This is a genomic window from Streptomyces sp. NPDC088706 (assembly GCF_044752765.1).
GTDB lineage: Bacteria > Actinomycetota > Actinomycetes > Streptomycetales > Streptomycetaceae > Streptomyces.
The window spans coordinates 55342-262549 of sequence record NZ_JBIVLW010000008.1; the positions used below are offsets into that span (position 1 = coordinate 55342).

Consider the following 207208-nt stretch of genomic DNA (forward strand, 5'->3'; position numbering starts at 1 on the left):
GCCCGGCCACCTCCAGCACCCGGCCCACCCACGCCTCGATGCCCTCCCGCTCCCCGTCCGGCAGCGCCACCGGAAAGGCCGCGGCCTCCTCCCGTACCACCGCCGCCCGGGACGTCTGGCGGCTCAGTACGCCGAGCAGCCGGGTGGTCCCCTCCCAGCTCAGGGTCTCCGCGCTGTACAGCGGGCCGGCCAGGAAACCCTCCGCGAACAGCGCCCCCTTCAGCGTCCGCCCGGCGGCCTCCGCCAGCGCCCGGTGCAGCGCCTCCTCGTCGTGCGCGATCCACACGTCGCGCGAGGAGGTGCCCGCCGAGTCCTTCAGCACGGCGGGCAGCCCCACCGTCCGCAGAACCGCGTCCGCACCCTCCGGTCCGGGCACCACGGCCACGGCGGCCGACCGGCTCAGGCCCCGCGCGTGCAGCGCCTCCCGGACCCGGCGCTTGTCCCGCAGCAGCCGGACCGCCTCCGGGTCCGGGCCCGGCAGCCCCAGCTCGGCGGCGAGATCGGCGGCCGGCACGCTCCAGGTGTCCGTCGTGTTGATCAGCCCGGCCAGGGCGGGGACGGCGGCCAGCGCCCGACGGACCGCCTCCGGGTCGTCGGTGTCGACGTCCACCACGTCCAGCGCGTCGGCGGGCAGGGTGGCCAGCTCGTGCCGGTACACCGCACGGTCACCGGTCAGCAGGCACAGCCGGTGCCCGGTGGACGCGGCGGCCTCGGCCATCCTGCCGAGGCCGAAGGACAGGGACTCCAGGGCGGCGATCGTCATGGCAGCAGCTCCACGGTCGGTACGGGGGCGGGGAAGCCCTGTCCGGGCAGCCGGGCGGCCTCGGGAGCGGCCCGCCGCCCCCACTCCATCACCGACCACGGCGGTCGCAGCGCGTCCAGCGACGCGATCGGCCGGGGGCGCAGTCCGGCCGGGTCCAGCGCCTCGGTGTGACGGGCGAACACCCGCTCGGTGTAACGGTGTCCGGTGTCGGCGCCCAGCACCAGATGGAGCCGGCCCGGATCGCGCTCGGCCTCCCAGGAGGCCGCCAGGTGGGCCGCCCCGGTGGAGAGGCCGGCGAACACCGCGTGCCGGCGCAGCAGTCCCACCGCACCGGCCATCGCATGGCGGAAGTCCAGCCAGTGCACGGTGTCGTACAGCTCGTGGTGGACGTTCCCGAACGGGATGGAGCTGCCGATGCCCGCGATGATCGCCTCCGGATCGCTGAACTGCTCGCTGCCGAAGGTGACGCTGCCGAACGGCTGGACCCCCACCAGCCGCACCGCCCGCCCCGACTCCCGTAGCGCGCGGGCCAGTCCGCCGGTCGAGGCACCCGTGCCGACCGCCCCTACCACGGTCAGCGGACCCTGGGGCAGCGACGCGGTGAGCAGCTCGGCGAACTCCCGGTACCCCTCGTGGTGCACGGCGTCGTGGTACTGCCGCATCCAGTGGAAGTCCGGCCGCTCCGCGAGGAGCCGGCGCACATGGCGCACGCGCAGCTCCTGGTCCAGCCGCAGGCTCTGCGAAGGCGGCATCCGGTCCACGGTCGCGCCCAGGATCTCCAGCTGGACGAGCATCGTGGCGTCGACGGTGGTGGACGCCACGATGTGGCAGCGCAGCCCGTAGCGGTGGCACGCCATGGCCAGCGCCACCGCGTAGATGCCGCTGGAGCTGTCGACCAGCGTCTGGCCGGGCACCACCCGGCCCCGGCGCAGCAGCGAGCGGACCGCGCCGAGCGCCGCGTACACCTTCATCGTCTCGAAGCGCGCGAGCACCACGTCACCGTCCAGCCGGATCAGGTCCGGGCTCTTCACGGCGTCGGTGATGTGCTCGTGCACAGTCGCGCTGGCGGCGGACGGCCGCGCCCCGGACCTCACTTGCGCCGCCCGCGGACGATGAGCCGGTCGGAGTGCTGGTCGTACCCCGAACCGTCGAAGCCGCCGAAGCACTCCACGTCGGTGAAGCCCGCCTCCTCGAAGAGGGAGTGCAGCTCGGCGGCGGAGTAGAGCCAGGAGTGGATGGAAGCCGTACGGGCCGAACTCCCTTGCACCAGCGTCCAGTCGGTACGCAGCTGCCGCCAGCTGTCCAGGACGGTGTCGCGCTGGACGACGTACGAACCGTCCGGCAGGTCCACCGCCTTGGGCCGCCCGATCCAGCCCGCGAGGACTTCCTTGCCCATCACGTCGACCAGCAGCTGCCCGCCCGGCGCGAGGCTTGCGTACGCGTTGCGCAGCACCTGGAGGTTGTCCTCGGCGTCGTCGAAGTAGCCGAACGAGGTGAAGACGTTCAGCACCACGTCGAAGGCGCCGGGTTCCGTGTACGTGAGCATGTCGGCCCGCTCCAGCAGGACGTCGGACCCCGCCGCCTCGCAGGCGGCCCGGGCCCGCTGAAGCATCGAGGGCGAGAGGTCGACGCCGGTCACCGCGTACCCGCGCGCCGCCAGCGGCACCACGAACAGCCCCGGTCCGCACGCCAGGTCCAGTACCCGTGAGCCCGGTGGGAAGTCCAGCAGGGGGGAGGAGGCGACGAGGGCGGCGGCGGACTCGGCCCGGGCGGGCGGGAACATCGTCGAGGCGAAATCGGACCAGAGCGCGTCGTCCTCGTACCAGTGCATGCCTCTCGGCCTCCTCCCGGCCCTCGTGGGGCCGTCGTGCTGCCGCACCTGTCGCTGAGCTGTCCTGGAGTAGTCGGCCGCCCGGCCGGGGAAGTTCCCGCCACCGCCGACCGGTGGGGGTGTCCTACGATCACCGGCAGGGGCGGGCCGGACGGCCCGGGGACGGAGTGCGGACGATGACGTGGGAAGAGGTGCCGGTGGACACCGCGCCGGCGGCGGGAGCCGTCCTGCTGAGCGGCATCCCGGGCAGCGGCAAGTCCACGGTGGCCGCCGCGCTCGCCGCCCGGTTCACCGCCTCCGCCCACATCGAGGTGGACGCCCTCCAGGAGCTCATCGTCACGGGTGGCCGGTGGCCGGTGGCCCTCGACGGAGCGGGACGAGGAGGCGGACCACGACGGACTGGTCCTTCCTGGACACGGCGATGCGCGCCGAACTGGCCGACGAGGGCAGCTGGCTCGACAACGCCGAGCTGACGGTCCAGCAGACGGCGGACGCGGTCCGGGCGGCTACGGGACTCGCAGCGCACCGAGCAGGCGGGGCACACCGCCGCACCGGCGTTGTCAGACCCCCGCTCTACGGTGGTGACATCTATCCGCGCTGCTGGCTGCTGCGCTGCTGGATCGCCCCGCCCGGCTGCTCCCGGGCGGGGCACAGACCGGCCCTAGCCCGCGGACTCACCCGCGTGCGGGCTCAGCACGCCGGCCGAGATCAGGATGAAGAGGAGGATGCCCAGGGCCACCCGGTAGATGACGAACGGCATGAAGCTCTTGGTCGTGATGAACTTCATGAACCAGGCGATCACGGCGTATCCGACGAAGAACGCCACCACCGTCGCGAAGATGGTCGGCCCCCAGGACACATGGCCCTCGCCCACGTCCTTGAGTTCGTAGGCGCCCGAGGCGAGCACCGCGGGGATCGCCAGCAGGAACGAGTAGCGCGCGGCCGACTCGCGGGTGTAGCCCATCAGCAGCCCGCCGCTGATGGTCGCGCCCGAGCGGGATACGCCAGGGATCAGCGCCATCGCCTGGCAGAAGCCGTAGATCAGGCCGTCCCGGATGCCGAGGTCCTTGAGCGTCTTGCGCTCCCGCACCGCGCGGTGCTTGCCGCCGTCCTCGTCGCGCGCGGCCAGCCGGTCGGCGATGCCGAGGACGACGCCCATGACGATGAGCGTCGTGGCGATCAGCCGCAGGTCGCGGAACGGGCCCTCGATCTGGTCCTTGAGCGTGATGCCGAGCACCCCGATGGGGATCGAGCCCACGATGACCAGCCACCCCATCTGGGCGTCGTGGTCGCCGCGCATCTCCTTGTCCGTCAGCGACCGGAACCAGGCCGAGACGATCCGCGCGATGTCCTTGCGGAAGTAGATCAGCACCGCCGCCTCCGTGCCGATCTGGCTGATGGCGGTGAAGGCCGCCCCCGGGTCGTGCCAGCCGGCGAACGCGGCGGTCAGCCGCAGGTGGGCGCTGGAGGAGATCGGCAGGAACTCGGTCAGTCCCTGAACGAGGCCCAGGACGAATGATTCGAACCAGCTCATGGGGCTTAGGCCATCCCGGAGGTGATCGTGCATCGGCCACGGGCGACGGGCCCGCCGACTGCGTGCGGAGTGCGGAGCGACGTCAACGACATCGAGGTCGCGGGCAGCGTATCGCCTGAAAGTGAACGCCAGGCTGACCGCACCGGTCGTTCCGGTGCCGCCGTCCGCCCGGTCCTCCGGCGTATCCCCCTCAGTCCTTCGGCGTGTCCCGGCCGAGCCGGTGCCGCTTGCGCCAGGCCACCAGCGCGCCCCCCAGACCGGACACCACGATGAAACCCATCGCCGCCAGGAACAGGGGCGAGGTCGGCGAGGCGGCCTGGCTGCCGGCTATCACGTACGCCGCCGTGTTCGGGATGGAGCCCAGCCCGGTGGCCAGGAGGAAGGGCGGGTAGCCCATGCGGGAGGTCGCCGCGCAGTAGTTCGCGGCGGCGAACGGGACCCCGGGGAAGAGCCGGAGCGCCAGCACCGAGCGGAAGCCGTGCCGGCTCAGCACCCCGTCGGCGGCGGTCAGCAGCTTCCCGCGCAGCAGGGTCCGCAGCGCGTCCTGGCCCAGCACCCGGCCCAGCATGAACGAGACGCCCGCGCCGAGCACCGTGCCCGCGAGAGCCGCCGCCAGACCGGTCTGCGCACCGAACAGGGCCCCCGCGGCGAGGTTGAGGAGGGGGCGCGGCACGAACGCCACGGTCAGCCCCCCGTACGCGAGCCCGAACAGCATCGCCGCACCGCTGCCCGTCAGCTGCTCCGGCCAGCCCGAGGCCAACAGCCGCTGTGGTTCGAACAGCAGCATCGTGGTCGCGGCGGCCAGCAGGACCGCGACGAGGAGGGAGAACCGGGACCACGGCGAGAGCAGCGCCTTCGAACACCGCAGGGCCGGACCACCGGTGGGACGGGAGGTGTTGACGGGGTCGAACATTCGGGGAGAGTAACCGAAATCGGTGTGTGATCGCCGTAATGTGCGTCGCGTGGACCCCGCAGCAGCCCCTGCCCCCGCCCTGCCGGACAGCCCGCTCGCCGACACCGTTCTCGCGCGGCTGACCGATCTGTACGCCCCGGCCGCCGATCCGGAACGGGCCGAGGGCGCAGCCGCGTACATGAAGCACGTCGCCCCGTTCCTCGGGATCCCCGCCCCGCGCCGCCGGGCCCTGTCGAAGGCGGTGCTGGCGGGCGTCCGACGGCCCGACGAGCGGGACTGCACGGCGATCGCGCTGCGCTGCTGGCAGCTGCCCGAGCGCGAGTACCAGTACTTCGCCGTCGACTACCTGCGCCGGTACGTGTCCTGCTGCTCCGCCGGATTCCTGCCCGTCCTGCACCACCTCGTCACCACCACCCCCTGGTGGGACACGGTCGACGCGCTCGCCGCACATGTCGCGGGGCCGCTGGTCGCCGCCGATCCGGCGCTCGCCCGGTCCATGGACCGGTGGATCGACGACGACGACCTCTGGGTCGCGCGTACCGTCCTGCTGCACCAGCTGCGCTACAAGGAGACCACCGACGCCGACCGGCTCTTCGGCTACTGCCTGCGCCGCGCGGACCACCCGGACTTCTTCATCCGCAAGGCGATCGGTTGGGCGCTGCGGGAGTACGCGAAGACCGACCCCACCGCCGTACGCGACTTCGTCGAGGGTGCCCGGCGGAGCCTGTCGCCGCTCTCGGTGCGCGAGGCGCTCAAGAACCTCTGAAGCGCGGGGACGCCGCGGGAAACCATTCGACGCGGCGACCGGGCGCGGCCATGATCAGGGACATGTTCCGGTACGCCTTCCTCGCAGCGCCGTCCGCAGTCGCGGACGCGTCGAAGGCTGCCGTGAACGACGCGGTCGCCGAGGCAGTCGCCCCGGCCGCAGTCCTCGCAGCAGCGTTCACCGCTGCCGCAGCGCCCACCGGCGGCGCCCGAAGCTGACCCTCCCCCGACAGTCCGGCGGACCCCACAAGGGGAGGGTCGGCCGGGCCCTGGGGTCTTCTCCTCCCAGCTTCGAGTTCTCAAAGGAACGAGCCATGTCCAAGACGGCATACGTGCGCACCAAGCCGCACCTCAACATCGGCACCATGGGCCACGTCGACCACGGCAAGACCACCCTCACCGCCGCCATCACCAAGGTCCTCAGCGAGCGCGGCGGCAGCAGTACCTCCTACGTGTCGTTCGACCGGATCGACCGGGCCCCCGAGGAGGCCCAGCGCGGCATCACCATCAACATCGCCCACGTCGAGTACGAGACCGACACCCGCCACTACGCGCACGTGGACATGCCCGGTCACGCCGACTACGTCAAGAACATGGTCACCGGCGCGGCGCAGCTCGACGGGGCGATCCTCGTCGTCTCCGCGCTCGACGGGATCATGCCGCAGACCGCCGAGCACGTCCTGCTGGCCCGTCAAGTGGGCGTCGACCACATCGTCGTCGCCCTCAACAAGGCCGACGCGGGCGACCCCGAGCTGACCGACCTGGTCGAGCTGGAGGTCCGCGAGCTGCTCTCCGCGCACGGGTACGGCGGTGACACCGTCCCCGTGGTCCGGGTCTCCGGGCTCAAGGCGCTGGAGGGCGACCCGCGCTGGACGGCGGCGATCGAGGGCCTGCTGGACGCCGTCGACACGTACGTGCCGATGCCGGTGCGTTACACCGACGCGCCGTTCCTGCTGTCCGTCGAGAACGTCCTGACCATCACCGGCCGGGGCACGGTCGTCACCGGCGCCGTCGAGCGCGGCTCCGTCCGCGTGGGGGACCGGGTCGCGGTGCTGGGCGCGGACATCGAGACGGTCGTCACCGGGCTGGAGACCTTCGGCAAGCCGATGGAGTCCGCCGAGGCCGGGGACAACGTGGCACTGCTGCTGCGCGGGGTGGAGCGCGACCGGGTCCGCCGCGGCCATGTGGTGGCCGCGCCCGGCAGCGTGGTGCCCAGCCGCCGGTTCACCGCCCAGGTGTACGTCCTGTCGACGAAGGAGGGCGGCCGGTCGACCCCGGTCGCCACCGGCTACCGGCCGCAGTTCTACATCCGTACGGCGGATGTCGTCGGTGACGTCGACCTCGGCGAGGCGGCGGTCGCTCGTCCCGGCGACACGGTCACGATGACCGTGGAGCTCGGCCGTGACGTGCCCCTGGAGTCCGGCCTCGGCTTCGCCATCCGCGAGGACGGCCGTACGGTCGGCGCGGGTACGGTCACCGGCCTGCTCTGACGGCCCGCTCGCCCGCTACCCCCGCACGCGGGGGTGGCGGGCGGCGAGGCCGCGCGACAATGGAGGGGTGAACGAGCCGATACCCGTCATCCGCGAGGTCGACCGCGGTACCGCGAGGCTGCTGCCCGACGTGGACCGCGACCGGGCCTGGCTGCTCACGGTCGACGACGCACCCCAGTCCTACGTCGACCTCGACGACCCTTCGTACCTCGAGTTCGAGTACGTACGGCGCCTCGCGCACGTCGTGGACTGCGCGGCGCCCGGGGACGCCCCGCTGGACGTCCTGCACCTCGGCGGCGGGGCGCTGACCCTGCCGCGGTATGTCGCGGCGACCCGCCCCGGCTCCCGGCAGGACGTCGTCGAGGCGGACCGGGAGCTGCTGCGGATGGTCCGCGAGCACCTGCCGCTGCCCGACGGCAGCGGTATCACCGTGCACGCGGCCGACGCCCGGGCCCGGCTGGAAGCGGCTCCGCCGCAGTCCGCCGATCTCGTCGTGGCGGACGTCTTCGGCGGCTCCCGGGTCCCCTCCCACCTCACCTCGGTGGAGTACGCGCGGGCCGCCGGACGGGTGCTGCGCCATGACGGGATCTACGCCGCCAACCTGGCGGACAGCGCTCCGTTCGCCTTCCTCCGGTCCCAACTGGCCACCTTCGCGGCCGTCTTCGCTGAGCTGGCGCTGATCGGGGAGCCGGCGGTGCTGCGCGGGCGGCGCTTCGGCAACGTCGTCCTGCTCGCCTCGCACGCCCCGCTCGACACGGCGCCGCTCACCCGCCGCTGCGCCGCCGACGCCTTCCCGGCCCGGGTCACCCACGGGGAGGCGCTGGCCCGGCTCGTCGGCCGGGCCCGCCCGGTGCCGGACGCGGACGCCGTCGCCTCGCCCAAGCCGCCGGACGGCGCCTTCAGCGTCGGCTGAGGGCGCCGCGGTCCATGCTCCCCGCGCCGGGGGACAGCGTTCCCGGGCCGGGAGAGCGGGCGTCAGCCGGTCGGCTTGCCGGCGAGGCGGACCGTGCTCAGGATCTGCTGGATCGTGGTGTCCGGGAGCTCGCCCTCGACGCCCTTGGGGCCGTAGAGGACCCAGGTCGAGAACTCGTCGTTGCCGTTCTTGAACGAGAAGGCGATCGACTTGCCGTCGGTGTCGCACTTCTCCTTCTTGGCCAGACCGGTCGCGGTGGCGGTCACGACACTGCCGGAAAGGCCGGACTTCGTGGTGAACGGCTTGGGCGGCGCGATCTTGACCTTCTCCTTCGGGTCGGTCTGGGCGTAGGCCGCCCAGACCCAGGTCCCCGCCTCGCTCCGCGCCGCCTGGTCGGCGCTCTTCGCGCCGCGCGCACCCTTCGTGCCGACGCCGGCCAGCTCGGTCTCCTCGTCGCGGCCGTCCTTGTCGGAGTCCTGGACGCACCACTTGCTCTTGTAGTAGGCGGGAGCCGAGAAACCGGCGACGGGCGCGGCCGTGGGGTCCTTGGTGTCCTCGAAGCCGGCGAACGTGCCCGAGCTGGAGACCTCCCAGTCGCCGGGGACGTCGAACTGTGTACCCCACTTGGGGTTGGTGACGACCTTCCAGCCCGGGATGAGGGGCTCGGGGTCGCTCTCGGAGCCGCGCGGGTTCTCCGCCGGGGCGGAGCTCGCGTCGTCCGACGCGTCCGGCTTCGCGCTCGGGGAGGCGGACTTCCTGTCGCCGGCGACGGTGGAGCCGCCGTCGTCGCCGCTGTCGTTCAGCACGATGACGCCGGTGACGACGGCGGTCACGACGACAGCGGTCGCCGCGACGATGGCGACGACGGTCGTCTTCTTCTTGTCGCCGTCCGGCTTGGGCCCGCCGGGCGGGCCGGGCACCGCGTACTGCGGGACGGTCGGCTGCTGGTACGGATTGGGCTGCCCGTAACCCGGCTGCCCGTACCCGGGTTGGCCGTACCCCGGCTGCCCGTGACCGGGCTGACTCGGCGGCCCCGGCGGGTACCCGGGCGGCCCGGACTGCCCCGGCTGCTGCCCCTGCTGCGGATATCCCGGTTGCTGATAGGGATTCGGCTGCTGGTACCCCGGCTGCTGGTACGGGTTCTGATTCGGGTCCTGCGGGTTCTGCTCGCCCCCGGGCGGCTGCTGTCCTGGCCACATGGCCAGTAACCATAGATGGGTGGCGTGTTCCCTGCTACGGCCGCCCCTGTCCCGGTGCTGTCCCGGTGCTGTCCCGGTGCTGTCCCGGTGCTGTCACGGGGGGATGGCCAAACCTGGCTACTCGTGAGTAACCTTCGGTCCATGAGCGCTGAACAGATGACCGTCGGCGAGATGCTCGTCGCGACGGTCCCGATGGCCCGGACCCTCAACCTCGAATTCCTGGAGACGACCCCCGAGCGCGCCGTCGTCCGGCTACCGGACCAGGCGGAGTACCACAACCACGTCGGTGGACCGCACGCCGGAGCGATGTTCACGCTCGCCGAGTCCGCCAGCGGCGCCATCGTCATCGCCGCCTTCGGCGACCAGATGTCGCGGGCCGTACCGCTCGCCGTCAGGGCCGAGATCGGCTACAAGAAGCTGGCCATGGGTGAGGTCACCGCGACCGCCACCCTGGGCCGCCCGATCGCCGACGTCGTCGCCCAGCTCGACGCCGGGGAGCGCCCGGAGTTCCCGGTCGCCGTCGAGATCCGGCGGGCGGACGGCGCGGTCACCGGCGAGATGACCGTCGTGTGGACCCTGCGCCCCAACAGCTGACGCCCGCGGGCGCGTGTTCCCGGGCCGCCGCGCCCTCCGGTCGGGGAGGGCGCGGCGGCTTCGGTACGTCCGGGGGGCCGACGGGCACCCGGACGGGACACGGAGTACCCGGTACGGGACCGAGCCGCCCGGCGGGTCTCAGCCCTCGTGCGCCGCGCGGTGCGCCTTGGCCAGCTCCACGTACCCGGCCGCGTTGAACCGGATGCCCTCCAGCTCCTCCGCCGTCAGCTCCCGCCTGACCTTGGCGGGCACGCCCGCCACCAGCGACCCCGGCGGAACCCGCATCCCCTGCGGTACGAGCGCCTGCGCCGCCACCAGTGACCCGGCGCCGATGTGCGCGCCGTTGAGCACCGTGGCGCCCATCCCCACCAGGACGTCGTCCTCGATGACGCAGCCGTGCAGCACCGCGTTGTGGCCGACCGAGACGCGTGCGCCCACCGTGAGCGGGAAGCCCGGGTCGGTGTGGACACTGCAGTTGTCCTGGATGTTGCTGTCCGGGCCGAGCGTGATCGGGCCGCAGTCGGCGCGCAGCACGGCCTGGTACCAGACGCTGGAACCGGCGGCCAGCGTCACCTCTCCGATCACCACGGAGGTCGGAGCCACGAACGCGTCCGCGTCGATGTCCGGCTCCTTGCCGCCCATGCCCGTGATCAACGCCTGTTCCGCCATGGCCTGCTCCTCGGTGGTCCGGTGTGCTGCTCGTGGGGCCTGCGATCGGGATCGGGCCGTCTCACACGGTAGGCGACGGCTCCCCGCGCGCGCCGGGGGGTGGGGTGAACATCACAGGTCACCGCGCGGTTGCCGCCCGCCACGCCGACTACCGTGAGCCCGTGCCGAAGAACCGCAACACGTTCTCCTTCCTCGCCCGCTGGCGGCGCCGCGCCGTCTCCCGAGCGGTCCACCGCGGCTGGGCGTGGGCGCGGGAGGCGGGCGCCGTCACCGCCGAGCACCCCGGCCGGCTGCGCTTCGGCGCGATCGGCGAGGGGACCCGGCTCGCCTTTCCGCAGGGCACCGTCTTCGGGGAGCCGTGGATCGAACTCGGCGGCCACTGCGTCATCGGCGAGCAGGTGACGCTGACGGCCGGAATGATGCCGGACCTGGACCTGGGGCCCGCGCCGATCCTCACCCTCGGCGACGGGGTGGTGCTGGGGCGGGGCAGCCATGTCATCGCCGACACGACGGTGGCGATCGGCTCGGACACGTACTGCGGCCCGTACGTCTACATCACCTCGACCAACCACAGCTACGACGACCCGCACGAACCCGTGGGCAAGCAGTGGCCCCGGATGGAACCGGTGGAGATCGGCCCCGGCTGCTGGATCGGCACCGGCGCGGTGATCCTGCCCGGTGCCCGGCTCGGCCGCAATGTGGTGGTCGCGGCGGGCGCGGTCGTCCGGGGCGAGGTCCCCGACCACGCGGTGGTCGCGGGCGCCCCGGCCCGTGTCGTACGCCGCTGGGACCCGGAGCAGGGCTGGCAGCCGCCCCTGCGCACGCCGGCTCCCGTGCCGATCCCCGAGGGCGTCACGCCCGAGCAGCTGCTCGCCCTGGCCGATCTGGAACAGGAGCCGGACTCTCCGTAAGGGCTTCGGCGAGGCCCGAGGGTGCTCGACTGCGTCGTGGTGGCGGGCGCGCGCGGCGGGGAGGCCACCCTCGCCGCCTGCGCGGTGCTCTTCCCGCACCCGGGCCGACGTCACCGGCGCGGTGCGCGAGCACCTCGGCGCCCGCAAGGCGCCCGTCGGGGCGTGGTGGCCGTCGAGGCCCTGGGGGCGGAGGCGGCCTACCGGTGGGCCGTGAGCCACGCGGTGGCGAAGTCGGCGGCCGCCCGCAGCCGGATGAGCCTGCACGGTGCCGACCCGATCGGGGCCGTGGTGACGTCACCGGGGTCCGCGGCCTCCTCGAACGCCGCGCCCAGGGCCGCGAAGTCGCCGTCGTCCAGGGCGACATCCTCGTACTCCCACCACCGCCGCACACCCTGCGGGGCCACCACACAGCGGTAGCGGCGCAGCGGAGCGCCTGGCCTGCGGTACTCGCCCAGGTGGAAGGCGGTGCAGGTGTCGTAGCCGGCGCCGAGCAGCAGGATGCCGGCGTCGGCCTCGTACAGCCGGGCGAGCGGGGACTCCTCACCGAGGTGGCACGTTGGCCGGTGCCCGGCGAGCAGCTTCGCGGCGCCCGGGCCGATCGCGGCGAAGGACGTCTGCGGATGGCCGCTGCGCCGCGCCCCCGCCGCCGTCCGTACGGTCTCGGCCAGGGCGCCCATCGAGGGGGCGGGGGTGAGCGCCGGGTCGAACGGGGGCATCGACGAGCGGACCGCCGCACGCGCCGGCGCGTCCAGGCCCCGCACGCGGGCGCGGTAGTGCGGGGAGGTGTCCGAGTTCTCCGGGGTGAACGCGGGGACCACCACCGTCCCCGCCCGCCCCACCGCCCGGCGCAGCGCCGCCAGCACGGCCACGGGCCCACCGGCGACGGCCCCCACCGACCGCAGGGAGGCATGCACCAGCAGCACATCGCCGGGGCGCACCCCCAGCCCGGACAGCGCGGCGGTCAACCGCTCGACGTCGACGGAGCCGCTGCCGCGAGATTCGCTCACGGCGGGGATCCTTCCCGTCCCCGGGTGCTCCCCACACCCGCGGCGTCAGACGCGAGGCGGCAGCGCCGGGAGCTCGATCGCCGGGCACCGGTCCATCACCATGTCCAACCCCGCCGCGCGCGTCCGCCCGTACGCCTGCGGGTCCACCACGCCGAGCTGGAACCACACCGCCTTCGCCCCGACCGCCACCGCCTCGTCGGCGACCCCGCCCGCCAGCTCGCTGTTGACGAACACGTCCACCACGTCCACCGGGAAGGGGATCTCCGCCAGCGAGGCGTACCCATGCTCCCCGTGCACCGTCTCGGCCTTCGGGTGCACCGGCACCACGCGCTTGCCGAAGCGCTGGAGCACCTGCGCCACCCCGAAGGCGGCCCGGGAGCGGTTGCCGGAGAGGCCCACCACCGCCCAGGTGTCGCCCGAGTCCTGAAGAATCCGCCGGATCGTCTCCGCGTCCGCGTACCTGCCGTCTGTGCTCATGCCGGGACAACCCACGGCCCCACCCCGCCATTCCCGCCGGAATCCGTAGGTGCGGCGGCGCATAGGGTGGGCGGATGCAGGAGCAGTACCGGACCGTCGCCCGCGCGGGTGTGCACGAGAGCGAGATCAACCGATCGCGTTTCCTCTGCTCCCTCGCCCCCGCCGCCACCGAGCAGGAGGCGCAGGACTTCGTCGCACGCGTCCGCAAGGAGCACCCCACCGCCTCCCACAACTGCTTCGCGTACGTGATCGGCGCCGACGCCTCCGTACAGAAGGGCAGTGACGACGGCGAGCCCGGCGGCACCGCGGGCGTTCCGATGCTCCAGATGCTGACGCGCCGCGAGGTCCGGTACGCCGTGGCCGTCGTCACCCGCTACTACGGCGGGGTCAAGCTCGGCGCGGGCGGACTGATCCGCGCGTACGGGGGAGTGGTCGGTGAGGCCCTCGACGCGCTCGGCACCATCACCCGGCAGCGCTTCCGGCTGGCGACGGTCCGCGTCGACCACCAGCGGGCGGGCAAGCTGGAGAACGACCTGCGGGCCACCGGGCGGGATGTGCGCGAGGTGCGGTACGCCGAGGCCGTGACCATCGAGATCGGGCTGCCGGACGCCGAGGTCGCCGCCTTCACCGGCTGGCTGGCCGACGCGACCGCCGGGGCCGCCACGCTGGAGCTGGGCGGCGAGGCGTACGGGGACGGGTGAGCGGCCTCCGGCGGCGGGCGCGTGAGGGCAATCCCACCCCGGGCAAATCCTTGATCGATGCGGGATCGGCGGCCCCACGGCGTTAGCGTGGTCGGTGCCGGCGGCGGGATCAGGGTCCGCTCCGGCGTGGCCCAGGGGTGGAGGACGACGTAGATGCAGCGCATGGGGCGGCGAGCGACGTACACGCATGGCACGACCCGCTCGACCGGCGGAGCGACCGCGTGAGGATGCTGCACACCTCGGACTGGCACCTGGGCCGGTCCTTCCACCGGGTGCCCCTGCTCGACGCCCAGGCCGCCTTCCTGGACCATCTGGTGGCGACCGTCCAGGAGCGGGAGGTGGACGTGGTCCTGGTGGCGGGCGACGTCTACGACCGGGCCGTCCCGCCGCTCACCGCCGTCGAGCTCTTCGACCGCGCCCTGCACCGGCTCGCCGCCACCGGCGTCCCCACCGTCATGATCTCCGGGAACCACGACTCGGCCCGCCGGCTGGGCGTCGGCGCCGGGCTCCTCGACCGCGCCGGGATCCACCTGCGGACCGGCCCCGAGAGCTGCGCCACCCCCGTCGTCCTCACCGACGACCACGGCGGCGTCGCCCTCTACGGCCTCCCCTACCTGGAACCGGCCCTCGTCAAGGACACCCTCCGCGCGGCCAAGGCCGGGCACGAGGCGGTCCTGACCGCCGCCATGGACCGGGTCCGCGCCGACCTCGCCACCCGCCCCGCCAAAACCCGCTCCGTCGTCCTCGCCCACGCCTTCGTGGCGGGCGGCGAACCCAGCGACAGCGAACGCGACATCACCGTCGGCGGGGTCGCCGCCGTCCCGGCCGGGGTCTTCGACGGCGTCGACTACGTGGCCCTCGGCCACCTGCACGGCTCCCAGCGCGTCACGAGCCGCGTCCGCTACTCCGGCTCCCCGCTGGCCTACTCCTTCTCCGAGGCCGACCACCGCAAGACCATGTGGCTGATCGACCTGGACGCCGACGGGAACATCGCCGCCGAGGAGCGGATCGACTGCCCCGTCGAGCGCCCCCTCGCCCGGCTCCGCGGCCACCTGGACACCCTCCTGGAGGACCCGGCCCTGGACCGCCACGCGCACGCCTGGGTCGAGGCCACCCTCACCGACCCGGTCCGCCCCGCCGACCCCATGGCCCGCCTCAGCGCCCGCTTCCCGCACACCCTCAGCCTCGTCTTCGACCCCGAGCGGCCCCCCGAGGACCCGCTCGCCTCCTACGCCCAGCGCCTCAAGGGCCGCGACGACCACCAGATCGCGGAGGACTTCGTGGCCCATGTGCGCGGCGGCAGCGGACCCGACGACCTGGAACGCACCGTCCTGCGAGCCGCGTTCGACGACGTACGGGTGGACGAGAGCGTGCGCGAGGTGTCCCCTTGAGACTGCACCGCCTCACCCTCACCGCCTTCGGCCCCTTCGGCGCCACCCAGGAGGTCGACTTCGACGCCCTCTCCTCGGCCGGCCTCTTCCTGCTGCACGGCCCGACCGGCGCCGGGAAGACCTCCGTCCTGGACGCCGTCTGCTACGCCCTGTACGGAGCCGTCCCCGGAGCCCGCCAGAGCCCGGGCGCCACCCTCCGCAGCGACCACGCCCCGGCCGACCTGCCCACCGAGGTCCAGCTGGAGCTGACCGTCGGCGGCCGACGCCTCGAAGTCAGCCGCAGCCCCGCCCAGCCGCGCCCCAAGAAGCGGGGCGACGGCTTCACCCTGGAGAAGGCCCAGAGCCGGCTGCGCGGTTACGACCCCGAGCGCGGCTGGCAGGCCCTCAGCAAGTCGCACCAGGAGATCGGCGAGGAGCTGGCCCAGCTGATCGGCATGAGCCGGGATCAGTTCTGCCAGGTCGTGCTGTTGCCCCAGGGCGACTTCGCCCGCTTCCTGCGCTCCGATGCCGAGGCCCGTGGCAAACTGCTGGGCCGGCTCTTCGACACCCGCCGGTTCGCCGCCGTGGAGGAGCGCCTCGCCGAACTGCGCCGGGGCGCCGAGGCCCGGGTGAAGGCGGGCGACGAGCAGATCCTCGCCCTCGCCCAGCGCATCGCCCAGGCAGGCGGCCCGGCCGCGACCGAGGCCGCGGCCCCCGCCGACCGGCCGGGCGAACCCGGTCTCGCCGAAGCGGTGTTGCAGTGGGCCGCGATGGCTCGTAGCGCCGCCCGCGAACGGCTCGACATCGCCCACGCGGTGGTGGCGGAGGCCGAGTGCCGTGGGCGGGCCGCCCGCCGTGCACTGGACGCGGAACGCGAACTGGCCCGCCTCCAGCAGCGGTACGAGGAGACCCGACGGCGCGCCGAAGCGCTGGAGGAGCGGCGCCCCGAACATGACCGCTGCCAGGAGCGGTGGGAGCGTGCCCGCAAGGCGGACCGGGTCGCCCCCGCACTGGAGCTGCGCGAGGAGGCCGAGCGTGCCTACCGGGCGGCGAGCGATGTGCTCGACCGGACCCGGGAGCGGCTGCCCGCCGACCTGGCCGACGCGGGCGCCGGCCAACTCGCCGAGCTGGAGCGCCGGTTCCGGGGGGAGCTCGGCGGGCTCGAAGCGGCCCGCAAGGCCGAGGCGCGCAGCGCGCGGATCGACGAGGAACGGGTCCGGCTGAACCGGGACGCCCGGGCCGACGACGAGATCGTCCGGGAGGCGGACGCGTGGCTGGCCGGCTGGGACGCCACCCGCGCGGAGCTTACCCAGCGCATCGACGCCGCCCAGGAGGCCGCCACCCACGCCGAACAGCTCGCCGGACTCCTCACCCCGGCCCGCCGCCGACTGGACGCGGCACGTCGGCGCGACGCGCTCGCCACCGACGTACAGGACGCCGGTGCGGCGCTCGCCGCCGTGCGTGAACAGGCCCTGGACGCACGCGACTCCTGGCTCGACCTGCGGGAGCGCCGCCTGCGGGACATCGCGGCGGAGCTCGCCGCCGGCCTCGCCGAGGGCGAGCCCTGCACGGTCTGCGGCTCCGCCGAACACCCGGCTCCCGCGAGCCCCGGCGAGGGCCATGTGGACCGGGCCACGGAGGAGAAGGCCCTCGCGGCGCACCGGTCGGCCGAGGAGGCCCGCACCCGCGCGGAACAGGAACTCGGACTCGTACGCGAACGGCACGCGGCAGCCGAGACGGAAGCCCGGGGGGAAGACTCCGCTGCCGCGACCGTCGCCGAACTGCGCTCCCTCGTCGACCGGTTGACCGACGAGCACACCGAGGCCCACCGCCTCGCCGCCGGGACGCACGCCGCGCGCGAGGCACTCACCGCCGCCGAGCGCGAACACACCGAGCGGGTGGAGCAGCGGCAGGAGGCCAGGAACAGGGCCGCCGCCCGTACCTCCCAGCGGGAGGCCCTCGACCGCGAGCAGGCCGCCCTGGAGGACGAACTCACCGCCGCCCGGGGCGAATCGGAGTCCGTCGCCGCGCACGCGCAACGGCTGACCCGCCGGGTCGCGCTCCTCGCCGACGCCGCCGAGGCCGTACGCACCGAACAGGACGCGGCCCGGCGGCGCAAGGAAGCCGACGGCCGGCTCTCCGACGCGGCCTTCAAAGCCGGCTTCGACACCCCGCAGGCCGCCGCCGCCACCCTCCTCGACGCCGCCGCGCAACGCGACCTCCAGCACCGCGTCGACGCCTGGCAGGCGGAGGCCGCGGCGGTCGCCGACCGCCGCACCGAACGGGACGCGCGGGCAGCCGCCGAGCGCCCGCCGGCGCGGACCGCGGCGGCCGAGAGCGCCCAGGAGACGGCCGAACGGCTGCTGCGCGAGGCGTCCTCGGCGCGCGCGGCCGCCCGCGACCGGTGCGCCGAACTCGACCGGCTCTCCGGACAGGCCGCCGAGGAGGTGCGACGGCTGGGACCGGTGCGCCGGGAGTACGAGCGGGTCGCCCGGCTGGCGGGCCTTACCGCGGGGACCTCCGCCGACAACGAACGCAAGATGCGCCTGGAGGCGTACGTCCTCGCCGCCCGCCTCGAACAGGTGGCGGCCGCCGCCACCGCCCGGTTGCAGCGGATGTCCTCCGGCCGCTACACCCTCGTCCACTCCGACGCCCGAACGGGCGGCCGCCGGGCCGGGCTCGGACTCCATGTCGTGGACGCCTGGACGGGCAACGAGCGGGACACCTCCACGCTCTCCGGCGGGGAGACGTTCTTCGCCTCCCTGGCCCTGGCGCTCGGTCTCGCCGACGTCGTCACCGAGGAAGCGGGCGGCGTGCGCCTGGACACCCTCTTCATCGACGAGGGCTTCGGCAGCCTGGACGACCAGACCCTGGACGAGGTGCTCGACGTGCTCGACTCGCTGCGGGAGCGGGACCGCAGCGTCGGGATCGTCAGCCACGTGGCCGATCTGCGCCGCCGCATCCCGGCCCGGCTCGAAGTGGTGAAGGACCGGCACGGATCGACGGTCCACCACCGCGTCTAGCGCCTTCGGGGGTGGCTCCTGCGGTTGTGTCCAAGGGGTGGCTTTGGCGGTTCAGCGGCCGATCGCGCGCCGGGGGAGCGGTGAGGAGTACACGACGCTGGTGGTGACCGAACCGAGGGCGCCGATCCGGCCGGTGACCTCCTCCAGGTGCCGCATCGAGCGGGCCGTCACCTTGAGGACGAAGCAGTCGTCCCCCGTGACGTGATGGGCCTCCACGATCTCCGGGGTGGTCTCCAGGAGGTCGTGGAAGGGCTTGTAGTTCCCGTTCGGATAGCGCAGCCGCGCGAGCGCGAGGATCGGCAGCCCGAGCCGCTCGGCGTCGACCACCGCCGCGTAACCGCTGATCACCCCCATCTCCTCCAGGCGCCGTACCCGTTCCGTCACGGCGCTGGGGGACATGGCGACGGCGCGGGCGAGCTCGGCGAAGGTGGCGCGGCCGTCGCGCTGGAGGACATCGAGAAGGCGCCAGTCGGTGGCGTCCGGGGAATAGTCGGTCACTCCACCGAGACAACAGGGAAATCCCCGGGGGATCAAGGCCGGTGCCGGGGAATCCCCCTTCCTGGTCCCGATCGGCGGCCATAGATTCATGGTCATGACCTCCTGGACCACGGCCATGGCCGTCAACTCCGTCCTGCGCGTCCCGCCCGCATCCCCGGCCGCGGCGGCCGCCCACTTCGGCGCCTCGCTCGCCTTCCACGCCGATGTCTCCGACGTCGCCTCCGCACTCGCCGCCGACGGTGACCCCGGCTTCGTCGTCGTGGACTCCCGCTCCACCGCCTCCTGGGACCAGGGGCACGTCCCCGGCGCGGTGCACCTGCCCACGGCCCTGATACCCGAGCACGCGGCACGGCTGCTGGACCCGGCCGTCCCCGTCGTCACGTACTGCTGGGGGCCGGGATGCAACGGCGCCACCCGCGCGGCCCTGGCACTGGCCCAACTCGGCTACCAGGTAAAGGAGATGCTCGGCGGCTTCGAATACTGGGCGCGCGAGGGCTTCGCCTTCGAGACCTGGGAGGGCGCCGGGCGGCGCGCCGCCGACCCGCTCACGGCCCCGGTCGACGACGCCGACTGCGGCTGCTGAGGGGCTCCCGGCCGGCACCTTCAGGAATGCGGCCCGGCGGCGGCCAGCGCGGCGAACAGCTCATCTGCCGCCGCCGCCCCCACGGGCAGCCCGCTGACCTGGCCGTCACCCACCTCCACCACCCGCCACACCCCGTCCTCCCGCAGCGCCAGGTCGGTCGTGACCCAGCGCGGCCCGAGCCGCCGCACCGCCTCACGCACCGGGCCCAGCGGAGGATCGGGCAGCCGGTCGGGAGTGTCGGGGTGGGCGGTCACGAGCACCGGCTCTCCGTCCAGCCACCACACCCGCGCCTCCCCGCCCGGTACGAACGGTTCGAAGGCGCGCAGCACCAGCCCCGGTACCAGTACGGGCCGGAGCCCCGCGCCACCCGTGCCACCGCCCCGGCCGCGTCCCCGGCGAGGAGCGCCTCGTGGTCGACCGGCACGACCCCGCCTCCCGCGGCCCGGACAGCGGCCACCTCGTCGGCGAAGTGCGGGTCGGGCCGGTTCGGCCGCAACGGGTCGGCGCAGAAGAGGAATCCGGTCCGTTCGGTCCTGGCGGACTGCCTCACTCGGTCGTGCGGAACCCGGCCGGTCCCGCTCGGTGAGCGGGACCGGCCGGGGCGGCGGATCAGAGCTTGGACAGCTCGTCCACCAGGTCGTCCAGGCCGAGCGACCCCTGGGAGAGCGCCGCCATGTGCCATGCCTTGAGGTCGAACGCGTCACCGTGGGCGGCGCGGGCGTTCTCCCGGCCCAGCAGCCAGGCCCGCTCGCCCAGCTTGTAGCCGATGGCCTGGCCCGGCATCGAGAGGTAGCGGGTCAGCTCACTCTCCACGAAGTCGGCCGGCCGCCCGCTGTGGCCGCCGAAGAACTCCTGCGCGAGGCCGGGCGTCCAGCGCTCACCCGGGTGGAACGGCGAGTCCGCCGGAATCTCCAGCTCCAGGTGCATGCCGATGTCCACGATGACCCGGCAGGCACGCATCATCTGCGCGTCCAGATAGCCCAGGCGCCGCTCCGCGTCCGGCAGGAAGCCCAGCTCGTCCATCAGCCGCTCCGCGTACAGCGCCCAGCCCTCGGCGTTCGCGCTGACCTGGCCGACCGACGCCTGGTAGCGGGAGAGGCTGTCGGCGACATGCGTCCACTGCGCGATCTGCAGGTGGTGGCCGGGGACACCCTCGTGGTACCAGGTCGAGACCAGGTCGTACACCGGGAAGCGGGTCTCGCCCATGGTGGGCAGCCAGGTGCGCCCGGGGCGCGAGAAGTCCTCGGACGGACCGATGTAGTACGGGGCCGCGGCGCCGCCGGGCGGGGCGATGCGGGACTCCACCTTCCGGACCCGCTCCGCCAGGTCGAAGTGCGTGCCGTCCAGCGCCTCGATGGCCTCGTCCATCAGCCCCTGGAGCCACTCGCGGACCTCCTCCACCCCTTCGATGTGCGTGCCGTGCACATCGAGGTGGGCGAGCGCCTCCCAGGGACCCGCGCCGGGCAGGATCTTCGCGGCCTCGGTCTGCATCTCGGCCAGCAGCCGGTGGTACTCGGACCAGCCGTACGCGTACGCCTCGTCGAGATCGAGGTCCGTCCCGTTGTAATAGCGCGACCAGCGCGCGTAACGCTCCCGGCCCACCGTGTCGGGCGCCCCCTCGATCGCCGGGGCGTAGACCTCACGTACCCAGTCCCGCAGGGAGGTGAGAGCGGCGGTCGCGAGCCGGGCGGCCTCGTCCAGCTCCGGGCGCGCCGCCTCGGGTGCCGGGGCGACGAACTCCGAGAAGAACGCGGCGTTTTCGCCTTCGCCGCCCCACTCCGCGAGCTGCCCGACGAAGGTGGCGGTCGCGCGGGGGCCGCCGTACAGCTTGCGCTCAAGACCGAGCCCGAGCGAGGCCCGGTACCCCTCGATCGCGGCCGGGACCGCGCGCAGCCGTTCCACGACGGCCGCCCAGTCCTCCTCCGTCTCGGTGGGGGTGACCGTGAAGATCTCGATGAGGCTGTGGGCGGGCGAGTGCAGATTGGAGACGGTCCGCAGTCCCTCCTCCGCCTGGTGCACGGCGAGTTCCGCCGTCAGCCGCTCCCGCAGGAGCCGCCCGCAGCGGCGCTCGGCATCGCTGTCCGCACCCGGCAGCCGCTCCGCGTCATCCAGCTTCAGCAGCGTGGCGCGGATGAGGTCGGCGACCGCGGCCTGACCTGCTGGTGAGAAATCGGGCAGCCGGCGCGAGCTTTCCCGGACACCCAGATAGGTGCCCGTGATGGGGTCGAGTTCGATGATTGCGTCGACGTAGGCGTCGGCGACCTGACGGGGCAGCGCGCTGCTCGAAGTGTCTGACATGCGGACATCCTCCAACGGCGGGGCCCTCCCCGTCACCACCGTTTACGGGCGTACGTCCGAAAGACGATCACGGACGGATCGCCTCGCCGGGCGGCAGCAGGGGGCCGCAGTCCCACTGCTGGAAGATCAGCCGGGTCTCGACCCGGGCCACCTCCCGGCGCGAGGTGAACTCGTCGAGCACCAGCCGCTGCAGATCCGCGGTGTCGGCCACCGCCACCTGGACCAGGTAGTCGTCGGGGCCGGTGAGGTGGAACAGCGCGCGGGACTCCGGCAGGGCCCGGACCCGGTCGACGAACGGGCCGATGAGCTCGCGGCGGTGCGGCCTGACCTGCACCAGCAGCAGCGCCTGAAGCCCCCGGCCGAGCTTCGCCGGATCCAGCCGCAGCTGATCGCCGAGGATGACCCCGGAGCGGCGCAGCCGGGTCACCCGGTCCAGACAGGTCGAGGGGGCCACCCCGACCTCGGCGGCGAGCTCGCGGTACGTGGACCGCGCATCGTTCTGCAGCAACCGCAGAATATGCAGATCCACCGGGTCCAGAGCGACGGAATCGGCCATGCGGCGAACGTAACACGGTCCTTCGCCGCTACGAACCGGTAACTGTTCAGAGTGCACCCATGGACAACGAAGTCTCGACGACGCCCCCTGCCCCCACCCCGGCCAGGGCGCTGGCCACCGAAGCCGTGCACGCCGGACGCGACGACCTCGCCTCCCTCGGCCTGCACGCCCCGCCGCTCGACCTGTCCACCACCTACCCCTCCTACGACTCGCGCGGCGAGGCCGAGCGCATCGACGCCTTCGCCACCACGGGCGCCCGGCCGGACGGCCCGCCCGTCTACGCCCGGCTGGACAACCCGACCACCGCCCGCTTCGAGACGGCGCTCGCCCGGCTGGAGGGGACCGACAGTGCCGTCGCCTTCGCCAGCGGCATGGCGGCCCTCACCGCGGTCCTGCTGGCCCGCGCGAGCATGGGGCTGCGCCACGTCGTCGCGGTCCGGCCCCTCTACGGCTGCAGCGACCACCTGCTGGGCGCCGGGCTGCTGGGCACCGAGGTGACCTGGACCGACCCGGCGGGCATCGCCGACGCCATCCGCCCGGACACCGGTCTGGTCATGGTCGAGACCCCGGCCAACCCCACTCTCGCCGAGATCGACATCCGCGCCGTCGCGCACTCCTGCGGTTCCGTACCGCTCCTGGTCGACAACACCTTCGCCACCCCCGTCCTGCAGCGCCCGGTCGAACACGGCGCCCGGATCGTCCTGCACAGCGCCACCAAGTACCTCGGCGGACACGGCGACGTGATGGGCGGAGTCGTGGCCTGCGACGAGGAGTTCGCCGCCCGGCTGCGCCAGGTGCGGTTCGCCACCGGCGGGGTGCTGCACCCGCTGGCCGGCTATCTGCTGCTGCGAGGGCTGTCCACCCTTCCGGTACGGGTACGGGCGGCCTCGGCCAGCGCCGCCGAACTCGTCCGCAGGCTGACCGCCGATCCCCGGATCGCCCGGGTGCACTACCCGGAGATCGGCGGGGCGATGATCTCCTTCGAGGTCTACGGGGACCCGCACGACGTGATCGCCGGCGTACGGCTCATCACGCCCGCGGTCAGCCTCGGCAGCGTGGACTCACTGATCCAGCACCCGGCCTCCATCAGCCACCGCATCGTGGACGAGGGGGACCGGCAGGCGGCCGGGGTCGGGGACCGGCTGCTGCGGATGTCCGTCGGCCTGGAGGACGTCGAGGACCTGTGGGCCGACCTGTGCCAGGCGCTCAGCGACGGGCCTGTTCCACAGGTCCGGAAGGCCGAGCGGTCCGCTCGGCCGGTGCACTCGTCGGCTCCGTCGCCTTCGCCAGCCGTGCGGTGATGACCAGGGTGCCTTCCTCGATCTGGTAGTCGAGGGGCAGTTCCAGGGCGCGCATCGCGGCGACCATGCCGGTGTTGCGGGACTGCGTGACTGCGTACACGCTGTCACAGCCCGCCTCCTCGGCGAGCTGCACCAGCCGGCCCAGCAGCTCCGAGCCGATGCCCCGGCGCTGCCAGTCGTCCTCGACGAGGAGGGCCACCTCGGTCTCGTCGCCGTCCCAGAGGAGGTGGCCCAGCGCCACCAGCTTGCCGGACGCGGTCTGGACGGCCAGGGTGCGGCCGAAGCGCGGGCTGAGCAGGTGGTCCAGGTAGCGGTCGGCGTCACCCACGGGGCCGTGGTAGCGCAGGCTCAGGGTGCCCGGGGAGCAGCGGTCGTGCATGGCGCGCGCGGCGGCGAGATCGCCGCGGTCCGCGCGGCGCACGGTGATCTCGTTGCCCTCGGGCAGCGTGAGGATGTCCTCGCTACGGGGCACCCGCGGGCCGAGCCGGGCATCCAGCTCCACCAGGGCGCGGGCCCGGGCGAACTCGGTGGGGGTGAACGGCAGATAGGGCCGCTCGACGGAGATGACTCCGCCGGACGGGTCGCGCAGCCGCATCACCGTCTCCTCCAGCACGCCCTCGACCGGGGCGCTCTCCCCGGTCGGCCGGCCGGTGATGGAGACGGCGGGCAGCGAGTGGATGGTGCACCGGCCGAGCAACTGGCGCAGGGCGAGCGGGAGTTCCGCCGCGTCGAGCGCCGTGCGCGTGGCCAGCGAGAGCACCCGGGTCGGGGTGTCGACCAGATCGTGGGCGTCCGCCCGCTCGATCCAGGTGGCGGAGCCGCCCGCGCCCGCGATCTGCCGGGCCAGCTCCTGCGCCGGGAGCGAGGCGGGCGCCCGCAGCAGGAACTCGTCGACCGTCCCGTCGGCCAGCGGGTGGGTCTGCAGCGTCAGGATGTCGATGCGGAACCGGGCGAGCACGAGGCACAGGGCGGCCAGAGAGCCAGGGGCGTCGCGCACGGTCGTCCGCATCCGCCACAGAACGCTCCCCCCGGACCCGGACCCGGACCCGTCCCCCGGCCCGTCCCCGGTGATCGAACCGATGGCCCCGTCCGGCGTCGGACCGGACGCGACCGGTTCCTTCGGCGGGGGAGCGTTGCTGTGGCGCCGTGCCCACCAGGTGTGGAAGGTCGCCGTGGCCACCAGGGCCACGGCCGACGCCATGAGCAGGTAGGGGCCGTCGGGCTGGTGCCCGATCAGGTTGGCGATCGCGTCGGCCACGGCGACGGCGGTGAACAGCGCGGCCAGCTCGATCAGGTCCCGCCGCCAGTGATGCGGACGGCGGGAGGTCTTCGAAGACGTCACATCAGTCATATCCTCACTGTGAACGCATGGTGTTGCCTGACCACGAACACCTTGTGACTGATGGGTTAAGTATGGATCTGATTACCTATCGTCGTTTTTCGGCCGGATTTGGCGGCCAGGTGAGGTGCGCTGGTAGAGAGCCTCCCACCTGGGAGGACTCCAGGGTGGACGGGCGTGCGTAGGCCAGGGCCTGAACGGATCGGGTCAGGGGAGAACCGTGGGACCCAGCACTGACAACGGGCCCCGGAGCGACGATGTGCGCAGGTCGACGGCCGCCGTACGGGCGAGCGGGCGGCGGCCGTTCACTGCCCGGTCCGGCCCGGGTGCAGCACCTTGCTGAACAGCACCGCACCGCCCTCGGCCCGCAGACGCACCGTCAGATCAGCGCTGTCACCGTCGATCTCGACCTCTCCGAAGTACTGCGGGGACTCCATCGGCGACACATTGGCCCGGTCCGGTGCCCGGACGAAGACACGGTCGGGCCCGAACGTGCCGTCGAGCGCGTTGGCCGGAAAACCCCCTGCGGCCAGCGGGCCCGAGACGAACTCCCAGAACGGCGCGAAATCCTTGAACGCCGCCCGCTCGGGGGCGTAGTGCTGTGCCGAGGTGTAGTGCACATCGGCCGTCAGCCACACCGTGCCGGTGACCTTGCGGTGCTTGATGAACCGCAGCAGCTGGGCGATCTGCAGCTCACGGCCGAGCGGAGCGCCCGGATCGCCCTGGGCCACCGCCTCGAAGTCCGTCGCCCCGTCCGGGACCACCAGGCCGAGCGGCATGTCGGCCGCGATCACCTTCCACACCGCGCGCGACGCGGCGAGGGCACGTTCGAGCCAACGGAGCTGCTCGGCACCGAGGATGCCGGTCGCGTCGTCGGCCTGTCGGCCGGGGGAGTTGCGGTTGCGGTGCGAGCGCATGTCCAGGACGAAGACGTCCAGCAGCGGCCCGTGGTGGACGACGCGGTACATGCGCGACCGCCGCGCGGAGGAACCGTACGATCCGTGCGACGCCGACACCGGGAAGTACTCGTGGAAGGCGCGCGCGGAACGGGCCGCGAGGATGTCGACGTTCTTCTCGGTGTAGCGCGAGTCGTCGAGTATCTGGCCGGGGTACCAGTTGTTGCGCACCTCGTGGTCGTCCCACTGGACGACGGAGGGGACCTGTGCGTTGAAGCGCCGGACGTTGTGGTCGAGCAGGTTGTAGCGGAAGTTCCCCCGGTACTCGTCCAGCGTCTCGGCGACCTTGGCCTTCTCCTCGGTCATGACGTTGCGCCAGACCCTGCCGTCGGGCAGTGTCACGCTCGGCCGGAGCGGCCCGTCCGCGTAGACGGTGTCCCCGCTGCACAGGAAGAAGTCCGGGTCGAGGCGGCGCATCTCCTCGTACACCCGGTAGCCGCCGATGTCGGGGTTGATGCCCCAGCCCTGCCCCGCGATGTCTCCGGACCACAGGAAGCGCACTCCGTCCCGACGCCGGGCCGGAGCGGTACGGAAGGTTCCGTACACCGGTCTTCCCGTACGGCGCGGATCACCCGGGTCGGCCAGCGTGACGCGATAGTGCACCTGCTCGCCCGCCGGAAGGCCGTACAGCGGAGTGGTGCCGGTGAAGTCCGTCCCCGGGCCGATCAGCGGTCCGTACCAGCGGCGGACCCGGCGGAAGGACTCGGTCGCCGAGGTCTCCACCAGCATCCGGGCGGGCCGGTCCGACCGCACCCACACCAGCGCCGAGGAGGCGGTGACGCTCCCCACCTGTACCCCCCACGCCGCCTCCGGCCGCCCCGCCAGCGCCAGGGCGGGAGCCGCGCCGAGGGCTGTGGGAAGGGCCGCCGCCGGGACGAGCAGCGAGCCGCGCAGGACGGTACGGCGGGCGGGCGAGGGAACACGTGGGCGGTGCGGCATCGAAGCGCCTCCAGGACGGTGGGCGGAACGGGCGGGCGGACACCGGGCCGAGGCGGCCGGAACGCTCCGTCGGGCCGGAGCCGGTCTCCGCCCCCATGCCTAGTGGGCCGTGGAGGCCGCTGCCCCAACGACGGGTGAACGGGGCCGGTCCAAGGCACCGTCAGACACAGGCACCCGTGTCCCGCCCCTGCGCGGCCGCGAGCATCGCGACGCCCCGGGCGATGTCGCCCATCCCCAGATGGGCATAGCCGAGCACGAGCGCCACCGTGCCGTCCTCGGGCCCCGAGTCCCCGCAGTCGCTCAGCGGCCGCAGCGCGATGCCCGCCCCCGCCGCGCGGCTCAGGAACCTCCCCTCGGGGCCGTACCGTTCGGGCAGCCGCGCGATGATGTGCAGCCCCGCGGCGATGCCGCTGACCGCCGTACCGGGGAAGTGCTCGCCGAGCGCGGCCACCAGGGCGTCCCGGCGCTCCCGGTAGGCGCGCTGGCAGCGGCGCAGCTGCCGGTCGTAGGCGCCGCGTGTGACGAAGTCGGCCAGCACCGCCTGGTCGACGGCGGGATTTCCCAGATCCATGGTCCGTTTGCGGGCGATGATGGCGCCGGTCAGGGAGGCGGGGGCGATGAGCCAGCCCAGCCGAAGTCCCGGCGCCAGCGACTTGCTCACCGATCCGGTGTACACCACACGCTCCGGGTCGAGTCCCTGCAGAGCCCCCACCGGAGCCCGGTCGTACCGGAAGTCCCCGTCGTAGTCGTCCTCCATGATCACGGCGTCCGCCGCACGTGCCCAGTCGAGCAGTCGGCGGCGCCGCTCCGCGGAGTAGGCGATTCCGGTGGGGAACTGGTGCGCCGGTGTGGTCACCACGGCGCGTACGCCGCAGCGCCGCAACGGATCGAGCGCCAGCCCCTCCGCGTCGAGCGGCAGCGGGACCGCGTTCAGGCCCGTAGACGCGAACAGCGACGCGTGCTCCGGGCTCCCCGGGTCCTCCACGCCGACCGAGGCCAGCCCCTCGTCACGCAGCACGAAGCCGAGCAAGGTCGCCGCCTGCGCCACACCCGAGCAGACCACCAGCCGCTCGGGATCGGCCACCACCCCGCGCCGCCGGACCAGCAGTCCGGCCAGCGCCTCCCGCAGCTCCGGCAGCCCGCGCGGATCGGGGTACCCCAGCGCACGGTGCGGAAGCCGCCCGAGCACCGTCCGCTGGGCGGCGGTCCACGCGGCGCGCGGGAAGAGGGAGAGGTCGGGGACGCCCGGCCGGAAGTCCACTCGTGCGCCCGGCGCACGCGGCGCCAGATCCCGTACGGAATGCGCCGCGGCGCGCACTCCACCGCTCACCCAGGTCCCCGCGCCCCGGCCGCTGCGCAGATAGCCCTCGGCGGTCAGCTGTTCGTACGCCTCGGTGACCAGCCCGCGTGACACCCCGAGATCGGCGGCGAGTTCCCGGCTTGAGGGCAGCCTCGTGCCGGCGGTGAGACGCCCCGAGCGGACGGCCTCCCGCAGGGCGGACTGGAGGGCGCGCCCCCGCCCGCGTACCGGGGCGGCGGCGGCGGGCAGCAGCAGCTCCCAGGCCGGAGAAGTGGAATCGAGACCGCCGGATCGGTCGCGGCCTTCCCCACCGGTCGAATTGGTCCCCGAAGACGTCATGGAAGTGGACCCTAAACCGGTCCGCGCCCGGACCTAGCGTCACCGTCATGAACACGAACTCTCTGCGCGGAGCCCTCCTGGCCGCCTTCGCCTGTGTGCTGGTGGGAGCCTCCTTCACCGCCAACAGCGTCCTCGGCGACTACCCGTACGCGGGCGGCCAGGCGCTCCGCTACGGTCTGGCCGCACTGCTGCTGGCCGCTCTGCTGCGGCGGGGCCCCGACCCCGTGGCCCTTCCGCTGCGAGGCCTCTCCGGGCGCCGGTGGGTGCGGCTCGGTCTGCTCTCCGCCGTCGGCATGGTCGGCTTCAACCTGGCGATCCTGGCAGCGGAACGGAGCGCGGAACCGGCCGTTCCGGGCGTCTTCGTCGGCTGCGCGCCCATCGTCGTGGGGGTCCTGGTCCCCCTCCTGGAGAGCCGTCGCCCCTCGCGTACCACCTTGTACGCCGGCGGGCTGGTCGCCGCCGGAGCGTTCACGGTCCAGGGCTGGGGCCGCACCGACCTGGCAGGCGTCTGCTGGTCGGTGGGCGCGCTCGCCGGCGAGGTCGGCTTCGCGGTCCTCGCCGTACCGGTGCTGCGGCCGCTCGGCCCCAAACTGCTCGCGGCGACGGTCTGCGCCGTCGCCGCCGTGCAGTCCGCGCTGCTCGGACTGATCATGGACGGCGCCGCGTTCCTGCGGGTCCCGACACCGGCCGAGACGACGGCCCTGCTCTGGCAGGCCGTCGTCGTCACCGTGGTCGGCTTCGTCTGCTGGTACATCGGCCTGCAACGCATCGGGGCCGAACGCGCCACCCTCTTCTCCGGCCTCATCCCGGTCTCCGCCGCGCTGACCGCACCGCTCGTCGGAGCCGGCACGTACGGCATGGCGCAAGGCGCGGGGAGCTTGCTGGTCGGCGCCGGGGTGGCACTGGGTTCGGGAGTCCTGGGGCGCCGCGCCGCCGGCGGTACGCCGCCGCGCCCCGCCCCCTCAGCGGCTGGTGTCGAGGATGACACGGGCGACCAGGGCCGGGTCGTCGTTCATCGGGACGTGCCCGCAGCCGGGCAGCCGCACGAGCCTGGCTGCCGGGATCACGTGCTTGGCGCGGATTCCCTGCCTGCGGAGCAGGATGCGGTCGCGGGTGCCCCAGGCGACGGTGACGGGGATGCCCTTGACATCGTCGGTGAAGCAGACGCCCCCGCCGGCGGCGAGCGTCTGGTGGAAGCCGGTCGCTCCCCGCAGGGCCAGGGTCTCGGCGACGACGGCCTCAGGTGAACGCCTGCCGGGCCGGGCGTAGATGGTGCTGGTCAGCGCGGTGCGCCCGGCCGCGCTGCGGGAGAGCCGCTCGATCGCCGGCACCGGGAGGGCCAGCGCGGCGCGGCGCATCCCCCGCAGGGTGGTGAAGGCGTAGCGGCGCTCCGGCTCGTTCCAGAAGCCCGCGGGCGACAGCGCGGTCACCGAGCGGACCAGCTCCCTGCGCCCCAACTCCAGGGCGAACAGGCCCCCGAGGGAGTTGCCGGCCACATGCGGGCGGTCGAGACCCAGCGCCGCGAACAAGGCCCCGAGGACCGGAGTGACCGCCTCCAGGGTGTACGGAACTCCGTCCGGCAGCCCCGACGACGCCCCGAAGCCGGGCAGGTCGACGGCTATCACCTCCCGCTCGGCGGCCAGGATCCGCGTCACCGGGTCCCAGGCCTGGTGGTGGTGACCGATGCCGTGGAGCAGGACCAACGGCTCGCCCGCACCGGTCCGTTCATACGCCACCGAGACCGGACGGGAACCGTGCGCCGCGTCGGCGGTGAAGGAGACCGTGGTGGTCATGGAGCTGCTCCCGGAGTAGATAGACATCGCGTCAACAACAATTACCGTTCGGTAGCCCGGAGTTCAAGGGCTCCGGCGATTCCCGCTGGACACCATCCGGCGGGTCGGCCGGGATGGGCCGGTGACAGCCGACACCACGACCGCGGTCTTCGAAGAACACCGGCCCGTCCTCACCGGCGTCGCCTACCGCATGCTCGGCCGGGTCGCCGACGCCGAGGACGTCGTGCAGGAGGCGTGGCTGAGGTGGTCCTCCGTGACCCAGGAGGGCATCCGCGAGCCGCGGGCCTTCCTGGTGCGGATCACCATCGACCGGCTGCGCCACCTGCGGTCGCGCCGGGAGTCGTACGTGGGCCCCTGGCTGCCGGAGCCGGTGGTCACCGACTTCGGGCCGAACGTGCCCGACGCGGCGGACCAAGCCGTCCTCGCCGACTCCGTCTCCCTGGCCGTGCTGGTCGTCCTCGAATCGCTCTCCCCGTCGGAGCGCGCGGTCTTCGTGCTGCGCGAGGCCTTCGGCTTCCCGTACGCCGAGATCGCCACCGCCCTCGACCGTACCGAGGCGGCCGTCCGTCAGCTCGCCGGGCGGGCCAGGCGGCACGTGGACGAACGCAAGCCGCGCTACGACGTCGACCCGGCGGAGCGCCGGGACCTCGCCGAGCGGTTCCTGGCCGCCGCGTCCGGCGGCTCCATCGAGCAGCTGATGGCTCTCCTGGCGCCGGATGTCCGGCTCGTCAGTGACGCCGGCGGCAAGGCGAAGGCGGCCCGGCGGATCATCGAGACCGCCGACAAGGTCGGCCGGTTCCTCATGCGGTGGGCCGGGAGGGGGGGCCGGAGTGGGACGTGCGCATCGCGGAGTTCAACGGCGGCCCCGCGCTGGCGTGTTTTGTCGGAGGAAAGCCGGACACCTTCTTCCAGCTCGACGTCCGGGACGGGGCTGTTCAATGCGTCTATATCGTTCGTAATCCTGACAAGCTCGCCGGTCTCTCCGGCGTGTCAGCGCGCGTGCTTTCCGGCCAGGGCGAATCCGGCTGAGCCCGCTCCGCGCCCGACCGCACGAAGCCCCACCACCGGCCCCGTGGTGGGGCTTCTTGCTGCGTCCCGCTCACGGGGCCAAGAACGTCGTGTGAACGCTCTGCGCCAAAGTCCCGTTTCGTTCCGTTACGGAATAAGGATTGGTCTTGACCAAGGGCATGCGCCGCCCTAGGGTCTCGACTTAAGACAGGAACCTTTAATAAATAGCGTCGCGGAAAAGTCGCTGGGCGATTGCGGAGGACTTGGTGGGGACCACGCAGCTGGAATCGGTACAGGAGCCGAAGTACTGGCACCTCAAGACCGTGCTCAGTGAGGCACTCGACTCGGACTTCGCGGTGGGCGAGATCCTGCCCAACGAGCGGGACCTCGCGGCACGGTTCGGCGTCGCGCGGGCCACGCTCCGGCAGGCACTGGAGCAGCTCGAACTCGAAGGCCGACTGCAGCGCCGCCGCGGCGTCGGTACGACGGTCGCCCCGCCGCGCGTGGGTGTCGCCGTCTCCACCGCGCAGCACGAGTGGACGGGCGGCGCGACCGGCGAGGCCTGGCAGCCGGTCGACTGCGTCGGCGAGGCCGCCCCGAGCGCCGTCGCCGCCATGCTCGGCACCGGCTCCGAGCCGGTCCATGTGGTGCGCCGCATCCGCGAGACCCACGGGCAGGCGGTGGCGGCCGAACTTCTCTACGTACCCGCCTCCTCGGTGCCCGACCTCTCCGCGATCGACGCACCGTCGGGCTCCGTGCGCGCCCGCGCCGTCCTGCGTGAGCTGCACCGGCTGGGCCTGGAGGGGCAGGACCGCTCCGTCGAGCTGGGATCGGCGCGCGCGGACGACGCCAAGGAGCTCGACCGGCTGCCCGGCGCACCCGTCCTCGTCGTCACCACCCGGTACTTCACCGCGGGCGGCACGGCGGCCGTGTCCATCGCCACCTACCGGGCGGACACCTGCCGGCTCACCTTCGGGGACTCCGGCGCACTGGAGATCAGCCACGACGAGCAGCAGCAGCGCCAGGCGTCCTGACGCCTGTTACGGGTGTCCTTGGCCGGTGGTCGCCACCTGGTGGCGGTCCGCCGGCCACCGGTCCGGGCGCCGCCATCGGTGCGCCACCCGGCCCGTCCGCGGTCAGCGGCGGGCCGTCACCGCGCCCTCCACGGCGAACAGCTGCTCCTCGACGTGGTCCAGCGCCAGCCGCAGGGCCCCCGTCGCCACCGCGGCCTCGCCGAGCAGGGACAACGTCACGCGCGGCGGGCGCAGACAGTAGCGGGCCAGCTCCTCGCGGAGCGGTTCCAGCACACCGTCCAGCCCGGCGGCCCAGCCACCCACCACCACCAGCTCCGGGTCGAGTGCCAGCGCCAGGGCCGCCACATCGTGCACCAGTCGCTGGAGGAACCGCTCGACGGCCGCCTGCGCCTCCACATCGCCCTGGCGGGCCTTGGCGAACACCACGGCGACCGCCTGCTCGTCCAGCGGCTCCAGCGGGGTGCCCGTGGTCGAGAGCAGATGTTCCGGGGTCACGTCCCTGCCCAGCAGGTGCAGGGCGCCGATCTCCCCGGCCGCCCCACCGAATCCCCGGTGCAGCCGTCCGCCGATCAGCGAACCGGCCCCGGGGCTCAGCCCCGCCAGGACGAAGACGATGTCGTCGGACTCCATGGCCGCGCCCTTCCAGTGCTCGGCGACCGCGGCGGCATTGGCGTCGTTCTCCACGAGGACCGGGCAACGGAACGAACGCCGCAGCCGCTCCCCGAGCGCGAGCCCCGTCCACCCCGGCAGCGCCGTGCCCAGCCGCACGGTCCCGTCGGCCTCCACGATGCCGGGGCTGCCGACCCCCACGGCGCGCAGACTGCTCCGGGCCACCCCGGTGCGGCGCAGCAGGTCCGCGATCACGGCCCGCACCTGGTCGAGCCGTTCGTCCGCACCCGCCGTCTCCGACACCGCACGGGACCCTGCCCCGGTCACCCGGCCGTCGAGCCCCGACAGCAGGGCCGAAACCCGGTGCGGGCCGATCTCGACGCCCAGCAGATGTCCGGCCTCGGCACGGAAGCGGAACCGGCGGGCGGGCCGCCCCTGGCGACGCGCCTCACTCTCGTCGGGCAGGGCCTCGACCACCAGGCCGGCCTCGAACAGCCCCTCGACCACGCCCTCGACCGTCGGCCGGGAGAGACCCGTGATCCGGGTCAGGTCCGTCAGCGTCGGCGAGCCGGCCCCTCGCAGGGCGTGCAGTACCACCGCTGAATTGATCCGCCGCAGCAGCGACGGATCTCCCCCGGTCAGCCGGCTCACGGTGTGTCCTCCCAGCTCGTGCGCATGTCTGCCGGATCGTACTCGCTGCTCGCAGGCCCTGCGAGCGGCTCCGCAAGCCGGTATCGAGCCGCAACCTGCGTCCGCTCGGAGCCACGAAACCGGACGCGTGGACCGCGATGCCCGCCGGCGTACGGCCCCGGGAACCCAACTTCGCGTACGTCGAACGGACATGAGACCTCACCGTCTCGATGCCGAGGCCGGCCCGCGGCGACCTCCGCATCCGACCGGCCCCGGGCCGTCAACCGGAGCACAGGCGTGACGCCTGACTCCGGGGCCAGGGCTCCGACTGTCAGTACCGGGCGGTTTACTGACGTCATGACGACCGCACACCATCTCCGCCTCATCGACGGGATGCGCACCAGGGAGTTCCCCCCGGAGCGCGTGCCGTCGGTCTCGGGAGTCAGCGGACCCGGCTACCACACGGCATTCCTGCGTACCGGCCCTGAAGCGTGGGGTGATGACGAACCGGTGGGCCCGGAGCACCGGGCACAGTGCCTGGCGGAGCACGACGCGCTGCTCACGCTCCTCACCGCCCGCTGGGGTGAACCGCAGCTGATGAGCCTGTGGAGCGCGCAGGAGCGCATGACGGCGGGCGAGGTCATACCGGACCCCTGGGCGGATCCGGTGGCCGGATGCGAGTTCGTCCGACTGTGGCGGGTCGAGGGGCGGTGGATCGCCACGGGGCTGGTCCTGGAGGAGGGGGGCCCGGGCTGCGAGCTGACGGTGCTGGTGACGGTCATCGATCCACCCTGATGGGCCCCGCGTCGGGCTTGTCCCGGGTCCTGACCGGATCGGGCTTGGTCCGGCCGGAGGAAGACCCCGGCTGCCGGACCGGGAGTCAGGCCGGTGGATCGGACGCCAGGACGGCCGCTCGGAGGCGGGCGAACTCCTCGGCCATCGTTGCGATCGTCCAATGGGCGTTCAGCCCGCTGGGGTTGGGCAGGGCCCACACGTGGGCACCGCCGATCCTGCGCTCCTGCCGGCCGATCCGTGCACGCGGCTCCCCGAACGCCGTGCGGTAGGCCGTGATGCCGACGACCGCGAGCCACGTCGGCGCGAGCCGCTCGACCCGCGCGGTGAGGGCCGCGCCGCCTCGCTGGAACTCGTCCGCGCCCAGCTCGTCCGCCCGGGCTGTCGCCCGGGCCACCACATTGGTGATGCCGAGGCCGAGGGGCAGAAGCTCGGACTGCTCGGCGGGCAGAAGCCGCCGGGGAGTGAAGCCCGAGCGGTGGAGGACCGGCCAGAAGCGGTTGCCGGGGTGGGCGAAGTGGTGGCCCGTGGCCGCGGTCATCAGGCTCGGATTGATGCCGCAGAAGAGCACGCGCAGACCGCCCGCGGCCACATCGGGGACGATGCGGCCGCGGGCGGCGCGGAGCTCCTCGGGGGTCATGCCGGAGAGGTGGTGCCGGTCAGAGGATCGAGCCGGGGGCGTAGGCCGCGGCCTCGGGGTGCTGCTTGGTGATCTCCTCGATACGTGACACCAGCGCCGTCACCTGGTCACCGGCCGCGCCCGTGAACGAGAGCTTGTCGGCCATCAGGGCGTCCAGCTCCGCTCGGTCCAGCGGGAGGCGCTCGTCGGCGGCCAGCTTGTCGAGCAGCTCGTTGCGCTCGGCACCCTGCTCCCGCATCGCCAGCGCGGAGGCGACCGCGTTCTCCTTGATCGCCTCGTGGGCCACCTCGCGGCCGACCCCGGCCCGCACGGCCCCCATGAGGACCTTGGTGGTCGCCAGGAAGGGAAGGTAGCGGTCCAGCTCACGAGCCACGACGGCGGGGAAGGCGCCGAACTCGTCGAGCACCGTCAGGAAGGTCTCCAGCAGGCCGTCGAACGCGAAGAACGCGTCCGGCAGCGCCACCCGGCGGACCACGGAGCAGGACACATCGCCCTCGTTCCACTGGTCGCCCGCGAGCTCGCCGGTCATCGAGGCGTAGCCCCGCAGGATCACCATCAGGCCGTTGACCCGCTCGCAGGAGCGCGTGTTCATCTTGTGCGGCATGGCGGACGAGCCGACCTGGCCGGGCTTGAAGCCCTCCGTCACCAGCTCGTGGCCGGCCATCAGCCGGATGGTCTTCGCCACCGACGAGGGCGCCGCGGCGAGCTGCACCAGAGCGGTCACCACGTCGTAGTCGAGCGAGCGGGGGTAGACCTGGCCCACCGAGGTGAACGCCTCGGCGAAGCCGAGGTGCCCGGCGATGCGCCGTTCCAGGTCGGCGAGCTTGTCCGCGTCGCCGCCCAGCAGGTCCAGCATGTCCTGAGCCGTACCCACCGGGCCCTTGATCCCGCGCAGCGGGTAGCGGGAGAGGAGGTCCTCCAGCCGGCCGTAGGCCACCAGCAGCTCGTCGGCCGCCGTGGCGAAGCGCTTGCCGAGCGTCGTGGCCTGGGCGGCGACATTGTGCGAGCGCCCGGCGATCACGAGCTCGCGGTACTCCGCCGCGAGCTTTCCGAGCCGGGCCAGCACGGCCACGCCACGGTCGCGCATCAGCTCCAGCGAGAGGCGGATCTGAAGCTGCTCGACGTTCTCCGTCAGATCACGCGAGGTCATGCCCTTGTGGACCTGCTCGTGGCCCGCGAGGGCGTTGAACTCCTCGATCCGAGCCTTCACGTCATGCCGGGTGATCTTCTCGCGCTCGGCGATCGACGCCAGGTCGACCTGGTCGAGCACGCGCTCGTAATCGGCGATCGCGGCATCGGGCACCTCGATCCCGAGGTCCTTCTGAGCGCGCAGCACCGCCAGCCACAGCTGACGCTCCAGCTTCACCTTCTGCTCGGGGGACCAGAGGACGGCCAGCTCCGTGGAGGCGTAGCGGCCGGCCAGGACATTGGGGATGCGAGGCTTCGCAGACACAGCAGTCACGTGGACAGAGTCTACTGTCGGTTCCGGCGTGCTCGTCCGCCCCCGCGCCTTCGTCCCATGTCAGAGGGTTGTGCCGGGCATCGCGGCGGGACGGAGGCCGCCGGCCGGGGCGCTAGCGCGCGGCCAGCCGCTCCAGCAGGACCGCGCTCCGTGCCAGCAGCGCCCGCTCCTCGTCCGTGAGTTCGGCCTCGATGGCCTGGGCGAGCCAGCCGACCCTGCGACCGCGCTCCGCTTCGAGCGCGGCCCGGCCCGCGTCCGACAGCTCGACCAGGGACTTGCGGCCGTCCGTGGGGTGGGCGCGACGCGTGATCAGGTGCTGTTCCATGAGGAGCCCCACCGCCCGGGCCATCGACTGGGGGCGTACGCGCTGGTCGGCGGCGAGGTCGCTGGTGGTCATGGCGCCGTCGCGGTCGAGCGCGCCGAGCACGGCGACCTGGCCCAGCGGGATGCGGTCCTCGTGTGTGACGCGCCGGGTGAGCTTGCCCATCGCGGTACGCAGTTCGGCGGCGATGACGGCGGCTTCCGGGGTGGGCATAGGGCACTCTACCCCGCGGGCCGACCAGGCTCCCCAGCTGATCTAAGCAGCAATGCTGCACAGCCTAGCTGATAAGCATTGCTGTACAGTTCGGCTGTCGGGCTCAGCGCCAGCGTCGTCGCAGCCGGGGCCACGGCACACGACAACGGGAAGGAACTCCCATGTCCGCACAGGCAGTCGGCTCCACCGACATCACCGACATCACCGACGCCACCATCGAGACCGTCACCGCCCGCCGGATCATCGACAGCCGGGGCAACCCCACGGTCGAGGTCGACGTCGTCCTCGCCGACGGGTCCCTGGGGCGCGCGGCCGTCCCCTCCGGCGCCTCCACCGGCGCCCGGGAGGCCGTGGAGCTGCGCGACGGGGACTCCGCACGCTGGCACGGCAAGGGCGTCGACCGCGCGGTGGCCCACGTCAACGGGGAGATCGCGGCGTCCGTGCGCGGCCGGGACGCGGCGGACCAGGCGGGTCTCGACGCCGCGCTCGTCGCCCTCGACGGCACCGCCACGAAGTCCCGGCTCGGCGCCAACGCGATCCTCGGCGTCTCCCTCGCCACCGCCAAGGCGGCCGCGGCGGCGAACCGCCTGCCCCTCTACCGCTACCTCGGTGGCGCCGACGCCCATCTCCTGCCGCTGCCGATGATGAACATTGTCAACGGCGGCGCCCACGCCGACAATCCGCTCGACTTCCAGGAGTTCATGATCGCGCCCGTGGGTGCGGACACCTTCGCCGAAGCCGTCCGCATGGGCAGCGAGGTCTTCCACACCCTGCGCCGCGATCTGCTGGCCGCCGGGCACTCCACGGGCGTCGGCGACGAGGGGGGCTTCGCGCCCGCGCTGCGTACCGCCGAGGAGGCGCTCGACTTCGTGATGGCGGCCATCGAGCGCACCGGCTACCGCCCCGGTACGGACATCGGCCTGATCATGGACCCGGCGTCGTCGGAGTTCTTCCGCGACGGTGTGTACGACTACGCGGGGGAGGGGGTGCGACGTACCCCCGCCGAGAACGCCGACTACCTGGCCGAACTCATCGACGCCTACCCGGTCGTCTCCATCGAGGACCCGATGGCGGAGAACGACCTGGAGGGCTGGCGCGAGCTGACCGCCCGCGTCGGCGACCGCTGCCAGCTCACCGGCGACGACGTGTTCTGCACGAACGAGGCGCTGCTGCGCGAGGGCATCCGTACCGGCGTCGGCAACTCGGTCCTGGTCAAGGTCAATCAGATCGGGACCCTGACCGAGGCGCTGGCCACGGTGGCCACGGCCCACCGGGCGGGCTGGACGGCCGTCATGTCGCACCGCTCGGGTGAGACGGAGGACACCACCATCGCGGACCTCGCGGTGGCGACCGGCTGCGGTCAGATCAAGACCGGTTCGCTCTCCCGCTCCGACCGCACGGCGAAGTACAACCAGCTGATCCGGATCGAGGAGGAGCTGGGCGACTCGGCGCGCTTCGCGGGCCGCTCCGTACTGCCTCGGGCGTGACCGGCGTCCGCCGGAGTACTTAGCGGGAGGCCGGCGGAAGCCCCGTGCCACCGTCCAGCGGTCCCGGCTCAGGCAGGTCCTCCGCCCGGCGCCACCCCGTCACCGGACCGGGGAGCGCGGCGTCCGCGGGGGTGATCCAGAAGGCCGAGGCCGTCTCGGTGTTGAACTGGGCGCCCGCCCGGCCGTCGCCCGAGGACCTGCCGGTGAGCCGCCGGCCGACCCAGGGCCCCAGGTGGCGGCGGGCGAAGCGGATGTCGTCGGCCCGCCGGTTCGCCCAGCGCGGCGGCGGGGAGGCGGGGACCGGCGCCTGCCAGTCCAGCTCGGGCGGCAGCCCCAGCGTCTGCCACACCGCCTCCGCCACTCGCCGGTGGCCCTCCGCGGTGAGGTGCAGCCGGTCGGCGTCCCACATCCGGGGGTCGCCGAGCGAAGGCGCGGAGTAGAGGTCGACCACCGAGGCGCCGTGCCGGCCGGCCAGATCGTCGATCAGGGCGAACAGCGCCTCCATCCGAGGACGGAACCGCTCGAACACCGGACCGTTGCGCCCGGGGCTGCGCATCAGCACCAGCTTCTTGCAGGACGGGGCCAGACGCTCCACGGCCTCTTCGAGCCGCCCCCTGACCATGCCCATGTCGCACTTCGGGCGCAGCGTGTCGTTCAGCCCGCCGACGAGGGTCACCACATCGGCCCGCATGGCGGCCGCCGGGCCCACCTGCTCGTCGACGATCTGGCGGATGAGCTTTCCGCGCACCGCGAGGTTGGCGTAGCGGAACCCGGGGGACCGGGCCGCGAGCCGGGAGGCCAGGACATCGGCCCAGCCCCGGTAGGTGCCGTCCGGAAGCAGATCCGACATGCCCTCGGTGAACGAGTCGCCGACCGCGACGAGACTGGTGTAGGTGGCATTCAATTCCATGGCCCAGCGATTCTACCGTGACGGCTCCCGTACCGTCCGGCCGGTACGGGAGCCGTCACGCCCGGCGTTCAGAGGGACTGCGCCCGGCCCACCAGCTCGCGCAGGACGTCCTCCATCGTGACCATGCCGACCAGCCGGTCACTCTCGTCGAGGACGGCCGCGAGATGGGTCCGGCTGCGCCGCAGCGCGGTCAGCACGTCGTCCAGCGGGGCCGCCGCCCGGACCCGGGCGATCGGCCGCAGGGCCGCCACCGGGAAGGGGGCGTCCCGGGGCATGGCGTCCAGGGCGTCCTTCACATGGAGGTAGCCCAGGATGCGGCCCTCGCCGTCCATCACCGGGAAGCGGGAGAACCCGGACACGTGCGAGAGCCGCTCCAGCTCCTCCGGAGTGGTGCCGACCCGGGTGTACAGCACCCGGTCCACCGGCATGACCACATCCCGTACCGGGCGGCGGCCCAGCTCCAGGGCGTGGCGCAGCCGCTCCGCCGAGCGGTCGTCGACCAGCCCGGCGTCCCCGGCGTCCTTCACCAGCCTGGCCAGTTCGTCGTCCGAGAAGGTCGCGGAGACCTCGTCCCTCGTCTCCACCCGCAGGAGCTTGAGGAGGGCGTTGGCGAAGGCGTTGATCGCGAAGATCACCGGACGCAGCGCACGGGCCATGGCGACCAGCGGCGGCCCCAGGAACAGCGCGGTGCGCACCGGTTCGGCCAGCGCGATGTTCTTCGGCACCATCTCGCCCAGCAGCATGTGCAGATAGGTCGCCACCGCCAGGGCGATCACGAAGGAGAGCGGGTGCACCAGCCCGTGCGGCACCCCCACCGCGTCGAACACCGGCTCCAGCAGGTGGGCGATGGCGGGCTCCGCCACGATGCCCAGCACCAGGGTGCAGAGGGTGATACCGAGCTGGGCGGCGGCCAGCAGCGCCGAGACGTGCTCCAGCCCCCAGATGACACTGCGGGCCCGCCGGTTGCCGGCTTCGGCCTCCGGCTCGATCTGGCTGCGCCGGACCGAGATCAGGGCGAACTCGGCGCCGACGAAGAAGGCGTTGGCCACCAGCGTCAGCAGACCGGTGAAGAGCTGAAGGGCGATCACCGTGTCCCCTCCTCCGTCCGCTCCCCGGCACCGGGCGGCGGCGCGTGCAGCAGCGCCCGCGCGGCCCGGCGGCCCGTGGCGTCCACCACGTCGATCCGCCACCCCGCCAACTCGACGGCGTCGTCCACCGTCGGAATCCGCCCGAGCTCCGCGGCGATCAGCCCGGCCAACGTCTCGTAGGGCCCCTCCGGGACCCGCAGTCCGATCCGGCTCAACTGGTCGGTACGGGCCGCGCCGTCGGCCGACCACAGGGTGCGGCCGTCGGCGTCCTCACCGGCGGCCGCCAGGTCGGGCGTCTCGTGCGGATCGTGCTCGTCGCGGACCTCGCCGACGACCTCCTCCACGATGTCCTCCAGCGTGACGACGCCCGCCGTACCGCCGTACTCGTCGATCACCACCGCCATGGCGAGCTTGCCGGACAGCTGGTCCAGCAACCGGTCGACGGTGAGCGTCTCCGGTACGAGCAGGGGTTCCCGGAGCATCTCCGAGACCCGCTTACGTGGGCGTTCGTCGGCCGGGACCGCCAGCACGTCCTTGATGTGGGCCACGCCGACCACCGTGTCCAGGCTGCCGCGGTAGACGGGGAAGCGGGAGAGACCGGTGGCCCGGGTCGCGTTGGCCACGTCCTCGGCCGTCGCCCGCACCTCCAGCGCGGTCACCTGGACCCGAGGGGTCATCACGTTCTCCGCGGTGAGCTCAACCAGATTCAGGGTGCGTACGAAGAGTTCGGCGGTGTCCGCCTCCAGTGCCCCCGCCTTCGCGGAGTGCCGGGCCAGCGCGACCAGCTCCTGCGGACTGCGGGCGGAGGCCAGCTCCTCCGTCGGCTCCAGGCCGAAGCGCCGCACGATCCGGTTCGCCGTGTTGTTGAGGTGGCTGATGAAGGGCCGGAACACGGCGGTGAACGCCCGCTGCGGGGTGGCGACCGCCTTGGCCACGGCCAGCGGCGAGGAGATCGCCCAGTTCTTCGGCACCAGCTCGCCGACCACCATCAGGACCACCGTGGACAGCGCGGTACCGATGACGAGGGCCAGCGTGGACGCGGCGGCGGGCGGCAGCCCCGCCGCCTCGACCGGGCCGCGGATCAGCTTGGCGATCGACGGCTCGGAGAGCATGCCGATCACCAGGTTGGTGACGGTGATCCCGAGCTGCGCGCCCGAGAGCTGGAAGGTCAGGCCGCGTACGGCCGTCAGGGCGCTCGCGGCACCCCGGTCGCCCCGCTCCACGGCCCGCTCCAGCTCACCGCGCTCCACCGTGGTCAGGGAGAACTCCGCCGCGACGAAGGCGCCGCACGCGACACAGAGCAGAAGGGCGACGAGCAGCAGGAGCACTTCGGTCATCGGTTCACCTCCGTCCCATGATCGGGCAGGGGCGGAAGGATCGCGCGGTGTCGACTACGGGGAGGCTCGCCCATGGGCGGACGCTCACACCTTTCGGCAGACGGGGCGGGAGGACGGGAAGAAATCTCATCGTAGAGCGTCTGCCCAGCCGTTCCCGGCACTACCGCCTCGGACCGTGAGGCTCTTCACCCGAGGGATGGTCACCCCTCCGCGGACGAGCTGCGCCGGTCGGGCGGGTGAGGCACCTGGCCCGGAGCTCAAGGCGCTCAGCTCGGCTGCGGCGCGGTGAACGGTTTGCGGGCCACGCCGAGCACGCAGGGGGAGGAAGGGAACTGCGGGCCCTTCTCCGGGATCCGCAGCCTGCGGTACGTCCCCACCTCGAAGCCCGCCGCCTCGATCGCGGCCAGTGGGTCCCGCGCCGTGTGGCAGCCGCCGAAGAGGAGCGGCCACACCGTCCGGTCCGCCGTGCGCTGTGCGGCGGCCAGGGCTCTGCCGGGTGCCAGTCCGTGTTCGAAGAACCGCAGTTCACCGCCCGGACGCAGGACCCGCCGGATCTCTGCCAGCGCCTTCGGCAGGTCCCGTACCGTGCACAGGACCAGCGAGGCCACCGCCGCGTCGAACGCCTCGCTCTTGACCGGGAGGGCTTCCGCGGCCCCCGGCACCACATCCACCGGCACCTCGGCGCGCAGCCCGTTGCGGACGGCGAGCTGCCGCAGCGAACGCTCCGGCTCCAGTGCCACGACCTCCGAGACCGCCCCGGGGTAGTGGGCGAAGTTCAGCCCGTTCCCCGCACCGATCTCGATGACCCGGCCGGAGAGCCCCGCCAGCAACTCCTCGCGGTGAGCGGCGATACCGCCCTTGAGGTCGGCCGTCACACTCATCCGGGCGTAGAAGCGGGCGAAGAGCGGGTGGTGCACGGCGTCCCGCGGGAGCCTCCTGCTGCGCAGCTGCATGACGGACCTCCGTGAGGAGAGGGCGGACGGCTCTCCTCACCGGTTCTTCCCCGTACGGAACCCATTCTCCCCTGTACGGACCGGTCAGGCATGTCCGTACGTCACCGAGGGGGCCCTCCGTCACACGGCCGGCACGGTCCAGGTCCCCCCGAGCTCCGGAGCCAGCCAACCCGCCGCCCGCGCCGCGAAGTCGGCGCCGCTCAGTGCTCCCGCACCGGCCGGCACGGCTCCCAGGAGCGGGGCGCCCGCCGCCACCGGCAGGTCCTCTATGTTGCACCGGGAGGCCAGGTCCGGCCGCTGGGGCATGCTCCCCACCACGACACCCAGGCACTCCAGCCTCCGCGCCCGCAGTGCCTCGGCCGTGAGCGCGGTGGCGTTCAGCGTGCCCAGGCCGGCGGGCGCCACCACCAGCACCGGGGCGGCCAGCAGTCGCGCGGCGTCCGCGAGCGTGGCACCCTCGTCGTCGAACCGGACGAGCAGCCCGCCCGCCCCCTCGACCAGCACCAGGTCGTGCTCGGTGGCCAGCTTCCGAGCCGCCTCGGCCACCTCGTGCGGCCGCACCGGGGCGAGCCCGGCCCGGCGGGCCGCCGTGGCCGGGGCCAACGGCTCGGGGAACCGGGCCAGTTCGACGGCGGTGACGTGGGAACCCGCCAGCCGTGCCACCTCGGCCGCGTCCCCCGGCTCCCCGGACGTGAGCCCGGTCTGCGCGGGCTTGAGCACCGCGACCCGGCGGCCTCGCGCGGCGGCCGCCACCGCGGCGGTCACCACCGTCTTGCCGATCTCCGTGCCCGTACCGGTCACCACGAGGATGGTCATGTCAGCCTTCCCGCGCCGCGGCACACACGGCCCGGCAGATCCGTCGTACGTCGTCGTCGCCGGTGACGTACGGCGGCATCGTGTACACGAGGTCGCGGAACGGCCGCAGCCACACGCCCTCGCGCACGGCCGCCCGCGTCGCCGCCGCCATGTCCACCTCGTGGTCGAGCTGAACCACGCCGATCGCCCCCAGGACGCGTACGTCCACGACCCCGGCGATCTCCGCCGCGGGCGCCAGGCCGGAGCGCAGCCCCGCGCCGATCCGCGCCACCTCGCCCGCCCAGTCCTGCCCGAGCAGCAGATCCACCGAGGCCGAGGCGATCGAGGCGGCCAGCGGGTTGCCCATGAACGTCGGGCCGTGCGCCAGCACCGGCACCTCGCCGCGCGAGATGCCCTCGGCCACCCGTGAGGTGCACAGTGTCGCCGCCATCGTGAGATAGCCGCCGGTCAGCGCCTTGCCGACGCACATGACGTCCGGCGAGACCCCGGCATGACCGGCGGCGAACAGCGTGCCCGTCCGCCCGAAACCGGTGGCGATCTCGTCGAACACCAGCAGGACGTCCAGCTCGTCGCAGGCCTCGCGCAGCACCCGCAGATAGGCGGGGGAGTGGAACCGCATCCCGCCCGCCCCCTGCACCACCGGCTCCACGATCACCGCGGCCAGCTCGTCGGCGTGATGCGCGATCAGCTCCCGCAGATGGGTCACATAGGCGGGGTCCGGCTCCGCGTCGAAGCCGTCGGGCGGGGCGTCGGCGAAGACCTGCCGGGGGAGCGAGCCGGACCACAGCTCGTGCATCCCGCCCTCCGGGTCGCACACCGACATCGGCTGCCAGGTGTCACCGTGGTAACCGCCGCGCCAGGTCAGCAGCCGGCGCTTGTCCGGCCGGCCGGCCGACCGCCAGTACTGCAGGCACATCTTGACCGCGACCTCGACCGAGACGGACCCGGAGTCGGCGAGGAAGACGTGCTGGAGCGGTTCGGGAGTGATCTCCACCAGCCGGGTGGCCAGCCGGACGGCGGGCTCATGGGTGAGCCCGCCGAACATCACATGGCTCATCCGGTCCAGCTGGCCGCGCGCGGCCTCGTTGAGGACCGGATGGTTGTAGCCGTGCACCGCCGACCACCAGGACGACATGCCGTCCACCAACTCGCTCTGCCCGTGGACGGGTTCGGCGAGCCGGAGCCGTACGCCGGAGGCCGACTCCACGACCAGCGGCTCCTGCCGGCCCGGCATCGGGCCGTAGGGGTGCCAGACGTGCGCGCGGTCCAGCGCCCGCAGTTCGTCGGGGGCGTACGGCTTCGGTCGGGCAGGCCGGCGGAGTCCGGGGTCGTACGGATCAGGCATTGGGCGCGAGATCCGTCCCCACACCGCGACGGCGGACCGCCACCAGATCCGTGCGCGCCGCACCGGCCGGGACGCTCTCCCCGGCCTCCGCGACGGCCGCGGGCTCAGCCTCCCCGTGACCACCGCACGGCCCGCAGCCGCCGCCACCGTGCGAACCGCAGCCCGCCCCCGCGCCGGCGTCCTGAGCACCGGCCGGGGCGCCCTGCGAACCGCAGCCGCCCCCGCCCAGCGCGTCGGCCCGGTGACGGGGAAGCGTCGTCGTGCCGGCGCCCTCCACCTCGAAGCCGGCGTCGGCGATCATGTCCAGGTCGGCCTGGCCGGCCTGGCCCTCGCTGGTCAGGTAGTCACCGAGGAAGATCGAGTTCACCAGGTGCAGCGCGAGGGGCTGCATCGAGCGCAGGTGCACCTCGCGGCCGCCCGCGAGCCGGACCTCCACGTCGGGGCAGACGAAGCGGACCATGGCGAGAATCCGCAGGCAGCGCTGCGGGGTGAGGTTCCACTCCTTGGCCAGCGGCGTCCCCTCGAACGGGATCAGGAAGTTCACCGGCACCGAGTCCGGATCCAGGTCCCGCAGCGCGAACACGACGTCGACCAGGTCCTTGTCGCTCTCACCCATCCCGGCGATCAGCCCGGAACACGCCGAAAGACCGGCGGCCTGGGCCTGCTGCACGGTCTCCACCCGGTCCGCGTAGGTGTGGGTGGTCGTGATCGCCCCGTACGTCTCCTCGGACGTGTTGAGGTTGTGGTTGTACGCGTCGGCACCCGCCGAACGCAGCCGCTCGGCCTGTCCGTCGGAGAGCAGGCCGAGACAGGCGCAGACCTCGACGCCCTCGTTCTCCTCCTTGATCGCCTCGATGGTCTTGGTGACCCGGTCGACGTCCCGGTCCGTCGGCCCGCGCCCGCTCGCCACCAGGCAGACCCGCTTGGCCCCGCCGGCCACCCCGGCGGCGGCGGCCTTCGACGCCTCGTCCGGCTTCAGCCAGGTGTACTTGAGGATCCCGGCCTTGGAGCCGAGCCGCTGCGAGCAGTACGAGCAGTCCTCGGGGCAGAGCCCCGACTTCAGGTTGACCAGGTAGTTGAGTTTGACGCGCCGCCCGAACCACTGGCGGCGTACCTTGCCCGCGGCGGCCACCACGTCGAGCAGGTCGTCGTCGGAGGTCGCCAGCACGGCGAGCGCTTCTTCGCGGGTCGGCAGTGCGCGCCGCAGCCCCTTGTCCACCAGCGTGTTCAGCAGGTCCATGAAAGATGATCCTGGCTTACGGCACCACCTCCAGCCAAGGAGGAACCGGACAGGAGACGCGGGTGAGGGTGTGTGTATTGCCACACCCTGACCTGCTGCGCACCCCGCTAGGGTCTGTGAGCTGCCTACAAAAGGGACCGTCCTATGTCCTTCGCCCCGCCCTCCTCCCCGTTCGACTGGATCGACGACGAGGCCCGCCGCCGGGCCGAGGCCGGACTCGTCCGGGCCCTGCGCCCGAGGAGTGCGGAAGCCGAGCTCCTCGACCTGGCGAGCAACGACTACCTGGGCCTGACCCGGCACCCCGAGGTCACCGCCGCCGCGGCCGGCGCCGCCCACCGCTGGGGTGCGGGCGCGACGGGTTCCCGACTGGTCACCGGCACGACCGCGCTGCACACCGAACTCGAACGGGAGCTCGCCGACTTCTGCGGCTTCGAGGCGGCCCTCGTCCTGTCCTCCGGTTACGCGGCCAACCTCGCGGCCCTGACCGCGCTGTCCGGGCGCGGTTCGCTCATCGTCTCCGACGCCGGTAACCACGCGTCCATCGTGGACGGCTGCCGACTGTCCCGCGCACAGACCGCGGTCGTCCCGCACGCCGATCCGGACGCGGTGGCCAAGGCGCTCCAGGCCCACGAAGGGCGGGCGCTCACCGTCACCGACTCGGTCTTCTCGGTCGACGGGGACGCGGCACCGCTGTCCGCGCTCGCCGGGGTCTGCCGCGCCGCGAACGCCGCCCTCGTCGTGGACGACGCCCATGGCCTCGGGGTCCTCGGCGACGGCGGACGCGGCGCCCTCGCCGCCGCCGGACTGGCGGGCGGCGAGGGCGTCGTCGCCACGCTCACCCTCTCCAAGTCGCTGGGCAGCCAGGGCGGAGCGGTCCTGGGGCCGGCCCGGGTCATCGAGCACCTGGTCAACACGGCCCGGACGTTCATCTTCGACACCGGCCTGGCCCCGGCCGCGGCGGGCGGCGCACTGGGCGCCCTGCGGCTGCTGCGCCGGGAACCGGCACGGGCGGCCAGGGCCGGGGAGGTCGCCGCCGCGCTGTACGGGCGGCTCACCGCCGCCGGGCTGACCGCGGTCCGGCCCGACGCGGCGGTCGTCTCCGTCCGGGCACCCTCGGCGGACGCGGCCGTGCGGTGGGCGGCCGACTGCCGTACGGCCGGGGTCTCGGTGGGCTGCTTCCGCCCGCCGTCGGTGCCGGACGGCATCTCCCGGCTGCGGCTGACCGCGCGGGCGGACCTGACCGAGGAGCAGATCCACGCCGCGGTGGCCACGGTCGCCGCCACCGCTCCCCGGGAGGCCCTGACCCCGGTCAGCTGACCGGGTGCCGCCCCAGTCCGGCCACGAAGGTGGTCCAGGCCGGCGCGGAGAAACGCAGCGGTGGCCGTTCCGCGTCCTTGGAATCGCGTACGGCGAGGAGCGCGCCGCCGGCGTCGGGGCCTGCGAGCCGCGCGGTCTCCACGCAGTTGTTCATCCCGGTGGAGCGGCTGCTGCGGCGCCACCGGAGTGGCTCCGCGGTGCGCTGTGAGGCGTGCGGTGCGAGACGGTCGGACATGGTGCCCCCCTCGGGCGGAGTCGGACGTCCTATCGAAAGCCGCTGCGGATCGCGGCCATGAGCTCCAGCGATCGGTCCGGCGTCAGTGCGTGCGCCTGCAAGGTGCGGAAGGCCGAGCTGTACGCCTCAAGGTCTTCTTTCCGCTCCAGATAGAGGCTACTCGTCAAGTGGTCAAGGACGACCACATCCAGATCAGAAATGTTCGGAAAGGAGAAGATAACGAAAGGGCAGGTGAGTCCGACATACCCGCCGACGGAGAAGGGCAGCAACTGTAGTTGCACATGCGGGAGTTGTGCCGCCTGCGTCAGATGGTGCAGCTGATCCCTCATCACCTCGGGCCCGCCCACCTCCCGGCGCAGCACCGCCTCGTCCAGCACGGCGGTGAACCGCAGCGGCGGGTCCGCGCGCAGCACCCTCTGACGGGTCAGCCGCACCTCGACCAGGGAGTCGAGGTGGTCCGTCGGCAGCCCGTCGAGGGAGGCCCGGGTCACCGCCCGCGCGTATCCGGCCGTCTGGAGCAGCCCCGGCACCACCGAGGTCTCCAGGGTCCGCACCGTACCGGCCTGGGACTCCAGGCTGATGAAGTCGCGGTACTGGGGCGGGATCAGCCCCCGGTACGCGTGCCACCACCCCGCGCCGCCGCCGCCGGCCGACCCCGCGAGCACTTCGAGCAGCGCCCGCAGCTGCGTGTCGCGCACCACGTAGACGTCGAGCAGCCGCGTCACGTCGCCCGGGCTGACCCCGCTCGCGCCGGTCTCGACGCGGCTCACCTTCGACTGGTGCCAGCCGAGCAGGCGCGCCGCGTCCCTGCTGGTCAGTCCGGCGGCGTGCCGCAGGCTCCGTAACTCCTCGCCGAGCTTCCGTCGCCGGACGACGGGGCCGTGCAGCATCCAGGTCTCCTCGCGCTGTGCGGAACGGGACGGGTCCGACACGCACCGCCGGGTTCGGACCCGCAGAGGGGTCAGTGTGCCCGCCGTCCGGGGTGCACAGGACCCGAATTCACCGCTTCGAGCGACAGATATATGCATATCTTGGTCGAACATCGTTACAGCCAGCTTCAACAGTGGCACTCTGGCGCGAAGCACCATCCTGGCCGACCGCCCGTCGGCCGGGGCGCGAAAGGGACGGCGTCGCCATGGCAGACCATCAGGAAGCAACCGTCACCCTGCCGAGCGATCCGGTCTCGGTCTCCTCGGCCCGTACATATGTGGCCAGGACCTTGGCCGAATGGGGCCTCTCGGAGGACACCGAACTCGCCGACACCATCCGGCTGATCATCTCCGAGCTCGCCACCAACGCGGTCCAGCACACCTTCGGCCTGTCACCGACCTTCACCGTGGATCTGCGCCTCGAACGCGACGAGGAGCTGCGCCTCGGTGTGACGGACAGTCACCCCCGTTGGCCGCAGAAGCTGCCCGCCGCCGTCCGCCAGGACAACGGGCGGGGCATGGTGATCATCCGGGCGCTGGCCAAGGAGTACGGCGGTCGGCTCACGGTCGTCCCCACGGCCGAGGGCGGTAAGACGGTCTGGATCGAGCTGCCCTGGGCGGTGCCGGTCCAGGGCTGAGGCACGGGCCGGCCGTGGGAGGAGGACACCCGGGGGACGGTGGACAGGTGGGCGGCGGCCGGGGACGGCAGACGGTCGGGCGGCCCGGGGACGACACACAGGCGGGCGGCCCGGGGGCGGCAGACAGGTGGGCTGCGGCCGGGGACGGCAGACAGGTGGGCTGCGGCCGGGGGCGGCAGACAGGCGGCCCGGGGACGATACACAGGCGGGCGGCCCGGGGACGACACACAGGCGGGCGGCCCGGGGACGACCGGGCCTAGCGCGCCGCCCCCCGGCCGAACCCGCTCCGCAACAGTGCGAGCAGGGTCGCCGCCGCGGCCGTCGCCCGGTCGCCGCGGTGCACCACGGAGATCGTCCGGCGGAACTCCGCGGGCTCCAGCCGCCGCACGGCCAGCGGCGTGGATGACAGCGAGGCGACCATCTCCGGCACCACCGCCACGCCGAGCCCCGCGCTGACGAGCGCGCACACCAGCGCATAGCCGGGCGACTCGCACACCACCGCCGGTGCGGCGCCGGCCGCCGCCAGCGCGCTCTCCACCCCGCGCCGGGGCGGATGCGCCGGAGCGCTGCTGATCAGCGGCCGGCCCGCCAGCTCGGCGACCGGCAGCCGCCCGGAGCCTTCGGAGAGCCGGTGCCCGACCGCGGTCGCCAGCACCAGCTCCTCCACCAGCAGGGGTTCCAGGACGACGCCCGGGGGCGGCGGCTCGGCCACCGCCGGTTCGTACGTGTGGGTCAGCGCCAGGTCCACCTCGCCCGCGGTGACCGCGGCGATCCCGCCCGGCGGCTCGTACTCCGTGACGGCCAGCTCCACGTCCGGGTGGGCCCGCCGGAACGCGCTCAGGACCGGTGGCAGCAGATGGACCCCGGCCGTCGTGAACGTCCCCACCCGCAGTCGGCCGCCGGACAGCCCGGCGAGCTGCGCCAGCTCGTGCCGCGCCTGGTCCAGTTCGTCCAGCACCCGCCGGGCCCGCCCCGCCAGCAGCTCACCGGCCGCCGTCAGCCGCGCCCCGCGATGGTGGCGCACCAGCAGCGCCGCCCCGGCCTCGCGCTCCAGCTTGGCCAGCTGCTGGGAGAGCGCGGGCGCGGTGTACCCCAGGTGGGCGGCGGCCCGTGTGATCGATCCGGTCTCGGCGACCGCCACCAGTGCGGCGAGCCGCGTCGGGTCGTACATGAAGCGTTCCTTTAGGCAGACCCAGAAGATTGCAAGTACACGCTGAAGGCTCCGCCGGTCCAGGCTGGACCCCATGGACGCACAACTGATCGCCTTCACCGGGATCGCCGCCGGTATGGTCGCGCTGCCCGGCGCCGACTTCACCGTCGTCGTACGCAACGCCCTGGCCTCCCGCAGCGCCGGTCTGGCCAGCGCGCTCGGGGTCGCCGGAGGACTGCTCGTGCACACCGCGCTCGCCGTGGCGGGGCTCGCCGCGGTACTGGTGACGGTGCCCGTGCTCTTCCGCACCGTCCAACTGCTCGGCGGCGCGTACGTGCTGTACCTCGGGATCAGCGCGCTGTACGCGCTCCGGCGCAGGGTCCCGGAGCCGGGCCGTGCGCCGGACCGGGTACGGCCGGAGGCGCCCGGGGAGTTCGGGCGCGCGCTCCGGCAGGGGTTCCTGACCAACGCGCTCAACCCGAAGGCCCCGGTCCTCTTCCTCAGCCTGCTGCCGCAGTTCGTCCCGGCCGGGCAGCCGCCGCTGCCCAGGACGCTGCTGCTCGCCGCCCTCGTGGTGGCGCTCGCCCTGATCTGGTTCCCGGCCGTCGCCCTGCTCGTGGACCGGCTGGGGCGATGGCTGCGCCGGCCGCGTACCGCGCGGGCGATCGAGGGCGGCAGCGGCGTGGCGCTCACCGGACTCGGGCTGGTGCTGGTGACCGGGCCCCTCCTGCGCTGAGACGCGCCGAGGGGGCCCGTACCGTCCGCGCGGGAGGAGCGTCCGGTCGGCGGGTCAGCGGACCCGTCCGTACCAGACGCTCTTGGACCAGATCTTCGCCTTGCGCACCACGTCCCCGGATTTGGGGGAGTGCCAGATCTTCCCGCCCCCGGCGTAGATGCCCACGTGGTAGACGCTGCGCCCGGAATGGAAGAAGACGAGGTCACCGCGTTTGCGCTGCGACTTGGAGATATGGCGGGTCTTGTTGTACTGCTGCTGTGCGGTGCGGGGAAGCTTCTTCCCGACCTTCTTGAACGAGTAGAGAGTCAGCCCCGAACAGTCGAACCGACTGGGGCCGGCGGCCCCGTACTTGTAGGGAGCCCCCTTCTTCGACGCGGCGACCTTGAGCGCCTTCGTCGAATGGGTGGCGGCCTCGGCATCGTTGACCAGGCCGGGCGCCAGCATGGCGGACGTCACGGCAAAGGTGAGTACCGAGGCCGTGCCGACCCGGGTGAACAGAGACGGGACATGAACCTGCGCAGACATGCGCAACCCTTCGTCAGCCGCCTGTGAAGGATGACCTGTCGGGTTCGGGCTGGCGAAGTTGCCCGGCCGCGTGACGCGGCTTCACCCCGAGGGCTTCCCGGTCTCCCGGTCGGCCCGTTGTGCTCGGGTCCTCCACTCCTGCCGATCCACTCCTGTCGACCAGTCATCCGGGAGGCGGCAGGACTCGGCGTCCACCCGGACCGCCCCGCCGCGGCGGCGGGGGCTTGTCGTCCCAGGGATCTTGACTCACGAAGTGCCGGATTTCCGAGTCGAAACAGTGATTTGTGAGTCTACTCACCACTGATCCGTTCGGGTGGAGAGGGCGGATTCGCGCCCGCCGACGGGCCGGGCGCACGCCCTTGTACCAGCGACGAAAGGACGCATTTCGAGTACGCATCGCGCGCCGAACGCAAGTTGAACCATCGCTCACACGGGTGATCGCCTACGCCGAACGAGCGAGGAAAATCGATGGCGGGACCGGGCGTGTCGTGTGGCGCGGTGACCGGTTCGCTCCCGTATCGCGCTCCCGGCGCGCGGAGCGGGTCAGTTCGGCGTCGGTGGCATGGCGACCCGGCCCGCCCGCCGCTCGCCGTCCAGCACCCGCAGGGCACGCGCCAGCGTCGCCGCGTGGATCTGCCGCTCGCCCCGCTCGTGCATCAGGGCCAGCGCGTCGCGCAGCGCCGCCGCCCGGGAGGCCAGGGCCTGCGCGGCCCGCAGGGCGCTGTAGGTGTCGCTGCCGCGTGCCGGGTTGATGCGGCCCACCTGGTCCAGGACCGCCAGGTAGCAGTCGATGAACTCACCCTCGGCGCGGGTCAGTGCGGGCAGGGGCGGGAACTCCGTCGGTTCCATGGGCTGTTCACCTCGCGTCGTGCGGCGGCTGGGAGAGCTTGCGGTCCACGACGCGGTCCACCAGCCCGTGGCCGCGAGCGGCTGCCGCGTCGAGGACGGTGTCGCGCTCGATGTCGGCGGCGACCCGCTCGGCGGTCCGGTCCGTGTGCCGGACCGGCATATCCGTGAACAGCTCGCGGGTGCGGCCCAGTTCGCGTGCGTGGATCTCCAGGTCGGACGGCTGACCCCGTACCGGCTCGGCCGGCGCGGGTTGCTGAATGACTACCCGCGCGCCGGGCAGGGCATGTCGCCGCCCCGGACAGAACGTCTCCACCTCGCACGTCGGATACCGCATCGTGTCGTGGACCGCAGCCATCGCCCCGAACGAGCCGCCGGGGCAGTGCAGGCCGAAGCGGCGCGTACGCCGCGTCAGAAACGTACTGAACGTACAGACCGTACTGAACGTACAGACCGTACTGAACGTACAGAGCAAGGAGAGGGGATTCTCGCTGAGAGCCGCCGTCGAAGAACGCGACCGAGCGCAGAAGTGATCCGCCCGCGCCCGGCGGCAGCCACTGGCCGATCGCGCCGACCGGCTCGGGCAGCAGCCGGGGGGCGCTGGTGACCCCGGAGAAGGAGTTGCCCAGCAGGATCATCAGCAGCGCGCCGAGGCCGAGGAGGCCTTCGCCGACATCCGCGCCGCCTTCGACGGTGCCACGCGCACCACGCCGCCGCCCGCCCCGGACGTGCTGCTCAGCGGGGTGCTCGGGGGCTGTTCGGGGGAGCGGTGCACGGTCTGGAGCGGCGTACGGTCGCCTCGCTCATCGTGCGGGTATGGTCCGAGACCCTCCGGGACGAGCGGCTCGCGGCCCTTCTGGAAGAGGGGTACGCCGGTATACGGCCCACGGCTTCATCGTGCCGGAGGCGCTCCTCGGGGACGTACGGCGTGACGTGCCGGAGAACGGCTTGCGCGGGCCGATGTCCATGGGCCCGCAAAAGGCCAGTTAACGCAACGGAAAAACTTCCGCCCTAACGTGCAATACCTGGTCGCGTGGGCCAGCTACCCCGTTCAACGAACTGTTGAACGGGGATAGGGTCCCGCTGCGCCCGGAGGCCGTACCTGGCGGAAGACGATGAGGTGGAAGCGTGCAACTGACCCCGCACGAGCAGGAACGCCTGCTCGTCCATGTGGCTGCCGATGTGGCCGAGAAGCGCCGGGCACGCGGGCTGAGGCTCAATCACCCCGAGGCCGTCGCCCTGATCACCGCCCATCTGCTGGAAGGCGCCCGCGACGGCCGTACGGTCACCGAGCTCATGGCGTCCGGCCGCAAACTGCTCACCCGGGACGAGGTCATGGAGGGCATCCCCGAGATGCTCCACGACGTCCAGGTCGAGGCCACCTTCCCGGACGGCACCAAGCTCGTCACCGTCCATGACCCGATCGTCTGACGGGGCCGCGCCGATGATTCCCGGAGAGATCCTGTACGGGGACGGGGGCATCGCCCTCAACGAGGGGCGCCCCGTCACCCGCCTCACCGTCCTCAACGCCGCCGACCGCCCCGTCCAGGTCGGCTCCCACTACCACTTCGCCGAGGCCAACCCCGGGCTCGAATTCGACCGGGTGGCCGCCCACGGGCTGCGGCTGCACATCGCGGCCGGTACGGCCGTCCGCTTCGAACCCGGCATCCCCGTCGACGTCGAACTCGTCCCCCTCGCCGGCCGCCGCGTCGTCCCCGGCCTGCGCGGCGAAACCGGAGGTGCGCTCGATGCCTGACCTCAACCGGGCCGTATACGCGGACCTCTTCGGGCCCACCACCGGCGACCGCGTCCGCCTCGCCGACACCGACCTCTTCGTCGAGATCGAGGAGGACCGCTCCGGCGGCCCCGGACACGCCGGCGACGAGGCGGTCTTCGGCGGCGGCAAGGTGATCCGCGAGTCCATGGGCCAGGCCCGCACCACCCGGGCCGAGGGCGCACCCGACACCGTCGTCACCGGCGCGGTCGTGATCGACCACTGGGGCATCGTCAAGGCGGACATCGGCATCCGCGACGGCCGCATCACCGGCATCGGCAAAGCCGGGAACCCGGACACCATGGACGGCGTCCACCCCGACCTGGTGATCGGCCCCGAGACCGAGATCATCGCGGGCAACGGCAAGTTCCTGACGGCGGGAGCGGTCGACGCGCACGTCCACTTCATCTCGCCGACCCTCATCGACCAGGCCCTCGCCAGCGGCATCACCACTCTCGTCGGCGGCGGCACCGGCCCCGCCGAGGGCACCAAGGCCACCACCATCACCCCCGGCCCCTGGCACCTGGCCCGGATGTTCGAGGCACTGGAGACCTTCCCCGTCAACATCGGGCTGCTCGGCAAGGGCAACACCACATCCCGCGACGCCATGTACTCCCAACTGCGCGGCGGAGCACTGGGGTTCAAGATCCACGAGGACTGGGGCGCCACTCCGGCCGCCATCGACGCCTGCCTCACCGTGTGCGAGGAGACCGGCGCCCAGCTCGCCATCCACACCGACACCCTCAACGAGGCAGGGTTCGTCGCCGACACCCTCGCCGCCATCGCCGGGCGCTCCATCCACGCGTACCACACCGAGGGTGCGGGCGGTGGGCACGCGCCCGACATCATCACCGTGGTCTCGGAGCCGTACGTCCTGCCGAGCTCGACCAACCCGACTCGGCCGCACACCGTCAACACCATCGAGGAACACCTCGACATGCTGATGGTCTGCCACCACCTCAACCCGGCCGTCCCCGAGGACCTCGCCTTCGCGGAGTCCCGCATCCGGCCCTCCACCATCGCGGCCGAGGACATCCTGCACGACCTCGGCGCCATCTCGATCATCTCCTCGGACTCCCAGGCGATGGGCCGCATCGGCGAGGTGATCCTGCGGACCTGGCAGACCGCGCACGTCATGAAGAAGCGGCGCGGTGCCCTCCCCGGGGACGGGGCGGCGGACAACCACCGGGTCCGTCGCTATGTCGCCAAATACACCATCAACCCGGCCGTCGCCCAGGGCCTGGACCGGGAGATCGGCTCGGTGGAGACCGGCAAGCTCGCCGACCTCGTGCTCTGGGACCCGGCGTTCTTCGGGGTGAAGCCGCACACCGTCATCAAGGGCGGCCAGATCGCGTACGCGCAGATGGGCGACGCCAACGCCTCCATTCCGACGCCTCAACCGGTCATGCCCCGGCCGATGTTCGGCGCACTGGGCCGGGCCGCCGCACGCGGCTCCTTCAACTTCGTCACGGAAACGGCGATCGAGGACGGGCTGCCCGAACGGCTCGGCCTGGACAAGGAGTTCACACCGATCACCAGCACCCGGGGCGTCACCAAGGCGGACATGCGGGAGAACGACGCGATGCCGCACGTCCACGTCGACCCCGACAGCTTCGCCGTCGCCATCGACGGCGAACGGGTCGAGCCCGCACCGGCGGCGGAACTGCCCATGGCCCAGCGCTACTTCCTCTTCTGAGCCGGGCGGACCACCAGCCATGTCACGCGCAGCCCTGCTCGTCCTCGCCGACGGCCGGTTCCCCGCTGGCGGCCACGCCCACTCCGGTGGTGCCGAACCGGCCGTCACCCAGGGACGCGTCCGCGACGCCGACGACCTCGCCGCCTTCTGCCGGGGCCGCCTGCACACCGCCGGGCTGACCGCCGCCGCCCTCGCGGCGGCGGCCGCCCACGGCCTCGATCCGCTCGCGCTCGACGAGGCCGCCGACGCCCGTACGCCCTCACCCGCCCTGCGGGCCACCGCCCGCAAGCTGGGCCGGCAGCTGATGCGGGCCGCCCGCGCCACCTGGCCGAGCCCGGAGCTCGACGCGCTCGCCCTGGCGCGGCCGCGCGGCGCCCACCAGCCCGTCGTCCTCGGCCTCACCGCCCGGGCGGCGGGGCTGAAGTCCGAGGACGCGGCGTACTGCACGGCGTACGAGACGGTCAGCGGCCCGGCCACCGCCGTGGTCCGGCTGCTCTCCCTCGACCCCTTCCAGGCCACCGCCGTACTCGCCCGGCTCGCCCCCGAACTGGACCGGGTCGCCGCACAGGCCGCCGAGGCCGCCCGGCAGGGCATCGACGCCCTGCCCGCCGCCTCCGCCCCGCTCCTCGACATCACCGCCGAGGCGCACGCCGCCTGGCCGGTCCGCCTCTTCGCGTCCTGACCCTCGAAGCGCCCCTCCCCTCGAACCGACAGGAGCAGCACCATGCACCTCGGCCACACCCACGGCGGCCCCGCCGCCGTCAGCGCCGACGCCACCCGCCCCGACGGCACCCGGCGCGCCCTGCGCATCGGACTCGGCGGCCCCGTCGGCTCCGGCAAGACGGCCACCGTCGCCGCCCTCTGCCGCGAGCTGCGCGACCGGATCTCCATCGCCGTCGTCACCAACGACATCTACACCCGGGAGGACGCCGCCTTCCTCCTCCGCAACGCCGTCCTGCCGCCCGAGCGGATCCAGGCCGTGGAGACGGGCGCCTGCCCGCACACCGCGATCCGCGACGACATCTCCGCCAACCTCGAAGCCGTCGAGGACCTGGAGGACGCGGTGGGCCCGCTCGACCTGATCCTCGTCGAATCCGGCGGCGACAACCTCACCGCCACCTTCTCCAAGGGGCTCGTCGACGCCCAGGTCTTCGTCATCGACGTGGCCGGCGGCGACGACATCCCGCGCAAGGGCGGCCCCGGCGTCACCACCGCCGACCTCCTCGTCATCAACAAGACCGACCTCGCCCCGTACGTCGGCTCCGACCTCCAGCGGATGGCCCGGGACGCCAAGGAGCAGCGCGGTGAACTCCCCGTCCTCTTCACCTCCCTGACCTCCGCCGAGGGCGTCGGGCCGGTCGCCGACTGGGTACGGGCGCAACTCGCCGCCTGGACCGCATGAGCGTCCACGCCACCGCCCGCCTCCGCGCCGAGCCCGACGGCCGGGGCTCCACCGCCCTGCCCGTCCTGGAGAGCGCCGGGCCGCTCGCGCTGCGCCGCACCCGCTCACCGCTCCCCGGACACGCCCGGGTCACCGTCGTCGGCGCCATGAGCGCACCCCTCAACGGCGACCGGCTGGCTCTGGAGGCGGAGGTCGCCGACGGCGCACGCCTCACCGTCGACGCGGCGGCGGCCACCGTCGCGCTGCCGGGCGCGCGGGCGGACGGCGAGCCGTCCACGTACACCGTGAGCCTGAGCGTGGGGGAGGGGGCCACCCTCCGCTGGCTGCCCGAACAGCTCGTCTCCGCCCACGGCAGCGACCTGCGCCAGACGACACGGATCGAACTCGCGCCCACCGCCCGGCTGTTGCTGCGCGAGGAACAGATCCTCGGCCGCCACGGCGAGCCCACCGGCGCCCTCACCACCCGGCTCACCGTCCACCGGGCAGGCCGCCCGCTCCTGGACCAGCAACTGGCCTACGGACCCGGCGCACCCGGCGGCTGGGACGGCCCCGCCGTCCTCGGCGGCCACCGGGCGGTCGGCCAGCTCCTCCTGTGCGACCCGGCCTTCGGGGACGCCCCGCCGCCCGCCCGCCTCCTCGGCCCCACCGCCGCCCTCACCCCGCTCGCGGGACCCGCCGTCCTCGTCACGGCGGTGGCCGCCGACGCCCGTCTGCTGCGCGCGGTCCTGGACGAGGCCCTGCACGGGATGCTGGACGGGCCGGTATCGGATCACGGCGACCGAGTCCGCTGAGCGGACCCTCTTCACCGGTTATGGGTTCGGTAAAGAAACAGGTGTACGCCCTGGCCTCAGGAGCCCCGCAGACGAAAGGATCCCCGGGACGTCCCGATGGACCACGCCGCCACCGGCGGCGCATCGGACGACGATGGGGGAGGTTCCACGTGGGACGCACAGCAGTGCTCGGCGCGGCCGGCGCGCTGATAGCCGGCACGCTCATCGCGGGAGCGGTCACCGCGCCCGCCGCCAGTGCCGACGGCCGCCACCACGACCGGGCGGGCTCCGAGGCACGCGGCGTCCGGATCGCCGCCGAGCGGTCGGCGAAAGCCGGGATCGAGTGGAAGGACTGCCCGCAGGACTGGGGCCTGACCGCCCCCATCCAGTGCGGCTGGGTGACCGTACCGCTCGACTACGCCAGGCCGAACGGCAAGAAGATCAAGCTCGCCGTCGACCGGCACGTCAGCACCGGCACCAAGGGCGAGCGCCAGGGCGCCCTCATCTACAACCCGGGCGGGCCCGGCGGTTCGGGGATGCGCTTCCCCACCCGCGTCACCGCCAAGAACCCGCTCTGGACGAAGACCGCGAAGGCGTACGACTTCGTCGGCTTCGACCCCCGCGGGGTGGGCCGCTCGGCGCCCATCTCCTGTGTCGACCCGCAGGAGTTCGTGAAGGCGCCGAAGGCGGACCCGGTACCCGACAGCGAGGCCGACAAGCGAGCCCAGCGCAAGCTGGCCCGCGAGTACGCCGAGGGGTGCGCCGAGCGCAGCGGCGGCATGCTGCCGCACATGACCACGCCCGACACCGCCCGCGACCTGGACGTCATCCGGGCCGCGCTCGGGGAGAAGAAGCTCAACTTCCTCGGCGTCTCCTACGGCACCTATCTGGGCGCGGTCTACGGCACGCTCTTCCCCACCCACGTCCGGCGCATGGTCGTCGACAGCGTGGTCGACCCGTCGCGGGAGAGCATCTGGTACCGGGCGAACCTGAACCAGGACATCGCCTTCCAGATGCGCTGGGACGACTGGAAGGCGTGGGTCGCACAGCACGACTCCGTCTACGGCATCGGCGACACCCCGCAGAAGGTCGAGCAGGAGTGGCGGAAGCTGCGCGCGGCCGCCAAGAAGGAGCCGATCGGCGGCGTCGTCGGACCCGCCGAACTCATCGGCTTCTTCCAGAGCGCCCCGTACTACGACTCCGCCTGGGCGCCCACCGCCAAGACCTGGAGCGCCTACCGGGCCGGTGACACGCAGGCGCTGATCGACGCAGCCGCCCCGGACATGAGCGACCTCGCGGGCAACGCCGCGTCCGAGAACGGCAACGCCGTCTACACCGCCGTCGAGTGCGCCGACGCCAAGTGGCCCACCAGCTGGCGCACCTGGGACCGGGACAACACCCGGCTGCACCAGAAGTACCCGTTCATGACGTGGGCCAACGCCTGGCTCAACCTGCCCTGCGCCACCTGGCCGACCAAGCAGCACACCCCGCTGGAGGTGAAGACCCGCAAGGGCCTGCCGCCGGTCCTCATCGTGCAGGCCACGCGGGACGCCGCCACTCCGTACGAAGGCGCCGTCGAACTGCACCAGCGGTTCAAGGGCTCCCGCCTCATCACCGAGAAGGGCGCCGGGTCGCACGGCGTCACCGGGCTGGCCAACCCCTGCGTCAACGAGCGGGTGGACACCTACCTGCTCACCGGCGAGACCGACCGGCGCGACGTGACGTGCGCCCCGCACGCCACGCCGAAGCCGTAGCACCGCCGTACGACCCGAGGGCGGGCGGTCCGGACACGGACCGCCCGCCGTGGCGTCCCGCGCCCAGGTCGTACGCCCCCGGCTCAGCCGCGCCGCTGGTCGTACGCCTCCAGCCACGTGTCCTCCGCCGCGTAGTCGAACAGCGCCTCCCCGTAGTTGCGCGCCATCTTCGGGAACGCCTCCCGCCAGTCACGCCCCGCCAGCTCTCCGGCGAGCCACTCGACCGTCTCCGGCAGCGACTCCGCGTACCCCGTCACCGGCCGGTATCCGAGCTCCCGCTCCGCCGCCGTCATGTCGTACACGACGGGATGCGCCCCGCTCCACGGCGTATCGCCCACCTGACCCCCGGGCGGGGGACCGTCGACCAGGACCGTCTCCGTCTCCCGGCCGAGCACCTGGTCGATCGCCGTGCCGATCTCCGCCACCGTGGGCGCCTGCGGATCGGCCGCGTCGAGCACCCGCGCGCCGGGCCGGCGGGCGGCCAGCCGGATCAGTTCGGCCGCGTTCGCCACATGGACCGGGTGGAAGCGGCTCTCGCCGCCGTACGCGAGGACCCGCCGCTCCCGCCCGTCCAGCAGCCGCTTCACGAAGTACAGCTCGCGCGGTGTGCGGCAGTGCGGGCCGTGGACCGCGCCCACCCGCAGCAGGGTCACCGGCAACGCGTCGCCCGCCGCCAGCAGTTCACGCTCCAGCAGCACCTTGCGGGTGCCGTACGTGGTGTCCCCCGGCCCCACCGTGCGCTGGGTCTCCGGCAGCGGCACGGGGTAGCGGGGAAAGCCGTCCGGCTGTCCCTGGGTGTCGAAGCTGCGGCCCCGGTCGTCCTCGTACACCGCGCCGCTGGAGATCACGACCGCTGAACCGACCCGGCCGGCGAGCGCCGTCAGCTGCCGTGCGTGCGCCGCGTCGAAGGCGACCATGTCGACCAGGACGTCACAGCCGTCGCCGAGCGCCTCCTCCAGCGCGCCCTCCTCGTCCCGGTCCAGCGCCGGCGACCGGACCCCGTCACCCCACCGCCCGTCCCGGCCGCCGCCGCGCGAGACGGCGGTCACCTCCCAGCCGTCCCCCGCGAGCGCCCCCACCGCGGCCCGCCCGATCTGTCCTGTCGCTCCCAGCACCCATGCCTGTCCCTCGATCACGGACACGACGCTAGGGCGAGCGGGCCGGCCCGGACCAGCCCGCTCCGCCGATGGCGAATTCGCCCGTCAGCGTCGCAGCTTGGGGAACTTCCTCGCCGGGGCGGCTGCCTGTTCGGCGGCCTTCACCTTCGCCGCGTACTCGTCGACGTACTCCTGACCGGACAGTTCGAGGATGGCGTACATGATCTCGTCCGTCACGGCCCGGATCGCGGCCTTCTGGTTCTCCAGGCCCGCGTAGCGTGAGAAGTCCAGCGGCTCACCGAACCGGATCGCGACCCGCTTGATCTTCGGGAGGGTCTGGCCGGGCGGCTGGATCTCGAACGTGCCGACCATCGCGCACGGGATCACCGGCACCTGTGCGGTGATCGCCATGACCGCCACCCCGACCTTGCCCTTGTAGAGCCGGCCGTCGTGCGAGCGCGTGCCCTCCGGGTAGATCCCCAGCAGCTCGCCCTTGCCCAGCACCCCCAGGCCCTCGCGGATCGCGGCCTGCCCCGCGTCCTTGCCGGACCGGTCCACCGGGATCTGCCCCGCGCTGTGGAAGAACGCGGCGGTGAGCCTGCCCTTGATCCCCGGGCCGGTGAAGTACTCGGCCTTGGCCAGAAAGGTGATGCGCCGCTTGATGATGGCGGGCATGAGGAAGTGGTCGGAGAAGGAGAGGTGGTTCCCGGCGACGATCGCCGCGCCTTCCTCCGGGATGTTCTCCACCCCTTCGATACGAGGGCGGAAGAGCACCCGCAGCAGGGGCCCCAGCACGACATATTTCAGGATGTAATAAAACACCTTGTGGGTGCACCTCGCTCTGCCGGGTCGGCGTCAGGGCTGCGTACCACCAGGCCGTCGGGGGAGGGGATCGGTCCAGATCCCCGGTGCCGCCCGACGACGGTGGTGGACCGGTCACCCGGCTCGTACCCCTTCGCGGAACCGGCAGGCCCCCGATGCACCCGCACGGGCGGTCAGGTGTCCCGGGTGGCCAGCATGCCGAGGGTACACAGCCCCAGCACCACCCAGCCGAACCAGAGCCAGCCACTGCTGCCCAGCGCAACCGTGTACGCCGTCACCATGACCAGCGCCCCGACCGTCAGGTATCCCATGGTCTTCGTCGATCCGGACATGCGCGTACCCTCCTCGTCGGCCGCGCGGCCGTTCACCCCATGGTCACCCCGATGACGCCCCCGGCGCTACTGTCGCGCCTGCAATGACGCGAGATAGGCGTTGTACGCCTCCAGCTCCTTGTCGCCGTCGCGGTCGGCGGCCCGGTCCGAGCGCTTGGCCGTGCGCTGCTCGGAGCGGTGCCACTGGTAGACCAGCGCGATCAGCACCAGCACCGAGGGGATCTCGCTGAACGCCCACGCGATGCCGCCCGCCCAGTTCTGGTCGCTGAGCGCGTCGATGCCCAGCGACGCGGGCGGGTTCTCGTACGTCTGCACCATCGGCGTGCTCGCCATCATCAGCGCGATCCCGAAGAACGCGTGGAACGGCATCCCGGCGAACAGCTCCAGCATCCGCATCACATAGCCGGGCCGGTGCGGGCCCGGGTCGACGCCCATGATCGGCCAGAAGAAGACCAGGCCGACGGCGAGGAAGTGCACCATCATCCCGATATGGCCGGGCCTGGAGCTCATCAGGAAGTCGAAGACCGGCGTGAAGTACAGCGCGTACAGGCTGGCGATGAAGAGCGGGATGGTGAACGCCGGGTGCGTGATGATCTTCATGTACCGGCTGTGCAGCAGCTTCAGGAGCAGCTCGCGCGGCCCGGTCCGCCCCCGCCCGGCGGGCGGCAGCGCGCGCAGCGCCAGCGTCACCGGGGCGCCCAGCAGCAGCAGGATCGGCGACAGCATGCTGATCACCATGTGCTGCACCATGTGCACGCTGAACATGACCATGCCGTAGTCGTTCAGCTTGGTGCACATCACCAGCGCGATGCTGAGCACGCCCACGACGAAGAAGACGATCCGGTTGACCGGCCAGCCGTCCCCGCGCCGCCGCAGCCGCACCACGCCGTACCCGTACAGGGCGAGCGCCAGGAGGCAGCCGGTCAGGAAGAACGGGTCGGCGGAGAGCTCCAGCCCCCGTCCCAGCGTGAACGGCGGCAGATCCATGTTCATGCCGTGCCCGCTGTGATCCATCTGTTCACTCCCGATGGGGACACGTCCCCGTTTCGTGCCGGTTGTCCGGTACAGCGTAGAACTGCCCCCGGTCGCGGTCGCGGCCGGGGGCAGTTCTCAGGGACCGGAGGTCAGAGCACGCACTCCGCTTCGGCGTACCGTTCGGCCGGGACCGTCTTCAGGGTCTCGACCGCCGCCGCCAGCGGGACCATGATTATGTCGGTGCCGCGCAGCGCGGTCAGCATCCCGAACTCGCCCCGGTGCGCCGCCTCCACCGCGTGCCAGCCGAACCGGGTCGCCAGGACCCGGTCGTACGCGGTCGGGGTGCCGCCGCGCTGGACGTGGCCGAGGATGACCGGGCGGGCCTCCTTGCCGAGCCGCTGCTCCAGCTCCCCGGAGAGCTGCGTGGCCACCCCGGCGAACCGCTCGTGGCCGTAGATGTCCTTGACGCCCTGCTCGAACTGCATGGAGCCCTCGCGCGGCTTGGCGCCCTCGGCGACCACCACGATGGCGAACTTCTTGCCCGCCGAGAAGCGCTTGCCGACCAGCTCGGTCAGCTCGTCGATGTCGAAGGGGCGCTCGGGCACCACGATGGCGTGGGCGCCGGCCGCCATCCCGGAGTGCAGGGCGATCCAGCCGGTGTGACGGCCCATGACCTCGACGATCAGCACCCGCTGGTGCGACTCGGCGGTGGTCTTCAGCCGGTCCAGCGCCTCGGTGGCGACACCGACGGCGGTGTCGAAGCCGAAGGTGACGTCGGTGGAGGCGATGTCGTTGTCGATGGTCTTGGGAACGCCGACGATGGGCAGCCCGGCCTCGGAGAGCAGGTTGGCCGCCTTCAGCGTGCCCTCGCCGCCGATCGGGATGATGGCGTCCAGGCCGAGGTCGGCGACGTGGCCGCGGGCCCGCTCGATACCGTCACGCAGGTGCGCGGGCTGGACCCGGGAGGAGCCGAGGATCGTGCCGCCGCGGGCCAGGATGCCGCCCACCGCGTCGAGGTCGAGCTTGCGGTAGTCGCACTCCAGCAGGCCCTTCCACCCGTCGTGGAAGCCGATGACCTCGTCACCGTGGTCCACCACCGCGCGGTGCACGACGGAGCGGATGACGGCGTTGAGGCCGGGGCAGTCGCCGCCGGAGGTGAGTACGCCAATGCGCATGGCCCGGAAACCTTTGCAACGTTGAGTCGACGACCGGACCACGCCGTCCGGTTGGATCCCCGCCACCCTACCGGCGCAGGGTGGCGGGACCGAACCGGACGTCCGCCTGCTGGACTCCGCTCAACCGAGCGGAGAACCCCTCAGGCGGGCTGCGTCGCGGAGGCGATCCGCTCGGCGCGCAGCGCCTCGTACCAGCGGTCGTCCGTGGGCGGCAGCGCGTTCACATCGAGGGCCAGTTTCAGCAGGTGATCGGCGATCTGCGGGTTACGGGCCATCACCGGGCCGTGCATGTACGTCCCGAAGACCGTGTCGTTGTACGCGCCCTCCGTGCCGTCCCCCGTGCCGTTGCCCCGGCCGAACCGCACCCGGGCGAACGGCCGTGCCGTCGGGCCGAGATGGGTGACGCCCTGGTGGTTCTCGAACCCGGTCAACGCTTCCAGCCCGAGGTGCGGGTCGATGTCCGCCAGTACGTCGCCGACGCACCGGGCACCCTCGCCGCGGGTCGAGACCACGTCCAGCAGGCCGAGACCCTGCTCGCGCTCACCGAGGTCGTTGATGAACTCGTGGCCGAGGATCTGGTAGCCCGCGCAGACCGAGAAGATGATCGCGCCGTTGGAGGCGGCCCGGCTCAGCCCGCCGTCGCGGCGCAGCCGCTCCGCCGCGAGGCGCTGGGGCCGGTCCTCGCCGCCGCCGATCAGATAGATGTCGCCGGACGTCGGCACCGGCTGGTCGCTGCGCACGTCGACGCGCTGCACGTCCAGACCGCGCTGCCGGGCCCGCCGCTCCACGACCAGGGCGTTGCCCTGGTCGCCGTAGGTGCTGAGCAGGTCGGGGTAGACCCAGACCAGACGCAGACCGTTGTTGCTCATGCTTCGTCCTCTCCGGAGGTGGCCGGGGCCGGGGTCAGTTGCCGACACGACGGCGCAGATCCTGGAAGGCGGTGTAGTTGGCGATGACCTCGATGCGGCCGGGCGGGGCGTACTGCACGGCCTCGTCGAGGTTCTCGCAGACCCGGAAGTCGAGACCGGCCACTTCGAGGCGGACCGCGAGGTCCAGCTTGCGGTCGCCGAGCACGAAGATCGGGTGACCGGCCAGCTGGGTGTAGTCGACGTCCCAGAGCCAGGAGGTGTCCGTGCCGTCCGCGCCGCGGGCGTTGACGGAGAGGATCACCGGCGTCGGCGGCGGGTCGATCAGCGAGAACGTCTCCAGCCAGCCGGCCGGGTTCTTCGCCAGCAGCAGGCGCAGCTCCCGGTTCTGGAAGGTGACGACGTCGTACCGTCCGGCCACCGCCTGCACCTGGTACATGCGCTCCAGCGCGACCTGCGGCGGCACGCCGAAGACGGCGGCGACGGCGGCCGAGCTGGTGGCGTTCGCCTTGTTCGCGCGGCCGGGCAGCTGGAGGTGGATCGGCCAGGCCGAACCGTGCGGGTCCAGGACGTAGTCGCCGTTGAGCGCCCAGCTCGGGGCGGGACGGCGGAAGCCACACTGCCCGCAGAACCAGTCGTCGCCGGGGCGCTGCATCACCCCGCCGCAGGACGGGCAGGACCAGGCGTCGTCCTTCCACGCCTGACCGGCCGCCACCCACACCACGTTGGGGGAGGAGGAGGCCGCCCAGACGACCAGCGGGTCGTCCGCGTTGGCGATGATCACGGCCTTGGAGCCGGAGAGGCCCTCGCGCCAGTGCTCGGCCATCATCCGGGTCTCGGCCGCGCGGTCCAGCTGGTCGCGGGAGAGATTGAGCAGGGCGATCGCCTTGGGGGTGGTGTCGCGGGCGACACCGGCGAGGTACTTCTCGTCGACCTCGATCACGCCGAACTTCGCGTCCGAGCCGCCGGCCAGGGCCGAGGTGATGCCCGCGGGCATGTTCGCGCCGAGCGCGTTGGACACCACGGGCCCGGCGGCCCGCAGCGCCTCGGCGATCAGCCGGGTGGTCGTCGTCTTGCCGTTCGTCGCCGACACGAGGATCACGTCCAGGTGCTGCGCCAGCCGCCCCAGCAGGTCGGGGTCGAGTTTGAGCGCCACCCGGCCGCCGATCACCGATCCGCTGCCCCGCCCCGCGGCGCGTGACACCGCCGCCGCGGCCTTGCCCGCCGTCACGGCCAGTTTGGCCCGCGGCGACAACGGCTCCGTGTTGCCTGCCATCGTCCTAGATCCTCCTTGCATCGGTCCGCGCCCAGCCTATCGATGTCCGGTGCGACGACCGCACCACGGCACCACGGGAACTCCCAGGCAGTGCCGGAACGTACGCTTGCCCTCATGCGAAACCGCCCGATCCCCGGCAGTTCCGGACTCGTCCGTGAGATGAGTCTGCTCGGCGACCCGTTGCTCCACCGTGCCTGTGCGGACGTCACGGATTTCGGGCCGTCGCTCACGAGGCTGGTCGAGGACATGTTCGCCACGATGTACGCCGCGCAGGGTGTCGGGCTCGCCGCCAACCAGATCGGCGTCCCGCTGAAAGTGTTCGTCTACGACTGTCCGGACGACGACGACGTGCGTCATCTGGGACACGTCGTCAACCCCGAACTGGTCGAGGCGGACGGACTCACCGTACGCGGACCGGAGGGCTGTCTGTCACTTCCGGGTCTGGAAGCGGGCACGGAACGCTTCGACCACGCGGTGGTCGAGGGGCTGACGATGACGGGTGAGCCGGTGCGGATCGCGGGCACGGGGTGGTTCGCCCGGTGCCTCCAGCACGAGTGCGACCACCTGGAGGGCAGGGTCTACACCGACCGGCTGACCGGGCTGCGGCGGTCCCGCGCGCTGCGCGCGGCGCGCCGGGCGCCCTGGGCCCGCAGGGACGGGGTCTAGGGGCTGTCCCGCCCCGGAGGCCGCGGTCGCCTAGAACCCCGGGCCCGCCCCGGAGGCCGCGGTCGCCCTAGAGCCCCGGCCCGCCCCGCACGTCGCGGTCGCCCTAGAACCCCGGCCCGCCCCGCACGTCGCGGTCGCCCGCCTCGGCCAGCCGTCCCCACAGCAGGTCGGCCAGGCTGCGCACCAGCCGCTCGCGGGAGCAGGGCCGGTCGGCGAGCCACCAGTCGCCCGCCGCGTGCATCATGCCGACGATGCCGTGGCCCCAGATGCGGGCCGTCTGCTCGCCCTCCGGTCCCAGGTCCACCCGCTCGACGATCACCTGGCCCAGCTCCTCGCCGAGCCGGCGCAGCAGCGGGGCGGAGTGGCGGCCGACGTCGAAGCCCTGCTCGGGAGGGAGCGCCGCCTCCGCGGAGGCGGCGGGGTCGGCCGCCCCGTCGGCGGGATGCATCAGGAAGCGGTAGACCTGGGGGCGGGCCTCGATCGCGGCGAGATAGGTGTCCAGCGTGGCCTCGACCCGGGCGCGGCGCTCGGCGGGAGCGTCCAGGGCCGCGCGCAGGGCGCTGAGGAGGGCGTCGGTGTGGCGTTCGGCCAGGGCGCGGTAGAGCCCGCCCTTGTCCCCGAAGTGACGGTAGAGGATGGGCTTGGTGATCCCGGCCTCGGCGGCGATCGCGTTCATCGACGCCTGCGGGCCGTCCCTGAGCACCACCCGGTCCGCTGCCTCAAGCAGTTCGCGGCGCCGGGCCTCGGCCGCCGTCCGCTGTCGCTCGGCGCCGCGCGTGGTCTCCATGTCGTCTCTCCCGCCCCTGGCCGTGCGACTTCTTCACGTCTGCTTCTTCGCGCCTGCGCAACGTAACACCCCGCCCGGCGCCCTTGTCGATCAGCTCCGGGGCGGTTGACAGCGGCTACTGTCCGGTAACACACTGCTGTTACCGCAAGTAACGCATGCTTTTCACGGCCGTGCATGGAGGGGAACATGACCGAGTTCACGCTCGATCTCAACGACGACCAGAAGCAGGTCCGTGACTGGCTTCACAGATTCGCGGCGGATGTCATCCGCCCCGCGGCCTCGGAGTGGGACGAGCGTGAGGAAACGCCCTGGCCCGTCATCCAGGAGGCGGCCAAGGTCGGCATCTACTCCCTCGATTTCTACGCCCAGCAGTTCTTCGACCCTACGGGGCTCGGCATCCCCATGGCCATGGAAGAGCTCTTCTGGGGTGACGCGGGCATCGCGCTCTCCATCGTCGGTACGGGCCTGGCGGCCGTCGGCGTCCTCGCCAACGGCACCGAGGAGCAGATCGGCACCTGGATCCCGCAGATGTACGGCGACGCGAACGACGTGAAGGTCGCCGCCTTCTGCTCCTCCGAGCCCGACGCCGGATCCGACGTCGCCGCGATGCGCACGCGCGCCGTCTACGACGAGGCCAAGGACGAGTGGGTCCTGAACGGGACCAAGACATGGGCGACCAACGGGGGCATAGCAGGCGTCCACGTGGTGGTCGCCGTCGTCGACGCCGGCCTCGGCTCCAAGGGCCACGCCTCCTTCATCGTGCCGCCGGCCACCCCCGGCCTCTCCCAGGGCCAGAAGTTCAAGAAGCACGGCATCCGCGCCTCGCACACCGCCGAGGTGGTCCTGGAGGACGTCCGCGTCCCCGGCCACTGCCTGCTCGGCGGCAAGGAGAAGCTCGACGAACGCCTCGCCCGCGCCCGGGAGCGCGCCAAGTCCGGCGGCGAGCGCGTCAAGAACGCGGCGATGGCCACCTTCGAGGCCTCCCGCCCGGCCGTCGGCGCCATGGCCGTGGGCACCGCCCGTGCCGCGTACGAGGTGGCCCTCGACTACGCGAAGACCCGCAGCCAGTTCGGCCGCCCGATCATCGACAACCAGGGCATCGCCTTCCAGCTCGCCGACATGCGCACCCGGATCGACGCGGCCCGCCTGCTGGTGTGGCGCGCCTCCTGGATGGCCACCACCGGGAAGCCGTTCACCTCGGCCGAGGGCTCCATGTCCAAGCTCTACGCCAGCGAGACCGCCAAGAGCGTCACCGCGCAGGCGATCCAGATCCTCGGCGGCAACGGCTTCACCCGGGAGTACCCGGTCGAGCGGATGCACCGGGACGCCGCGATCTACACCATCTTCGAGGGCACCAGCGAGATCCAGCGCCTGGTGATCGCCCGGACCCTGTCGGGCATGCCGATCCGCTAGCGGGCACGCGGAAGGGGGACCGTCCAGGACGGTCCCCCTTCCGTGCTGCCCGCGGTCAGCCCGGCAGCTGCGCCTCGATCGCGGTCACGACCTCCGTCGACTCCGGCTCGCTGCGCGGCCGGATCCGGGCCACCGGCTCACCGGCCGGCGAGATCACGAACTTCTCGAAGTTCCACTGGACGTCCCCGGCCTCCCCGTCCGCGTCCGCCAGCTTCGTCAGCTCCGCGTACAGCGGGTGCCGGCCGGCCCCGTTGACGTCGAGCTTCTCCAGCAGCGGGAAGGTCACGCCGTACGTGGTCGAGCAGAAGGTCTCGATCTCCTCCGCGCTGCCCGGCTCCTGCCCGGCGAACTGGTTGCAGGGCACACCGAGCACGGTCAGCCCCCGGTCCCCGTACGTCTGCTGCAGCCGCTCCAGGCCCTCGTACTGCGGGGTGAGCCCGCACTTGGACGCCACGTTCACCAGCAGGACGGCCCGGCCGCTCCAGGCGCCCAGGGTGGTCGGCTCGCCGGTGAGGGTGTGCAGCGGAATGTCGTGCAGCGTCATGAAGCTCTCCCTGATCATCGCGTGCGTGGTGCCCATTGTGCCGCCCGCCGCTCACGGAGCGGAGGCGAGCTCCTTGTAGTAGAAGGTGCTCGGCTTGAGGCTGCCCGCCGGGTCGGCCGCGTATCCCGGCACGGTGCCGATCTCCGTCCAGCCCGCCTTGCAGTAGACCTGCTCGGCCAGGCTGCCGCTCTCGGTGTCCAGGATCAGCAGCGTGATGCCCTGGACCTCCGCGTACGCCTCCACGGCGTTCAGCAGGGCCCGCCCGAGCCCCTGGCCGCGGGCGGAGGGACGGACCATCAGCTTGGCGACCTCCGCGCGGTGGCTAGCGTTCGGCAGGGGCGCGCGGATCAGGGCGATGGTCCCGGCGACCCGGCCGCCCTCCCGGGCGATCCAGACGGAGACCTCGCCGGACTCCAGGGCCCCCGCGCGCTCCCGCCACCAGACGGTGGCCTTCGCCCGGTCCAGCGGGGCCAGGAAGCCCACCGAGGAGCCCTCCTCGACGGTCTCCACCAGCAGCTCGGCCATCTCATCGGCGTACGTGACCAGCTCGGGGGCGCTCACGTGGACGATCTCGGTCATGGGTACGGGGGTCCTTTCAAGCGGAACGGTCGCGGTGCGAACGTCGGGCGCACCGGTCAGGGCCCGATACGGCTCCCGATGAGGAAGGATCTTCCCTGTGCAGTCTCCCGAACTTTTCCCCGAACCGCTGCCCGCAGTCGACTGCGAGGTGCGTTCCGGTGACGCGGTCGAACGCCCGGAGCATTCCGGTGACGCTCCGGCCCGCCGCCTGATCCGCTGCCGCCTCTGCGGCCGCCCCCTCACCGGTGCCGGCTCCCGCCGCACCGGGCTGGGGCCGTCCTGCGACGCCAAGCTGCACCCGGCGCCGCCGGACATCCGCACCCGCCGCCACGAGGTCGAGCAGGACCCGCTGCCCGGCACATGAGCCGGGGCGGGCCCCCGCCCCTACTTCTCCAGCCGCCGGAACAGCCCCTCCTGCACCACCGACACCAGCAGCTGCCCCGCACGGTCGTAGATCCGGCCGCGTGCCAGACCGCGCCCACCCGTCGCGATCGGCGACTCCTGGTCGTACAGGAACCACTCGTCCGCCCGGAACGGCCGGTGGAACCACATCGCGTGGTCCAGCGAGGCCATGTCGAAGCCGCGCGGGCCCCACAGCGGCTCCACGGGGATGCGCACCGCGTCCAGGAGCGTCATGTCGCTCGCGTACGTCAGCGCGCAGGTGTGCACCAGCGGGTCGTCGCCCAGCGGGCCCACCGCGCGCATCCACACCGCGCTGCGCGGATCGGCGTCCTTGATCTCCTCGCTCGTCCAGCGCAGCCGGTCCGCGTAACGGATGTCGAAGGGCTGGCGGCGGGCCATCCGCTCCAGCGCCTCCGGCAGTGCGCCCAGGTGCTCGCGCACCTCCTCGGCGACCGTCGGCAGCTCCTCCGGGTCCGGGACGATCCGGGCCGGCGGCAGCTGGTGCTCGAAGCCGGCCTCCTCGGGGCGGTGGAAGGAGGCCGTCAGGTTGAAGATCGTCCGGCCCTCCTGGACGGCCGTGACCCGGCGGGTGGTGAAGGACCGGCCGTCCCGCACCCGCTCCACCTGGTAGACGATCGGCACCCCGGGGCGGCCCGGCCGCAGGAAGTAGGCGTGCAGCGAGTGCACCGGACGCTCCCCGTCGGTGGTGCGCCCGGCCGCCACCAGCGCCTGGCCCGCGACCTGCCCGCCGAAGACCCGTTGCAGGGACTCCTCCGGGCTGCGGCCGCGGAAGATGTTGACCTCGATCCGCTCCAGGTCGAGAAGGTCGACCAGGCGCTCGGCCGGATTCATCATGCCGTACCTCTCCGCTCACACATCAGGGTGCCCCTCACAGCTGGCCGGCCCCGGTGACCCGGACGACCGCCCGGCCCTCCTCGTCGGACGCGGCCAGGTCCACCTCGGCCTTGATGCCCCAGTCGTGATCGCCCGCCGGGTCGGCGAACGCCTGCCACACCCGCCACAGCCCGTGCGCCGGGTCCTCGTCGATCTTCAGCAGCTTGGGACCGCGCGCGTCCGGGCCGGTGCCGATCTCCTCGTGCGCGTCCCAGTACGCGTCCAGCGCCTCGCCCCACGCGTCCTCGTCAAACCCGGAGTCGCCGTCCAGCTCGCCCAGGTCGCGCACCCGGTCCAGCGCGGCCAGCTCCACCCGCCGGAACATCGCGTTGCGCACCAGCACCCGGAAGGCGCGCGGGTTCGCCGTGACCGGCTTGACCTCGTCCGCCCGCTCCTGCGCCTGCTCGGCCGTCTCCACCTCCGGGTTGGCCAGCTGCTCCCACTCGTCCAGCAGACTGGAGTCCACCTGGCGCACCATCTCCCCGAGCCAGGAGATCAGATCCTCCAGGTCCTCCGACTTCAGGTCGTCCGGGATCGTGTGCTCCAGCGCCTTGTACGCGCTCGCCAGATACCGCAGCACGATGCCCTCGGTCCGGGCCAGCTCGTAGTGCGAGGTGAACTCCGTGAAGGTCATCGCGCGCTCGAACATGTCCCGGATCACCGACTTCGGCGACACCGGGTGGTCGTTCACCCACGGGTGGCTCTTGCGGTACACGTCGTAGGCGTGCCACAGCAGCTCGCTCAGCGGCTTGGGGTACGTGACCTCCTGGAGCCGCTCCATCCGCTCCTCGTACTCGACTCCGTCCGCCTTCATCTGCCCCACGGCCTCACCGCGCGCCTTGTTCTGCTGGGCGGCCAGGATCTGCCGGGGATCGTCCAGCGTCGACTCGACGACCGAGACCATGTCCAGCGCGTACGACGGGGATTCCGCGTCCAGCAGGTCGAACGCGGCCAGCGCGAAGGTGGACAGCGGCTGGTTCAGCGCGAAGTCCTGCTGGAGATCGACCGTCAGCCGTACGATCCGCCCCTCGGCGTCCGGCGTGTCCAGCTGCTCCACCACCCCGCCGTCCAGCAGCGAGCGGTAGATGGCGATGGCCCGGCGGATGTGCCGCAGCTGCGCCCGGCGCGGCTCGTGGTTGTCCTCCAGCAGGTGCCGCATCGCCTGGAAGGCGTTGCCGGGCCGGGCGATCACCGCGAGCAGCATCGTGTGCGTGACCCGGAAGCGGGAGCTCAGCGGCTCCGGCTCGGACTGGATCAGCTTGTCGAACGTGGTCTCCGACCAGGCGACGAACCCCTCGGGGGCCTTCTTGCGGACCACCTTGCGCTTCTTCTTCGGGTCGTCGCCCGCCTTCTTGACGGCCTTCTCGTTCTCGATGACGTGCTCGGGGGCCTGCGCCACCACGAACCCGGCCGTGTCGAACCCGGCCCGCCCCGCCCGCCCCGCGATCTGGTGGAACTCCCGCGCCCGCAGGGTCCGCACCCGGGTGCCGTCGTACTTGGTGAGCGCCGTGAACAGCACCGTACGGATGGGGACGTTGACACCGACGCCGAGCGTGTCCGTCCCGCAGATCACCTTCAGCAGACCCGCCTGGGCCAGCTTCTCCACCAGGCGGCGGTACTTCGGCAGCATCCCCGCGTGGTGCACCCCGATGCCGTGGCGCACGTACCGGGAGAGGTTCTGGCCGAACTTGGTGGTGAAGCGGAAGCTGCCGATCAGATCGGCGATCTTCTCCTTCTCCTCCTTCGTGCACATGTTGATGCTCATCAGCGACTGCGCCCGCTCGACGGCCGCCGCCTGCGTGAAGTGCACGATGTAGACCGGCGACTGCCGGGTGTCCAGCAGCTCGGTCAGCGTCTCGGTGATCGGCGTGAAGCGGTACTTGTAACTCAGCGGCACCGGACGGGTCGCCGAGCGCACCACCGAGGTGGGGCGGCCGGTGCGCCGGGTCAGGTCCTTCTCGAACATCGCGACGTCACCGAGCGTCGCCGACATCAGCACGAACTGCGCCTGCGGCAGCTCCAGCAGCGGGATCTGCCACGCCCAGCCGCGGTCCGGCTCGGCGTAGAAGTGGAACTCGTCCATCACGACCTGGCCGATGTCGGCGTACTTCCCGTCGCGCAGCGCGATGGAGGCCAGCACCTCGGCGGTGCAGCAGATCACCGGGGCGTCCGCGTTGACCGAGGCGTCACCGGTGAGCATGCCGACGTTCTCGGTGCCGAAGAGCTTGCACAGGTCGAAGAACTTCTCCGAGACCAGCGCCTTGATCGGGGCGGTGTAGAAGGTGACCTTGTCCTGAGCCAGCGCAGTGAAGTGCGCGGCGGCCGCCACCAGGCTCTTCCCGGAGCCGGTCGGGGTGGAAAGGATCACGTTCGCCCCGGAGACCACCTCGATCAGCGCCTCCTCCTGAGCCGGGTACAGCGTGATGCCCTGGCTCTCGGTCCATGAGGAGAAGGCCTCGAAGAGGGCGTCCGGGTCGGCGGTCTGGGGCAGCTGGTCGATGAGGGTCACGCCCCCATCTTGCCTGTCTTCCGCCCGGATGAGGGAACCGGCGGACGGCAGGAAGATCATGGACGATACGCTGCGCACTCAACCAGCCCGCACCGCACCGGTGATGGGCGTGCGACGCACTGGGGGCGGAACAGCACATGATGGGACCGGCGCACTCCCTGTCAGGGGCAGCGGCCTGGCTGGGGGTGGGGGCGGCAGCCGCCGCGGCGGGCCACCCGATGCCCTGGCCGGTCCTCGTCGTCGGGGCGCTGATCTGCGCGGGAGCCGCCCTCGCCCCCGACCTCGACCACAAGTCGGCGACCATCTCGCGCGCCTTCGGCCCCGTCTCCAAAGGGCTGTGCGAGATCACCGACAAGCTCTCGTACGCCGTCTACAAGGCCACCAAGTCCGCCGCCGACCCCCGCCGCACCGGCGGCCACCGCACCCTCACCCACACCTGGCTCTTCGCCGTCCTGATCGGCGGCGGCTGCTCCCTCGCCGCGGTCGAAGGCGGCCGCTGGGCGGTCCTGGCGATCCTCTTCGTCCACCTGGTGCTCGCGGTCGAGGGCCTGCTCTGGCGGGCCGCCCGGGTCTCCAGCGACGTCCTGGTCTGGGCGCTCGGCGCCACCAGCGCCTGGATCCTCGCGGGCGTCCTGGACCAGCCCGGCAACGGCGCCGACTGGCTCTTCGACGCCCCGGGCCAGGAGTACCTCTGGCTCGGCCTGCCCATCGTGCTCGGCGCCCTGGTCCACGACATCGGGGACGCGCTCACCGTCTCGGGCTGCCCGATCCTGTGGCCCATCCCCATCGGCCGCAAGCGCTGGTACCCGCTCGGCCCTCCGAGGTTCATGCGGTTCCGGGCCGGCAGCTGGGTGGAGATCAAGGTGCTGATGCCCGCGTTCATGGTGCTCGGGGGAGTGGGCGGGGCGGCCGCGCTCAACTACATATGACCCACCTGCCGTGTTGCGTGCGGCCGGTCAGCCCCGGCCCGTAGCACCATGGCCACATGCTGCTCGCCGAGCTCGCCCAGGTCTCCCTGGAGGTCGCCGCCACCTCCGCCCGCTCCCGGAAGGTGGCGCTCCTCGCCACGCTCTTCCGGGACGCCGGACCCGACGACGTCCCCGTGGTCATCCCGTACCTCGCCGGACGGCTGCCCCAGGGCCGTATCGGTGTGGGCTGGCGGAGCCTGGGAGACCCGGTGGAACCCGCCGCCGTGCCCACCCTCACCGTCACCGGCGTCGACGCCGAGCTGACCGCGCTGGCCGCCGTTTCCGGTACCGGCTCCCAGGCCCTGCGCCGCGAGCGCCTGCGCGCCCTGTTCGCCGCGGCCACCGCCGACGAGCAGCACTTTCTGCGGGCCCTGCTCACCGGCGAGGTCCGCCAGGGGGCCCTGGACGCCGTCGCCGCCGACGCGCTGGCCCGGGCCGCCGAAGCCCCGCCCGCCGACGTCCGCCGGGCCGTGATGCTCGCCGGATCGCTCCAGGAGGTGGCCCGGGCGCTCCTCGCGGAGGGCCCCGAAGCGCTCGCCGCCTTCCGCCTCACCGTGGGCCGGCCCGTCCAGCCGATGCTGGCCCACACCGCCGCCTCGGTCACCGAGGCCGTCGACAAGCTCGGGCCCTGCGCCGTGGAGGAGAAGCTCGACGGCATCCGGGTCCAGGTGCACCGGGACGGTGACCGGGTCCGCGCCTACACCCGGACCCTGGACGACATCACCGACCGGCTGCCCGAACTGGTGGCCGCCGTGTCCGCGCTGGAGACCGGGCGCTTCATCCTGGACGGCGAGGTGATCGCGCTCGGGAAGGACGGCAGGCCGCGCCCCTTCCAGGAGACCGCCGCCCGGGTGGGCTCACGGCGTGACGTGGCCGCCGCTGCCGCCGGCGTACCGGTCGTCCCCGTCTTCTTCGACGCCCTGTCGGCCGACGGCGAGGACCTGCTCGACCTCCCCTTCGCCGAGCGCCACGCGGCCCTGGCCCGCCTGGTCCCCGAGCACCTGCGCGTCCGGCGCACCCTGGTGCCCGACCCCGAGGACGCCGACGCGCGCCGGGCCGCCGAGGCGTTCCTCGCCGAGACCCTGGATCGCGGCCACGAGGGGGTCGTCGTCAAGGACCTGGCCGCCGCCTACAGCGCCGGCCGCCGGGGTGCGTCCTGGCTGAAGGTCAAGCCGGTGCACACCCTGGACCTGGTGGTGCTGGCCGCCGAATGGGGCAGCGGCCGGCGCACCGGCAAGCTCTCCAACCTCCACCTGGGCGCGCGCGGCCCCGACGGCACGTTCGTGATGCTCGGCAAGACCTTCAAGGGGCTCACCGACGCGCTGCTGGAGTGGCAGACCGGGAGACTGCGGGAGCTGGCGACCGGCGAGGACGGACACGTCGTGACCGTACGCCCGGAGCTCGTCGTGGAGATCGCCTACGACGGACTCCAGCGCTCCATCCGCTACCCGGCGGGCGTCACCCTCCGGTTCGCCCGCGTCCTGCGCTACCGCGAGGACAAGACGGCGCGGGAGGCGGACACGGTGGAGACGGTCCTGGCACAGCGGCGGTGAGCGCGCCCCCGCCGTGCGGGGGCGCGCTCACCCGGTCTCCGTGCCGCATGTTCAGTGCTTGATGACCGTCGACTCCGTGTGCTCCTTGATCTGCTCCGGCGTCAGATAGGCGTCCGTGTACTCGAAGTCCCGCAGCGTCGCCTGCTTGCGCGCCTGGAACCCGGTGCGTACGAAGTCGTCGCCGGCGACCGCGTTGAGCATCCAGTTCGTCAGGACCCGGGTCTTCGCGACGTTCGTCCGCAGCGCCGACCAGTGGTAGCCGCGGGCCACGGCCTGCGCGGGCAGTCCGTGCAGCTCGACGCCCAGCGGCTTGGACACGGCGTCCTTGCCACCGAGGTCCACGACGAGTCCCAGGTCCTTGTGGACGTAGTCCTTGAGCGGCTGACGGCGCAGGGAGGCGATCAGGTTGTCCGCGGCCACCTTGCCCTGGCGCATCGCGTGCTGCGCGGTCGGCGGGCAGACCGCCCCGTCGCCCTTCGCCAGGTCCGGCACCGCCGCCGCGTCACCCAGCGAGAACACCCCGTCCGCGCCCGGCAGCTTCAGCTCCGGCGTCACGGCGAGCCTGCCGCGTACGGTCTCCGCGCCGAGCGTGGCGATCAGCGGACTGGCCACCACCCCCGCGGTCCAGATCAGGGTCCGGCAGGGCAGCACCCGGCCGTCGGTGAACGTCACTTCCTCCGGCCCGGCCTTGGCGATGGAGACCCCGAGCGACACCTCGATGTTCCGCTTGCGGAGAATCTCCAGGGCGGCCTGCCCCAGCTTGTCGCCCAGCTCCGGCATCAGTTTGGGCGCGATGTCGATCAGGTGCCACTTGATCAGCCTCGGGTCCAGCCGTGGGTAGTGCTTGACGGCGTTGGTGGTGAGGCGTTGCAGGCAAGCGGCCGTCTCCGTGCCGGCGTAACCGCCGCCGACCACGACGAACTGGAGCCGGGAGGCCCGTTCCGCCTCGTCCTGGCTGGCATCGGCCAGATCGAGCTGGGCGATGACGTGGTCGCGTACGTACGCCGCCTCGGCCAGCGTCTTCATCCCGCGCGCGTGTTCCACCAGTCCGGGGATGTCGAACGTCCGGGTCACGCTGCCCGCGGCCAGCACGATGTAGTCGTACGGCTCGTTGACGACCTCATCCGTGATCTTCCGGATGACGCAGACCTTGGCCTGCGTATCCACGCCGATCGCTCCGCCGGGGATGATGCGGGTGCGGTGGCGGCGGCTGCGGCGCAGGGAGACCGCGACCGACTGGGGGGTGAGCACGCCGGAGGCCACCTGGGGCAGCAGCGGCAGGTAGAGCTGATAGGAGAACGGCGTGACGAGCGCGATCTCGGCCTCGCCCGGAGCGAGTTTGCGCTCCAGCCGTTGTACACATTCGACACCTGCGAAGCCGGCGCCGACGACGAGAATCCTGGGTGGTGCCACGGGCTGCGTCCCTTCTCGGGCTTGCGTGGTTCTGCCCTCGCCTGCCCCGTATACCGGCCGATGCACTCCTCATCCTCACCGGATGCGGCTGGGTCCGCCTCCCGGCAGGGGGTGAAAGGGGGGCTGTTCACAGCGGTGGGGCGACCGAATGCCTGTCCAGCCGCACCGGCCACGGACGCGGGCGCTCCCGCCGGCTCCCCGCTCCCGGGCGCCCGTGCGGGGCCGCAGGCCGACGGGAGTCCGGCCGCCCCCATGCGAGGATGCTGCCGTGACCACTCAGCCCTCCCCGCCCGTGGCCGACGAACCGTCCCGCCCCCCGGGTCCGGGCCACCGCGCCGCGGCGGCCCTCGTGTTCGGATCGTCGGCCGCGGTCCTGGTGGTCGAGATCGTCGCCCTGCGGCTGCTGGCCCCCTACCTCGGCCTCACCCTCGAAACCAGCACCATGGTGATCGGCATCGCCCTCACCGCGATCGCGCTGGGCTCCTGGCTGGGCGGGCGCGTCGCCGACCAGGTCGATCCGCACCGGCTCATCGGCCCCGCGCTCGGGGCGTCGGGCGTGGTCGTCGCGCTCACCCCGCTCCTGCTCCGCACCACCGCGGAGTGGGCACCGCCGATGCTTCCGCTGGTCGCGGCGGGGACCCTCCTCGTGCCCGGCGCCCTGCTCTCCGCGGTGACCCCGTTCGTCACCAAGCTGCGGCTCACCAGCCTCGCCGAGACCGGGACGGTCGTGGGACGGCTCTCCGGGGTGGGCACATTCGGCGCCATCGTCGGCACGGTCCTCACCGGATTCGTCCTGGTCTCCCGGCTGCCGGTCAGTTCCATCCTGCTCGGCCTGGGAGCCCTGCTGGTGATCGGCTCCGTCCTGGTCGGATGGCGGGCGCGCCGCTGGAGCCGGGCCTCGGCCGTGGCGCTGGCCACCGTCGTCGCCGGCTCCCTGGCCACCGCGTTCGCCCCCGGCGGCTGCGACGCGGAGACCCGGTACCACTGCGCCCAGGTCGTCGCGGACCCCGAGCGGCCAGCCGGCCGCACCCTGGTCCTGGACGGCCTGCGCCACTCCTACGTCGACGTCGAGGACCCCACGTACCTCAAGTTCGGGTACGTACGCGCCCTCGCCTCCGTAGTCGACACCGCCTTTCCCACTGGTGCGCCGCTCGCCGCCCACCACATCGGAGGCGGCGGGCTGACCTTCCCCCGCTACCTCGCCACCACCCGCCCCGGGACCCGCAGCCTCGTCTCCGAGATCGACGGCGGAGTCGTCCGCATCGACCGCGAACAGCTCGGTCCGGGAACCTCCACCGCCATCGATGTGCGCGTGGAGGACGGCAGGCTCGGCCTGGAGCGGCTGGACGCCGACAGCCGGGACCTCGTCGTCGGCGACGCCTTCGGGGGCGTCGGCGTGCCCTGGCACCTCACCACGACGGAGGCACTGCGCGACGTACGCCGGGTGCTCGAGGACGAGGGCCTGTACGTCGCCAACCTCATCGACCACGGAAAGCTGGCCTTCGCCCGGGCCGAAGTCGCCACCCTCACCGAGGTCTTCGCGTACGTCGCCCTCATCGGTGCCCCCGCCGACCTCGGCCTCGACCCGGACGCCGCCCCCGAGGGCGGCAACCTGGTCGTGGTCGCCTCCGACCGGCCGGTCGACGCCCCCGCGATCCAGCAGGCCCTGGACGCCCGGGAGACCGGCTGGAGGATCACCACCGGGGACGCCCTCGCCGCCTGGACCGGCGCCGCCCGGCCGCTCACCGACGACTACGCGCCCGTCGACCAGCTGCTGCAGCCCAACCGCTCACGGACCACCGGGCGGTGACTTCCGCCGGCTGCCGGCTCACCCGTGCCAGGACCGCCACAGCGCCGCGTACGCGCCGTCCGCCGCCACCAGCTCGTCGTGGCTGCCCAGCTCGCTGATCCGGCCGTCCTCCACCACCGCGATGACGTCCGCGTCGTGCGCGGTGTGCAGCCGGTGCGCGATCGCCACCACCGTACGGCCCTCCAGCACCCGGGCCAGCGAACGCTCCAGATGGCGGGCGGCCCGCGGGTCGAGCAGCGAGGTCGCCTCGTCCAGGACCAGCGTGTGCGGGTCGGCCAGCACGAGACGGGCCAGCGCGATCTGCTGGGCCTGCGCCGGGGTCAGCGCGAACCCGCCCGAGCCGACCTCCGTGTCCAGCCCGTTCTCCAGCCCCTTCGCCCAGCCGTCCGCGTCGACCGCGGCCAGCGAGGCCCACAGGTCGGCGTCCTTCGCCCCGTCCCGGGCCAGCAGCAGGTTGTCCCGCAGCGAGCCGACGAAGACGTGGTGCTCCTGGTTGACCAGGGCCACATGCTCCCGGACCCGCTCCGCCGTCATCCGCGACAGCTCGGCCCCGCCGAGCGTCACCTCACCGGTGCGCGGGGCGTAGATACCGGCCAGCAGCCGCCCCAGCGTCGACTTGCCCGCGCCCGAGGGCCCGACCAGGGCGAGCCGGGTGCCCGGAGCCACGTCCAGCGACACCTGGTGCAGGACGTCGACGCCCTCCCGGTACCCGAAGCGCACCTCGTCCGCCCGCACGTCCCGGCCGTCCGGCCCGACCTCCGCGCTCCCGGCGTCCGGCTCGATCTCCCGTACGCCGACCAGCCGCGCCAAGGAAACCTGGGCGACCTGGAGTTCGTCGTACCAGCGCAGGATGAGGCCGATCGGGTCGACCATCATCTGGGCCAGCAGCGCGCCCGTGGTCAGCTGTCCGACCGTCAGCCGGCCCTCCAGCACGAACCAGCCGCCGAGCAGCAGGACCGCACCGAGGATCGTCACGTACGTCGCGTTGATGACCGGGAAGAGCACCGAACGCAGGAACAGCGTGTAACGCTCCCACGCCGTCCACTCGGTGATCCGCCGGTCCGACAGCGCCACCCGGCGGGCACCGAGGCGGTGCGCCTCCACGGTCCGCCCCGCGTCCACGGTCTCGGCGAGCATCGCGGCGACGGCCGCGTAACCTGCGGCCTCCGAGCGGTACGCCGAGGGCGCGCGCCGGAAGTACCAGCGGCAGCCGGCGATCAGCACCGGCAGGGCGATCAGCACGGCCAGCGCCAGCGGGGGAGCGGTCACGGTGAGCGCGCCGAGCAGCAGCCCGGCCCAGACGATGCCGATGGCCAGCTGCGGCACGGCCTCGCGCATGGCGTTGGCCAGCCGGTCGATGTCCGTGGTGATCCGGGAGAGCAGGTCGCCCGTCCCGGCCCGCTCCAGCACCCCGGGCGGCAGACCCACGGACCGTACGAGGAAGTCCTCCCGCAGGTCCGCGAGCATCTCCTCGCCCAGCATGGCCCCGCGCAGCCGCGTGGACCGGGTGAACACCGTCTGGACCACCAGCGCGAGGGCGAAGATGGCCGCCGTGCGCTCCAGATGGAGATCGGTGACCCCGTCGGACAGGTCCTCGACCAGCCCGCCCAGCAGATACGGCCCGACGATGGAGGCGATGACCGCCACCGCGTTGGCGGCGATCAGGAGGCCGAAGGCCTTGCGGTGACGCCGCAGCAGGTCCCGGACGTAACTCCGTACGGTCGTGGGGGTGCCCACGGGCAGGGTGGTGGCCGACTCCGGGGCGGCCGGGTCGTACGCCGGCGGTGCGACGCCGATCATGCCCTCTCCTCGATTTCCTGGGTGCTGTTGTTCATGGCGGGGACCGCGTCGATGCCCGGGAAACCGCTCGCCGCCACCTCGTCGTCGGTCTCGCGGGTGACGACGGACCGGTAGCGCGGTTCGGTGCGCAGCAGGTCGCGGTGGGTGCCCACGGCGACCACGCTGCCCTCGTGGACGAGGACGACCCGGTCGGCGACGTCCAGCAGCAGCGGGGACGAGGCGAACGCGATCGTCGTACGGCCCCGGCGCAGCCCCGCGACCCCGGCGGCGACGCGCGCCTCGGTGTGCGAGTCGACGGCGGAGGTCGGCTCGTCCAGCACCAGCGCCTCCGGGTCGGTGATCAGCGACCGGGCCAGCGCGAGGCGTTGGCGCTGACCGCCGGAGAGCGACCTGCCGCGCTCGGTGATTCGGGTCCGCATCGGGTCCCCGTCGTCGTCCGGCGAGGCCTGGGCCAGGGCGGCGAGCACATCGCCGCACTGCGCGGCCTCCAGCGCCTGCCCGGCGGTGACCAGGCCGGAGGACGGCACGTCCAACAGCTCCTGGAGCGTGCCGGAGAGCAGTACCGGGTCCTTGTCCTGGACCAGGACGGCGGTCCGGGCGGTGTCCAGCGGGAGTTCGTCCAGCGCGACGGCGCCGAGCAGGACGGAGGGGGCCTTCTTCACCTCGTCGGTGTCCTCGTCGCCGGTCTGGGCATGGCCGCCCAGCCGTTCGGCCAGCCGCCCCGCCTCGTCCGGGTCGCCGCAGACGACCGCGGTGAACTGACCCCCGTGGGCCATCAGCCCGGTGGCGGGGTCGTACAGGTCGCCCGACGGAACGCCCGCCTCGGTGGCCGTCCGGTCGCTGCGGCGCAGCGACAGCACCCGAACGGCGCGCTGCGCGGAGGGCCGGGAGAAGGAGTAGGCCATCGCGATCTCCTCGAAGTGGCGCAGCGGGAACAGCATCAGGGTGGCCGCGCTGTAGACCGTGACCAGCTGGCCCACGTCGATGCGGCCCTCCCGCGCCAGCGTCGCCCCGTACCAGACCAGGGAGATCAGCAGGATGCCCGGCAGCAGTACCTGCACCGCCGAGATCAGCGCCCACATCCTGGCGCTGCGCACCGCCGCCTTGCGGACCTCCTGGGAGGCACGGCGGTAGCGGCCGAGGAACAGCTCCTCGCCGCCGATGCCGCGCAGCACCCGCAGTCCGGCCACCGTGTCCGACGCCAGCTCGGTCGCCTTGCCCGCCTTCTCCCGCTGCTCGTCGGCGCGCCGGGTGGCGCGGGACAGCAGCGGCAGCACGGCGAGGGCCAGCACCGGCATGGCGACGGCCACCAGCACGCCGAGGGCCGGGAGGTAGATGACCAGCCCCACGCAGACCACGACGAGGGCGGTGGCGGCGGCCGCGAAGCGGGAGAGCGCCTCGACGAACCAGCCGATCTTCTCCACGTCACCCGTCGAGACGGCGACGACCTCACCGGCGGCGACCCGCCGGGTCAGGGCGGCGCCCAGCTCGGCGGTCTTGCGCGCCAGGAGCTGCTGCACCCGCGCGGCGGCGGTGATCCAGTTGGTCACGGCGGTCCGGTGGAGCATGGTGTCGCCCACCGCGATGAGGATGCCCAGGGCCGCGATCACACCGCCGGCGAGGGCCAGACGTGCGCCGGAGCGTTCGATGACGGCCTGGACGGCGACCCCCACGGTGACCGGGAGCCCGGCGATGCCCAGCTGGTGGAGCAGTCCCCAGCCCAGCGCCTTGAGCTGTCCGCCGAGCTGATGGCGGCCGAGCCAGTACAGGAAGCGGGGGCCCGACCGTACATCGGGGTCGCCGGGATCCGAATACGGAAGATCGCGAATCTGCATGACGTCCCAGGGCTCGGTGTGCGCGAAGTCTGTGCGGACCTCGGAGGTACGGGGTGACCAAACCGTGCAAGGTTCGCTTCCCGTCCCCCTCCGGGGCAACCGGTTTTCGCCGCCGTCCCGCCGCCCGCGGGGTCCCGTGCCGAGCCGCCCGGGACCCCGCCGCTCTCACGCGGCCGGCTTCTCCGAGTCCATGCCGGACCTGGCCTTCCGCCACGCGCCGCGGGTGAAGTCCGGGATGGGCAGCGGAGCGCCCTTGGCCTTGATGGAGAGGTGGCTGAGCGGCACCGGGGCCGTCCAGGTGGCCGCGTCGTACACGTCGAAGTCCGGGACGAGCCCGAGCCGCATGCACTGCATCAGCCGGAACACCATGATGTAGTCCATGCCGCCGTGGCCGCCCGGCGGATTGGCGTGCTCCTTCCAGAGCCAGTGGTCCCACTCGGCGTACTTCTTGAAGTCGTCCCACCGGTGGTCGGTGTTGGTGGGCTCCAGGTAGATCCGCTCCGGGTAGTCCTCGAAGACGCCCCGGGTCCCGCCGAGGCTGTTGATACGGGAGTACGGGTGCGGGCTCGACACATCGTGCTCCAGCCGGATCACCCGGCCCTTGGCGGTCTGCACGAGGCTGATCGTCCGGTCGGCGCCGATGTACGACTCCTTCCAGCTGGGGTCACCGGCCGGCATGTGCTCCTCGCGGTAGGCGGCGAGACCGAGGGCGGGGGTGCCGACGCTGGTGATGGAGACGGCGCGGTCGCCCCGGTTGACGTCCATGTAGTTGGCGACCGGGCCGAACCCGTGGTTGGGGTAGAGGTCGCCGCGCAGCCGGGTGTGCCAGAGCCGCCGCCAGGGACCCTCGTAGTAGTCCGGGTCGAACATCAGCTCACGCAGATCGTGGTTGTACGCCCCCGCCCCGTGCAGCAGGTCCCCGAAGAGACCCGCGTGCGCCATCCGGAGCACCCGCATCTCGTTCTTGCCGTAACAGCAGTTCTCCAGCTGCATGCAGTGCCGCCGGGTGCGCTCGGAGAGGTCGACGAGCTGCCAGAGCTCCTCCAGGCGCATCGCGATCGGACACTCCACGCCGACGTGCTTGCCGTTCAGCATCGCCGCCTTCGCCATCGGGAAGTGCAGCTCCCAGGGCGTGGCCACATGGACGAAGTCGATGTCCCCGCGTCGGCAGAGGTCGACGTAGTCGTCCTCGCCCTTGGCGTACACGGTGGGGGCGGGCTGCCCGGCCGCCGTCACCTTGGCGGCGGCCTTCTCCGCCTTGTCCCGGACCGGGTCGCAGACCGCCACGACCTGGACGCCGGGGACCGCCAAAAACAGGCCGATCATGCTGTCGCCCCGGTTGCCGAGGCCCACGATGCCGACCCGCACCGTCGAGCGCCGCTCGAAGGGGACGTCGGTCATCGTGCGGCCCTGCCGGGCGGGGGTGGCTGCCAGGGCTTCCGCGGCTTCCGGGGCGGTGCTCCCGGCGGCCGACGCGGTGCCCGAGGTCAGCGCGCCCAGGCCGAGCCCGGCGCCGGCCACGCCCGCCGTGGTCCACAGCACCGAACGGCGGCTGGGCTCCTGCCGGTCGGTGCCGTCGCCGGCATGCTGCGGGGGGAGGTCCTGCGGTGCCTGTCCGGGCCGGGCGTCGTCGTTCATCGAGCCTCCAGGTGGGGTGTGGGGGTTCTGACGGTGCGCGAGTGGGTCCGGTCCCGTACGGGCGTGCGCGGCCCGGGACCGGGCCTCGGTAAGGACCCTGGACGGTGAGGCTGATGGTGCGCAAGGGAGCCAATTGGACTCTCGTCCCCAAACCATGGACTTTTCTTCCGGGCGTGCGAAGGCCCCGACTGGTCGAACCAGTCGGGGCCGTCGACCTGCGCTGGGCCGGGGCTCTTGGAGGCCCAGCGCAGGGGCGGCCGGGTGGCGCGCTCCAGCGCGATCAGGGCCGAGCGGTAGGGATGTCCGGTGGCCCGCTCCATGCCGATCTCGCACATGCGGCTGGCCGACAGATAGGCGTCGTAGTGACGGGAGTTGACCTCGGCCGCCTCCCCGGCCGTCGCCGTGTCGGTCAACTCCTTGTGCAGCATGCCCCGGTCGCCCGCGAAGGCGCAGCACCCCGCGTCGTCCGGCACGGTCACCTTCTCCCGATGCCGACCGGGCAGGCGAGCTTGCAGGTCGAGTCCCTGGCGCAGGTGTCCACCGCGTCGTACCCGTAGGCGTCGAGGAGCCCGGCCGCCACCGGGGAGCCGTCCGCCTGGCGCGTCATCTCGCGGCGCAGCACGATTCGCTGGCGCGGAGTGGTCGTCAGGTCCTGGCTGGGACAGGTGGGTTCGCATAAGCCGCACTCGATGCACGGGTCGGCGACCGCCTCCACCTTCGGAATGGTCTTCAGGCCCCGCAGATTGCCGTGGGCGGCGTGACCGGCCACGGCGGCTTCAAAGCGTGGCGTGACCGCAGCTCCAGCAGCTCCACCAGCGCCTCGCAGGCCTCGGCCAGCCGGTCCGGCGGGACCGCGAAGTCCTTCGTGATCAGCGTCGTACCCGAGGGGCGGGAGCCGCCGACCGCCGTCACGAACGCCTTGCGCGCCTTCCAGTACCCGGCGATCGCCCCCGCGTCCCGGGTGAACGCGTTGGTGACGGAGGTCGCCGGGACCACCAGGTCGAGGCCCCGCACCACCTCGGCGGCGGCCGCCTCGAACGCCTCCTGGCCCGCCTCGTCCGGGGCGCGGAACTCGACCAGCAGCGCGGCCGTCCCCCGGGGCAGCGCCGCCCAGTCCGCCGGAACCCCCTGCACGCTGACCGAGGCACGCAGGGTGTTGCCGTCCATCAGCTCCACCGCGATGGCACCCGCTTCGTTGAAGCGGGGTACGGCGGCCGCGGTGGCGGTGAGGGAGGGGAAGAACAGCAGGGCGCTGGTGACCCGGCGGTCCAGCGGCAGGGTGTCGAGGACGACCTCGGAGATGAAGCCGAACGTGCCCTCGGAGCCGACCATGAGACCGCGCAGGATCTGAACGGGTGTCGCCCCGTCCAGAAAGGCGTCGAGTCGGTAGCCGTTGGCGTTCTTCATCGCGTACTTGGCACGGATGCGGGCCGTCAGCTCCTCGTCCGCCCCGATCTCCGCCTTGAGCGCCAGCAGCCCGGCGCACAGCTCCGGCTCCGCGCGGACCAGCTCCTCGTCGGCGGCCGGGTCGGCGGTGTCGACGACGGTGCCGCTCGGCAGGACGAAGGTGAGGGAGGCGAGCGTGCGGTAGGAGTTGCGGGTGGTGCCCGCCGTCATACCGGAAGCGTGGTCGGTACGGTCGGTCGGTGCTCCGCACCCGGCGTCAGCAGCGGCGCTCCGGCATCCCGTCGACCAGAGCGGAGAGCAGCCCGCCGAGCACCTCGCGCTGGCCGGCGGTCAACGGAGCCAGGATCTCCTCCGCGGCCGCCCGGCGCGCGTCGCGCAGGGAGCGCAGCGTGGCGCGTCCCTCGTCGGTCATCTCGACGCGCACCACGCGGCGGCTGTCCGGGTCGGGGGCGCGGCGGACCCGTCCGCTCGCCTCCAAGGCGTCGACCAGCGTCGTCACGGCGCGCGGGACGACGTCCAGGCGCTGGGCGAGGTCCGCCATCCGAGGGGCCGCGTCATACGTCGCAACCGTCCGCAGCAGTCGGAACTGGGCCGGGGTGATCCCGATCGGCTCCAGCTGGCGGCTCTGGATGCGGTGCAGCCGGCGCGTCAGCCGCAGCAGCTGCTCGGCGAGCATGCCGTCGGAGTCGCGGTCGCGGTCACCGTCGCGGGCCGAGGAGCCGGGAGCGACCGGGGAGGCATCAGCGGGATATACAGCATCCGCGGCGCCGGCATCGGGGGAATCGGGGGCATCCATACGGGAACAATATCAGGACGCCGTTCATTGTGAGTATAGGTAACAATGAGCTATGCTCTGAACGCCGGATGCGTCCGGCCGTTCCGCACGCCCCACGAAGGAGCCCATGAAACCCGACGCAGTCACATGGACACCCCCACCCGACGCGACCGCCGACCGGCCGCCCGGCGAGGTGCGCCGCATCCTCCGCCTCTTCCGCCCCTACCGTGGCCGGCTCGCCGTGGTCGGCCTGCTGGTCGGCGCCTCCTCCCTGGTGTCGGTCGCCTCCCCGTTCCTGCTGCGCGAGATCCTGGACACCGCGATCCCCCAGGGGCGCACGGGGCTGCTGACGCTGCTCGCGCTCGGCATGATCCTCACCGCCGTGATGAACAGCGTCTTCGGCGTCCTGCAGACCCTGATCTCGACGACCGTCGGCCAGCGCGTCATGCACGACCTGCGCACCGCCGTGTACACGCAACTCCAGCGGATGCCGCTCGCCTTCTTCACCCGCACCCGCACGGGCGAGGTCCAGTCCCGCATCGCCAACGACATCGGCGGCATGCAGGCGACGGTCACCTCCACCGCGACCTCGCTCGTCTCCAACCTCACCGCCGTCATCGCCACCGTCGTCGCCATGCTCGCGCTCGACTGGCGCCTCACCGTCGTCTCGCTGCTCCTGCTGCCGGTGTTCGTGGCGATCAGCCGCCGCGTCGGCCGGGAGCGCAAGAGGATCACCACTCAGCGCCAGAAGCAGATGGCCGCCATGGCCGCCACGGTGACCGAGTCCCTCTCGGTCAGCGGCATCCTCCTCGGCCGCACGATGGGCCGCTCCGACTCCCTGACCCAGGGGTTCACCGAGGAGTCCGAGCGCCTGGTCGACCTGGAGGTGCGCTCCAACATGGCCGGCCGCTGGCGGATGTCCACCATCGGCATCGTCATGGCCGCCATGCCCGCCGTCATCTACTGGGTAGCCGGTCTCACCTTCCGGCCCGGCGGTACCGCCGTCTCCATCGGCACGCTCGTCGCCTTCGTCACCCTCCAGCAGGGGCTGTTCCGCCCGGCGGTGAGCCTGCTCTCCACCGGCGTGCAGATGCAGACCTCCCTCGCCCTCTTCCAGCGGATCTTCGAATACCTCGACCTCACGGTGGACATCACCGAGCCGGAGAAGCCCGTCCGGCTGGAGAGGATCCGCGGCGAGATCGCCTTCGAGAACGTCGACTTCGGCTACGACGACAGGAGCGGCCCCACCCTCAGCTCCATCGACGTGACCGTTCCCGCGGGCCACAGCCTGGCGGTCGTCGGCCCCACCGGCTCCGGCAAGTCCACGCTCAGCCATCTCGGGCCCCGCCTCTACGACGTCACCGGCGGCCGGGTCACGATCGACGGGATCGACGTCCGCGACCTGGACTTCGACACGCTGGCCAGAGCGGTCGGCGTGGTCTCCCAGGAGACCTATCTCTTCCACGCCTCCGTCGGCGACAACCTCCGCTTCGCCAAGCCGCAGGCCACCGACGAGGAGATCGAGGCGGCGGCCCGCGCCGCGCAGATCCACGACCACATCGCCTCCCTCCCCGATGGCTACGACACCCTCGTCGGCGAGCGCGGCCACCGCTTCTCCGGCGGCGAGAAGCAGCGCCTCGCCATCGCCCGCACCATCCTGCGCGACCCGCCGGTCCTGATCCTCGACGAGGCGACCAGCGCGCTCGACACCCGTACGGAGCACGCCGTGCAGGAAGCGATCGACGCGCTCTCCGCGGGCCGCACCACCCTCACCATCGCGCACCGCCTCTCCACCGTCCGCGACGCGGACCAGATCGTCGTCCTGGACGGAGGCCGCATAGCCGAGCGCGGTACGCACGAGGAGCTGATCGAACGGGACGGGCGGTACGCGGCCCTGATCCGCCGCGACTCCCACCAGGCCCCGGTCCCGACCCCCTGACCGCTCACCACACGACCGGCCCCCCACGCAGCGGCGCTCGCTCGTGTGTTCTGGTCGCACGCTACGTCGTTCGTGTCGCGGCAGCCGACGCCGCAGCCGGGCTACCGGCCCGTGGAAGGAGAGGGGGTTACCGTGCCCGCATGGTGAACGAGTCCCCGGACGCCCGTCCCCGTCGCAGACTCCGCCCGACCCGTCGCGGAAAGATCGTCCTGGTCGTCGCCGCGCTGCTCGTGGTGTCGGCCGCCGTGCTGATCCCGCTCGCCCTGCTCGGGACGGGCGACAAGCAGGAGCGCCCGCAGAGCACCTTGGTGATCCCGGAGGGCTGGCGCGCCTCACAGGTGTACGCGGCCGTCGACCGGGCGCTCGGCCTGAAGCCCGGCAGCACGCGGAGGACCGCATCGACCGTGGATCTGGCCCTGCCCGACCAGGCCGGGGGAAACCCCGAGGGGTACCTCTTCCCGGCCACCTATCCGCTCGACTCCTCGACCGAACCCGCAGCCCTGCTGCGCTACATGGCGGACACCGCCCGCAAGCGGTTCGGCGCGGACCACATCACCGCCGGAGCGCAGCGCCACAACGTCACCGTCTACGAGACGGCCACCATCGCCAGCATCGTCCAGGCCGAGGCCGACACCGCCTCCGACATGGGCAAGGTCGCCCGAGTCGTCTACAACCGGCTGCTCAAGGACATGCCCTTGCAGATGGACTCCACCATCAACTACGCCCTGAAGCGCTCCACCCTGGACACCACGACCGTCGACACGCAGCTGGACAGTCCGTACAACAGCTACGTACGCAAGGGCCTGCCGCCGACACCCATCGGCAACCCGGGGGAGGAGGCCCTGCGCGCCGCCATCAGCCCCACGCCCGGCCCCTGGCTGTACTTCGTCACCGTCGCGCCCGGGGACACCCGGTTCACCGACAGCTACGACGAGCAGCTCAAGAACGTCGAGGAGTTCAACCGCAACCGTCGCTCGGCCACCACCGGCTGACGGGAGCAGCCGTCACACGGCCGCCCCGGCCTGCCGCGTACGGTCCTGGTCGCCGGAGTTCTCCAGCAGCCGCACCACCGAACGCACGGCCGTGCGCCCCGCCCGATTGGCGCCGATCGTGCTGGCGGACGGCCCGTACCCGACGAGATGGACGCGTCCGTCACGTACGGCTCGGGTGTTCTCCACCCGGATGCCGCCGCCCGGCTCGCGCAGCTTCAGCGGTGCCAGATGGTCCACCGCGGGCCGGAAGCCGGTCGCCCAGAGGATCACGTCCGCGTCGACCGTCCGGCCGTCGTCCCAGGCCACCCCGGTCGGCGTGATCCGGTCGAACATCGGCAGCCGGTCGAGCACCCCCTGCTCCCGGGCGCGCCGCACGGCCTCGGTGACCGGCAGTCCGGTCACGCTCACCACACTCTGCGGCGGCAGCCCGTCGCGGACCCGCTCCTCCACCATCGCCACGGCCGCCCGCCCCCACTCCTCGGTGAACGGCCCGTCGCGGAAGACCGGCTCGCGCCGGGTCACCCAGAACGTCTCGGCGGCGTACTCCGCGATCTCCATCAGGTGCTGCGTACCGGAGGCGCCACCCCCGACCACGATGACGCGCCGCCCCGCGAACTCCTCGGGCCCCGGGTAGTTCGCCGTGTGCAGCTGGCGCCCCCGAAACGTCTCCTGACCCGGGTAGCGCGGCCAGAACGGCCGGTCCCAGGTGCCGGTCGCGTTGATCAGCGCCCGCGGGGCGTACACACCCTCGGACGTCTCCACGAGCAGCCGCCCGCCGCTCCCCTCGCGTACCGCGCTGACCTCGACGGGCCGGTGCACGCGCAGCCCGAAGCGCTCCTCGTAGGCGGTGAAGTAGGCGCCGATCACCTCGGACGAGGGGCGGTCGGGGTCCGCACCGGTCAGCTCCATGCCCGGCAGCGCGTACATCCCGTGGACCTTGCCGTACGTCAGCGAGGGCCAGCGGAACTGCCAGGCGCCGCCGGGCCGGGGCGCGTGGTCCAGCACCACGAAGTCGCGGTCCGGTTCCAGGCCGACGCGGCGCAGGTGGTGGGCGGCGGACAGCCCCGCCTGCCCGGCGCCTATCACGACCACGTCCAGCTCGTGCACCCCAGTACTGTTCACGCTTCTACCAACTGGCCGGGTGCCCGGGATCTTCCCGGCACCCGGCCGGCGTCACCGCGGGGTTCAGCGCCCTCCGGCGACCAGCAGCGGTGCCCCGCCGGAAGCCGGAGCCCCCCGGAGCCCGGCCCGCGGGGACGCCGGCACGGTCGGTAGCAGGCCGCGCCGCGCCAGCTCGGGCGTCACGCCCTCACCGAACCAGTACGCCTCCTCCAGGTGCGGATAGCCGGAGAGCACGAAGTGCTCCACCCCCAGCGCGTGGTACTCCTCGATCCGGTCCGCGACCTCCGCATGGCTGCCCACCAGTGCGGTCCCGGCCCCGCCGCGCACCAGGCCGACGCCCGCCCAGAGGTTCGGCGCGATCTCCAGCTCGTCCCGCGAACCGCCGTGCAGCGCCAGCATCCGCTGCTGTCCCACCGACTCGCTCCGACCCAGCGCCTGCTGCGCCGCCGCGATGGTCTCCGCGTCCAGGTCACCCAGCAGCCGGTCGGCGGTGGCCCACGCCTCGGCCGAGGAGTCGCGCGAAATGGTGTGCAGCCGGATGCCGAACCGGACCGTGCGCCCCTGCTCCTCGGCCAGGCCGCGGATCCAGCCGATCTTCTCCTTCACGGCGGCCGGCGGCTCTCCCCAGGTCAGGTAGACGTCGGCATGGGCGGCGGCCACCGGACCGGCGGCCGCCGAGGACCCGCCGAAGAAGATCTCCGGCAGCGGGTCCGGCGGCAGGGCGGTGAGCCCGCCCTCCACCTGGTAGTGCTCGCCGTCGAAGTCGTACGGCTGCCCGCTCCAGGCACCCCGCACCACCGACAGGAACTCCGCGGTCCGCGCGTATCGCCGGTCGTGGTCCAGGTGGTCCCCGAACCGCCGCTGTTCGGTCGAATCGCCCCCGGTCACCACGTTGAGCAGCAGCCGCCCCCGGGTGATGCGCTGATAGGTGGCGGCCATCTGGGCGGCCAGCACCGGTGAGATGACCCCCGGCCGGAACGCCACCAGGAACTTCAGCCGCTCGGTGTGCTGGGCGAGCGCGACCGTGGTCAGCCAGGCGTCCTCGCACCACGTACCGGTGGGCGTCAACACGGCCTCGAAGCCCAGCTGTTCGGCCGCCTTGGCGATCTGCGCCAGATACTCGACGTCCGGTGCGCGCACCCCGCTCACCGGGGTGATCCGGTCGCGCCTGATCCCGCCGTCGGTGTACGCGTGCCGGTCCACGAGCGTCCGGCCGTCGCCCCCGGTGGGCAGGAACCAGTGCAGATGTACGTTCACGACGAAGCCTTTCCGTACGAGCGGGGCGCGGTGGTGGAGGCGGGAAGGTTCCGGTTGAAGCGGGTGTCGACGTAGTCCTTGAAGTCGAACTTCCGGGGAATCAGCTTGAGTTCGGCGAAGGTGTCGGCGATCTCCTGCTCGGAGGCGATGGCGGCGTCGTCGATGGCCACCGGGACCCGGGTGCCGTAGCTGCGCTTCACGGCGTCCAGCGCCACCTCGTAGGGCAGCCCGGTCTCCTTCGCCCACACCTTCGCCCACTCCTCCGGGTGCTCGAAGACCCAGTTCTGCGCCCGCTCCAGCCGGACGAGCAGATCGCCGATGGCCTTCGACTTCTGCTCGTCCTTGAGCGAGGCGGGCGAAGCGACCTGGAAACCGAGGCCGTTGACCACGCCCTCGCCCGTCGTCAGTACGCGGGCGTTCCCCGACCGCAGGATCTGCGAGGTGTACGGGTCCCAGATCGCCCAGGCGTCCACCTTGCCCCGGCTGAACGCGGCCAGCGCGTCGGCGGGCTGGAGGTAGTTGAGCTTCACGTCCTTGAGGGAGAGGCCGGCCTTCTCGAGCGAGGCCACCAGCTGGAAGTGGGCAGAGCTGCCCTGCGCCACGGCGACGGACTTCCCCTTGAGCTGTTCGGGCGTCTTGAGGGGCGAGTCCTCGGGGACGACGATGGCCTCGCCGGCCGACGAGCCGTGGTTGGCGCCCACGACGGTGATGTTGGAGTCCGACCCGGCGGCGAAGACGGGCGGGGTGTTGCCCACCCCTCCGATGTCCACGGCCCCGGCGCTCACGCCTTCCAGCAGCGGCGGACCGGAGGTGAAGGTGGACCAGGTGATGCGGTAGTCCAGGTCGTCGAGCTCACCGGAAGCCCGCAGAATGGCCTCGTAACCACCTTTCTGGTCACCGACGTTGAGCGTGATGCCGCCCTTGCCGTCGGTGCTGGCGCCCGCCCCCGTGGACGAAGCGCCGCCACCGCAGGCGGCGAGGAGCAGGGCGAGCGGAAGGAGCAGGGCGGGCAGGGTGTGGCGTTTCATGGTGGTTCTCCGTGATGCTGGGAAAGGGTGGGGGAGGGGCGGGAGGTCACGCGTCCGAGTGCGCGGCGGCAATCACTTCCTGTCGCTGGTCGGCCCGGGTGTGCGCGCCGGCGTCCTCGACGCCCAGCTCGCTCAGCAGCCGCGAGCGCAGATCGGCGAAGCCGGGGGCGCCGATGCCGCGCGGGCGGTCCAGACCGACGGGCGTGTCGTACGCGATCCGGCCGTCCCGCATCACCAGCACCCGGTCCGCCAGCAGCAGGGCCTCGTCCACGTCATGGGTGACCAGCAGGACCGCGCAGCCGCGCCGCTGCCAGAGCTCCGCCACCAGCTGCTGCGCCTTGATCCGGGTCAGGGCGTCCAGCGCGCCGAAGGGCTCGTCGAGCAGGAGCAGATCGGGCTCCCGTACCAACGCCCGTGCCAGGGAGGCGCGTTGAGCCTCGCCGCCGGAGAGCGTCTTGGGCCAGGCGCCCGCCCGGTCGGTCAGTCCCACCTCGGCCAACGCCTTCTCGGCGAGCGCCCGTTCGGGTTTCCCGGGCAGCCCCAGCAGGACATTGCGCCAGACCCGCTTCCAGGGCATCAGCCGCGGCGCCTGGAAGGCCACGGCGCGACGCCGGGGCACCAGGACCGTGCCCGCCATCTCCCGGTCGAGCCCCGCCAGCACCCGTAGCAAGGTCGACTTGCCACAGCCGCTGCGCCCCAGCAGGGCGGTGAACTCCCCTGCCCTGAGGGTGAGATCGAGCTGATCGATCACGGCGCGACCGTCGAAGGCCCGGGTGAGACCTTCGACCCGTACGGCGGCTTCGAGCTCCCCGGCGGGGGAGGGGGCCGGGGTGGTCACTGGCCGGTGAAGGTCGGTCGCCATTGCAGCAGCAGCCTTTCGAGGGTCCGGACGATGACGTCGGCGGTGAGGCCGAGGAAGGCGTACACGACGAGGCAGACGACGATCACGTCGGTGCGGAAGAACTCCCGGGCCTGGTTCATCAGGAACCCGATCCCGGCGTCGGCGTTGATGGACTCGCCGAAGACGAGCGCCAGCCAGGCGGTGGCGAGCGAGTAGCGCAGCCCGGTCATGGCCCCGGGCAACGCCCCCGGCAGCACCACATGGCGTACGAGCCCCCACCGGTTCAGCCCCAACGACTCCCCGGCCTCGATCAGTTGCGCGTCCACTCCCCGAATCCCCGCATACACATTCAGATACAGGTGAAAGGCGACCCCGAGCGCGATGAGCGCCACCTTCGGCGCCTCGCCGATCCCGAGCCAGATGATGAACAGCGGGATCAGCCCCACCCAGGGGACGGTGCGCAACATCTGCACGGTCGCGTCGACGAGGTCCTCACCGAGCCGCGAGAGCCCCGAGACGAGCGCGAGCGCCGTCCCCACGACCCCGCCGAGCACCAGCCCCACGGCCACCCGCTGGAGCGACACGCCCATGGCGGCCGGCAGCGTCCCGTCGGCGATCAGATCGGCCCCGGCACGGGCGATGGTCCCCGGCGAGGCGAGCACATCCGGGTGCAGGACCCCCGTGGCACTGAACACCTGCCACAGGGCCAGCAGGAGCAACGGCCCGATGGTGCGCCGCAGCCAACGGGGCACGGACCGCAGCCGCGCCCGACGCGCGGACGCCGGAACGATCGGCTCCAGATCAGGAGGCGTACGGCTGCCGCCGACGCCCGGGGACTTCTCCAGGGCGGCGGACAGGTCGGGCGGTGCGTGGCTGATGGTCATGGGGGCTCCACGGGAGTCGTACGGAGGGGGGCATCAGGGAGGCTGACAGGGCTCGGCGCACCGCCCGGACCCACGACGACGGCCGTGCCGGGACCGACGAGCGGGGCACACGGCGTCGCGGGACCGGAACACGGGTATACGGGAGAACCCGGGAACCCTGGGGATCCCGGGGTTCCCAGGGCCACCGGAGACCCGGCCAGGTCAAAAGATCAACAGGTCGGAGACGCAGGCCTGGCCGTCGGCAGGTCGAGACAGCCCATCAGGGTGCGCGACGGGGAGGAACAGCCGACGGGACGGAGCGGGCGGGAACGACCCGGTCGGAGACGGCCCGGAGCGCGCTGAGAGAACGTCAGCAGCCGCGACGACACGCGGCGGACGCCACCCGCAGCAGGTCGATGTGACCGCGCGAGGTGAGCAGAGCTGATCGGAACATGGCGATGAACGTAGTCATCCGGTCAGGACACGGTCAATGGCGTCTCGGACCGTGGACGTGTGATCTCGCCCTCCGGAAGAGAAGATGGAGGCATGTCCGATTCCTTCACCACCACCGTCCTGAACATCACCACCGGTACGACCGAGCGCGTCATGGACCTGACCCGGGAGTGCGAGGACTTCCTCGCCCGGGTGGCAGCAGGCCGCGACGGGCTGCTGAACATCTTCGTCCCGCACGCCACCGCGGGCATCGCCGTCCTGGAGACGGGCGCGGGCAGCGACGACGACCTCCTGGCAACCCTCCACCACCTGCTCCCGGCGGACGACCGCTGGCAACACCGCCACGGCAGCCCGGGCCACGGCCGCGACCACGTACTCCCCGCCCTCGTCCCACCCCACGCCACGCTGCCGGTGATCGGGGGAGCGCTGGAGCTGGGGACGTGGCAGTCGGTGTGCCTGGTCGACACGAACAGGGACAATGCCAACCGTCAGGTGCGGCTGAGCTTCCTCGGCTAGCGGGACGGTAAAGGGGAACTCCGGCGTAGCGTGAACGTCTGCCGCGTGGAAGGTCCACGCGTGCGGCCGGTCCGTGCGGGGGATGCCGGTGGCGAGCGACGGGATGACGATGAGCGAACTGACGAAGCCCGGGATCGAGGTTCCGGAGGGTGACGCGCCCACCGAGCTGACGATCCGGGACCTCGCGGCGGGGGACGGACCCGAGGCCCAGCCGGGCAGGGTCGTCCAGGTCCACTACGTAGGCGCCACGTTCGCCTCCGGAAGAGAGTTCGACTCCTCCTGGGAGCAGGGACGGCCGTTCAAGTTCGCCGTGGGCGGGGGCAAGGTCATCAAGGGCTGGGACCGGGGGGTGAGGGGGATGAGGGCCGGCGGCCGGCGCGAGATCATCGTTCCCCCACGTCTCGGTTACGGCAAGCAGTCACCCTCTCCGCTGATCCCGGCGGGCTCGACGCTGATCTTCGTCGTGGACCTGCTCACGGTCGTGGGCGGACCCCCCGGAGCGAAGCCCGCCTCGACCGGCTCGGCCTGAATGTGGTGCGCCCGAGGAGTGGGCGCTCACCGTGCCCGGTACGGCCGTGCACCCTGAGGAACTCCCCTACGAAGGATGGGAGCTCCCCCCGAACACCGGCTGCGGAGCGCCCTCGCCGCGGTCTTCGGCGCGGACGGCTTGATACCTGAGTGCCGTGTGTGGTCGTTGGGGCGACCGCTCGAAACCCGTACGTCGTATCGCGTCGAACCCTGTGCGCCCTCGTAGGGGGCGCACGCCCAGCGCACAGAAGCTCAGCGTGCTCTGCGCGCGCCGAGAGGCTGAGAAGTGTCGGGTGAAAGTGCTTCCGGGGTTTTGCGGCCCATAACTGGACATATTTGTGCAGGAGGCCGTCGGGGTGGCTCAATGTCGGTGGTCGGCGATGCGGATGGCATATGCCGAAGACATTTGATCATTCCACTCAAATGAACTTCCGTAAGCGAGATGGGCTGGTTTGCCTTCCAGTCGCCGCTGGTCCTCTAATGTGACCGGCGCGAGCGGCCGAAGTTTGGGTACTAGTCACTTCGCGCCGGGTGTCCCAGTTACTTGCCGGTACATCTGTCGGCGCCGCGCGTGATCGGTATCGTGCCGAGGTGGCTGGATTTCGACGCCACGCACGGAAAATGCTGAATCGGTGTGTCTGGAATCATTCGCCGAGTATGCTGAGAAGGTAGTGCGAAAAGAGTGGGGGAGTCATGACTAATCCTTTCGACGACGAGTCGGAGCAGTTCGTGGCGCTGGTGAACGACGAGGGGCAGTACTCGCTGTGGCCTGCGCGTATCGATATCCCGGGTGGCTGGCGTGCCGTCTGTCCGGAGGGATCGCGCCAGGAATGTCTTGACGTGATCGAAGCGGCCTGGCGCGACATGCGCCCCGCCAGCCTGGTGGGGGCGATGGAGGCTGACGCCGGCTAGGCCGGTCTCCCGCCGTCGCGGCTTCGCTCACGCTCGACGGCTTCCCGAGGCCCTGTCTCATCCGATCTCTCATTCAATCAAAATCGATCAGGCGTGATCGTGGATCGGTCAGATTTCGACGGGCCGTGATCATTCTCCGTTCATCTGTCATTCATAAGTCGCTGGTGGAACACCTCGCGCCCATTTCGAGGGTGCGACGGTGAAACTGTCTCGCGCCGGGCCGTCGTGCCCGGCGTGAGGCGCCACCGTCCCCGATGGCCCAGGCACATTCACGATGCCCAGGTGCACGGGTGCTCCGATCCGGTTTCGCCGTTCCGTACCCCTTGGTGGCGGTGCAATCTCGTGATCGGTCCCGTGCGTCTTCTCCGCCGTCCCCAAAAACTCTCCCCAAAGGTGTCGACAGGCATGCGCGAAAACCGTTCTCTTCCATCAGAAGTGGTGCCCGAGGAATCCTTCGAACTGACCGCCGCCCAGCAAGGCGTGTGGTACGGGCAGCTCATCGATCAGCACAGTCCGAAGTACAACATCGGGGAATGCTTCGAGATCGACGGCGAGCTCGACGAGGGGCTGTTCGCCGACGCGCTCGGCCGGGCGGCCGCCCTCTGCGACAGCCTCAACGTCGAGTTCGTCACCGAGGACGAAACGATCCGCCAGCGTGTCGTCCGCCGCTCCGCGGACCAGAGCGACCGGCTCCGTGTGGTCGACCTCACCGACGGCTCCACCGACCCCGTCACCGCGGCCGAACGCTACATGGCCGACGACATGGCCACCGTCGACCGGCTCGCCGCCCCGCACCACCACTTCGCGCTGTTACGCCTGGGACCCCGGCTGCACTACTGGTACATCCGCTACCACCACATAGCCGTCGACGGCCTCGGCGGTGCCGTCTTCGCCCGCACGGTGGCCGACCTGTACACGCGTGCGGTGCGCGGCGAGGACCTCGCCGAGGTCGAGCTGCCTGCCGCACCCCTGCGCGAGCTCCTGTCCGACGAGGCGGACTACCTCGGCTCGGACCGGTACGAGGCGGACCGTGCCTACTGGACCGCCAAGTTCACCGACCTGGGCGACCGCGCGAGCGCCGCTGACGGTGGTACCGCCGGGCCCGACGCGGACGCGCACGGCGGCACACCGCTCCTGTCCCGGCGCACCGACGTCCCGGCACCGGCCGCATCCGCCCCAGCCGACGTCTCGCTGCACACCGGCGACACCCTGCCCGTCACCACCCTCGACGGCCTGCGCCGGCTCGCCGCCGAGAACCGCACCAGCTGGAGCGCGGTCCTCGTGAGCGCGGTCGCGGCCTACGTCGGCCGGGTCACCGGAGACCGGGACGTCACCATCGGTCTCGCCTCCAACGGCCGCCACGGCGGCCTGCGGCACATCGTCGGCATGACCTCCAACATCCTGCCGCTCCGCCTGACCCTCTCCCCGGACATGACGGTCGCCGCCCTCGTGCGCGCCGTCGCCACCGAGATGCGCGGTGCCCTGCGACACCGCCGCTTCTCCCGCGAACAACTCGCCCGCGAACTGAACATGGCGGACGACGCGGCGCGCCTGACCGGCGTCGTGGTCAACGTGATGGGCTACGACTACGACCTCGACTTCGCCGGCAGCCCCGCCACCTCCCGTCTGCTCTCCATCGGCCCGGTCGACGACGTGTCCTTCTTCGTCTCCGAACGGTCCGAGGGCAGAGGGCCGCTGATCGGCTTCGACACCAACCCGGAGTTGTACCACCCCGAGGACGTACAGCTGCATCAGCGGGCCGTCGTCTCCTTCCTGACGGCTCTGGCGGGCGCGGACGCCGGCACCCCCCTCGGTGATCTGCCGCTCCTCGACGACGCCTCGGCCGAGGAGTTGCTCGGCCAAGGGCGTGGCACCGGCCTACCGGCCGGCACCGTGGCCACGAGCCTGCCCGAGGCGTTCGGCGCGCAGGCACGCCGGACCCCCCATGCCCCGGCGGTGGTGGACGGCGCCGTCACCCTCTCGTACCGGGAACTGGCGGCGGCGTCGCAGCAGGTGTCCCGAGCCCTGACCGGCCGTGGCATCGACGCCGAGGACGGCGTCGGGGTTCTCCTCGGGCGCTCGGCCGCCGTCGTCGCGGCCACGCTCGGTGTGGCGGGGGCGGGTGCCGCGTACGTGCCGCTGGACCCGGCCTGGCCCGACGAGCGGCTCAGCCGTGCCGCGGAGGTCTCCCGCCTGCGCGCTCTGGTGGTCGACGAGGCCGCCGCCGCTCAGCCCTGGGTGAAGGAGGCGGCCTCCCACCTGCCGGTGATCGTCGTCGACCGGGCCGGTTCGATCGTGCGCGGTGCTCCGGCGCGGCCGGGACCGCTGCCGGCCGTGGACCGCGGCGACCGGCTGGCCTACGTGATGTTCACCTCCGGTTCCACCGGTCTGCCCAAGGGCGTCGGCGTCACCCACTCCGACGTCCTCGCGCTGGCCGCCGACTCCGCCTGGCAGGACGGCGCCGCCGACGCGGTGCTGATGCACTCGGCGTACGTCTTCGACGCCTCCACGTTCGAGATCTGGGTCCCGCTCCTGAACGGCGGCCGGGTGGTCGTCGCTCCCGGCGGTGTCCTGGAGGCGCGGACCCTCGCGGACCTGGTGGCCCGGTACGGGGTGACCGCGGCCTTCCTGACGACGGCCCTGTTCGACGTGGTGGCCGAGGCGGACCCCGCGGCCTTCGCCGGACTGCGCCTGGTCGCCGCGGGCGGCGAGGCCGCCACCCCGGGCATGATGCAGCGCGTGGCCGCCGCCGCGCCCGGCACCCGGGTCCTGAACGTGTACGGCCCCACCGAGACCACGACCTTCGCCACCCGCCACCCCGTCGACGCCGGTACGGCGGGCGCGCCGCCCATCGGCCGGGCCCTCGACGGGATGCGCCTGTACGTACTCGACGACCACCTCGCCCTGGTGCCGCCCGGCATCGTGGGTGAGCTGTACGTCGGCGGCCCCGGGGTCGCCCGCGGCTACCAGGGCCGTGCCGCGCTCACCGCGACCCGGTTCGTCGCCGACCCGTACGAGGCGGGCGGCGACCGTATGTACCGCACCGGTGACCTCGTACGCTGGACCGCGCGCGGTGACATCGAGTACGTCGCACGGGCCGACGGGCAGGTCAAGCTCCGCGGGTTCCGCATCGAACCCGCCGAGATCGAGAACGCCCTGCTCACCGATCCGCAGGTGCGTGCCGCCCGCGTTCTGGTCCGGGAGGACACCCCCGGCGACCGCCGGCTGGTCGCCTACGTCGTACCCGCCCCCGGCGCCCGGGCGGACGACACCGCCCTGGCCGTCCGCCTCGGGCGCACCCTGCCCGCCTACATGGTGCCCTCCGCGTTCGTCACCCTCGACGCGCTGCCGCTGACCCCCAACGGCAAGGTCGACCGCCGCGCCCTGCCCGCGCCTCGCGCCGTCGCCACCAAGGACCGTGCCCCGCGCACCGCCTACGAGGAGGTTCTGGCGGGCCTGTTCGCCGATGTCCTGGGCGTGGCCGTCGGCGTCGACGACAACTTCTTCTCCCTGGGCGGCCACTCCCTGCTCGCCACCCGCCTCATCGGCCGCGCGCGGACGGCCCTGGGCGCCGAACTGGACCTGCGCACCCTCTTCGACCATCCCACGGTCGCCTCCCTCGCCGCCGCCCTCGACACCTCCGGCGCGGCCCGCCCCGCCCTCACCCGGCAGCAGCGGCCCGCCGCCGTGCCGCTCTCCTTCGCGCAGCAGCGCCTGTGGTTCCTGGGCGGACTCGAAGGCCCCAACGCCACCTACAACATCCCGCTCGTCCTCGAACTGGAGGGGCCCCTCGACCCGGACGCCCTGCGCGCGTCCCTGGCCGACGTGGTCGCCCGGCACGAGAGCCTGCGCACGGTCCTCGCCGAACAGGACGGCATCGCCCGGCAGGAAGTCCTCGACGCGGCCGTCGCCGCCGCGCTCGTCCCCCTCGTCCTCGAATCGCCCCCGCACGACGCGGCCCCCGACGCCTGGGCCGAGGAGGCGGTGCGCCGGCTGACCGCTGCGCCCTTCGACCTCGACGGTGACATCGGCATCCGGGCCCATCTGTTCCGCCTGGGACCGGCCCGCCACGTCCTGGCCCTCGTCCTCCACCACGTCGTCGCCGACGGCTGGTCCCTCGCCCCGCTCAGCCGGGACCTCGGCGCCGCCTACCGCGCCAGGACCGAGGGCACGGCCGCCCCCGACTGGCCCGCGCTGCGCGTGCAGTACGCCGACTACGCCCTGTGGCAGCGCCGCCTCCTCGGCGACGAAGGCGACCCGGACAGCCTGGCCGCACGCCAGCTCGCCTTCTGGCAGGAGGCGTTGCGCGGCGCCCCCGACCTGCTCGACCTGCCCCTCGACCGGCCCCGCCCGGCGGTGCCCAGCCACCGGGGCGACGCCGTCCCCTTCGAGCTGCCCGCCCCCGCGCACGCCGCGCTCACCCGGCTCGCCCGCGCCGCCGGCTGCACCCCCTTCATGGTGCTCCAGGCGGCCCTCGCCGTGACGCTGCACGCCCACGGGGCCGGTACCGACATCCCGCTGGGCACCGCGGTGGCCGGACGCACCGACGAGGCCCTGGACGATCTCGTCGGGTTCTTCGTCAACACCGTCGTCCTGCGCGCGGACCTGTCGGGCGATCCGACCTTCCGTGAACTCCTGGGCCGGACGGCGGAGTTCGACATCGCCGCCTTCAGCCACGGTGACCTTCCCTTCGAACGGCTCGTGGAGGCGCTCAACCCCGAGCGGTCCGGCGACCACCACCCGCTCTTCCAGACCATGCTGGTCCTGCAGAGCCAGGAGCGCGCGGCACTCGATCTGCCCGGCGTCACCGTCCACGACCGGTCCCGGCACACCGGCATCAGCAAGTTCGACCTGACGTTCTCGCTCACCGAGGTCACCGAGGTCACCGAGGTCACCGAGGTCACCGAGTCCATCGAGCTCACCGCCGTCAGCGATCCGGCGGAGCAGGGGGCCGACGCCGTCCCGGGCGGGATCGGCGGCTACCTGGAGTACGCCACCGACCTCTTCGACGCCGCCACCGCCCAGGCCCTGTGCGCCCGCTTCGCCCACGTCCTCACCCAGGCCGTGACCGACCCCGACCGGAGGATCGGCGACCTCGACCCGCTCGCACCCGGCGAGCGCGAGCGTCTCCTGCGCCAAGGACACGGCGAGGAACGGCCCTCGCCCCCGCGCACCGCCCCCGAAGCGGTCCGGGAGTGGGCCGAGCGCACCCCGCACGCGGTCGCCGTACGCGACGCGCACACCAGCCTCACCTACGCAGAACTCGACGCCCGCGCCGACGGCCTCGCCCAGGTCCTGCGGGAGCGGGGCGCGGGGCGCGGGGACCGGGTGGCCCTCGCCGCGCCGCCGTCCGTGGACACCGCCGTCGCCCTGCTGGCCGTCCTGCGGGCCGGCGCCGCCTACCTGCCCGTCGACCCGGAGTACCCGCCGGCCCGCATCCGGCACATGCTCGACGACGCCCGGCCCGTGCTGCTGCTCACCACCGCGGACATCCACCCCCAACTGCCCGTCGGCGACGTTCCCTGGCTCGCCCTCGACGACCCGGCCGCCCGGGTCGCGGGCGCCGCCGTGCCCACCCCGGCCGCACCGCGTCCGGCCGATCCCGCGTACGTCATCTACACCTCCGGCTCCACCGGACGCCCCAAGGGTGTCGTCGTGCCGCACGGCGCGCTGGCGAACCACATGGCCTGGATGGCCCGGTACCTGGGGCTCACCCAGGAGGACCGGATCCTCGCCCGCACCTCCACCAGTTTCGACGCCTCCGTGTGGGAGCTGTGGCTCCCGCTCATGAACGGCGGCGAAGCCTGTGTGCTGCCGCACGACGCCAACCGGGAACCCGGCGCCCTGGTCTCCTGGATGAGCCGGTTCGGCGTCACCGTGGCCCAGTTCGTGCCCTCGCACCTGACGCTGGTCCTCGCCGAGGCGGCACACGCCGCACCGCTGCCCGCCCTGCGGGCCGTCCTGTGCGGCGGCGAGCCGCTGCCGCGCGCCCTCGCCGACGACGTCGCCCGGCTGTGGCGGGCCGAGGTCCACAACCTGTACGGGCCCACCGAGGCGACCATCGACGCGACCGCCCACCACGCGACCGCCCACCACGCGACCGCCCACCACGCGACCGCCCACCACGCGGGCGGGCCACCACGCGGCGCGGCGGCCCCCGAACACACCGCGACCACCGGACACACCGCCGGCACGCCCTCCGAGACCGTGCCGATCGGCCGCCCGGTCGACACCATGCGTACCTACGTCCTCGACGGCCGAATGCGGCCCGTGCCGCCCGGCGTGACCGGCGAGCTGTACCTCTCGGGCCCCAACCTGGCCCACGGCTACCTGGAGCACCGGAGCCTGACCGCCGCCCGGTTCGTCGCCGACCCGTTCGGCGCCGCCGGCGCCCGGATGTACCGGACGGGCGACCTCGTACGGTGGAACGCCGACGGACTGCTCGCCTATGTGGCCCGCGCCGACGACCAGGTCAAACTCCGCGGCTTCCGCATCGAACTGGGCGAGGTCGCGGCCGCACTCCTGGCCCGCCCCGGCGTCACGGCCGCCTGCGCCGTGATCCGCGAGGACGTCCCCGGCCGGCCCCGCCTCGTCGCCTACGCCGTCACCGCGGACCCCGCCCCGCGCCCCACCGCCCTGCGCGACGCCCTGGCCGAGACCCTGCCGCACTACATGGTGCCCGGCACCGTCGTCGTCCTGGACGACCTCCCGCTCCTGCCCAACGGCAAGGTGGACCGCCGGGCCCTGCCCGAACCGGATCCGGAGACCGGCGCCGACAACGCCTCCGGGACCGGGCGGCGCACCCTCCAGGAGGACCTGCTCGCGGGGATCTTCGCCGATGTCCTGCACCGGCCCCAGGTGGGCCCGCACGACAGCTTCTTCGACCTCGGCGGCCACTCCCTCCTCGCCATGCGCGTGGTCAGCCGCGTCCGTACCGTCCTGGGCGCCGAGATCGCCGTACGCACGCTCTTCGAGCACCCGACCGTCGCCGGTCTGGCCCGCGCCCTCGGCACAGCGGACCGGGACCGCCCCGCGCTGGTGCCCGCGGAACGGCGGCCCGACCCGCTGCCGCTCTCCTTCGCCCAGCAGCGCCTGTGGTTCCTCGGCCGGCTCGAAGGGCCCAGCTCCACCTACAACATCCCGCTCGTCCTCGAACTCGACGGCTCCCTCGACCCGGACGCCCTGCGCGACGCCCTGGCCGATGTCGTCGAGCGGCACGAGGCACTGCGCACGGTCTTCCCGGAACGGGACGGGTCACCGCGTCAGCTGATCCTCCCCGCCGCCACCGCCCCGCCCGAGCTGCCGGTCGTGTCCACGTCCCCCGTTGAGCTGGAGGCGGCCGTCCTGGACGCGGTGCGCGAGCCGTTCGACATCACCACGGACCTTCCGCTGCGCGCCCTGCTCCTGCGTTCCGCACCCGACCACCACGTCCTGGTGCTCGTCCTGCACCACATCGCGGGCGACGGCTGGTCCCTCGCCCCGCTCGCCCGCCATCTCGGCCACGCCTACCGGGCCGAAATTGCGGGACAGCGGCCCGAGTTGTCGTCCGGCACCCCCCTCCAGTACGCCGACTACACCCTCTGGCAGCACGCCGTCCTCGGCGACGGCGCCGCATCCGACAGCGTCCTGAAGCAGCAGCTCGACCACTGGCACACCGCCCTCGCCGGGCTCCCCGGACTGATCGACCTGCCGCTGGACCGGCCGCGACCGGTGACCACCGACCCGCGGGGGGCCGTCCACACCTTCGATCTGCCCTCACCTCTGTACGCGCGGCTCCTGCTCCTGGCGCGGGAGTCGGGCAGCAGCCTGTTCATGGTGCTCCAGGCCGCCGTGGCCACCGTGCTGCACCGGCACGGTGCGGGCGACGACATCCCGCTCGGGACGCCGGTCGCCGGCCGCACGGACGAGGCGCTGGAGGATCTGGTCGGTTTCTTCGTCAACACCCTCGTGCTGCGCACGGACCTGTCCGGCGCCCCGACCTTCCGTGAACTGCTGGACCGTGTCCGCGAGTTCGACCTGTCCGCCTATGCGCACCAGGACGTGCCGTTCGAACGTCTGGTGGAGAGCCTGAACCCGGTCCGGGCGCGCAACCACCACCCGCTGTTCCAGACCATGCTGGTCCTGCAGAACCAGGAGACCGCCCGGCCCGACCTGCCCGGCCTCACCGTCGAGGACCGGCTCGTCCACAACGGCCTGAGCAAGTTCGACCTCACCTTCGCCTTCACCGAGGAGTTCACGGAGGAGCCCACCGAGGAGGAGGGCGCGGGCGCCCTCACCGCCGGGATCGAGTACGCCACGGCCCTCTTCGACCGGACCACCGTGGAGAGACTCGCGGCCCGCCTGGTCCGCCTCCTGGAGCAGGTGGCCGCCGACCCCTCACGGCCCCTGGCGGGCTACGACCTGATGGACGCGGACGAGCACGCCCGGGTCACCCGCTGGGGCAGCGGCCGCGCCCTGCCCGCCGAGCCCGCGGACGCCACCCTGCCCGCGCTCTTCGCGGACCGGGCGCGCCGCACCCCGGACGCCGTGGCGGTCACCGGCGACGGCGACACCCTGACGTACGCCGAACTCGACGGGATCTCCGACGCCCTCGCCCGCGCGCTGGCGGGTCTCGGTGTCGGCCCCGAGCGCGGGGTCGGCGTGCTGCTCGCCCGGTCGCCGGCCGTGGTGTCGGTCTCCCTCGGCACCGTCCGCGCGGCCGGTGCCTACGTCCCGCTGGACGCGCGCTGGCCCGCCGAACGGCTCGGCCAGGTCGCCGGAGTGGCGGACGTGCGGGTCCTCGTCGTCGACGAGGCGGCCCTCACCTCGCCCTGGGTGGCCGCGACGGCCGGGCGGATTCCGGTCCTCGTCGTGGACCGGCTCGGCCGGATCCTGCGGGGCGCCCCCGAGCGGCCCGGCCACCCGGCGGCGGTACCGGGCACCGCGTCCCTCGCCTACGTGATGTTCACCTCCGGCTCGACCGGCCTGCCCAAGGGGGTCGGCGTCACGCACGCCGACGTGGTCGCTCTCACCGCCGACTCCGCCTGGCAGGACGGCGCCGCCGACGCGGTGCTGATGCACTCGGCGTACGTCTTCGACGCCTCCACGTTCGAGATCTGGGCCCCGCTCCTGAACGGCGGCCGGATCGTCGTCACCCCGGACGGCGTCCTGGAGGCCCGCACCCTCGGGGACGCCGTCCAGGAGCACCAGGTGAGCGCCGTCTTCATGACGACGGCCCTGTTCAACGTGATCGCCGAGACCGATCCCGGCGCCTTCACCGGCCTGCGGCTGCTCTGCGCCGGGGGAGAGCTGGCCTCCCCGGACGCGATGCAGCGGGTCGCCCACACCGCGCCGGGCACACGTGTCCTGCACGTGTACGGACCCACCGAGACCACCACCTTCGCCACCCGCCACCAGGTGACGGCCGACCTGCCGTCCGGCCCACCACCCATCGGGCGCCCCCTGGACGGCATGCGCGGCTACGTCCTGGACGGCTCCCTGGTGCCGGTCCCGCCGGGTGTCGTGGGCGAGCTGTACCTCGCCGGACGCGGCGTGGCACGGGGGTACACCGGGCTCCCGGGGCTGACCGCCACGCGCTTCGTCGCCGACCCGTTCGACCCCGCCGGCGGGCGCATGTACCGCACCGGCGACCTCGTCCGGTGGACCCGCGAGGGACACATCGCCTACGTCACCCGCGCCGACGGCCAGGTGAAGCTGCGCGGCTACCGCATCGAACTCGGCGAGATCGAGGGCGTGCTGGCCCTGTGCGAGGGGGTCGCCGACTCCTTCGCCGTCGTACGCGAGGACATCGCGGGCGACCGTCGCCTCGTCGCGTACGTGGTGCCGGCCGCCGGCGCCCGTCCCGAACCGGGCGACCTCGCCCGGGCCGTCGGCCGGTCCCTGCCCGCCTACATGGTGCCCTCGGCGTTCGTCCTGCTCGACGCGTTGCCGCTGACCCTCAACGGCAAGGTGGACCACCGCGCCCTGCCGGCGCCCGACCAGCACGCCCCGGTCCGCGGCCGCACCGCCCGTACCGCCCGCGAGGAGATCCTGTGCGGGCTCTTCGCCGACGTCCTCGGCCTCGACGAGGCCGGCGTCGACGACGACTTCTTCACCCTGGGCGGCCACTCCCTGCTCGCCACCCGCCTCGCCGCCCGCATCCGCACCGCCCTCGGCGTGGAGATCCAGGTCAAGGCCCTCTTCGAGCACCCCACCCCGGCCGCGCTCGCCGCCGTACTGGACGGTGCCGAACAGGCCAGGAACCCCCTGGAGCGGGTGGGCGACCGCCCCGATCCACTGCCGCTGTCCTTCGCGCAGCAGCGCCTGTGGTTCCTCAACCGGCTGGAGGGGCCCAGCGCCACGTACAACGTGCCCCTCGTGCTGCGGCTGGACGGGCCGCTCGACGCGGAGGCCCTGGAGAGCGCCCTCACGGATGTCGTGCGACGGCACGAGAGCTTGCGCACCGTCTTTCCCGAGACCGACGGGGTGGCACGCCAGCTCGTCCTGGACGCCGATGGCGCCGATCTCGACCTGACCCCCCTCGACACCGACCCCGCCCGCCTGGACGCGCTGCTGACCACCGAGGTGGGCCACGCCTTCGACGTGGCCGCCGAGATCCCTGTCCGGGCCCGGCTGGTGCGGCTCGGCGCCGAGGCCCACGTCCTCGTGCTGGTCCTCCACCACATCGCGGGCGACGGCTGGTCCCTCGCCCCGCTCGCCCGTGACCTGGGGGAGGCGTACCGCGCGCGGGCCGAGGGCGAGGAACCCTCCAGGCCGGAGCTCGCCGTCCAGTACGCCGACTACACCCTGTGGCAGCGCGCCCTGCTCGGCGACGAGAACGACCCCGCCAGCCAGGCCGCCCGACAGCTGGACTTCTGGCGCACCGCGCTCGCCGGCGCCCCGGAACTGCTCGACCTGCCCCTGGACCACCCGCGCCCAGCCGTCCCCGCCCACCGGGGCGACGCGTTCGCCTTCCCCGTCGAGGCGGAGACCCACCAGGCCCTGACCGCGCTCGCCCGGGCGCGCGGATGCAGCCTCTTCATGGTGCTCCAGGCGGCCCTGTCGGTACTCCTGGCCCGGCACGGCGCCGGAGAGGACATCCCGCTCGGCACCGCCGTGGCCGGACGCACCGATGAGGCGCTGGACGACCTGGTGGGCTTCTTCGTCAACACCCTCGTCCTGCGCACCGACCTGGCCGGAGATCCCACCTTCGGCGAAGTCCTGGACCGGGTGCGGGAGTTCGACCTGTCGGCCTATGCCCACCAGGACGTACCGTTCGAGCGGCTGGTGGACTCGCTCGACCCGACCCGCGCCCAGAACCACCACCCGCTGTTCCAGACCATGCTCGTCCTCCAGAACCAGGCGGACGCCACCGTCGACCTGCCCGGTCTCACGGTGACCGGCCAGCCGGTGCACACCGGCATCAGCAAGTTCGACCTGACCTTCACCTTCAGCGAGACGTACGACGAAGCGGGCCGCCCCGCCGGCCTGGACGGCCATCTGGAGTTCTCCACCGAACTCTTCACCCACGCCACCGCCCACACCCTGGCCGCCCGGCTGACCCGGCTGCTCGCCACCCTCGCCGCCGACCCCGGTCTGCACGTCCACGCCGTCGACATCCTGGAGGCGGCCGAGCGGCAGGGCCTGGAGCGCACCGCCCACGGCCCCGTACGGCCGGTGGCCGCGCGCACGGCGCCGGAGGCGTTCCGCGCGCAGTGCGCCCGGACGCCCGACGCGGTGGCCGTGCGGGAGGGCGCGCACCGCCTCACCTTCGGCGAACTCGACGCGCTCTCCGACGACCTGGCCCACCACCTGCACGGCCGGTCCATCGGCCGAGGCGACCTCGTCGCCCTCGCCCTGGAGGGAACCGCCGACCAGGTCGTCGCCATGCTCGCGGTGGCCAAGGCCGGGGCCGCCTATCTGCCCATCGACCTGGAGTACCCCGAAGCGCGCGTCACCCACATGCTCCAGGACGCCCGCCCGGCGCTGCTCCTGACCCACGGCACCGCCCGAACCGAGCGGTACGCCCGGTCCGTCCCCTGCCTCGCACTGGACGACCGGGCGGCCTGGTCCACCGGAAGCGCCGCACCGGCCGGCGTGGCACCGGACCCGCGCGACACCGCGTACGTCATCTACACCTCCGGTTCCACCGGCCGCCCCAAGGGCGTCCTGGTCACCCACGCCTCGCTCACCAACCACATGGCCTGGATGGCCGGCCACCTCGGCCTCTCCGCCGACGACCGGGTCCTCGCCCGCACCTCCCCGAGCTTCGACGCGTCGGTCTGGGAGACCTGGCTGCCGCTCCTGCACGGCGGCTCCTCCTGCCCGGTGCCGCCCGCCGTCAACCACGAGCCGGCCGCGCTGCTGGCCCGGATGCGGGAAGCGGGCGTGACCGTCGCCCAGTTCGTGCCCTCGCACCTCGCGGTCGTCCTCGCCGAGACCCGCCCCGACCAGGCACCCGCCACCCTGCGGGCCGTCCTGTGCGGCGGCGAGCCCCTGACCCGGTCGCTGGCGGAGCGCGTCGGAGCGGACTGGGGCACCGAGGTGCACAACCTCTACGGACCCACCGAGACGACCATCGACGCCACCGCCCACCACCACCGGGGCGAGGAGAGGGACACCCCGGCGGGGGAGGGGACCGTGCCGCTCGGCCGCCCCGTCGACAACACCCGCGCCTACGTCCTGGACGCGAACCTCCAGCCGGTGCCGCCGGGTGTCACCGGCGAGCTCCACGTCGCGGGCGACGGCCTCGCCCGCGGCTACCTGGGCCGCCCCGGCCTGACCGCCGCCCGGTTCGTCGCCGACCCGTACGGCCCGCCCGGCAGCCGCATGTACCGTACGGGCGACCTGGTCCGCCGGGACGCCGACGGCCTGCTCACCTACGTCTCGCGCGCCGACGACCAGGTCAAGCTGCACGGCTTCCGCATCGAGCTCGGCGAGATCGAGGCCGCCCTCACGGCGCTGGACGGGATCACCGCCGCCTGCGCCCTCGTCCGCGAGGACCGGCCGGGCGAGCGGCGCCTGGTCGCCTACACCGTGCCCGCCCGGCGCGCGGGCACCGAACCCCTCACCGACGCCGAACTGCGGGCCGGGCTGGCGTCGGCCCTGCCGCCGTACATGGTGCCCGCCGTCTTCGTCACCCTGGACGCGCTGCCGCTGCTGCCCAACGGCAAGACCGACCGGCGCGCCCTGCCCGCCCCGGCCCGCACCGCCGCCACCCGGCCGGGAGGGCAGCCGCGCACCGCACCGGAACGCGTGCTGTGCGAGGTGTTCGCCTCCGTCCTAAGCGCCCCCGCCGTCCGTACCGACGACGACTTCTTCGCGCTCGGCGGCGACAGCATCCTCTCCATCCAACTGGTCAGCCGGGTCCGCGCGGCCGGCCTCGGCGTCACCCCGCGCGACGTCTTCGTCCACCGCACGCCCGAGGCCATCGCGGCTGTAGCCACCGCCCTCGACCAGGACACCGCCGTACCGGCGGAACAGGGCGCCGGCGAGATGCCGCCGACCCCCATCGTCGCCTGGCTGCTGGAGCGGCCCGGCGCCACGGACGGCTACAACCAGTCCGGGGTGCTGCGCACGCCCGCGGGCGCCGGCGAGGAGGCGCTCGTCGCCACCCTCCAGCTCCTCATCGACCACCACGACATGCTCCGCCTGAAGGTCACCCGCCCGGCCGGCGGCGAGCCCGTACTCGAAGCCCTGCCGCCCGGCGCCGTGCCGGCCCGCCGCCGCTTCACCCGGGTCGACGTCGCGGGTCTGGCCCCCGACGCCGTCCGCGCCGCCCTCACCGAGGCCGGCGAAGCGGCCCGCGGCCGGCTGCGGCCCGCGCACGGGGAGGTGATCGAGGCCGTGTGGTGCGACGCCGGGCCGCACACCCGCGGACGGCTGCTGCTCGTCGTGCACCACCTGGCCGTCGACGCCGTCTCCTGGCGCATCCTCGCCGCCGACCTCGCCACCGCCTGGCAGGCCGTCACCGGCGGGGCGGGCGCGGCACTGCCCGCCGTCGCCACGCCCTACCGGAGCTGGGCGCACCTCCTCGCCTCGCAGGCGCGCGGTGCCGCCCGCGAAGCCGAACTCCCGCTGTGGGAGACGGCGCTGAGCACCCCCGACCCCCAGCTCGGGTACCGGCCGCTCGACCCGCACCTGGACACCGCCGACCGCACCCGCACCCTGACCGCCCGTCTCCCCGCCACCTGGACGAAGCCCCTGCTCACCACCGTCCCCACCGCCTTCCACGCCGGGGTGGACGACGTCCTGCTCACCGGCCTCGCCCTCGCCGTCAGCTCCTGGCGGGCGCAACGGGCCGGTGACCGGACGGGGGAGAGCGGCCTGCTCCTCGATCTGGAGGGGCACGGACGCGAGCAGATCGCCGACCACGTCGACCTGTCCCGCACGGTCGGCTGGTTCACCAGTCTCTATCCGGTCCGGCTCGACCCCGGACCCGTCGACGCCCGCCAGCCGGGGAACTTCGACGCCGCCCTGGTGGAACGCGCCCTCAAACGCGTCAAGGAACAGCTGCGGACCGTCCCCGACCACGGCGTCGGCTACGGAATGCTGCGCCACCTCAACCCGGCCACCCGCCCCCGCCTCGCCGCCGCGCCGCAGCCCCAGATCGGCTTCAACTACCTGGGCCGGTACGCCGCTCCGTCCAGGGCGGCCGACGCGAACGGGGACCCGGGCACCGACTGGGAGGTCCTGCTCGACGGCGGCGGACCGCGCAGCCAGGACCCGGACATGCCCGTCCACCACGTCCTCGACATCAACGCGCACACCGAGGACCTGCCGGAGGGCCCCCGCCTGGTGATCCGCTGGACCTGGCCCGCCGACCTGCTCAAGGAGGCCGACGTGGAGATCCTGTCCGACACCTTCATCCGCGCCCTGCGCGCCATCGCCGAACACGCCGAACGACCTGACGCGGGCGGTTACACGCCGTCCGACCTTCCGCTGGTCTCGCTCAACCAGGCCCAGATCGACCGACTGCAGAACAAGTGGGGTGGACGCAAGTGACCGGGTTCCAACTGGAGGACGTACTACCGCTGACGCCGTTGCAGGCGGGCATGCTCTTCCACGCGCTGTACGACTCCCACGCCGTGGACGTCTACACCGCGCAGTTCGTCTTCGACCTCGAAGGCACCGTCAGCGTCCCGGCGCTGCACGCCGCCGTCGGCGGTCTGCTGCGCCGCCACCCCAACCTGCGGGCCGGCTTCCTCCACGAGGACCTGGAGGAGCCGGTGCAGGCCGTCGCCGCCGAGGTGCCGGTGCCGCTGGAGGAGCTCGACCTGACCGTGGCGGACGGCACGGGCACGGCACCGGAGCGGCTCGCCGCGTTCCTCGCCGCCGACCGCACCCGCCGCTTCGACCTCACCACCCCGCCGCTGATGCGGTTCACCCTCGTGCACACCGGACCGCAGCAGCACCGGCTGGTCATGACGAGTCATCACATCCTGCTCGACGGCTGGTCGATGCCCCTGCTCGTACGCGAACTCTTCGAGCTGTACGCGCGGGGCGGCGACGACAGCTCCCTGCCCCGGGTCGCCCCCTACCGCACCTACCTCGCCTGGCTGGCCCAGCAGGACCGCGGAGCTGCCCTGGACGCCTGGCGCACCGCCCTGGACGGGATCGAGGCGCCCACGCTGCTGGCCGGGCGCCCCACCGCGGACGTGCCGGGCTCCGGTGAACTCCCCGAGACCCTCGTGCTCGACCTGGACGAGGCCACGACGCACCGGCTCCGCGAGAGCGCCCGCGCCCACCGGCTCACCCTCAACACCCTGGTCCAGGGCGCCTGGGGCCTGCTGCTCGCCCGTCTCACCGGACGGCCCGACGTGGTCTTCGGCACCACCGTCTCCGGCCGCCCGCCGGAGGTGCCCGGGATCGAGTCGATGGTCGGCCTGTTCATCAACACCGTGCCGGTGCGGCTCCGCCCGGTACCGGGTGAGACCCTGGCCGCGCTCCTGACCCGGCTCCAGGAGGAGCAGGGCCGCCTTCTCGGCAGCCAGTACGTCGGACTGACCGAGATACGCGGCGTCACCGGACTGGACGAACTCTTCGACACCCTCGCCGTGTTCGAGAACTATCCGATGGACGCCGAGGCCCTGCGCACCGCGCAGCGGCAACTGCCCGGCCTCAGCGTCACCGGGTTCAGCGGCACCGACGCGGCCCACTACCCGCTCACCCTCACCATCGCTCCGGGCGACGCGCTGCGGATCACCTTCGGATTCCGGGCCGCCGCCCTGGACCGCGACGAGGTGGCCCGCACGGTCGCCCGCATGCGGCGCCTGCTGACCGTGATGGCGCAGGGGCTCGACCACCGCGCCGAGGCCGTCTCCGTACTCCTGGACGGCGAGCGCGACACGCTGCTCGCCCAGGGGCGTGGCGCCGCACTCCCCGAAGGCGCGACGGACGTGGGTGTCCCGGACGCCCTCGCCCGGCTGGCCGCCCGCCACCCGGACGCGGTGGCGGTCTGCGGCGCCGGCGAGGAGTTGACGTACCGACAACTCCAGTCGCTCTCGGAAGGGTTGGCGGGCGCCCTGGCCGGCCACGGGATCGGCGCCGAGGAGGGCGTCGGCATCCTCCTGGGACGCTCGACCGCCCTGGTCACCGCCTCCCTCGCGGCCCTGCGCGCGGGCGCCGCCTACGTGCCCCTCGATCCGGCCTGGCCCGCCGAGCGGCTCAGCCGGGTCGCCGAGGTGGCCGCCCTGCGTGCCGTGATCGTCGACGAGGCCACCCGCGACAACGACTGGGTGCGGCGACTGGGGCCCGATGTGGCCGTGCTGACCGTCGACGCCGCGGGCCGGGTCCGGCAGGGAGGACCGGCCGCCCCCGGAGCCCTCCCCGCCTCCACCGGTGGCGCCCGGCTCGCGTACGTGATGTTCACCTCCGGCTCCACCGGCCTGCCCAAGGGCGTCGGCGTCACCCACGCCGACATCACCGCCCTCACCGCCGACCGGACCTGGGGGGACGGGGCGTCCGACGCCGTCCTGCTGCACTCGGCGTACGTCTTCGACGCCTCCACCTTCGAGATCTGGGCCCCCCTGCTGAACGGCGGCCGGGTGGTCGTGGCCCCCGCCGGGGTCCTGCAGCCCGCCGTGCTCCGGGACCTGGCGACCCGGCACGGTGTGACGGCGGCGTTCCTGACGACGGCCCTGTTCAACGTCATCGCCGAGACCGACCCCGGTGCCCTCGGCCTGCTCCGCCTGGTCGCCGCCGGGGGAGAGGCCGCCGCGCCCGGAGTCCTCCAGCGGCTCGCCGCCGCCCACCCCGCCACCGCAGTCCTCAACGTCTACGGGCCCACCGAGACCACCACCTTCGCCACCCTCCACCGCGTCCCCTCCGAGGGCGCGTCCGCAGGAGTGCCCCCGATCGGCCGACCGCTCGACGGCACGCGCGCCTACGTCCTGGACGCGGGGATGAGGCCCGTGCCACCCGGTGCCGAGGGCGAGCTGTACGTCGCGGGGCCCGGGGTCGCGCGCGGCTACCTGGGACGCCCCGGCCTCACCGCCACCCGGTTCGTCGCCGACCCGTTCGCCGGGACCGGGGAGCGCATGTACCGCACCGGTGACCTCGTGCGCCGGGACGCCGACGGGACCCTGCACTACGTGGCCCGAGCCGACCAGCAGGTCAAACTCCGCGGTCACCGCATCGAACCCGCGGAGATCGAGGCGGCCCTCCTCACCGACCCCTCCGTGCGCGCCGCCTGCGTCCTGGTCCGCGAGGACCTGCCCGGCGACCGCACCCTCACCGCCTACGTCGTCCCCACACCCGGACACACCCCGGACCCGGACCTGCTCACCGCCCACCTCGGCCGCCGGCTGCCCGCCTACCTGGTGCCGGCCGCCATCCAGCCGCTCGACGTCCTGCCGATGACCCCCAACGGCAAACTCGACCGGGCCGCCCTGCCCGCGCCCGCCACCTCGCCCGGCGCACCGGGCCGGGCGCCGCGCGGCGCCCGTGAGGAGATCCTCGCCGGGCTCTTCGCCGACGTGCTCGGCGTGGCCCGGGTCTCCGTCGACGACAACTTCTTCGCCCTGGGCGGCCACTCCCTGCTCGCCACCCGCCTGGTGGGCCACGTGCGCACCGCCCTGAACACCGAGACCGAGATCCGTACCCTGTTCGAGAACCCCACCGTCGCCACGCTCGCCGCCGCCCTGGAGGAGGCGGACCGCCCGGCGCGTCCCGCCCTCGTCCCGCAGGAGCGCCCCGCCGCGCTCCCGCTCTCGTACGCCCAGCAGCGCCTGTGGTTCCTCCACCGGCTGGAGGGCCCCTCCGCCACGTACAACATCCCCTTCGCCGCACGCGTCGACGGGCCCCTCGACACTGAAGCCCTGCGTCAGGCCCTGCTCGACGTCGTCACCCGGCACGCCGCCCTGCGCACCGTCTTCCCCGAGGGCGGTCAGGGGCCGCGCCAGCACATCACCGCGCCCGACGACGTCCGCCTGCCGTTCGTCCTCGAAGCCGTCGAGCCGAACGAGGCCGCCGACCGGATCGGGGCCGCCGCGACCGAGCCGATCGACATCGAGCACCAGCTCCCGCTCCGGGCGACCCTGCTGCGCCTGGCCGACGGCGTCCACGTCCTGGTCCTGGTGATCCACCACATCGCCGCCGACGGCTCGTCCCTGGCACCTCTCACCCGGGACCTCGGCACCGCCTACCGGGCCCGCACTCGCGCCGAACCGCCCGCCTGGAGCGAACTGCCCGTCGACTACGCCGACCACACCCTCTGGCAGCGCCGCCTGCTCGGCGACGAGCACGACCCCGAAAGCGTCGTGTCCCGCCAACTCGTCCACTGGAAGCGCGCGCTGGACGGGCTGCCCGAGATGATCGAGCTGCCGTGGGACCGGCCGCGGCCCGCCGTGCCCCGGCACACCGGCGCCACCCACCACTTCACCCTCGACCCCACCACCGCCCGACAGGTCACCGGCCTCGCCCGCGCCACCGGATGCAGCGTCTTCATGGTGCTCCAGGCCGCCCTGTCCCTCGTGCTCTCCCGGCACGGCGCCGGCGACGACATCCCGCTGGGCACGGCCGTCGCCGGACGCACCGACGAGGCCGCCTCCGACCTCGTCGGCTTCTTCGTGAACACGCTGGTCCTGCGCACGGACCTGACCGGCGACCCGACCTTCCTCGAACTCCTGGACCGGGTCAAGGAGTTCGACCTCTCCGCGTACGCACACCAGGACGTCCCCTTCGAGCGCCTGGTCGAACTGCTCAACCCCACGCGCTCGCAGAACCACCACCCGCTCTTCCAGACCATGCTCATCCTGCAGAACCACACCCCTGCCGCACCCCTCGACCTGCCCGGCCTCACCGTCACCGGTGTGGAGGCCGACCCCGGGGTGGCCAAGTTCGACCTGTCGTTCACCTTCACCGAGACGCACGACGAAGGCGGCGGCGCGCCGAGCGGTATGCGGGGAGCGGTCGACTACGCCAGGGAACTCTTCGACCCGGCCACGGTCCGCGACCTCACCGAACGGCTCACCCTGCTGCTGGGCGCCGTCTCCGCCGACCCCGACCGTCCGCTGCGTGACTACGACGTGCTCACCAGCGCCGAGCGCACCCGTCTCACCGCCTGGGGCACCGGCCCGGACCAGGACGCGCCGGCCTCCACGGTCCCCGAGCTCTTCGGGCAGTGGGTCCGGCGCACCCCCGACGCCCCCGCGGTCCGCGACGCGGACACCACCCTCACCTACGCCGAACTCGACGCCCGCGCCGACGCCCTCGCCCACCACCTCGCCGCACGGGGCATCGGCCCCGACGACCGGGTGGCGGTCGCCCTGCCCCGCACCCACGAACTCGTCGTGGCCCTCCTCGGCATCCTCAGGAGCGGGGCGGCCTACGTGCCGCTCGACCCCGACTACCCGGCCCAGCGCCTGTCCTACATGCTCGACGACGCCCGGCCGCGCCTGCTCCTCACCACCCCCGCCATCCACCGCCGGCTCCCCGCGTCACCGGTGCCGTACCTGCACATCGCCGGCCTCGCGGACAGCACCGCCCCGGCCGCCCCGATCCGGCCCCCGCTCCCGGCGCACCCGGCCTACGTCATCTACACCTCCGGCTCCACCGGCCGCCCCAAGGGCGTCGTGGTCACCCATCGGGGCGCGGGCGCCATGGCCAGGAGCCAGAGCGAGCGGCTGCGCGTCACCCCGGGCAGCCGGGTGCTGCACATGGCCTCCGTCAGCTTCGACGCGGCGTTCTGGGAGCTGTGCATGGGGCTGCTCTCCGGGGCCTGCCTGGAGATCGACGAGCGCGACGCCCTGCTGCCCGGCCCGACCCTCGCCGCCCTGGTCCGCGATCGGGGCATCACCCACCTGACCCTGCCGCCCGCCGCCCTCGCCGTGATGCCGCCCGGCTCGCTGCCCACCGGGACTACGATCGTCCTCGCCGGTGAGGCGTGCACGCCGGCCCTGGTGCGCTCCTGGGCACGGGACCGGTTCCTCGTGAACGCCTACGGCCCCACGGAGACCACGGTCTGCGCCACCATGAGCGCCTTCCAGTACGCGGAGGGGCCACTCGCCCCCGACCGCACCGTGCCCATTGGCGTCCCCGTCGACGGCACCCGTATCCATGTCCTGGACGACCGGCTGGCGCCGGTGCCGCCCGGCGTCGTCGGCGAGCTGTACGTGTCCGGTGCCGGAGTGGCCCGCGGCTACCACGGCCGGGCCGCCCTGACCGCGTCGCGGTTCGTCGCCGACCCGTTCGACCGGACGGGGGGCCGGATGTACCGCACCGGGGACCTGGTGCGCTGGACGGCCGAGGGGGAACTCGTCTACGTCTCCCGCGTCGACGACCAGGTCAAACTCCGCGGCTTCCGCATCGAACTCGGAGAGATCGAGGCCGCCCTCACCGCCCTGCCCGGGGTGGCAGCGGCCTGCGCCGTCGTCCGCGAGGACCGGCCGGGCGACCGACGCCTGGTCGCGTACACCGTACCCGCGGACGGGGCGGCGTTCCCGGACGAGGCCGGGACGCGCGCCCACCTCGCCACCACCCTGCCCAGCCATATGATCCCCGCCGCCTTCGTACGGCTCGCCGCCCTGCCCGTCACCCCCAACGGCAAGACCGACCGGCGCGCCCTGCCCGCACCCGAGGTGACCGCTCCGACCGGGAGCCGCGCGCCCCGCACCGACCGCGAACGCGCGCTGTGCGAGGTCTTCGCCGAGACGCTCGGTGTGCCCCAGGTCGGGGTTTCGGACGACTTCTTCGCCCTGGGCGGCCACTCGCTGCTCGCCGTGACCCTCGCCCAGCGGATCGGGGAGCGCTGCGGCCAACGCCCCTCCCTGCGGGACCTGTTCGCGGCGCCCACCGTCGAGGGCATCGACAGGCTCCTGGGGCACATCGCGGGGGAGCGGGACGCGGAGCACATCCTCGCCCCGGACCTCACCTCCGAGGTCCGGCTGGCCGCGGACATCCAGGGCACCGCCCGGGACATCCCGGACGGCACCTCGGTCCCCGCGGCCCCGGTGCCCGCGCCCACCCGCAGCCGGCCCCTTCGCCCGTCCCTGCGCCCCCTGCTCACCGGTGCCTCCGGCTTCCTCGGCGCGTTCCTCCTGCGCGACCTCATCGAGGTCACCGACGGTCCGGTCGACTGTCTCGTACGAGCCGAGAACGAGCGCGACGCGGCGCACCGGCTGCGGGCCAACCTGGAGCACTACGGCCTCTGGCACCCCCGGTACGCGGAACTGATCCGCCCCGTCCCCGGCGACCTCGCCGCCCCCGGCCTCGGACTGTCACCCGATGCCCGGGCCGCCCTGGCCCGCCGTCTCGGCCCGGTTCTGCACAACGGCGCACGGGTCAACTTCGCCGCCGCCTACGGTGATCTGCGCGCCCCGAACGTGGTGGGCACCGAGGAACTGCTGCGCCTGCTCGCCGACTCCGCCTCACCCGGGATGCACTACGTCTCCACGACCAGCGTCCACGCCCCCTCACCGGACCTCGGGCCGGCCACCATCACGGAGACGACCCCGACGGGTCCCGCGACCGCACTGCCCGACGGATACGCGCAGAGCAAATGGGTCGCGGAGGGGCTCGTCGCGCTGGCCCGCGAACGCGGCCTGCCCGTCACCGTCCACCGGCCCGGCCGCATCAGCGGGGACACCACCACCGGGGCCTGCCAGGACCGCGACCTGCTGTGGCAGCTCATCAAGGGCTGCCTCCAGGCGAAGGCGGTACCGGACCTGCCGCACGGGTCGACCGACTGGGTGCCCGTGGACTACGTCAGTGCGGCGATCGTGGCCTTCTCCACCTCCGGCCGGAGGGGCCCGGAGACGTATCACCTCACCAATCCGGACGCACCGGGCCTGGACCGCGTCTTCGAGGCGGCCGCCCGGCTCGGCCACGAGCTGCGGACCGTCACCGCGGCCGACTGGCAGGCGCGGGTGGCCGCACAGCACGACAACGCGGCCCAGCTGTTCCTCGGCGGCGAGGACCAGAGCCGGCAGGCGGCGACGGACCACCGGCGCTTCGACTCCACCCGGACGGCCAAGGCGGCGGCCGACCTGGGGGTTCACCTGCCCCAGCTGACCGACGAGACCCTGGACCGCTACCTGGCCTACTTCCACGGAACAGGCTTCCTGCCGCGGCCCTCAACGGTCACGTCATGATCCGGAGCCGGGCCGCCCGGCGGTAGGCGAGGGCCGCTCCGGCCGGCGACCGTGGCCCGGGACGTCGCCTGACGCCGGGTATCGCCGGCTCGAAAGCTGTGGGGTCGGTGCGCACACGCACCGACCCCACAGCCGGAGTGAGCCGGTGACCGGTGGAGCGGACGGCCCGGCGCGGTCAGGTCAGATCAGGTCGAAGCGGTCCAGGTTCATGACCTTGGTCCAGGCGGCGACGAAGTCCGTCACGAACTTCTCCCGCGCGTCGTCGCTCGCGTAGACCTCGGCGAGCGCCCGGAGTTCGGAGTTGGAGCCGAAGACCAGGTCGGCGCGGGTGCCGGTCCACCGGACCTGCCCCGCCGCGTCGCGGGCCTCGAACTCGTCCTGCGCCGACGACGTCGACTTCCAGGTGATGCCCAGGTCGAGCAGGTTCACGAAGAAGTCGTTGGTCAGCGTGCCCGGGCGGTCGGTGAGGACGCCGTGCTTCGAGCCGCCGCTGTTGGCGCCCAGCACGCGCAGACCGCCCACCAGGACGGTGGTCTCCGGAGCGCTCAGCGTCAGCAGGTTGGCCCGGTCGAGGAGCAGGTACTCGGCGGGCAGGCGGCTGCCCTTGCCGGTGTAGTTGCGGAAGCCGTCGTACGTGGGCTCCAGGGCGGCGAAGGACTCGATGTCCGTCTGGTCCTGCGTGGCGTCGACCCGGCCCCCGGTGAACGGCACCTGTACCTCGACGCCGGCGTCCTCGGCCGCCTGCTCGACGGCCGCGCCGCCCGCGAGGACGATCAGGTCGGCCAGCGAGACCTGCGTGCCGCCCTTGGCGTTGAAGGAGTCCTGGATGCCTTCCAGGGCGCGCAGGACCTGGGCCAGCTCATCAGGGTCATTCGCCTCCCAGCCGCGCTGCGGCTCCAGCCGGACCCGGGCGCCGTTGGCGCCGCCGCGCTTGTCGCTGCCGCGGAAGGACGCGGCCGAGGCCCAGGCGGCCGAGACCAGCTGCGCCACCGTCAGGTCGGTGGCCAGCACCTGCTCCTTGAGCGCGGAGATCTCCGCGGCGTCCAGCGGCTCACCGGTGCGCGCGGGCAGCGGATCCTGCCACAGCAGCACCTCCGAGGGGACCTCGGGGCCCAGGTAGCGCTGGATCGGGCCGAGGTCGCGGTGCGTCAGCTTGTACCAGGCACGCGCGAAGGCGTCCGCGAACTCCTCCGGGTTCTCGTGGAAGCGGCGCGAGATCCGCTCGTACGCCGGGTCGAAGCGCAGCGACAGGTCGGTGGTGAGCATCTGCGGCTTCTGCTTCTTCGACGCGTCGTGCGCGTGCGGGATGGTCGCCTCCGCGTCCTTGGCGATCCACTGCTTCGCACCGGCCGGGGACTCGGTCAGCTCGTACTCGTAGGCGAAGAGGTTGTGGAAGAACTCGTTGCCCCACGTGGTCGGGGTGCTGGTCCAGGTCACCTCCAGACCGCTGGTGATGGCGTCCCCGCCCTTGCCCGACCTGTACGAGCTGCGCCAGCCCAGGCCCTGCTCCTCCAGCGGGGCGCCCTCGGGGTCCGCGCCGACGCTCTCGGCCGGGCCGGCGCCGTGCGCCTTGCCGAAGGTGTGGCCACCGGCGATGAGGGCGACGGTCTCCTCGTCGTTCATCGCCATCCGGCGGAAGGTCTCGCGGATGTCGCGGGCGGCCGCGATCGGGTCCGGGTTGCCGTTGGGGCCTTCGGGGTTGACGTAGATCAGGCCCATCTGGACCGCGCCGAGCGGGCTCTCCAGCTCACGGTCGCCGGTGTAGCGCTCGTCGTCGAGCCAGGTGGTCTCCGGGCCCCAGTAGACGTCCTCCTCCGACTCCCAGACGTCCTCGCGGCCACCGGCGAAGCCGAAGGTCTTCAGGCCCATGGTCTCCAGGGCGACATTGCCGGTGAGGATCAGCAGGTCGGCCCAGGACAGCGCCTGGCCGTACTTCTTCTTGACCGGCCACAGCAGCCGGCGGGCCTTGTCCAGGTTGCCGTTGTCCGGCCAGCTGTTCAGCGGGGCGAAGCGCTGCTGACCGGCGCCCGCGCCGCCGCGGCCGTCGCTGATGCGGTAGGTGCCGGCGCTGTGCCAGGCCATCCGGATCATCAGCGGCCCGTAGTTGCCGAAGTCGGCGGGCCACCAGTCCTGCGAGGTGGTGAGCACCTCGGCGATGTCCCGCTTCACCGCGGGCAGGTCGAGTGCCTGGAACGCGGCCGCGTAGTCGAAGTCCGCACCGAGCGGGTTCGCCACGGCGGGGTTCTTGGCGAGGATCCTCAGGTTGAGGCGGTCCGGCCACCACTGGCGGTTCCCCCCGCCCTGAGTGGGGTGCGGCGCGCGGCCGTGGGCCACGGGGCAGCCGGCCGCCTGCGCCTCGGGCACCTCCGGGATGGCCGTCTCGGGCGAATCCGGGACGACGGGGTCGAAGACGTGCGACTCGTGGTTCTCGGTCATGGGTGATCCTTCCGGCCCCGGTGGGTCGTGGGGGCGCTGAACGGGGGAGGAGGATTCGAGCCGTGCAGAAGGGGCACGCTGTGAGCCAGGACCTCGCCGCGGGCCGCACGAACGCCTCGCTGATCACCGGACCGGACGGTCCCGGGCGATGCGGCGAGGACGGTGCTCGGCCGACGGACGGCGCCGCCCGGTGTTACCGGCGGTGTCCCGTCGCATGCCTCTGCTGCCGTACCGGAGTCTTCCTGTCTCTTGGATGTCGCCGGGATCGATCCTACGATGGACTTCGTCCAAGTCAAGAAGTGCACTAAAAACATAACGACCGGGGTATCGCGTCGTCGGATCTCTCCGTGGACCGCGTCCCTCCGCGAACCGGAGCAGGTGAAACGAGATGAGCGACCTTCTCCAGCGGCTGCGGGGCCGTGGCTGGCGGCTGACCTCACAGCGGCGTGTCGTCGCGGAGGTCCTCGACGGCGACCACGTGCACCTGACGGCCGACGAGGTGCATGTGCGGGCCGCCGAGCGGCTGCCGGAGATATCCCGCGCGACCGTCTACAACACGCTGGGGGAACTCGTCGTGCTCGGCGAGGTGCTGGAGGTCTCCACCATCGGCCGCGCCAAGCGCTACGACCCGAACGCGCGCCGCCCCCATCAGCACCTGGTGTGCTCCGGCTGCGGCACGGTCCGCGACGTCCACCCGGCCGGCAACGCCCTCGGCGACCTGCCCGAGGCCGAGCGGTTCGGGTTCGCCGTCGGCTCGGTGGAGATCACCTACCGCGGCTTGTGCCCGGCCTGCTCCTGAGGCGAGCCGCCCCGACCCGCCCCGAAGCGAGCTGGCGCACCCGCCTCGGAACACATGGGTTGCCGCCGGCGCCCAGGTGCCGCTGACGCGTGGATGCCGTTTCTACGGCCGGGGCCGAGGGGCCGCTGAGGGCGAGTCCTCGCGTGTCAGGCGGAGAGCGCGGCGGTGAGCATCCGCCGGACGACCGGGGTCAGTTCGGTCACGTCGGGTACCGGGCGGCTCGCGGCCGGTGCGCCGGCGAGCCGGTCGTACAGCACGCCGTCGGTCCAGGCGACGAGCAGGTCGGCCGCCTGTGCCGGGCGGGGGGCGCCGAGCGCCGCCAGCAGGGTGGCGGCCCTGGACCGGGCGGCGAGGCCGGCGGTCTCCAGGTCGGCGCGCAGCTCCGGACGCCGGGTCGCCTCCAGGCTGAGCTCGAAGCGGGCGAGTTGGCGGTCCCGCGCCACGGTCAGCCAGTGGTGCAGCAGCGTGGCCAGTCCCTCCGCGGCGGAGTCCGCGTCCGGAACTCCGTGCTCCGTCTCCCATCGGTCCACGTCGGTGACCAGTAGTTGTGCGAGCCGGAGGTAGCAGGCGCTGATCAGAGCGCTCCGCGTGCGGAAGTAGTACGACGTGCTGCCGGCCGGCAGCCCCGCAGCGGTGTCGACCGCGCGATGGGTCAGGCCACGCAGGCCGGCGGAGGCCACCGTGCCGATGGCGGCGTCGGCGATCAGGTCTCGGCGATCAGGGAGGGACACACCCACACTCTATAGGTGTAGAGTGCGCAGCATCGCCCTCTACGGATGTAGAGGGTGCGTCGGTGACGAGTGTGAGGGAGGCGGCCGGCATGAGTGTTCGTCATGGTGTCGTAGCCGGAGGCGGTATCGGGGGCCTGGCCGCGGCGGTGGCCCTGAGCCGCCGCGGATGGCGCGTGACCGTGTGTGAACGGGCACCCGTCCTCACGGGTATCGGCGCCGGCATCGTGCTCGCCCCCAACGCCCTGCGCGCCCTGGACTCGATCGGCCTGGGTCCCGAGAGGTGGGCGGGTCACGCCCTGCCCGGTCCGGTCGGGCTGCGTACCCCCGACGGCGCGTGGCTGAGCCGAACCGGCACCGGTGCCGCGTCCGCCCGCTACGGGCCCCCCGCCCGCGCCGTGCACCGAGGCTTCCTGATCGACACCCTCGCCGCCGCGCTGCCGCCCGGCGTCGTACGCCTGGGCGTATCGGTGACCGGAGTGGACGACGCCGGGGGCTCGGCGGTCGTGCGTACGTCGGCGGGCGACCTGCGCGCCGACGTCGTCGTGGCGGCCGACGGCATGCGCAGCGTCCTGCGTGGGCAGCTCTTCCCCCGGCACCCCGGTCTGCGTCACGCCGGTGAGGCCGGGTGGCGGGCGGTGTTGTCCGGCGCCGGCCTGCCTGTCCGGTCGGCGGCCGAGACCTGGGGCCGGGGGGAGCGGTTCGGCATCGTCCCCCTCGTCGACGGCCGGATCTACCTCTACGCCACCGCTGTCACCGGTCCCGGTACGAAGCCGGCCGACCACCACGCGGAGCTGACCCGGCGCTTCGGCGCGTGGCACGATCCGATACCCGCGCTGCTGGACCGGCTCGGCCAGCACGACCCCGACCCCGTCGGCATACTCCACCACGACTTTCACGAGCTGGCCTCGCCCCTGCCCCGGTTCCACTCCGGCCGGGTGGCCCTGCTCGGTGACGCCGCCCACGCGATGACACCCAACATGGGCCAGGGCGGCTGCCAGGCCATCGAGGACGCGGTCGTCATGGCGCACGTCCTCGCCGGCGACGCCGACGTACCGGCCGCGCTCGCCGCCTACACGAGGGCCAGAGTCCGGCGCACCACCCGTATCAGCCGCCGCTCCCGACGCGTCGGTGAAGTCGCCCGGCTCGCCCACCCCCTCGCCGTGGCCGGCCGGAATCTGGCCGTACGGGCCACGCCGTGGGGGGTCACGTCGAGGGCTCTGGACACGGTCCTCGGCTGGCAGCCCCCGTCCGGTCCGGTCCCGACCCCGCCCTCACCCGTCGACATCCAGGAGCAGCCATGAACAGCGCGGTCACATCCCACCCCCTGCCCCCGGCCGATTCCGTGCGGCCCTTCAAGGTGGGCGCCTACGGATTCGTCCTGCTGGGGCTCGGCCACCTCGCCCTCTCCGCCGTCGCGGCGTCGGCCGCCCGGACGCCGGAGCGGAGTGCGGCCGAGAGGGCCATGCGGGAGTCCACGCTCGTCCTGCTGGGCCTGGAGCGCACCGTCCTCGATGTCTTCAACGGCATGAGCATCGCCATGGCGTTCTTCAGCATCACCTGCGGCCTGCTCATCCTCGCCGCCGTCCGCCACGCCCCCGTTCTCGTCCAGCGCCGCACCGCCTTCGGATGGATCGCCCTGGCGGTCTCCCTGGCCGTCCTGGCGACAGCGCTCCTCCTGCTCCCCCCTCCGCCGATCGTCGTCCTCACCGTCTGCGCCTGCGCCTTCGCCCTGTCGTTGCGCAGGGCTGCCACCCCTGCCGCTCGCGCGAGTACGGGTGCGTGACGCGGCAGACTGACACCCAGGCCTGGAGGTGTCGTCGGCACGGGATCAAGCACACCGATGTGCCGGTACGCCGCCCTCGCCCGCCGCGAGCCGACCGGGTTCATGCCCCATGGTGCCGCCTCCGGCAGTGCCGGGATACTGCGGAACCAACCGTTCTTTCGAAAGGGTCCACGTGAGGCACCAGCTCCCTGCAATCACCCGGCTCGGTCTGGGCGGCGTGACACTCCTGCTCGTCCTCGCCGCCTCCACCCTCCCTGCCGCGGCGTCCTCCACCGACACCGCCCGCAGCACCGCGCAGCCCACCGTCGAGGAGCAGCGCCTGGATCGGGCCGTTCCGCGGGAGATCCTGCGGCGCAGCGGGTTCGACGCCCTGGCCCCGCGCTTCGCCCACGCGCTGGAGGGCTCCCGCAGCTACGCGCAGGCACAGCGGACGGTGACCCGCCACGCCTCGGCGCTGTGGCAGCGAGCCGTGGACCGCGCCCAGGGCCGCGGACCCGCCACGGCCGCCCTCGGCCGGGGCGATGACCGCCCCTTGTACTGGGCCCGAATCGCCCTCGGCCGTGAACTTCGGGAGTGGACGCCCCGGTTCGGCCTGGACGACCGGCAGCGCACGGCCCTGCACGCCGCTCTGGAGACCTCCTCGCGCGGCCAGGACGACATCCGCCATCCGGGCCGCCAGGTGCAGCGGGTCCTCGTCACCGGCTTCGATCCGTTCACCCTGGACCGGGACGTCCGGATCGGGAATCCCTCCGGCGCGAGCGCGCTCGCCCTGGACGGCACCTTGGTGCGGACCGCTAAGGGGCCGGCCCGGGTGGAGGCCGTGGTCTTCCCGGTGCGCTGGACGGACTTCGCCGAGGGGACCGTCGAGCGGGTCCTCGCCCGGCACCTGCCGCACCTGGACCTGTTCACCACCATCAGCCAGGGCCGCCAGGGGCGTTTCGACGTGGAGCGCACCAACGGCGCCTGGCGTGGCGGCTTCCCCGACAACGAGAACGTGGCGCGCACCGGCACCGTGCCCGTCACCCACCCCCACTCGCAGCCGCAGTGGACCTCCACCACCCTCCCGTACCGTCAGCTCACCGAAGCGGACACGGGCCGCTTCCCGGTGTACGACAACACCCAGGTCACCGAGATCCCGGCGGGCGGCACCCAGCCGGTGACCAGGCCGGACGGGCCCACCGCCGGCTCGGCGTCGCGGGCCGGCGACGGCGGCGACTACCTCTCCAACGAGATCGCCTACCGGGCCACCCTGCTGCGCGACCGGATGGGGCTGCCGAAGCTGCCAGGTGGCCATCTGCACACCCCGGTCCTGCGGTTCGGCGCGCAGAACACGGACCCGAGGACGGGCGGTGTCACCGACCCGGACTTCGAGCGCAACCGCTCGGACATCGTGCGCCAGGTGCGGGCCCTGGTGAAGACAGCGCTGGGTGCGGCCGATTGAGCATCCGGGCCGCGTCTTCAGGACCGCGGACCGCCGCGCGCCTCTCCGTACGCGAATGGCGCGGCGCACCGGCATCTATGCTGCTCGACGGGGCGGCTGACGGGAAGGCGCGTGGACATGACCGGGAACCGGGACCGCTGGGCGGAACTGACCGGCGGACAGGCCGGGGAAGGCTACGCCCGGCGATTCGCACGGCTCGCCGCATCCGGGCACGACATCCACGGCGAGGCCACCTTCTGCGCCGCGTCGGTGGAGCCCGGCGCCCGGGTGCTCGACGCCGGCTGCGGCACCGGGCGGATCGCGATCCGGCTCGCGGAGCTGGGCCACCACTGCACCGGTGTGGACGTCGACCCCTCGATGCTCGCCGTCGCCCGCCGCGACGCCCCCGCACAGGAGTGGCTCCTCGGGGACCTGGCCCGGCTGGACACCCTCGGCCTGGAACCCGACTTCGACCTGGCGCTCGCGGCCGGGAACGTCATCCCCCTCCTGGCCCCCGGCACCGAGGCGGCCGTCCTCGGGCAGTTGTCCGCCGCGCTGCGGCCCGGCGGCCTGCTGGTCACGGGCATGGGGCTGGACGCCGCCCACCTGCCACTGCCGAAAGCGCCCTTCGGCCTCGCGGACTTCGACCGGTGGTGTGCCCACGCCGGACTGACCCTGCGGCAGCGCTACGCCACCTGGAGCGGCGATCCCTACGTACCGGGCTGCGGTTACGCCGTCAGCGTGCACGCCCGTACCGCGTGAGTCGTGCGGACGTATCCTCAGCCGTCGCGGATCGACGTCACCTCGTAGACGACGGCGGAACTCCCGGCCGGTCCGCGGCAGGTCAGCCGGTGCGCCGGGGTGCGCCGGGCCAGCACCTCGACGTCGAGCACTCTCGCACGGGGCGGACGGCCGCTGACGCGGATGCGCCAGCCGTCTCCTTCACGGACCGTTCCGGTGATCGCGTAATCGTGCCTGCCTGCCGGGCCGAAGCGCCCGAGCACCGCGGCCACCGCCGCCTGCTGCGGCGGATAGAGGGTGGTGTAGCCCCGCAGATACTCGGCACGGATACGGCCGGCCAGGTGCTCCTCGACCACGGCGACCGACGACAGGGCGTCGAGACCGCCGTAGTAGACCCCGTCGGGTACGACGACGACATTGGCCGCGAACCTGTCACCGCCCACGTGCGTGCACTCCCACACCAGGTCGGGCCAGCACGCACTGAGCACCCGGCCCACGGGCCGCCCGCGCACGGCACAGCAGGCGTCGTGCATACCGTGGGCGCAGACGAGGACGACCGGGGCCCCGCCCAGCTCCCCCGGGGAGTCCAGAGCTGTCACGATCCGCGCCAGGTCCTGGTCGCGGTCCCAGGTGCCCCACTGCTGGCGCAGAGCGCCGGAGCTCTCGTGGCGCAGCACCGCCCAACGGCCGCTCCCCTCGGACCGGCGGCGCCCGTGCCGCCTGACCAGAAGCACCCGGGCCCGGCTCTCCCTGGCTGCGCGGAACACGAGCGCCTTGGTCGCCGGATCGAGGTCGAGGCCGTCGAAACCGTTGGCGGGCCAGCTGCGCCGGTACTCGATGAGGACCCAGACGGAGCCGTACGGAGCGGTGCCCACGAACGCGTCGCCACGCGCCCGGGCGGCGTCGGCGCAGAAGAAGCGTCCCGGCGGGATCACCGGTCCGCGGGCACCAGCACGCCCGCCCGCAGCAGCCGCCCGGCGAGAGCGAGGCCCAGGTCGCCGGCCGTGCGGACCTGGCCGTCGAGCAGTCGGGTCACGGGTGCGAGATCGGCTGCCGGGAAGTCGAGGTGGCCCACGCGGGTGAACAGCCGCGTCCCTTCCAGCCGTGGCTCCAGCGCCTTCCGCAGCCGCACCGGCGACGTCGGGCCGAGGCCGTCCAACGCGGTGAGCTGGGCCAGCGGTCCCAGCGGTGCCGGGCGTCCCTGGCCCCGCCGGGCGCGATGGAACAGTGGAGCGGGATCGGCCCGGACGAGGGCGGCCAGCAGGCGCTCACGTACCAGGTCGACCTCGCCGCCCGGCCCGTTCGGACCGTCCGTCCCCAGCGGGAGGCTCCGGCGCATCAGGGGATCGTCACCCAGCGCCGAGAGGGCGGCCCGGGTCAGCTGCTCGGCCAGCGCGTAACGGGTCCAGGTGTGCACACCGAGGGTCAGATGGACCGAGACCTGCCCCTGCGCCCGCGCGGAGTGCAGCCACCCGCGCGGCAGGTACAGCACATCGCCGGGACGCAGCACCGTGTCCAGGTGTGCCGTCCCGCGTGCGGCCCCGTCGGCGACGGCCGACCGGTGATCGGTCCACGGCTGATCGCGCAACGGATCGGGCAGTACGGGCTCGTGGATGATCCACCGCTTCGCCCCCTCGATCTGGAGGACGAAGACATCGTGCACGTCGTAGTGCGCGTCGAACCCGCGGTTCTGCGGTGGGGTCACGTAGGCGTTCGCCTGCACGGGGTGCCCCAGCTCCGTACTCAGCTCGGAGACGAGGTCCGCGACCGGCTCCCAGGTGCGGTGGAGCGCTTGCAGAACGAGGGTGGCCCCGTCGGCGAACGCCCGCCACAGGGCGGTGTCGTCGAGCTGGTCGCCGATGGTGGCTCCGACTCCCGCGGCCGCGGTGAACGACGACGAGGGCAGCGTGGCGCCGTCCTTGGCGACCCGGAGGAACGGCGTACGCAGTCCGCGGCGCGAGATCAGCTCATCCACGGCGGAGGCGGAGAACAGATCGGAGAAGTCGCTCGCGTCCCGGGTCAGCGCCGCCGTCCGCGCCCAGACGTCACGGGCGAACTCCTGACGGCTCAGCCTGGTCAGGCGGGACTCCAGAACGCCGGCGCCCCGAAGGGTGCCAGCATCCTTGAGTTCGGTCCGGGACACGCTCAAGAGCGGTTGCCAGCCTCATCGGCTCCGCCGTCGGCTCCGCCGTCGTCAACGCCGGGGGTGCCCGCAGCTCCACCGTCCGCGGGCCCCTCGGCTCCGCCGTCGGCCCCGCCATCGGCTCCTCCGTCGTGGACGCCGGGGGTGCCCGCAGCTCCACCGTCCGCGGGCCCCTCGGCTCCGCCGTCAGCTCCGCCGTCAGCTCCGCCGTCGGCTCCTCCGTCGTGGACGCCGGGAGTGCCCGCCGCCCCGCCGTCCGCGGGCCCTTCGGCTCCGCCGTCAGCTCCGCCGTCGGCTCCTCCGTCGTGGACGCCGGGGGTGCCCGCCGCTCCGCCGTCCGCGGGTCCCTCGTGCTCGTTCGCGTCACGCTCGGGGTGGGACATCATGCCTCCTGGGGATCGCACCATGGGGACGATGGTTCTCCGTCTTTCGGAAACCCGCTCGCCGGGGAAGTCGACAGGCTCGTCGGGGAAGTCGATATACACCGAATAGGCCCGTAATCACCGTATCCCTGTCATCGGAAAACATCGATTCGAGCACGGGAAGTCCTCCGAATGCCAGAACGTCCGAGGTGCCGTGGCACCTCGGACGCGGATCCATGCGTAGCGGTAGTCCCAGTTGCGCTCGCCGCCCTCCACCTCGGGCAGACCCACGGTGGGCGCGGCGACGATCGCGCCGGTCGGCTCGTGGGTGAGCAGTTTCAGGGGAGCGCCGAGCGGTGCGCCATCTCCCGCCATCGGCCGGAGTAGCGGGAGCGGGAGATCCAGGACCGCCAGAAGGCCACCGTGGCGTCGAACAGACCGCCGGCCTCGTCCGGCCCGACCGGTTCCGTGCTGTCGCCGGTGCACGCCGCCTCCCCGCAGGTCAGCACGGACACCTCGGTCTGCCCCTGCCGCAGGCGGAAGTCGGTGACGGCGTCGGTCGCATCGGTCTCCCGGGCAGTGACCTGGCGGGACACGCCGGATAAGGATTCGGGCGGACCCGGTGCGGCAGGCGTAATCGCGGACATAGCGGTTACGTTTCCGCCATGCGCCGACATGACCTGATCGTTCTGGGAGCCGGTACGGGCAACGCTCTCATCGACGAGCGTTTCGCCCACCTCGACATCGCCCTCGTCTCCGCGGGCCCCTTCGGGGGTACCTGCCTGAACGCGGGCTGCATCCCCAGCAAGATGCTCGCGGCCACGGCCGACGTCGCCGACTCCGTCCGCGACGCCCCGCGCCACGACGTCGACGGCGAGCTGCGGGGCGTCCGCTGGCGGGATGTCCGGGAGCGGGTCTTCGGCCGCCTCGACAACGCGGCCCGCGAGGGGGAGGAGGGACGCCGGAAGTCCGACCACATCACCGTGTACCGGGGCACCGCCCGCTTCACGGGCCCACGCCGGCTCACGGTGGAGACCGAGGACGCGACGGTGGAGATCGAGGCCGACCGGCTCGTGGTCGCCGCCGGCGGCCGGCCGGTCGTCCCCCCGGTGGTCGAGGACTCCGGGCTGCCGTACGAGACCTCCGACACGGTCATGCGCCTGGACGACGTGCCGCGCCGGCTCGTCGTCCTCGGCGGCGGATACATCGCCGCCGAGCTGGCCCACGTCTTCCACTCGCTCGGCAGCCACGTGACCGTCATCGAGAAGTCGGACTCACTGCTGGGTCAGCAGCAGGACGAGAAGGTCTCCGAGACCTTCACCGGCGCCATGCGGGCGCACTGGGACCTGCGCCTGGGACGGGAGCTGACCGCCGTCTCCGGGGAGCCCGGCAACCTCCGCCTCACCCTGGACGACGGCTGCGTACTGGAGGCGGACACGCTGCTGGTGGCGGTCGGACGCCGGCCGAACAGCGACCGGCTCGGCCTGGACGAAGCCGGCATCGAGGCCGGGGACGACGGACGGATCACCGTCGACGAGCAGCTGCGCACGAGCGCCGAGGGCGTCTGGGCCATCGGTGACATCTCCACACCCGTGCCGCTCAAGCACGTCGCCAACCGGGAGGCGGAGATCGTCGCCCACAACCTGCTCCACCCCGGCGACGAGCGGACCATGCGTTACGACGCGGTGCCCTCGGCCGTCTTCACCCGCCCGCAGATCGCCCAGGTCGGTCTCACCGAGCAGGAGGCCCGCGAACAGGGCCTCGACTACACGGCCGCGGTCCATGCGTACGCGGATGTGGCCTACGGCTGGGCCCTGGAGGAGACCGAGGGCTTCTGCAAGGTGCTCGCCGACCGGCGCACCGGACGTCTGCTGGGCGGCCACATCCTCGGTCCGCAGGCGGCCACGCTGGTACAGCCCCTGGTCATCGGCCTCACCACCGGCATGACCGTACGCGAGCTGGCGGAGCAGCCCCTGTGGATCCACCCGGCCCTCACCGAGGTCGTCGAGAACGCCCTGCGCGACCTGGACACGGAGGAACGATGAACGGCCGTCGCCGGCGACGGCCAGCGTGACCGGGACGGTGCCGCGTCCGCCGGGCCCGCCGGGCGGATGACTACTCCCGGGGCGTCGTCGCCGCCAGCACCAGCTCCACGCAGTGCGCCTCCAGTCGCTCGCGCGGCACGTCGAGCGTGCCGTGCAGCCACCCCGCGAAGAGGTTCGCCAGACCGCCGACCAGGGCGTGCGCGGTCATACGGCGGTCGATGTCGTCCCCCGTACGGGAGAGCTGGCCGCCGACGAGATCCGTGAACACCGGCATGAGGCGGTGGCTGCGGGCCCCGAGAGCCGGATCGGCGAAGGGTTCCAGGAGCAGCAGCCGGCCCTTGTGCGGCGCGTCCAGGACCAGGGCGACGAAGGCGGTGACAGCGGCCCGGGCCCGGGGCCCGGACTGGGGGCCGCTGCGCGCGACGGCGCCCTCCAGGGCCCTTCGCGCCTCGTCGGCGACCCGCTCGAAGGCGGCCAGGAGCAGGTCGTCGCGTCCGGTGAAGCTCTCGTAGAAGTAGCGGTCGGTCAGGCGCGCCTCCCGGCAGACGGATCGGACCGTGACAGCCGCGCACCCCTCCGCTCCGGCCAGCCGCTCGGCGGTGTCCAGCAGGATCCGCCGGCGGGCCGCGCGACGATCGGCGAGCTTGGTCCCGCCCCAGCTCCGTTCCGCCAACTCCGGTTCCCCCAGTTTCTGTTGACCCGATTGACGACAGCCGTCCGCAGATTCTAGCCTGATGACAGGTGTCCTCAGATGGGCCTCCGGGCAACTGCCGGGACGAGCCACCCCTGGCACCGTCACGGACGGACCCGGCACCCTCACGAACAGAGCGGCCCCGGAACGGAATCCCTCAGCGGAGGTGCACGTGACAGCGTCAGCTCACGGACCGGACCCGACCGACCCGAGATCCGTCGAACCCCTCGGCCCCGACTCCCTCACCTGGCGCTGGTTCGGCGACTGGAGAGGCCTCCTCCTCGCCCCCTGGGCCGGATCGATGCAGAACATGCACCCCGAACTGGGTGCGGGCGTCGCCGCGCACTCCCGCTTCTTCGAGGAGCGCTGGGAACGCCTCTTCCGCTCGCTGTACCCGATCGGCGGAGTGGTCTACGACGGTCCGCTCGCCGCCCGGACGGCCCGCGAAGTGCGCGGCTACCACGCCTCGATCAGGGGGGTCGACGAGCGAGGCCGCCCGTACCACGCCCTCAACCCGGGCACCTTCTACTGGGCGCACGCCACCTTCTTCATGCTCACGGTGCAGGTGGCCGAGCACTTCGACGGCGGTCTCACCGAAGCGCAGCGCCGTACGCTCTTCGACGAGCACGTCCGCTGGTACGCGCTGTACGGCCTGTCCATGAAGCCCGTTCCCCGCAGCTGGGAGGAGTTCCAGAGGTACTGGGACCACATGTGCGCCGACGTCCTGGAGGACAACCGGCCGACCCGGGACGTCCTGGACATGCGACGTATCGCCAAACCGCCCCTCCTGCGGCTGCTGCCCTCGCCGCTGTGGGCCCTCGCCCGCGTTCCGATCGTCCGGCTGGCCCTGTGGATCACGGTCGGTATGTATCCGCCGGCGGTACGCGAACGCCTCGGGCTTCGCTGGACGGCACACGACGAACGGTCGCTGCGTCTGCTGGGCCGACTGGTGCACCACGTATGGCAACGCGTTCCCGAGCGACGCCGCTTCCACCCGCGCGCCCGGGCCGGCTGGGACCGCGAGCGGAGCCGGCCGGCGGCGGGCCGGGTGGAGACACCGGCCCGGAACCTTCCGCCGGAGGAGCGGCGCGGGCTACCGCAGCACTATGTGCCGAAAGGCTGACCGCGTGCGCTGAGCAGCTGGGACCGCTCGGAGAGCCAGGGTGTCGATGGCGAGGGCGGTGGTACGGGAGTGCTCCTCCTGGCCGGGGCGTCGGGCCGGGGCGTCGCGTGCGGATCAGTTGTTCTCGGAACTCTGCGGGCGGGGCGGGATCTGTGCGGTGTCGAGGAAGAAGGCGTCGATCTCCTGGACGGACCTGATGAACGCGTCGAGGTTGACGGGCTTGGTGACGTACGCGTTGGCGTGCTGGCGGTAGGCGTCCTCGACGTCGTCAGGGGCGGAGGACGTGGTCAGCACGACGACGGGAATACCGCTGAGCGAGGCGTCGTCCTTGAGCACGGCCAGCAGTTCGCGGCCGTTCATGCGGGGCATGTTCAGGTCGAGGACGATGAGGTCGGGGCGCTCCTTGGCGGGGTCGCGCAGATAGGCCAGGGCGGCGATGCCGTCGGTGACCTGGTCGATGGTGCGGGCCATGCCGCGATCCACCAGAGCCTCCTCGATGAGCAGGGCGTCCGCCGGGTCGTCCTCGACGAGGAGGACGTTGTAGGGGCGGTTCGTGGTGAAGGCGTTCACGTCATGGCTCCGGTGATGGCGGGTGGGAAGGGGACGGGTGGGTGGCTCGGCGGTGAAGACCAGACCCGGCCAGCGCCTGCGGGCGCCCTGCCGGCTGATCCCCCACGCCGCTCCGAGCTGTGGGTAGTTCGCGCCCGCTCTGGCCGCCGCGGCGGCCTCGGCCTCGGCCTGGCGGGTGACCGCCCTGCTGAGGTGGGCCAGCACCCGGAGACGGACCAGTGGGTCGACGCGCCCGAGACCCCCGCCCGGCGCAGCGGCCTGCGCCGGTCCGGGGTGCGGGGCTTCGGGGTGTGCGGTTTCGGGGTGCGCGGCCTCGGGGTGCGCGGCCTCGGGGTGTACCGCTTCGGGATGTGCGGCTCCGGGATCGGCGAAGCAGCCGTTCAGCGCCTGCTCGGCTATCCGCTGCGCCAGCTCCCGCAGACCGCTGTCGGCGAGCACATCCAGCATCTCCCGGTCGTCGAAGGTGCTGTCGTGGCCCATGGCCGTCAGCGTAGGCGCTCGGAGGGGACCGTGACAACAAGCGTTGTCGGCGGCGGTATCCTGTTCCGGCTCGGAGCCGTCCGGGCCTCTCACCTAGGAGTACACGCCGTGGGTCTGGGCACTGCCGAGCCGACCGGGAAGCCGAAGAGACCCATGACCGCCGGGTGGACGACGAAACGCTGGCTCGCGGTCACCGCCGCTGCCGCGCTGTCGCTGCTGCTCGCGCTCATGCTGTTCGGGAGCTGGGTCCTCGCCCGGTCGACCACGATCAACACGCGTCTGGTCGACCACTCCACCCCCGCGCTGATAGCCGCGGTCCGGCTGGAGAGCGCTCTGGTCAACCAGGAGACCGGTATCCGCGGCTACGGGGTGACCGGGCAGGACAGCTTTCTCGCCCCCTTCCGTGAGGGCCTGGAGCAGCAGAGGAAGGCCGTAGGCGACCTGCGTACGGCGACCGGTGGCGACCGGGCGACGGAGCGGGACCTGGCCGAGGTGATCAGGCGTGCCGACCGGTGGCAGGCCCGTATCGCCCGGCCCGTGGTCGCCGCCGACGACCCGAAGGCCGCGGCCGCCGAGCGCGCCGTCGAAGGAAAGGCCCTCTTCGACTCCGTACGCTCGGCCACCTCCGTTCAGCAGTCGCGGCTGGCGGCCGACCGGGCCGGGGCCCGGGCCGACCTCCTGGAGGCGCGGAACCTGCGCAACTGGTCGTTCGGCGCCATAGCGCTCACCATCCTCGCCCTCACCGCATCGGTCTTCATCGGTCTCCGCCGCGGCGTGACCGATCACCTGGACCGCCTCTCTGGCCATGTGCGCACGGTCGCCGGTGGTGACTTCGGCCATCCGGTCGCCGGTACCGGCCCCGCGGACCTTCGGCTCCTCGCGGTGGATGTCGAGAGCATGCGCGCCCGCCTGGCCGACGAGCTCGCCCACCGCGACGTGGCCCGGGCGGGCCTGGCCGCGCAGGCCGAGGAGCTGCGCCGCTCCAACGCCGAACTGGAACAGTTCGCGTACGTCGCCTCCCACGACCTGCAGGAGCCGCTGCGCAAGGTGGCGAGCTTCTGCCAGCTGCTGGAGCGGCGCTATGCCAAGAACCTCGACGAGCGGGCCGGCCAGTACATCGCCTTCGCCGTCGACGGGGCGACCCGTATGCAGAGCCTGATCAGCGACCTCCTGGACTTCTCGCGCGTCGGCAGGCTGGCGACCGAGCACCAGCGCGTCGACCTCGACGACAAGTTCGAGCGGATCCTCTCCTCGCTCAGCCTGGCCGTCGAGGAGTCGGACGCGGTCATCACCCACGATCCGCTGCCCACCCTGTCCGGCGAGCCCAGCCAGCTCGGCATGCTGTTCCAGAACCTCCTCACCAACGCGATGAAATTCCGGGCGCCCGATCGCTCACCCGTCATCCACCTCGGCTGCCGGCCCGTGGAGAACGGCTGGGAGTTCGCCCTGACCGACAACGGCATCGGTATCGACGAGGAGTTCGCCGACCGGGTGTTCGTCGTCTTCCAGCGCCTGCACACACGCGAGCAGTACGCGGGCAACGGCATCGGACTGGCCCTCTGCAAGAAGATCGTGGAGTACCACGGAGGAACCATCACCGTCGATCCCGCCCACACACCCGGCACCCGGATCGTCTTCACCCTGCAGAAGGCACCCCCTCGCGCACTGCTTCCCCATCCCGTGGACGCAGACCGCGGCGCCACTCGTGAGGTCATGGCGGGAGACATCCCGTGAGCTCGTGACCTGAGGCATGACGCCCACTCCGCCGCCCCACTGGGTCATAGGCCCGGTGACGGAATGCGAGGGCGGCACGGGCGCCCGGCCCGCGCCGCGACATGGCGTGCCGGCCCCGGATGCGGCTCAGGGGCCACGCCAGAGGTTGGCGAAGGCGGCGTTCTCGATGGTCCGCCTCTGACGTACGGACTCCAACTCCATCACCGCGTCATGGACGGCGGCCACCACGGTCGTCACCGCCTCGTCGTCGGGGCCGGGCTCGTCGTCGGGGCGTTCCCCGTCGAGGCCTACGACCGAGGCGAGGGTGGCCAGGACGGGTTCCCTCTCCGCCCAGCAGTCGGCTGCCCCGCGGCGGGCGGGCGTATCGGCGGGCTCCACACGTTCCGAACCGAGGGACAGCCGGCCGCCCCGCTTCCGCGTCAGCTCACCGCTCTCCTCCAGCGCGTTCTGGTACGCGGCCGAGAGGTCCTCGCCCCGGCGCCACAGCCAGTCCTCGATCCGCTCATGGGGCGCCTGCCGGGTGAGCCGTGCCGCCGCCTCGTCGAGGAGCCGATCGGCCGGCGTCGGCAGGTCGTCGCCCGGCACGATGCGGTCGCCGTCCACGGTGACGGCCCCCGCACCGATGAGATCGATCAGCTCGGCCCCGGCGAGGGCGAGCGACAGGTCGCCCTGTCCCACCGGATGCCCGGGCCGGGGGTCCATGGCGATGATGAACAGGTCCTTCGCCGTGGTCATGAACGGCTCCCCTCGGAGACTTCGACACAGGTGCGTCCTTCCCCCTCGGCCCGGTCCGCATGCGGAGCCGGTGCTACGGCGGGGTGACTGCCACGCTCACCATCATCTCCGCCCGGACGGCCGCAGTCCTGTCACAGGGCCGGGTTCCACGCCACCGGCGTGGTGCCCCGCCGGACGGTCAGCGCCTGATCCGGGCCACGACCCGTCCTGCCGGGCGGTGCCGGCCCCTGCGGGAAGGGCCGGCACCGCGGCGGCTCAGCCCGGCCAGCGGCCCGTCACGCGCCGGGTCGCCTGGGCGCCCGAGCGCTCGACCGTGGCCTTGACCACGGCGAAGATCGCGCCTTGGACAGCGGCGGCGAGCAGGATCTGCTTCCACGGGCGGTCCTCATCCAGGGCATCGGGGGCGTCGCCCTCACCTTCGATGAGCTTCCACGTCTGCTTGAACGCGGCGCCCGCGATCATGCCGCTGAGCGCGCCCAGGGCCAGACCCACCGGCTTGAAGGCGATCTTGGAGCCCTTCATCGGTTGCGCCCGCGGCTGCGACGGACCAGCAGGAAGGCGATCAGCAGCGCACCGCCCGCGATGAGCGGGGTGCGGTTGGCGCGTGCGGCCGTCGCGGCCTGGCTCGCCTTCTCCAGCAGCGGGTCGGGCGTCCGGTCCGCCGCGTACTGCCCTGCCCTGGTCGCACTCTCACGCACCTGTGCGGCAGCCTGCGCCGTCTTCTCCTGCACGGCGTCCGGAGTCCTGTCCTTCACCAGCTGTGCGGCCTGTGCCGTCTTCTCACGGATCTGTTCGGAGGCCGAAGCGGCCTGCTCCCTCACCGCGGCGGTCTTCTCCGCGGCCTGCTCCCTCACCACGGCCGCCTTCTCCGCGGCCTGTTCCTTCACCGCGGCGGTCTTCGCCTTCGCCTGGGCCTTGACGTCGGCCTTGCCCGCCAGCGCCTCGACGGTCTGACCGAGTTCGTCGCGCGTCCGCTCGACCTGCTCGCGCAGTTCCTCCGGGGTGGGGGTGCCCATCTTGTTCTGTGATTCGTCGTTCATCGGTGAGCCTTCTCCTTGACCTCGGCCAGATCGGCCTTGACGCTGTCGATGGTCTGTTCGGGGGCGGGGGTTCCCGCCAGGGCGATCTGCTTCTTCCCGGCCAGGGCGGCCACGCCGGCCACCGCCGCCAGCACCGCCGTGACGATGAGGGCCGCTGCCCACAGGGGCAGCACCAGCGCGAACGCGGCGATGCAGGTCGCCACCAGGGCCTGGGCCGCCAGGATGCCGACGAGACCCGCGGCGCCGAACAGGCCGCCGCCCTTCCCGAAGCGCTTGCCCTTTTGCGTCATCTCCGAACGTGCCAGCTGCATTTCCTCGCGTACCAGTTCCGAGATCTGCTGCGAGGCACGCGAGATGAGAACCCCCACCGGCTCGTCGCCGGTGGCGGGGGCCTGCCGTCCTGCTGTGCTCATGATGAGGTCACCTAGCTCTTCTCGATCGGTCGGAATCATCACGTGGAAGTGGGCCGCCGCGACGGAACCTCCGCATCCGGATGTGTGCGCCGTTGTCGTCCGGCTACCCAGCAACCGCGCCCGCACCCGTCCTTCGGTCAGGTGCCGCTCACTGCTCCACGCGGAGGCGGTCCTCCTCGCTCCAGGCGCGGGTGTCACGGGGCTCCACGTACGGCTCCTCGTCCTCGGGCAGTCCGCCCGCGATCGCGCGCTGACGGACCATCTCCGCGTCGAACTCCAGCCCCAGCAGGATCGCCAGGTTGGTGATCCACAGCCACACCAGGAAGACGATCACGCCGGCGAGGGTGCCGTAGGTCTTGTTGTACGAGGCGAAGTTGGCGACGTAGAACGCGAAGCCCGCCGAGGCGAGCATCCAGATCACCAGGGCCAGGAAGCTGCCCGGGGTCACCCACTTGAACCCGCGGCCCTTGGCGTTCGGGGCGGCCCAGTACAGGACCGCGATCATGATGGTGACGAGCAGGACCAGGACCGGCCACTTCGCGATCGACCACAGGGTCAGGGCGCTGTCCCCGACCCCGAGGGCGGTGCCCGCCTGCTGTGCCAGACCGCCGGAGAAGACCACGATGAGGGCGCTGGCACACGCGAGCACCATCAGCGTCACGGTCAGGGCCAGACGCAGCGGCAGGATCTTCCACATCGGCCGGCCCTCGGGCATCTCGTAGACGACGTTCGAGATGCGGATGAACGCGGCGACGTAACCGGAGGCCGACCACACCGCGACGGCCAGACCCGCGATCGCCATGAACGACCCGACGCCGGAGTTGCCCTGGAGCTGCTCCACCGCGTCGCTGAGCACGTCCCGGGCGGAACCGGGCGTCAGCTTCTGCAGATTCTCCAGGACCTGCTTGGTGGCCGACTCCCCGGCGACACCCAGCAGGGACACCAGCACCAACAGGGCCGGGAACAGGGCCAACACCCCGTAGTACGTCAGCGAGGCGGCCCGGTCCGGGAGTTCGTCGTCCTTGAATTCCTTCACGGTGCCGCGCAGCACCGCCGTCCAGGACCGCCGCGGCAGCTGGGTCAGCTGGTCCGGTGCCCGCTCCTCCACCTGCGCGTCGGGGCCCACTTGGTTGTCGCGGTCCGTGTTCCCGCGTTCGTGTTCACTGCCGGGTCCCGGCTTCGGTGTGTCTGTCATACCCAGCGGGTTTCCCCGGCGGCGCCACTCATGTCCGCCGGGCACCGGTCTCATCGACTTCCAAGTGATACCGCCGCGGCAGGTGTGGTCCGCTCCGACCGGGGTAGGCGCTGCCACATGCAGGCGGGACTCCGCGGCAGCATCTGGGGCAGGGGAAGGTTCGCAATGTCGATATCCATGGAGGCCACGACGAAGGCTCCGAGCCGAACCGCCGCACCCGTGTCCCTCCCGCAGATCGCCGATCCGCAGAAGGTCGCCCCGAAGGACGCCCGCGCGATGGGCGCGCTCTTCTTCGCGCAGCTGCAGGTCCTCGAAGAGGGCACCCACGAGTACCAGTACGCGCGCAACACCCTCATCGAGATGAACCTGTCCCTGGTGCAGTTCGCGGCGAAGCGGTACCGCAACCGCGGCGACGGCCAGATGGAGGACATCATCCAGGTCGGCACCATCGGCCTGATCAAGGCGATCGACCGCTTCGAGCTGTCGCGCGAGGTCGAGTTCACCTCCTTCGCGATTCCCTACATCGTCGGGGAGATCAAGCGCTTCTTCCGCGACTCCACCTGGTCCGTCCACGTCCCCCGGCGCCTGCAGGAGCTGCGCGTCACCCTGGCCAAGGCCAAGGAGCAGCTCACCACCACCCTGGGCCGCGATCCCGGCGTCGCCGAACTCGCAACGCACCTGGACATCACCGAGGAAGAGGTCATCGACGGCCTCATCGCCTCCAACGGCTACACCGCGGGCTCCATCGATCTGCCGCTCGGCGGAACCGAGCAGGGCGGCTCCGACAGCACCAGCTACGCCGACATCACCGGCGACTGCGACCCCGGCATGGAACTGGTCGAGAACCTCCACGCCCTGGCTCCGCTGCTGGAGACCCTGGAGGAGCGCGACCGTGAGATCGTCCGGATGCGCTTCGGCCAGGAGATGACCCAGGCTCAGATCGGCGAGCACCTCGGGATCTCCCAGATGCACGTCTCCCGGCTGCTCTCCCGCCTCCTCGCCACGCTGCGGGCGGGCATGCTCACCCAGAACTGAGCCGCGGGCACGGTTCCGCGGCCCTGAGCCGCGGGCACGGTTCCGCGGCCGGCATGTCAGCTGCGGGGCCCGTCAGGGGACCTCCATCGGTACGCGGGAGAAGCCGCTGCTGCCGACGGAGGTCCTCTTCGTCGGTGACCCGCGAGCGCCTTCCGCCGTGCGATGGATCCGCAACCGGTCACCCGTCGCCCGGCGGTTCGGCGCGTTCGGGAGGGCCGTCGGGGACGGAAAGAGCGGCGGTCGGCCGCTCGGGTGAATGCGCCGCCCCTCGGTTTTCACGGGCGCCCGGGCGTGGCAAGGCCACGAGGGCGCTTCGGAGCTGAGGTGCGCCCCGGAGACGGATGCCGTGCGGGTCGTGCTCACTGACGTACGGCTCGCTCCCGGGAACCACCCTCCCGGCGACGGCGATCTTGTACGGCGAGGAGTTGAGCTGCCCCCATGGCCGAGGAAAGCCGGTACGCCGACGACCCCGACACGGCAGAGCACTTCCGCCGTCTCCTGGAGCTGCCGGCCGGGCCCGCCAGGGAGCGGCTGCGCGCGGAGGTCATCTGCGCCTGGCTGCCCATGGCCCACCGCCTGGCCGCCCGCTACCGCAACCGCGGCGAAACGCTGGAGGACCTGCGGCAGGTCGCGGCGATCGGGCTCGTCAACGCCGTCGACCGCTACGACCCCGCGATCAGCCGCGCCTTCGCGCCCTTCGCGGTGCCCACCATCACAGGGGAGATCAAACGGCACTTCCGGGACCGCATGTGGTCGGTGCACGTCCCCCGCCGCGTCCAGAACCTCCGCAACGTCGTCCGCCTCGCCCGCGCCGAACTGGCCGCCTCGGGCGCCCCGCCCTCGCTCGCCCGGATCGCCGAGCACACCGGGCTGAGCGAGGAGGACGTACGGCAGGGGAGCGAGGCGCTGCACGGCTTCAGCGCCCTCTCCATCGACGCCGAGACCGCGGCCGACGGCGGTGAGCTGCTCCTCGCCGACCGGCTGGGAGCCGTGGACGCGGCGTACGACCTGGTGCTCGACCGCGAGGCGGCGAAACCCGGGATCCACCGGCTCGCCGAGCGTGAGAAGCGGGTGCTCTATCTGCGGTTCTTCGCCGGCATGACCCAGAGCGCCATCGCCGCCGAACTGGGCCTCTCGCAGATGCATGTCTCCCGGCTGATCACCGAGTCCTGCCGCCGTATCCGCGAGAGCGCCCGGGAACACCCCACGGAGCAGGGCGCCCTCCGGGCCGCCCAGCCGATGTGACAGGCCGGCCCTCCCACGGCCCGCGTCTCAGAACACCACGGTCTCCGCCTTGCCGATCGAGGCGCTCATGTTGCGCTCCATCATGCGCAGCGCGGCCTCGGCGAGATCCTCGTGGATATGGGCGACGGCGTCCTCGGGCACGGTGACGCGCAAGCGCCGGATATGCGCGTCGAGCGCCGAATACAGAACACACTGTTCCGTCACCTGGCCGCAGAGCACGATGTGGTCCACGCCCAGCTGGGCGAGCAGATAGCTGAGCGGCGTCTCATAGAAGATGGAATGCCGTGCTTTGACGACGAAGAGTGAATCGTCGTCCGGCAGCACGGGTTCGACGAGTTCCGCGTTCTTCCCGGCGAGCGTCTTCTCGATGATCTCCCCGTGGTGGGAGCGCCATTCACCGAAGTTGTCGTTCACGTAGATGACCGGGACGCCTTCCGTGCGAGCGCGGTCGATCAGACGGGTGAGCTGCGGAAGGGCGGTGCGGACGGAGGGAGCGAGCAGCTCGGCGTCGAGGTGGTCGTACGCGTTGATCATGTCGATGACGATGAGAGCGCTGTTTCCCATGCCGCCATCCTCCCACCGCACCCCGTGGCCGCACACCCGGTGTTTCGCCTGAGGCATCGTGGGAACTCGGCACTCGTTCACCATCCGGAAATCACCCGGGAATCACCTGGGAAAGCATCCGGGTAGATCACCCGGGCGAATTCCGTGGACGCCCGAACGAGACGCCGACGCGAGAACAGAAGGTGGAACCGTGCGCGCATTGACCTATCAGGGGAAGCGGGACGTCCGGGTGGAGACCGTTCCGGACCCGCGGATCCAGGACCCGACGGACATCATCGTCAAGATCACCTCCACCGGGATCTGCGGCTCGGACCTGCATCTCTACGAGGTGCTCGGCCCCTTCCTCGACCCCGGCGACATCCTCGGCCACGAACCGATGGGCATCGTGGAGGAAGTGGGACCCGAGGTGACCGCCCTCGCCCCGGGGGACCGGGTGGTCGTCCCCTTCAACGTCTCCTGCGGCCACTGCTACATGTGCGGACAGGGTCTGCACTCCCAGTGCGAGACCACCCAGGTCCGTGAGCGCGGCTCGGGCGCCGCCCTCTTCGGGTACACCAAGCTCTACGGGCAGGTGCCCGGCGGCCAGGCGGAGTACCTGCGGGTGCCCTTCGGGAACGATCTGCCCATCAAGGTCCCGCACGGCCCGTCGGACGACCGGTTCGTCTACCTGTCGGACGTCCTGCCCACCGCCTGGCAGGCCGTGGAGTACGCGGACATCCCGCCCGGCGGCAGCGTCACCGTCCTCGGCCTCGGCCCCATCGGCGCGATGGCCGCCCGTATCGCGCTCCACCGGGGCGCCGGCCTCGTCATCGGCGTGGACCTGGTCCCCGAACGCCTCGACCGGGTCAGCGCGTACGGTGCCACCTGCCTCGACCTGCGCCGGTACGGCAAGGGCAAGGAGCTCGGCGACGCCGTCCGGGACCTCACCCAGGGGCGTGGTACGGACGCGGTGATCGACGCCGTCGGCATGGAGGCCCACGGCGCGCCCGTCGCCAAGGCCGCCCACGCGGCGGTCGGCCTGCTGCCCGACAAGCTCGGACAGCGCCTCATGGAGACGGCGGGCGTCGACCGCCTCAGCGCTGTGCACACCGCGATCGACCTGGTGCGCAGGGGCGGCACCATCTCCATCTCCGGTGTCTACGGCGGCTCCGCCGACCCACTGCCGCTGCTCACCATGTTCGACAAGCAGATCCAGCTCCGCATGGGCCAGGCCAACGTCAGGCGCTGGGTCGACGACCTGCTGCCGCTGCTGGTCGACGGCGACCCGCTCGGCGTGGACTCCTTCGCCACCCATCACCTGCCGCTCGAAGAGGGGCCCCGGGCGTACGAGACGTTCCAGAAGAAGGCCGACGGCATGATCAAGACCCTGCTCATCCCCTGACGGACACGGTCCACCGCACGGAGAGAGGAAGCTTTCATGGAGACCACCGGACGGTCCGGCGGCAAGCGGGTCGTGGTCACCGGGGCCACCGGCAACGTGGGGACGAGCGTGGTCCGCGCGCTGGCGGCGGACCCCGGGATCGGCTCGGTCCTCGGCCTGGCGCGCAGGCGGCCGGCACTGGAGATCGCGGGGGCGGAGTGGGACACCGTCGACCTCTCGCGCGACGACAGCGAGGAGCGGCTCACCGGCCTGCTGGACGGCGCGGACGCGGTCGTCCACCTGGCATGGCGGTTCCAGCCCACCCATGACCCGGTCGTCACCTGGCGGAGCAACGTACTCGGCTCCCAGCGGGTCTTCCGCGCGGTGGAGCGGAGCGGGGTGCCCGCCCTGGTGCACGCCTCGTCGGTCGGCGCCTACTCCCCGGGCCCCAAGGACGAGCCCGGCGTGGACGAGCAGTGGCCAACGCACGGCTGGCCGGACGCGGCGTACTGCCGGGAGAAGGCCTACCTGGAGCGCGTTCTCGACACCTTCGAGCTGCGTCACCCGCAGATCCGGGTGGTCCGGATGCGCCCCGGCTTCCTCTTCAAGGAGAGCGCCGCACCCGAACAGCGCCGCATCTTCGCCGGCCGCTATGTCCCGGGCAACCTCCTCCGCCCCGATCTGCTGCCCTTCGTACCCGACCTGGAAGGGCTGCGGTTCCAGGTGCTCCACACCGACGACGCCGCCGAGGCGTACCGACTGGCCGTGCTCAACGACGTACGCGGCCCCTTCAACCTGGCGGCGGACCCGGTGATCGACGCGCACAAGCTGGCCGGGCTGCTCGACGCCCGCGTCGTACGGGTGCCCAGGGCGCTGGTGCGTACGGCGCTCGCGGGCGCCTGGCGGGCCCATGCCGTGCCGGCCTCCCCGCACCTGTTCGACGCGGTGCTGCGGTTGCCCGTACTGGACTCCACCCGGGCGCACGAGGTGCTGGGCTGGCAGCCGGCCCGTACGGCGGAGGAGGCGTTGACCGCCTTCCTGCGCGGGGTGCGGGAGGGCCACGGCGAGGAGACCGCGCCGCTGGCCGGCCGGAAGGTCGGCTGAGGCCGCCGAGCGGGGCGGTGCCCCGCTGGTTCAGCTCCCGCTCGAAGCCCCCGATCACCGGCTACGGCAGGGGATGCGTGCGGCGGATGTGCCAGGGCGCGCCGACACCCGGCCGGCCGGGTGCTCAGGGGCGGCGCCAGTCGTCGGAGTGCAGGTGGGAGCCCGCCTGCGGGCCCATGCGCAGCATTCCGCCGTCCACCACCCATGACGCGCCGGTCGTGTACGACGACTCCGGCCCGGCCAGGAACGCGACGACCGAGGCGACCTCCCGCGCGTCACCCGGACGCCCGAGCGGGATGCCCGGCCGGTCCACGCCTTCCACCTCGGTGTCCTCCTGACCCGTCATCGGGGTGGCGATCTCACCGGGGGCCACCGCGTTCACGGTGATGCCGTACTCGGCGAGCTCCAGGGCCATCACCTGCGTCAGCAGACCGAGGCCTCCCTTGGCCGCGCAGTAGGGCGCCGCGCCGACCCGCGGCTGGTGCTCGTGCACCGAGGTGATGTTCACGATGCGGCCACCGTCCCCCTGGGCGATCATGCGGCGGGCCGCACGCTGCGAGCAGAGGAACGGGCCGATGAGGTCCATGTCGATCACCTCCCGGACCGTCGCGTGGTCCAGGTCGAGGAACCGGGTGGCGGTCCCGGTCCCCGCACAGTTGACGAGCACGTCGACACGGCCCAGTTCGTCGGCGAGGACGTCCACCACATCCGCGGCGTCCGGCAGTTCGCTGAGGTCGAGCCGGGCCAGGGCCGCCCGGCGGCCGGACGACCGCACCTCTTCGGCGGCGCCCTCGCCGCCCGCACGGTCGCTGTGGTAGGTGATGCCCACGTCCATGCCCTGCTGCGCGAGCTTCACGGCCACGGCTCGGCCGATCCCCGAATCCGCGCCGGTCACCAGCGCGACCGGCGCGACGGGACGGGTCTGTGGGGGCATCTGTCCTCCTGGGGGACGGAGACGGGGACGGGGATGGGGCCGGCGGGGGCCGGACGGCGCCCGCCGCGGCGGGTACCACCGTGACCCGGCGGCAAACATCCGGCGCCGCCCGTCGCCGGAGGGAACCGCTCAGGCGCTGTCGGCAGCCTCGTCGGGGGTGAGGTCGTCGAGCAGGGCCTGGCAGGCGGCCACCGGACTGCCGAGCGCGGCCCACTCACCGCGATCCGGTTCGTGGAGGACCCGCCGCACGTCGTGGCGATGAGGCCGCGGCGGCGGCCTTGGGGGACTGCACCACCTGGTAGCGGTCGGGCGCGCCTCACGCGCGGAGCGGGACCGGCGAAGCGTCCCTTCACGCGGCTTCCCTCAGCGCTCCGGCGCGCACGCGCTCGCAGGACTGGCCGATCAGGCGGGAGACGTGCATCTGGGAGATGCCGAGAAGCTCCGCGATGCCGGCCTGGGTCATGTCGCGGAAGTACCGCAGGTACAGGATGGTCCGCTCGCGCTCGGGCAGCCTGCGCAGCCCGGGCTTGACGGCCTCACGGTCGACGGCGACGTCCAGGGCGGGGTCGCAGGAGCCCAGCCGGTCGGCCAGGGGGTCTCCGCCGTCGGCGCCCGCCGGTTCGGCGTCCAGGGACAGCGCGCTGTAGCTCTCCAGGGCCTCCAGGCCGAGCAGGACGTCCTCCTCCGGGAGACCCGCCGCAGCGGCGATCTCGGCGCAGGTGGGGGCGCGTCCACCGAGCGGCTGGACCAGGTCGCGGCGCGCTGTCCGGACCTGGTTGCGGAGGTCCTGGACCCGGCGGGGCACGTGGACGTCCCACGTGTGATCACGGAAGTGGCGCTTGAGTTCGCCCGTCACGGTCGGTACGGCGAACGTCTCGAAGGCCTTGCCCCGCGAGGGGTCGTAGCGGTCCACCGCCTTGACCAGTCCCATGGCCGCCACCTGGCGCAGATCGTCCATCGACTCACCCCGGTCGCGGAAGCGGGAGGCCAGCCGGTACGCCATCGGCAGCCAGGCACAGACCGTCTCGCCCCGCAGGGCGTCCCGCTCCGGCCCCGGGGGAAGCCGGCTCAGCTCCTGGAAGGCCCTGTCAGCCGACGGGACGCCGGCGTCGGTGGGGAGCTCGGGGGGAGGCGCGGACTGCATGGGACTCACTCCTTCGCGGCGACGACGGATCACCGTGGGAGTACGCGCGGCTCGGGCGGACGCAGCCCGGAACTTCCACGGGCGCCTCTTGTCCGAAGCACCCACGGCATATACCCGGATAGATTGGCTTTAAACGTACTAAATGCCGTGTGCTCATGTGATGATATCGGAACAAAGTGTGATGGATCGTGGCGTATGGCCGCTGCCGAAATGGGTACCCGCCTCGGCTGGGACACCCCGACGGACCGGGAGGAGGCAGGGGGCTGCCGCCCAGACGCCCTTGTACGAACGCCCCGGCCCCGTGGAGGGCCGCGCGCGGATGTGGTCGTCGGCGCGGCCGCAGCCCGGGACCGGAGCCCCGCCGAGGAGACGATGACCATGCCGACCACGACCGAGGCCCCGCCCGTACGAGGCGCACCCTGCTGGGTCAATCTGCTGGTGGGCGACCTGTCCGCCGCGCAGTCGTTCTACGCCGCCGTGCTCGGCTGGAAGTTCGACGACTCCGGAACGCTGGGGGAGGGCTTCTCGGTGGCGCTGGCCGACGGGCGTCCCGTCGCGGGCATCGGGGCCCGCTCCCCCTTCCTGGCCGCCCCGACGGTGTGGACGCCGTACTTCGCCTCCGCCGACGTGGACGAGACCGTGGACCGGATCCGCGAGCGGGGTGCGACGGTGGCGGTCGGCCCGATCGCCGTGGGGGAGGGGCGGGCTGCGATCGCCTCCGACCGGGACGGTGCGGTCTTCGGGGTCTGGGAGGGCGCCACGCCCGTCTGGTCGTCCGGCGCGGACGCCCCGCCGTGGCTGGAGCTGTGGACCAGGGACGCCTTCGAGGCCGCTCTGTTCTACGGCGAGGTCTTCTCCTGGCCGCGCCCCGGGCCGGACGGCATCGACGTGGCGTACGAGGAGGAACAGGTCGTGGCCCGCGTGGCCGGCCGGCCCATGGCCGTACTCTCCGGTGGGGCCGTCGGCAGCGCCCCGGACCCGAGGATCCGGCCGCGGTGGATCGTCCACTTCGAGGTGGACGACGCCTCACGCGCGGCGGCGCAGGCGGACCGGGCGGGCGGGGAGACCTTCCCGGCACCCGGTGTACGGGCATCCGAGTACGTCGTCCGGGACCCCGAGGGAGCGCTGTTCACGGTGGCCGAGGGCATCGGCGGGTCGGGCAGCGGTGGGTGACGGCTGTCTGCGGGCGGGCGGCCGACTCGATGCGCTCGGGCCGGTGGCCGATGCACTCGGACCGGTGGCTCAGCGGGCTCGGGCCGGTGGCTCGGCGGGCTCGGGCCGGTGGCTCGGCGGGCTCGGGCCGGTGGCTCGGCGGGCTCGGGCCGGTGGCTCCGGCGATCCGGCCGCCCGCCCCGCCCTGCCCGTCCTCAGCCCGGCAAGGACCCGAACGGGCTGTCGTCGAGGCGGGCGAGCAGGTCCGCGACGTCTCCGAAGACCACATCCGCACCGGCCGCCTCCAGATCGGCCCGCGGGATGCCGCCCGACAGCAGTGCCACCGAGCGCACACCGGCCCGGGTCGCCGCCTCCATGTCCCACACCGAGTCCCCCACGAACACCGCCTGCCCGGCATCCACCCCGGCCAGCTCCAGGGCCAGCTGAACGGGCTCCGGGGAGGGCTTGCCCTCGTCGACGTCGTCCGAGCTCGCCGTGGACCGGATGGCCTCGTCCGCGTCCACCGCCCGGCGCAGGGCCGCCAGCTCCGGCCCGCTCGCCGAGGTGGCGAGGACGACGCGCCAGTCGCGCCCGGCCAGGGTCCGCAGCAGATCACCCGCGCCCTCGAAGGCGGGGAGGCGGTCGAAGTACGTCCCGTAGAGCACCGTGTGCGCGGAGCCGATGGCGGAATCCTGGTCACGGTCCCGGTCGGATCCGAGCAGCCGCTCGATCAGATCGTCGGAGCCCAGACCGATCGCCCGGTGGATGTCCGGCATCGGCACCGTGTGCCCCGCCTGCCGGAACGCTTCCCACCACGCCACCACATGCAGGTGGTTGGTGTCGGTGAGCGTGCCGTCCACGTCGAAAATTGCCGCGCCTGTCATGTGCACCTGTTTCCCTCGCCGCTGTGCCGCTCCCCGGACTCCGCCCCCTGCTCCTCAGGCGCCCCGGCCGCCGCCGTCCTCTTCGTCGGCCACGTGCACGGCCGCTTCCTCGGCCGACGCCGCTCCGCCGTCGATCCCGACGTCCTGCGCGAAGACATCGGTGTTCCGGCCGGTGGGGTCGTCCGCCGCGGTGAGCCGCCCGGCCCGCGCGTCGCCGTCGATCCGTTCCTGCGGTTCGCCCTCGCCCTCCGCGACGTCCCCGATGCCGTCGCCGTCCGGCACCTCGACGTCCGCGACCTCCTGGGCGAGGCGCTGGTCGAGCGACTCGCCCTCGCGCTCCTCCGCGCCCGTGGTGCCGAACTTGGTCACGCCCAGCGGGCGTTCAGGAGGGGAGTAGCCCTCTTCCATCTGGTCGTCCAGATCGCGTTCGCCGAGCGTGTTCTCCAGGTCGAGCTCGTCGTTGGGCGGCTCCTGGCCGTCGTCGTCCTGCGGCTGGTACACATCGTCGCCGCGTGCCTGATCGCTCATGCGTCCTCCTCTGCGTTGGGCTGGTCCGCTGTACGGAAGGTCAGCGTCCGAGAGCCTTCCGCAGCTCTTCCTTGTTCATCGAGGAGCGCCCGTCGATGTTCTTTTTCCTGGCCTCCGCGTAGAGCTGGTCCCTCGTGGGACCCTGCGCCCCCTGGTGGGAGCGCTCGCCACCGCGCTCGTAGGCGGACTTCTTGTCCTTCGTCGATGTCTTGCTCGCGGTCTTCGACTCGCCGGACCGGGCCCGCTCCTTGTTCACCGTCCTGGCGGCGATCTCCTTGGCACGCCCTTCGGAGGTGCCCCGCTCCTCCTGGCTCTCCTTGATGTGCTCGTACTGGCGTTCACGCTTCGCATTGGACCCAGCCGGCATGGCGTACTCCTTCCACGTCCCGTCGGCCGCGGCCGACGGGACCTTCGTCGGAACGGGTGAATCGATACCCGGGGGTGCCCACCCGCTTTTCCCGTACGAGCCCCAATAAACAACGCGGGGAGGAGAGGGGCACGCCCGTGCCGGACTTCCGCGTCCACTGGAGTGACACACGAGCGCACCGGGCGGATCGCATGGCTCCGAGCGGCGCCGAGGGCTGCTTTCCCAACCCGCCGGCGCCTGAGTTCCGCGTACGCCGGATACCTGGTAGGAGGAGTACCCCTGGCCCCAAGGCTAAACACGGGTGCTGACAAATCCCCCACGCTTGCATGAATGGCGTACTGCTGGGCACAGTTATAGAGCAAGGTCAGGAAGCGGCCGATTCCCTTGCGTCCGCGTTCCTTCGGTGACCCGTGCTGTTACCGGGCCACCCTCACCTCTCCTCAGCTTTTCGGTATGACCATCGGGCATGCGGGATGCGCCGACGACGGCGCGTCGTCGCGTGTCCGCTGTCCGTCTCAGCAATGCTTTCCGCGCCCGTCCCACCCCGCGGGTGCCCTTGGTAGTGAGAGAAAGGCAGAGCGCGATGCTGATGGCACACCCCGCGGTACTCGAGGAACTTCTGCGCCGCTACGAGGAAATCCGGACCCAGCACGCCGAAGGTGGCGACGGAGCGTCCCGTAGGAGTCTGGAGGACGTCAGCTACACGCTCTGCGTCTCCACCGGGACCCGGGACGTGGCCGCCGCGATCACCGCGGCCCGCGAGCAGCTGCGCCGCTCAGCCGTGGGGGCGAGAGAGACCCCGGTCACCGCCTGAGAGGCCGGCCGCCGGGTTCGTCCTGAGCGCCGCGGGACTCAACCGCGTCCTGCGTCTCGCGTCCACCCTGCCGGGAGCCGAGCTCCGCAGCCGCGGATGCCGGCCCGCCGCCGCGGGGCCCCGCGGCGGGAGCCTGCGCGGACGGCCGGGGCGACGGGTCACGCGATCGGACGCGACCGGGTCCCGGTCCTCGGCGGTCGGACCGTACGCCGACACGTTCCTGCCGCGCATCCCCGCGATGGTCTGCGGCGTCCGCTCCTCGCTGTCGCCGCCCATCGCCCCGCACAGCCACACCGCCGGGGCGCTCGACCTGTACGCGCCGGTCCCGGGCGCCTTCGACAACGCCGACCTGAGGGCGCTGCGGCTGCTCACCGCGCAGGCCTTCGGAGCCATCGCCCTGGCCCAGCGGATCGCCGACACGGAGGAGTTCGCCGCCGACCTGGAGGCCGCCCTGCGATCCCGTACGGTCATCGACCAGGCGATCGGCGTGGTCGTCGGCCAGCAGCGCCGCACCCCGGAAAAGGTCTTCGACATCCTGCGTACGGCATCCCAGCGCCGCAACATCAGACTGCGGGAGCTCTGCGCCGAGCTGATCGCCGGCATCACGGGCGAGACTCCCTCCGAGGGGCGCATCCAGCCCCGGGGGTGATGTGCCGTCGGACCTCGACGTCGGGTCAGGACGCCGGGTAGGGGTGCTCGGCCAGCAGCCGGGCCAGGTGGACGGCGTTGGCGGCGAGCGTACGGGTCGTCGAGGCGACGGTGTCGGGTGTCTCGTCCAGGTCCTGGTAGTCGGTGCCCCGCATGGCCTCGCCGACCCAGTACGTCACCGCCCCGGGCGCCAGGGAGAAGCCGACGTCGTCGAGCCCCTGGAAGAGGTCGGCGCTCACCTTGTGCGCCCCGTCCTCGTTCCCCACGACGGCCACGGCCGCGACCTTGCCGTAGACGAGCGGCCGGCCCTGGTCGTCGGTCTCCGACAGCTCCCCGTCCAGACGCTCCAGGACACGCTGACAGAGGCTGGAGGGATGGCCGAGCCAGATGGGCGTGGCGATCAGCAGGATGTCGGCGGCCAGCATCTTCTCCCGGATGGCGGGCCAGGCGTCGCCGTCGCCCATGTCCACCTCGACGCCCGGGCGGACGTCGTGGTCCGCGACCCGGACGATCTCGCCCCGCACATCGTGGCGGGCGAACTCGGTCATGACCTGCTCGGCGAGATGGTGGCTGCTGGAAGGGGCGGGCGAGGCGTTCAGGGTGCAGACGAGGGCGAGCGCGCGCATGACGGGGTGTCTCCTTCGAGCTGACGGGCGGAGCGGGGAGGTGCCGATGGGAGGGCACGGCGGGACTGGTGCCCCGTCAAGCAGCGCGGTACGCACCGGGATGGCCGAATGCCCCGAACGGAAGGGCACGAGGGGCGCCGGTGAGGTCCCGCTCAGGGCCGGCTCCCGTTTGAACCTCCTCACAGGGGTAGACGGCGCAGAACCCTGCCGCTCCACCTGAGAGGAATTCGCTGTGCCCCGGGACCAGCGCAAGAACGTTTTCATCATCGGAATGGACGAGGCCAACCGGCGGACCCTGGAGGCCGTTCCGGACGCTGATGACCTCCGCCTCCATCCGCTTCTCACCGTCAAGGAGTTGCAGGAGGACGCCACCACCGTCGACGAACTGCTGAGCCGGGCGCGCGCCGTGCTCGACGCGCACGACGGCAGCATCGACGCGATCGTCGGCTACTGGGACTTTCCGGTCAGCACCCTCGTCCCCCTCCTGAGCAAGGAGTACGGGACGACCAGCACCAGCCTCGAATCCGTCGTCAAGTGCGAGCACAAGTACTGGAGCCGGCTGGAACAGCGGAAGGTCATCGACGCATACCCCCGCTTCGGCATCGTCGACCTGGAGAGCGACGACCCGCAGCCGCCGGAGGGGATGAGCTTCCCCATGTGGGTGAAGCCCGCCCTGGCCTACTCCTCCGAGCTGGCGTTCGGCGTGTCGGACATGGAGGAGTTCCGGACGGCGGTCGCGGAGATACGCGGGGGCATAGCCCGGGTCGGAAAGCCCTTCGAGGCCATTCTCGATCTCCTGGAGCTGCCGCCGGAGATGGCGGGCGTGGGAGGCCAGGTCTGTCTCGCCGAGGAGGCCATGACCGGCATCCAGGTGGCCGTCGAGGGATACGTGCACAACGGCGAGGTCACCGTCTACGGCGTGCTGGACTCGATCAACTACCCCGACTCCTCCTCCTTCCTGCGCCACCAGTACCCGAGCACCCTCCCGGCTCCGATCATCCGGCAGCTGCACGAGGTCAGCGAGCGCACCATGCGGCAGATCGGCATGGAAGCGGCCACGTTCAGCATCGAGTACTTCTACGACCCCAAGACCGCCTCCGTCAGCCTGCTGGAGATCAACCCCCGGCACTCCCAGTCGCACGCCGAGATGTTCGACTTCGTCGACGGCGTGCCCAACCACCACCGCATGTTCCGGCTCGCCCTCGGCGGTGATCCGGCCCTCCCCTCGGGCGGTGGCCGCTACAAGGTGGCCGCCAAGTGGTACTACCGCTGGTTCGGTGAGGGACGCGTCCACCAGGTACCGACCGCCGAGCAGATCGCCGCCATCGAGCGGGACATCCCGGGCGTCCACATCGACATGGTCCCCTCCGAGGGCCAGCGGCTCTCCTCGGTCTCGGGCCAGGACAGCTACAGCTACGAAGTCGCCCACATCTTCACCGGCGGCGAAGACGAGGACGACCTGCGCCGCAAGTTCGACGCCTGCGTCGCCGCCCTGGGCCTGAGCTTCGACGAGACGGAACCGGGCGGCCGCGGCCGGAATCCTTCGTGACGTTCCGGGTACCCGCCCCCACCGGACCCGATGTCAGGAAGGACCCTGCCACCCGTATGCGATTCGTCGAACAGCTCCCGTACGAGACCGCGGAAGAGAACCACGTCACCATCACCATGGCGGACGGGGTGCGCCTGTCGGCCAGGATCTGGCGGCCCGTCTCGTCGGACGCGGAGCCGGTCCCCGCGGTCGTGGAGTACATCCCGTACCGCAAGAACGACCTCACCTCCACCCGTGACGCCATCCACCACCCGTACATCGCGGGCCACGGCTACGCCTGTGTACGGGTGGACCTGCGGGGCACCGGGGAGTCCGAGGGCGTCCTCCTGGACGAGTACCTGGAGCAGGAGCAGCGCGACGCCGAAGAGGTGCTGGCCTGGGCCGCCGCCCAGCCCTGGTGCGACGGGAACACCGGCATGATGGGCATCTCCTGGGGTGCCTTCGCCGCGCTCCAGACCGCGGCCCGGCAGCCCGAGAGCCTCAAGGCCATCGTCATCGCCTCGTTCACCGACGACCGGTACGCGGACGACATGCACTACCTCGGTGGTGCCATGCTCTCCGACAACCTCGCCGAGGCCGGCACGATGTTCGCGTACGCCACCTGCCCGCCCGACCCCGAAGTGGTGGGGGACCGGTGGCGGGAGATGTGGCAGGAGCGGCTGGAGGCCGCCCGCCCCTGGGTCCTCGAATGGCTCCGCCACCCGCACCGCGACGCCTACTGGCAGCACGCGTCGATCAGCGAGGACTACAGCCGGCTGCGCTGCCCCGTCCTGGCCTCCAGCGGCTGGGCGGACGGCTATTCCAACGCCGTCACCCGGCTCCTGGCCGGCGTCGACGTCCCCCGCAAGGGGCTGATCGGCCCCTGGTCCCACAAGCTCCCGCACCTCGGCGAGCCCGGCCCGGCCATCGGCTACCTCCAGGAGGTCGTCAGGTGGTGGGACCACTGGCTCAAGGGCATCGACAACGGGGTCATGGAGGGACCGATGCTCCGGACCTGGATGCAGGAGAGCGTCCCGCCCTCCACGTCCTACGAGGAGCGCCCCGGCCGCTGGGTCGCCGAACCGGCCTGGCCCTCGCCGCAGATCAAGGAGGTGGTGCACCCGCTGCGGGGCGCCACCATCGTGACGGCGGACGAGCAGGAGCCCCTGCCGCGCGGCCGTACCCGTACGGTCCAGTCACCGCTCTCCGTGGGCCAGTTCGCGGGGAAGTGGGCGTCCTACAACGCCCCGCCGGACCTGCCCTACGACCAGCGTGAGGAGGACGGCGGCTCCCTGGTCTTCGAGTCCGAACCGCTCGCCGAACGGGTGGAGATCCTCGGATCGCCCTCCGTCGACCTGGAGGTGTCCGCCTCCGCGCCCGTCGCCCAGATCACCGCCAGGATCTCCGACGTGGCCCCGGACGGCCGCGCCACCCGGGTCACGTACGGCGTGCTGAACCTGACCCACCGGGAGAGCGACGAGCACCCCCAGGCGCTGGAACCCGGACGCCGCTGCCCCGCCCGGATCACGCTGAACGGGGTCGGGCAGGCGTTTCCGCCCGGGCACCGCATCCGGCTCTCCCTCTCCACCTCGTACTGGCCCCTGGTCTGGCCGGCACCGGAACCGGTCCTGCTCACCGTCCACGAGGACGGCGCGGCGCTGACCCTGCCGGTACGCCCCACCGAGGAGCCGGACGGCATGCCGCAGGCGTCCTTCGGGGAGCCCGAGGGCTGCCGGCCGCCCCCCGTCACCCGGCTCACCGAGCCCGAGCAGGCCTGGAACGTCTCCAGGAGCCTGGTGGACTACCATTCCGCCCTCGACATCGTGAAGGACCGGGGGATGCAGCGGTACGAGGACAACGGCATCGAGGTGGGGCTGCGGGCCTGCGAGAGGTACACCTCCGTGGCCGACGACTTCTCCTCCCCGAGCGGCCGGTCGGCGTGGACGATGACCTTCTCCCGGCCCGGCTGGGACGTACGCGTCGAGACCAGCACCGTCCTGACCTCGAATGCCGGGGAGTTCACCGTCGACGCGACCCTGGACGGTTACGAAGGCGGGCGGCGGGTCTTCTCCCGCACCTGGAACGAGACCGTCCCCCGGGACCTCGCCTGACCCGGGGATCCACCCCGGCAGCGGCCTCACGGCCCAACCCCCGGACCGGTCCGCACCAGGCGGCCGGCCGGACCCGAAAGAGAAGATGAGGCCGGACGTGTCGATCACCACCGTGGGTGCGGTGTACGGATGCCTCGGCATCGGAGCCTTCCTCGCCGCGGCTCTGCCCCGGCTGCTCTCCCGCCTGCCGGTCTCCGTACCGATCGTCTTCCTCGCGGCCGGAGTCATCCTCTACCTGACGCCGCTGCCGCTCCCCGAAGTCGATCCGGTCGCCGACCGCGTCTGGGCGCAGCACCTCACCGAGCTCTGTGTGATCACCTCGCTGATGGGTGCGGGGCTCGCCATCAACCGCCCCTTCGGGTGGCGCTCCTGGGCCACCACCTGGCGGCTGCTCGGGGTGGCGATGCCGCTGACGATCGGGGCGACGGCGCTCGCCGCCTGGTGGCTGCTCGGCTGGCCGGTCTCCGCCGCACTCCTGGTGGCGGCGGCCCTCGCGCCGACGGACCCCGTCCTCGCCTCCGAGGTACGGGTGGGGGAGCCGACGGACGACGCGGAGGACGAGGACGAGGTCCGCTTCGCGCTGACCAGTGAGGCCGGTCTCAACGACGGGCTCGCCTTCCCGTTCGTCCTCGCGGCCGTCGCCCTCGCCGCGGCGGGGGAGAGCTGGACCGGGGGGTGGCTGACGCACTGGGTGTGGAGCGACGTGCTCGTGCGGATCGGTGTGGGCGTGGCGGCGGGCGTGGCCATCGGGCTGCTGCTGGGACAGGTGCTCTTCCGGTCCCGGGCCAAGTCGCTGCGCCTGGCCGAACAGGGCGAGGGATTCGTGGCGCTGGCGGCGATGTTCCTGTCCTACGGCGTCACCGAGGCCCTGCACGGGTACGGCTTCCTCGCCGTCTTCGCCACCGCCTGCGCCCTGCGCCGGTCCGAGCGCAGCCACGGCTACAACAAGGTGATGCACGGCTTCGTCGAGCAGATCGAACGCCTGCTGATGGCCCTGCTCCTCTTCGGCGTCGGCGCGTTCGTGGCCTCTGGCGGCCTGGCCTCGCTCACCTGGCGGGGTGCGGCGATAGGCCTGCTGCTGCACTTCCTCATCCGCCCGGCCACCGGCTGGCTCGCCCAGCTGCGCGGCCCCGGCCGCCCGCACGAGCGCGCGGCCACCGCCTTCTTCGGTATCCGGGGCATCGGCTCGCTCTTCTACCTCGCCTACGCCTTGGGGGAGGGCGGCTTCGGGCGGTACGAGAACGAGATGTGGGCGGTCGTGGTCTTCGCCGTCCTGATCTCCGTGGTGGTCCACGGGATCGCGGCGACTCCCGTGACCACCTACCTCGACCGGCGCTCGGCCAAGGCCACGGCCTCCTGACCCGAGCGGCCGGCCGGCCTCAGGGCAGCGGGGTACCGCCGGTGGCGTTCATGATCTCCCCGGTGATGAACGAGGCGTTCGCGGAGGCGAGGAAGACATAGGCGGGCGCCATCTCCGCGGGCTGTGCGGGGCGGCCCAGCGGGCTCTGCTTACCGAACTCCGTGGTGTCCGGCATGGTGGCCGGGATGAGCGGAGTCCAGACCGGCCCCGGGGCCACCGCGTTGACGCGGATGCCGTCGGAGGCGAGCATCTGGGCGAGTCCTTGGGTGAACGTGACGATCGCGCCCTTGGTCATGGCGTAGTCCAGCAGATGGGGGCTGGGCTTGTACGCCTGCACCGAGGTGGTGTTGATGATCGAGCCGCCCGCCGGGATGTGCGGCAGGGCGGACTTGCACAGCCAGAACATCCCGTACAGGTTGGTCCGCATCACCCGGTCGAACTGCTCGGTGGAGATCGCGGCGATGCCGTCGGGCTGGGACATCTGGTACGCCGCGTTGTTGACCAGGACATCGATGCGGCCGAATTCGGAGACGGCCCGCTCGACGAGGGATCGGCACTGCTTCTCGTCCCGGATGTCACAGACGACGGTCACCGCCGTGCGGCCCGCCTCCTCCACCAGGCGGGCGGTCTCCCGCGCTTCCCCCTCTTCCTCGGGGAGGTGGGTGAGCAGCACGTCCGCGCCCTCCCGCGCGAAGGCCAGGGCGACCGCGCGGCCGATGCCGGAGTCGCCCCCGGTGACCACCGCCTTGCGGTCGGTGAGGAGGCCCGAGCCCCGGTAGGAGTCCTCGCCGTGATCCGGCGGCGGGTCCATGGGGCCGGTCCAGCCGGGGTGCTCCTGGCCCTGCTGGGGGAAGTCGGGGCGGGGGTGGGCCCGGTTCGGGTCCTGCGGCTGTTCGCTCCTCGTCATGGCGGCCTCTCTGCTCGCACATCGCCCCGGAGCCCGTACGGCTGCCGGGGACGCCACGGATGATCGGGCTGCTGCGAGAAGCTGGGTGCCCCGCGACAAGGGGTCGAAACGCCGCTTTCGGCGCCTGCCGTCGTCGGCCGGGGCGGGGCACCCGGCCCGCTCACTTGCCGCCGCTGCCCTTCTTCCGCAGCGACTCGGGCTTGTGGACCGCGCTCCGGCCCGTCTTGTCGCTCTCCACCTCGTACTGGGGCTCGTCCTTCGAGGCGTCCACGGTCCGGCCGGCCGCCTCGGTCCGGTGGTCGACCTTGCGCGTGACGGTGCCTTCGACGTCCTGACCGTGGCTCTGCCACGTGACGTCGTCGCCCCGGGAGAGTTTCTTGTCCTTCTTGTTCCGCTCGGCCATGAGGATCCCCTGTCTCTCGCCCGGCCGCGGCCGGGTCCCTGTGCCGTGCTCCCGCACGACCCCGTCAGCTTCGCCGCTGCCCCGGCATCGCGCACCCCGGGTGAGCCGTGTCTCATCCGGGCCCCGCGACTTGTCTATGCAACGAGTTGCATAGAAGGATCGCGGCATGGCGCTGGAACACGCGATTCTCGTCTCCTTGCTGGAGAAACCCGGCTCGGGCTACGAGCTGGCCCGGCGGTTCGAGCGGTCCATCGGCTACTTCTGGACCGCCAGCCACCAGCAGATCTACCGCGTCCTGAGCCGTATGGAGGCCGACGGCCGGCTCCTCGTCCGCGAGGTCGAGCAGCGGGGCCGGCCGGACAAGAAGGAGTACTCCGTCGCCGGCCCCGGCCGCGCCACCCTCGCCGAGTGGCTGCACAAGCCGATCGAGCCCGAGAGCCTCCGGCACGACCTCGCCGTCAAGATCCGGGGCGCCGCCTTCGACGACCCGGCCGCCCTGATCCGCGAGGTCGAGCGCCACCGCCAGGCCCACCGGGACCGCCTGACCCACTACCTCGCCGGAGAGGTGCGCGACTTCACCGGGCCGCGGGCGCCCGCGCCACCGGACGCGGGCCAGGAGCTCCAGCACGTCGTGCTGCGCGGCGGCATCGCGTACGAGCGCATGACGGTCGCCTGGCTCGACGACGTACTCGACACCCTCCACCGGCTCGCAGCGGCGGGCCCGGACGCCTGAGCGGCACCCGGTGCCACCTCCGTACCACCGAAGAACCCGCACCCTCCCGGAAGGCAATCTCCATGGCTGAGTCCGCGTCCCCGCTCTTCAACCCGCACACCTACGACCCCGAGCACTTCGACCCGGAGACCCGCAGGCTGCTGCGCGCCACCATCGACTGGTTCGAGGAGCGGGGCAAGCGCCGGCTGATCGAGGACTACCGCTCCCGCGCCTGGCTGGGCGACTTCCTCGCCTTCTCCGCCGAGGAGAGCCTGTTCGCCACCTTCCTCACCCCGGCCGCCGCCGCGGGGAAGGCGGACCAGCGCTGGGACACCGCCCGGATCGCCGCGCTCAACGAGATCTTCGGGTTCTACGGCCTCGACTACTGGTACGCCTGGCAGGTGACCATCCTCGGTCTCGGCCCGGTCTGGCAGAGCGACAACGAGCAGGCCCGCGGCCGGGCGGCCGAACTCCTCTCCCAGGGTGAGGTCTTCGCGTTCGGCCTCTCCGAGAAGACCCACGGCGCCGACATCTACTCCACCGACATGCTGCTGGAGCCGGACAGCGACGCCGCGGGCGGGTTCCGGGCCTCCGGCTCCAAGTACTACATCGGCAACGGCAACGCGGCGGGGCTGGTCTCCGTCTTCGGCCGCCGCACCGACATCGAGGGCCCCGACGGCTACGTCTTCTTCGCGGCCGACAGCCGCCACGAGGCGTACCACCTGGTGAAGAACGTCGTCGACTCCTCCAAGTACGTCAGCGAGTTCCGCCTGGAGAACTACCCGGTGGCGCCCGCCGACATCCTGCACACGGGCCGTGCCGCGTTCGACGCCGCGCTCAACACCGTCAACGTCGGCAAGTTCAACCTCTGCACCGCTTCGATCGGCATCTGCGAGCACGCGATGTACGAGGCCGTCACGCACGCGAGCAACCGCATCCTCTACGGCCGGCCCGTCACCGCCTTCCCGCACGTGCGCCGCGAGCTGACCGACGCGTACGTCCGGCTCGTGGGGATGAAGCTGTTCAGCGACCGCGCCGTCGACTACTTCCGCTCCGCCGGGCCCGACGACCGCCGCTACCTCCTCTTCAACCCGATGACGAAGATGAAGGTGACCACGGAGGGCGAGAAGGTCATCGACCTGATGTGGGACGTCATCGCCGCCAAGGGCTTCGAGAAGGACAACTACTTCGCCCAGGCCGCGATCGAGATCCGGGGCCTGCCCAAGCTGGAGGGGACGGTCCACGTCAACCTCGCCCTGATCCTCAAGTTCCTGCGCAACCACCTGCTGAACCCAGTGGACCACCCCGCCGTCCCCTCGCGCCTCGACGCCGCCGACGACGCGTTCCTCTTCCGGCAGGGACCGGCCCGCGGCCTCGGCGCCGTACGCTTCCACGACTGGCGCCCCGCGTTCGACGCGTACGCCGAGGTGGCGAACGTGGCCCGCTTCCGCGAACAGGCCGACGCGCTGTGCACGTTCGTCGAGACCGCCGCCCCCGACGAGGAGCAGAGCCGCGACCTGGACCTCCTCCTCGCCGTCGGCCAGCTGTTCGCCCTCGTCGTCCACGGCCAGCTGATCCTGGAGCAGGCCCGGCTGACCGGCCTGGACGAGGAGCTGCTGGACGAGCTGTTCGCCGTCCTCGTCCGCGACTTCTCCGCGCACGCCGTCGAACTGCACGGCAAGGACTCCGCCACCCAGGACCAGCAGGACTGGGCGCTCGGAGCGGTACGGCGCCCCGTCGTCGACGCGGAGCGCTCGGCGCGGGTCTGGGAGCGCGTCGAGGAGCTGTCGGGGGCGTACGAGATGGCTCCGTAGCCGAGCGGCCGCCGCCCCCGGAACCCGCCCCCCGGAACCCCGGGGGCGGCGGCGCCGGCGGGGTCACTCCGGGATCGTGAGTCTGCGGGTCACGCGCCGGGCCGACGACAGCAGCTGCGCCCTGACCTCGCTGGTCCGGTACATCCGGTCCGAGCGGAAGGAGATGCCGAGCGAGCCGACCCGGTCGCCGCTGTACACGGGCACGGCCACGCACGTCGTGCCGCGCCGGTACTCCTCCCGGTCCATGGCCAGCGGTGCCGTCGGCGACGAGTCGAGCTCCCGGAGCAGTTCCTCGCGGCGCGTGATGGTGTGGGACGTGAGGTCGGCCAGCGGATGGCGGGAGAGGTAGTTGGCGCGGGACTCCTCGTCCAGCCCGCCCAGCACGCTCTTGCCCAGCGCGGTGGCGTGTCCGGCGTCCTCGAAGCCCACCCAGAGGTCCACCCGGGGCGTTCGCGGACTGTCGACGATCTGGAGGACCCGGATCTCCCCCTCGTCGTACAGCGTCAGGTAGGCGGCGGCGGCGAGGCCGTCGCGCAGGGAGGTCAGCAGGGGGCGGATGTGCTGGGTCCACGTCCCGGCACCGGATCCGGCGCCCGGCGACGGACCACTGCCGGTGAGGGCGAACGCTCCGTCGTCCAGCTCCCTGAGGTAGCCGTCCTGGACCAGCGCGCGCAGATGCTCCCCGGCCACGGGCGGCGCGAGCTCGGCCTCCCGGGCCAGCCGCTGTCCGGTCGCGCCCGTCGGATGTGTCCCGGCGGCCTCCAGCAGCCGCAGGTCCCGCTGGACGGACACGGTGGGCTCGGGGCCGGCCTGGTCACCCATGCCCCCAGCATGGACCCGGCGCCGGAGTGCGGCATCTCGTGTACGGGGACCCGTGGCGGGGCGAGGGTTCCGGCCGCCGGAGCCGCGGTGCGGGTGAGGTGTCCACGCCGCCCGCGCCGCCACGGCTCCGGGTGAGGTGCCTACGCCGCCCGCGCCACGGTCCGCGACCTCAGCCGGTGACGCCGAACGAGGGGGACGCGCCGGTGAACGGCGTGACTCTCCCCAGCAGGTTCTTCGCGTCCCCGTGGTGCACGATCCGGTAGGTGCCGGGAGCGGTGTCCGCCCCGATGTCCCAGGTGACCGTGGCCTTCGACGTACCGGTCAGACCGTTGATCCGGGTCCAGCGGTAGGTGGTGTCCCAGTCGCCGTCGTCCAGTACCCGCACCCACGTGCCGCCCTCCAGCCGCTGGACCTCCAGGAAGGTCCCACCCCGGCGCAGGTTGTTCTTCGGGTGGCCGGTGGCGAACTCGACGGTCGCCCTGGCGCCGCGAGCGTACGAGGGGGCCGGGCCGGTCAGGACCGAACCGAACGCCTTGCCCAGCGGCGGGTTGTCGTACACGACACCCGTCTGGAACGTGAACTGCCGGGCCGACTCGTCCGGCGGCGCGGTGCCCCGGCCGATCGCGGTGCCCTGGCGCAGCGAGGCCGCGACCCGCGCGTACTCCTGCTGGTAGGCGGGGAGCGTGTTGCGGCCGTAGAGCGTGGAGCCGCCCTCGTAGTTCTGCGCGTCGTACTCCTGCGGTGTCGTCACGTACTGGCTGTAGGCGTTGGCGTACCCCTGGAGCAGCACGCGCCCCAGCGGGACGCCGAGCTCCTGGGCCACGGTCCGGCGGACCCGGAGCCCGGCCGTGATCGTGAACTCGCCCGGGCCCGCCACCAGGTACAGCTCCCCGATCCGCATGATCTGGAGCGGGAGGATCTTCGGGGTGACCGGGTGCACGTCGCTCAGCAGACCGGTGGGGATCAGGCTCGCCTTCGGGTACTGGCAGGTGGCGAGCCAGGACGGGGTGTCGACGCGCAGCGCGTCGATGATGTGCGCGACCGGCGTGCGCGTCCCCTCCTCGAAGCCGGGGATCGCCGGACCGTCCTCCACACTGCCCGCCAGCGTGGAGGCGCCCACGACGGCGGGGCAGGTGCGCTGCTCCTTCCCGTCACTCGTGTACTCCCCGCGTACGGTGACGTTCTCCATGTCGACATGGGTGAGGCGGGCGTCGACCCCGCCGGACACCGGCTCCGCGTCCCGGTAGACCTCGCGGGCCTTGTCGAGCTGGCGCTCGCCGATGAGGCGGGCGTTCTCGAACTCGTCCTCGGTGGGCCCCGAACCGGGCTTCAGGTTGAGGTTGGGGGACATGTCGCCGGCGTTGGTGTTGGGGAACGCGGCGACGAATCCCGGGGCGTCGTCGAGATAGCGCACGCCCTCGTGGTCGTGCTCCCAGGCGTAGGAGGCATAGCCCTTGTTGTCGGGGCTGATGAGGGTGTTCCTGTTGGTGATCGAGGTGTTGTGGGTGGCGAACCAGCTGATCGCGCCCGCGTCCCTGTCGCCCTGCCGGAACCGCAGTACGGTCATGGCCGGGTCGATCCCGTCGGGGAAGGCCGCCCGGTCGGCCGCCGGATTGCGGTCGAAGGCCTCCCGGGAGCGGTTGACGCTGGCGTCGGTGAGGGTGCCGGTGCCCAGGCTGATGGTGCCGGGCTTCAGGTCATCGTGGGCCTTGGCCACGGACTCGGCGATGCCGTCGACGACGGCCCGGTAGGTGCCCTTCTGGAAGCCGAGCACGGAGAGGTTGTACGCGAGGTGGTGGGAGTACCCGCCGGGGCCCGAGTGGGTGTGGGTGGCGGAGAGCAGCACGTTCTCGTCGCCGTACAGGCTGCCGTAACGCTCCTTGAGACGGGCGATGACCCCCTGCCGCACGGACTGGAAGATCATTGCGAGGTCGGCGTTGACGTACACCACGCGTCTGCCGGTCGCCCGGTCGACCACGACGTACGCGCGTGACCTCTGGCGCTGGTGGATGCCGGACGTCTTCTGGTCGAAGCTGGAGTAGCCCATCATCCCGGTCTCGGCGGCCTCCCCGGTGACGTCGGCGATGCCGCGTCCGACGAGGTACTCCTCGTCCGCGGCGGCCGGTGAGGCCGAGGCGGGGGAGGGGGCGCCGAGGGTCAGGGCTGCCAGCGCGGCGGCCAGTGCCGGTGCGGCGAACTTGCGACGGGGGCGGCGAGGGGAGGGGGGTGGTGGCATCGGACCTCCTGGGGCGGGAGACGTAACGGGACCCCGGGCCCGGTCGGCGGCTCACCGACATCGGCGGACCCGGAGGGCTGCCCCGACGGTAGAGGGGGGCGACCCGCGCCGCATAGCTCTCTACCGGCCAGTAAACGGGCAGCCGCGACGCGGCCGGGAAGGCATTCCTCCCGGGCAGGCGCTCTCCGCCGTGCCCCGGCTCGTCGTCGCGGCCGCCCTGTGCGGGCCCGTCGGCATCGTGGTGCTGCTCCTGAGCGCCGACTCCCCGGCGACGATCCGCCGGGGCAGGTCCCCGGGGGGTGCGGCGGATGCCGCCCCGGGCCGTCCCGTCAGCGCCGGGCCAGCACGCGTACGCCGTCGGCCGGCGGCAGGTAGGGCAGGCCGAAGTAGGCGAAGAGCGCCGACTCGTCCTCGGCGGGCAGCACGTCGTCCGTACCGATCGAGGGGCCGTCCTTCACCTTGGCCTTGTCGTGGGCGACCTTGACGTAGTCCGGTCCCACGACGGCCTGCGCCAGCGGTACGAAGACCAGCCGGTGGCGGGTCGGCAGCCCCACCGTCACGGTGGCGAACGCCGGCTGGTCGGTCCCCGTGTCGACGTACACGGACTCCAGCGTCCCGATCCTGCGACCGTCGGGGTCGACGACGTCACGCGTACGCCATTCACGGATGTCTGCGCTCTCGATCACTGGGGATCTCCTCGGGGCCGGTCGGTTCTTCATGGGCGGTGCGTCGGTCGGCCGGTGCCCGCTCCCGTGAGGGCGGCCACCCGGCTCTCCTCCCACCTGCCCCGCAACCTGCCCGTCAGTGCCGACCGCACCGGTGGATTCGCTCAGGCGGCCGCGCCGCCCGGCACCCGCCCTTCGGGAAGGAACAGCACCGAGTTGATGTACCGGGTGCGCTGCGGCACGAACGCCCTGCGCAGCAGACCCTGATGGACGAGGTGTTCCGTCCTCGCCTGGTGGGCGGGCAGGTCGAAGCCGGCCAGTGGGACCCAGCGCCGCCCCGCCAGGACCCACCCCGCGTACCCCTGGCCGGTGAGCAGCGCGATCGCCGGAGCGATCGGCCCGAGCCGGCTCTCCAGCTCCACGAGCAGCGCCGGACGGTCCCGCCGCAGCAGCTGGGCCGCCCCCCGCAGCGCGGCCACCTCCGCGCCGTCCACGTCCATCTTCACGAAGCCGACCCCGTGCAGGCCGAGGCTGTCGATGGTGAGGGAGTCCACGTCGACGCAGTGCGCGTGGATCTCACGGCGCTCCAGCGAGGACACCCCCCGGTCGCCCTGATCACCCTCCGGGAGCCAGAGCTGGACCGTGGCGCCGGCGCGGTCGGTCGCCGCCCCCTGCACCACCCGGACGTTCGAGGGCAGCGTACGGCGCAGATGGTCGGCCAGGTGCGGTACGGGCTCGACGGTGACCACCCGCGCGCAGCGCCGGGCCAGCCGGCGCGACCAGGGCCCGTACCAGCCGCCGATGTCCACGGCGGTGGAGCCGGGCGGGCAGAAGTCGGCGAGCCGGCGCAGCTCCGGCTCGAAGCGGGGATACAGGGCGACGGCGGCGGAGCCGACGAGGCCGGTGGGCAGCCGGGATGCCACCGCGGCGGCGAACGTGGTCACCTGGCCGACGCCTTCAGGTGCGCCAGATATCTCTCGTGGGCCTCGGCGTCGACCTTGCGGCCCGAGGAGGGCAGCAGCTGCGGTATGCCGTCCAGGATGGGGTAACTCAGGCGCAGCCGGGGGTTGTAGAGCGCCTCCTCGTCACTGAGCAGGGCCAGCGGGCCCTTGTCGAGCGGGCAGGCCAGGATGGCGAGCAGCGGATCGTCGGGGTTCATGAGGGCTCCCTCGGTGGTGGGACGGAGGACGTGGGGCGAAGGCCGCACTCAGGACGGGGCCGCCTCCGCCGGAGGGTCGTGGCGGGGCATGGCCAGCAGGACGGTGAGGGCCAGCGCCGTGCCGGCCACCCGCAGGGCCAGCAGCAGCGGATCGTCGGGGAGGGATTCCCCGAAGGCGAGTGTCCCGAGGACCGCGGTGAACAGGCAGGTCACCGTGGTGCACACGGGCACGATGAGGGAGGCCCGGCAGCGTTGCAGCGCCGTCTGGGACATGACGAGACCGGCCACGGCGGTGAACAGCAGCAGATACGGGTAGGGCGAGCCGAACAGCGAACGGGCCGCGTCCCCGAGGTCGGTGGTGGTCAGGCGGCTGGAGGTGCCCTTGACGGCCAGCGAGCTGACGCCGTACAGCAGCCCGACCGCGACCCCGTAGCCGATGCCGCTGGTCGGTACCCGGTGCCGCTTGGCGGCCCGGCTCTCCACCCGTACGTACAGCCAGACGCCCGCCGCCAGCGCCGGGACGCACACCAGCAGCACCAGCATCCAGGGGGCACCGCCGCTGACCGTGTCCTCGCCCTCGCGCACCGAGGCGACGACCATGAGCAGCGCCACCAGGACACCGCCCAGCGCATACCGTTCGCGCCCGGTCGACTCCTCGCCGAGGACGGCCGAGGAGAGCAGGAGGAGCAGCACCAGGCCGGAGACGAAGATGCCCTGCGCCGCCGCGATCGGCAGCGCCCGGTAGACGATCAGCTGGGCCGCGAAACCGGCCGCCAGCGACAGCGCGCCCACCATCCACAGCGGGCTGGTGAGCAGGACGAGGATCACGCGCAACGGCTTGCCGGCGGAGAGCGCGGGCAGGCCGCCCAGGGCCCGCTTCTCCACCACGAACCCCACGCTGTACAGCAGGTTGGCCACCAGCGCGGCCCCCACACCCCACCACATCGCGCTACCGCCGCCGCGCGTGGGCCAGCAGGATGGACGCCACGCCCGGCACCGCACACGCCGCCCGGTCCAGCAGCCGCAGCGGGCGCGGTACCCCGTGGAAGGGGGCCCCGGTGATCGTCACGTCCTCGAAGCCGGAGGCCGTCAGGAAGGAGCGCAGCGCGCGGGCGGTGTAGAGCCGCAGATGGCCCACCACCTCGGAGCCGGGGCGGCCGTGGATCCCGCGCAGACTGACCTCGGAGAACACCGGCTGCACCCCGGCCAGCAGCAGCGCCCGGTTGTACCAGGCGGCCAGGTTCGGGGTGGACAGCATGAGGTGGCCGCCGGGCTTCAGGACCCGCCGCAGCTCGTCCAGCGCCTGGTCCGGGTCGACGAGGTGCTCCAGGATCTCGCTGAACAGCACCGCGTCCGCGCACCCGTCGGCGAGCGGCAGCCCGCCGTGCTCCAGCTCGCCGCGGATTACCGAACCCATCCGGGGGCGGGCCCGGCGCAGCGCGTCCTGCGACCAGTCCACGCCGATCAGCCGGTGCCCGGTCAGGATCGGCGCGGCGGTGGCGGCGGCCGTCCCGTCGCCGCACCCGACGTCCACGACGAGCTGCCCCGGCGCGTCCAGCGCGGCCGCCAGCAGCCGCGCCTGGCGCCGGCTGCGCCCGTCGCCGGACGCCACCGGGACGGCCGGGTTCTCGTAGAAGTCCCGCAGCCCGGGAGGGGGAGGGACGGTGCCGGTCATGAGGCCTCCGAGGATGTCGCGGCCAGATGGCGGGTGAAGAGGCCGAGCAGCGCCTGGCCGTCCTCGTCGCCCAGCAGGGTCCGCGACCAGCGCAGGGCCAGGTGCAGCCTGCCGCCGGTGGACGCGGTGGTGAACGTCAGCCCCCTCGGCATCCGGGCGGGCGCCGAGAACCACACGGCGGTGGCCCTCCCCGCGTCACCGAAGTCCAACGGGTACGGGATCCGGCCGATGTTGCTGAGCAGCGTCGTCGAGGTCCACGGCCCCGCCAGCACCCGCAGCCCCCGCGTGAGCGCCGCCCGCGCGGCGACGGGCAGCAGCGGAGTGGTCAACAGCGAGACCGAGCGCCCCAGTTGCGGGCGCGGCTGCGCCTTCAGGGCCCGGGTGCGCTCGGCCGTGAGCCGCAGCAGGGCGGTGATGTCCGTGGCGGACGCCACCTCCCTCGCGTCGAAGCCGACCTCGACCAGCCGGGTGCCGTTGCCGATCGGCATCTGAGGCCCCCGGGTACGGTCGTCGACCGGCATGGTCACGCGCAGCGGCCGCTCGGCGGCCCCCTGCCGCCGGTTCCAGTCGGCCACCGTCAGGGCGGTGGCCACCATCAGCTGGTCGTTGACCGTGTACGGGGCGCCGGCCTCCCGCCGGGGCACCGGCAGTTCGGCCAGCAGCATCGCGTTGCCGGGAACCGGTCCCCCGGCGCCCGCCGCCACCCGGGCCGGCCGGGTGAGGGCGGAGGGACCGGAGTGCCGGGGCGGGGGCACCGAATCCGGACGGGCCGGGGCCGGCGCCGGCGGAGCGGACCGCCCGCCGTAGATCTCGGCGGCCGTCGCCGCGAGCCGCAGGCAGGCGGGTCCGTCGAGCGCGGTGTGGTGCACGGTGAAGACCAGCACACACCCCGGCCGGCCCGGCTCCTCGACCACATCGACCCGCAGCGGCGGCGACGCCGTCAGCGACGGGGCGGTGGCGAGCGCCGCCGTCCGCGCCCGGGCGAGTGCCCCGGGCGCGGACGGCAGGAAGGTGACCGGTTCCCGGTCCGGGCCGTCCGTCAGCTCCCACTCGTACCGCCGGGCGAACGGGGAGCGCGGCCGCTCCCGCATCAGCGCCCGCGGGTACCGCGCCAGCGACGCCGTGAAGGCGGCGCGCAGCCGGTCCTCCTCGACCCGGCCGGGCAGGTGGACCTCGATGTGGACGGTGGTCGGCTCGGCGTCCTGGGCGCAGTGCCGGTCCACCTCGTCCACGACGGGGAACGGCACCCGGGGCAGCCGCCCGGCCGTGTCCGGCCGGGCGGGATGGGTAGCGGTCATCAGGCGCCTCCTCCGCCGCCGGGCGGTGCCGTCGGGCCGCCCGGACCCCGCGTGGGCGGGTCGGTGTGCGGCCGCTTGGCGTCGGCGGAGAGGGTCCGGCCGGACGGCTGTGCCGCCTGCTGCGGGACGGTCGGCTCCCCGTCGCCCGCTCCGGCCGGTCCGGCCGAGGGCTCCGTTGACCGGCCGGCCCGCCGCCGGCCCCGGCGCGGGGCCGACCCCACCGTGACCAGTGCGGCGAACAGGGCGATGAGGGCGAGGAGTTGAGCCGTCGCCCCGAAGGCGCCCTGCCCCGTGGCGGTGGCCTCCCCGGTGCCCACGGCGGCGACCACCCCGGCCCCGGCCATCGCCGCGAAGGCGACGGGCACCAGCAACGCCGGGCGGAAGTGGGCGAGTACCGCGAGGACGGGCACCACCAGGGCCACCGGTCCCGCGATCACGATGCCCACCAGGGTCAGCGCCACGGTGCCCAGGATCAGTCCGGGACCCGGCGGTACGGGCTGCCCCTCACCCGCGTACGAACCCTCGTACGCACCCTCCGAGGGTCCCGAGCCCCGGCGGCGTACGACGGCGAACCCCACGAGGAGCAGGAACAGCACCCCGGCCCCGATCAGCCCGGCCTGGTAGATCCGCGCCGGCTCGTACTCCAGGGTGACCGTGCCGCCCTCGCCCTCGGGGACCAGCCACGCCTGCTGCCAGCCGTCGATCCGCAGCGGCGTCAGCTCCTTGCCGTCCAGCGTGGCCTTCCAGCCCTCGTTGTGGTTCTCGTGGAGCTGGAGGTACGAGGCCTCCCCGGCGCCGACCGTCAGCGTCCGCCGGTCGCCGTCGCTGTCCTTGACGTCGACCGTCCGGGCGGAAGCCGCCGGGGCCTTCGTCTCTCCCGTGCTCAGCGTGACATCGGTGATGGCCAGCGGACCGGCGTCACCGGCCTCCACGGTGTGGGTCGACGCGCCCAGCTCCACCTCGCTCCGCTCGGCGCAGAGCGAGACGGCGATGGGCCGCCGCTGCGTCAGGTCCCGGATCCGGCCCTCGGCCCTGGTCTCCATGAGCGTGCCGCCGATGGAGAGGACCGGCCCCTGGCCGCAGGGCAGGGTGAACTTCTTCTCCGGGGCGGGCTGCGGCGAGCGGAACTCCTCCAGCGCCGGGATGTAGACCTCGCTCAGGCCCACCGGCAGCTGCAACTGGCTGTCGGCGACCGGGTTGTGCACGGTGAGCGGTGCCTGGCGCGAGATGGTGATGTCCATCCGGTCGGTGGTGATGGGGGAGAAGCGGGCCATGCCGTTCTCGTCCACCCCCGCCACCGCCGTGCCGTCCGGCGAGCTGATCTGGACCTGCTCGGGCCGGGTGGAGAGCCCGCCGGCCGCCGCGAACACGATCTCCCCGATCTGGGTCTTCTTCGGCCAGGACAGACGGAGCACGGGACGCTCGCCCGCGATCCACGCCGTGGTGAGGTCGCCGTCCGTCAGGTTCCGGGCGCTGAGGTTGGTGCCCAGGCGTGCCGTGGAGTCGGCGCTCACCAGGATCTTGTCCCGTTCGCCCGTCAGGTCGAACAGCAGCTTGTCGAGCGCCTCGCCCGGGACCGGCACCGCACGTGCGGCGACCGTGTACTGCCCGGCCCGCGCCGCCGTGAACTGCCGGTGCAGACCGGTCTCCGCGGCCACGGCGGAGAGCCCGCCCGGGTCGCTGCCGCGCTTCAGCGAGTAGACCGCCGAGTCCGCGCCCTCACGCGGGGCGTCGGAGGGCAGCTCCAGCATCCGGGTGACCTGCACCCCGGGGACGGCGATCTCGGTGAACCCGGCGCCGGTGAGACCGGGGCGCCCCTGCTGGGACTCCAGGATCCTCACCTTCAGCCAGGTGGCCGGCCCGGCGGGCGCGGCCACCTCCTGCGGGGAACCGTCGGGACGCAGCGGGCTGTCCTTGAAGCCCCGGTCCGTCTCGACCCGCACGACGGTCGGCGCCGCCCGGACACTGCCGCTGGGCAGCGGGGTGAGCCGCAACGAGCCCGGGAGCTCCCGCGAACCGGAGAAGTCGATCCGTATCCACTCGCCCTTGGGGGAGGCCGGAGAGCCCTCCGCCCAGGCGGTGTCGGGATTGCCGTCGAAGGCGTTGGCCGGGTCGTACTGCGGCAGATGGAACAGCCAGTTGCCGATGGACGAGGCGCTGACGGACTTCGCGCCCCGCAGCACCGCCGTGGTCTGGTGATCCTTCCCAGAGTTCGGCAGGATCTGGCGCGGCGAGGCTCCCGGGTCCTGCACCGACTCCGGCGCGTTGCGCTCGTCGGCCGTATAGGTGTGTGACGTGTTGGAGTTGACCAGGCCGAACCGGGTGTCGGCGCGGCGCAGCCCGTCGCCCGCCGCATACAGCGACGGCTTGCCCACGCCCGGGTGGGCGTCACCGGCCAGTACGGTGGGCCGGCCGTCCAGGGCGCCGCTCGCGGAGAGCGGCAGCAGGGACTCCGGCCCGCCGCTGACGACGGCGGTCGAGGAGACGGGAGCGACGCTCGCCCGGCCGGGACGCTCGGTGTCCGTGGGCGGCTCGTAGATCTCCACCGCGCTCTGGCGCGGATAGAGGCCCTCGATCTGCACCGGGGTGTCATCGGCTATCCGGCCGCCGGTCATCACCGGACCGAAGCCGGTGACCCGCTTGTAGCCGGACGCCTCCAGGGTGCGCTTGACCGTGGTGGTGGGGACGTAGCCCAGCTGGTCCGGGTCCAGGTCGTTGCGGACCACGACGTAGTGCAGTCCCGCCCGGTTGAGGTACTCGCTCAGCCCGGGCACCTGGCCCCCGGACGTCAGCGCCTGCTCGACCGCGTCCATCGCCCGCCGGTTGCCCGGCGTGCCGAAGGGGACGTAGTCGCGCTGCGCGTAGGGGGTGTCGGCCAGCACGTCCAGCGGCTGGTCGATGGGGGAGCCCCAGGTGTAGACGCCGTGCGCGGTGGCGGGGACGACCAGGGCCCGGTCGTCCGCCGAGTTGTCCTTCAGCCAGCCCGCCGCCTTCTCCCAGTGGTCCGGGACCTTCTCGAACGAACCGGGCAGCAGGATCGACCCGTTGACGTAGGGCCAGGCCAGTCCCGGGAGCACGAGTACGGCGGCGAGCACCGGAGCCAGCCGGCGCGCCCGGACCGGCACCCGCCGCTCGCGCTCCGCCCGCAGCGAGGCGACGGCGGCGATGTGCGCCAGACCGAGCGCCAGGGCCAGCGCCAGACCCGTCTGGAACTTGTAGATGTTCCGGAACGGCACCAGCCAGCCGTCCAGCCACTCCTGCACGGTCCCGTGGAAGAGACCGCCCAGCGCCCCGCCGTACCCGGCGAGCGTGATGAGCGCGACGGACATGACGGTCAGCACCAGCCAGCGCCGCTCGGGCAGATCGCGCCGGGCCAGACCGGCGAGGCCCAGGGCGGCGGCCAGCGCCGAGCCCAGGATGGTGACCGTCGCGGTGGCGACGGTCCACCCGGCGGGCAGCCACGCCTCGCCGAAGTTCAGATAGCCGACCCAGTTCCCGGCGCCGCGCAGCACCTCGGTCGCCGACATGGTCGTCGTCGTGGTGTACGAGGACTCCACGTACGGCATGAAGTTCTCGCCGAAGACGCCCAGCAGCAGCAGCGGAACGATCCACCAGGCGGTGGCCAGGATGACGCCCGGGACCCACCAGGCCAGCAGCGCCCGCTTGCGCGGGCCGCCCGGCCGGGACAGCAGATAGAGCCCCACCGGCAGCAGCGAGGCCAGCGTGGACGCCGCGTTCACCCCGCCCATCAGCGGGATCAGCAGGGCGGAGCGGGCCGCGGCGACACGCGGCGCGAGGCGCGGGTTCGTCAGCGGCAGCAGCACCCACGGCAGCAGCGCGCCGGGCAGGGCGGCGGCGGAGGTCGAACCGACGACGATGGTGTACGTCGGCCAGAGCGCGTACACGATCGCGCCGAGCAGCCGGGTGGCGGAGGATCCCACGCGCAGCCGCTCCGCCAGCCGCAGCGCACCCCAGAAGGCGGTCGCCACGATCAGCGAGAGCCACAGCCGCTCCGCGAGCCAGGTCGGCACCCGCAGCAGGTCGGCCAGTCCGTAGTAGGGCATCATCGGCACCAGATAGCCGATGTACTGGTCGGCGATCCCGCCGAAACCGGCCCGGCTGTGCCACAGCTCGCCCAGGTCGCCGAGGAACCGGCCGGGGGCCACGACGACCCCGAGCTTGGTGTCGAACGTCATGCGCCCCGGCGACACCGCCAGGAACGCCACGAACACCGTGGCCCAGAACCCCAGCAGCCAGCGCCGCGACCGGGGCTGTGCCCGGTCGTCGGCCGGTCTGACGGGCGGTGGGTCGCCGCCGTCCGGGGCCTGCTGGGGTGGGAGGTGGACTGCGCTGGTCATGAACACCGCCGGAGAATGAGAAGGAGGTTCCAGGTGGCGAATTCCCGCAGTCCGGGCACCCGGGTAACGAGTTCGGGCAGGACCGGCCAGTACCGCGACCGCGCGGACACCACGTCCACGTCGGTGCGGCCCCGCACATGGCGCAGCGTCGGGCCGACGCCGATCCTGAAGAGGTTCTCGCCGAGGCGGTGCTTGGCCGGGTGGCCCGTGCGCCGCTCGTAGCGGGCGCGGGCGCGCTCGGCTCCGGCGTAGTGCCAGGGGGCCCACTCGTGGCCGCCCCACGGCGAGTACCAGTTGGTGAACGAGACGTAGATCAGCCCGCCGGGACGGGTGACGCGCGCCATCTCGCTGATGAAGGTGTGCGGGTCCGCGACGTGCTCCAGCACGTTGGAGGAGAAGGCGACATCGGCCGCCCCGTCCGCCAGCGGCAGCAGATAGCCGTCGGCGACGACCGTGTCCCGCGGCCCCTGGGCCCGCCGGTCACCCAGCTCCCCGGCGTCCGGCTCGAAGAGGTAGCTCTGCGCGCCGCGCCGCCGGAACTCCCGGGTGAAGTAGCCGTTGCCGCCGCCGATGTCGACGACGACCTTCCCCTTCAGCGGTACGTGCCGCTCGACCTGGTCCGCCGCGTCCCTGGCCAGCAGGGTGTACACGGTGGCCGGGTCCTCCTCCTCGCGCAGGAAGGCGCGGAACAGGGTGAGGGAGCGGTGGAAGGACGGGTCTTTCACGAGCGGGCACCCGTCGGCCAGGACCGCGTACCGGTGATCGCCTCGGCGGCCACGGCCTCCAGCTGCGTCACGCTGCTGCTCCACCGGTAGGCGGCGGCCCGCTCGCGCGCGGCCTTGCCCATCGCCTCGCGGCGCTCCTCGTCCAGCGCCAGCGCGCACCAGGCCGCGGCGAAGGACGACTCGCCGCGCGCGAGGATTCCGGTGACGCCGTCCTCGACGGAGTCGCGCAGCCCGGGGACGTCGAAGCCGAGTGTCGGCGTCGACCGGGTGCCGGCCTCCGTGACGACCAGCCCCCACCCCTCGACGGCCGCCGGGTGCAGCAGCATCCAGGACGCGCACAGCAGCCGGTGCTTCTCCGCCTCGGACACATGCCCGGCGAACTCCACACCGGGACCGGCCAGCCGCTCCAGCTTCTCGCGCTCGGGTCCGTCACCGACGATCACGAGCCGGCCGCCGGTGACCGGCCGCACCCGCTCCCAGAGCTGGAGCAGCAGGTCGATGCGCTTGTAGTCGACCAGCCGGCCGAGCGCCAGGAAGAGCGGGGTCGCCGACCGTTCGCTCTGCGGCAGCGGGTCCTGCACGCCGTTGTTCACCAGCCGGATGCGCTCGTCCGGAACTCCCAGCTCCCGCAGGGCGCCCGCGGTGGACGGCGAGACGGCGATCATCAGGTGGTCCCGGTAGGCCCGGGACAGGGCCCAGTGTTCGAGCTGCCGCCCGGCGCGGGCCACCGGCGCCGGGAACCGCATCTCCCACAGATCGGTGTGGACGTGGTTGACCAGGCACACCGTCGGACCGCGGTGCCACAGGGGCGCCAGGTACGGCATGCCGTTGCAGACCTCGATCAGCAGGTCGCAGCTGCCCACCTGCCGGGCGAACGCGGAGCGCGCGCCGAGGTAGTGCCCCAGCCGGGAGCCGGCGGAGACGACCCGGTAGGGCCGGCGCGCGGCCTGCCCGCCACACAGGAGGGTGACGTCGTGGCCCCGTTCGGTGAGGCCGAGGGCGAGCTGGTCGACGAGCAGCTCGGAGCCGCCCGCGGCCGGGTTGCCCAGGTCGCGGTGGGCGAGGAAGACGATGCGTCCGGGCGAGGCGGAAACCCTGGGGGAGAGGGGACCCTGACCCTGGGGCGCGGCTGCGTGGAGCAGCGGGGGAGGAACGTGCTGGGGCATGGGCGCTCCAACTCGGCTCGGTGTGCGGGGGACGAGGGGCGGGGGCTTGAGAAGTACGGAGAGGGGACGGACGGAAGGGGAGGGGCCTGGCGTACGGAAGCGGGTTCGGGTACGGGGCGAGCGGGATTCGGGTACGGGACGGGGGAACGCGGCTGTGGGGCGCGCGAACAAGGGATGGGAGACCGGGGGCCGTGCTGTGGTGGGGATAGACAGTTTTCGGTACGGGTACGCCCCCGGCTACTCACCGATGCGACAACTTGCCGGTAACTCACGTGGGCGAGTTCGTCATCATGTGAGTATTCGGCGCCTCCGGCTCCGTTCGGCGCCCCCGGACGACGAGCACGATGCCCACGGCCGCGAGTACGAGGCCCAGACCGACCGCCCCGGCCGGCGCGGTCCCGGAGAGCAGCGCCAGCAGGTCGCTGTCGGCCGACGCCAGCTCGACCTGCTTGAGCTGCGTCTCCTTGGTGAACTCGACCCGCTCGCTCTCCAGCAGCGTGACCGCGTCCTTCTTCGAGCCCGGCGCGCGCAGCGTCTTCTTCGGGCCGATCGCCGCGTTCATGATGCGCCCGGTGCGCCGGTCCACGACGAGCTCGATGCCGCTGTTGGAGTACCACTCCTCGGCGAGGATCTGCGGCGTACGCGGCTTGCCCACGAGCACGCCCGGCACCTGGCGCACACCGGTCCGGGTCGGCTCGACCGTGCCCTTGAACAGGTATCCCTCGTACCCCTGCACCTTCTTCCTGCCCGCGTAGTCGAGCCGGACGACGCCGCCGAGGGTGCCGTCCCACCAGCGGTATGCGCGTCTTTCGACATCGAAGGGGAACTTCAGATACGCCTCCCCGTCGAAGGCCGGCGTCTCCTCGCAGCAGTGGACCGGCTCGTTGGTGGTCCGGTCGGTCACCCAGCGCTCCATGGTCCACTGGAGGGCGTCGCGGGGGTCGGAGGCGGGCAGGGTCCCGTCATGGTCGACGGATGTGGAGACGTCCCACACGGCGTTGCCGCTCTTCACGCTGTCGGCCACGTCCCCGCGCACCTGGCGGGTGATCGTGATCTCCTTGCCCCGGACCGTCTTCACCTTCGAGGTGTCGAAGTAGCTGCCGGTCCCGGTGAAGACGGTGGTCGTGTCGATGTCTATCGGGGTGCGCTTCGCCTGCGGCTGGACATACCAGACGAGCAGGGGGGCGAGAACGAGTAGAAAGACCCCTGCACCCAGCAGAAATAGTGACAGAGGTGAAGCATTGCGGCGCATCCGGGCACTCCTGGGTCGAATCTCTTCGCGGGAGGTGCACGGGCCCCGGGCCGGTCAGCCCTTGATTGGCGTGAACAGTAAGCAAGCCCTTGACGGCATGTCAATGGACTGTCGACACTGTGTGCCAGCCGGAGGGGCCCGGCCGTACGGAAGTGGGGATCGTCTCCAGCAAGGAGCTGACCCGACCATGCGCAGACTCATCGCCGCTGCCGCCACCACCCTGGTGGCCGCAGCGCTCGCCTTCGGTGCCGCCTTCGGCATCGTGGCCCTGCTCGACGCCACGCCCGAGCAGCCGAACACGCCGTTGATCAGTTACGACACCGGGCCGACGGGCTCGTGACGCCTCGCGCCTGGCAGGAGGTGCCCCGGTCGAAGGTGGAGCGGTTCGCCTCCATCGCCCTGGCCGAGGCGCCGGAGATCGCCCAGAAGATCCTCACCGAGATCCGGCAGGACTACCCCTACCTCCAGCTGGTGGAGGACGAGTCCGGCGAGCCGATGGCCCTGGTCGGCATCCGCCGCGCCATCGAGGGCTTCGTACGCCACCTCGCCTCCGGCGCCGCCGACCCCCGGGTGCCGCCGGAGGTGTTCCAGGAGTTCGGCCGGGGCGAGGGGCTGCACGGCCGCAGCCTCGACTCGCTCCAGGCCGTCTACCGGCTCGGGGTCAGGCTCACCTGGCGCAGGTTCGCCGAGATCGGCCAGCAGGTCGACATCGCCGCCCCCGCCATGTACGAGCTGGCCGAATCGGGATTCGAGTATCTGGACGGCCTCGTGGAACAGTCGGTACTGGGCTATGCCGAGGCGGCGGCCCGCCGCGCCAGCGAGCGGCTGCGCCTCCAGCGCCAGCTGATCGACCTCCTGCTGATGGAGCCCCGGGGCGATTCGGCCAGGACGCTCGCCGAGCGGGCCGCCCGCGTCGGCTGGGAGCTCCCGGAGACCATCGCGGTGGGCGTGCTGATGCGCCCCGCCCGGGAGGCCGTGGCCCCGGCGGTGGGACAGGGGGTCCTGCTGGAGATGGAGAGCGAGCAGCCGCGCATCGTCATCCCCGACCCCGAGACGGCGGGCCGGGCGGAGACCCTGCGCCGGGCCACCGCTGGCTGGTCCGGCGCGATCGGCCCGCCGGTGCCGCTGGCCGCCGCGGCGACCTCCCTGCGCTGGGCGGAGACCGCGGTCCAGCTGATCAAGAAGAACCTGCTGCCGCAGGGCGAGGTGCTGCACTGCACCGAGCGCACGGAGGAGCTGGTGCTGCTGCCGTCCCGGGAGCTGATCGACGCGGCCGCCCGCCGCTGCCTCGCCCCGCTGGACGGCCTCGGCCCCACCGCCGCGCGGCGGCTGGCCGAGACCCTCCTCGCCTGGATCGAGACGCCCGGCGGCGCACCCGAGGTGGCCCAGCGGCTCGGCATCCACCCGCAGACGGCGCGCTACCGACTGCGGCAGATCCGCGAGCTGTGGGGCGACGCGATCGACGACCCCGACCAGCGCTTCGAGATGCTGCTGGTGCTCCGCTCGCAGCGGCTGCGGGGGGCGCCGGCGCGGGGGGCGGAGTAGCGAGCCCCCCGCGCGTGCGGGCTCAGACCGGGGTGACGTAGGCCCCGGCGATCCCGCCGTCCACCAGGAAGTCCGTCGCGTTGACGAACGAGGAGTCGTCGCTCGCCAGGAAGGCGACGGCGGCGGCGATCTCGGTGGGCTCGGCGAACCGGCCGACCGGGATGTGCACCAGCCGTCGCGCGGCCCGCTCCGGGTCCTTGGCGAACAGCTCCTGGAGCAGCGGGGTGTTGACCGGCCCCGGGCAGAGCGCGTTGACCCGGATGCCGTCGCGCGCGAACTGCACCCCCAACTCGCGCGACATAGCCAGCACCCCGCCCTTGGACGCGGTGTACGAGATCTGCGAGGTCGCCGCCCCCATCCGGGCCACGAAGGAGGCCGTGTTGATGATGGAGCCCCTGCCCTGGGCGCGCATGTAGGGGATGGCGGCCTTGCAGCACAGGAAGACGGAGGTCAGGTTGACCTCCTGGACCCGGCGCCAGGCGTCGAGCCCGGTCTCCAGGATGGAGTCGTCGTCGGGCGGCGAGATCCCCGCGTTGTTGAACGCGATGTCGACCGAACCGTAGGTGTCGAACGCCGCCTTGAAGAGCGCCTCGACCTGCTCGGCGTCGGTGACGTCGGTACGGACGAAGAGGCCGGCGACCTCCTCGGCGGCCGCCTTGCCGCGCTCCTCGTCCACATCGGCGCAGACGACATGGGCGCCCTCGGCGGCCAGCCGCCGCACGGTGGCCAGGCCGATGCCGCTGCCGGCTCCGGTGACGACGGCGGTACGGCCGACCAGGCGGCGGCAGAGGGAAGAAGTGTCGGTCATGGTGCTCAGGCCTCCGTGCTGATGAAGACGTTCTTGGTTTCGGTGAAGGCGGCCAGGGCGTCGGGACCGAGCTCGCGGCCCAGGCCCGACTGCTTGTAGCCGCCGAAGGGGGTCGAATAGCGCACGCTGGAGTGCGAGTTGACGGAGAGGTTGCCCGCCCGCAGGCCCTGCCCGACGCGGAGCGCGCGCCCGATGTCCCGGGACCAGACGGAGGCGGCCAGCCCGTAGTCGGTGGCGTTCGCCAGGCGCAGGGCCTCCTCCTCGCCGTCGAACGGCAGGACCACGGCCACCGGCCCGAAGACCTCATCGACGGCCACCGGAGCATCGGCCGCGACCCCGGTGAGCACGGTCGGCGGATACCAGAACCCGGGCCCCTCGGGGGCGTTGCCGACGATCGCCCGTACGCCGTCGGCGCCCCGGTCGCCGTCGACGAAGCCCCGCACCCGGTCGCGCTGGCCGGCCGAGATGAGCGGGCCCATCTGTGTCTTCCCGTCGGCCGGATCACCCACCACCACGGCGGCGACGGCCGGGACGAGCAGATCGAGGAAACGGTCGTACACGGACCGCTCGACCAGGATCCGGGTCCGGGCACAGCAGTCCTGACCCGCGTTGTCGAGGAAGGACATCGGGGCGGCCGCCGCCGCTGCCGCCACATCGGCGTCGGCGAAGACGATGTTGGGGCTCTTGCCGCCCAGTTCGAGCGTGAGGCGCTTCACGCGCTCGGCGCAGCGGGTCATGATGTGCTTCCCGGTCCGGGTGGAGCCGGTGAACACGATCTTCGCGACGCCCGGGTGGTCCACGAGGGCGCTCCCGGCCACCGGCCCCTCGCCGGGCAGCACCTGGAACAGCCCCTCGGGCAGGCCTGCCGCCAGGGCGAGTTCGGCCAGCCGCAGAGCGGTCAGCGGGGTCGTCTCGGCGGGCTTGAGGAGGACGGCGTTGCCCGCGGCGAGCGCCGGGGCCAGCCCCCAGGCGGCGATGGGCATCGGGAAGTTCCAGGGTGCGATGACGCCGACGACGCCCAGCGGCTCCAGGATCGTGAAGTCGACGCCGCCCGCCACCGGGATCTGCCGGCCGAGCAGCCGCTCCGCGCCGCCCGCGCTGTAGTCGAGGAGGTCGCGGACGTTGCCCGCCTCCCAGCGGGCGTTGCCGATGGTGTGACCGGCCTCCCGGACCTCCAACTGGGCCAGTTCCTCGATGTGTTCGTCGACGACGGCGGCGAAGCGGCGCAACAGCCTGGCCCGGTCGGCGGGTGCGGCGGCGGCCCAGGGGCGCTGTGCGGCGGTGGCGCGGACGACGGCGGCGTCCACATCGGCGGCGGAGGCGGCGGGCACGGAGGCGATGACCTCGGCGGTCGCCGGGTTCAAGACGTCCAGGGCGGGCTGTGACACGTACGCACCTCGATCACGAAGCTGGTGGTGGGTTCGGGAGGGACCGGCGGCGGGCCGGCCGTCAGAGCCGTTCGAAGGAGCGGCGCAGCTCCCAGTCGGTCACCGCGGAGTCGTACGCGGCGAGTTCGACCTCGGCCATGTTCAGGTAGTGCGCGACGACATCCTCGCCGAACGCCTCCTTGGCGATGGGGCTGGCCTCCCACAGCTCGGCCGCCTCCCGCAGCGTCGCCGGCACCTGGTCGTACCCGGCGGTGTAGGCGTTGCCCGTACACGCCTCCGGCAGCGGCAGCCGGTGCTCGACCCCGTACAGACCGGCGGCGACCAGTCCGGCCACGGCGAGGTGCGGATTGACGTCACCGCCGGGCAGCCGGTTCTCGAAGCGCATCGAGCGGCCGTGGCCGACGACCCGCAGCGCGCAGGTGCGGTTGTCGACGCCCCAGGCGACGGCGGTGGGGGCGAAGGAACCGGGCTGGAAGCGCTTGTAGGAGTTGATGTTGGGCGCGTAGAGGAGGGAGAAGTCGCGCAGGGCGGCGAGCTGTCCGGCCAGGAAGTGGCGCATCAGCTCGGACATGCCGTCCGCTCCTTCGCCCGCCATCGCGTTCTCGCCGTTCTCGTCGGTGAGCGAGAGATGGATGTGGCAGGAGTTGCCCTCGCGCTGGTCGTACTTGGCCATGAAGGTCAGCGAGACACCTTCCTGGGCCGCGATCTCCTTGGCGCCGGTCTTGTAGACGGCGTGCTGGTCGCAGGTGGTCAGCGCCTCGTCGTAGCGGAAGACGATCTCGTGCTGGCCGGGGTTGCACTCGCCCTTGGCCGACTCGACGGTCAGCCCGGCCTGCTGCATCTCGTTGCGGATGCGGCGCAGCAGGGGTTCGATGCGGCCGGTGCCGAGGATGGAGTAGTCGATGTTGTACTGGTTGGCCGGGGTCAGCCCGCGGTAGTCGCGGTCCCAGGCCTCCTCGTAGCTGTCCCGGAAGACGATGAACTCCAGCTCCGTGCCGACCTGGGCCGTGTAGCCGAGCGAGGCCAGCCTCTCGAGCTGGCGGCGCAGGATCTGGCGCGGCGCGGCGACGACCGGGCTGCCGTCGTGCCAGGCGAGATCGGCGATCAGCAGGGCGGTGCCCTCGTGCCAGGGCACCGGGCGGAGCGTGCCGGGGTCGGGGACCATGCCGAAGTCGCCGTAGCCGTTCTCCCACGACGACATCGCGTAGCCGTCGACGGTCCGCATCTCGGTGTCCACGGCCAGCAGGTAGTTGCAGCCCTCGGTGCCGTGCTCCAGCACCTCGTCGAGGAAGAACCCGGCTGCGAACCGCTTCCCCTGGAGTCGGCCCTGCATGTCGGGGAAGGCCAGCACCACGGTGTCCATCGACCCGTCCGCGACACGTGAGCGGAGCTCGTCGACGGTGAGCGGGGGTGTGCGGTCTGCCACGGGATTCCTCCTTGGGTGAACCGGGAGGCTTAAGGTATGACAGAGAACCATTGCTTGGGAAGGGGATCCGCGAATGGTCACCACGAGGAGAGCCGACGGCACCCGTCCGGCCGCGGCGCAAAGCGCCACGGAGGCGGCTGCCGAAGGGGCGGGCGGTGAGGCGGACGCCGGATCGGGCCCGCCGGCCTCCCTGCTGCGGCCCGTCCGCGCGGGCAACGGCTTCGAGGAGACGCTGGAACAGGTCCTGCAACTGCTCCGCCTCGGTCTCGTCCCGCCCGGCGACCGGCTGCCCGCCGAGCGCGAGCTCGCCCAGCACCTGGGCGTGAGCCGGGTGACCCTGCGCGAGGTGCTCAAGGTCCTCCAGGACCAGGGCCTGGTGGAGAGCCGGCGCGGCCGCTACGGCGGAACGTTCGTCCTGCCGCGCCCCACCTCCGCCGACGGGAGCGACGAGCTGCGGCGCCGGGTGGCGGCCGTCGACGTGGAGGACACCCTGCGCTTCCGCGAGGTACTGGAGACCGGGGCCGCCGGGCTCTGCGCCGACGGGCTCCCGGCCGACGGCGCCGGCCGGCTGCGGGCGGCCCTGGAGGCCACCCAGGGCGCCCGGCTGGAGGACTACCGCCGCCAGGACACCCTGCTCCACCTCACCCTCGCCGAACTCTCCGGCTCCCGCTCGCTCGCCGCCGGGTACGCCTCCGTACGCGCCACCCTCAACGAACTCCTGGACTGCATCCCGCTGCTGGTGCGCAACCTGGAGCACTCCCAGCAGCAGCACGCGGCCGTCGTCGAGGCGGTGCTCGACCGGGACGCGGAGGCGGCGCGCGAGATGATGCGCGAGCACTGCGCCGGCACGGCGGCGCTGCTGCGCGGCTTCCTCGCCTGACAGGCTCGACGACCTCGGGGGCTCGATGGCCCTGACGCGCTCGGCGACCTCAGGGGCCGGCGGCCTGGCGGGCTCCCGGAAGCCGATCCGTAACCGCTCTTTAACGCACACCCCTTGTGTTTCGCCCTGACGTTCCACAAAGGTGTGCCGACGAACCTTTGATCGAAGCAGTTCCATCGACGACGTCGACACACATCTGGAGCGCCTCATGGCTCAGGGAATCGAAACACCCGCCGGCCCACCCGGTGACGCGAGCCCGGGGGAGTCCGGAGCGTCCGGCACGGACGCGTACCTGCACCGCCGGACCCTGCGCCGGGGCAGCGCGGGCTGGCTGCTGCTGACCGGTCTCGGCGTCGCCTACGTCGTCTCCGGCGACTTCTCGGGGTGGAACATCGGCCTCTCCAAGGGCGGCTTCGGCGGGCTCGCGGCGGCCATGGTCCTGATGGGTGCCATGTACGCCTGCCTGGTCTTCGCCCTGGCCGAACTCTCCGCCATCCTGCCGACCGCGGGCGGGGGTTACGGCTTCGCCCGGCGCGCCCTCGGCACCTGGGGCGGCTTCCTCACCGGCACGGCCATCCTCATCGAGTACATCCTCGCCCCCGCCGCCATCGCCCTGTTCATCGGCGACTACGTCGAATCGCTCGGCCTGTTCGGGCTGACCTCGGGCTGGCCGGTCTACCTCGCCTGCTTCGTGATCTTCGTCGGCATCCACCTCTGGGGCGTCGGCGAGGCGCTCCGCTTCAGCCTGGTCGTGACCGCGATCGCGGTCGCCGCCCTGCTCATCTTCGCCGTCGGCGCGTTCACCGAGTTCGACGCGGGCCGCCTCGACGACATCCCGGTGGACGCCGGCGCCTTCGGCTCCTCCTCCTGGCTGCCGTACGGAATCCTGGGCATCTGGGCGGCGTTCCCGTTCGGCATGTGGTTCTTCCTCGGGGTGGAGGGCGTACCGCTCGCCGCCGAGGAGGCCAAGGACCCGGTCCGCTCGATGCCCAAGGCCCTGGCCATCTCGCTCGTCGTGCTGGTCTTCCTGGCCGTCATCACCTTCGTCTCCGCCACCGGCGCCCAGGGTGCCGACGCCATCAAGGAGGCCGGGAACCCGCTCGTGGTGGCCCTGGAGGGCGGCGGCGAGCCGACCGCGCTGAGCCGGTTCATCAACTACGCCGGCCTGGCCGGCCTGGTGGCCTCCTTCTTCTCGCTCATCTTCGCCGGCTCCCGACAGCTCTTCGCCCTCTCCCGGGCCGGCTACCTGCCGCGCTTCCTCTCCCTCACCAACCGCCGCAAATCCCCCTACCTCGGGCTGCTGATCCCCGGCGTCATCGGCTTCACCCTGGCCGCCTGGAGCGGCAACGGCGGCCGGATGCTGAACGTGGCCGTGTTCGGGGCCACCATCAGCTACGCCCTGATGGCGCTGTCCCACATCGTGCTGCGCCGCCGCGAGCCGGAGCTGCCCCGGCCCTACCGCACCCCCGGCGGCGCGCTCACGTCGGGCGTGGCCTTCGTTCTGGCATGCTCGGCGCTGGTGGCGACGTTCCTGGTGGACCGGGACGCGGCGTTCATCGCACTGGGTGTGTACGCGGTGGCGCTCGCCTACTTCGCCTTCTACAGCCGCCACCGGCTGGTCGCCGGGGCCCCGGAGGAGGAGTTCGCCGCCCTGGCGGCGGCGGAGGCCGAACTCAAGCGCGGCTGACCGCCCGCACACCGTCGATCCGCGACAAGACATCCGCAACGAGACACTTCAGGAGCCGTCCCATGTCCCGGCCCGTCATCGGCATCAGCACCTACCAGGACCCGGCCCGCTGGGGCGTCTGGGAGATGCCCGCGGTGCTCCTGCCCGCCGCCTACCCCCGCCTGGTCCGGGCGGCGGGCGGACTCGCGGTGCTGCTGCCGCCGGACGAGGCCGCGGACGCGGCCCGGGAGACCGTGGCCGCCCTGGACGGGGTGGTGATCGCCGGGGGAGCGGACGTCGAGCCGACCCGCTACGGCGCCACTCCCGACCCCCGTACGGGGCCTCCGGCCCGGGAGCGCGACGCCTGGGAGCTCGCCCTGATCGAGGCGGCGATCGAGCAGGACGTCCCCCTCCTGGGCATCTGCCGGGGCATGCAGCTGCTGAACGTGGCCCTCGGCGGCACCCTGCACCAGCACCTGGACGGCCACACCGGCGGCCACGCCGTCTTCGGGCGCCACCCCGTGGACCCCGTACCCGGTACGGCGTACGCGGCGGCCGTCCCGGAACAGACCACGGTCCCCGCCTACCACCACCAGGCCGTCGACCGCCTGGGCACCGGCCTGATCGCCTCGGCCCACGCTCCCGACGGAACGGTGGAGGCGCTGGAACTCCCGGACCGCGAGAGCCTGGTGCTCGGGGTCCAGTGGCACCCGGAGATGGGCGAGGACCCCCGGGTGATGACCGCCCTGGTCGAGGCGGCCCGCCGCCGCTCCCGCGCTTCCCGCTCCCGGGCGGCCGCCGGTCCGGCGGAGCGCGTGGCGGGCTGAGGGACACGGGGGCGCGGGACCGGCCCGCGACGAGCGGCTCCGGGTCGCCCGCCGCCCGCGCCGGTCCTGGTGGCCGCGGGCATCACCGGCGCTCCGGGGAGCTCCCATGGCCACCGGAGCGTGGCTACGGCTCTGCTACAGGTGCTGCGCGACGGCGGGCATCAGGTCCTGGAAGGTGCGCCCGTCGGCCGCCGCGCCGATGGCGGTCATCTGCCACCCCGAACCGGCCCGTTGGACCTTGGCCATGATCTGCGCGGTGTGCCGTCCGCCGCCGGTCAGGGTGTACCGCGCCAGCTCCTGGCCGGTGCTCTCGTCGACCAGGCGGCAGAAGGCGGCCTCGACCTCCTCGAAGGTCTGCCCGGTGAACGAGTTCACCGTGAAGATGATCTGGTCGACATGGACGGGTACGCGCCGCAGGTCGACGACGATGGATTCGTCGTCGCCGCCCTGGCCGGCCCCGCCGACCCGGTTGTCGCCGGTGTGCTGGACCGAACCGTCGTCGCTGGTGAGGTGCTGGAAGAAGACGACGTCCTGGGGGTCCTTGCCCGCGAAGAGCACGGCCGAGGCGTCCAGGTCGATGTCGCGGGCCGTCAGCCGGGCCAGGAACCCCTTGCGGGGCGCGGACTTCCAGCCCAGCCCCATCCGGACGACGCCGAGTTCGCCACCGCCGGACTTGGTGAGGCTGACCTGCTGGCCCTTGGAGAGGTTGATCGTCATGGTTCCGCCTTCGATGGCTTCGGTGAGGTGGGTGCGACCGGATCGGATGAGCGAGGTCCGAGACCGACGCCGAGTGAAATCTACCCACTGTGGATTTTCCGGACCGGGTGAGAAACGGCCGGCCGGCGGCTGGATCCGCCTTTCCGGAGCCCGGTGGATGAACGGCAGCGGTCGGGCGGCAGTAGCGTGAAGGCATGGATGAGACGGCGGATCCGCTGACGCCGGCCGACGACCGCGGGTTCCCGGCTCGGCACGCGCCCTCGTGCACCGGGCTCGCCGAGCTCGACGCCCTCGTTCCGCACTGCCGGGCCTGTCCGCGGCTCGTGGCCTGGCGGGAGGAGGTCGGCGGGGTCAAGCGCGCCGCGTTCCGGGACCAGGACTACTGGGCGCGACCGGTGCCGGGTTTCGGCCCGGCGGATGCCAAGGTGGCGGTGGTGGGACTGGCTCCCGCCGCCCACGGCGGCAACCGGACCGGGCGGATGTTCACCGGTGACGCGACCGGCGATTTCCTCTTCTCCGCCCTGCACACGGTGGGCCTCGCCTCGCAGCCGTCCTCCGTCCACGCCGGGGACGGCCTCCGTCTGCGTGGCGTACGGCTGACCTCGCCCGTGCACTGCGCGCCCCCGGAGAACCGGCCGACACCCGGGGAACGCGACACCTGCCGCCCCTGGCTCGCGGCGGAGCTGGATCTGCTGAGTCCGGGGCTGGCCGCGGTGGTCGTCCTCGGCGGCTTCGGCTGGCAGGCGCTGCTGCCGGTCCTCGCCGAGGCGGGATGGGAGGTACCGCGTCCGCGTCCCGCCTTCGGCCACGGCACCCGGGTCGTGCTCCCCGCCACCGGGCGCCGGCAGGAGCTGCACCTGCTGGGCAGCTACCACCCCAGCCAGCGCAACACGTTCACCGGCCGACTGACCATGCCCATGCTGGTCGACGTGCTCCAGGAGGCCGCCACCGTCGCCGGGATCGCCGCATGGACCGCCCGGACGGGGGCGTGAGGCGACCCGCGTACGCCGGGGCTCGGCGCCCGGACCCCAAGCCTCCGGGACCCCCGGATCAACCCCCGGGCAGCACCCGCACGGTGGCGTCGGTGGTGCCGGGGATGCGGCTCCACCAGTGGCCGTAGCGCCGGTAGACCTCCGGTTCACGGTCGGCGAGGAACCCCACCAGCGACCGGGCCTCGGCGGCGAGCCCCTCCCAGGCCTCGTCGGGCAGCGGGCGGAACGCGGTCGCCTCGATGCCCCCGGCGATCGCCCGCCACACCCCGGCCACGTACCCGTCGACCAGCAGCGTCGGCAGCACATCGCCGTTCGCCCTGATCACCGTCCTGCGGTACGCGTCCGGGAGGACCCGGCCCCGGTCCGCGTACGCCAGCAGAACGCTGTCCCACATCGCCATCAGCCGGGGCGGAGCCGGTTCCGCCCCGTCCGGCCGCGGAGCGCCCGGCAGGTCGAACAGCGCCTCGCCCCCCGGCCCCTCCACCCGCTCCAGCTCCCCGGCGAGATCCGCCAGCGCCGCCCGCGCCCGGGCCCGCCCGACCATGGCGAACTGCGCGACGTCCGCGACCGAGGCCGGCCCGAACCCCGAGAGGTAGCGCAGCACCAGCGTCCGCAGGGACGCGGCCGACGCCTCCGGATCCGTCCGTACGGGACCGGTCCGCGGCGCGACGTACGAAGGCCGGTGACCGAACGACCACGGCGGTGCGGTGGGCGCGTGGAGCAGCGGCGCGTACTGCCGCAGCCCCCACCACGCCCCGGCCTTCGGCGGCGCCCCCAGCTGCTCGCCCAGCCAGGCCTCGCACTCGGCGGTGGTCCGGGGCCGGTCCGCGAACGCCAGCAGCCGGGGGACCAGCGCGTCGGCGTCCTGGGCCGTCAGCCCGGACGCGGTGAAGCGGCCACCCAGCCGGGAGGCGCGCACCACCGGGTGCATGGCCTCCCGGAAGGCCGGGTGGTCGTCGGAGTGCACGGCGTGGAGCGTGAGCCGCATCATGGTCGTCTTGACCACGCGGTGGTCCGTGAACGCCGTGTCGAGCCCGGCCGGGTCGAAGGCGGTGAGCCGGTTCCACAGCGCGACGTACGGCGAGGCCGGCTGCTGTGCCTGGAGCGCGACCACCCGCCGTACGCCTTCGGCCGCGTCCAGCGCCTCCCGGCGCAGCAGCAACTGCCGGGCGAGCGTGGAGCGGTTGAGTCCTCGCGCGGTGATCCTCGTGCCCGTCATCGGCGCCCCGGCCCCGGGGCGGGGACGACGCGGAACGCGGTGTCGAGGACGTGGTCGATCACCCCGCGCGAGGGCTTCCACGCCCGCCCGGGCCAGGTGATACGCGGCCGAGGACCCGGCCAGGCCCGCCCCTGCCACGACCACCCGGGCGTCCTCACCCGAACGCCCGCTCACCGCCGCCGGATCCGCTGCCATGTCCCGCATCACCACGCTCTCCCCGCACGGCCGGTGCCCCGCCGGACGACGGCCCCGGCCGACATCATCGACCAGGACGGGCCGGGACGGAACCAGGCCGCCCGCACGCTCCGGCCGGCCGCCGTGCGCGACGTACCCGCTGTCCGGCTCCACCCGCCCACGCCGGCCTCCGCCGTGGCTCGGTGACTCCGGCCGGCCGCCGTACGCGCCGGGTGGGCCCCGTCTGCGGAAAGGGTGCTCGGTGAGCGATGAGTCCGCTCCCTCCGCCGAGTCCGCACTGTTGTCAGCACCCGTACCGAGGAGGCAACCGTGCTGCTCACCGGGAAGACAGCGATCGTCCATGGCGGCTCCGGATCGGTGGGAGCGGCCGTTGCCCGCGCCTTCGCGCGCGAGGGCGCCGCCGTCCACCTGACCGGACGGACGGTGCCGCCCCTGGAAGACGTCGCGCGGCGCATCCAGGGCGATGGCGGGATCGCTCACGTCGCGCAGTTGGACGCGACGGACCGCGACGCCGTCGACCGCCACGCCGACGCGGTGGCGGCCGCGGGCTCCATCGACATCTGCTTCAACGCCACGTCCAACGACGACCTGCAGGGAGCGCGCTCCTCGACATGGCCGTCGCCGATGTGCTCCGCCCGGTCACGAAGGCGGTGACGACGACCCTCACCACAGCGACCGCGGCGGCCCGGCACATGATCCACCGCAAGAGCGGCGTCCTCCTCGTCATGGCCGGCGGCCGGGAGACCATCCCCGACCTGGGGGGATCGCACATCACCTGGTCCGCCCTCACGGGTGTCTGCCGGCAACTGGCGGCGGAACTCGGTCCGCGGGGCGTCCGCGTCGCCTGGCTGCTCTCACCCGGCTCCCCCGCACCCGGCGAGAAGAACCGGGCCGAGGAAGGGGCGCTCCTGACCGAGCGCCCGGGCTACGACGACGTGGCCAACGCCGCGGTCTTCGCCGCCTCCGACTGGGCCCGCACGATGACCGCCACCGAGCTCAACCTCACCGGCGGCCTCGTACCGGACTGACGCCCGCCCGCCCGGACCCGCCGCTTCGACGCGGCCTCCTCGGCCTCCCGAGGCCGTAACGGACGCCGAGCACCTGCCTCAGCGCTCGACGGGGTGCCGTCAGCCACCTCGATGCCGGAGGTGTCGCTCGACCAGCCGAGAACGGGACACCGCACCTGGCTGTGTGCCAGGCTGATGGCATGATCATCGGAGTGAGCGAGGCACACGTACGTCCGGACCGGTTCGACGACTTCCGCGACATGATCCTCTCCGCCGTGCGCGAGTTCCCCGGCCGCTACCCAGGTCTGGTGGACCACGAGGTACTGCTCGCGCCGCCCGACTCGCTGCTGTACGTCAGTCGATGGCGCAGTGAGGCGGACCTGGCCGACTACGCCGGTGAGCACTGGCGAGACCAGCCCGTGGTTCTGCCGGGGGAGGACGAGTATCTCGTGGGACCGCTTCAGGTGCGGCACTTCGTGACCGCATCCTTGTGACTACCGGCTGTACGCGGTGAGTTCGCCCCGAGGTGAGCCCCGGAGCGGGCGTGGCCCCCGCCGCCACCACCGGCCCTCAGCCCCGCTCTCCCCGGGCCGCCGCCACGGCGACCTGGTGCAACGTCCGTCCCGTACGGGCGGATCGGGCGTGGTACGGGTCCGGCGAGCCCGGCCGGTCGCACACGGCCAGGCGGTCGTTGGCCTTGATCAGCAGCCACGCCTCCTGGCCGCCGCTCTCCGGCTCGTCCCCCACCCGGAAGCGGGTGAGCGCGAACTCGCCGTGCAGCTTGGACCCGTGGAGCCAGAACGTGGCATGGCCCAGGGCCAGCGACCGTGCGAACGGGACTGCCTCGCCCTGCCGGTCGTGGCTGAGCGGCTCGTAGGTCCCCTGGTCCCAGATGATGACCGTGCCGCTGCCGGACTCGCCGCCCGGGATGACCCCCTCGAACTCGCGGTACTCCAGCGGGTGGTCCTCCGTCTCCACGGCGAGACGCCGGTCGCTCGGGTTCTCCGAGGGCCCGCGGGGCACCGCCCAGGACTTGAGTACGCCGTCGACCTCCAGGCGGAAATCGAAGTGCATGCGCCGCGCGTCATGGATCTGCACGACGAAATGAGGCCGCGGTACGCCGTCGAAACGGGGCCCCGGTACGCCGTCCTTCCGCATGCCGTGCTCCCTCCGCCCGCACCGCCCGGTTCCGCCGCGCCGGCCGCTGCGGCTCAGCCGCGCCACCGGGTCGATACCTCCACTGTGCCGCCACCCGGAGGGAACCGCACGGCGGACCCGGTTGCCTTCACCCGCATATGCCCGTGCCATGTTCCGTTCGTTCTCCGGTCTGGACCAGGCTGTCGACGGCTCCTGCGGCACTCCCGTACCGTAGTCCGGTTCAGCGGCGGCACCTGGCCGGCTGGCGTTCTGGTCCGTCAACCGCGACCGCCCCTGCACCGGCGGCGGCGCCGACACCTGCTCCGGTGCCGGACAGCAGCCGTGGGACTTCACCAGGGTCCTCGCGCAGTACCGGGCTGACCCCCGGCGTGAAAAGCGGAATAGCATGATCCTCATGGAACAGCGCACACTCGGCAGGACCGGCCGTGACGTCTCGGTCGTCGGACAGGGCACCTGGCAGCTCGGAGGCGACTGGGGAGAGGTCGAGGAGGGCGACGCCTTCGACGTCCTCGACGCGGCGCTCGACTCCGGCGTCACCTTCTTCGACACCGCGGACGTGTACGGGGACGGCCGCAGCGAACAGCTCATCGGCCGCTACCTCAAGAACCGCCCCGACGCGGACGTCCTCGTCGCCACCAAGATGGGCCGCCGCGCCGACCAGGTGCCGGAGAACTACGTCCTGGACAACTTCCGTACCTGGAACGACCGTTCCCGCGCCAACCTCGGGACCGACACGCTCGACCTCGTACAACTGCACTGCCCGCCCAGCGCTGTCTACTCCTCCGACGCCGTCTACGACGCTCTGGACACCCTGGTCGAGGAGCAGCGGATCGCCGCCTACGCGGTGAGCGTGGAGACCTGCGCCGAGGCACTGACCGCCATCGCCCGCCCGGGCGTCGCGAGCGTGCAGATCATCCTCAACCCGTTCCGCCTCAAGCCCCTGGACGAGGTCCTTCCGGCGGCTGCGGCGGCCGGCGTCGGCATCATCGCGCGGGTCCCCCTCGCCTCCGGGCTGCTCTCCGGGAAGTACACCAAGGACACGGTCTTCGGCCCCGACGACCACCGTACGTACAACCGTCACGGCGAGGCGTTCGACCAGGGCGAGACGTTCTCCGGCATCGACTACGCGACCGGGATCGCCGCCGCCGCGGACTTCGCCGAGCTGGCCCCCGAGGGCGCCACCCCCGCGCAGAGTGCGCTGCGCTGGATCATCCAGCAGCCCGGCGTCACCAGCGTGATCCCCGGTGCACGCTCGGTGGAACAGGCCCGCGCCAACGCGGCCGCCGCGGCCCTGCCGCCGCTGCCGCAGTCCACCCTGGACGCCGTACGGGAGCTGTACGACCGGTCGGTCCGCGCGGAGGTCCACGGCCGCTGGTGACCGCCGACCGGGCGAGCGGGACTCAGTCGTCCCGCTCGTCCCGCTCGCCCGGCTCGTCGTCCTTGGCCGGCTGGTTGCCCTGCTGCTCCGGCTGCTGTCCGCCGTCCTGGACGCCCGGCGAGACCGGACCGGAGGAGGGGCTGCCCGGGGCGGGGGTGCCGGCCGAGCTGGGGTCCGGCGAGAAAAGGATCATCCCCAGGTACATGGCCGCCAGGAACGTCGCCGTACCCGCGATGGCGCTCGCCACCCTCGGACGCCGGCGGATCGCCTCCCGCGTGGAGCGGCGGCGGGGCGGGGCGGACCGGGAGGTGGTGCTGCGTCTGCGCCCCGTGGGCTGCGGGAGGCGGTACGTCCCGGGGGCGGCCGGGGCGGACGCCGGGGCGGTGGGCGCAGGGGCCCGGCGGGAGGTGGGATTCGGCATCGGGAGAGGCTCCGGACGGCCACGCCAGGCGTCGGTACGGAACCAGTCGGCGACCTGCTGCGCGGTGGGCCGCCCTTCCGGCTGCTTGGCCAGCAGACCGAGGAGGTACGCGTCGAAGGCGGCGGACATGTCCACACCTCGCTGCCGGAGCGGGACCGGCGGGGTGTCGACGTGCTGGTACAGCGTGGCGGTCGCGGTGTCCGACCTGAACGGCGGCTGCCCGAGCAGCAGTTGGTAGATGACGCAGCCCAGCGAGTACATGTCGGACGCGGAGTCGGCGGTACGACCCAGAGCCCGCTCGGGCGCCAGGTAGAGGCTGGTGCCCACGATGTGCCCGGCCGTGGTCAGCGCTGTCGACGGGTCGTCGACGAACTGCGCGATCCCGAAGTCGCCGATCTTCACCGAACCGTCCGCGTCCAGCATCAGGTTTCCCGGCTTGATGTCCCGGTGGACGATGCCCTGACGGTGCGCGGCGGCGAGACCGGCCGCCGCCTCACCCGCGATCCGCGCGACCTGCTCCGGATGGACCCGCTCCTGGGCGGCGAGCAGATCGCCGAGGCTCTGCCCCTCGACCAGCTCCATCACCAGGAAGAACCGGTCCTCCCAGGCCCCGAAGTCGAAGACGGCCACCAGGTGCGGGTGGCTCAGCCGGGCGGCGGTCTGGGCCTCCAGCCGGAACCGGGCGGTCGACGAGGCGTCCGCCTGGTCCCCCAGCAGCAGCTTCACGGCCACGGCGCGGCCCAGCACCTCGTCCGCCGCGCGCCACACCTCGCCCATGCCGCCCCGGCCGATGGGGGATATCAACCGGTACCGACCAGCTACCAGCACCTGTTCACCTAACTCGAATCGTGGCCCGCTCCGACTGCCGGCCCACCGCGCGTCGGCCTGCCCCCTGAGGAGCCCGGCACGGCGGAGTGGACGACATGATCAGGATATCGGTCCGCAGGGCCGCCGATGTCCCGACGGCCCTCTGCCGGACCATGACTGACGGCCCGGCACGTCCAGGTTCCGCCGCCCCGGCGTTCGAGGCGCGGATGCGCTCTTCGCGCGGTCGCGGACACCGCGACGGACCCGCCCGGCCGCCTCAGTCGCCCGCCGCCCGCCCCACGGCTTCGACCAGCGGCAGCACCCGGTGCGCCACCCGCTCGCGCAGCGCCACGTCCGTCCGCGTCCGCACGACACCCGGCAGCTGGATCAGTCGCTGGATCACGTCCTCCAGATGCCCGTTGTCCCGGGCCACCACCCGGGTCAGCAGATCCCCGCCGCCGGTAGTCGAGAACGCCTCGATGATCTCCGGAACGGCCGCCAGCGCGTCGCCGACCTCCACCAGATGACCCTGGGTGACCTCCAGGTGGACGAAGGCGAGGACGGGGTGGCCCAGCGCGGCGGGGGAGAGGGTCGGCCCGGTACCGGTGATGACACCGTCCCGCTCCAGCCGGTCCAGCCGGGCCTGCAGCGTGCCGCGGGCCACCCCGAGGACGCGCGCGTACTCCCGCACGCTGGTACGCGGCTGCTCGATCAGCAGGCGCAGGATGCGGGTGTCGAGAGCGTCCACGGCCATCTCCGTCGGTCTCCTTGTGGTCCGGGTGGTCCGTTGGCCTCCTCCTGGCCCACGAATCTCGTCAAGGACTATGCCATTGGTCCAAGAGTCTCCCCCTCGTTTGATCCATAGGCCCCCCGGATGCTCTTATAAGACCTGTCGATGGCGCTGCGGATCTCCGTGGCGCCTTTTTCATGCGGAGCGCGCCGAGAGCGCGGTGAGCGCGGAGCCCACGGGAGACGCGGAAGGGGAGCAGTGTGCTGAAGAGGGTGTTCGTTGCACCGGACCCGCGACGGGTGCGGCTGCGGTTCGCCGCCCGGGCCGTCATCGGGATCGGGCTCGCGGTCGCGCTGTGCGGGCTCGTCGGCCACTCGCTCGTCGCGGCGATCACCGGCGGTCTGGCGGCGCTGCTCGCCCTCTTCACGGTGACCGACGCGACCGTGCGCCGGCAGGCGGTCACGACGGCTCTGCTCCCCGCCGCCGGCCTCCCGGTCCTGGCCGTGGCCGCCGTACTGCACGACCTGCCCGTCGCCCGCGATCTCGTCTTCCTCGCCGTCATGGGCGCGGGCGTCTACGCCCGGCGCTGGGGGCCGCGCGGGCACTCACTCGGCGTCTTCGCGTTCATGACCTTCTTCGCCGCCCAGTTCCTGCACACCGTGCCGGAGCAGCTGCCTGAGCTGTACGCCGCCGTCGTGCTGTCCCTCTGCGTCTCCTCCACCGTCCGCTTCGGCCTGTGGTGCTACGAGCGAGTGCTGCCGGCCGTGGCCGTGCCCACCGCTCCGGAGGGGCGCGGGCTGGCCCGGGTGACCACCCGGCAGGCGGTGCAGGCCACGCTGGGCGGCGCCTTCGCGCTGGGCCTGGGGCAGCTGCTCTCCGACCAGCGCTGGTACTGGGCGGTGGGCGCCACCTGGTGGGTGTTCGTGAACACCACCTCGCGCGGCGAGACCCTGGTACGCGGCTTCCGCCGGGTCCTGGGGACCGTGATCGGAATCGTCGCCGGCTTCCTCGTCGCCATCCCCGTCGACGGGGCCGGTGTGCCCACCGCCGCCCTCGTCGCGGTGAGCGTGTTCGGGATCTTCTACACGGCGGCGGTCTCGTACAGCTGGATGATGTTCTTCGTGACCGTCATGGTCGGCATGCTCTACGGGGTCCTGGGCGTCCTGGAGGCGTCCCTGCTCTGGCTGCGGGTCGCCGAGACGGCCGTCGGTGCGCTCGGGGCGGTCCTCGCCGTGCTGCTGATCCTGCCCGTCACCACCCACGCCACCACCGACGCGTGGATCCGCAAGGCGTTGCGGTGCGTGCACACCTGCACGGCCGATGCCGCCGAGCGCCTCGCCGGTTCCCTGACCGCGGACCCCGCCCCCCACGTCGTCGAACTCGAGGTGCTGCTCGGCAGGGTCCGGCTCTCGCTCGCGCCGCTGGTGCACCCCCTGAGCCCGTTGAAGGCCCGCAAGGCGCGGGCGCGGCAGGTACTCGCCCTGCTCGACGACTGCGTCCGCGAAGTGCGCGGTCTGGCCTCCATCGCCGCCGACCCGGCCGCCTCGCACGACGCCCGGCTGTCGGCCGCCTGCTCCCGGGTGGAGGAGGCGGTGGAGGAGCTCCTGCGTCAGGAGAACCGGCAGGCGCGCGGAGCCGAACGCGCGGGCGTGCAGCCCGGCGCTGCCGTCGACCACCCCGCTCTGGCCCACCTGCACGGTCTGGAGCGTGCGCTGGCCGACCTCGCCACGCCCCTGCACAGCTCGCCGCGCGCCCCCATCGCCGCCTGAGCGGACCCGTACGACCGCACCGCCCCCCACCCTTGCGACCCACCGCCGACCCTTCGGCGGATTGGTCCAGACCTGAGTCGGGCCGCCTGCTACCGTCAGCCGGAAGATCGCGGCGACGGTGAAGTGGGGTAGTGCGATGGGCGGCAGCAACGCCGGGCGGGCATTCATGGGATCGTTCACCTCGGCCGGGGGCCGGGGCGTCACGGCGGCCGAGGTCGACCGGAGCACCGGAGCACTCACCGTGCTCGGGTCGTCGGACGCCGTGCCCGACCCCTCGTTCCTCGCCCTCGGACCGGGCGGGAGGGTCCTGTACGCGGTCGGGGAGAGCGCCCCGGGCTCGGCGGCCGCCTTCGACGTCAGCGGCGACGTGCCGGCCCTCCTGGGTCCCGTACGGCCCGTCGACGCAGACGGCCCCACCCACCTCGCGCTCGCCGGGAACCACCTGGTCACCGCCAACTACGGGTCCGGCAGCGTCACCGTCCTGCCCGTGCTCCCCGACGGAACCCTCGATGAGGTCTCCTCGGCCGTCCGCCATGAGGGAAGCGGCCCGGACGGCGAACGCCAGGAGGGGCCGCACGCCCACCAGGTGGTGGCCGACCCCTCCGGCCGCTGGGTGCTCAGCGTGGACCTCGGCACCGACTCGGTACGGGTCGGTGCCCTGGCCCCCGCCACCGGTGTGCTGGAGCCGCACGAGGAGACGGCCCTGCGCCCGGGCACCGGCCCGCGCCACCTGGCCTTCCACCCCTCGGGCCGCTACACCTACGTCCTGAACGAGCTGGCACCGACCCTCACCGTGTGCCGCTGGGACGCGGAGGCGGGGCACATCGAAGCGCTGGGGGAGGTTCCGGTGCTGCCCGAGCCCGCCACCGGCGACGGTTCCGTACGCGGCTATCCGTCCGAGGTGGTCGTGGCGCGGGACGGGCGCTTCCTGTGGACCGCCACCCGGGGCCACGACAGCATCTCGGTCCTGACCCTCGACGAGACCGGCGAGAAGGCCGCCCTGGTGGCCACCGTCGGCTGCGGCGGCCACTGGCCGCGCGACCTCACCCTCGACCCGAGCGGCCAGTGGCTGTACGCGGCCAACGAGCGCTCCGGCAACGTCAGCTGGTTCGCCGTGGACGCCGAGACGGGCGTCCCGCGGCACGCGGGCTCCGTCGACATCCCGGCGGTCTCCTGCGTCGTCCTCGGCTGACCCGGCTTCCACGGACGCGGAAGCCCGCGGGCCGCTCACGGAGAGTCCTCGGCCGACCCCGGGCCGCCTGCGGAGAGTCCTCGGCTGACGCGGGCCCCCACGCAGACGGAAGGCCGCGGCCCGGACCGGAGGATCAGGGAGGATGCCTCCGGTCCGGGCCGCGGCCTTCGCACGTCCGCGCCGCCGCCGTGAACCCGGTCAGTGCGCCTGGGCGCCCTGCGGGGTCGCGGGCGTGATGCCCAGCGCGGTGGCGTACAGCGACAGCACGAGCTTGCCGATGGCCGGGTAGGCGCCCAGCGGTTCGGCGGTAGCGCAGCCCGCCTCCCGCGCGGCCGCTGCCAGCAGGCCGGCGTCGACCTCCGGACCCACCAGGTACGGCGCCAGCGCGAGCTGCGCGGAGCCGGAGCCCTGGAGCTGCTGCGCGATCGAGGCGACCGAGCCCTCCACGTCCAGTGCGGCGGCCATCACCGGCACGGCGAGCCGGGCGGCCAGCAGCATGCCGGTGATCCCGGCGGCCCGCACGGCCTCCTCGCCGCCCACCGTGATCAGCACGATGCCGTCGGCGGCGGTGGCGACGGTGAACAGCCTGGCCCGGTCGGCGCGCGCCAGTCCGGCCTCCGAGAGCCGTACGTGCAGGGCCTCGGCGAGCAGCGGGTGCGGACCGAGCACGTCGGTCAGCTCGACCTGCGTACCGCTGTCCATCACGGCCTGCCGTATCCGCCGGATCAGCGTGCCGTCGGGACCCGCGAGCAGCGGGACGACGACGGCGGCCGGACCGGTGGGCTCGGCGGCCTCACGCCCGGCGGCGACGGCCTGCTCGTAGCGCGCGACGCGCTCGGCGGCGGAGTGGGCGAGAACGGTGGCCAGAGTGGGGTACTCGGCATCGTCGCCGTCGAGGTAGCCGATCCGGGCGTTGAGGCCGGGCAGCTCGGAACGGGCGATGCTGATCACCTCTTCGGCCAGACCGCGCGTGGCCGAGGAGGGGGTACCGGGAACGGCGAGAACGAGCGCGGCAGCGCCCTCAGGTGCGACCACCGGCTCCGGGCGGCGGTGCCGTCCGGACTGGCGAGGTCGCGGCATTCGTACAGGCAGGCCGGAAGCGGGCCCAGTGGGGGTGCTCATGGCGCCGCATGCTACTGGTTTTGGATGCTCCTCCGTTCGGGGAGGGTCCGGTCGAGCGTTAACTATCCGCTTATGTCCGATGAGTGGCCTACCGGTGAAGTGTCCGTGTCTGTCGGCCTGCCTGTCGGCCCGTCCGCCGGTACGTCGCAGGGTTCCGACTGCCTGTTCCGTGCCACTGCTCCCACGCGTCCGGAGGGTTCGTCCCCGGTCGGCACGAACAGCATCGTCGGGTGGCGCGGCAGCCGCAGCCCGCCCACGGCCAAGGCGCGCGCGATCCGGAGTGCGCCGGTCAGCGGATCGCCCGTGCCGGTGGCCACACGGGCCTGCGGGAGCAGCCGCGCCAGCTCCTCGCGCACCGGTCCGAGCAGGGGCTCGCCCATCCGGAACAGCCCGCCGGTCAGGGCCACTTCGCAGCCGCCGTCGCCCTCGGGCCCGGCGGCGGGGCAGACGGCCGCGGCCGCCTCGGCGATATGGGCGGCCGCCTCCCGCAGGATGCCCGCCGCGACCTCGTCCGCACCGGCGCACGCCGCCACCTCCGGGGCGAACGAGGCGAGCACGGCCGGACGGTCGGAGCGCGGGTAGAGCAGACCCGGAAGACCCTCGGCGGAACCGAACACGGCGTGCAGCCGGGCCAACAGGGCGGGGGACCCGCCACGTCGTCCGTCATGGGCACGCATCGCCGCGTCGAGCCCCGCGCGGCCGATCCACGCACCGCCACCGCTGTCACCCAGAAGATGACCCCAGCCGTCGGCGCGGTGCCACCCGGCGAGGTCCGTACCGAGGGCGATCATGCCCGTGCCGCCCGCGACGACCGCCCCGGGACGCTGTCCCACCGCGCCCGCGTACGCCGTCACCGCATCCGCGGCCAGCGCCAGCCGGCCGACGCCCAGGGCCTTGGCCAGCGCACCGGGCAGCTCCGCCCGCAGCCGCTCACCGAGCGTGGCCATACCGGCGGCCCCGATCGCCAGCGCGGCGACCCTCGCAGGGGCGCCCCCCGCGCCGACGGCGCCGCCCCGGGCGGATCGCTCCAGCAACTCGGCCGCCACGGGCAGAAGTTGTTCCAGCAGATGAGCCGCGTCGATCCCCCCGGCCCCCGTCCGCACCGGCTCGGCGCAGACAGCCGTGGACAGCGGCCCTTCCCCGTCCACCCGGCCGAGCGCCACCCTCAGCCCCGACCCGCCGGAGTCGACCCCGAGGACGTACGCGTCCGGGGTTACGGCGGGCGAAGACGGGCCGTCCGTCACGGCAGGCGCCAGTCGACCGGCTGCGCCCCCTGGCGCTCCAGCAGTTCGTTGACGCGGCTGAACGGCCGCGAGCCGAAGAACCCGCGGTCGGCCGACATCGGCGAGGGGTGCGAGGACTCGATCGCGGGGAAGTCGCCCAGCTGCGGCCGGAGATTGCGGGCGTCGCGCCCCCACAGGACCGACACCAGTGGCGTGCCCCGGGCCACCAGCGCCCTGATCGCCTGCTCGGTCACCTCTTCCCAGCCCTTGCCGCGGTGGGCGGCGGGCCGCCGGGGCGCGGTGGTCAGCGCCCGGTTGAGCAGCAGCACCCCCTGCCGGGTCCACGGCGTGAGGTCACCGTTGGACGGCCGGGGCAGGCCGAGGTCCGCCTGCAGCTCCCGGAAGATGTTCTCCAGGCTGCCCGGCAGCGGCCGGACATCGGGCGCCACCGCGAAGCTCAGCCCGATCGCGTGCCCCGGGGTGGGGTAGGGGTCCTGGCCGACGACGAGGACCCGCACCTCCTCGAACGGCTGCTGGAACGCCCGCAGTACATGAGCCCCGGAGGGCAGGTACGTACGTCCCGCGGCGATCTCCGCGCGGAGGAAGTCACCCATAGCGGCGATGCGTTCGGCCACGGGTTCGAGGGCGTCCGCCCACCCCGGCTCGATGATTTCCTTCAAAGGTCGTGCTGCCACGGGCCGCACTCTACTGGTGATACGACCACGGCGACCAAGTGCCGTCAGCCGAGGGCCACCGCCCGTACGCAGAGCACGTCCGGCAGATGCGAGGCGAGCTGCTGCCAGTTGTCACCGTCGTCCGCGCTCGCGTACAACTCGCCGTTGCGGTTGCCGAAGTAGATCCCGGCGGGGTCCGCGTCGTCCGTGCAGAGCGCGTCACGCAGCACCGTGCCGTAATGCTCCCCGCCCGGCAGGCCCACCGTGAGCGGCTCCCAGGTGCGCCCCGCGTCGGTCGTACGGAAGACCCGGCAGCGGTGCTCCGCCGGGACCCGGTCGGCGTCGGCGTTGATCGGGAAGACGTATGCCGTGCCGCCGCGGTGCGGGTGCGCCACGGCGGCGAATCCGAAGTCGGACGGCAGGCCCGCGCCGATGTCGCTCCAGCTGTCGCCCCCGTCGTCGCTGCGGAAGACGCCCCAGTGGTTCTGGAGGTAGAGCCGGTCCGGGTCGGCCGCGTCCCGGGTGACCTTGTGGACGCACTGGCCGAACTCCGGGTCCGGATCCGGCAGGAAGACCGCGGAGACGCCCTTGTTCGCAGGCTCCCAGCTCGCCCCGCCGTCCTTCGTCCGGAACACGCCCGCCGTCGAGACCGCGACCGTCACCGCACGGGCGTCCCGGCGGTCGGTGAGGACGGTGTGCAGACCCTCCCCGCCGCCGCCCGGCACCCACTTCGAGCGCGTCGGGTGCTCCCAGAGCGGGCGGACCAGCTCGAAGGACTCGCCCCGGTCCTCGGAGCGGAACAGCGCGGCCGGTTCGGTGCCCGCGTAGACCACGCCCGGGGCCTCGGGGCCGGCCGGCTGCAACTGCCAGACCCGCTCCAGCGACGCCCCGGTGAACTCGGGGAACTTCACCGCGGGGCGCTGCGGCTCTACCCAGCTCCCGCCCAGGTCGTCGGAGTGGAAGACGGACGGCCCCCAGTGCGCGCTGTCGCCGCCCGCCAGCAGCCGGGGCGTGTCCCCACGCGTGTCGATGGCGACCGAGTAGATCGCCTGCGCGTTGAAGTGCGGGCCCTCGATCTTCCAGTTCCCCTGGTGTCTGCGGCCGATGAACAGACCCTTGCGGGTGCCCACGGTGAGGAGTACGTCGGTCATGGCGGAGACCTCCCGATACGCCGTTGTGCCGGATGTGAGCCAGTCTGCACCCGACCACTGACAGTGGCTCGCGCACGCGCCCGGCGCGTCCGCCCGCCGTCCTGCCGACGCCCGGGTGGCGACGGCTCCCCTGACCGCCGTGCGACGGCGGCTCCGGCGTCCAGCCGTCCGGCCCCGGGCCGAGGAGTGGCGCACACCGGGAGCGGGGTGCCGCGGTGGCCGCTCCGCCGCACGCACCATCGGATCGCCCTGGTCGCGGCAGGGCCGGCGGGCTCCGGCACAGCTGAGATGCTGGAGCGGCACACACCACCGGACCGGGCACGAGGAGCAGACGATGGGCAGCGGGATCACGGACGCCGACGGTCACGACGTGCCGGTGGCGGTGGCCCCGGGGGAGGCCGGGCCCGATCCCCGGGTCTCCGTGACACTGTCGCCGCCGGCGGGCGAGCTGGTCTGGTCGTGCACCCCGGGCGCGGCCCGGGAGCTGGCGGCCGTGCTGGTCCGGGCGGCCGAGGAGACGGAGAACGCGCCCGCCGAGGGGCCCGTCACGGTCCCGGCGGGCGAGCTGCGCCGGGGTGACGTGCGGGACGGCGAGCGGGCCATGACCGTGGACGGCGTACGGACCGACGGGTCCGCGGCCCACATCACCTGGAAGTCCGGTGCGGGCCGCACCTGGAACCAGAGTTACGACGTCAACACCGCGATCACCCTCCGGCGCAGGCTGCCCGGCAACCGCTGAACCCCCTCGGCCGCGGGTCCGCCCACCCTCACGCCGCGGGAAGCGCCGCGTTCGGCCCTCGGCCCGCCTTCCCCCTCGCTAGGCTGGCCGCGATGTTCACCAAACAGGGCCCCACCCTCCGCGAACTGGCCGTCCAGGCGCTCTCGTCGACCCAGCACGGCTACGATCTCCTCGCCCCGAAGTTCGACCACACGCCCTACCGGACCCCGGACCGCGTTCTCGACAGCGTCACCCGGGCCCTGGAGCCGCTGGGCCCCTTCGGCACCGGCCTGGACGTCTGCTGCGGCACCGGCGCGGGCGTCGGCGTGCTGCGACAGGTGTGCCGGGAGCGGGTGGCCGGGGTCGACTTCAGCGCGGGCATGCTCGCCGAGGCCCGTGCGGCGCTGCGCCCCGTGGACGGCGGGCCGGTGGTCGACTGGGTGCGGGCCGACGCCCTGGCGCTCCCGTTCGCCCCGTCCTTCGATCTGGCCCTGAGCATCGGCGCGTTCGGCCATTTCCTGCCCGCGGACCGGTTCGGGCTCTTCGCCGAGGTGTACGGCTCGCTCCGGCCGGGCGGCCGGTTCGTCTTCCCGATCGGCGCCCCGCCGGCCGTGGGGTCGCGCGCCTACTGGTCGTTCCTCGGCTTCGACGCGGTGATGCGGGCGCGCAACGCCCTGTGGCGCCCGAAGTTCATCATGTACTACCGCACGTTCCGGCTCTCCGACGTGCTCGACGACCTGACCGACGCCGGGTTCAGCGTGCGGCTGATGGCCCTGACCGACCTGGGCCGACGCCCCGACGGCTCCCCCCGCGCCCGCCTCGTGGTGGCCACCCGGGAGTGACGACGAGAGGGGCCCAAGGCCCTTCTCACCGCTCCTCGCCCCGGGCCGCCGACAGCAGCCCGGACCAGTCGGGGATCTTCACCGGACCCCGCCCCAGGGAACGCCCCAGGGCCGCCTCCGCGCGCTCGATCGACAGCCAGCCGTCCCACTCCACCGGCCGCAGCCCCCACGCCCGCAGCACGGCCAGCGGATCGTCCGCGGCCGGTCGCCGGGCGAGCAGGGGCGCGTCCCCGATCAGGGAGGCGACGGTCTCCTTTGCGCAGGACCGGTTCGAACCGATCACCCCGGTCGGCCCCCGCTTGATCCACCCCGCCACGTACTCGCCGGGCGAGGGCGCCCCTTCCCGCAGGACCCGCCCCGCCTCGTGCGGCACCGTCCCGCGCACGGGGTCGAAGGGCAGGCCCGGCAGCTCCACCCCGCGGTAGCCGACGGCCCGCAGCACCAGCTGGGCCGCCACGTCCTCGTACGCACCGGTGTCCAGTACGCCCCCGGCGCCGTCCGGAGCCGTCCGGGCGAACCGCACCCCGGCGACCCGCCCGCCGCGCTCCAGCAGCTCCACCGGCCGCAGGAAGAACCGCAGCCGGATGCGGCGTACGGCGTCGGACACCGTGGGATCGCCCTGCGCCGACCAGCCGCGCAGCACCTCCAGGTTCCGCCGCACCACCGCGGGCAGCGGCAGCCCGTCCTGGGCCGCGTACGCCGGGTCGAGAGCCAGCTCCGCCGGGTCGACGACCATCCGCGCCCCGGGCAGCGCCCCCAGTTCCCGCAGCTCCTTGGTGGTGAACCGGGCCTGGGAGGGCCCGCGGCGGCCCGCGATGTGCACCTCGCGCACCCGGCTCCCGGCGAGCGCCCCGAGCGCGGCCCTCGGCACATCGGTGGCGCGCAGTTCCTCGGCTCCGCGCGCCAGGATCCGGGCCACGTCGACCGCCACGTTGCCGACGCCGATCACCACGGCCGAGCGGGCCCGGAGGGTGAAGCCGTCGGGGGCGATGTCCGGATGCGCGCTGTACCACGAGACGAACCGGGTGGCGGAGTAGCTCCCCGGCAGATCCTCGCCCGGCACCGCCAGCGGGCGGTCGGCCGCGGCCCCGACGCAGTAGACGACCGCGTGGTACAGCTCCGCCAGGCGGGCCGGGGAGACACCGTCCGCCCCGCCGATCTGCACATGGCCGGCGAAGGTGACCCGCTCGTCCTCCAGGACCGCCCGCAGGCTGTTCTGGAGCGACTTGATCTTCTCGTGGTCGGGGGCGACCCCGTACCGCACCAGGCCGTACGGGGTGGGGAGCCGGTCCAGGACGTGGACGCGGACATCGGGCACGAGCGACTGGTCCAGCAGGGCCTGGGCGGTGTAGACCCCGCTGGGTCCGGAACCGACGACGGCGACACGGAGCACGGCGCACCTCTTCCCGGAGGGTGCTTCCAGCATCGCACCGACGCCCGGAACACGGAACGCCCGGCGGTCACGCGGGCCGCTCGCGGTGCCCGGCGGTCATACCGGCGCCCGGAAGGCGAGCACCGGGAGGCGCGTACCGGGAGGCGCGCGCGGTCCTCACGTCATCAGGAGGCGCGCGGTCCTCACGTCATCAGCGCGCGCATCCGGTCGATCTCCACCGTCTGCTGGGCGGCGACATCGCCGGCCATCTCCTCGACGATCACGTCGTTCCCCTCCGAGAGCGCCTCCGAGGCCATGGTGACCGCCCCCTGATGGTGGGTGACCATCAGCTTCAGAAAGATCTCGTCGAAGGCCTTGCCCCGCGCCGCGCGCAACTCCTCCAGCTGCGTCTCGGACGCCATGCCGGGCATCCCGGCGTGGTCGTGGGGCTGTTCACGGTCTTCGCCACCGTTCCTTTTCAGCCAACCTTCCATCGCGCCGATCTCCGGCTTCTGGCCTGCGGAGATGCGCTCGGCCAGCCTCTTCACGGCCGTGGACGAGGCCCGGACCGGGGCGAGTTCGGTCATCACGAGGGCCTGGGAGTGGTGCTCGATCATCATCTTCGCGTAACGGAAGTCCGCGGAGTTCGCCGTGTCCCGGCCGGCCTCCTTCGCCGCCTCCTCGGCGGTGAGCGTCCGGGCGGGCTCGCCCGGTCTGCCGGGGGCCACCACCCCCGGACCTGTGTCCTTGCCCGCGGCCGGTTTCGTGTCGCCGCCGTCCCCGTCGCAGCCGCCCAGGGCGAGTACAGCGGCAACCACCGCTGCCGCGAGGGCGGTCGCGCGCGGACGGGCGGACGGACGGTGGATCAACACGGGGACCTCCGGTGCCAGACGAGTGTGCTGCTAGCCGTTCCTAGCACGCTTCGGCGGGGGCAAAGATCAAAAACTTCATTACGTCTCTGTTGCCATCTGTTGATGTGTACACGCGAGCGACGATACTGCCGGGGTCCGTAAACCGTTCGAACCTCGAACGGATATAAGGGAGGACGCAGTGATCTCGTTGCACACCACCCGCGTGCGGCGCAGACGTCTGGGCGTGGCAGCAGCCGCGGCCGGACTCTTCGCCGCGCTGCTGACGGCCGCCCCCGCAGCGGCGACGCCCGACCCGGGCGACGCCCCGGTCGAACGCGGCTCCGTGACCACCGGTCAGCAGGCCGAGGCCCGCGCCGCGATCCGCGGCGGTGACCTACCCGGCGTGGACGAGATCGTCCACAGCTCCAACATCGAGCACCTGACGAACGTCCCGAAGGGCGCCCTGAAGGGCATCAACACCGACCTCGCGTTCCAGGGGAAGTACGCGTACGTCGGTAACTACGACGGCTTCGTCATCTACGACGTCAGCAACCCGAAGAAGCCGAGGACCGTCTCCGAAGTCCTCTGCCCCGGCTCGCAGAACGACATCTCGGTCTCCGGGAACCTGTTGTTCCTGTCCACCGACTCCTCGCGCAGTGACGACTCCTGCTCCAGCACCACCCAGCCCGCCACGGAGAAGTCCTCCTGGGAGGGCATGAAGATCTTCGACATCAGCAACAAGCGCCACCCCCGGTACATCGCTGCTGTCGAGACCGCCTGCGGCTCGCACACCCACACCCTCGTGCCGGACGGCAAGAAGAACATCTACGTCTACGTCTCCTCGTACTCGCCGAACGAGACGTTCCCCGACTGCCGGCCGCCGCACGACGGCATCTCCATCATCAAGGTGCCGGTCAAGAAGCCGCAGAAGGCCCGGATCGTGGACTTCCCGGTGCTCTTCCCGGACGGCGGCAACCCGGGGGCGCCCGAGAACCCGGGCGTCACCAAGACGTCGGGCTGCCACGACATCACGGTCCTGCCTGCCAAGGACCTGGCCGCCGGTGCCTGCATGGGTGACGGTCTGCTGTTCTCCATCAAGGACCCGGAGCGCCCGAAGATCATCGACCGGGTCCAGGACAACGTGAACTTCGCGTTCTGGCACTCGGCCACCTTCAACCAGGGTGCGGACAAGGTCGTCTTCACCGACGAGCTCGGCGGCGGCGGCGCGGCCACCTGCAACGAGCAGACCGGGCCCAAGCGGGGTGCCGACGGCATCTACGACATCGTGGGCAAGGGCGACCAGCGCAAGCTGGTCTTCCGCAGCTACTTCAAGATCGACCGCCACCAGGCCGACGTCGAGGTCTGCGTCGCCCACAACGGCTCGATCATCCCGGTGAAGGGCAAGGACCTGATGGTCCAGGCCTGGTACCAGGGCGGCATCTCCGTCTGGGACTTCACCGACTCGGCCAAGCCGAAGGAGATCGCCTACTTCGAGCGCGGCCCGGTCACCCTCGGCCAGGTCACCACGGCCGGCCCCTGGTCGGCGTACTACTACAACGGCCACATCTACTCCAGCGACATCGCCAAGGGCTTCGACGTGCTGAAGCTGAAGGACCGGCGTACCGACCCGGCGGACCGGGTCGAGCTGGACGGACTCAACGTGCAGACGCAGCCGGACTACTTCGACCGCTGATCCGTCGGCAGGCGAGGCTTTTCCTTCGTCCCGCGCTCACAGGGCCGGCGTGCGCCCGGGGGGTGGGAACCCCCCGGCGGCCCCCGCCCCCCCCCGGGGGGGACCGCAAATTTAAAGTACCAAGT

Annotated in this window: 173 protein-coding genes, 8 pseudogenes and 1 riboswitch (1 of these 182 cut by a window edge); of the genes and pseudogenes, 75 read left to right on the plus strand and 106 right to left on the minus strand. The window is 72.7% G+C overall.

The window, feature by feature from the left end; genetic code table 11:
* The 3 genes in view from ACIQAK_RS19895 to ACIQAK_RS19905 are tightly spaced (each overlapping or abutting the next) and all read right to left on the minus strand, a layout consistent with a single transcriptional unit that may run on beyond the window.
* A protein-coding gene (locus tag ACIQAK_RS19895) for an ATP-grasp domain-containing protein (RefSeq protein WP_366390308.1) crosses the window boundary here: on the minus strand, positions 1–763 show its 5' portion. 461 nt of this gene lie to the left of the window's left edge; 763 of the gene's 1224 nt are visible here — the first part of the coding sequence; it begins with the start codon at positions 761–763; the stop codon falls past the left edge of the window.
* Positions 760–1857: a pyridoxal-phosphate dependent enzyme gene (locus ACIQAK_RS19900; RefSeq protein WP_366390307.1), complete on the minus strand. Its 1098-nt coding sequence runs from the start codon at positions 1855–1857 to the stop codon at positions 760–762. Before ACIQAK_RS19900 ends, ACIQAK_RS19895 begins: the two co-directional genes overlap by 4 nt.
* Complete coding sequence (locus ACIQAK_RS19905; protein WP_366390306.1) at positions 1854–2594, minus strand: methyltransferase domain-containing protein; 741 nt, start codon at positions 2592–2594, stop codon at positions 1854–1856. The genes ACIQAK_RS19900 and ACIQAK_RS19905 overlap by 4 nt, the downstream gene beginning before the upstream one ends.
* A 176-nt stretch (positions 2595–2770) precedes the next feature.
* Between ACIQAK_RS19905 and ACIQAK_RS19910 the strand changes: the two genes are divergently transcribed.
* Entirely contained in the window at positions 2771–3067 is a 297-nt protein-coding gene (locus tag ACIQAK_RS19910) for a hypothetical protein (protein ID WP_401848532.1), read from the plus strand.
* A 188-nt stretch (positions 3068–3255) separates the two neighbouring features.
* Here ACIQAK_RS19910 and ACIQAK_RS19915 read toward each other — a convergent pair whose 3' ends face one another.
* Positions 3256–4128: an undecaprenyl-diphosphate phosphatase gene (locus tag ACIQAK_RS19915; RefSeq protein WP_366390305.1), complete on the minus strand. Its 873-nt coding sequence runs from the start codon at positions 4126–4128 to the stop codon at positions 3256–3258.
* A 190-nt stretch (positions 4129–4318) separates the two neighbouring features.
* Positions 4319–5041, minus strand: coding sequence for a TVP38/TMEM64 family protein (locus ACIQAK_RS19920; protein ID WP_366390304.1), 723 nt, complete (start codon positions 5039–5041; stop codon positions 4319–4321).
* Positions 5042–5090: 49 nt separating this feature from the next.
* Here ACIQAK_RS19920 and ACIQAK_RS19925 point away from each other — a divergent pair, with 49 nt between their 5' ends.
* From ACIQAK_RS19925 to ACIQAK_RS19940, 4 genes are all read left to right on the plus strand, one after another.
* Positions 5091–5807: a DNA alkylation repair protein gene (locus ACIQAK_RS19925; RefSeq protein ID WP_366390303.1), complete on the plus strand. Its 717-nt coding sequence runs from the start codon at positions 5091–5093 to the stop codon at positions 5805–5807.
* Positions 5808–5869: 62 nt separating this feature from the next.
* On the plus strand, positions 5870–6025 hold the full coding sequence (locus ACIQAK_RS19930) for a hypothetical protein (protein WP_366390302.1): 156 nt from the start codon (positions 5870–5872) through the stop codon (positions 6023–6025).
* A 95-nt stretch (positions 6026–6120) separates the two neighbouring features.
* Entirely contained in the window at positions 6121–7296 is a 1176-nt protein-coding gene (gene tuf / locus ACIQAK_RS19935; protein WP_366390301.1) for an elongation factor Tu, read from the plus strand.
* A 67-nt stretch (positions 7297–7363) separates the two neighbouring features.
* The gene (locus ACIQAK_RS19940; protein ID WP_366390300.1) at positions 7364–8209 is read left to right on the plus strand and encodes a fused MFS/spermidine synthase; all 846 of its coding nucleotides are present in this window, start codon (positions 7364–7366) and stop codon (positions 8207–8209) included.
* 62 nt (positions 8210–8271) lie between these two features.
* Here ACIQAK_RS19940 and ACIQAK_RS19945 read toward each other — a convergent pair whose 3' ends face one another.
* A complete protein-coding gene (locus ACIQAK_RS19945; RefSeq protein ID WP_366390299.1) occupies positions 8272–9408 on the minus strand; it encodes a hypothetical protein in 1137 nt (378 codons plus the stop codon).
* A 156-nt stretch (positions 9409–9564) separates the two neighbouring features.
* Here ACIQAK_RS19945 and ACIQAK_RS19950 point away from each other — a divergent pair, with 156 nt between their 5' ends.
* On the plus strand, positions 9565–10002 hold the full coding sequence (locus tag ACIQAK_RS19950; RefSeq protein ID WP_366390370.1) for a DUF4442 domain-containing protein: 438 nt from the start codon (positions 9565–9567) through the stop codon (positions 10000–10002).
* 138 nt (positions 10003–10140) lie between these two features.
* On the opposite strand, the gene ACIQAK_RS19955 is transcribed toward ACIQAK_RS19950, so the two are convergent.
* Positions 10141–10671: a gamma carbonic anhydrase family protein gene (locus tag ACIQAK_RS19955; RefSeq protein WP_366390298.1), complete on the minus strand. Its 531-nt coding sequence runs from the start codon at positions 10669–10671 to the stop codon at positions 10141–10143.
* A gap of 161 nt (positions 10672–10832) precedes the next feature.
* Between ACIQAK_RS19955 and ACIQAK_RS19960 the strand changes: the two genes are divergently transcribed.
* On the plus strand, positions 10833–11582 hold the full coding sequence (locus ACIQAK_RS19960; RefSeq protein WP_366390297.1) for an acyltransferase: 750 nt from the start codon (positions 10833–10835) through the stop codon (positions 11580–11582).
* Positions 11583–11779: 197 nt separating this feature from the next.
* Here ACIQAK_RS19960 and ACIQAK_RS19965 read toward each other — a convergent pair whose 3' ends face one another.
* Positions 11780–12589: an AAC(3) family N-acetyltransferase gene (locus ACIQAK_RS19965; protein ID WP_366390296.1), complete on the minus strand. Its 810-nt coding sequence runs from the start codon at positions 12587–12589 to the stop codon at positions 11780–11782.
* Positions 12590–12634: 45 nt separating this feature from the next.
* Positions 12635–13066 (minus strand): CoA-binding protein, encoded by a 432-nt coding sequence (locus ACIQAK_RS19970; protein ID WP_366390295.1) that lies wholly within the window; start codon positions 13064–13066, stop codon positions 12635–12637.
* A 74-nt stretch (positions 13067–13140) separates the two neighbouring features.
* Here ACIQAK_RS19970 and ACIQAK_RS19975 point away from each other — a divergent pair, with 74 nt between their 5' ends.
* The 3 genes from ACIQAK_RS19975 (at position 13141) to ACIQAK_RS19985 (ending at position 18160) form a co-directional block, all read left to right on the plus strand.
* Positions 13141–13767: a YigZ family protein gene (locus ACIQAK_RS19975; protein WP_366390294.1), complete on the plus strand. Its 627-nt coding sequence runs from the start codon at positions 13141–13143 to the stop codon at positions 13765–13767.
* A gap of 221 nt (positions 13768–13988) precedes the next feature.
* Entirely contained in the window at positions 13989–15158 is a 1170-nt protein-coding gene (locus ACIQAK_RS19980; RefSeq protein ID WP_366390293.1) for an exonuclease SbcCD subunit D, read from the plus strand.
* Positions 15155–18160: an SMC family ATPase gene (locus tag ACIQAK_RS19985; RefSeq protein WP_366390292.1), complete on the plus strand. Its 3006-nt coding sequence runs from the start codon at positions 15155–15157 to the stop codon at positions 18158–18160. Before ACIQAK_RS19980 ends, ACIQAK_RS19985 begins: the two co-directional genes overlap by 4 nt.
* A gap of 51 nt (positions 18161–18211) precedes the next feature.
* Here the strand turns inward: ACIQAK_RS19985 and ACIQAK_RS19990 are convergent, their stop codons facing one another.
* Positions 18212–18658 (minus strand): Lrp/AsnC family transcriptional regulator, encoded by a 447-nt coding sequence (locus tag ACIQAK_RS19990; protein ID WP_366390291.1) that lies wholly within the window; start codon positions 18656–18658, stop codon positions 18212–18214.
* Between the two features lie 88 nt (positions 18659–18746).
* Between ACIQAK_RS19990 and ACIQAK_RS19995 the strand changes: the two genes are divergently transcribed.
* On the plus strand, positions 18747–19241 hold the full coding sequence (locus ACIQAK_RS19995; protein ID WP_366390290.1) for a rhodanese-like domain-containing protein: 495 nt from the start codon (positions 18747–18749) through the stop codon (positions 19239–19241).
* 20 nt (positions 19242–19261) lie between these two features.
* On the opposite strand, the pseudogene ACIQAK_RS20000 reads toward ACIQAK_RS19995, so the two are convergent.
* The 3 genes and pseudogenes from ACIQAK_RS20000 to ACIQAK_RS20010 form a co-directional block, all read right to left on the minus strand.
* A pseudogene (locus ACIQAK_RS20000) lies at positions 19262–19791 on the minus strand (ATP-grasp domain-containing protein).
* A gap of 59 nt (positions 19792–19850) precedes the next feature.
* A complete protein-coding gene (locus ACIQAK_RS20005; RefSeq protein WP_366390289.1) occupies positions 19851–21539 on the minus strand; it encodes a DUF885 domain-containing protein in 1689 nt (562 codons plus the stop codon).
* A 67-nt stretch (positions 21540–21606) separates the two neighbouring features.
* Complete coding sequence (locus ACIQAK_RS20010) at positions 21607–22095, minus strand: Lrp/AsnC family transcriptional regulator (RefSeq protein WP_366390288.1); 489 nt, start codon at positions 22093–22095, stop codon at positions 21607–21609.
* Positions 22096–22154: 59 nt separating this feature from the next.
* Between ACIQAK_RS20010 and ACIQAK_RS20015 the strand changes: the two genes are divergently transcribed.
* On the plus strand, positions 22155–23396 hold the full coding sequence (locus ACIQAK_RS20015; RefSeq protein WP_366390287.1) for a PLP-dependent transferase: 1242 nt from the start codon (positions 22155–22157) through the stop codon (positions 23394–23396).
* Here ACIQAK_RS20015 and ACIQAK_RS20020 read toward each other — a convergent pair.
* The 3 genes from ACIQAK_RS20020 to ACIQAK_RS20030 all read right to left on the minus strand — a co-directional run bounded on the left by ACIQAK_RS20020 (position 23302) and on the right by ACIQAK_RS20030 (position 28269).
* Positions 23302–24738 carry a GNAT family N-acetyltransferase gene (locus ACIQAK_RS20020; RefSeq protein ID WP_366390369.1) on the minus strand — a complete coding sequence of 479 codons (1437 nt, stop codon included), beginning with the start codon at positions 24736–24738 and terminating at the stop codon, positions 23302–23304. The two genes, ACIQAK_RS20015 and ACIQAK_RS20020, sit on opposite strands and share 95 nt — an antisense overlap.
* A gap of 302 nt (positions 24739–25040) precedes the next feature.
* Entirely contained in the window at positions 25041–26630 is a 1590-nt protein-coding gene (locus ACIQAK_RS20025; RefSeq protein ID WP_366390286.1) for an alkaline phosphatase D family protein, read from the minus strand.
* A gap of 160 nt (positions 26631–26790) precedes the next feature.
* Positions 26791–28269: a PLP-dependent aminotransferase family protein gene (locus ACIQAK_RS20030; protein ID WP_366390285.1), complete on the minus strand. Its 1479-nt coding sequence runs from the start codon at positions 28267–28269 to the stop codon at positions 26791–26793.
* A 47-nt stretch (positions 28270–28316) separates the two neighbouring features.
* On the opposite strand from ACIQAK_RS20030, the pseudogene ACIQAK_RS20035 reads away from it, so the two are divergent.
* Positions 28317–29162, plus strand: a pseudogene (locus ACIQAK_RS20035) (EamA family transporter); the annotation flags it as partial.
* Positions 29163–29231: 69 nt separating this feature from the next.
* Here the strand turns inward: ACIQAK_RS20035 and ACIQAK_RS20040 are convergent.
* Positions 29232–30062 (minus strand): alpha/beta fold hydrolase, encoded by an 831-nt coding sequence (locus ACIQAK_RS20040; RefSeq protein ID WP_366390284.1) that lies wholly within the window; start codon positions 30060–30062, stop codon positions 29232–29234.
* Positions 30063–30183: 121 nt separating this feature from the next.
* Here ACIQAK_RS20040 and sigJ point away from each other — a divergent pair.
* Positions 30184–31091, plus strand: a pseudogene (gene sigJ / locus ACIQAK_RS20045) (RNA polymerase sigma factor SigJ).
* 245 nt (positions 31092–31336) lie between these two features.
* Positions 31337–32104, plus strand: a complete 768-nt coding sequence (locus ACIQAK_RS20050; RefSeq protein ID WP_366390283.1) for a GntR family transcriptional regulator — start codon at positions 31337–31339, stop codon at positions 32102–32104.
* Positions 32105–32206: 102 nt separating this feature from the next.
* Here ACIQAK_RS20050 and ACIQAK_RS20055 read toward each other — a convergent pair whose 3' ends face one another.
* Positions 32207–33364 carry an ROK family protein gene (locus ACIQAK_RS20055; protein ID WP_366390282.1) on the minus strand — a complete coding sequence of 386 codons (1158 nt, stop codon included), beginning with the start codon at positions 33362–33364 and terminating at the stop codon, positions 32207–32209.
* Between the two features lie 336 nt (positions 33365–33700).
* Here ACIQAK_RS20055 and ACIQAK_RS20060 point away from each other — a divergent pair, with 336 nt between their 5' ends.
* Positions 33701–34138 (plus strand): hypothetical protein, encoded by a 438-nt coding sequence (locus tag ACIQAK_RS20060; RefSeq protein ID WP_366390281.1) that lies wholly within the window; start codon positions 33701–33703, stop codon positions 34136–34138.
* An 85-nt stretch (positions 34139–34223) separates the two neighbouring features.
* Here the strand turns inward: ACIQAK_RS20060 and mug are convergent, their stop codons facing one another.
* The 3 genes from mug to ACIQAK_RS20075 all read right to left on the minus strand — a co-directional run bounded on the left by mug (position 34224) and on the right by ACIQAK_RS20075 (position 36772).
* Positions 34224–34775, minus strand: a complete 552-nt coding sequence (gene mug / locus ACIQAK_RS20065; RefSeq protein ID WP_366390280.1) for a G/U mismatch-specific DNA glycosylase — start codon at positions 34773–34775, stop codon at positions 34224–34226.
* A gap of 19 nt (positions 34776–34794) precedes the next feature.
* A complete protein-coding gene (gene purB, locus ACIQAK_RS20070) occupies positions 34795–36237 on the minus strand; it encodes an adenylosuccinate lyase (RefSeq protein WP_366390279.1) in 1443 nt (480 codons plus the stop codon).
* Positions 36238–36349: 112 nt separating this feature from the next.
* Positions 36350–36772 carry a MarR family transcriptional regulator gene (locus tag ACIQAK_RS20075; protein ID WP_366390278.1) on the minus strand — a complete coding sequence of 141 codons (423 nt, stop codon included), beginning with the start codon at positions 36770–36772 and terminating at the stop codon, positions 36350–36352.
* Positions 36773–36933: 161 nt separating this feature from the next.
* Here ACIQAK_RS20075 and eno point away from each other — a divergent pair, with 161 nt between their 5' ends.
* Positions 36934–38259: a phosphopyruvate hydratase gene (gene eno / locus ACIQAK_RS20080; protein ID WP_366390277.1), complete on the plus strand. Its 1326-nt coding sequence runs from the start codon at positions 36934–36936 to the stop codon at positions 38257–38259.
* Between the two features lie 19 nt (positions 38260–38278).
* Here the strand turns inward: eno and ACIQAK_RS20085 are convergent, their stop codons facing one another.
* The 7 genes from ACIQAK_RS20085 to bioB form a co-directional block, all read right to left on the minus strand.
* Positions 38279–39169, minus strand: coding sequence for an SGNH/GDSL hydrolase family protein (locus tag ACIQAK_RS20085; protein WP_366390276.1), 891 nt, complete (start codon positions 39167–39169; stop codon positions 38279–38281).
* 68 nt (positions 39170–39237) lie between these two features.
* Complete coding sequence (locus ACIQAK_RS20090) at positions 39238–40257, minus strand: hemolysin family protein (protein ID WP_366390275.1); 1020 nt, start codon at positions 40255–40257, stop codon at positions 39238–39240.
* Positions 40254–41594, minus strand: a complete 1341-nt coding sequence (locus ACIQAK_RS20095) for a hemolysin family protein (RefSeq protein ID WP_366390274.1) — start codon at positions 41592–41594, stop codon at positions 40254–40256. Before ACIQAK_RS20095 ends, ACIQAK_RS20090 begins: the two co-directional genes overlap by 4 nt.
* Before the next feature lie 266 nt (positions 41595–41860).
* The gene (locus ACIQAK_RS20100) at positions 41861–42547 is read right to left on the minus strand and encodes a class I SAM-dependent methyltransferase (protein ID WP_366390273.1); all 687 of its coding nucleotides are present in this window, start codon (positions 42545–42547) and stop codon (positions 41861–41863) included.
* A 120-nt stretch (positions 42548–42667) separates the two neighbouring features.
* On the minus strand, positions 42668–43363 hold the full coding sequence (gene bioD, locus ACIQAK_RS20105; RefSeq protein ID WP_366390272.1) for a dethiobiotin synthase: 696 nt from the start codon (positions 43361–43363) through the stop codon (positions 42668–42670).
* A gap of 1 nt (position 43364) precedes the next feature.
* Entirely contained in the window at positions 43365–44708 is a 1344-nt protein-coding gene (locus ACIQAK_RS20110; protein ID WP_366390271.1) for an adenosylmethionine--8-amino-7-oxononanoate transaminase, read from the minus strand.
* A complete protein-coding gene (gene bioB / locus ACIQAK_RS20115; protein WP_366390270.1) occupies positions 44701–45948 on the minus strand; it encodes a biotin synthase BioB in 1248 nt (415 codons plus the stop codon). Before bioB ends, ACIQAK_RS20110 begins: the two co-directional genes overlap by 8 nt.
* 144 nt (positions 45949–46092) lie before the next feature.
* Between bioB and ACIQAK_RS20120 the strand changes: the two genes are divergently transcribed.
* The gene (locus ACIQAK_RS20120) at positions 46093–47265 is read left to right on the plus strand and encodes an 8-amino-7-oxononanoate synthase (RefSeq protein WP_366390269.1); all 1173 of its coding nucleotides are present in this window, start codon (positions 46093–46095) and stop codon (positions 47263–47265) included.
* Here ACIQAK_RS20120 and ACIQAK_RS20125 read toward each other — a convergent pair.
* Both ACIQAK_RS20125 and ACIQAK_RS20130 read right to left on the minus strand, forming a co-directional pair.
* Entirely contained in the window at positions 47258–47500 is a 243-nt protein-coding gene (locus ACIQAK_RS20125; RefSeq protein ID WP_366390268.1) for a DUF397 domain-containing protein, read from the minus strand. The two genes, ACIQAK_RS20120 and ACIQAK_RS20125, sit on opposite strands and share 8 nt — an antisense overlap.
* A gap of 29 nt (positions 47501–47529) precedes the next feature.
* Positions 47530–48390: a helix-turn-helix transcriptional regulator gene (locus ACIQAK_RS20130; RefSeq protein ID WP_366390267.1), complete on the minus strand. Its 861-nt coding sequence runs from the start codon at positions 48388–48390 to the stop codon at positions 47530–47532.
* A 245-nt stretch (positions 48391–48635) separates the two neighbouring features.
* On the opposite strand from ACIQAK_RS20130, the gene ACIQAK_RS20135 reads away from it, so the two are divergent.
* Positions 48636–49067 (plus strand): ATP-binding protein, encoded by a 432-nt coding sequence (locus tag ACIQAK_RS20135; RefSeq protein ID WP_366390266.1) that lies wholly within the window; start codon positions 48636–48638, stop codon positions 49065–49067.
* A gap of 256 nt (positions 49068–49323) precedes the next feature.
* Here ACIQAK_RS20135 and ACIQAK_RS20140 read toward each other — a convergent pair whose 3' ends face one another.
* Positions 49324–50238, minus strand: coding sequence for a LysR family transcriptional regulator (locus ACIQAK_RS20140; RefSeq protein ID WP_366390265.1), 915 nt, complete (start codon positions 50236–50238; stop codon positions 49324–49326).
* 73 nt (positions 50239–50311) lie between these two features.
* On the opposite strand from ACIQAK_RS20140, the gene ACIQAK_RS20145 reads away from it, so the two are divergent.
* The gene (locus tag ACIQAK_RS20145; protein WP_366390264.1) at positions 50312–50953 is read left to right on the plus strand and encodes a LysE family translocator; all 642 of its coding nucleotides are present in this window, start codon (positions 50312–50314) and stop codon (positions 50951–50953) included.
* A 54-nt stretch (positions 50954–51007) separates the two neighbouring features.
* Here the strand turns inward: ACIQAK_RS20145 and ACIQAK_RS20150 are convergent, their stop codons facing one another.
* The 4 genes and pseudogenes from ACIQAK_RS20150 to ACIQAK_RS20165 form a co-directional block, all read right to left on the minus strand.
* Complete coding sequence (locus ACIQAK_RS20150) at positions 51008–51478, minus strand: C40 family peptidase (protein ID WP_366390263.1); 471 nt, start codon at positions 51476–51478, stop codon at positions 51008–51010.
* Positions 51479–51481: 3 nt separating this feature from the next.
* A riboswitch (cyclic di-AMP (ydaO/yuaA leader) is annotated at positions 51482–51668 on the minus strand.
* Positions 51669–52021: 353 nt separating this feature from the next.
* The gene (locus ACIQAK_RS20155) at positions 52022–52327 is read right to left on the minus strand and encodes a hypothetical protein (protein WP_366390262.1); all 306 of its coding nucleotides are present in this window, start codon (positions 52325–52327) and stop codon (positions 52022–52024) included.
* A 7-nt stretch (positions 52328–52334) separates the two neighbouring features.
* A pseudogene (locus ACIQAK_RS20160) lies at positions 52335–52712 on the minus strand (ATP-dependent Clp protease proteolytic subunit); the annotation flags it as partial.
* A 61-nt stretch (positions 52713–52773) separates the two neighbouring features.
* Positions 52774–52983, minus strand: a pseudogene (locus ACIQAK_RS20165) (ABC transporter permease); the annotation flags it as partial.
* A 469-nt stretch (positions 52984–53452) separates the two neighbouring features.
* On the opposite strand from ACIQAK_RS20165, the gene ACIQAK_RS20170 reads away from it, so the two are divergent.
* From ACIQAK_RS20170 to ACIQAK_RS20200, 7 genes are all read left to right on the plus strand, one after another.
* A complete protein-coding gene (locus ACIQAK_RS20170; RefSeq protein ID WP_366390261.1) occupies positions 53453–53755 on the plus strand; it encodes an urease subunit gamma in 303 nt (100 codons plus the stop codon).
* 13 nt (positions 53756–53768) lie between these two features.
* The gene (locus ACIQAK_RS20175; protein WP_366390260.1) at positions 53769–54080 is read left to right on the plus strand and encodes an urease subunit beta; all 312 of its coding nucleotides are present in this window, start codon (positions 53769–53771) and stop codon (positions 54078–54080) included.
* A complete protein-coding gene (locus tag ACIQAK_RS20180) occupies positions 54073–55794 on the plus strand; it encodes an urease subunit alpha (RefSeq protein WP_366390259.1) in 1722 nt (573 codons plus the stop codon). Before ACIQAK_RS20175 ends, ACIQAK_RS20180 begins: the two co-directional genes overlap by 8 nt.
* 19 nt (positions 55795–55813) lie before the next feature.
* Complete coding sequence (locus ACIQAK_RS20185) at positions 55814–56476, plus strand: urease accessory UreF family protein (protein WP_366390258.1); 663 nt, start codon at positions 55814–55816, stop codon at positions 56474–56476.
* Positions 56477–56518: 42 nt separating this feature from the next.
* Positions 56519–57196, plus strand: a complete 678-nt coding sequence (ureG, locus tag ACIQAK_RS20190; protein WP_366390257.1) for an urease accessory protein UreG — start codon at positions 56519–56521, stop codon at positions 57194–57196.
* Positions 57193–57987 carry an urease accessory protein UreD gene (locus tag ACIQAK_RS20195; RefSeq protein WP_366390256.1) on the plus strand — a complete coding sequence of 265 codons (795 nt, stop codon included), beginning with the start codon at positions 57193–57195 and terminating at the stop codon, positions 57985–57987. Before ureG ends, ACIQAK_RS20195 begins: the two co-directional genes overlap by 4 nt.
* A 149-nt stretch (positions 57988–58136) precedes the next feature.
* Positions 58137–59720, plus strand: coding sequence for an alpha/beta hydrolase (locus ACIQAK_RS20200; RefSeq protein WP_366390255.1), 1584 nt, complete (start codon positions 58137–58139; stop codon positions 59718–59720).
* Between the two features lie 83 nt (positions 59721–59803).
* Here the strand turns inward: ACIQAK_RS20200 and ACIQAK_RS20205 are convergent, their stop codons facing one another.
* The 7 genes from ACIQAK_RS20205 to ACIQAK_RS20235 all read right to left on the minus strand — a co-directional run bounded on the left by ACIQAK_RS20205 (position 59804) and on the right by ACIQAK_RS20235 (position 66263).
* A complete protein-coding gene (locus tag ACIQAK_RS20205) occupies positions 59804–60835 on the minus strand; it encodes an NAD-dependent epimerase/dehydratase family protein (RefSeq protein ID WP_366390368.1) in 1032 nt (343 codons plus the stop codon).
* An 87-nt stretch (positions 60836–60922) separates the two neighbouring features.
* Positions 60923–61639, minus strand: a complete 717-nt coding sequence (locus ACIQAK_RS20210; protein WP_366390254.1) for a lysophospholipid acyltransferase family protein — start codon at positions 61637–61639, stop codon at positions 60923–60925.
* Positions 61640–61812: 173 nt separating this feature from the next.
* Entirely contained in the window at positions 61813–61971 is a 159-nt protein-coding gene (locus ACIQAK_RS20215) for a hypothetical protein (protein WP_366390253.1), read from the minus strand.
* A gap of 66 nt (positions 61972–62037) precedes the next feature.
* Positions 62038–62985 carry a cytochrome c oxidase assembly protein gene (locus ACIQAK_RS20220; RefSeq protein ID WP_366390252.1) on the minus strand — a complete coding sequence of 316 codons (948 nt, stop codon included), beginning with the start codon at positions 62983–62985 and terminating at the stop codon, positions 62038–62040.
* Positions 62986–63095: 110 nt separating this feature from the next.
* Positions 63096–64121, minus strand: coding sequence for a 6-phosphofructokinase (locus ACIQAK_RS20225; protein WP_366390251.1), 1026 nt, complete (start codon positions 64119–64121; stop codon positions 63096–63098).
* A 140-nt stretch (positions 64122–64261) separates the two neighbouring features.
* Complete coding sequence (locus ACIQAK_RS20230) at positions 64262–64990, minus strand: type 1 glutamine amidotransferase (RefSeq protein WP_030567487.1); 729 nt, start codon at positions 64988–64990, stop codon at positions 64262–64264.
* A 34-nt stretch (positions 64991–65024) separates the two neighbouring features.
* On the minus strand, positions 65025–66263 hold the full coding sequence (locus tag ACIQAK_RS20235; protein ID WP_010062348.1) for a MurT ligase domain-containing protein: 1239 nt from the start codon (positions 66261–66263) through the stop codon (positions 65025–65027).
* A gap of 114 nt (positions 66264–66377) precedes the next feature.
* On the opposite strand from ACIQAK_RS20235, the gene def reads away from it, so the two are divergent.
* Positions 66378–66929 (plus strand): peptide deformylase, encoded by a 552-nt coding sequence (gene def / locus ACIQAK_RS20240; RefSeq protein WP_366390250.1) that lies wholly within the window; start codon positions 66378–66380, stop codon positions 66927–66929.
* Between the two features lie 103 nt (positions 66930–67032).
* On the opposite strand, the gene ACIQAK_RS20245 is transcribed toward def, so the two are convergent.
* Positions 67033–67716: a TetR family transcriptional regulator gene (locus tag ACIQAK_RS20245; protein ID WP_366390249.1), complete on the minus strand. Its 684-nt coding sequence runs from the start codon at positions 67714–67716 to the stop codon at positions 67033–67035.
* Positions 67717–67902: 186 nt separating this feature from the next.
* On the opposite strand from ACIQAK_RS20245, the gene ACIQAK_RS20250 reads away from it, so the two are divergent.
* Positions 67903–69129 (plus strand): acyl-CoA dehydrogenase family protein, encoded by a 1227-nt coding sequence (locus tag ACIQAK_RS20250; RefSeq protein ID WP_366390248.1) that lies wholly within the window; start codon positions 67903–67905, stop codon positions 69127–69129.
* A gap of 55 nt (positions 69130–69184) precedes the next feature.
* Here the strand turns inward: ACIQAK_RS20250 and ACIQAK_RS20255 are convergent, their stop codons facing one another.
* Complete coding sequence (locus ACIQAK_RS20255) at positions 69185–69673, minus strand: glutathione peroxidase (protein WP_366390247.1); 489 nt, start codon at positions 69671–69673, stop codon at positions 69185–69187.
* Between the two features lie 51 nt (positions 69674–69724).
* A complete protein-coding gene (locus ACIQAK_RS20260) occupies positions 69725–70252 on the minus strand; it encodes a GNAT family N-acetyltransferase (RefSeq protein WP_366390246.1) in 528 nt (175 codons plus the stop codon).
* A gap of 97 nt (positions 70253–70349) precedes the next feature.
* On the opposite strand from ACIQAK_RS20260, the gene ACIQAK_RS20265 reads away from it, so the two are divergent.
* Positions 70350–70616, plus strand: a complete 267-nt coding sequence (locus ACIQAK_RS20265) for a DUF6011 domain-containing protein (RefSeq protein ID WP_401369520.1) — start codon at positions 70350–70352, stop codon at positions 70614–70616.
* 20 nt (positions 70617–70636) lie between these two features.
* On the opposite strand, the gene ACIQAK_RS20270 is transcribed toward ACIQAK_RS20265, so the two are convergent.
* Together ACIQAK_RS20270 and ACIQAK_RS20275 are read right to left on the minus strand one after the other, a co-directional pair.
* Positions 70637–71509 (minus strand): acyl-CoA thioesterase II, encoded by an 873-nt coding sequence (locus ACIQAK_RS20270; RefSeq protein WP_366390245.1) that lies wholly within the window; start codon positions 71507–71509, stop codon positions 70637–70639.
* 34 nt (positions 71510–71543) lie between these two features.
* A complete protein-coding gene (locus ACIQAK_RS20275; RefSeq protein WP_366390244.1) occupies positions 71544–74117 on the minus strand; it encodes a DUF3516 domain-containing protein in 2574 nt (857 codons plus the stop codon).
* Positions 74118–74194: 77 nt separating this feature from the next.
* On the opposite strand from ACIQAK_RS20275, the gene ACIQAK_RS20280 reads away from it, so the two are divergent.
* Complete coding sequence (locus ACIQAK_RS20280; protein WP_366390243.1) at positions 74195–74986, plus strand: metal-dependent hydrolase; 792 nt, start codon at positions 74195–74197, stop codon at positions 74984–74986.
* Between the two features lie 56 nt (positions 74987–75042).
* Positions 75043–76578, plus strand: coding sequence for an ATP-dependent DNA ligase (locus ACIQAK_RS20285; RefSeq protein WP_366390242.1), 1536 nt, complete (start codon positions 75043–75045; stop codon positions 76576–76578).
* A 51-nt stretch (positions 76579–76629) separates the two neighbouring features.
* Here the strand turns inward: ACIQAK_RS20285 and ACIQAK_RS20290 are convergent, their stop codons facing one another.
* Positions 76630–77991 carry an FAD-dependent oxidoreductase gene (locus ACIQAK_RS20290; RefSeq protein ID WP_366390241.1) on the minus strand — a complete coding sequence of 454 codons (1362 nt, stop codon included), beginning with the start codon at positions 77989–77991 and terminating at the stop codon, positions 76630–76632.
* 268 nt (positions 77992–78259) lie between these two features.
* Between ACIQAK_RS20290 and ACIQAK_RS20295 the strand changes: the two genes are divergently transcribed.
* Positions 78260–79801 carry a fused MFS/spermidine synthase gene (locus ACIQAK_RS20295; RefSeq protein ID WP_401848557.1) on the plus strand — a complete coding sequence of 514 codons (1542 nt, stop codon included), beginning with the start codon at positions 78260–78262 and terminating at the stop codon, positions 79799–79801.
* Between the two features lie 18 nt (positions 79802–79819).
* Here the strand turns inward: ACIQAK_RS20295 and ACIQAK_RS20300 are convergent, their stop codons facing one another.
* The 5 genes and pseudogenes from ACIQAK_RS20300 to ACIQAK_RS20320 all read right to left on the minus strand — a co-directional run bounded on the left by ACIQAK_RS20300 (position 79820) and on the right by ACIQAK_RS20320 (position 87277).
* On the minus strand, positions 79820–81601 hold the full coding sequence (locus tag ACIQAK_RS20300) for an ABC transporter ATP-binding protein (RefSeq protein ID WP_366390240.1): 1782 nt from the start codon (positions 81599–81601) through the stop codon (positions 79820–79822).
* Positions 81598–83436: an ABC transporter ATP-binding protein gene (locus ACIQAK_RS20305; RefSeq protein ID WP_366390239.1), complete on the minus strand. Its 1839-nt coding sequence runs from the start codon at positions 83434–83436 to the stop codon at positions 81598–81600. The genes ACIQAK_RS20300 and ACIQAK_RS20305 overlap by 4 nt, the downstream gene beginning before the upstream one ends.
* 165 nt (positions 83437–83601) lie before the next feature.
* A complete protein-coding gene (locus ACIQAK_RS20310) occupies positions 83602–85074 on the minus strand; it encodes a Gfo/Idh/MocA family oxidoreductase (protein WP_366390238.1) in 1473 nt (490 codons plus the stop codon).
* A gap of 248 nt (positions 85075–85322) precedes the next feature.
* Positions 85323–86706, minus strand: a pseudogene (locus tag ACIQAK_RS20315) (FAD-linked oxidase C-terminal domain-containing protein); the annotation flags it as partial.
* 31 nt (positions 86707–86737) lie between these two features.
* Positions 86738–87277: a MarR family winged helix-turn-helix transcriptional regulator gene (locus tag ACIQAK_RS20320; RefSeq protein ID WP_401848561.1), complete on the minus strand. Its 540-nt coding sequence runs from the start codon at positions 87275–87277 to the stop codon at positions 86738–86740.
* Positions 87278–87383: 106 nt separating this feature from the next.
* On the opposite strand from ACIQAK_RS20320, the gene ACIQAK_RS20325 reads away from it, so the two are divergent.
* Both ACIQAK_RS20325 and mltG read left to right on the plus strand, forming a co-directional pair.
* On the plus strand, positions 87384–89195 hold the full coding sequence (locus ACIQAK_RS20325) for an ABC transporter ATP-binding protein (protein ID WP_366390237.1): 1812 nt from the start codon (positions 87384–87386) through the stop codon (positions 89193–89195).
* A 140-nt stretch (positions 89196–89335) separates the two neighbouring features.
* Positions 89336–90187 (plus strand): endolytic transglycosylase MltG, encoded by an 852-nt coding sequence (gene mltG / locus ACIQAK_RS20330; protein ID WP_366390236.1) that lies wholly within the window; start codon positions 89336–89338, stop codon positions 90185–90187.
* A 12-nt stretch (positions 90188–90199) separates the two neighbouring features.
* On the opposite strand, the gene ACIQAK_RS20335 is transcribed toward mltG, so the two are convergent.
* From ACIQAK_RS20335 to ACIQAK_RS20360, 6 genes are all read right to left on the minus strand, one after another.
* Positions 90200–91294, minus strand: a complete 1095-nt coding sequence (locus ACIQAK_RS20335; RefSeq protein WP_401848612.1) for an NAD(P)-binding domain-containing protein — start codon at positions 91292–91294, stop codon at positions 90200–90202.
* A gap of 78 nt (positions 91295–91372) precedes the next feature.
* Positions 91373–92566, minus strand: coding sequence for an LLM class flavin-dependent oxidoreductase (locus ACIQAK_RS20340; RefSeq protein ID WP_366390234.1), 1194 nt, complete (start codon positions 92564–92566; stop codon positions 91373–91375).
* Complete coding sequence (locus tag ACIQAK_RS20345) at positions 92563–93594, minus strand: ABC transporter substrate-binding protein (protein WP_366390233.1); 1032 nt, start codon at positions 93592–93594, stop codon at positions 92563–92565. Before ACIQAK_RS20345 ends, ACIQAK_RS20340 begins: the two co-directional genes overlap by 4 nt.
* Positions 93595–93640: 46 nt before the next feature.
* Entirely contained in the window at positions 93641–94456 is an 816-nt protein-coding gene (locus ACIQAK_RS20350; protein WP_366390232.1) for an ABC transporter ATP-binding protein, read from the minus strand.
* On the minus strand, positions 94429–95319 hold the full coding sequence (locus ACIQAK_RS20355) for an ABC transporter permease (RefSeq protein WP_366390231.1): 891 nt from the start codon (positions 95317–95319) through the stop codon (positions 94429–94431). The genes ACIQAK_RS20350 and ACIQAK_RS20355 overlap by 28 nt, the downstream gene beginning before the upstream one ends.
* 349 nt (positions 95320–95668) lie before the next feature.
* Positions 95669–95770 carry a putative leader peptide gene (locus tag ACIQAK_RS20360; RefSeq protein ID WP_356899727.1) on the minus strand — a complete coding sequence of 34 codons (102 nt, stop codon included), beginning with the start codon at positions 95768–95770 and terminating at the stop codon, positions 95669–95671.
* A gap of 74 nt (positions 95771–95844) precedes the next feature.
* On the opposite strand from ACIQAK_RS20360, the gene ACIQAK_RS20365 reads away from it, so the two are divergent.
* The 5 genes from ACIQAK_RS20365 to ACIQAK_RS20385 all read left to right on the plus strand — a co-directional run bounded on the left by ACIQAK_RS20365 (position 95845) and on the right by ACIQAK_RS20385 (position 120275).
* Positions 95845–96267: a YjbQ family protein gene (locus ACIQAK_RS20365; protein ID WP_366390230.1), complete on the plus strand. Its 423-nt coding sequence runs from the start codon at positions 95845–95847 to the stop codon at positions 96265–96267.
* 109 nt (positions 96268–96376) lie between these two features.
* Entirely contained in the window at positions 96377–96796 is a 420-nt protein-coding gene (locus ACIQAK_RS20370; protein WP_366390229.1) for an FKBP-type peptidyl-prolyl cis-trans isomerase, read from the plus strand.
* 692 nt (positions 96797–97488) lie between these two features.
* The gene (locus ACIQAK_RS20375; RefSeq protein ID WP_366390228.1) at positions 97489–97707 is read left to right on the plus strand and encodes an MbtH family protein; all 219 of its coding nucleotides are present in this window, start codon (positions 97489–97491) and stop codon (positions 97705–97707) included.
* A gap of 405 nt (positions 97708–98112) precedes the next feature.
* On the plus strand, positions 98113–112689 hold the full coding sequence (locus tag ACIQAK_RS20380) for an amino acid adenylation domain-containing protein (RefSeq protein ID WP_366390227.1): 14577 nt from the start codon (positions 98113–98115) through the stop codon (positions 112687–112689).
* A complete protein-coding gene (locus ACIQAK_RS20385) occupies positions 112686–120275 on the plus strand; it encodes an amino acid adenylation domain-containing protein (RefSeq protein ID WP_366390226.1) in 7590 nt (2529 codons plus the stop codon). Before ACIQAK_RS20380 ends, ACIQAK_RS20385 begins: the two co-directional genes overlap by 4 nt.
* Before the next feature lie 180 nt (positions 120276–120455).
* Here ACIQAK_RS20385 and katG read toward each other — a convergent pair whose 3' ends face one another.
* Complete coding sequence (katG, locus tag ACIQAK_RS20390; protein WP_366390225.1) at positions 120456–122711, minus strand: catalase/peroxidase HPI; 2256 nt, start codon at positions 122709–122711, stop codon at positions 120456–120458.
* 388 nt (positions 122712–123099) lie between these two features.
* Between katG and ACIQAK_RS20395 the strand changes: the two genes are divergently transcribed.
* Positions 123100–123510 carry a Fur family transcriptional regulator gene (locus ACIQAK_RS20395; protein WP_366390224.1) on the plus strand — a complete coding sequence of 137 codons (411 nt, stop codon included), beginning with the start codon at positions 123100–123102 and terminating at the stop codon, positions 123508–123510.
* A 146-nt stretch (positions 123511–123656) separates the two neighbouring features.
* Here ACIQAK_RS20395 and ACIQAK_RS20400 read toward each other — a convergent pair whose 3' ends face one another.
* On the minus strand, positions 123657–124241 hold the full coding sequence (locus ACIQAK_RS20400; RefSeq protein ID WP_366390223.1) for a TetR family transcriptional regulator: 585 nt from the start codon (positions 124239–124241) through the stop codon (positions 123657–123659).
* An 89-nt stretch (positions 124242–124330) separates the two neighbouring features.
* On the opposite strand from ACIQAK_RS20400, the gene ACIQAK_RS20405 reads away from it, so the two are divergent.
* The 4 genes from ACIQAK_RS20405 (at position 124331) to ACIQAK_RS20420 (ending at position 128206) form a co-directional block, all read left to right on the plus strand.
* Positions 124331–125542, plus strand: coding sequence for an FAD-dependent monooxygenase (locus tag ACIQAK_RS20405; RefSeq protein ID WP_366390222.1), 1212 nt, complete (start codon positions 124331–124333; stop codon positions 125540–125542).
* The gene (locus tag ACIQAK_RS20410) at positions 125539–126024 is read left to right on the plus strand and encodes an LIC_13387 family protein (RefSeq protein WP_366390221.1); all 486 of its coding nucleotides are present in this window, start codon (positions 125539–125541) and stop codon (positions 126022–126024) included. The genes ACIQAK_RS20405 and ACIQAK_RS20410 overlap by 4 nt, the downstream gene beginning before the upstream one ends.
* Positions 126025–126196: 172 nt before the next feature.
* Entirely contained in the window at positions 126197–127465 is a 1269-nt protein-coding gene (locus ACIQAK_RS20415; RefSeq protein ID WP_366390220.1) for a pyroglutamyl peptidase, read from the plus strand.
* 117 nt (positions 127466–127582) lie between these two features.
* On the plus strand, positions 127583–128206 hold the full coding sequence (locus ACIQAK_RS20420; RefSeq protein ID WP_366390219.1) for a class I SAM-dependent methyltransferase: 624 nt from the start codon (positions 127583–127585) through the stop codon (positions 128204–128206).
* 17 nt (positions 128207–128223) lie between these two features.
* On the opposite strand, the gene ACIQAK_RS20425 is transcribed toward ACIQAK_RS20420, so the two are convergent.
* From ACIQAK_RS20425 to ACIQAK_RS20435, 3 genes and pseudogenes are all read right to left on the minus strand, one after another.
* Positions 128224–129120: a sucrase ferredoxin gene (locus ACIQAK_RS20425; protein WP_366390218.1), complete on the minus strand. Its 897-nt coding sequence runs from the start codon at positions 129118–129120 to the stop codon at positions 128224–128226.
* Complete coding sequence (locus ACIQAK_RS20430) at positions 129117–130334, minus strand: JmjC domain-containing protein (protein WP_366390217.1); 1218 nt, start codon at positions 130332–130334, stop codon at positions 129117–129119. Before ACIQAK_RS20430 ends, ACIQAK_RS20425 begins: the two co-directional genes overlap by 4 nt.
* Before the next feature lie 584 nt (positions 130335–130918).
* Positions 130919–131136: pseudogene (locus tag ACIQAK_RS20435) on the minus strand (glycoside hydrolase family 15 protein); the annotation flags it as partial.
* 219 nt (positions 131137–131355) lie between these two features.
* On the opposite strand from ACIQAK_RS20435, the gene ACIQAK_RS20440 reads away from it, so the two are divergent.
* Positions 131356–132735 carry a mycothione reductase gene (locus ACIQAK_RS20440; RefSeq protein ID WP_366390216.1) on the plus strand — a complete coding sequence of 460 codons (1380 nt, stop codon included), beginning with the start codon at positions 131356–131358 and terminating at the stop codon, positions 132733–132735.
* 70 nt (positions 132736–132805) lie between these two features.
* Here ACIQAK_RS20440 and ACIQAK_RS20445 read toward each other — a convergent pair whose 3' ends face one another.
* Positions 132806–133408: a TetR family transcriptional regulator gene (locus tag ACIQAK_RS20445; protein WP_366390215.1), complete on the minus strand. Its 603-nt coding sequence runs from the start codon at positions 133406–133408 to the stop codon at positions 132806–132808.
* Positions 133409–133598: 190 nt separating this feature from the next.
* Here ACIQAK_RS20445 and ACIQAK_RS20450 point away from each other — a divergent pair, with 190 nt between their 5' ends.
* Positions 133599–134549, plus strand: a complete 951-nt coding sequence (locus ACIQAK_RS20450) for an oxygenase MpaB family protein (RefSeq protein WP_366390214.1) — start codon at positions 133599–133601, stop codon at positions 134547–134549.
* A gap of 114 nt (positions 134550–134663) precedes the next feature.
* Here ACIQAK_RS20450 and ACIQAK_RS20455 read toward each other — a convergent pair whose 3' ends face one another.
* A complete protein-coding gene (locus tag ACIQAK_RS20455) occupies positions 134664–135599 on the minus strand; it encodes a response regulator (RefSeq protein WP_366390213.1) in 936 nt (311 codons plus the stop codon).
* A gap of 153 nt (positions 135600–135752) precedes the next feature.
* Between ACIQAK_RS20455 and ACIQAK_RS20460 the strand changes: the two genes are divergently transcribed.
* Complete coding sequence (locus ACIQAK_RS20460; protein ID WP_401848615.1) at positions 135753–137333, plus strand: CHASE3 domain-containing protein; 1581 nt, start codon at positions 135753–135755, stop codon at positions 137331–137333.
* A 126-nt stretch (positions 137334–137459) separates the two neighbouring features.
* Here ACIQAK_RS20460 and ACIQAK_RS20465 read toward each other — a convergent pair whose 3' ends face one another.
* The 5 genes from ACIQAK_RS20465 to ACIQAK_RS20485 form a co-directional block, all read right to left on the minus strand.
* Positions 137460–138068 carry a GPP34 family phosphoprotein gene (locus tag ACIQAK_RS20465; RefSeq protein WP_366390211.1) on the minus strand — a complete coding sequence of 203 codons (609 nt, stop codon included), beginning with the start codon at positions 138066–138068 and terminating at the stop codon, positions 137460–137462.
* Positions 138069–138323: 255 nt separating this feature from the next.
* Complete coding sequence (locus tag ACIQAK_RS20470) at positions 138324–138590, minus strand: DUF4235 domain-containing protein (RefSeq protein ID WP_366390210.1); 267 nt, start codon at positions 138588–138590, stop codon at positions 138324–138326.
* Entirely contained in the window at positions 138587–139108 is a 522-nt protein-coding gene (locus ACIQAK_RS20475) for a DUF3618 domain-containing protein (RefSeq protein WP_366390209.1), read from the minus strand. The genes ACIQAK_RS20470 and ACIQAK_RS20475 overlap by 4 nt, the downstream gene beginning before the upstream one ends.
* Entirely contained in the window at positions 139105–139521 is a 417-nt protein-coding gene (locus ACIQAK_RS20480; RefSeq protein ID WP_366390208.1) for a phage holin family protein, read from the minus strand. Before ACIQAK_RS20480 ends, ACIQAK_RS20475 begins: the two co-directional genes overlap by 4 nt.
* Before the next feature lie 148 nt (positions 139522–139669).
* A complete protein-coding gene (locus tag ACIQAK_RS20485) occupies positions 139670–140716 on the minus strand; it encodes a YihY/virulence factor BrkB family protein (protein ID WP_366390207.1) in 1047 nt (348 codons plus the stop codon).
* A 165-nt stretch (positions 140717–140881) separates the two neighbouring features.
* Between ACIQAK_RS20485 and ACIQAK_RS20490 the strand changes: the two genes are divergently transcribed.
* Both ACIQAK_RS20490 and ACIQAK_RS20495 read left to right on the plus strand, forming a co-directional pair.
* Entirely contained in the window at positions 140882–141751 is an 870-nt protein-coding gene (locus tag ACIQAK_RS20490) for an RNA polymerase sigma factor SigF (protein WP_366390206.1), read from the plus strand.
* A 438-nt stretch (positions 141752–142189) separates the two neighbouring features.
* On the plus strand, positions 142190–142996 hold the full coding sequence (locus tag ACIQAK_RS20495; protein WP_366390205.1) for a SigB/SigF/SigG family RNA polymerase sigma factor: 807 nt from the start codon (positions 142190–142192) through the stop codon (positions 142994–142996).
* A 27-nt stretch (positions 142997–143023) separates the two neighbouring features.
* Here the strand turns inward: ACIQAK_RS20495 and ACIQAK_RS20500 are convergent, their stop codons facing one another.
* Positions 143024–143560: an isochorismatase family cysteine hydrolase gene (locus ACIQAK_RS20500; RefSeq protein WP_366390204.1), complete on the minus strand. Its 537-nt coding sequence runs from the start codon at positions 143558–143560 to the stop codon at positions 143024–143026.
* A 190-nt stretch (positions 143561–143750) separates the two neighbouring features.
* Between ACIQAK_RS20500 and ACIQAK_RS20505 the strand changes: the two genes are divergently transcribed.
* Both ACIQAK_RS20505 and ACIQAK_RS20510 read left to right on the plus strand, forming a co-directional pair.
* Entirely contained in the window at positions 143751–144941 is a 1191-nt protein-coding gene (locus tag ACIQAK_RS20505; RefSeq protein WP_366390203.1) for a zinc-dependent alcohol dehydrogenase, read from the plus strand.
* Between the two features lie 36 nt (positions 144942–144977).
* Entirely contained in the window at positions 144978–146024 is a 1047-nt protein-coding gene (locus ACIQAK_RS20510) for an NAD-dependent epimerase/dehydratase family protein (RefSeq protein ID WP_366390202.1), read from the plus strand.
* Between the two features lie 124 nt (positions 146025–146148).
* Here the strand turns inward: ACIQAK_RS20510 and ACIQAK_RS20515 are convergent, their stop codons facing one another.
* Positions 146149–146958, minus strand: coding sequence for an SDR family oxidoreductase (locus ACIQAK_RS20515; RefSeq protein WP_366390201.1), 810 nt, complete (start codon positions 146956–146958; stop codon positions 146149–146151).
* Positions 146959–147307: 349 nt separating this feature from the next.
* Positions 147308–148102 carry a SigB/SigF/SigG family RNA polymerase sigma factor gene (locus ACIQAK_RS20520; protein ID WP_366390200.1) on the minus strand — a complete coding sequence of 265 codons (795 nt, stop codon included), beginning with the start codon at positions 148100–148102 and terminating at the stop codon, positions 147308–147310.
* Positions 148103–148480: 378 nt separating this feature from the next.
* Here ACIQAK_RS20520 and ACIQAK_RS20525 point away from each other — a divergent pair, with 378 nt between their 5' ends.
* Positions 148481–149275 carry a VOC family protein gene (locus tag ACIQAK_RS20525; protein WP_401848579.1) on the plus strand — a complete coding sequence of 265 codons (795 nt, stop codon included), beginning with the start codon at positions 148481–148483 and terminating at the stop codon, positions 149273–149275.
* 194 nt (positions 149276–149469) lie between these two features.
* On the opposite strand, the gene ACIQAK_RS20530 is transcribed toward ACIQAK_RS20525, so the two are convergent.
* Genes ACIQAK_RS20530 through ACIQAK_RS20540 form a run of 3 tightly spaced genes read right to left on the minus strand, consistent with a single transcriptional unit; the run spans position 149470 to position 151033 of the window.
* Positions 149470–150138 carry an HAD family hydrolase gene (locus tag ACIQAK_RS20530; protein WP_366390198.1) on the minus strand — a complete coding sequence of 223 codons (669 nt, stop codon included), beginning with the start codon at positions 150136–150138 and terminating at the stop codon, positions 149470–149472.
* A 54-nt stretch (positions 150139–150192) separates the two neighbouring features.
* Entirely contained in the window at positions 150193–150666 is a 474-nt protein-coding gene (locus ACIQAK_RS20535; RefSeq protein ID WP_366390197.1) for a DUF5709 domain-containing protein, read from the minus strand.
* A gap of 40 nt (positions 150667–150706) precedes the next feature.
* Entirely contained in the window at positions 150707–151033 is a 327-nt protein-coding gene (locus tag ACIQAK_RS20540; protein ID WP_366390196.1) for a plasmid stabilization protein, read from the minus strand.
* A gap of 583 nt (positions 151034–151616) precedes the next feature.
* Between ACIQAK_RS20540 and ACIQAK_RS20545 the strand changes: the two genes are divergently transcribed.
* Together ACIQAK_RS20545 and ACIQAK_RS20550 are read left to right on the plus strand one after the other, a co-directional pair.
* Complete coding sequence (locus tag ACIQAK_RS20545) at positions 151617–151847, plus strand: DUF5133 domain-containing protein (protein ID WP_366390195.1); 231 nt, start codon at positions 151617–151619, stop codon at positions 151845–151847.
* Between the two features lie 235 nt (positions 151848–152082).
* A pseudogene (locus ACIQAK_RS20550) lies at positions 152083–152496 on the plus strand (ANTAR domain-containing protein); the annotation flags it as partial.
* 25 nt (positions 152497–152521) lie between these two features.
* Here the strand turns inward: ACIQAK_RS20550 and ACIQAK_RS20555 are convergent.
* A complete protein-coding gene (locus ACIQAK_RS20555) occupies positions 152522–153121 on the minus strand; it encodes an NAD(P)H-dependent oxidoreductase (protein WP_366390194.1) in 600 nt (199 codons plus the stop codon).
* A 232-nt stretch (positions 153122–153353) separates the two neighbouring features.
* On the opposite strand from ACIQAK_RS20555, the gene ACIQAK_RS20560 reads away from it, so the two are divergent.
* From ACIQAK_RS20560 to ACIQAK_RS20570, 3 genes are all read left to right on the plus strand, one after another.
* Positions 153354–154670: an ATP-grasp domain-containing protein gene (locus ACIQAK_RS20560; RefSeq protein WP_366390193.1), complete on the plus strand. Its 1317-nt coding sequence runs from the start codon at positions 153354–153356 to the stop codon at positions 154668–154670.
* Between the two features lie 56 nt (positions 154671–154726).
* Positions 154727–156760, plus strand: a complete 2034-nt coding sequence (locus tag ACIQAK_RS20565; RefSeq protein WP_366390192.1) for a CocE/NonD family hydrolase — start codon at positions 154727–154729, stop codon at positions 156758–156760.
* 97 nt (positions 156761–156857) lie between these two features.
* Positions 156858–158120: a cation:proton antiporter gene (locus tag ACIQAK_RS20570; RefSeq protein ID WP_366390191.1), complete on the plus strand. Its 1263-nt coding sequence runs from the start codon at positions 156858–156860 to the stop codon at positions 158118–158120.
* A gap of 19 nt (positions 158121–158139) precedes the next feature.
* On the opposite strand, the gene ACIQAK_RS20575 is transcribed toward ACIQAK_RS20570, so the two are convergent.
* Both ACIQAK_RS20575 and ACIQAK_RS20580 read right to left on the minus strand, forming a co-directional pair.
* Positions 158140–159027, minus strand: coding sequence for an SDR family oxidoreductase (locus ACIQAK_RS20575; protein WP_366390190.1), 888 nt, complete (start codon positions 159025–159027; stop codon positions 158140–158142).
* 160 nt (positions 159028–159187) lie between these two features.
* A complete protein-coding gene (locus ACIQAK_RS20580) occupies positions 159188–159430 on the minus strand; it encodes a DUF2945 domain-containing protein (protein WP_366390189.1) in 243 nt (80 codons plus the stop codon).
* A 166-nt stretch (positions 159431–159596) separates the two neighbouring features.
* On the opposite strand from ACIQAK_RS20580, the gene ACIQAK_RS20585 reads away from it, so the two are divergent.
* Together ACIQAK_RS20585 and ACIQAK_RS20590 are read left to right on the plus strand one after the other, a co-directional pair.
* Positions 159597–160163, plus strand: a complete 567-nt coding sequence (locus tag ACIQAK_RS20585) for a PadR family transcriptional regulator (protein WP_366390188.1) — start codon at positions 159597–159599, stop codon at positions 160161–160163.
* Between the two features lie 62 nt (positions 160164–160225).
* The gene (locus ACIQAK_RS20590) at positions 160226–161956 is read left to right on the plus strand and encodes an acyl-CoA dehydrogenase family protein (protein ID WP_366390187.1); all 1731 of its coding nucleotides are present in this window, start codon (positions 160226–160228) and stop codon (positions 161954–161956) included.
* A gap of 63 nt (positions 161957–162019) precedes the next feature.
* Here ACIQAK_RS20590 and ACIQAK_RS20595 read toward each other — a convergent pair whose 3' ends face one another.
* The 12 genes from ACIQAK_RS20595 to ACIQAK_RS20650 all read right to left on the minus strand — a co-directional run bounded on the left by ACIQAK_RS20595 (position 162020) and on the right by ACIQAK_RS20650 (position 177312).
* Positions 162020–162778 carry an IclR family transcriptional regulator C-terminal domain-containing protein gene (locus ACIQAK_RS20595; RefSeq protein ID WP_366390186.1) on the minus strand — a complete coding sequence of 253 codons (759 nt, stop codon included), beginning with the start codon at positions 162776–162778 and terminating at the stop codon, positions 162020–162022.
* A gap of 169 nt (positions 162779–162947) precedes the next feature.
* Positions 162948–165014 carry a neutral/alkaline ceramidase gene (locus ACIQAK_RS20600; protein ID WP_401848588.1) on the minus strand — a complete coding sequence of 689 codons (2067 nt, stop codon included), beginning with the start codon at positions 165012–165014 and terminating at the stop codon, positions 162948–162950.
* A 329-nt stretch (positions 165015–165343) separates the two neighbouring features.
* Complete coding sequence (locus ACIQAK_RS20605; protein ID WP_366390184.1) at positions 165344–165700, minus strand: PRC-barrel domain-containing protein; 357 nt, start codon at positions 165698–165700, stop codon at positions 165344–165346.
* Between the two features lie 143 nt (positions 165701–165843).
* On the minus strand, positions 165844–166623 hold the full coding sequence (locus ACIQAK_RS20610) for an FkbM family methyltransferase (RefSeq protein ID WP_366390183.1): 780 nt from the start codon (positions 166621–166623) through the stop codon (positions 165844–165846).
* A complete protein-coding gene (locus tag ACIQAK_RS20615; RefSeq protein WP_366390182.1) occupies positions 166620–166838 on the minus strand; it encodes a Trm112 family protein in 219 nt (72 codons plus the stop codon). Before ACIQAK_RS20615 ends, ACIQAK_RS20610 begins: the two co-directional genes overlap by 4 nt.
* Before the next feature lie 48 nt (positions 166839–166886).
* Positions 166887–167783, minus strand: coding sequence for a hypothetical protein (locus tag ACIQAK_RS20620; protein WP_366390181.1), 897 nt, complete (start codon positions 167781–167783; stop codon positions 166887–166889).
* A 4-nt stretch (positions 167784–167787) separates the two neighbouring features.
* Positions 167788–168513 carry a class I SAM-dependent methyltransferase gene (locus ACIQAK_RS20625; protein ID WP_366390180.1) on the minus strand — a complete coding sequence of 242 codons (726 nt, stop codon included), beginning with the start codon at positions 168511–168513 and terminating at the stop codon, positions 167788–167790.
* Positions 168510–169811, minus strand: coding sequence for a condensation protein (locus tag ACIQAK_RS20630; RefSeq protein WP_366390179.1), 1302 nt, complete (start codon positions 169809–169811; stop codon positions 168510–168512). The genes ACIQAK_RS20625 and ACIQAK_RS20630 overlap by 4 nt, the downstream gene beginning before the upstream one ends.
* Positions 169811–174169 (minus strand): alpha-(1->3)-arabinofuranosyltransferase family protein, encoded by a 4359-nt coding sequence (locus ACIQAK_RS20635; RefSeq protein WP_366390178.1) that lies wholly within the window; start codon positions 174167–174169, stop codon positions 169811–169813. The genes ACIQAK_RS20630 and ACIQAK_RS20635 overlap by 1 nt, the downstream gene beginning before the upstream one ends.
* Complete coding sequence (locus ACIQAK_RS20640; protein WP_366390177.1) at positions 174166–174894, minus strand: class I SAM-dependent methyltransferase; 729 nt, start codon at positions 174892–174894, stop codon at positions 174166–174168. Before ACIQAK_RS20640 ends, ACIQAK_RS20635 begins: the two co-directional genes overlap by 4 nt.
* Positions 174891–176060, minus strand: coding sequence for a glycosyltransferase family 4 protein (locus tag ACIQAK_RS20645; RefSeq protein ID WP_366390176.1), 1170 nt, complete (start codon positions 176058–176060; stop codon positions 174891–174893). The genes ACIQAK_RS20640 and ACIQAK_RS20645 overlap by 4 nt, the downstream gene beginning before the upstream one ends.
* Before the next feature lie 268 nt (positions 176061–176328).
* Positions 176329–177312: a DUF3068 domain-containing protein gene (locus ACIQAK_RS20650; protein ID WP_366390175.1), complete on the minus strand. Its 984-nt coding sequence runs from the start codon at positions 177310–177312 to the stop codon at positions 176329–176331.
* Between the two features lie 187 nt (positions 177313–177499).
* Here ACIQAK_RS20650 and ACIQAK_RS20655 point away from each other — a divergent pair, with 187 nt between their 5' ends.
* A complete protein-coding gene (locus tag ACIQAK_RS20655; RefSeq protein ID WP_366390174.1) occupies positions 177500–177652 on the plus strand; it encodes a hypothetical protein in 153 nt (50 codons plus the stop codon).
* Complete coding sequence (locus ACIQAK_RS20660) at positions 177649–178857, plus strand: helix-turn-helix domain-containing protein (RefSeq protein ID WP_366390173.1); 1209 nt, start codon at positions 177649–177651, stop codon at positions 178855–178857. The genes ACIQAK_RS20655 and ACIQAK_RS20660 overlap by 4 nt, the downstream gene beginning before the upstream one ends.
* 22 nt (positions 178858–178879) lie before the next feature.
* Here the strand turns inward: ACIQAK_RS20660 and ACIQAK_RS20665 are convergent, their stop codons facing one another.
* The 3 genes from ACIQAK_RS20665 to ACIQAK_RS20675 form a co-directional block, all read right to left on the minus strand.
* Positions 178880–179665, minus strand: a complete 786-nt coding sequence (locus ACIQAK_RS20665; RefSeq protein ID WP_366390172.1) for a 3-oxoacyl-ACP reductase — start codon at positions 179663–179665, stop codon at positions 178880–178882.
* 5 nt (positions 179666–179670) lie between these two features.
* Positions 179671–181053 carry an aldehyde dehydrogenase family protein gene (locus ACIQAK_RS20670; protein WP_366390171.1) on the minus strand — a complete coding sequence of 461 codons (1383 nt, stop codon included), beginning with the start codon at positions 181051–181053 and terminating at the stop codon, positions 179671–179673.
* 61 nt (positions 181054–181114) lie between these two features.
* The gene (locus ACIQAK_RS20675) at positions 181115–182479 is read right to left on the minus strand and encodes a glutamine synthetase family protein (RefSeq protein ID WP_366390170.1); all 1365 of its coding nucleotides are present in this window, start codon (positions 182477–182479) and stop codon (positions 181115–181117) included.
* A 73-nt stretch (positions 182480–182552) separates the two neighbouring features.
* Here ACIQAK_RS20675 and ACIQAK_RS20680 point away from each other — a divergent pair, with 73 nt between their 5' ends.
* The 3 genes from ACIQAK_RS20680 (at position 182553) to ACIQAK_RS20690 (ending at position 185852) form a co-directional block, all read left to right on the plus strand.
* Entirely contained in the window at positions 182553–183359 is an 807-nt protein-coding gene (locus ACIQAK_RS20680) for an FCD domain-containing protein (protein ID WP_366390169.1), read from the plus strand.
* A gap of 208 nt (positions 183360–183567) precedes the next feature.
* Positions 183568–185046 (plus strand): ethanolamine permease, encoded by a 1479-nt coding sequence (eat, locus tag ACIQAK_RS20685; protein ID WP_366390168.1) that lies wholly within the window; start codon positions 183568–183570, stop codon positions 185044–185046.
* Between the two features lie 62 nt (positions 185047–185108).
* On the plus strand, positions 185109–185852 hold the full coding sequence (locus tag ACIQAK_RS20690) for a gamma-glutamyl-gamma-aminobutyrate hydrolase family protein (RefSeq protein ID WP_366390167.1): 744 nt from the start codon (positions 185109–185111) through the stop codon (positions 185850–185852).
* Between the two features lie 135 nt (positions 185853–185987).
* Here the strand turns inward: ACIQAK_RS20690 and ACIQAK_RS20695 are convergent, their stop codons facing one another.
* Positions 185988–186569: a TerD family protein gene (locus ACIQAK_RS20695; protein WP_366390166.1), complete on the minus strand. Its 582-nt coding sequence runs from the start codon at positions 186567–186569 to the stop codon at positions 185988–185990.
* A 194-nt stretch (positions 186570–186763) separates the two neighbouring features.
* Between ACIQAK_RS20695 and ACIQAK_RS20700 the strand changes: the two genes are divergently transcribed.
* Positions 186764–187561 (plus strand): uracil-DNA glycosylase, encoded by a 798-nt coding sequence (locus ACIQAK_RS20700; protein ID WP_366390165.1) that lies wholly within the window; start codon positions 186764–186766, stop codon positions 187559–187561.
* Positions 187562–187619: 58 nt separating this feature from the next.
* On the opposite strand, the gene ACIQAK_RS20705 is transcribed toward ACIQAK_RS20700, so the two are convergent.
* The gene (locus ACIQAK_RS20705; protein ID WP_366390164.1) at positions 187620–188780 is read right to left on the minus strand and encodes a winged helix DNA-binding domain-containing protein; all 1161 of its coding nucleotides are present in this window, start codon (positions 188778–188780) and stop codon (positions 187620–187622) included.
* Positions 188781–189284: 504 nt separating this feature from the next.
* Here ACIQAK_RS20705 and ACIQAK_RS20710 point away from each other — a divergent pair.
* The 3 genes from ACIQAK_RS20710 (at position 189285) to ACIQAK_RS20720 (ending at position 190476) form a co-directional block, all read left to right on the plus strand.
* Entirely contained in the window at positions 189285–189629 is a 345-nt protein-coding gene (locus ACIQAK_RS20710) for an SDR family NAD(P)-dependent oxidoreductase (protein WP_366390163.1), read from the plus strand.
* Positions 189587–190003, plus strand: coding sequence for an SDR family oxidoreductase (locus ACIQAK_RS20715; protein ID WP_366390162.1), 417 nt, complete (start codon positions 189587–189589; stop codon positions 190001–190003). Before ACIQAK_RS20710 ends, ACIQAK_RS20715 begins: the two co-directional genes overlap by 43 nt.
* A 179-nt stretch (positions 190004–190182) precedes the next feature.
* Entirely contained in the window at positions 190183–190476 is a 294-nt protein-coding gene (locus tag ACIQAK_RS20720) for an antibiotic biosynthesis monooxygenase (RefSeq protein ID WP_366390161.1), read from the plus strand.
* 76 nt (positions 190477–190552) lie between these two features.
* On the opposite strand, the gene ACIQAK_RS20725 is transcribed toward ACIQAK_RS20720, so the two are convergent.
* Entirely contained in the window at positions 190553–191140 is a 588-nt protein-coding gene (locus tag ACIQAK_RS20725; protein WP_366390160.1) for a DNA polymerase ligase N-terminal domain-containing protein, read from the minus strand.
* Between the two features lie 385 nt (positions 191141–191525).
* Here ACIQAK_RS20725 and ACIQAK_RS20730 point away from each other — a divergent pair, with 385 nt between their 5' ends.
* The gene (locus ACIQAK_RS20730; RefSeq protein ID WP_366390159.1) at positions 191526–192518 is read left to right on the plus strand and encodes an aldo/keto reductase; all 993 of its coding nucleotides are present in this window, start codon (positions 191526–191528) and stop codon (positions 192516–192518) included.
* Positions 192519–192540: 22 nt separating this feature from the next.
* Here ACIQAK_RS20730 and ACIQAK_RS20735 read toward each other — a convergent pair whose 3' ends face one another.
* Positions 192541–193716 (minus strand): serine/threonine-protein kinase, encoded by a 1176-nt coding sequence (locus ACIQAK_RS20735; RefSeq protein ID WP_366390364.1) that lies wholly within the window; start codon positions 193714–193716, stop codon positions 192541–192543.
* Between the two features lie 307 nt (positions 193717–194023).
* Positions 194024–194500 carry an Lrp/AsnC family transcriptional regulator gene (locus tag ACIQAK_RS20740; protein ID WP_366390158.1) on the minus strand — a complete coding sequence of 159 codons (477 nt, stop codon included), beginning with the start codon at positions 194498–194500 and terminating at the stop codon, positions 194024–194026.
* 236 nt (positions 194501–194736) lie between these two features.
* Here ACIQAK_RS20740 and ACIQAK_RS20745 point away from each other — a divergent pair, with 236 nt between their 5' ends.
* Positions 194737–196245, plus strand: a complete 1509-nt coding sequence (locus tag ACIQAK_RS20745) for an FUSC family protein (RefSeq protein ID WP_366390157.1) — start codon at positions 194737–194739, stop codon at positions 196243–196245.
* Positions 196246–196381: 136 nt separating this feature from the next.
* The gene (locus ACIQAK_RS20750; protein WP_366390156.1) at positions 196382–197437 is read left to right on the plus strand and encodes a lactonase family protein; all 1056 of its coding nucleotides are present in this window, start codon (positions 196382–196384) and stop codon (positions 197435–197437) included.
* Positions 197438–197635: 198 nt separating this feature from the next.
* Here the strand turns inward: ACIQAK_RS20750 and ACIQAK_RS20755 are convergent, their stop codons facing one another.
* The 4 genes from ACIQAK_RS20755 to ACIQAK_RS20770 form a co-directional block, all read right to left on the minus strand.
* Entirely contained in the window at positions 197636–198559 is a 924-nt protein-coding gene (locus ACIQAK_RS20755; protein ID WP_366390155.1) for a hypothetical protein, read from the minus strand.
* A gap of 62 nt (positions 198560–198621) precedes the next feature.
* The gene (locus ACIQAK_RS20760; RefSeq protein WP_366390154.1) at positions 198622–199803 is read right to left on the minus strand and encodes a BadF/BadG/BcrA/BcrD ATPase family protein; all 1182 of its coding nucleotides are present in this window, start codon (positions 199801–199803) and stop codon (positions 198622–198624) included.
* The gene (locus ACIQAK_RS20765) at positions 199800–200477 is read right to left on the minus strand and encodes a uracil-DNA glycosylase (RefSeq protein ID WP_366390153.1); all 678 of its coding nucleotides are present in this window, start codon (positions 200475–200477) and stop codon (positions 199800–199802) included. Before ACIQAK_RS20765 ends, ACIQAK_RS20760 begins: the two co-directional genes overlap by 4 nt.
* Before the next feature lie 44 nt (positions 200478–200521).
* Positions 200522–201607, minus strand: coding sequence for an exo-alpha-sialidase (locus ACIQAK_RS20770; RefSeq protein ID WP_366390152.1), 1086 nt, complete (start codon positions 201605–201607; stop codon positions 200522–200524).
* A 334-nt stretch (positions 201608–201941) separates the two neighbouring features.
* On the opposite strand from ACIQAK_RS20770, the gene ACIQAK_RS20775 reads away from it, so the two are divergent.
* On the plus strand, positions 201942–202346 hold the full coding sequence (locus ACIQAK_RS20775; protein ID WP_366390151.1) for a hypothetical protein: 405 nt from the start codon (positions 201942–201944) through the stop codon (positions 202344–202346).
* Between the two features lie 92 nt (positions 202347–202438).
* The gene (locus ACIQAK_RS20780) at positions 202439–203167 is read left to right on the plus strand and encodes a class I SAM-dependent methyltransferase (protein WP_366390150.1); all 729 of its coding nucleotides are present in this window, start codon (positions 202439–202441) and stop codon (positions 203165–203167) included.
* Positions 203168–203192: 25 nt separating this feature from the next.
* Here ACIQAK_RS20780 and ACIQAK_RS20785 read toward each other — a convergent pair whose 3' ends face one another.
* Both ACIQAK_RS20785 and ACIQAK_RS20790 read right to left on the minus strand, forming a co-directional pair.
* Positions 203193–204560: an FAD-dependent oxidoreductase gene (locus ACIQAK_RS20785; protein WP_366390149.1), complete on the minus strand. Its 1368-nt coding sequence runs from the start codon at positions 204558–204560 to the stop codon at positions 203193–203195.
* Between the two features lie 182 nt (positions 204561–204742).
* Positions 204743–205429, minus strand: coding sequence for a DUF305 domain-containing protein (locus tag ACIQAK_RS20790; protein ID WP_366390363.1), 687 nt, complete (start codon positions 205427–205429; stop codon positions 204743–204745).
* Positions 205430–205589: 160 nt separating this feature from the next.
* On the opposite strand from ACIQAK_RS20790, the gene ACIQAK_RS20795 reads away from it, so the two are divergent.
* Positions 205590–207083: a hypothetical protein gene (locus ACIQAK_RS20795; protein ID WP_366390148.1), complete on the plus strand. Its 1494-nt coding sequence runs from the start codon at positions 205590–205592 to the stop codon at positions 207081–207083.
* Positions 207084–207208: the final 125 nt, after the last annotated feature.

What these genes read in the sequence shown, in the direction of transcription:
- ACIQAK_RS19905 (WP_366390306.1), bottom strand. Translation starts at nt 2,594, where the DNA reads ATGCACTGGTACGAGGACGACGCGCTCTGGTCCGATTTCGCCTCGACG.
- ACIQAK_RS19910 (WP_401848532.1), top strand. Translation starts at nt 2,771, where the DNA reads ATGACGTGGGAAGAGGTGCCGGTGGACACCGCGCCGGCGGCGGGAGCC.
- ACIQAK_RS19915 (WP_366390305.1), bottom strand. Translation starts at nt 4,128, where the DNA reads ATGAGCTGGTTCGAATCATTCGTCCTGGGCCTCGTTCAGGGACTGACC.
- ACIQAK_RS19920 (WP_366390304.1), bottom strand. Translation starts at nt 5,041, where the DNA reads ATGTTCGACCCCGTCAACACCTCCCGTCCCACCGGTGGTCCGGCCCTG.
- ACIQAK_RS19930 (WP_366390302.1), top strand. Translation starts at nt 5,870, where the DNA reads ATGTTCCGGTACGCCTTCCTCGCAGCGCCGTCCGCAGTCGCGGACGCG.
- tuf (WP_366390301.1), top strand. Translation starts at nt 6,121, where the DNA reads ATGTCCAAGACGGCATACGTGCGCACCAAGCCGCACCTCAACATCGGC.
- ACIQAK_RS19945 (WP_366390299.1), bottom strand. Translation starts at nt 9,408, where the DNA reads ATGTGGCCAGGACAGCAGCCGCCCGGGGGCGAGCAGAACCCGCAGGAC.
- ACIQAK_RS19950 (WP_366390370.1), top strand. Translation starts at nt 9,565, where the DNA reads ATGACCGTCGGCGAGATGCTCGTCGCGACGGTCCCGATGGCCCGGACC.
- ACIQAK_RS19955 (WP_366390298.1), bottom strand. Translation starts at nt 10,671, where the DNA reads ATGGCGGAACAGGCGTTGATCACGGGCATGGGCGGCAAGGAGCCGGAC.
- ACIQAK_RS19970 (WP_366390295.1), bottom strand. Translation starts at nt 13,066, where the DNA reads ATGAGCACAGACGGCAGGTACGCGGACGCGGAGACGATCCGGCGGATT.
- ACIQAK_RS19975 (WP_366390294.1), top strand. Translation starts at nt 13,141, where the DNA reads ATGCAGGAGCAGTACCGGACCGTCGCCCGCGCGGGTGTGCACGAGAGC.
- ACIQAK_RS19995 (WP_366390290.1), top strand. Translation starts at nt 18,747, where the DNA reads ATGGTCATGACCTCCTGGACCACGGCCATGGCCGTCAACTCCGTCCTG.
- ACIQAK_RS20005 (WP_366390289.1), bottom strand. Translation starts at nt 21,539, where the DNA reads ATGTCAGACACTTCGAGCAGCGCGCTGCCCCGTCAGGTCGCCGACGCC.
- ACIQAK_RS20010 (WP_366390288.1), bottom strand. Translation starts at nt 22,095, where the DNA reads ATGGCCGATTCCGTCGCTCTGGACCCGGTGGATCTGCATATTCTGCGG.
- ACIQAK_RS20015 (WP_366390287.1), top strand. Translation starts at nt 22,155, where the DNA reads ATGGACAACGAAGTCTCGACGACGCCCCCTGCCCCCACCCCGGCCAGG.
- ACIQAK_RS20025 (WP_366390286.1), bottom strand. Translation starts at nt 26,630, where the DNA reads ATGCCGCACCGCCCACGTGTTCCCTCGCCCGCCCGCCGTACCGTCCTG.
- ACIQAK_RS20030 (WP_366390285.1), bottom strand. Translation starts at nt 28,269, where the DNA reads ATGACGTCTTCGGGGACCAATTCGACCGGTGGGGAAGGCCGCGACCGA.
- ACIQAK_RS20040 (WP_366390284.1), bottom strand. Translation starts at nt 30,062, where the DNA reads ATGACCACCACGGTCTCCTTCACCGCCGACGCGGCGCACGGTTCCCGT.
- ACIQAK_RS20060 (WP_366390281.1), top strand. Translation starts at nt 33,701, where the DNA reads ATGACGACCGCACACCATCTCCGCCTCATCGACGGGATGCGCACCAGG.
- mug (WP_366390280.1), bottom strand. Translation starts at nt 34,775, where the DNA reads ATGACCCCCGAGGAGCTCCGCGCCGCCCGCGGCCGCATCGTCCCCGAT.
- ACIQAK_RS20075 (WP_366390278.1), bottom strand. Translation starts at nt 36,772, where the DNA reads ATGCCCACCCCGGAAGCCGCCGTCATCGCCGCCGAACTGCGTACCGCG.
- eno (WP_366390277.1), top strand. Translation starts at nt 36,934, where the DNA reads ATGTCCGCACAGGCAGTCGGCTCCACCGACATCACCGACATCACCGAC.
- ACIQAK_RS20085 (WP_366390276.1), bottom strand. Translation starts at nt 39,169, where the DNA reads ATGGAATTGAATGCCACCTACACCAGTCTCGTCGCGGTCGGCGACTCG.
- ACIQAK_RS20095 (WP_366390274.1), bottom strand. Translation starts at nt 41,594, where the DNA reads ATGACCGAAGTGCTCCTGCTGCTCGTCGCCCTTCTGCTCTGTGTCGCG.
- ACIQAK_RS20100 (WP_366390273.1), bottom strand. Translation starts at nt 42,547, where the DNA reads ATGCAGCTGCGCAGCAGGAGGCTCCCGCGGGACGCCGTGCACCACCCG.
- bioD (WP_366390272.1), bottom strand. Translation starts at nt 43,363, where the DNA reads ATGACCATCCTCGTGGTGACCGGTACGGGCACGGAGATCGGCAAGACG.
- ACIQAK_RS20110 (WP_366390271.1), bottom strand. Translation starts at nt 44,708, where the DNA reads ATGCCTGATCCGTACGACCCCGGACTCCGCCGGCCTGCCCGACCGAAG.
- bioB (WP_366390270.1), bottom strand. Translation starts at nt 45,948, where the DNA reads ATGGACCTGCTGAACACGCTGGTGGACAAGGGGCTGCGGCGCGCACTG.
- ACIQAK_RS20120 (WP_366390269.1), top strand. Translation starts at nt 46,093, where the DNA reads ATGTCCTTCGCCCCGCCCTCCTCCCCGTTCGACTGGATCGACGACGAG.
- ACIQAK_RS20125 (WP_366390268.1), bottom strand. Translation starts at nt 47,500, where the DNA reads ATGTCCGACCGTCTCGCACCGCACGCCTCACAGCGCACCGCGGAGCCA.
- ACIQAK_RS20130 (WP_366390267.1), bottom strand. Translation starts at nt 48,390, where the DNA reads ATGCTGCACGGCCCCGTCGTCCGGCGACGGAAGCTCGGCGAGGAGTTA.
- ACIQAK_RS20135 (WP_366390266.1), top strand. Translation starts at nt 48,636, where the DNA reads ATGGCAGACCATCAGGAAGCAACCGTCACCCTGCCGAGCGATCCGGTC.
- ACIQAK_RS20140 (WP_366390265.1), bottom strand. Translation starts at nt 50,238, where the DNA reads ATGTACGACCCGACGCGGCTCGCCGCACTGGTGGCGGTCGCCGAGACC.
- ACIQAK_RS20145 (WP_366390264.1), top strand. Translation starts at nt 50,312, where the DNA reads ATGGACGCACAACTGATCGCCTTCACCGGGATCGCCGCCGGTATGGTC.
- ACIQAK_RS20150 (WP_366390263.1), bottom strand. Translation starts at nt 51,478, where the DNA reads ATGTCTGCGCAGGTTCATGTCCCGTCTCTGTTCACCCGGGTCGGCACG.
- ACIQAK_RS20155 (WP_366390262.1), bottom strand. Translation starts at nt 52,327, where the DNA reads ATGGAACCGACGGAGTTCCCGCCCCTGCCCGCACTGACCCGCGCCGAG.
- ACIQAK_RS20175 (WP_366390260.1), top strand. Translation starts at nt 53,769, where the DNA reads ATGATTCCCGGAGAGATCCTGTACGGGGACGGGGGCATCGCCCTCAAC.
- ACIQAK_RS20180 (WP_366390259.1), top strand. Translation starts at nt 54,073, where the DNA reads ATGCCTGACCTCAACCGGGCCGTATACGCGGACCTCTTCGGGCCCACC.
- ACIQAK_RS20185 (WP_366390258.1), top strand. Translation starts at nt 55,814, where the DNA reads ATGTCACGCGCAGCCCTGCTCGTCCTCGCCGACGGCCGGTTCCCCGCT.
- ureG (WP_366390257.1), top strand. Translation starts at nt 56,519, where the DNA reads ATGCACCTCGGCCACACCCACGGCGGCCCCGCCGCCGTCAGCGCCGAC.
- ACIQAK_RS20195 (WP_366390256.1), top strand. Translation starts at nt 57,193, where the DNA reads ATGAGCGTCCACGCCACCGCCCGCCTCCGCGCCGAGCCCGACGGCCGG.
- ACIQAK_RS20215 (WP_366390253.1), bottom strand. Translation starts at nt 61,971, where the DNA reads ATGTCCGGATCGACGAAGACCATGGGATACCTGACGGTCGGGGCGCTG.
- ACIQAK_RS20220 (WP_366390252.1), bottom strand. Translation starts at nt 62,985, where the DNA reads ATGGATCACAGCGGGCACGGCATGAACATGGATCTGCCGCCGTTCACG.
- ACIQAK_RS20225 (WP_366390251.1), bottom strand. Translation starts at nt 64,121, where the DNA reads ATGCGCATTGGCGTACTCACCTCCGGCGGCGACTGCCCCGGCCTCAAC.
- ACIQAK_RS20230 (WP_030567487.1), bottom strand. Translation starts at nt 64,990, where the DNA reads ATGAGCAACAACGGTCTGCGTCTGGTCTGGGTCTACCCCGACCTGCTC.
- ACIQAK_RS20235 (WP_010062348.1), bottom strand. Translation starts at nt 66,263, where the DNA reads ATGGCAGGCAACACGGAGCCGTTGTCGCCGCGGGCCAAACTGGCCGTG.
- def (WP_366390250.1), top strand. Translation starts at nt 66,378, where the DNA reads ATGCGAAACCGCCCGATCCCCGGCAGTTCCGGACTCGTCCGTGAGATG.
- ACIQAK_RS20245 (WP_366390249.1), bottom strand. Translation starts at nt 67,716, where the DNA reads ATGGAGACCACGCGCGGCGCCGAGCGACAGCGGACGGCGGCCGAGGCC.
- ACIQAK_RS20250 (WP_366390248.1), top strand. Translation starts at nt 67,903, where the DNA reads ATGACCGAGTTCACGCTCGATCTCAACGACGACCAGAAGCAGGTCCGT.
- ACIQAK_RS20255 (WP_366390247.1), bottom strand. Translation starts at nt 69,673, where the DNA reads ATGACGCTGCACGACATTCCGCTGCACACCCTCACCGGCGAGCCGACC.
- ACIQAK_RS20260 (WP_366390246.1), bottom strand. Translation starts at nt 70,252, where the DNA reads ATGACCGAGATCGTCCACGTGAGCGCCCCCGAGCTGGTCACGTACGCC.
- ACIQAK_RS20270 (WP_366390245.1), bottom strand. Translation starts at nt 71,509, where the DNA reads ATGATGAATCCGGCCGAGCGCCTGGTCGACCTTCTCGACCTGGAGCGG.
- ACIQAK_RS20275 (WP_366390244.1), bottom strand. Translation starts at nt 74,117, where the DNA reads ATGATCTTCCTGCCGTCCGCCGGTTCCCTCATCCGGGCGGAAGACAGG.
- ACIQAK_RS20280 (WP_366390243.1), top strand. Translation starts at nt 74,195, where the DNA reads ATGATGGGACCGGCGCACTCCCTGTCAGGGGCAGCGGCCTGGCTGGGG.
- ACIQAK_RS20285 (WP_366390242.1), top strand. Translation starts at nt 75,043, where the DNA reads ATGCTGCTCGCCGAGCTCGCCCAGGTCTCCCTGGAGGTCGCCGCCACC.
- ACIQAK_RS20300 (WP_366390240.1), bottom strand. Translation starts at nt 81,601, where the DNA reads ATGATCGGCGTCGCACCGCCGGCGTACGACCCGGCCGCCCCGGAGTCG.
- ACIQAK_RS20305 (WP_366390239.1), bottom strand. Translation starts at nt 83,436, where the DNA reads ATGCAGATTCGCGATCTTCCGTATTCGGATCCCGGCGACCCCGATGTA.
- ACIQAK_RS20310 (WP_366390238.1), bottom strand. Translation starts at nt 85,074, where the DNA reads ATGAACGACGACGCCCGGCCCGGACAGGCACCGCAGGACCTCCCCCCG.
- ACIQAK_RS20320 (WP_401848561.1), bottom strand. Translation starts at nt 87,277, where the DNA reads ATGGATGCCCCCGATTCCCCCGATGCCGGCGCCGCGGATGCTGTATAT.
- ACIQAK_RS20325 (WP_366390237.1), top strand. Translation starts at nt 87,384, where the DNA reads ATGAAACCCGACGCAGTCACATGGACACCCCCACCCGACGCGACCGCC.
- mltG (WP_366390236.1), top strand. Translation starts at nt 89,336, where the DNA reads ATGGTGAACGAGTCCCCGGACGCCCGTCCCCGTCGCAGACTCCGCCCG.
- ACIQAK_RS20345 (WP_366390233.1), bottom strand. Translation starts at nt 93,594, where the DNA reads ATGAAACGCCACACCCTGCCCGCCCTGCTCCTTCCGCTCGCCCTGCTC.
- ACIQAK_RS20350 (WP_366390232.1), bottom strand. Translation starts at nt 94,456, where the DNA reads ATGGCGACCGACCTTCACCGGCCAGTGACCACCCCGGCCCCCTCCCCC.
- ACIQAK_RS20355 (WP_366390231.1), bottom strand. Translation starts at nt 95,319, where the DNA reads ATGACCATCAGCCACGCACCGCCCGACCTGTCCGCCGCCCTGGAGAAG.
- ACIQAK_RS20360 (WP_356899727.1), bottom strand. Translation starts at nt 95,770, where the DNA reads ATGACTACGTTCATCGCCATGTTCCGATCAGCTCTGCTCACCTCGCGC.
- ACIQAK_RS20365 (WP_366390230.1), top strand. Translation starts at nt 95,845, where the DNA reads ATGTCCGATTCCTTCACCACCACCGTCCTGAACATCACCACCGGTACG.
- ACIQAK_RS20370 (WP_366390229.1), top strand. Translation starts at nt 96,377, where the DNA reads ATGAGCGAACTGACGAAGCCCGGGATCGAGGTTCCGGAGGGTGACGCG.
- ACIQAK_RS20375 (WP_366390228.1), top strand. Translation starts at nt 97,489, where the DNA reads ATGACTAATCCTTTCGACGACGAGTCGGAGCAGTTCGTGGCGCTGGTG.
- ACIQAK_RS20380 (WP_366390227.1), top strand. Translation starts at nt 98,113, where the DNA reads ATGCGCGAAAACCGTTCTCTTCCATCAGAAGTGGTGCCCGAGGAATCC.
- katG (WP_366390225.1), bottom strand. Translation starts at nt 122,711, where the DNA reads ATGACCGAGAACCACGAGTCGCACGTCTTCGACCCCGTCGTCCCGGAT.
- ACIQAK_RS20395 (WP_366390224.1), top strand. Translation starts at nt 123,100, where the DNA reads ATGAGCGACCTTCTCCAGCGGCTGCGGGGCCGTGGCTGGCGGCTGACC.
- ACIQAK_RS20405 (WP_366390222.1), top strand. Translation starts at nt 124,331, where the DNA reads ATGAGTGTTCGTCATGGTGTCGTAGCCGGAGGCGGTATCGGGGGCCTG.
- ACIQAK_RS20410 (WP_366390221.1), top strand. Translation starts at nt 125,539, where the DNA reads ATGAACAGCGCGGTCACATCCCACCCCCTGCCCCCGGCCGATTCCGTG.
- ACIQAK_RS20420 (WP_366390219.1), top strand. Translation starts at nt 127,583, where the DNA reads ATGACCGGGAACCGGGACCGCTGGGCGGAACTGACCGGCGGACAGGCC.
- ACIQAK_RS20440 (WP_366390216.1), top strand. Translation starts at nt 131,356, where the DNA reads ATGCGCCGACATGACCTGATCGTTCTGGGAGCCGGTACGGGCAACGCT.
- ACIQAK_RS20455 (WP_366390213.1), bottom strand. Translation starts at nt 135,599, where the DNA reads ATGGGCCACGACAGCACCTTCGACGACCGGGAGATGCTGGATGTGCTC.
- ACIQAK_RS20460 (WP_401848615.1), top strand. Translation starts at nt 135,753, where the DNA reads ATGACCGCCGGGTGGACGACGAAACGCTGGCTCGCGGTCACCGCCGCT.
- ACIQAK_RS20465 (WP_366390211.1), bottom strand. Translation starts at nt 138,068, where the DNA reads ATGACCACGGCGAAGGACCTGTTCATCATCGCCATGGACCCCCGGCCC.
- ACIQAK_RS20470 (WP_366390210.1), bottom strand. Translation starts at nt 138,590, where the DNA reads ATGAAGGGCTCCAAGATCGCCTTCAAGCCGGTGGGTCTGGCCCTGGGC.
- ACIQAK_RS20475 (WP_366390209.1), bottom strand. Translation starts at nt 139,108, where the DNA reads ATGAACGACGAATCACAGAACAAGATGGGCACCCCCACCCCGGAGGAA.
- ACIQAK_RS20480 (WP_366390208.1), bottom strand. Translation starts at nt 139,521, where the DNA reads ATGAGCACAGCAGGACGGCAGGCCCCCGCCACCGGCGACGAGCCGGTG.
- ACIQAK_RS20485 (WP_366390207.1), bottom strand. Translation starts at nt 140,716, where the DNA reads ATGACAGACACACCGAAGCCGGGACCCGGCAGTGAACACGAACGCGGG.
- ACIQAK_RS20490 (WP_366390206.1), top strand. Translation starts at nt 140,882, where the DNA reads ATGTCGATATCCATGGAGGCCACGACGAAGGCTCCGAGCCGAACCGCC.
- ACIQAK_RS20495 (WP_366390205.1), top strand. Translation starts at nt 142,190, where the DNA reads ATGGCCGAGGAAAGCCGGTACGCCGACGACCCCGACACGGCAGAGCAC.
- ACIQAK_RS20500 (WP_366390204.1), bottom strand. Translation starts at nt 143,560, where the DNA reads ATGGGAAACAGCGCTCTCATCGTCATCGACATGATCAACGCGTACGAC.
- ACIQAK_RS20510 (WP_366390202.1), top strand. Translation starts at nt 144,978, where the DNA reads ATGGAGACCACCGGACGGTCCGGCGGCAAGCGGGTCGTGGTCACCGGG.
- ACIQAK_RS20515 (WP_366390201.1), bottom strand. Translation starts at nt 146,958, where the DNA reads ATGCCCCCACAGACCCGTCCCGTCGCGCCGGTCGCGCTGGTGACCGGC.
- ACIQAK_RS20520 (WP_366390200.1), bottom strand. Translation starts at nt 148,102, where the DNA reads ATGCAGTCCGCGCCTCCCCCCGAGCTCCCCACCGACGCCGGCGTCCCG.
- ACIQAK_RS20525 (WP_401848579.1), top strand. Translation starts at nt 148,481, where the DNA reads ATGCCGACCACGACCGAGGCCCCGCCCGTACGAGGCGCACCCTGCTGG.
- ACIQAK_RS20530 (WP_366390198.1), bottom strand. Translation starts at nt 150,138, where the DNA reads ATGACAGGCGCGGCAATTTTCGACGTGGACGGCACGCTCACCGACACC.
- ACIQAK_RS20535 (WP_366390197.1), bottom strand. Translation starts at nt 150,666, where the DNA reads ATGAGCGATCAGGCACGCGGCGACGATGTGTACCAGCCGCAGGACGAC.
- ACIQAK_RS20540 (WP_366390196.1), bottom strand. Translation starts at nt 151,033, where the DNA reads ATGCCGGCTGGGTCCAATGCGAAGCGTGAACGCCAGTACGAGCACATC.
- ACIQAK_RS20545 (WP_366390195.1), top strand. Translation starts at nt 151,617, where the DNA reads ATGCTGATGGCACACCCCGCGGTACTCGAGGAACTTCTGCGCCGCTAC.
- ACIQAK_RS20555 (WP_366390194.1), bottom strand. Translation starts at nt 153,121, where the DNA reads ATGCGCGCGCTCGCCCTCGTCTGCACCCTGAACGCCTCGCCCGCCCCT.
- ACIQAK_RS20565 (WP_366390192.1), top strand. Translation starts at nt 154,727, where the DNA reads ATGCGATTCGTCGAACAGCTCCCGTACGAGACCGCGGAAGAGAACCAC.
- ACIQAK_RS20575 (WP_366390190.1), bottom strand. Translation starts at nt 159,027, where the DNA reads ATGACGAGGAGCGAACAGCCGCAGGACCCGAACCGGGCCCACCCCCGC.
- ACIQAK_RS20580 (WP_366390189.1), bottom strand. Translation starts at nt 159,430, where the DNA reads ATGGCCGAGCGGAACAAGAAGGACAAGAAACTCTCCCGGGGCGACGAC.
- ACIQAK_RS20585 (WP_366390188.1), top strand. Translation starts at nt 159,597, where the DNA reads ATGGCGCTGGAACACGCGATTCTCGTCTCCTTGCTGGAGAAACCCGGC.
- ACIQAK_RS20590 (WP_366390187.1), top strand. Translation starts at nt 160,226, where the DNA reads ATGGCTGAGTCCGCGTCCCCGCTCTTCAACCCGCACACCTACGACCCC.
- ACIQAK_RS20595 (WP_366390186.1), bottom strand. Translation starts at nt 162,778, where the DNA reads ATGGGTGACCAGGCCGGCCCCGAGCCCACCGTGTCCGTCCAGCGGGAC.
- ACIQAK_RS20600 (WP_401848588.1), bottom strand. Translation starts at nt 165,014, where the DNA reads ATGCCACCACCCCCCTCCCCTCGCCGCCCCCGTCGCAAGTTCGCCGCA.
- ACIQAK_RS20615 (WP_366390182.1), bottom strand. Translation starts at nt 166,838, where the DNA reads ATGAACCCCGACGATCCGCTGCTCGCCATCCTGGCCTGCCCGCTCGAC.
- ACIQAK_RS20620 (WP_366390181.1), bottom strand. Translation starts at nt 167,783, where the DNA reads ATGTGGTGGGGTGTGGGGGCCGCGCTGGTGGCCAACCTGCTGTACAGC.
- ACIQAK_RS20625 (WP_366390180.1), bottom strand. Translation starts at nt 168,513, where the DNA reads ATGACCGGCACCGTCCCTCCCCCTCCCGGGCTGCGGGACTTCTACGAG.
- ACIQAK_RS20630 (WP_366390179.1), bottom strand. Translation starts at nt 169,811, where the DNA reads ATGACCGCTACCCATCCCGCCCGGCCGGACACGGCCGGGCGGCTGCCC.
- ACIQAK_RS20635 (WP_366390178.1), bottom strand. Translation starts at nt 174,169, where the DNA reads ATGACCAGCGCAGTCCACCTCCCACCCCAGCAGGCCCCGGACGGCGGC.
- ACIQAK_RS20645 (WP_366390176.1), bottom strand. Translation starts at nt 176,060, where the DNA reads ATGCCCCAGCACGTTCCTCCCCCGCTGCTCCACGCAGCCGCGCCCCAG.
- ACIQAK_RS20650 (WP_366390175.1), bottom strand. Translation starts at nt 177,312, where the DNA reads ATGCGCCGCAATGCTTCACCTCTGTCACTATTTCTGCTGGGTGCAGGG.
- ACIQAK_RS20655 (WP_366390174.1), top strand. Translation starts at nt 177,500, where the DNA reads ATGCGCAGACTCATCGCCGCTGCCGCCACCACCCTGGTGGCCGCAGCG.
- ACIQAK_RS20665 (WP_366390172.1), bottom strand. Translation starts at nt 179,665, where the DNA reads ATGACCGACACTTCTTCCCTCTGCCGCCGCCTGGTCGGCCGTACCGCC.
- ACIQAK_RS20680 (WP_366390169.1), top strand. Translation starts at nt 182,553, where the DNA reads ATGGTCACCACGAGGAGAGCCGACGGCACCCGTCCGGCCGCGGCGCAA.
- eat (WP_366390168.1), top strand. Translation starts at nt 183,568, where the DNA reads ATGGCTCAGGGAATCGAAACACCCGCCGGCCCACCCGGTGACGCGAGC.
- ACIQAK_RS20690 (WP_366390167.1), top strand. Translation starts at nt 185,109, where the DNA reads ATGTCCCGGCCCGTCATCGGCATCAGCACCTACCAGGACCCGGCCCGC.
- ACIQAK_RS20695 (WP_366390166.1), bottom strand. Translation starts at nt 186,569, where the DNA reads ATGACGATCAACCTCTCCAAGGGCCAGCAGGTCAGCCTCACCAAGTCC.
- ACIQAK_RS20700 (WP_366390165.1), top strand. Translation starts at nt 186,764, where the DNA reads ATGGATGAGACGGCGGATCCGCTGACGCCGGCCGACGACCGCGGGTTC.
- ACIQAK_RS20705 (WP_366390164.1), bottom strand. Translation starts at nt 188,780, where the DNA reads ATGACGGGCACGAGGATCACCGCGCGAGGACTCAACCGCTCCACGCTC.
- ACIQAK_RS20715 (WP_366390162.1), top strand. Translation starts at nt 189,587, where the DNA reads ATGGCCGTCGCCGATGTGCTCCGCCCGGTCACGAAGGCGGTGACGACG.
- ACIQAK_RS20720 (WP_366390161.1), top strand. Translation starts at nt 190,183, where the DNA reads ATGATCATCGGAGTGAGCGAGGCACACGTACGTCCGGACCGGTTCGAC.
- ACIQAK_RS20725 (WP_366390160.1), bottom strand. Translation starts at nt 191,140, where the DNA reads ATGCGGAAGGACGGCGTACCGGGGCCCCGTTTCGACGGCGTACCGCGG.
- ACIQAK_RS20730 (WP_366390159.1), top strand. Translation starts at nt 191,526, where the DNA reads ATGATCCTCATGGAACAGCGCACACTCGGCAGGACCGGCCGTGACGTC.
- ACIQAK_RS20735 (WP_366390364.1), bottom strand. Translation starts at nt 193,716, where the DNA reads ATGGGCGAGGTGTGGCGCGCGGCGGACGAGGTGCTGGGCCGCGCCGTG.
- ACIQAK_RS20740 (WP_366390158.1), bottom strand. Translation starts at nt 194,500, where the DNA reads ATGGCCGTGGACGCTCTCGACACCCGCATCCTGCGCCTGCTGATCGAG.
- ACIQAK_RS20750 (WP_366390156.1), top strand. Translation starts at nt 196,382, where the DNA reads ATGGGCGGCAGCAACGCCGGGCGGGCATTCATGGGATCGTTCACCTCG.
- ACIQAK_RS20755 (WP_366390155.1), bottom strand. Translation starts at nt 198,559, where the DNA reads ATGAGCACCCCCACTGGGCCCGCTTCCGGCCTGCCTGTACGAATGCCG.
- ACIQAK_RS20770 (WP_366390152.1), bottom strand. Translation starts at nt 201,607, where the DNA reads ATGACCGACGTACTCCTCACCGTGGGCACCCGCAAGGGTCTGTTCATC.
- ACIQAK_RS20775 (WP_366390151.1), top strand. Translation starts at nt 201,942, where the DNA reads ATGGGCAGCGGGATCACGGACGCCGACGGTCACGACGTGCCGGTGGCG.
- ACIQAK_RS20780 (WP_366390150.1), top strand. Translation starts at nt 202,439, where the DNA reads ATGTTCACCAAACAGGGCCCCACCCTCCGCGAACTGGCCGTCCAGGCG.